Origin of the sequence: Maribacter polysaccharolyticus (assembly GCF_028882255.1) — a bacterium.
Classification (GTDB): Bacteria; Bacteroidota; Bacteroidia; order Flavobacteriales; family Flavobacteriaceae; genus Maribacter_A; species Maribacter_A polysaccharolyticus.
This window is the reverse complement of the sequence record NZ_JARBUY010000003.1, coordinates 85,018-315,703: the sequence shown is the minus strand read 5'-3', so window position 1 is coordinate 315,703 and position 230,686 is coordinate 85,018. Positions and strand designations below refer to the sequence as shown.

Here is a 230,686-nt window from a genome sequence, read left to right as displayed (position 1 = left end):
ACCGTTTTGCAATATTTATTCCACGTTCTTACAAAGGGCCTATGATCAAATCATACACGATGTTGCCTTACAAAACCTACCGGTAATCTTTTGCTTGGACAGGGCCGGAATCGTTGGTCAGGACGGTGCCACCCACCATGGGGTTTTTGATATGGCCTATTTGAGCTGCATACCCAATTTAATTATTTTTGCCCCCATGAATGAGCGCGAATTGAGGAATATCATGTATACGGCACAATTGGGCCTAGGGCAACCCATAGCGATACGATATCCCAGGGGCCGTGGTATTATGAAAGAGTGGCGCTCCCCTTTTGAAAAAATTGCCATTGGGTCCGCTGAAGAAGTTAAAAAAGGCACGATAATTGCGGTGCTTTCGATCGGCCCAATTGGGAATTTGGTAAAGGAGGTCCTATCCGAATTACCGGATCCCGAACGAATCGGTCATTATAATATGCGTTTTATCAAGCCCTTGGACACAAAGCAGTTACATTATATCTTTGCGCGATATACCCATTTGGTTACCATTGAGGATGGTTGTAAAATAGGGGGATTCGGTAGCTCCATTGTTAGTTTTGCCAATGAAAACGGCTATAGGACCCACATCGACACCTTGGGAATAGACGACCAATTCATTGGTCACGGTTCCGTGGAGCAGCTTCATAAACTCGTAGGGATAGATGGCGCATCGATCAAACAACATATTAACAAAATCCTGAATGAGCAGTAAGATTATTATGAGGAGATTATTTTCAGCACTTTTACTATTTATTTGTTTTTATCCCGTTTTCAGCCAAGATTCCATCCCGACCACCAGCCCTATAGATTCTGTTGCCATTGATTCAATCACGATAGACACGGTGGTAATCCGTAGGACACTGATTCAAATAAAAAATGTGCCCAGGAGTGTAAACCTGACCAACCCCGTCATCAGTTTTAAGAAAACCAAGACATTGAAAAACAAACCGAACCGCTTTAGGGTGCCTTCTTTCTGGACCAAGAAAAACAGTTTTACGTTGAATTTCAGCGAAGTCGCATTCGTCAATTGGAATGCCGGGGGAAATAACTCGGTATCGGGAGTCGGCAACCTTAGTTTTGAACGAAATTACAAATTCAGGTACATCCAGTGGGACAATTACCTTACCCTTAAGTATGGTCTTAATGCCCAAGAACAGCAAAAATTAAGAAAAACGGATGACGCCCTTAAATTGGGTTCTACGTTTGGGTATCGCCGGGATACCATTACCAATTGGTACTATTCCGTTAAGGCTACTTTCAATACCCAGTTCTCGAACGGTTACAAATATCCGGACCGTGAAAATCCCATTTCAAGGTTCATGTCGCCGGGATACACCTATTTAGGGGCAGGTACCTCTTATATTACGGAAAATCAAAAATTCAACCTTTACATTTCACCTTTAACCCAAAAGGCAACCTTTGTTCTTGACCAAGATCTGGCCGACAGTGGTTCTTTCGGGGTTAAGGAGGCCGAATATGATGATGATGGTAATGTAATTACCCCAGGGGAAAACACCTATATCGAATTGGGTTTTATGGTCACCAACAAATGGGAAACGAATATTGTTAAAAATGTTGGCTTGACCAATGACCTGACTTTATATTCCGATTACCTCTCTAGCTTCGGTAATATTGATGTTGATTGGGAAATGACCCTTAAACTCCAAGTGAACAAATCAATTATCACGACTATTGGTACGCATATCATTTATGATGATGACATCCTTTTTGACCAAATAACGGACGATGACGGCAATATAACCTATAACGGAAGACCTAAGATACAGTTTAAGCAATCCTTAGGAGTCGGTATTACCTATGCGTTTTAAAGCTGTTTCCCCATGACCTTGTTATGCAGATGTACCGCGGCACTATCGGATAGGCTAGCGACATAGCAGCAGGTATCCAACAAAATTTTATAAATGGTTTTATTGGTTTGTTGGTAAAATCCGGGCAGCATTTTCACCACAAGTCGATCATAATTCGAAGCGCTGCCTTTGTGGATCCTGACCAAGGCCGTGGAATAAACATCCAATAAATCGGAAATGATCTTATACCCGGCTATTTCCTTTTCGAGCACTTCCTGGGATCGGTAGATCTTATTGACACTTAAATCAATAATATCGTTGATCTGGGCCGTATACTTACTTTTATCTAAAAGAGCTACATTAAAAGTACCTTCCAAAATAGCCGCTTCATTGTTTACGAATACTTCAATGGCATCACCGATCAATGTACTAATGGCCAATGCCCGTAAGTAACTCAACCGGTCTTCCTGATAGGCCAGTTGATTGTACTTTTTGGTATTTATCCGGTCTTTGACCAAATTGATCAGGTACTCCAAAGCATAATCCTCGGAAATCAACCCTAGATTGATCCCATCCTCAAAATCGATAATGGTATAACAGATATCATCAGCCGCTTCTACCAAATAGGTCAATGGGTGCCTTGAAAACGAAATATCATTGCCATGGCGCGTCTGCTTCAGACCAAGTTCTTCTGCAATGGCCAAGAAAGTTTCTTTCTCCGATTGGAAAAAACCGAATTTCTTATCGGCAATGTGTTTCGTTGGCTTTTTGGGCAATGACTCCTTGGGATATTTCATAAAGGCACCCAAGGTAGCATAGCCCAAACGCAAACCACCGTCTACGCCCTCCCTGGATTCCGTCAATAACTTAAAACCATTGGCATTCCCTTCAAAATCGATGATATCCTGATATTCTTTTTCCGTTAGGACCTCTTTGTATCGTGTTCCCTTTCCGGTTTTGAAATATTCCCCAATGGCTTTTTCCCCACTGTGTCCAAAAGGAGGGTTGCCGATATCATGTGCCAAGGCGGCAGCGGCTACGATGGCCCCGAAATCGTTGAACCGGTATCCATGCATGTCCTTTAAATGGGGATGCTTCTCCAAAATCTTTTGACCTGCGGCCCTGCCCAGACTACGGCCTACCACCGATACCTCAAGACTATGGGTAAGTCGGGTATGTACAAAATCGGTTTTGGAAAGGGGTATGACCTGGGTCTTGTCCTGCAAGCTTCGAAATGCCGATGAGAAAATGATCCGATCATAATCGACCTCAAAGCCCAAACGGGTCTCATCCTGTTCTTTGCGTAATCTTTTACTGACATCACCATGCCGGCGTAAAGAGAGTAATCGTTCCCAATTCATTTTATAGCGATAAATACCGGCAAGATACGCTTTTTTAAAAGCTCCCCATATAGCAAGCCCTACATTCGGATGCTTAACCTTTAGTTAACCTGTTAACTTTTTTATAACCCTTACATATTCAATTTTTAACATGAGGGTAACCCCGCTTTTACATGCCGTCAGTTTATTTGCAGCGGTATTTAATTATAGAGAATTTCAAACATGAGAAGAATTATTTTAAGTTTATTATTATTGACCTCAACGTACCTAAGTGCGCAAGAAACAGGTAGTATTGCCGGTACGCTTACCGACACGGAAATGGACAATGAGCCACTTCCTTTTGCGAACGTCATCATCAAAGGAACGACTAAGGGAACGACTACCGATTTCGACGGACTGTATGAAATCGCAAATTTGGACCCCGGCACCTACACCGTGATTTTCAGCTTTTTGGGATATGAAACCGTGGAAATCCCCAACGTAACCGTTGAAGCCGGAAAGGTATCGACCATAAATGTACCAATGGCAACCACAGGCGTGGCCTTGGAAGGGGTTACCGTAACTACAGTAGCCAGGAAGGATTCGGAAACGGCCCTATTGATCGATCAAAAGAAAGCTATTGAGATCAAAGAAAGTATCGGTGCTGTAGAACTCGGTAAAATCGGTGTTTCGGATGTAGCAACAGCAACGACCAAAATTTCCGGGGTATCCAGTAGTGAAGCTTCCGGGGATGTTTTTGTACGTGGTTTAGGGGACCGTTATCTATCTACAACCTTGAATGGCCTTACCGTGCCTTCCGATGATGTCGAAAAGAAAAATATTGACTTGTCCCTTTTCCCTACCAGGGTGATTCGAAATGTGAGTATCAGTAAGACCTATGCCGTACAGGGCTCAGCCGACCAATCTTCCGGGGCAGTGAACATCAGTGGCAGGGAACTCGTAGGCGCATCGGAATTAGGTGCCAGCTATGCTGCAGGGATCAATACGAATGTGGCCAAAAGCGGAGTCTATGATAATTTTAAGATTTCCCCCAACCAAAGCGACGTAACCTTCGGTTTTTACAACTCGAATAAAACGGTCCAAGAACAGATTACACAACAAGGTTGGAACACCAGAACCCAGGATAACCCTATCGATTATTCATTCTCGATCATAGCAGGAAAAAGAATAAAAGATAAACTAGCCGTCTTTTTTACGGCCTCACATTCAAAATCGTATGGATATCAAAAGGGACTTTTTCGACAATATCGATCTAACTTCATAGATGATACCATCACCGATGCCACCACATATCGCAATAAGATCGTTAATACGGCCCTCTTGGATATGACTTTTTTCGCCAATGATAGGAACAGGATCAAATCGAGTACTTTCTTCGTCAACAAAATAGATGAATCGGTTTTTGAAGGCGGCCGAAACGGTGAAGCCACTATTTTTGAGGAGACGAATCCTTCCGAGGGTCTTTTCCAATTCATCAGGGACCAAAACACCAAACAAACCCGCTTGTTGGTTACCCAACTTATGGGTACCCATGAAATTGGGGATAAGCACACCATCAAATGGGCCGGTGGTTTTAACCTGCTCAATGCCGACGAGCCCAATAGGATCAGGAATGAAGTCAACTGGGATCCCAATGGGGTTGAACCCGATTTTGATGTACAACTTGGTAGAACAGGTGGTTTTCAACAAAGAAAATCGAGCCAGCTTATTGAGGATACCGAATACACCGGATACCTAAAGGATGTCATCGATATTATCAAGGAAGAAGATAACGACAAGGCCTTTAAAGTAGAATTGGGGGTATCTTACCGAAACAAGGAACGGGACTTCAGTTCAGAGTTTGTCGGTGTTGAAGAATCCTCTACCAATGCGATAAATCCTACGTCAATAGACAAAATCGGTAATATTTTCCAGCAATCTTACTTCGATGCCGGGATATTGGAATATAATTTTTTGGGATCGAATGCCAATGACGAACGCAAGGATCTTTATTCCGGAAAGTTGGAGTCCATGGCCGGATTTGTGGATTTTAACCTAAGCCTTGATCAATGGAACTTTGATGCCGGACTACGCTATCAAAAGGATGAAATTTTCGTCAATTGGGATATCGGAAACCTTTACCCAAGAGAGGGGGAAAGTACCCAAGACTACAACAACCTCTACCCTAGTATGAACATCAGATATTCCCTTAATGAACTACATGCCTTGCGACTTGCCGTGAGTAGGACCTTGACATTGCCCGAATTCAAAGAAATCGCCCCATTCGAATATGTTTCGCCAACAGGGCAGATAACCCGTGGTAATAGTGAGGTTACGGCTTCAAGGAACCTGAATTACGACCTTAAATGGGAATATTTCCCATCGCCAACCCAGTTGGTTTCCGTAGCGGCCTTTTACAAAGATATCTCCGACCCCATCAACAAGGTAAGGGATAGGGGCTCTGCAGGTGTTTTCTCATACTTCAATTCCGCGGAAAAAGCTGAAGTATTCGGTTTTGAGGCCGAAACGAGAATCGACTTGATCAAACCGACCATCAATGAAGAGGAAGGTACGCCCAGTGGCCATAATCTTAATATGGTATTGAATGCGACCCGTATGTGGCACTCCCAGGATTTAAAGGAAATTTATAATGAGAATGGTGAATTAACAAGGACTTTTAGGTACAAAGGGATTGAAAAAACCGATTTACAAGGAGCGTCCGATTGGATCTTCAATACGAGCCTAAATTTCAACACCGTAGGTGAAAATCAGTTTTCCGCTTCGCTTAATGCCAATTATGCCTCGGACAAGATCTATGCATTGGGCGTACCGACGGATCAAACCAATAGGGATATTTTTTATGATGATGCGATCATAGAAAAAGGGTTTGTAGTACTGAATGCCGTAGTGAGTAAAATGATTGCCAAAAAATGGAAAATAACCTTAGTGGGTAAAAACCTCTTAAATCCGGAAATAAAACAAACTCAGAGCATATTGACGAATGTGTCGGAAGTAGCTTCAGATTCCTCAGCCGAAAGGATCGAGGAAGACAAAACAGTAAGTTCTTATACCACCGGGGCTGGGTTAAGTCTAGGTCTTAGTTATAGATTTTAAGAAATAAAACAACAATAAATATCTAATAAACCTTAAACTCAATTGTATGAAAATCAAATCTTTAACAATAGCAATGGGTCTATTGGCCATTACTTCCTTGTTTCTTGCAAGTTGTAGTAGTGACGATGGCGGCCCCGATACGGAAGAAGCCACCTGTACCGACGGTATCATGAACGGGGATGAGACCGGTATCGACTGCGGAGGATCCTGTTCTCCATGTGAGGACACCAACCTTACAGGTTCATTATCCGAAGACAGAACTTTGGATGCAAGCAAAACCTACACACTTACTACAACGTTCAGTATTGAATCAGGCGCAACCTTAACCATCCCTGCAGGGACTAAAATAGTTGCCGATGTTGAAAGCGGTGATGAAACAAGTACGTATATCGTAGTTCAAAAAGGAGCTAAAATCGATATCCAAGGTACTTCTTCCAATCCAGTGGAAATGACCTCTGCGAATGAAGAACCAGGGGATTGGGGCGGTTTGGTCATTGCAGGTAGTGCAACCACTACCGAAGGTACCGATGCCATTGCCGAAGTCGGGTCAATTGTTTATGGAGGATCTGACGACACGGACGATTCCGGATCCATTAGCTATTTGATCATCCGTTACGCCGGTGCACAGATCAATTCCGAATCACAATACAACGGTCTTTCGCTTTACGCCGTAGGTTCCGGAACCTCCATAGATAATGTTGCCATTATCGACGGTCAGGATGATGGTGTTGAATTCTTCGGCGGAACCGTTAACGCTTCCAATTTCTACTTGGAAAACAACGAAGACGATGCCGTCGATTGGACAGAGGGTTGGAGTGGTACGTTGACCAACACTTATGTCGTCCATACGATTGAGGGCTTCTCTACGGCTGTCGAAGCTGATGGTGAAAACGGAAATCCAACATTGGCAAACTTTACCGCTGTTTCAACAACCGGAGGTACTGCATTGCAATTCAAAAAGACCTCAGGTGCCACGATCACCGGACTTTCTTTAGCCGGTTATGATACTACCGTGGATATGAAAGATGACGGTCCTTTGGCCAATGTACAGATCGACGGTAACGATGCCGATCCCGAATTGAGTTATATCGCCACCGCTACTGTTGATATTGATTCCTTTGCTTGGGTAAATTCCACTACTACTGCAGAAACTTCAGTTTTAACAGGTTCTTTGACCAGTGAACTTACGTTGGACGCTGAAATAAAATACTTCCTAGACAGCACCTTTAGTGTTGAAGATGGTGGAAAATTGATTATTCCCGCCGGTACGGAAATAGTTGCCGATGTCGAGAGTGGCGATGAAACCAGCACCTATATCGTTGTTCAAAAAGGTGGGGAAATCGATGTTCAAGGAACAGCTACCAATCCCGTTATAATGACTTCAGCCAACGAGACTCCTGGAGACTGGGGTGGTTTGGTTATCGCCGGTAATGCAACGACAACAGAAGGTACCGATGCAACCGCAGAAGTAGGTCAGATCCTCTATGGCGGCAGTGATGACGCCGATAGCTCAGGTTCCATTAGCTATTTGATCATCCGTTACGCCGGTGCGCAGATCAACTCCGAATCCCAATACAACGGACTTTCACTTTACGCCGTTGGATCCGGAACTACTATAGATAACGTTGCCATACTCGATGGGCAGGATGATGGTGTTGAGTTTTTCGGCGGAACGGTTTCCCCTTCCAATTTCTACTTGGAAAACAATGAGGATGACGCTGTCGATTGGACCGAAGGCTGGAGTGGAACCCTCACCAACACCTATGTTGTACATACGATTGAAGGTTTCTCTACTGCCGTTGAAGCAGATGGGGATAATGGCAACCCAACTTTGGCCAATTTCACTGCAGCTTCCACTACGGGAGGTATTGCTTTACAGTTCAAGAAAACCTCTGGTGCTACGATTACCGGACTTTCTTTAACCGGTTATGACACTTCTGTCGATATGAAAGATTCCGGTCCTTTGGCCAATGTTCAGATCGATGGTGCCGATGCCGATCCAAGCTTACCATATATCGCAACACCTACCGTTGATATTGAAACTTTCGCTTGGGTAAATTCAGAAACTGAGATTGAAACAAGTGTTTTGTCCGGTAGTATTACAGCTGATTTGACCCTGAATGCGGACACTACCTATTATCTTGACCAAACATTGAGTGTAGCGTCCGGAGCAACATTAACCATTCCTGCCGGAACAACCATAATAGCCGATGTAGAGAGTGGCGATGAAACGAGTACGTACATCGTTGTTCAAAAAGGTGCTATGATCGATATTCAGGGTACTGAAGCAAATCCGGTTGTGATGACCTCTTCCAATGAAAGTGCCGGTGATTGGGGTGGTTTGGTAATCGCAGGTAATGCGACCACCACTGAAGGTACCGATGCCACTGCGGAGGTCGGACAGATTTCTTATGGAGGAACTGATGATACCGATAGCTCTGGTTCCATTAGCTATTTGATCATCCGCTACGCCGGTGCCCAGATCAATTCGGAGTCCCAATACAACGGTCTTTCGCTTTACGCCGTAGGTTCCGGAACCACCATAGATAATGTTGCCATAATCGATGGTCAGGATGATGGTGTTGAGTTTTTCGGCGGAACCGTTTCCCCTTCCAATTTCTACTTGGAAAACAATGAGGATGACGCTGTCGATTGGACCGAGGGTTGGAGCGGTACCCTGACCAACACTTACGTTGTCCATACCATAGTGGGATTCTCAACAGCCGTAGAAGCTGACGGAGTGAATGGAAATCCAACCTTGGCCAACTTCACAGCGGTATCGACTGAAGATGGTATTGCTTTACAATTTAAAAAGACTTCAGGAGCCACGATAACCAATCTTTATCTTGATGGTTATGCAACTTTGGTCGATATGAAGGATTCCGGTCCTTTGGCCAATGTACAGATCGATGGTGCCGATGCAACCGTTGAAGGCCCGTATAACACGGGAACACCGGTAGATGTTACTCTGTTTGATTGGGCTACTAACTAAGCCTCAATTAAATACCACTGAAAGCCTTGACCATGTTGTCGAGGCTTTCTTTTTTATAATCAGTTCCCTAAAAGCCAATCCTTAACTTAAAGGGTCTTATAAATAACCATGACATAACATTCAATTAACCTTGCATCATTTCTTTTGCAATGAAAATTTTACCCATGAAGAAATTGACTCTCGTATTTGCATTTTTTATTGTCGTTGGAGCCTTCGCCCAAGAAAAAGGATCTATTACCGGTAAAATAATGGACTTGGAAATGGAAAACGAACCCATGCTCCTAGCGAACGTGCGGCTTAAAGGGGATTCAAAAGTGACCCAAACCAATTTTCATGGTAATTTTGAATTCCAAGACGTCCTTGTAGGCGAACATATTTTGGTCGTCAGTTATGCCGGTTACGAAGAATTGGAGATTCCCGTACGGGTAGAAAAAGGCAAAGTTGTCAAAATTACCGGCGGGTTGGTCCAAAAAAGTATATTCTTAGCGGATGTCGCCTTAAACAAAAAGGAGCAAAAATCATTTACAAACAGCCCAGGGATATAGTAATATCCGAAAGGTTCCATATAAAAAAACATCCCGCCAAAAGCGGGATGTTTTTTTATATGGCTAAAATTATCCTTAGTTCTTGACCAGGCCATCGGTTTTGACCCCATCGACGCTGGCAATTTCATTATTGCTGTATCTCACTTCCTTAGTTTCATTACCGGCCCAAAAGGTCCATTTCCCTACTTTACGGCCGTTTACATATCGACCTTCGGAAATCTTCTCCCCTTCTTTATTAAAACTCGTCCATTCCCCATGTAATTTTCCGTCAAGATTAAAAGTTCCCACCTGACTTACAATTCCATTATCATGGAAATAAGTAGCTTCGATCAATTCGGTTTCTTCATTTAAACCAAGTTTATTTTCTTGCTGCCCATAGCTAAATGACATTGCAAATACGACAGTTAGGAGTACTATGATGTTTTTCATGGTATATTTCTTTTGATCTTGTATCAACAAATATACATATATTTTACCTTTTCTTTACGTTTTCTTTACATTAAAAAACGTCATTATCCCGTTTTTTAGCAAACCATTTACCCTTTTAACGCCCCTTATTGCGGTCAATATAAGGCAAAAGAGCATTCCAGATCGCCGAAATAGTGCCAAGGGCATATATTTCCGCTTCAATCCATGGTTTAACATTAAGAAAACATTATCTTAACACCGCGAAAATTCAGACTAACAAAAGCCCCCAACTCAATGACACTCAAAAAGTTAACTTTACTGGTTTTGTTTTCGGGAATGTTTTTTTCCCATGCACAGGAGACCAATGCCCCTAAATTTGGGCAGGGGCTCTTTAATTTGATGGGGCAAGACAGTACCTGGAGCATGAAAATTGCCGCACGTATGCAATTTCTTTCCGTCAGTACATGGGAAGAAAGTGCGGATGGGGGTTGGGTAAACCCAGAACAGAATTTTTTGGTCCGTAGGGCACGTCTTAAATTTGATGGTTTCGCTTATACCCCAAAACTCAGATACAAACTGGAATTAGGTTTGTCCAATAGGGACCTTTCCGGAGCTTCCGATTTCACCAGCAATGCCCCAAGATATATTTTGGACGCCGTGGTCATGTGGAACTTCCATGAAAATTTTGAACTATGGGTGGGCCAAACCAAATTACCGGGAAATATAGAACGTGTCATCTCATCAGGAAACCTGCAACAAGTAAATCGTTCATTACTCAATAGCAGGTTTACATTGGACCGTGATCAAGGTATACAGTTAAGGCATCATTTCAACCTGTTCAATAATTTTTTGATACGTGAGAAATTTGCCATTTCCCAAGGAGAAGGCAGGAACATCACCAGTGGAAATTTAGGGGGGCACCAATATACGGCCAGATTGGAATTCTTGCCGTTTGGGAAATTCACAAGTAACGGTGAGTACAGCGGTAGTGACCTCAAACGCGAAGTAAAACCCAAGTTGATGCTTGCGATAAATTACGATACCAATCAAAACGCCGTAAAGACCCGAGGTAATCAAGGATCCTACATGGCCAATGATATCGGCTACTACGAAACCAACATCAATACGTTCTTTTTTGATGGGATGTTCAAATACAACGGTTTTTCATTCATGTGGGAATATGCCCATAGGGATGCCAATGATCCCATTGCCAAGAATTCGGATGGCACGGAAACAGGTGATGTGGTATGGATAGGGAACGGCCTGAATCTTCAATCGGGTTATCTTTTGCCTAAGGACTGGGAAATTTCCGGACGATATACCCACATCGACCTCGATGACATTACAGGACGAAATAACGAAACCCAATATACCCTTGGGCTCTCAAAATTCATTGTGGGCCATAAACTGAAGGTGCAAACCGATTTCAGCTATCTTTCAGTGGATGGCGGTAATGACGAGTTGATGTACCGGTTGCAATTGGATGTCCATTTTTGATGGATGGAAGTTGTTATAGATGCAAAGATAACAGTGGCCCTCGCCTATTGATGGTCCCAAGTACGGTTTTTCCTGTATCCCCTTTTTTATAGGGCCATTGGAATATTTTAATCATATTACAATATTTTTATTTAACATATTCATAACCTTTTAGTAACTTTAGACAGTACGGCAAAAACTATGTTTACGCCTTTATTTTCAACGATCGAATTATGGATAATATTTACTTTTTAATGATCATTGCCTTGGCTATTTTGGCCATCGCGGATCTTGTGGTAGGGGTTAGTAATGACGCCGTGAATTTTTTGAACTCCGCCCTAGGTTCCAAGGCCATTTCCTTTAGGACCATCATGATCGTTGCCAGTTTGGGGATTGCATGTGGTGCCGTATTCTCAAGTGGATTGATGGAAGTTGCCAGAAAGGGCATTTTTGTTCCCGGTGAATTCATGTTCAGCGAGATCATGATCATCTTCACCGCGGTGATGATCACCGATATCCTCTTACTCGACTTTTTCAATACCTTGGGCATGCCCACTTCAACCACGGTTTCCATCGTATTCGAATTATTGGGGGCTGCGGTCGCAATGGCCCTGATAAAAATAGGTATAGCAGGGGGTTCGTTCGTTGAGGTCGTACAATACATCAATACCACAAAGGCTACAGAGATCATACTGGGAATACTACTATCCGTGGTGGTTGCCTTCTCGGTAGGGGCTACGGTCCAATACGTCTCCAGACTATTGCTTTCCTTTAATTTTGAAAAGAAATCGAAATGGGCGGGATCCGTATTCGGTGGATTTGCCTTAACGGCAATTACTTATTTTATATTCATTAAAGGCCTGAAAGGAACGGAATATTATTCCGAAATAGCTCCTATAATAGAAGGTAAGACCGTACTAATCCTGGCACTTAGTTTTATCATATGGACTTTATTATCCTATTGTGTCGTTGCCCTATTCAAAAAGAACATCTATAAACTGATCATTACCGTAGGAACCTTTGCATTGGCCTTGGCGTTCGCGGGGAACGACCTTGTTAATTTCATCGGGGTTCCCATTGCTGCTTATCAATCCTATGAAGCATGGACCGCTGCGGGGGTGCCAGCCACCGAGTTCGCTATGGGGGTTTTGGGCAGTAAAGTCCCTACTCCAACAATATTCCTGCTGGTTGCCGGTTTGGTCATGGTCTTGACATTGTGGTTTTCAAAAAAGGCACGGTATGTTACCCAAACCGAAATCAACTTATCCAGGGAAGGGGAAGCAAAGGAACGGTTTGAACCCAATATGTTATCCAGAACACTAGTACGATTTTCGATGTTGGCTGTGAAATACACGGCCACCGTACTGCCCAATTCGGTTCAAGCGAAGATTGAAAAACAATTCCAAAAACCCGTGATCAAGCTTGCCAAAGGGGAAAAACACGAACTACCGGCATTCGATATGGTACGGGCAGCAGTGAACTTAATGGTGGCCAGTGTGCTTATATCGATAGCCACTTCCATGAAATTACCGTTATCCACTACCTATGTGACCTTTATGGTGGCTATGGGTTCCTCATTGGCCGATAGGGCATGGGGCAGCGAGAGTGCCGTTTACAGGGTCGCAGGGGTATTGAACGTCATTGGAGGCTGGTTCTTTACCGCCCTATCCGCGTTTGTCGCAGCCGGCACCGTGGCCTATTTAATACATTTAGGAGGCAGTACCATGATCGCGGTATTGTTGCTATTGGCCGTTTTGTTATTGGCAAGGAATTATATCAGCCATGCCAAGAAATCGCGTGTTGTAAAAGCCGAGGATAGCCTAAGTAAAGCGGAAAGCCAGTCGATACATGGGGTTATAGAAGAAAGTGCGGACAATATTTCAAAAGCGCTTAAACGGGTCAGTAAAATAAACCAAATCACCATTAACGGTTTGATCGATCAAGATCTCGATGCGCTAAAAAAAGCAAAAAAGACCGTTGTCAAACTTGAAAATGAAATCGATGAATTGCAGAACGACATTTTCTATTTTATCAAGGACCTTGACGATTCTTATTTGGGCGCCAGTAAATTCTATATCGATGTTATCGGCAGCATACAGGATGTCGCCCAGTCCTCTAGCCTAATCGCAAAAGTGAGCCATAAACACGTACACAACAACCATAAGGCCCTAAAGAAAAAACAAGGGGAGGAATTATTGTATATCAATGATAAACTGGTGCACCTATGCAATGAGATCGGAAAAATATTCAACGCCCGTTCTTTTGATGATATAGAACCCACCATCATTCAAGAGAAAAAGGAATTATTGGCCTATGTTAAGGACTCCATACAAAAACAAGTAGAACGAACCCGGTATGAGGAATCGAGTCCTAAGAACACTACGCTTTACTTTAAGATCCTATTGGAGACCAAAGACCTTATCAAAGCGACCATGAACATTCTCAACCTCTACTATGAGGAGCATAACATCACCAAAACCGATAATGAACCCATAGATTAAAACTAAAAAGAGGCACTTAAAAAAGTGCCTCTTTTTAGTTTCCTTCGACCAGCAAGGAATCCGTTTCCCCATATAACAACTCCGCTACTTCGATCAATTTTTTAACGATATCATTTACATGGTCGTTGTCATTGACCAAAGAAGAGGCCATATCAACGGTAATCATATCGTTCCGAATCAATTTATCTATCGATTTTGTACTTTGATGCTTCCCTTTTCTAGCCTCCTCCTTAAGCACGATTAATTTCGAATAATGCTTTTCCCGATCCATTTCGGTCCTAAACAAAAAAATGACCCGTAAAACCTTGATTATTTTCTTCCTGAACCTATCATATTCCTTACTCATGTGCTCATTATCGGAATTTAGATAATAAGCAACATTTCGACCCAATTCACGTACACCCTCGATGATCTCCACCATTTTCCGACTTGCGATCCGTATCTCGGATAAACGGGTATTCTGCATTTTGGTCATTTTCAATTCACTCTGGGCTGTTGTGGCATACCTGATGATTTCCCCATAAATGGTCTTTACCTTACTTGAATACAACTCCCTTACATCGACCCCAAAATCCTTCTTGGATTGCTTAACGACCTCCTTTACCGCAATGCTCGATATGATATCTTCCCGACGAATATTAAGGCCATGGGCAACAATTTCAAATACCGCATTTTCATATAGATATTTTGCCTCTTTCATGAGTGATAAGATGACCCCGGAAGGAAATTGCAAGACCGCTTTGTTCAAGAATTTGGGTTCGTCGATATCCTTACCAACCCTTTCTTTAATAAAGACCTTTAAAAAGCCTTCTAGTCTCTTTATGAAGGGAATCATGATCAAAACTCCCAAAACATTGAAAATGGTATGGAAAAGTGCCAATTTCAAAGTATAATCCGTAGCTGCGATTCCCATTACCCCCGACAATACATTCACTAAGGAGGCCAAGGGATAAATAAACACCAAGGCCACCAAACCGGTCACGACATTGAAAATAAAATGTGCCCCGGCCAATCGTCTACCCGCGACATTGGATCCCAACGATCCCAATACGGCCGTAATGGTCGTGCCCACATTTGCCCCAATGCCCAAGGCCAATGCGTTCTCATATTCGATCTGGCCAGCAGCCAAAGCAGTTAGTATAAGGGCTAAGGTGGCACTGCTGGATTGAAGGATGGTGGTGACCACTATCCCCAACCCTGTGTACACTATAACGCCCCAAAAACCGGGTATCGCAAATTGCGTCAAGTCGATATAGCTCTTAAAAACATCGAAACCCTCTTTCATGTAATGGATCCCTAGAAAGAAGAATCCCAGTCCTGCCAGCACTTGACCGATGCCCTTTAAAGTTGCTTTTTTTTGAAACGACAATACGACCCCGAATACCAACATGGGCATCGCCAATCCCGAAATTTCGACATTCAACCCCGAAATAGCAACCAGCCAAGCCGTTGCCGTAGTCCCTATATTGGCACCGAAAACCAATCCGATACCGCCCGAAAGCCCGATCAACCCCGCACTGATGAACGATATCGTAATAACCGAAACCAAGGAACTGGATTGGATCAAGGCCGTTACCAAAGCGCCCACCCCGATACTTTTATATAGCGAATGGGTAGCTTTTTTCAATAGATTCTGTAATGGCCCCTTGGTAAAAACCCTAAAGCCCTCTTCCAACATGATCATTCCGAACAACAAGATGGCCACCCCGGCCCCAATGGTCTTCAAATTGGAATTGACCAATAGCAGAACGGCCAATACCACCAGAAAGAGATAAAATATCAAGTTTTTAAACAGCCCCATGCCCGTTTCATTTTTACATTTTAAAAAACCAAGGAATTCGATCTTTGGTCAAAAAGAAATCCCACGATGCTTCAATTTCCCGAAGTCAATGGAAAATCCAAATAAAATCAGCGAATTTTAAACGCCTATATTACCCTATTGTAAATATAACGTTAATTCCATTTTATCCCTTCGATTGTCATAAAATGTTAAAATATGTTAAAAATCACCATTCTATCGACGATCTATTTCAATATCCATCAAAAAAACAACCCCCCCAAACAAATAAATGGGAAATCGTCAAAAACATTAAAATACCGAACCGACTGTAATTCATAACATTATGATCACATTCCCTATCAATATTTAAAGTAGGTTTGCATGTTTTTCAGAATACGTATTTATGGATAATATTTACCTTCTAATGATCATTGCATTGGCTTTCTTGGCCATTGCCGATTTAGTGGTGGGAGTCAGTAATGACGCAGTTAATTTTTTGAATTCCGCAATAGGTTCCAAAGCCATTTCGTTTAGGACCATAATGGTGGTCGCCAGCATCGGTATTGCCTTGGGCGCGATATTCTCAAGCGGAATGATGGAGGTGGCCAGAAAGGGTATTTTCAACCCTAGTGAATTCATGTTCGATGAAATCATGTTCATTTTCATGGCCGTGATGATCACCGATATTCTTTTATTGGATTTCTTCAATACCATGGGAATGCCCACCTCTACGACCGTTTCGATCGTATTTGAACTTTTGGGGGCCGCTGTTGCCATGTCCATGATCAAAATATGGACTGCTGGGGGCGATTTCTCAACGGTCCTGGATTACATAAACACCTCAAAGGCCTTGGAAATCATTCTTGGAATACTCCTATCCGTTGTTGTGGCATTTTCCATCGGGGCCATAGTGCAATGGGTTACCCGCCTTTTATTGTCGTACGATTTTGAGAAAAAAGCCAAATGGGTAGGTGCCCTCTTTGGGGGTATAGCCCTTTCTGCCATTACCTATTTCATTTTAATGAAGGGGATCAAAGGAACTTCATATGCCGATCAGTCCTTTGATTTGATCGGAGGCATGACCATTAGTCATTTTTTGGAACAAAAGGTTTGGTTTCTGATGGGTATCAATTTACTGTTGTGGTCGGTTTTGTCCTATTTTTTAATGACGGCAATCAAAGTCAATATTTACAAACTGATCATTGGCGTAGGCACTTTTGCCCTGGCCTTGGCCTTTGCAGGAAATGATTTGGTGAATTTCATCGGAGTCCCGATTGCTGCATTCCAATCCTATGAAGCCTGGATGGCATCCGGCACGGCTGCCACCGATTTCAGTATGTCGGTACTTGCTACCAAGGTACCTACCCCGACCTTATTGCTTTTCATTTCAGGAATGGTCATGGTCGCTACCTTGTGGTTTTCGAAAAAAGCACGCCATGTGGCCGATACGGAAATAAACCTATCTAGGGAAGGCGAGTCCAATGAACGTTTTCAGCCCAATGTCCTTTCACGGGGTATTGTACGATTGACCATGTTAATATCACAGGTAACATTGCTTGCCCCTAAATCGTTACGAAAAAAAGTAGATGCCCGATTTCGAAAACCCACCTTACACCTTTCCAAGGAAAAAGCGCGCGAATTACCTGCTTTTGACATGGTTCGTGCAGCCGTGAACTTAATGGTAGCCGGTATTTTGATTTCCATAGCCACCTCGTACAAACTTCCTTTATCTACCACCTATGTTACCTTCATGGTCGCCATGGGCACATCTTTGGCCGATAGGGCCTGGGGACCGGAAATTGCCGTATATAGGGTTGCTGGGGTATTGAATGTTATCGGGGGTTGGTTCGGTACGGCGATTATTGCTTTTGTCGCCTCCGGAGCCATTTTGACCATTTTGAATTATGGAAAAAGTACCGCATTGGCCGTTTTATTATTTGCCGCCATTCTATTACTGTTGAAAAGTTACATTTCCTATCAGAAAAAAACAAAGGAAATCCGTGCTGAAGATAGTTTGAGAAAAGCCGAGAGTAGCTCTATACAAGGGGTTATCGAAGAAAGTGCCCACAATATTGCCAATGTAATCAAACGTACCAATAGAATCTATACCAACGCTATCAATGGCTTGGCCCGCCAAGATCTTGATTTATTGAAAAAGAATAAAAAACAGGTCGCTAAGTTAGCGAAAGAAATTGATGACCTTCGGGATAATCTTTTCTTCTTTATTAAAAACCTAGACGACACCAGTGTAAGGGCCAGTAACTTTTATATTGCCATTTTAGGCAATTTAACCGATATTACCCAATCGCTCGACTATATTGCCAAGATTTGCCATAAGCATGTACATAACAACCATAGCAAACTGAAATACAACCAAATCAAGGAATTGAAACAAATTGACAAGGAATTGGAAACGTTGTTGAACAATACAAAAGAAGCCTTTGATACCCAATCCTTTGAGAAGATAGGCCTCCTTCTCGAAAACAAACAATATCTCTTTGAGATGGTTGCCGATAAAACCCAAAAACAGGTTGCCAGAACCCGAACCGAGGAATCGAGTCCTAAAAATACCACCTTATATTTTTCCCTGCTTTTGGAAACCAAAGACCTTATGAAGAGTACCATAAACCTTATGGAATCCTATTATCATGAGCACGATAGCCGGGTAAAACCTGCCAGACTTGAAGAAAGTACTTTCTGACTCCAAGTAAAAAGCCTAAATTAGGATCGAATTACAATGGGTTGGAAGAACGGTTTCTGACAAATCAACAGGAAATCCTTTTCCCAAGACTCCTTGGAATCGGTTATTTTATCCCTTTTTACTAACGTCCAAATACCAAAGTTATGAAAAGTCCATTCCTCACAATTTTTATGATGGTCGGTATCTTGCCCTTGTTAAGCCAAGAGCCATCGCCTACGCAATTATTGGATAAGGCCATTGCTTACCACGATCCCAACCAACTTTGGGACGTGTTTGAAGGAAAACTTTTCATCACTTTGGCATATGCCGATGGGAAGGAACGACAAAGCGAAATAGAAATCGATCAGCCCAACGAATACTTTAAGTCCACGAGCTTTAAAGACGATACGGTCCTTGAATATATCGTGAAAAAAAAGGATTGCACGCTTAAGTTGAATGGGGAAACTTCAATATCCGATGCGGATGCCCAAACCTACCGATTGACCTGCGACCAAGCGCTTAAGATGAAGGACTATTACACCTATCTCTATGGGTTGCCAATGAAATTAAGGGACCCAGGTACCATTTTGGACCCCATTGTGCAGACTAAAACCTTTAAAGGCAAGGAATACCTTGTATTGAAAGTAACTTATGAGGAAAGTGTGGGTAGCGATACTTGGTATTTTTATTTTGACCCCATCACCTTCGCCATGGAAGTTTATCAATTTTATCACGATGAATCCAAAAACGATGGTGAATATATCGTATTGGAAGATCTGGAAAATGTAGCCAGTATAAAGATGCCCAAAAGAAGGACTTGGTACACCAATAGTGATGACAAATTATTGGGAACGGATATACTTACAAAAGCCGAAGCCCTTCCATAGCTGCCTTTTACAGTGTTTATTGTCAATTTTCGGTGCATTCGAACCGATTTATCTTACCTGACCTTTTACGTGTAGCCAACACCAAAAGACCATTACCCTTTCCACTCCAAAACCAAACCCACTCTAAATGAATGACTTGGGTCATTGTGAAAGGGGGATTACACCTATACTTTTAGATTCTGGATAGGAACATCCAGTCCATTAATCTATAATCTTAAAATCTTGAATCATGAAAAAATTTATTATTGGTTTATTTGTTCTAGGGCTGGCCAGCCCATTATTTGCCCAACAGCCCATACCGAAAGTTGAACAATTATCGGAAGTCGTGGTAACGGCCGTAAATTATAAATACCTTAATGCCATTGACTCCAAGGAAGTTGCGATTCCGGTCCAAATGCTTGAGCGAAAAGCCGCAGCGTACAATGTAGAGGATTCCGATTTTTATCAGGATGATTTTGACATTTACTATGTATCCTTCTTTATTCCCGAGGGAAAAATAGTTGCCGCCTATAACCCTGAAGGCGAAATAATCAGGACCATTGAAAGATTTGAGGATATTAAACTTCCGTCTGCGGTCAGGAATGCCATTGCCGAAAGATTCCCTCAATGGGAAGTATCGAACGATGTGTATAAAGTAACCTATAACCAAAGAAGTGGTGCTACAAAAAGCTATAAGGTAAAACTTAAAAATGGGGACAAGACAATGCGCGTCAAAGTAGATGACAACGGGAATTTCCTATAAAACCCGGTTGGTAAAAAAAGGCCCTCTTTAAAAAGGGGGCTTTTTTAATTTTCTAACGATAAAAATTCATTTCATCCATATAGCGCCATACTTCATGGGGCAATAACGGTTTTATGTTCTTCCCCTCCTTATGGTTACTCCGAATAAAAGTCGATGAAATTTCCATGATGGGTGCAGCCACACGCTTTATACGTGGATGTTCTTTAAACTGATGGTCCACAACGCCTTGGGAAACCCTGGGATACACATAAATGGAATAATTTTCCAAAATGACCCCATAATTTTTCCATTTATGGAAACTTTTGAGGTTATCCTCCCCCATAATCAAGGAAAAATCGTGGCCCTTGCCATATTGCTCGCCCAAATACGCCAAGGTATTTACGGTATAATTCGGTTGTGGAAGATCGAATTCGATCTTACTGGGTTTTAGTTTGGGGTACTCTTTCGTCGCCTCGTAAACCATTTGGTATCTATGGTGGTTGTCGAGCAATGTTTTCTTTACCTTGAACGGACTCATTGGGGTAATGACAAACCAGACCTCATCCAAATCGGAGAACTCCACCATGTGGTTGGCAATAACCAAATGGCCAATATGTATTGGGTTGAACGTACCGAAGAACAGTCCGATCCTTTTCATTCTCAATCTTCCTTTGACCCTACTGAAACACCCACGAAATCGGCAACCAATTGATGTGCCTCCTTCAAGGCGGTATCCAGATCGTAATTCTTGATGATCTTGTCGAATTGTGGTGCTGTCGCCAATTCTACCGAGGCCTTGGCAATACGCATATTGATTTTATTATCGCTTTCGGTACTACGCTTTTTCAATCGTATCTTAAGTTCATCGACACTCGGGGGTTTAACGAACACGGCCAACGTTTCTTCGGGATATTTATTCTTGATCCGCAGTCCACCCACAACATCGATATCGAAGATGACGTTCTTTCCTTGGGCCCAAAGGCGTTCGACCTCCGTTTTTAAGGTGCCATAGAAATTGTCCCGATACACCTCTTCCCATTCAAGAAAATCTTCATTTTTTATGTGTTTCTTGAATTCGGATACGGTCATAAAATAATAGTGTTCCCCGTTTACCTCCTTACCCCTTCTTGGTCTTGACGTTGCCGAAACCGAAAATGCGAGATTCAATTCAGGTTGGTTTAACAGATACCTTACGATAGTGGTTTTTCCGCTTCCCGATGGTGCGGAAAATATTATTAATTTGCCTCCTTCCATTATAAAACATTAAGCATTTGCTCCTTTATTTTTTCGAGTTCATCCTTCATTTGCACGACCAGTTTTTGCAAAGGTGCAAAATTGGCTTTTGAACCAATGGTGTTGATCTCCCGTCCTATCTCCTGACTGATGAACCCCAACTTTTTGCCATTGCTATCGGATGATTTTATGGTCTTGGAAAAATAATCCAAGTGATTGGCCAACCGTACCTTTTCCTCGGTAATATCATACTTTTCCAAATAGTAGATCAGCTCTTGTTCAAAGCGGTTTTCATCGACTTCCGTCTTTAAGTCCGAAACCGCTTTCTCCAAACGTCCCCGGATCGTTGCCTGTCTTTCGGGGTCTATGGCCTTTACCTGCTCGAGCAGCGCTTCGAGATTTTTTATCCGTTGTAAAAAATCGATTTCCAACACCGAACCTTCTTCCGACCTAAAATTATTTATCTCGACCAAAGCTTCCTTCAGTGCCGACTGTATCACCTTATACTCCTCTTCATCGATGTCTTCCCTTTCGGTCTTCATCGCATCCGGCAATCGCAACGCCATTTCCAACAACTTAAGGTCTTCCCCATCGGCAATCGACTTTAATTGCCTCATATATTGCCGTACGACCCCCTCATTTACCTGGGCGGAAGTCTCATCTCCCGTATACTCGACATACAACCCAAAATCCACCTTACCACGGACCAACGATTTTGCGATTACTTTACGTAATTCCAATTCTTTAGCCCTATAAGCAGATGGCATCCTAGCATTTAAATCAAGGCTCTTGCTGTTGAGCGATTTCAATTCAACAGTTACCTTTTTCGCGGGGAGCTGTATGGTATGCTTCCCAAATCCCGTCATGGATTGAATCATGGAGTGTTTTTTATTTCCTGCAAAGGTAAGCAATTGTACGTTGTAAAAAGCGGCAGTATGCTTCAAACCCGCTTCACCACCCCAATATTCAAGCTGTGTTCGAAAAGGGCTTAAACGCCTTTAAAAGGATGTATACCATGCCATCATGGGCAGACCCTTCCATAAGAAGCCCACCTCCCCAATTGGGATAAGTAGTTGAGGTGGGCATGAAACCTTTTCAACCACTATGGATCGTATGGCCAATATCAAAGAATAAACCCTATATTTATTACGTTGAAAAACGGCGGTCGTATCTAAGGAATCCAGTCCAAAAAAGCCCAATACAAGGGAATGCGGTTTCACATTTAAGGCACCTATTTTATTGTAGATGGCTATTGGATTTGAGACGGGTCTTGACAAAAACCGGTTTGTTTTACACCGGATACGAAATTTACAGCATTGGGGGACGGTGCCGTACTAAATCTATCGCTTTTACGTTTTATAATAAATTCGGATTTTTCAATACTGTGAAGGAATTAAACTAGCATTACAAACATGGATAACGCATCAGCCCGTAATATGTGGGGCGATTATTTAGACAAACATATTGAAGATGCATTCGCCGAGGCTCCTAAGACCGTTCATTTTTGCGATAACGAAAAGGATGCCAACGAATGCGTAAAATTGATCAAAAATGGAATTAAAATGGCTACGTCCCATTCGCTTTTGGGTTTGCAATCCCGCAAAGAGCCTTTACCAAAGATCGGTGATTTTACCGTAGTGACCGATTGGGACGGAAAGGCACAATGTATTATCAGGACCACTGCCGTGCAGCTGAAACCCTTTTTCAGTATTGAAGAGGAATATGCACAACTGGAAGGGGAAGGTGACAAAAGCCTCGCCTATTGGAAAAAAGTACACTGGGAATACTACACCCGGGAGCTGGCCCCATTAGGCAAGGTACCGCATAACAGTATGATCGTAGTATGCGAAACGTTTGAAAAGGTGTTCGATAACAATTCATACAATGGATAGCATTTTGGGTAGGCCCACATTGAAACGCTGCCTTGTTCACAAAACCCTTTAAGGTTCCAGGGCTACCCAGATATTCCCCCCTTTATGGGAAGCCACGGTCGCTTCGATGAAATTCATTCCACGAACCCCGTCCATTATCGCCGGGAACTCCCCATCATTGTATTCCTTTCCTCTGATAGCCCTGGCCACCCCCTTATAAATATTGGCCATGGCATCGAAAATACCTTCCGGGTGACCGGGCGGTAATTTGGTCCCATCCAAAGAAAGCGGAGAATTATAGGCATGGCCGGGCTTGAATATACGTGTGGGTTGCGTATCGGACTTAAGATACAGGAAATTCGGATTTTCCTGTTCCCAACGAAAGGCTGCTTTTTCACCATAAATGCTGATGGCCAAGCCATTTTCCTCCCCTGTGGCTATTTGACTGGCCCGTATCACGCCTTTTACATGGTCTCCCATTCGAAGTAATACCGTACCATCAACATCCATTGGGTTGTCTTTATAGAGATAGTTGAAATCACTTAAAACCGACCGTACCTTCAACCCCGTGGTATATTCCAATAGATTAAACGCATGTACCCCAATATCGCCCATACAGGAACTGATCCCCGCTTTTTCGGGGTCTAACCTCCATACGGTTTCACGTTTCTTTTGATCATGAACAATGGTATTGACCCAGCCTTGATAATAAACGGCATCTATCCGGTGTATCTTTCCCAATACCCCGCCCTTGATCATTTCACGCATTTGGCGTACCATTGGGTAACCCGTATACGTATGGGTCAAGGCAAAAACGCTCCCGGCTTTCTTATTGGCCCTTTGTAGGGTTTTGGCCTGTGCCAAGGTGGTGGTCATCGGTTTTTCACAGATGACATGAAAACCATTCTCCAACAGTTTCAAAGCCATAGGATAATGTAAAAAATTGGGGGTCAAAACGGCACACACTTGAATACGCTCACTTTCGGGTAATTTGCCCTCTGCCTCAACGAATGATTCAAAATCCCTGTAAATACGCCCCAATGGCATATTCAATGCTTTGGCGAATGCGATATTCTTTTCATACTTCGAAGTGAAAACGGCCGCCACCAATTCGTAGTTGTCATTGATCTGCGCGGCCACCCGATGCAAGACCCCGATCAATGAATCCCCGCTTCCTCCCAGAATTCCAAGTCTGATTTTCTTTGGCATGGACTGAATGTGTTATTTAAGCCCTTTTAACGTTTGTAAAATGCATAATCCATATTGATGGGTTCCAAACCATTGGCACGAAAATCCATTGCTATTTGCGCCCTGTGGTGGGTAGAGTGATTAATGATATGAAAAAGCATTTCCTGTATGGAATTGGTAAACAACCTCTCTTGGGTGTTCTCATAATCTATCCGCTTTTCAAAATCATTGGTTTGGGTCACTATATCAAAGGAGTTTCTTTGATTATCATAATGAATATCCTCCCAAGCTGAAATAGGTTGCAACTGCCATACACTATACGCTGCAGGTTTCGATAAAATCCTTGCATTCCATAGATGATGGGCATTGAGGATATGGCTAAAAAGCTCCAAACTCTTATCCGGGACACCATTGGATTTTTTACACGCATCAATCAATTTTTTATTGCAAAAAAAATTGTAATCCAACAAATCATTAAAAAAGACCTTCATTCGATTCTACGTTAGTTAAACATTACGCTTTTACTGGGAGGGAATCTAAATGTAGAAAATTTATTTAAGTTTTACCCTCTTAAATTAAATGCCATTCACGATAAATTGGGGATAGTATGGCCTAATTTGGCCGCAATTCGCGTTCATCGATGAATTTACAATACCCTGTCCCACATCATTCACAGCTACAATACCGACGGATTTTATGCCGGTATATACATAAAAAACACCTATTTGAAGTCTACCTTTCCGCAGCCTGACCCATAGTTGCCAAGAGCTACTTATAACCTTATCCGATCGCATGGGAAACAAAAGACCCTGACGGGGCCGTCAGGGTCTTCTTTTCAATAAACACTATCGCTTGTCGAAAAATTCGACACTTCATTAAGAACCACACATGAGGCAGTCATCATCTGCCTGGCCTTCCTTGGCCCGTGCGATCATTTCTTTCATTTCCTCTGGGGTCATGGGCTGAACGTCGATCTCTTCCTTTTGAGGGACTATAGGGGTTGGTTCTACCTTAAGGCTTTTGGCCGATTCCAAGGCCGTAACAACCGGAACCTCTACCTTACTTTCTACCGGTACCTCTTTCTTTGCACTATTGTCCAATGTAAATTTAATGGCATCCACGGCAGATTTGGTCCTGAGATAATACATTCCCGTTTTCAAACCACTTTTCCAAGCATAAAAATGCATGGAGGTCAATTTGGAATAATTGGCATTCTCCATAAACAGGTTCAAACTTTGGCTTTGGTCAATGAAGTATCCCCTTTGACGGCTCATATCTATGATATCCTTCATACTGAGTTCCCATACGGTCTTGTAGAGATCCCTGATTTCTTGGGGAATGGTCTCGATATGCTGTATGGAACCATTGGCCCTCATAAGTTCTTGTTTCATATTCTCGTTCCACATACCCAGATCAACCAGATCTTCCAACAAATGCTTGTTCACGACGATAAACTCCCCGGAAAGCACCCTTCTGGTGTATATATTGGAGGTATAGGGTTCAAAACATTCGTTGTTGCCTAAAATCTGTGATGTGGATGCCGTTGGCATAGGTGCGACCAATAACGAATTGCGTACGCCGTGCTTTTCCACTTCCTTTCGTAGTTTACCCCAATCCCAACGTCCTGAAAGTTCTTCGTCCTTTATTCCCCATAGATTATGTTGGAATTCGCCCTGTGAAATCGGAGAGCCTTCATAGGAAGAATACGGACCTTCGATTTTAGCGAGTTCAACAGAAGCCGTTACGGCAGCAAAATACAAAGTCTCGAAAATCTCTTGATTTAATTTCTTGGCCCCATCACTGGTAAAAGGCATGCGCAATAGGATAAAGGCATCGGCCAATCCCTGGACCCCCAAACCAACGGGCCTATGTCTCATATTCGAGTTTTCCGCCTCCTTTACCGGATAATAATTCCTATCGATAACCTTGTTCAAATTCTTGGTCACCCTTTTGGTGACGCGAAATAACTCCTTATGGTCGAATGCCCCGTTTTTGACGAACATGGGCAGTGCGATCGATGCCAGGTTACATACCGCTACCTCATCGGGGGAGGTGTACTCCATGATCTCGGTACATAAATTGGATGAACGGATGGTACCCAGGTTCTTTTGGTTGCTCTTTCGGTTCGCGGCATCTTTATACAACATATAGGGTGTACCGGTTTCGATCTGAGACTCCAATATCTTTTCCCAAAGATCCCTTGCCTTAACCGTTTTTCTACCTTTTCCCTCATTTTCATATTGTAAATACAATTTTTCAAATGCTTCGCTATGGTTAGTGAAAAGACCAGGGCATTCGTTGGGGCACATCAAGGTCCATTTTTCGTTGGCCTCTACACGTTTCATGAACAAGTCGGAAATCCACATGGCATAAAACAGGTCCCGAGCCCGCATTTCTTCCTTTCCATGGTTCTTTTTCAATTCAAGGAATTCGAAGATATCGGCATGCCAAGGCTCCATATATACCGCGAAGCTTCCTTTTCGTTTCCCCCCTCCTTGATCTACGTACCTTGCCGTATCGTTGAAAACCCTTAGCATGGGTACGATACCGTTGGAGGTACCATTGGTCCCTGCGATATATGACCCCGTCGCCCGGACATTATGAATGGATAAGCCGATACCTCCGGCCGATTGCGATATTTTCGCCGTTTGTTTCAGGGTGTCATAAATGCCATCGATACTATCATCTTTCATGGATAGAAGAAAACAAGACGACATCTGTGGTTTTGGGGTTCCTGAATTGAAAAGTGTCGGAGTGGCATGCGTAAAATACTTTTTGGACATCAACTCGTAAGTTTCCTTTACGGCATCGAGATCATTCAAGTGGATCCCCACGGAAACACGCATCAACATATGCTGTGGCCGCTCTACGATCTGTCCGTTCAATTTGAGCAAGTACGAACGCTCCAAGGTTTTAAAACCAAAATAATCATATCCGAAATCCCGGTTATAAATAATAATCGAGTCCAAGGTCTCGGCATTGTCCGAAATGACTTTAAAAACCTCATCGGAAATCAGGGGCGCTTTTTTGCCCGTTCTGGGATTTACGTACAGGTATAGGTCCTTCATCGTTTCCGAAAAAGACTTTTTGGTATTTTTATGGAGGTTAGAGACAGAAATACGCGCAGCCAATTTTGCATAGTCAGGGTGCATGGTGGTCATGGTAGCGGCTATTTCGGCAGCAAGATTATCCAATTCCGAGGTGGTAACCCCATCATATAATCCTTCGATAACACGCATGGCCACCTTTAAGGGATCGACCAAATCATTTAGTCCATAACACAATTTCCTGACCCTGGCCGTGATCTTATCGAACATCACCATTTCCTTTCTTCCGTCTCTTTTTATTACATACATTTAGTTAAAGGTGTTTATAGTTAATATTTACTGTTGTACAAATTAATGGTATAAGGTAAAAAGCCAAAGCAATGGTCTAGTAGAACCCCGTACTCCCGTGAAAAACCGATGTTTTCATCGTTACCAATCAAAACAACCTAAAAATCGGCGTCGAAACTGATTTTTTGTGCGTCTTCGTCCTTATCCTTGTTCAAGACCCCGGCTTTTTGGTATTCCGATACCCGCTTCTCAAAGAAATTGGTTTTTCCTTGAAGCGAAATCATATCCATGAAATCAAAAGGATTGGTCGAATTATAAACCTTATCACATTCGAGTTCCACCAATAACCGATCGGTTACGAACTCAAGGTACTGGGTCATCAACTTCGCGTTCATCCCGATCAAACTTACCGGCAAGGACTCGGTAATGAACTCGCGTTCAATGTTCAAGGCATCCACAATGATCTCTTTGATCCGAGTTTTGGGCACTTTGTTAAGGATATGGTTCTTGTGCAAATGCACGGCATAATCACAATGCATACCTTCATCCCTTGAAATCAATTCATTCGAAAAGGTCAATCCGGGCATCAAGCCCCTTTTCTTTAACCAGAAGATAGAACAGAAAGAACCCGAGAAGAATATGCCTTCTACGGCGGCAAAGGCAATCAACCTTTCCGCAAAACTTGGGGATTCAATCCATTTTAAGGCCCAATCGGCCTTCTTTTTTATAGCCGGAAAGTTTTCTATGGCCTTGAACAAGATGTCCTTTTCCTTTTCATCCTTCACATAGGTGTCGATCAGCAAGGAATAGGTTTCGGAATGAATATTTTCCATCATTATTTGAAAGCCATAGAAGAATTTAGCCTCGGAATACTGTACTTCATTCACAAAGTTCTCTGCCAAATTCTCATTTACGATACCATCGGATGCGGCAAAAAAGGCCAAAATGTGTTTGATGAAATACTTTTCATCGGCATTGAGCTTATTGTTCCAATCGGTAAGATCTTGATGAAGATCTATTTCCTCGGCGGTCCATATACAGGCCTCTTGTTTTTTATACCACTCCCATAAATCGGGGTGTTGGATCGGAAAGATTACAAAGCGGTCTTTATTTTCCTGTAAAATGGGCTCAATGGCTTCTGGCATAATTCTGTTTTTTTGTTATGTTAATGGGTTTAAATGATGGCTATCCTTCCGCTGGAACTAACAAAGATGGAAAATTGCAGCCGATATTTTCAGGGTGCTATGGGAATTCTAGCACAAAGTTTTTAACAGAAAATGTTGAAATGTAGGTTCACACGTTATGATCCCTACCTTTTTCAAAAGTTTTGGTTTTTATTGAAAATTTGAATAAAATAATAAACCAAAAAGTACGAATGAGGATACTGTTTGGTTTAATAATAGCATCTAGTGTGCCTAGGGTTATTAGGGTAAGCTTATGTATTTATTTTTATAAAACTCCGTTATACCATGCCTTGCGCCTTAGAATGCTTTCATTAAACGGTCAAGGCGATCACGATTAAATAAATGCCTACGGCCACCATACCAATAAACACCATGGTACTGCCTTTTATTTTTCCGAGTATCATTTTTTCTTCCATTTTCCTGTGTTTTAAAATTTGATCGACCTTAAAAACCCAATTAAAATCCTTAGATAACCAGTTAACCTCAGTAAACTTTTCATCCTCGTACCAAGAATGTTTGTTCTGCTTTCCATGCTTCAAGCGATTAAAATGCGTTCGTTTCATTTTATTGGGTTTCTAGAATTAATTCACCCTTTTTATTGGATATCACTTTGGCGCTCCCCGAACCCAAGCTTAACTGGTCACCAGGGATAAACCGAGTGCTTTGGAGTATCCTATTACTTGATAAATAAGGCTGGTCGGTATACATGATAATAGTGCTACCTATAAGGGGTGTCACATCATTATCATTCAATTCATAACTTCCTCGAAGCAGGCCAATATAGAATAGGCAGTTCGGGTATTTCTCCAAGATCCCGTTTCCTTTCATCTTTTCAAAGGTGTTGAAAAGTGCTAGCTGGCTTATGCCTTCCGATGCACCCTTGACGACCAGTACCACTTTGGTTTCATTGGTGGTCAAGGACTGGGCATGGCCTAAACCCATGCTGACCAATAAAAGCAAAACCAAACCGCTTCTTCTTTTCATAGTTCCTCTATTTCTTGAATCATAGCGGCTAGGTATTAAACCCTTTTAAATCAAGTGCATCTATGAATGCCCAGATTTCTTCCGCTGTTTCGGCGTTCGATTTTACCGACACCCCGTATTGCTCCTCGAGCATAAACTTGATCAGGTATTGCCCTGCCGGTGGGGCCAAATATTTTTCCTTGGCCTTTATACCGTTACGTACCAACGTCTTTTCATAACCATATTGGTTGGAATGGTCGCGCTCAAGCTCGGCGATTCCTAAGTGGTCCCGCATTTCCCGTTTGCCTTTTTCGGTGCTGCCGTCAATAAGCTGAATATCGATCCATTTTTCACCTGTTTCATACCGTGCATTGGCCGAAGACAGTCCTTCCAATTTAAAGGGATCGGTGACAAAGCGTACAAGTGTATAACCCGAAAGGGTTTTGGGCGGTGCCCAGCTTCGCCATGTATCCGCTTCGAGATACACCTCGGAATCTTCTGTGGTATGGCTCGTGGTTTCGCTTTGGTTTTTAGCGACCTTCTTTTCTTTAGTGTCGCCAAAGCCGCAACTACCCAAGTAAAAGAGCATCAGCAACAGGACTAGCAATCTTATATTTGTTATTTTCATGGTTATTTTTTTATTTTAAATCCATTGTCAATCCAGTAAGCTAAATTTGATGGTATTCACATTCTCAAAAACACCACTTAGGTGGGCCAAAGGGAACAACGCCCATCAGAAAGCAAAAGAACAAGAGACATCTTTTCAGAACTGGTGCTTCATACGATTATGGAACTTTTTATTGGTTAAAGATTTAACCCCCACAACCTAATGCCTCCATAGCTTCACCAATGCCTATCACTTTAACGGAGAAATTTATCGGATTGAGTTCATACGCCAATTGCTTAAATGTGCCGCCTATTTCCCATGGATCATGACAATTTTTCAAACAATCCACTTCTTCCATAACCCATATTATCATTTTTGCAAATGCCGTTTTATTACCAGAGCCTTTGTATGAAAATTCCGCGTCATGATGATGTATGCTCACATACTCCTCCATATTTTCAAAGTAATTATTCATAAAATCTTTGGACTTGATGTTGCTTTCTTCCGTCGTAAGATTCATTAATTTCTCATTGCAATAAATAATAGTTTGACCCGCCGTAAGCTGTAATAATTGCATTCCATACAAGTCATATTTCAATTTGCAATTTTCTGTCGATTTAATCTGTTCCTTTAGATTAAGATAACTATGAGACCACAGAATTATCAATGCCATGCATTTTTCAATTGGATCGTCCAGACCATTTAAAATGCCGGCGTTTTCGTCTAACTCTTGGTTCCACCATGCTTCTGCTTCTCGTTCCATTTCATCTGTACTATCATTCGAATTGTCTGTATTATTCTGTTCATTGTGCATCTGAGCAGTCTGTTTTAGGGCATCCAACAGATCTTGGGCTTGGGCCGTTGGGCTGCCTATAAGTAGAAACAGCAATACCATAATTGTTGTTGTTGTTTTCATGATGTTTTCTTTTTACGTGTTTCTTTTGCTTTGCAAAGTTGTATCCCTGTCCATTTCAGGTGCCATTTATACCTTTTCGCCGTTTCGATCTTTAAAGGGTTCAATTCGCCGAAATGGCCATTGTCGTCCGTCCATCTGATGTACACCCTGAACCCGGTGGGCGTGGCATCGTAAATTGCATTTGCCCCATTGGCGCACCAATGATGGCTTTTACCCTCGAGCGACACCAGATAGTGCGGGGTCGCCGTAAAATTCCCTGCGGAGGTATCAACATCCACATAAATGCCGCCCCTGGAACTCTGGTAGTTGACCCAATCATTTGGGGATGTTTTCCCCTGTGCTATATGTAACATATCGGTATTATTTAAGGGTGACTACCAAAGTAACCGACAAGAGCACAATAGCATACCACGTATGTAACCATCAATGCAAGTAATGTAACATTCAGGGCAACATGCTGTTTTTCTGTAGCTTAGGCATTGGATTTTGAGTCCAGTGGGACAAGAAAAAACGAATCGGGTAAGGTACGGGAGCCCCTTGGGGTTTAACGTAAAGCCTACCGTTCACTCGGTCGTCTGAACAAATTCCGCCGGAGTTTTTTTATAGGCTTCCTTAAAACACTTGATAAAATAGGAAGGCGTATTGAAGCCTACGGTATAGGCCACCTCGTTGATGGTGGCGTCCGAGGTCCTTAAAATGTGGACGGCTTGTTTTAACCGTTGCGAACGAATGAACTCCGTAGTGCTCAAACCGGTGTAGGTCTGTAGCTTTCGATGCAACTGCATACGGCTCATGCCCACTAGGGAAGCAAATTTCTTGGCATTGAAGGCAGGATCGGCCAAGCAGTCGTCCAATACCTGTTGCACCTTGTTCAAGAACAGCTCATCGGTAGGGGAAATGGCGATATCCTTGGCTTTTAAGAACACTTCCTGACTGTAGCGGTTTCGCAGGGCCCTTCTGTTGGCGATAAGGTTCTCTACCCGGGTCTGTAGTGGGCGTAGTTTAAAGGGTTTGGTTATAAAATCATCGGCACCGGATTGCAAGCCTAACAGTTCATCTTCTTCCCCAGCGCCTGCGGTAAGGAGTATTATGGGAATATGGCTGGTACGTTCATCGGTCTTGAGGGTATTGCAGAGGGTTATACCGTTGCAGCGGGGCATACGTACATCGGTAATGATCAGATCGGGTACTATTTGAAAGGCCTTTTCAATGCCTTCCTTCCCGTTATTCGCCTCGTACATCTGGTACCTGTGCTTCCAGACAGAGGTAAGAAACTGCCGTACTTCCTTATGGTCTTCGACCACCAAGACCAGGGGTCGTTCGTCAGATCCTTCTTGCTGTATAGCGGACGCTTCAGGTTCATCGACGGGATCGAGAGTGACTGTTGTTTGCGTTTCTACCGTTTCGGCAACCGATGTCAGCAAGTCTTTTTTCTTAAAATCGGCTCGCTCTGTAGGCAGGATGACCTTAAAATGGATGATATCTTCCCCCTCTAGCCCCACGGATATTTCACCCTTGTACAATTGCACCAATTCCTTGACCAGGGCAAGGCCCACCCCGGCCCCCTCGGCATATTCGTCTTTTTGGTAAAAGCGATCGAATATTTGGTTAAAATCGATATCAAGGGTGTCGGCCACCGTATTTTCAACGCCTATATGGGCCTTCCCCTCTTTTTTATGGGCATAAAACCTACAAAATCCGTTTTCCTTCCCATATTTCAGGGCATTGGAAAGCAGGTTGGTCACTATTTTTTCCACGGCATCCTCGTCATACCAGGCATCGTTCAAATCTTCAATATCGATTTCATAGCGCATGTTTTTCGATTCGGCCTTATATTCGAACGAAGTGGCGATCATGCCCAAAAAGAGGCCGAGATTGCCGATGGTGACCTTCAACCTCAACTTACCCTTTTCCAACTTGGCCAGATGCAGCAGTTGGTCTACCAATGCAATGAGCCGATGGGTGTTGCGTTTGATCATCGAGAAGTTGGTGTAATCGGACTCGGACAGCTTACCTTCGGCCAGTTTGGCATCGACAGGGCCTGAAATCAAGGTTAGGGGCGTACGGAATTCATGGGAAATATCGGTGTAGAGTTTCGATTTAAAATCGTTGAGGCGTTTTAGCCGTTGGGCCTCCTCTTCCTTCAACTGTAGGTTCATCTTCATTCGCAATCGCCACTTCAGATAGGTGTAGATACCATAGATGGCAGCCAGCATCAGCAGCCCGTAAACTATTCTTGACCAGGTTGACCAATACCAAGGTTGGGCGATTGTAAAAGCAAAGGAGGTGGGTTGCTCGTTCCAAACCCCATCATAATTGCTCGATTTTACCTGAAAAATATAATCATTGGGAGGTAGCTGTGCATAACGCACCGTATTGATATTCCCCGAATACACCCAATCCTCATCATGGTTCACCAATCGGTATTGGTATTCATTTTTTTCCGGCAAGGAATATTGCAAGCTTGAAAAACTGAAAGAAAGGGTATTCTGATTGTATTTTAATCTCGTTCCGGAAACCATAGGCGTAGATTTTCCCAGTACCCCAAAATCCGTGATCGATGTTTTGGCAACTATCTGATTTTCCCTAATATCCTCTGGTCGGAACCAATAAAAGCCATCCAACCCCCCAAAATACAAGGTGCCGTCCTTACCGCTATGATAGGCCCCGGTATTGAACTCCGTCGCCAGACCATCATAATTGCTATAATTGATTACATTGGGTTGGGAGGTCCTATTCGGGTTGGGGGTAAATTTGGTAATCCCCCTATTGCTACTTAACCAAAGACTGCCTTGGGCATCCGGTAAAATCGCATAGATAACGTTGTTGGCCAATCCGTCTTCCGTTGTGTACCGATAAAATTTTTCCTCCGAAGTATCCAAGGCGTTCAAACCACCTCCATTGGTCCCGATCCACAGCATACCGTTGGGCGAATAATACAATGCCTTAATACTGTTGTTTGTGGAGGAATTACTACCGGAGTCCTGATAAAAGCGTTCAAAAGTATTTAACCTTGGATCGTACCGGGCAATCCCGTCTTCTTCGGTACCGACCCATAGCTTTCCATTGGTGTCTTCAGTGATTACGCGTACATTGTTACTGGGGAGCGAATTATTATCCTTTGGGTCGGTAACCAACTGTCTTACCGCCCCCTTGTTTTTGTCAAATTGAATAAGTCCGTTTTCCCTTGTGCCCAGCCAAATGGTATTATTACGGTCTTTAAAAATGTTCCAAACGGTATGGGCGGAGAGCGGTATTTTTGAGGTCGTATTAAACGGACGAAAATTCCCCATCGTATCCCTTAGGATAAGGCCATCTTCTTGGGTGCCTATCCAAAGATCGCCATCGTCATCGACCAATAAGCTCATGATCCTATTTGAAGTGATCCCATTGCCACTGGCAGTACCGGTAGTAAATGTTTGCCAACTATTATTTCCAGGCTCATAGTGTGTAAGTCCCTTGCCGGAAGTCCCTATCCAGACCGCCCCATTATGGTCGGTAGTGATCGATCGGACTACATCGATATTGATGCCCTCAGGAGTCTGGTTGTTGGTAAAAGAGTTGAATTTTTCCAAGAATTCATCGTAATAACTAATACCGCCCCCATCGGTACCAAACCAAAGTGTGCCTGAATTGTCCTCATAAATACACAAAATGTCATTGTAATGTATGGCCCTTGGGTTGTTCTTATCGGCATTGAAATGTGAGATCGATTTTTTTTCAAAATCCAACAAATACAGTCCCCGGCCATAGGTGGCCACCCATAATCTTTGCTTTTTATCCAGATGGATATCCAATATATTGAGGTTTGCGGGAAGGGGGTCGGTAAATGTAAGATGGGATACCCGTTGCAGTATTCTTTCCGACCCGTTTCTAAAATAAAGTCCGTCCCCGAATGTGGAAATCCATTGTCTTCCCTGACTATCAGTAACCATGTCACTGAAATTCCCAACGATATCCTCACCGTAGTAATCCTTGAATCGTACATGTGAAAAGCTTTGGGATTCTTTATCGAATTCGATAAGCTGCCCATTGGTCGCCATTACAATAGTACCCTTATTATCCGTTGAAATAGTATATATGGGTCCGTTGAACCCGTTCCCTGAAAGCACTTTCTCAGGACTCCCTTTTTTAGGATCAAACTGATATACTCCCTTTGAATAGGTGCCCACCCAATACGTTAGACCCCCATCTTGGAATAGTACACTAACATCCTCAAAGCCGGGGAAAATTTCAAAAATATTTTTTTGGGGATTTAACTTATAAAGTTTCTTATCCAAAGGGATTATCCAAAGACCACCCTCTTTATCGCGATATATTTTACCCAAATGGCTGTAATCGGTTTTTGTGATATCCACGAATTTGAAGGGATGGATGTTGAACTCCCGACCATCATATTTGTTGAGGCCATCTTGGGTGGCTATCCATAAATAGCCCGTACTATCTTGGGCTATGGAAATGGCGCTATTTTGTGAAAGGCCATCTTTGACGGATAATTGTCTGAAAGTTATTTGGTTTTGGGGGGTGACCATTTGTAACCCTATCAAACAAGTGGCCCAAACTAGTATTTTTGTTTTCCCTGTTATGAACCCATTTGTTCCCATATTCCTCTAAAAGACCATTATACACCTATAAGTTAAGATATTTGATTGACTATAACCGGATATTGGTTTTTGGAAATAAAAGAAAAAGCCAGATTATCAAGAATCTGGCTAGTGTTAACAAGTGTAATTTATAAAGATAATGCCAAACTGTACGGCCCCCTGATAAATCAAAATCAAATTATCTACAAATTGTGCTGATCCAGGTAGTTCCCCCGAAACCTATAATCAAGCAACCATTAATCCATCAAAATGGATCAAGGTCAAAATGCAGTTGTCATCAGTTAGGCTGTTGCTAAAACAGATGTATGCAATTAATGCATAACCCCTTTGAGCCGTACGTTTTTATTGGCATTGTATTGTTGTATTTTAAAAGAACTTATAATATAATAAGATAACTAAATCACTCAATGGTTGCGTTTACCGCATGGAAATCACCTTTAACCAAAACTTCCTTCCCCTTCAAGTCCCTGAACACGACGTTCAGATAACCCTTTAATTCGCACTGGTCGATTTCGGTAATTACCAATTTTCCCTTTTCCGTAAACAAGGGCTCTTCTCCAAAGAAGGTAATATCGGCATATCCGAACACGCCTTCATAATTATTCAGAAAGCCGTTGATATGGTCCGGTAATCTATATTCCCCGGTTCGCAAGCCTTGTTGACTGTTCATTTCCTTAATCAAGAACTCCATTCTTTGATCCCCATCACCATTTTCATCCGCAAATTTCAAGGATACCGATGTATAGGGCATTCCCTTCTGGGTATATCCCACTACATTTTCATAGGTTACCTTACCATCCATCAATCGGCCAAAAGCTTCATTGGCCTTGCTTGAGTCTACCCTAACATAATCGTGATTCAAAGTCCATGGCATTGGGTCAATGTCCGCTTTCGAAATGAAAATGAACGGAATAAAGAACCAAAATCCAATATTGAAAAACTTGAACATATAGTGAGTCATATCTTATTTCCAATCAATATCTTTTATCCAAACCTTTGGGCAATCCTATTCGAACCTATGGTTAACCGCCTGTTCCTTATTATTGTGTAAATCAGAACCAAGCGTATCCACATTGTTTTCATCCAATAAAACCGCCACTAACAAAGCGGACACCAAAATGACGAACATTATTATACATCTTTTCATGGGTCGGTTTTTTATTCTTAATCAGGGTTATTGGCCTATGATGTGTGGGAGAACAAAAACAATTTTCATGACCCTAAATTATTCCAAGTGCCATTAGTACTATCGACATAATGTATAAATGGCATTAAAACATGTATAATTGGCGATCGATAATTCCTTCTTTTGCAGTATTGGGTAATTTTGTAGGATTTTACTGTATTAAATTGAATACTACCCTATTTAATCGAATATTGGCCAACCACACTCAAAACACTTCCATATATACAAATTCATTTGATTACTCCAAACTTAATTTTAAATTTGATTACCTTACAATAGATTTTATAATATGCTCGAAGCCATAATAGTAGATGATGAGATCAAAGCCCTCCAAAGTCTTTCTTGGGAGCTTACGAACTTTAGTGATGAAATCAAGGTAATTGCCTCGTTCACGGACCCTTTTGAAGCGTTGGAGTATTTGAACAAAACCACTCCCGACTGTCTCTTTTTGGATATAGAAATGCCCACGATGGATGGTTTTCAGTTCATACAAAAACTAACCAACAAGAATTTTCCTGTGGTAATTACCACGGCCTACAACCAATATGCCATAAAAGCACTTAAAAACGAAGCCATTGATTACCTTTTAAAACCCATTGATACCGATGATCTGAAGGATACCATCCAAAAAATCAAAAAGTTCAATGCCAAAAATTTCTCTTCCGAACGTCTAGAAAAAATACTTCTAAACTTCAACGAGAGTACCTTACATAAAAAAATAACTTTCAATACAGACGGTAAATTGCTATTTTTAGAAAGTAAGGAAATACTTTATGCCGAATCCGATGGTAATTACAGTACCATTTACCTCGTTGATGGCCAAAAGATCCTATTGACCAAAAAGTTAAAGGAAGTGAATGACCTGCTACCGGCCGATTCATTTTTCAGGATCCATAATTCCTATATCATCAATCTGCATAAAATAAAGGAATTTTTAAAAACCGATGGCTATGTGGTCCTTAGTTCGAACCACAAGATTCCGGTCTCCCGGCAAAAAAAATCCGACTTTCTAGATATGATATAAAACCATTAATGCGTATTCAGAACCTTTTTACTAATGATCACAACCCTTACTTTTTGGGCAAATGGAAATTCATTTTCCTCCTAGCCTTCCTATATATCCAAATTGGGCACGCCCAAATCCTACCGGAATCGTTTGAAAAAACCATTGACAGTCTACTAAAATCTGCCCCGAGCACTTATGCCGATATAGATGCCAGTATAAGACCGTTTAAAAAAGACACCGCCTTAATGCGCGCTTTCGCCCAAAAAGCGAGTGATATCAAGTATTACAGTGGGCAGGCATACGCCTTAAACCAATTGGGCCGAAGGTATAGGGACATTTCACAATTTCCACAGGCCCTACGCCTACACCAAGAAGCTTTGGACGTCTCCAAAACCGGCAATAACCTGGAATTCGAAATATTCAGCCTTAATATGCTCAGTGTGGTACATCGAAGGATGGATGCCATAAAATCGGCCCTGGATTATAATCAAGAGGCCTTGACACTGGCAGAATCGGTAATAAACCCTTCCGAAGGAATCAAAAGGAGTATCAATGTATCGTTAAACGGTATTGGCAATATCTACCAAACCCTAGAGCAATATGACCTCGCCATCGATCAATTTCGTAGATCCCTGATCCTCGAAAATGAATTGGGCAATAAGTTGGGACTTGCCATAAATCACCAAAACATAGGGGAATGCTTCGAGTTGCAGGGCAAACTCGAAGAAGCCCTACAAAGCTATAGAACATCATTGGCCTATAATGAAGAGATTAACAGTGATAAAGGCAGGGTCATTTGCAAAAACAGTATTGCCCACGTCTATATTGAACAGAACAAATTGAATCAGGCGGTCGAAATTCTGGAACCTACCTTATTGGCTTCCCTCGAAATAGGTGATCAATACCTTACTTCTGGCATATACATCAATCTCGGTCGGGCCTATCTATTAAAGGACAACCTTAACAAAGCCATTACCAACCTTGAAAAGGGTCTGGGCATCGCTGAAAAACACCTAATACCCTCAAATATTTCACTGGCAAGTATGTACTTATCCGAGATCGCGGAAAAACAAGGCAATTATAAAAAGGCCTTCGCCCATTATAAATTGGCCGTGGAATACGAAGAAAAAACCGTGAACGAACGTAACTTACGGTATGTTGGCGATTTGATCAGCCGTTACAATATTGAAAAGAAAAACAATGAAATAGCGATTATCAATAAAGATTATGAAATCGTAAAATTAAAGCTTCGTAAAAACCAGACCCGATTGTTGATCGGAGGTTTTGCCTTGATTTTGTTATCCGGTATTTTTTACATCCTATACCGTCAATACCAACTTAAAAACGACAAAAAGCTGTTGACCTTGGAGCAATCCATGCTCCGCAGCCAAATGAACCCGCACTTTTTATTCAACTCCCTGAATTCGATAAAGTTATATATAATCAACAATGACAAGAAGAACGCAGTACACTACTTGAACAAATTTTCGAAATTAGTGCGGAAAATACTGGAGGCTTCATCTTTAAAAGAGATTTCCTTGGCCGATGAACTGGAAACCGTTGAGCTCTATATGAACATCGAGAACATCCGTTTTTCAAATGAAATCAACTTCAGCATTAAAATAGATGAGGGTATCGATATCCATACCGTCAAAATCCCATCCTTGATCCTCCAACCTTTTTTAGAAAATGCTTTATGGCATGGTCTATCTTCCAAAGAGGGTGAAAAAAACATTGAACTACGCATCAGTAAAGGAGACCATGATTTTATTGACATCAGTATTGCCGATAATGGGGTGGGTAGGGATGCCGCGGAAGTCATTAAAAAAAGTAAAGTCCTGAAACGAAAATCGGTAGGGATCGAAATTACCAAGGAACGGTTGGCGAATTTTGCGAGGGACTATCAAAATACCTTTGATGTCACCATCATTGACCTGTTCGATGACATGAAAAAAGCGATAGGCACCAAGGTGGTCCTACATTTGCCTACGACTTAGTATACTCGGCAGCGATTTCTTCCAATTCCGCATACCATTCTTCCCCAAACTTGCGTATTAAAGCCTCTTTGACGAATTTGTAAACAGGGACCTTAAGCGACTTTCCAAGTTCACAGGCTGCATCGCATATTTCCCATTTGTGGTAATTGACCGCGGTAAGCTCGGTATACTCCCGGACACGTACCGGGTACATATGGCACGATACCGGTTTTTTCCAGGAAATCACCCCTTGGTTATACGCTTCCTCAATACCGCATTTGGCGGTTTTATCGTCCGCATAAATAACATAGGCACATTCGCTGTTATTGACCAAAGTGGTCTCCCATTCACCGTCTTCCCCTTTGATAAAGGCACCCTGTTCTTCAATAGCCGCGATACCTTCGGGCCTAAGAAACGGTTTTACATCCTTATAAATATCGACCAGGATCTCGGTTTCATGATCCTCTACCGGTGCCCCGGCCGTACCATCGATACAACAAGCCCCTTTACAGGCATTGAGATTGCAAACAAAATCATTCTCGATGATCTCTTCCGACACGATGGTTTTACCCAATTGGAACATACCTTCAAAATTTTGGTCAAAGATAGTATATTACCATTACATTAAATTCCATAATTATTTTTTAAAAGAGCAGCCATATACTAATGTGTTGATGTACATTTGTCCACTTTTTTAAAAACAGTGACAATGGAATTGAAATTAGACTTTAGGGAAATCATGACTTCGGGCATGGTACTTTTTGCAGTAATCGATATTATCGGCAGTATTCCCGTAATAATAGGATTGCGTAAGAAGGTAGGTCATATACAGTCTGAAAAAGCCTCATTGGTAGCCGCCTTGATCATGATCGCTTTTCTTTTTTTGGGCAAGGAAATCCTGACCTTGATCGGTATTGATGTTTATTCCTTCGCCGTTGCCGGTTCCTTTATCATTTTCTTCCTGGCCATCGAAATGATCCTAGGTATCACCTTATACAAAGATGATGAACCTGAAAGTGCCTCCATAGTGCCTATAGCCTTCCCACTGATTGCAGGAGCCGGTACGATGACCTCGTTATTATCGTTACGGGCAGAATATCATGTTGAAAATATCATTGTTGCCATTCTCATAAACATTATATTTGTATATATAGTTCTAAAGTCATCAAAACGTATTGAAAAGATCCTAGGTGCAAATGGAATCAGTATTATCCGAAAGGTATTCGGGGTGATATTGTTGGCCATTGCCGTGAAACTTTTCACTGCCAATATCAATGGATTGTTTTAAAAAATGAACAGAACCCTAACCCTTATACTGCTTGTATTGGCCATTGCCCTCATTGGTTACAACGTAACCCTCGTGGATTATAACAATCCATTCGAGGGAAATAGTGTCATTGCCTTAATAGGGATTTTAGCCGCACTATGTGCCATCGTAATTTTATTGATATTCCTTACTTCCCGGAAAATCCAGAAGAAAGTAGATAAAGACTGATTAATTGGTCGCCTCGATCTTATCGGTCTCGGAACGGTTAACCATGGGTGCATCCAACTCCAATACCTTTTGGAGCATCGCATCTGCCGAACTTTTGATTTTCGCATGGATATTGGCCCCGAACAACTGATCTGCCAAAGCGGCTTTTAGATACAACTTCAATTGCGTTTCATAATCATAGAAATCCAATTTTAGGCCACGGTCTACCGAATAATCCACAAACCTTTCAAAAAGAATATCGTCTACCCGGTATTCATTTATGAATTCCTCTTCGGATATATCCGAGAACCGGCTACGGTCCCCATCGAGGTATTCAAATACAAAAAAGGATAAAAACCCGAGGTTATCCATGCTTTCAACGGCTTCTTCCTCATTGGAGCCTATTGGGACGAAAACATCAGGGATAATTCCCCCTCCGCCATACACCACACGGCCTTTTGGGGTAGTGAACTTTAAGGAGTCGGCCACTTTGATACTATCTACCGAAACCAATTCCCCATTGTGATATCTATCGGTAAACCGTTTGTAATAGTCTTTGTTCCCATTTTTATACGTCCGTTGTATGCTACGACCTGTTGGGGTATAATATCTGGAAACCGTTAAACGTACGGCAGAACCGTCTCCAAGATCCATTTCACGCTGTACAAGGCCTTTTCCGAAAGAACGTCGCCCGACTATGGTCCCCAGATCGTTATCTTGCAACGCACCGGCTATTATTTCACTTGCCGAAGCCGATCGCTCATTGATCAGTACATAAAGGGGTTTATCTTCAAAACTACCTTTATCGGTGGCATATATCTTATCGATCCTACCTTTTTTGTTCTTGGTAAAAAGAATCAACTTTCCATCTGGCAAAAATTCATCGGCCATTTGTTCGGCAATACCCAAATACCCCCCTGGATTATCCCTTAAATCCAACGTAAGCCTTTCGGCACCTTGTTTCCTCAAGGCACTGAGGGCTTTCTTGAACTCCCGATAAGTAGACTCCGCAAAACGGTTTACCTTGATATACCCCATCTTAGGGGTCATCATAAAATAGGCCTCGACACTTTTTATCGGAACCACATCGCGCTTTACATTTACTTTGAAGGTCTTGCCTATACTTTTACGAAAAACGGTAAGCTCAACCAAAGAGCCTTTCTCACCTTTCAATTTTTCCACAATGCTCTCACTGGCCAAATTCTTGCCGAACAAGGTATCGTTATCCGCCATTAAGATACGATCCCCAGGCAAAATACCTTTTAGAAAACTTGGGCCATCGTCTATGGTGCGGATTACCGAAATGGTATCATTATAGGGGTAGAAATTAATGCCGATCCCGACAAAGTCACCTTTCATATTTTCGGAAACCTCTTCCATCTCACGTTCCGGAATATAGACCGAATGTGGGTCTAACTTTTCGAGGATATTGTTCACGGTAACATCCACGATGCTATCGGTATCAATATCATCGACATATTCGTAATCGATATAGTCGATCAATCTATTTAGCTTATCTTTCTTGGAGTTGGTGGTGAACAGTTGTTCGGGCGAATCATTAAAATGTAATTTTCCGCCAAAAAAAACACCTACCGCCAAGGCCGCTGCGATTATCGTGGGTAATATGTAATTATATTTTCCTTTCAAACTAAATGCTTCTTTTAGATTACCGCTTCCTCAATAATGGGCATATGAACCAATTCGACCCCTGCTTTTTCCAAAAATTCCAATCCGGAAGCGTCTTTATAGGCTACATTGTATACCACACGTTTTATGCCAGATTGATGGATCAGCTTACTACATTCCCTACATGGCGAAAGGGTGATATAAAGGGTTGCCCCCTCACAGGACTGTGTTGATGACGCCACTTTGGAAATGGCATTGGCCTCGGCATGAAGCACATACCATTTGGTATATCCTTCATCGTCCTCACAGAAATTTTCAAATCCCGTCGGGGTGCCATTGTAACCATCCGAAATGATCATTCGGTCCTTTACGACTATGGCCCCTACTTGTTTCCGCTTGCAATAAGACAGTTTACCCCATTCCGCTGCCATTCTCAAATAGGCCCTATCGTATTTTTCTTGTTTGGATTTCTTCATAAAGGCTTTATCAACTTTTATATTGCCAATAGTCTAATATACCCGCTTTATAAAAGCCTGGCAAAACTATAGGGTAAAATTAACATACCTTACCAAGGAAACGTTGCAATAAGCATTGGTATTGTGATGAATATAATCAATATTGAGGCGGCAAGGATAAAATAATCACGTTTTAACTTAAAAGCGGACAAGACCAGATAAGTGATCGACAGCACGCTCAATACAATGAGCACCTGCGACAGCTCGATCCCACCTGCAAAACCCAATAAAGGAGTGAGTTTCTCTTCCTCCCCGGCCATGAGCATTTTAAAATAATTACTGAACCCAAAACCATGTATAAGTCCAAAAAAGGTGGTCGCCAAAATATGCAGTGCGATACTTTTTTCGGCGGTATTCGATTTTAGATACACCAGATCGAAGATTGCGGTCAATAAAATGGTCACTGGGATAAGAAACTCGATCAACCCACTGTCGATAACCAAAACCTCATAGACCGATAGCCCTAAGGAAAGACAATGGGCAATGGTGAAAACGGTTGCCAAGATCACTATTTTTTTCCAATTCTTAAAGGTAAACGGCAAGCTTAAAGCCGCCAAGAACAAAATATGATCATAGGCCGAAATGTCCAACACATGATGAAGTCCCAGTTCTATATAAAACCAAAAATTTGCCATTATAAAATGTACTTTTAGATTATTCCCCTTTCTTTTTGAAGTTGATCATAGGCCTTCTGCACCTCTTTGAATTTCTCTTCGGCACCTTTTTTAATCGCCTCATTTTCGGTATTCACCCTATCAGGATGGTATTTTTTTGCCATGGTCCTATAGGCTTTCTTGATCTCTTCATTGGTCGCGTTTTTGTCGATTTCAAGAATTTTATAGGCATCGTCACCAGATTTTATAAACATGGCCATAATACTCTCAAAGTCACGCATGGCCACCCTTAAATACCCGGCTATTTCCCGTATTTTATTCACTTCTGGGGGGCGAATGGCCCCATCTGCCTGGGCAATACCGAACAAGAAATGCAACAACTGCAATCGCACCTCATACCTTGTCCTTTCATTTAAAAAAGAACAAATCCGTGGTGCGGAGATCGCTTGTTTCTTATTGATGTCGTTAAAAGTCCTGAAAATGGCATTGGCTTTGTCCTTGCCATAAGTAGCGACAAAATACTGGCGTACATAATCGAGTTCCCTTTGGTTTACAGAGCCATCCGCTTTGATTACGATGGAACATAGGGAAAGAAGATTCAATTCAAAATCAGCAGGGGAAACCTGCTGCCGTGTCCTATCCTTAAAAACAGTACTAGACCTACCTCCACCGCTTAAACTATCGATAAAACTGCCAAACAAAAATCCTAAAATAGCTCCAGAAAAACCTCGGATGGCAAAACCGATCACGGCTGCTAACCATTTAATCATAGTACACCTTAATTTTTGGCAAAGATATAATTTTAGCGACCAAAACAACTCGTAACGAAAAGTTAAGTAATCGGGTGTACTACGACAAAATGGTTATATTTGACGACTTTATAACTTGATAAAAAACATATTATGTATCCAGCAGAATTGGTAAAACCTATGAGAGATGACTTGGCAAATGCCGGGTTTGAAGAATTGTTTACGGCAGATGCGGTAGAAAGTGCCATTAAAAAAGAAGGCACGACATTGGTCGTTGTGAATTCGGTTTGTGGGTGTGCAGCGGCGAATGCAAGACCTGCGGCCAAGTTAAGTTTAGCGAATGAGAAGAAACCCGATCATTGTGTTACGGTATTTGCCGGTGTTGATACCGAAGCGGTGAATGCGGCCCGTAATCTTATGATTCCTTTCCCTCCCTCATCGCCAAGTATTGCATTGTTCAAGGACGGGGAATTGGTTCATATGGTGGAACGCCACCATATCGAAGGTAGACCGGCAGAACTCATTGCGGAGAATTTGACCGAGGCCTACAACGAATTTTGCTAAGCTTTCTTTACCCCTTATAAATACGGGAAGAAGTACCCTAAACAAAAGATAAATTGTAAAAAGACCCCCCAAGTTTTGAAAACTTGGGGGGTCTCGTTTATTTTTGTCCCATGCAAAAAATCCTAGCCTATCCGCTTACTGCTGTTTATTTCCTGTTTTTTGGGTTGGCCCTTCTGTTGTTCCATCCGATCCAATGGGTCTGTTTTAACTACATTGGTTATAATGCCCACAAAGCCAGTGTAAGCATACTCAATTTATGTTTGTTGCGTTGTACCCATTTCTTGGGGACTACCTATAAATTCAAAAATCCGTATCAACTTCCAACGGATCGCCCTTTGATTATCGTATCGAACCATCAAAGTATGAACGATATTCCACCCATAATCTGGTTTATGCGTAAATATCACCCCAAATTCGTCAGTAAGATCGAATTGGGAAAAGGCATCCCCAGCGTTTCTTACAACCTAAGGCATGGGGGATCGGTATTGATCGACAGGAAGGACAGCAAACAGGCCTTGGTCCAAATTGCCAAATTGGGTAAATATATTGAACAACATAACCGAAGTGCGGTCATCTTTCCTGAAGGTACCCGCAGCCGGACAGGACATCCCAAAAAATTCCAACCGACCGGACTTAAAATTTTAATGAAAAATGCGCCCGCGGCATTGATCGTACCCCTAAGTATAAATAACTCCTGGAAAATGCTTCGATACGGCAAATTCCCTTATGGTCTGGGCAATCACCTTACCTTTGATGTGCAACAACCTATTGAGAACGATGGCGATTTTGATCGCATTTTCGCACTGGTTCAAGAAAGGGTAAAAAACGGTATCCATCCCCCACAATGAAAGAGTCCGAAATTATTGCCAAAACCATAACTTTCGTAAAAGACACCTTAAAGAATGCTGAAGGGGGACACGACTGGTTTCACATTCAACGGGTATATCTAAACGCCAAAGAAATTGCAAAAGACCAGCCCGTAGATCATCTCGTCGTCAGTTTAGGGGCCCTTTTGCACGATATTGCCGATGCTAAATTCCATGATGGCGATGAAACCATAGGACCCAAAGTTGCCCAAGGGTTTTTAGGTTCCATGGACGTCGATGCCAAAACCATCGACCATGTCGTGGAGATCATCAATAACATTTCGTTTAAAAACCGCTTGTCCAATGATGGGAAACCAAAATTCAATTCCAAGGAATTACAGGTTGTCCAAGATGCCGATCGGCTCGATGCTTTAGGGGCGATCGGAATTGCCCGGGCCTTTAATTACGGTGGATTCAAAAATCGGGAATTATACAATCCTGATATACCCCCCAATTTGAATTTATCCAAGGATGAATACAAGAAATCGAAAGCCCCGACCATTAATCATTTCTACGAAAAATTACTATTGCTGAAAGACACCATGAATACCCCAATGGGCGCTCAAATGGCCCAAGAAAGGCACGAATTCATGCTCGCCTACTTAAGGCAATTTTACAAAGAATGGGGCGAAAACCTATAACTACCGACCCCCCGTCCCGTCCATATCCCAAAACAACTCCAATTGTCCGTTTTTATATCGTTCATGTAGCCCTTTGTTCAACGTGGGTAGTTTTTTATCCTTAAAATAGGTGTGTCTAGCCAGGCGCAAAAGCTCATGGATATGCTCGGCTATTTTCCCCTCCCCTTTGCTGCGGACACCAAACCGACTATCATTCAGTGTTCCCCCATGACAAGACTTTATCTGGGCCAACACCTTATCCGCTTTATTCGGTAAGGCCTTATGAATCCAATCCGTAAAAATAGGCCCTATGGCCCCGTTCAAACGCACTATCGTATACCCAAACGATAAGGCTCCATTTTCGGAAACCGCCTTTGCCAAATCCATAATTTCATGGCTGTTGATACCCGGAATGATCGGGGCCAACATGGCGTTTACGGGAATACCGTTTTCGGTTAGGATGCGAACGGTATCCAATCGCTTCTTTATCGTTGTGGTACGTGGCTCCAGAAGCCTACGGGTTTCCTCCAAAAGGGTGGTTATCGATATGTTCACCACGATCAAACCATCTTTGGCCAATGCCTTCAACACCTCCAAATCCCTTAAAACCAAAGCATTCTTGGTTATGATCCCCACAGGATGTCGATACTTTAAAAAAACCTTGAGACACTCCCTGGTCAGTTCAAATTTTTTCTCGGCCGGCTGGTAGCAATCGGTATTTCCGGAGAGCACTATGGTCTCGGCCTTCCACCCTTTACTTTTCAATCGTTCTTCCAAAAGTCCGGGGGCATCTTTCTTGACCAAAATCCGCTGTTCAAAATCGAGTCCAGCACCGTATCCCCAGAATTCGTGGGAGTTTCGGGCATAACAGTAAATACAACCATGTTCACAGCCTTGATACGGGTTTAAGGAATATGACATCCCCACATCCGGACTGGTGATTTTATTGACAATGGTTTTTGGAAATATTGGGATGTAGTCCGTTCTTCCTTGATGGGCCTCCTCTCCCTCAAGACGGCAGAATTCGAGGAAATCATCGCGGTATTCATGCATAAATCGCATAAACTTATTCGGCACATATTGTTGTGCCCCTCTTCCCTTATGATATTCCGAACGCTTCAAATTAGGATTTATTCCAAATTTATGGATTTTTTCCTATTTATATGGCCGTCGACCTGTTAAATGATCTCCGATTAACCGAATTGGAATGATTTTACTGCCCTCGATGGCCTTCCCAACGATTGGCAACACCAAAGAATCCCTCTATGCAAATCGTTATTTTGGTTAATGGTGGAATGAATGGGGTTGGCAGGATGTGATTCCCCTGGTGTTCATAGCGATTTTAAAACCAACAGCATCATTACCAACACACTACTCCCCACTGATCACTGATCACTGACTACTGATTACTGATTACTGCCTACTGACTACTGCCTACTGCCTACTGCCTACTGATTACTGATTACTGCCTACTGAATAAACACCTTAACCAATTGTTTCTTACTACCTCTTTTTGCGTAAAAAACGATTTCATTGCTCTTTATATTCAACAATGGTTTGGAGACCATTAAAGGCAATCGGGCTTCCTTAACATCGATTAATTTTTTATATGCGATATGTCCTTGGGCATCCAATCGGATAACGAATATATTCCTATTTCTACTCAATCCCTGTTTAAAAAGTAACCGATCGCCCGATAACAACTGCGGATTTTCAGTGGCCGTACTTATGAAAAAATACGTATTCCCGTCTTTGGTGTAGGAACTGTAGGAGGCATAGGCCCCATCACCTTGGGTTACCTCAGCCTTGTTGATGTTCCTTGCCCAGAGCATATCGCCATCCGAACTTAATTTCGCACTTACAATGTCATTATGGTGGTATCGGGTCACATGAAGTCGACCCCCACTCGAATTTGATTGTATGCTTGAGGTACTGAAATACTCTTCCGCATTAAAATGGATTGATCCATTATTGGAAATATGGACATTCTTGAATACGAGATCTTTGATAACCTTGTCATCGCCACGACCAAATTTATCGACCATAAACTGATCGGAAAAAGCACTGTATTTCTTGGTATTTATGCTCAAGGTTTCCGGGTTTATATTAAAATAGGCCAACCCATTGTACCTGTTGTCCTTTCTGTTGGCATAAAAACCCACACATAAAAGCTCATTACCCTTGATGATCGGCATTAAGGCTTCCGGGAATTTTCCGGGATCATCAAAAGTTTGGGTTTGGGCTCCTTTTGGTGAAACTTTGACCAATTCATATTGGAATTTGCGCTCCTTTGCCAAAAATCTTTTTTTCTTAAAATAGGCCTTGCCGATAATATAGGCCTCTTTCAGGTCTTTTGAAAAGGCTACATTTTCAAAAGCATAGTTCTTCTCCTCCACTTCGGCAGAAAAATCGTGCTCGACCACTTTTTGCAAACCGGCATTGAACAAATGGATAACATGTTTGTTGGTCTTGCCTTTTTTAAAGTGGGTACTGATGACAAAGGCATTTTTCTTATCATTGAAAAGTACGGAAGTCGTAAAACCTGAAGAAAAATTCCTGTTATAATAATTTTTGTCCAGTGGGTTATCGACTTCTTCCGATGCCACCCTCAATAAGGTTTCTTTCGTGAAATTCATCTCTGAAAGCGGACTACGATGAACCGAATATTCATAAGCCAAAGCATTGTAATCGTAATCCAGGAAAAGAAGGTAAATCTGACCATTGGCCACGTACCCGTCTACCAAATTCGCATTTTTGAGTTTGTAGTTGTACTCATTGATCAACTGCATATTGGCATCATAATGCTCTATTACATACCCTTTTGGTTTTAAGATCACCCCCGAAAAATAGGACCTCACTAAAAAGGTTCCTCCTTTACCATCATTGGAAATGGTCAAAAGGTTCGAATATTTATACCTGTCATTATATTTTTCCCCAATGGAAAAATCGAGGGGAAAATCTTGGGCCAGGATCCCAAAGGAAACAAAAAACAGAAAAAACAGGGAAGCGTATTTTCGCAAATTCATGGGTCGGATTTTTTAGGAATCATTTACCGGGGAAATCAGCTTTTCGTTTTTCCAAAAACGCACTGGTACCTTCTTTAAAATCTTCTGTACCAAAGCATTGACCAAAGGCCTCGATTTCCGTGGTATATCCATTTACATCATTGTTAAAACAATCATTTATGGCTTTTATTGCATAACCGATGGCAACTGGGGAATTATTCGATATCCTACCCGCCAATTGCGTACATAGATCCATAAGTCCTTCTTGGGGCACCACATGGTTGACCAGCCCATATTCCAGGGCCTTGTGGGCATCGATCATTCCTGCGGTCATGATCATTTCCATGGCCCTGCCCTTACCTACCAATCGCGGCAGGCGTTGGGTGCCCCCATAACCCGGGATAACCCCCAGTGACACCTCGGGAAGCCCCATTTTGGCATTTTCACTGGCCACACGAAAATGACAGGCCATTGCCAATTCCAATCCACCCCCTAAAGCAAATCCATTGACCGCCGCAATAACGGGTTTGGACAGGTTTTCTAGAAAATCGAAAAGAATTTCCTGCCCTTTGGCCGCCAATTTTTTCCCTTGCTTTTCCGAGAATCCCGCAAACTCCAAAATATCGGCTCCTGCGACAAAGGCCTTCTCCCCACTTCCGGTGAGAATGATCGCGCGTACTTCCTTAGCTTTTTCAAGCTTTACGAATGCCGTATGCAATTCCTGGATGGTTTCCTTGTTCAGTGCATTCAGTTTGTTCGGGCGGTTTATGGTCACTACGGCCATATGGCCCGTGGTCTTCACTAAGATATTTCGATGTTTCATGCGCTTATGTAGTTAATGATTCATTCCTTATTCGGAGATTGGCTTTTAGGGAAAATCACCGTAAATACGGTTCCTTTACCGAGTTGGGAGGTAACATTGATGGTTCCATTATACGTTTCAACAATATTTTTCACCATTCCCAATCCGAGTCCCATTCCGCTCGATTTCGTCGTGAACTTCGGTTCAAAGATCTTATCGGTAAATTCGTCGGCAATACCCATACCATTGTCGGCCACGCTGATTTTAACCTTATCCCCTTCCGTAGCCACCGTTACCAAGATCCTGGGTGCGGACTGGTCCCGCATGGCCTGGGTGGCATTTTTCACCAAATTGGTAACTACCCGTATAAGCTGGGTCTTATCCCATTTCGCAATGATCTCCTCTTCGTCACTGACAAAGTGGATATAGGGTTCATTGAAGATATCCAACGCCAAACGCACGATTTTGACGACATCCAAAGTCTCGTTCTTCTGGGCGGGCATTTTGGCAAAATTGGAAAATGCAGAGGCGATACTGCTCATGGTATCTATTTGTTGGATCAAGGTATTTGAATATTCATCGACCTTTTTCCTAATATCGGGATCATTGGGATCGAACCTCGATTGAAAACTTTGGACACTCAAGCGCATTGGGGTCAAAGGATTCTTGATTTCATGGGCAACTTGCTTGGCCATTTCCCGCCAAGCCTGTTCACGCTCACTCCGGGCCAATTTCACGGCACTTACTTCCAATTCATCGATCATTTCATTATAGGCCGTAACCAACTTTCCGATTTCGGTATCCGATTCTTCGATGATGATCTTTTTATTGCGTTTGGTAAGGTCGGTCTTGACCATCATATCCGAAACGGTATGCAGCGACCGTGTAATATATTTTGTAATGAAATAAGCCAAACCGATTGCGATCAATAACATCAGAAAGTATACCCACATCAATCCGGTCAAAGACTCCCTCAGTTCCGTATCGTTCAGGGCATTGTTCTCATAATAGGGAAGATTCAATATTCCGATCGGTTTAAACTTATTGTCATTGATATAGGTGTAGGAAGCTTGGTATTTATCACCGGCCGCGGAATTCTTCTCCAAATACCGTCGTGTCACACTCATGGCCAAATTATTGAGTACTTCCGCATCGAGGCAATTGGATTGCGCGTCAATCTCGAACCGGGGTCTTGAGCTTTTGATCAACTGCCCGTCCAAATCATAAATATTGAAAGGAGCATTCAAAACATCCGCAATCTGATAGATTTCATCCTTAAAAATCAAATGGAGGTTTTCGGTCGTTTGTGCATAAGTGGTTTTTTGAAGCGTATACCGAACACTTTGCTTTACCTGCTCTTCTTTTCGTTCCAAGCGATGGGCGTGATAATTCTTTAAGGTTTCACGATATTGGTAAATGGTTACCCCGGAAATCAACACAGATGCTATCAACACCAGTAAAATCATGGTGGCGAATATTCTTGACCTAAGCGAAATATTTCTTACCAAAAAGCTTTAATTTAGGAATAAAGATAGCAAATATCAGGCCATTCTCAGCGTCCTACGACCTTAGAACCATTCTTGAAAGACAGCCGCGATTTCGAAAGCAACCATAGGTACCCCCCAAGATCGCCAACCCCAAAAACCATCTTACTATGCGTTTGGATTTTTTTGTTGGATACGACGATAAAGCCGTATCCCCAACATCAGTAATATTCCCAATACTACAATACCGATAACCCCGAAAATCCAGTTGAAGGCACTTTTAAGGATGACCAAAAAGACCACTGCGAATAAGATCAAGGTAGCCCCTTCGTTCCAAATACGCATAAACCGAGAGGTATATTTTACCTCATCGCGTTGTAACTGCTTGAATATTTGGTGACATTTCAAATGATATAGGAACAATAGGACCACAAAAAGTAATTTAACGTGCATCCAAGGTTGTTGCAGCCAAATGGGTTGTAAAACCAATAACCACACTGCAAAAATGGTACATAAAATGGCCGAGGGCCAAGTAATGATATTCCACAATCGTTTGGTCATCAATTTTAACTGTGCAGTCAAAATTTCCTTATCCGGGGAAGGTTTGTCGGCGGCCTCTATATGATAAATGAACAAACGAGGTATGTAGAAGAGTCCCGCAAACCATGTTACGACAAAAATCAGATGTAATGCCTTTATGTAATTGTAATATTCCATTTAATCGATCCATTGAAGGGCTCCTATACCTTGCTCCCAAAGTTTTTTATTGAATGCCGGAATGGCAATTTTACCCAGTCTTTCCGCTTCCTTATCCAAAACGGCCCATTGTGCATCAAGCTCCGCCTTTCGGTCTCTTGAGGATTGGTTCACCCGGGGGATACCACTATTGGTGGCATCGATCAAAAATAAGTACTCTGCCGTAAACTTATTGGGGAAATTCTCCACATCATCGTAGGCCTTCGATTTACGCTGTACCATCTTTTTGTCCCAAGCATCCAATTCATCGAGCAACTTTTGGCCTTCAGCCTTCAAGGCTTCGTCATTCAATCCTTTTAATACCGATTTCAACTGTTGTTGTATTTTATATAAGCTGTTCAATTTGGTATGCATAACCGTCAGTTTCCCTTCCATTTCGGTCATGAACGCATCATAGGCCTTATACTGTCCTTCCTTGGTTTCATAAGTAGGCATTTCAACAATGTTTCCAACGGTAGAGACCTCCTTATCCCCCATTTTCAATTTTAAGGTATATGTACCCGGGGATGCCTTATGGCCCCTGAATCCGGCTTCAATATATACATCGGGGATTCCCGGAAGTAAGGGATACTGCATATTCCAAACAAATCGGTTCAAGCCCTCTTTTTTATCCAATATCGGCTCAGGGGAAGGTCCGCCCCCTTTGAACAAAACTGCATTTTTATCCTTTTTGGACGTAAAACTGAGAACCAACCTGTTGTCGCTATCCAGAATATCCAAAGTTATATGGGTACTATCCGCCAATTTTGGCAATTCATAGTAAATGACCATTCCATTGGCCGGATTGACCCCGTTATATGGATCGGTACCTGTGAATTTTGTGGTGTTACCACTCATTGGACTACGCCAAGAACCGTTCAGGGCATCGGCCGGTTGCACTATTCGTAGCCCTTTATCCGAAGCTTTATATTGTTGTAGGACATTTAGATCATCCAAAATCCAAAAGGCCCGCCCCGAAGTCGCCACGATCAGGTTTCCATGATGTACTTTTAAATCGGTAATCGGGGTTTTGGGCAAATTGAGTTGAAAAGGTTCCCATGATCTACCATCGTTCCAAGAGATATAAACCCCTTTTTCCGTTCCGGCATAGAGCAATCCTTTGCGATCTGCATCTTCCCGCACCACCCTGGTAAAAGAACCATAGGGGATTCCCGTACTGATATTGGTCCAGTTCTTTCCATAATCGGTGGTTTTATAGATAGCCGGCGTATAATCATTGAATTTATAGCGGGTCGTGGCTATATATGCCGTGGCCGGATCATGGGGCGATACTTCAATGGCATTGACCAAGCATTGCTTTAAGCCTTTAGGGGTAACATTCTGCCATGTAGTACCATTATCCCTGGTCACATGTACAAAGCCATCGTCACTACCGGTCCAGAACACCCCACTTTCATGTGGTGATTCCATCATATAGGCAATGGTCCCGTAATTCTCGGCCCCTACGGCCTCGTTGGTAAATGGCCCTCCCCCATTTCCTTGCAATTCATCAATATTTCGTGTAAGGTCTGGGGACATTTCTTCCCATGTCAGTCCCATATCACGGGTACGAAGTACCAATTGGGCACAATGATAGAAGGTATTGGGTTCGTGTTGCGACCTAAGAATGGGTGCATTCCAATTGTACAGATATTTCATGTCCCTTGCTTCCCTTCCCAAATATTGGATGGGGGCTGCCATGATCTGTGTAGATACCTTGGATTCCATATCCAGGGCTTCAATGGTCCCCAAATAGCTTCCGCCTAAAACGTATCGTGGGTCATTGGGGTCAAAGGCCAAAAATGCACTCTCCCCACCAGCGGTATAGGTCCAATCCTGTTCCGTGATACCGCTTCTGCCAAAAGATCGACTTGCGATCTTCACCGATGTATTGTCCTGTTGTCCGGCATAAATATTATACGGAAAAAGGTTGTCCACACTGATCCTATAGAATTGGGCCGTTGGCATAATATCCTGGGTAGACCATGTTTTACCGAAATTGAAACTGATCGCGGCCCCACCATCATTGGCAATGACCATATTTTTGGAATTGTCGGGGTTGATCCAGAGATCATGGTAATCGCCATGTGTACCTGATAAGGTCTTCCAAGACCTCCCTCCATCTATGGATCGCAAGGCAGGGGCACTCAATACATAAACCGTATTTTCATCATTGGGATCGGTAAAAACCTCGGTATAGTACCAGGCCCGTTGTGTCAAACGATTATCACCACTGATCCTACTCCAGCTTTCACCTGCATCATTGGAAACAAAAAGTCCACCCTTATCCTGATCGGAATCGCTTTCAACCAGGGCATATACCTTATCGGAATTGGCCGGACTCACCGAAATGGCCATTTTACCTTTTTCCTCGGGTAGCCCTTTTTCGATCTTGAACCAGGTGTCGCCCGCATCGGTGGATTTATATACGCCACTACCTTCACCTCCACTGATCACCATATTCGGTTTGCGTTGGTGGTGCCACATCGTTGCGTACATGATTTCGGGATAGTTTGCATCCATGGACAGCTCTGAACAACCGGTCAATTCATTAACGAACAAGGTGTTTTTCCAGGTTTTTCCCCCATCGATGGACTTGTATATTCCACGATCTTTATTTGGACCATAAAGGGCTCCCTGTGCCGCGACATAAACGATATCCGGATTTGTAGGATGGATGATGATACGGGCAATATGTTGGGTAGCCTCCAATCCGACTTTTTTCCAGGTTTTACCGGCATCGGTAGATTTATAGACCCCATCGCCATAGGAGGTCATTACCCCTCTTGGGGCGTGTTCCCCCATGCCACAATAAACGATATTGGGATTGGAAGCCGATACCGTTACCGCACCCACAGATCCCATTTCAAAAAAGCCATCGGATATATTCTCCCAACGTTGACCGGCGTCGGTGGTTTTCCATAAGCCACCACCCGTGGTACCCATATAATACGTTAAGGGATCCCCTACCACGCCAGTTGCCGTTACCGATCGCCCTCCGCGAAAAGGACCGATATTTCGGTATTTCAACGGTTTGAAATAGTCTTCCGAATTTTGGGCCATACCAAGTGTAGTGGCCAATAGTAGAATTAATAAAAGTGGTTTTTTCATTGATTAAGCTATTATCGGTCTTATTCGACCTTTTGCATTTCAACCCAAAATGGGAGTATTTTTTTATTTCCGACCCTATAAAATGGGATTAAATCACAATCCATCTTAGGCAATTGTACATTGGTCATTTCTATGTATTCGGTATTGTCAATCTCATTTTTCAGCTGATTGACCCTACCTTTCGTTTCCAGGTACATATTCCCTCCTTTTGGTATTGGTTTTACAAATCTAAATTTGACATTGTAGCTTCCTTCCTCAATGGATACATTCCATTTCCCATAGATTTCCTCTTGATCCCAGATACCCCTTTCCCCGCCTGCATCATTTCTATTCAAAAAAACAGGATTTTCATATTCACTTCCGATATGGATCTTTGGTTGATTCAAAATATTTTCAGAGGTCATCAATTCATTGAACATACGGTCCAAATCGATTTTAAGTGACTCTGAAATTTTCTTATTGTCCTTAACCAAGTTTTGTTGTTCATATGGATCTTTTTTGATATCGAAGAGTTTAAAATCTTCGATTTGGGCATTATAGTCGGTATGTCCCACCAATTTGTATTGCCCTTTCTGGACTGCCATGTTCTGGTATAAAACGGGGTAACGACGTGTCCAATAAAAGAACAAGGGCCTATCTTCCCATTTTACTTTTTTCTTTTCTATTAGCGGTATCAAGTTCACACCATCAATTTTTCGGTCCTCCGGCATTTTTACATTACAGATTTCCGAAATTGTTGGAAGCACATCGATATGGGCAGTTGTAGTTTCAATATTTTGGTTTCCTTTCCATTTATTCGGATATCTTACATAAAAAGGAACCCGAACACCCCCTCTAAACACACTTCCCTTTCTTCCCCGCATACCTGCAACATACCTAATTTGCTGGGGACCATTATCGGTCATAATAACCACAAGGGTATTATCGGCAATATTCAAGGCTTCTAACTTTTGCAATAAACTTCCTATGTTATCATCTATATTGGAAACCATTGCATAAACCTTTCGGGCATCTTCCTTGTCCTTTTCACTCATTTCAACAAAGGGCCTAGGATCGTCTTCAAAACCCGAAGCAGGGTCAATGTCCTTATAGCGCTGATAATACTTGTCAGGGACCTGTAATGGCGTATGTGGGGCGTTAAAGGACAAATAGCAGAAAAAAGGCTGTTGATGGTTCTTTTCTATAAAATCAATCGCATTATTGGCGAAAATATCACTGCAATAACCATCATAAGCCTCTTGTTTCCCGTTATGCCAAAGTACAGGATCGAAATAACTGCGGTTTCCTTGAAAATACGTCGTGAAATCCCCCACTTGGCCCATACCGCCTGAAAGGTGAATCAATGACTCATCAAATCCTTGGTCCATTGGTCGTGATGGATAATTATCCCCTAAATGCCATTTACCGAAAATACCTGTTTTATAATCAGCTTGTTTCAATAGTTCTGCAATGGTCACTTCGTTGGATGCCATAATTGCCCCGCCGTTGTATGTATCCCGAATTCCCGTTCTAAGGGAATATCTCCCCGTCATTAAGCTGGCCCTGGTCGGGGCACAGACCGGTGATACATAAAAATTATTGAATCGGATGCCCTCTCTTGCAAAAGCATCGATATTGGGTGTTTTTACATGTGGATTTCCTGTATACCCCAAATCACCATACCCTTGATCATCGGTAATGATTATGATGATATTGGGTCTTTCCAATTCCTGGCCCCGTACAATGTTTGACCCATATACCAGCAATAATAGTAAGAATAGGGTGCTAAAACTAAATTTGATTCGATTATTCATTAAGGTTCGTTTATATGCTTTATAAATATCTTGACTGCCCTCGATATGACGGATTTAATCCCTTCCCATCATTCTTCAACAAAAAGGTAATTCAATTTCAGTTCATTGAAGGCTGCATTGAATTCTTGGAGTTCCTTATCGACCACGGCGTCAAAGGCCTTAAGCTGTTCATTGATCTGTGCTGTCAATTCATTTTTCACCGCAATATCCTGATCCGTTGGTGGAAAATCGTCAATAGCGACCAGACTGTTCAAATGTCCTAATTTATTGTTCAATCGGATCGGGAAATTCAAAGGGTCTTGCCTACTTCTGTTTTTGGTTTGATACAATGCTTTTTCGACCTCTGCCAAACTTTCCTTCATTTTCTTGGATTTTTCAACCAATTGTTTTGTTTTTGGATTGTCTTTGTACTGTTTGGCGAAAGCATCCAGCTGTTTGGTGATGTCCCTAATCTTTTCGATGGATTCATGGGCTTTTTCAATGGTCGTATTGATATCGGTTATAAAATCGAACTGCTTTTGCATATCGGCAACCGAAACTTCGGCCCTTGGATCTGGAAGTATACTGAACGTTTCCGAGGAGGAAACCCCATTTACGTTTAAATGCACCTTATATTCCCCGGGAACGGCCTTGGCACCGTCCAAACTTGCCCACCACAGGATCATGCCGTCCAATTTTTTGGCGCCCTTACCGCGGGTATCCCAAACAAAGGTATTGCCCCCTTTCTTGACCTCCAATTCTTTATCGCTTTCCTTGGCCGTATTACCATAACTGGCCAATGTATCCCCGGCCATGGTGGTAAAGGTAAGACTGATACTGTCTTTCTCGGTCAAATCCTTTACATAAAAATGGGTGATGACCCCATTGGGGTGATTGGCCCCTGCGGTTTTTGAAGGGGATTTTAACGCTCCTCCTTTTGTTCGATAGGAATCCTTGGGTTTATACAGAATCGAGGTTGCCGTCTTTTTACTGGTATCCAATTGATGTAAAACGGTTAAATCATCAATGATCCACAAACTACGCCCTTGGGTAGCTACGATCAAATTGTCGTCCTTAATGGCCAAATCGGTAATGGGCACAATAGGCAAATTCAATTGGAAAGGACTCCAATCGGCCCCATCATTAAAGGAAATATACATTCCCGTTTCGGTACCTGCATACAACAACCCTTTGCGCTTAGGGTCTTCCCGGACCACCCTGGTAAAGTGCTCATTTTTTATACCGTTCGTTATTTTTTTCCAGGTTTTTCCGTAATCCGTGGTTTTATAGAGATAGGGTTGAAAATCGCCCAATTTATACCTTGTTGCCGCCACATAACACGTACCCTCATCAAAGGCGGAGGGTTCAATGCTGTTGATCATGTTCCATTCGGGCATGTTCGAAGGGGTCACATTCTCCCAATGGGCACCCCCGTCCTTGGATACATGGATGAGTCCGTCATCGCTTCCCACCCATAACAATCCTTCTTTCAATGGACTTTCATTGGCTGCAAAAATGGTACAGTAATATTCAACGCTGGTATTATCCTGTGTGATCGGTCCCCCACTGGAAACTAATTTAGTGGGGTCGTTCCGTGTTAAATCGTCACTTAACAATTTCCAACTCTGACCTTCATTTTCAGTAACATGTACATGGTTCGAAAATGTATACAGTTTTTTGGGATCATGTTTACTGAACATGATCGGGAAATTCCATTGGAAACGGTATTTCATGCCTTCGGCACCATGGCCCATGGGATTATCTGGCCAAACATTGATTCCCCGGGCCGTGTTTTTGGTGTGATTCACACGCGTCAGAAAACCATCATAACTACCCCCATAAACAATATCGTCATTTAATGGATCTACGGCGATATGGGCCGACTCCCCTCCTGCGGTGGACTCCCAATCACTTTCATCAATACTGCGCCCATCACTGCGATGCTTGATCCGTACGGTGGAATTGTCCTGTTGGGCCGCATAGATTCGATAAGGAAAGGAATTATCCGTGGTAAGCCTATAAAATTGGGCCGTAGGTTGGTTGTAATACGTACTCCAGGTTTCTCCCCCATCATAGGAAATCTGTGCCCCCCCGTCATCTCCAATGATCATTCGTTGGCCATTCTCTGGGGCGATCCACAGGTCATGGTGGTCACCATGGGGGGCATTGAAAGTCTTGAAGGTCTTACCTCCATCGGTCGATTTATGGTAATTCACGTTTAACACATAAACCACATCTTCATCCTGTGTATCGGCATACACACGGGTATAATACCATGCCCTTTGGCGTAATTTACGTTCACTGTTGACCAAGGTCCATTTTTCACCCCCATCATCGGAACGGTATAATCCCCCTTTCTCCTTATTCTCGACTATGGCCCATACGCGATCCGAATTTTTGGGGGAAACCGTTACTCCGATAATCCCTAAGGTATCTTTGGGAAAACCTTCATTTTTGGAGATTTCCTTCCAAGTTTCCCCACTGTCGGTACTTTTCCATAGGGCAGAACCATCTCCACCACTACTTAAACTATATGGGGTTCTTTTTGCCCGCCAAGTCGATGCATACAAAATTCGGGGATTGTTGGGGTCAAAGGTCAGATCCACAGCACCGGCTTGATCGTTGACGAATAATTTTTTCTCCCAGGTCTTTCCCCCATCGGTACTTTTATAAATTCCCCGGTCCTCGGTAGGCTTATAAATGTTCCCGAGAACAGCTGCATATATGGTATTGTAATCGGTAGGATGAATTCGTATTCTGGGTACATGACGACTATTTTTCAATCCGGCCGAAGTCCATGTTTTGCCTGCATCCTCGGTTTTCCAGATTCCGTAGCCGGAAGACACATTACCCCGTAAGGTCTTTTCTCCCCCACCTACATAGATGACATTGGGGTCGCTTTTGGCCACTTCAACGGCACCGATACTCCCGCCAAAATAGCCATCGGAGATATTGCTCCAGGTACGACCACCATCCGTGGTTTTCCAAACCCCGCCGCCCGTGGCCCCAAAGTAGAAAAGATTGGGCTCTCCCGGCACACCGGTAACGGCTGCCGAACGCCCACCACGAAATGGTCCGATCAAACGGTACTCCAAACTGGAATAAAGTTCCTCAGGATAAGCTGGGGATGCGGTAGATGACTTCTTTTTTCTTTGGGCTATACTTGTTGTCGGTAATAGGAAGATGGCCAGCATGATCATGCCCGCCCAAGCGTGGATTTTTTTCATTATTCAAAGGTTCTGGTTTGTTAGGGTTAAAAGTAAGGAATTATGGAAATTCCGTTAAGGAATCTATGATCAATTTGGCATTTTACCTTAATAAATCGGATCGGATTTTATAAACTCCAAACAAACTGGACTTGGTAATGCTATTTCATGAAGAAAATTCAAAGTACCTTTGGTTCGATCACGTTTAAAAACGACGATATTATTACAAAGTCGTTTAGTTCGCACCCAACTCAGAGGAGCCCTTGTCGAAAAGAAAGAAACAAATTAGGCTGCTGTTGGATTATGGAACTTGTATTTTCTACTCATGGCGTATTAAAAATCCAAAATTTCATTCCGATTTTACAACAACAAAGTATGTCCTTTTCTAGTTCGGCACTTGTTTGCCTCCACTTTTGCCAGACAAGAGTGCTAACAGGGGCTAGCCTGAGACCAGACCATTCAATCTACGATACCATGGCCAATAATTTCAATTGCCCATTTTTCATTTAACTTCCTAACAATTCCTACAATATTGGCATGTTCAAACTCATACCAAACTGAAAATCCTAGAATTTGCTTTTCACAATCAATATTTGGGAAACTAAATTCAAATGTCCGTTCTATCTTACTTGAGGAATCGCGAAGGATTACATCTTGTCCATTTGTGCGTATTCTCAAATCAGGAGTAATAAATTTATTTATTACTATTTCTAAAGGCAACGATCGTTCTTGTAATGGTTTTAGATAGGTTTGTAAATCATCTGTAGCCAAAATTTTATTTAAGATTATTTCTCTTTCCTTGATAGCAAAACACCCCAAGGAATCAGTGCTTTGATCGACAACTACCGATTTTATCTCAGTATTTCTTTTATCTTTACAAGATAGTATTACCATAAAAAACAATAGGACTAAAATAACATTCTTATTTACCATTGTAATTCAGTTTTTATTTGTTTCTGTCTAAAACCAACCTTGCATTGTAAGGAGTAACATTGGTCTTATAAACTTTCATTTCAAATTTAACACCTTCCTCACCCCAAAAAAAGAAATCTCTATTACTGCTTTCCCCGCTAGCGCCCGTCTGTGACGGGTGCCCACAACGGTAGGAGTAGGAATCACAATCATCATCCCAAAAATCCAATGGCATCGATTTCAAAGGCGGGATCTTCCCCAACGATATTTCTTGCACTACTATATTTCCATTGTGTTGGTTCGGTAACAAAACCTGCGGTCACTGGATTATTATGTATATAATCCAATTTTTGTTTTATTACCTCAGTACTCCAAAGCTCTATGGGTTTGTTGTTATGTTGCCAAAATTGATATTTTGAAATATTGCCCTTTTTCTTGCCTGCCCATTCAAATAAAGATAGTAGCCATTCTTTTCTACTTTCTTGTGGATTGCCTTCTATAGCTTCCAATATTTTCTTCGCGGTATGTTTCTTGAAATCACGCAACAAACTTGTCGGGTCTTCATTGGAATCCCGAAAGATAAAATGTACGTGGCTTGGCATAAAACAATAGGCAAATAGTTCCATTCCCTTATGGGCCCTACAATACCTTATGCTATCTACCAAAACCTTGAGATACATCTCCCGTGTAAAAACATCAATCCAATAAACGGTGGCGAAAGAAACAAAGTAGGCTGCTGTTGGATTATGGAACTTGTATTTTCTGCTCATGGTAAATTAAAAATACTAAAACCCACGGTTTTGGTAATGAACCTATATATTCTTAACTGGTACGGCACTGAGCGCTAGCTAGAGGTATTCGAATTTTCATAAAGGCTTGGTTTTAGGTTAGTTAACAATCTTTAACCAAATTCAGCATATTAATTTAAACCCCAATATAGCCCAACCTTATAAAAACCAAGGTTTTCCTTTTTTTCGACCAAAGTAGGTTTAATCAAATATCTGAACTACAACTATCTACGACCCTAAAAACTCCAAACAAACCGGACTTGGTAATGCTATTTCATTAAGAAATTGCAATGTACCTTCTGTTTTATCCCGTTTGAACACAACGATATTGTTGCTGCGTTGGTTGGCCACCAAAAGAAAAGCACCACTGGGGTCCAGCGCAAAATTACGGGGCCAATCCCCTTTTACACTTTCACGCCCAACCAAACTCAATTTACCCGAGGATGGGTCCACCTTAAAAATCACGATCGTATTCTCACCGCGATTGGAACCAAAGAGGAATTTGCCGTCTTGGGAAAGATGGATATCTGCACAAAAACTTTCCCCAGTAAAATCCTTGGCCAAGGTCGAAAGGGTTTCGATCTCCAGATACGTACCATCCTCCTTTCTTTCTAGGGTGGTAAGGGTCGAATTCAACTCGTTGATCACATAAAGGTATTGCCTGCCATTCCCAAATGTAAAATGCCTTGGACCCGCACCGGAGGCCATATCCAAAGAGGGCTGTGCTGCAGGTTTGAATTCATTACCTACCCATTGGTATCTTTTGACGGCATCCAATCCCAAATCGGCAACAAAGAGTCCGTCTTCAGTGAATTGGGCAGAATGCGCATGCGAGGTTTTAACGGTATCCAATACGTTGTGATCTATAATCTGTGGATTTGGCAGCAGTGCGCCATCTTCGCCCAATCCGAAAATGGTAAGACTCCCTCCGGTATAGCTTGACACCGCTACAAAGCGACCATCTTCGGACAATCCTATATGGCAAGGGTGTGCTCCAACCGTGGTATTGGAATTGATTTTCACCAAGCTATCCCCCTCAATACGAAAAGCGGCCACGCCTCCACTCGAATTTTCATACCTATCGGTTTCTTCAACGGCATATAAATATTTTCTATCCGTTGAAACCTTCACAAAGGATGGGTTCCCTATTTTGGCCACCTCCTTTTTATGGGTAAGTTTCCCTGTACCGGAATCAAAAGAATACCTATAAATACCTTCGCTACCGTTTTCGGTATAGGTGCCCACAAAAAGGGTATACGTATTCATGGTCTGTTCGTTTTTACATCCGATTACGAAAAGTAATATGCCTAAAAGTACAAGATAATGGTGCTTCATAAAACCGAGTAGATCAATTAGACCTTAAAAGTAACAACTTAATTCCATAACCAAGGCTATCTATCCAAATCCCTTTTTACTTCCCTCAATAGATAAAACCCGGTAACCAAAGTCGCCAGGATATCCGAAATCGGAAAGGCTATCCACACCCCCAGTTCGCCCATATAATTGGGTAAGATCAAGATCAATGGGATAAAAAAGAACCCTTGCCGTGTCAAGGTCAATAACAGGGCCGGTATGGCCTTACCGATAGCCTGGAAATAGGCGGCCCCGATCAGCTGTAAAGCGATTATCGGGGTTGCCGCAAAGACCAAGCGCATGGCCCAAGGTGCGTGTTCCAAAACAAAAGCATTGGTGGCCAGTTCAAAATCGGACATTTCGGGTTTATTACTTAGAAATAAAGAAGCTATTTCCGCAGGGAAAACCATGAGTCCGACAAAAACAAGTGTTGCGACCAAAGCGGCATATTTTATAGCCGTAAATATGGATTCCTTGACCCGTGCAAACTTCCCGGCTCCATAATTATAGCCGGCAATGGGTAAAAAGCCTTGGGTTACCCCGAAAACCGGGAAAAGGGCGAACATCAGCATGCGCCCGATAATGGCATAGACCGCTACCATGGCTTCCCCGCCCAAATCGAATAAAATATTGTTCATCAACAAGTAGATGACACTCACTACAGCTTGTCTTGATAAGGTAACGAAACCTAAAGAGCCTATTTCCTTAATAATATGCGATTGCAACCTAAAATGATGCCAAGCCACCTTAAGTTCTGAATTTTTGGAAATAAAAAAATACAGCACATAAGCAAAACAAAGCACATATCCGATCGTTGTTGCCCAAGCGGCACCCGCCATCCCCCAATCGAACACATAGATAAAGAAATAATCCATGACCAAGTTCCCTATAGACGGGATGATCATGGCGATCATGGCGAATTTGGGCTTCCCTTCGGCACGAATGACCGTATTGCCCATCATGCAAAGGGCCAAAAATGGCACCCCGCAAACCACTATGATATAATATATTTTTGCCGGTTCAAATATGGCCCCTTTACCTCCAAAAGTGGGGATAAGACCATCAACGAAGTACAATCCGAGCGACACCATGACCGTAGTTACCAAAAGGGTCAAGGTTATTTGGTTCCCAAAAGTACGCAAGGCCTTTTCCTTGTCCTCACTGCCCAAGGCCCTGGAGATAATACTGGAGCCCCCAATACCGATGGCCATCCCCAAAGCCCCGATAAAGAAAGATACCGGTAACACCACATTGATCGCGGCAATGGCAATGGAACCGATCCAATTTCCTACAAAAATGGAGTCGACAAGAACGTTCAATGACATGACCAAAATACCAATAGACGCAGGAACGGCTTGCTTTACAAGCAATTGCCCTATGGGCTCTGTCCCTAATTGATCTGCTGTTACTTTCGCCATTAAAATCAGTATTAAGACCGGTAAGGTATAAACTAATTTCTAGTTATACCCAATGCCTTCCTTAAAGGTGAGCACCTGGCTTAGGCAGGTAATTTTCCGGATGTTTGCCAGGTTTCAATCCAACCCGCCATGACCTTCACCCAATCATCACTGTCATTCAAACAACCGATATGTTTGTACGATTCCCCACCGGCTTCTTCAAATTGATGTTTTCCTTCCATGGCAATTTCTTCCAAGGTTTCCAAACAATCGGCGACAAAGGCCGGGGTTACGACAGCAAGTCGCTTCTTTCCCGCTTTCGCCAAGCGGTCAAATTCAAAATCGGTAAACGGTTTTAACCAGGGATCATTGGGCAATCGTGATTGAAAGGAAACGCTGAATTTATCAGGATCCAATCCCAAATATTCGGCCACCCGCCTTGTGGTATCATAGCACTGATGCCTGTAACAGGTATTGTGGGCTACCGAATTGGTGGTACAGCAGTTCCCATCGATCTTACAATGGAATTTTGTCGGATCCGATTTCCGGATATGCCTTTCCGGGATGCCATGATAGGAAAACAATACATGGTCGTATTCAAAATCCTTTAACCCTTGTGCAATACTTTCGGACAACACCTTAAGATATGCTTCATTCTTATAAAAAGCAGGTAAGGTGGTAAAATGCATATTCGGGAAATACTTTTGTTGGTCTTCCATGGCTTTTACCACGACCGTCTCAAAGGAAGACATGGCATATTGAGGATACAAGGGCACCAACAATACCTCATCGACCCCCTGATCCTCCAATTCCTGTAGTGCCTTTTTAATCGTCATGCTACCATACCGCATCCCCAAGGCCACAGGAATTTCAACCTGTTTACTTACTTTCTCAGAAAAGCGTTCGGAAATCACGATCAAGGGCGAGCCTTCTTCCCACCATATTTTCTTATAGGCTTCAGCCGATTTTTTAGGCCGTGTTTGCAAGATGATCCCCCGAACGATGATATTCCGCAACCAATTGGGTACGTCAATGACCCGGGGATCCATTAAAAATTCATCCAAATAGGGCTTTACATCCTTTGGGGTGGGACTATCCGGCGATCCTAGATTTACCAATAATACTCCTTTCATGCAACAATGGTTTTTTTATTTTTTTGATTCCCGCTATAAGTGCCTTATGCACTTTCCTTATTTTAAATGGGTACGGGAACTTAAAATTTTCCCTAGGCCATTTCGGAAACCCAGGGCAAAAATAGGCGTTGTAAAAAAACTAAACCCATACCCAGACCATAAGTTTCTTATGCCACTATACGGAAAATCTATTTTTTTACATGGAATTAACACCTTTTACGGTCATTTTTTTTAGCTTCTGAAAAATAACCAAAAACAACGTTCATGTTAGAGACATTTTTCAAAAATACCGCCAATCAATCCCTTATTTACTTGATCATTGCCTTTTTATCGATCTTGATCGTCTATTTCGCCACGGTTCAAATATTACGTCGATTCGGAAAAAACCCCAACTATATCATTCCTAGGCACGCCTTTAAAAAAGTAACATTCCCACTTTTCGTGATTCTATTTTCATTCCTTATCCGAATGAATTCCCTTCGGCATGTATTGGGGTTGGAGGATTATGCCTACGCTTTTAAAAAATCGAGCACCTTGATGTTCATTTTCGGAACCACTTGGTTACTCTTGAATATCATAAAGATCGTAAAGAACAGGGTTATCGAAAAATATGACATCAACACTTCCGATAATTTAAAGGCCCGTAAGGTGACCACCCAATTCAACATTTTGGAACGTATCGTTGTCTTTGTGATCATTATTCTGGCCATTGCCATTGCATTGATGAGTTTTGACAGTATCCGCGAAATCGGGGTAAGCATCTTCGCATCGGCCGGGGTTGCCGGTATCATCATTGGATTTTCGGCCCAAAAAATGATAGGTACGATATTGGCGGGAATACAGATTGCCATTACCCAACCCATTAAGATCGACGACGTGGTGATCGTTGATGGCGAATGGGGTTGGATCGAAGAGATTACGTTGACCTATGTGGTGGTCAAGGTATGGGATAAAAGACGGTTGATCGTACCTACGACCTTTTTCATTGAAAATTCATTCCAAAATTGGACGAAGACTTCTGCGGATATATTGGGAACCGTTTTTCTATATACCGATTACCATGTCCCCATCAATGACCTACGCAAGGAATTGACACGGATCCTGGAATCTTCAGATCTATGGGATGGGGAGGCAAACAACATCCAGGTTACCGATACAAAAGCCAATTACGTAGAGCTCCGGGCCATGATGAGTGCCAAGGATTCCCCCTCTGCTTGGGAGCTCCGTGTATTGGTACGGGAAAAATTGATCGATTTTCTACAACAAAAATATCCCAAGAGTCTTTCGCACACCCGTATTTATATGGATCAGCTAGCGGCCGTATAAAATGTCGGGAAATGGGTGCGGATCTGTTATTTTTGTTACCTAAAACCACCATAATGCATAAAACCTTCCTTTTCTTTTTACTCCTGGCCTTGGTCATCGCCCCAAAGGGCCTAGCGCAACAAATCACCTGTCCCGCACCGGACAGACAGGCCTTTGAGGATAAGGTCGAAGAAATCGATGGACTTTTGGATAAGGATTTAGGGAAAACCATGGTCGCTGTGGGCAAAATCTTCCTAGGCACGCCTTATGTGGCAAAAACCCTGGAAATCGGGGAAACGGAAACACTGGTCATCAATCTTCATGGACTCGATTGCACGACCTTTGTTGAAAACGTATTGGCCTTTACCCTGATGCTTAAGGAAAAAAAGACCGACTTTAATTCCTTTACCGAAATATTGGAGACCATTCGGTATAAAGATGGAAAACTCGATGGGTATGCCTCCCGCCTCCATTATTTCTCGGAGTGGATCGCCAACAACGGGGAAAAAGGTTTGATCCGTGATATGACCGCTACGATAGGAGGAAAGGTGATCAGCAAGGAAATCAATTTTATGAGTACCCATCGCGATTTGTATCCTTTTTTAAAAAGTGATGCGAATTATGAAAAGATCAAAGCTTCAGAAGATTTCCTGAACAACCAGCCCATTTGCATTCTACCACAGGAAGATATTGCCGCCCATGAAAATATGATCCGATCCGGGGACATTATCGCACTGACCACTTCGATCAATGGTCTGGACATCACCCATACGGGCATTGCTACAAGGGAGGCCGATGGCCGTATACATCTCTTACATGCTTCCTCTACGGGTGAGGTGAAGGTTTCCGAGCTACCATTGGTAGACTACCTTAAAAAGGTGGGTAAGAATACAGGAATTATGGTAGCCAGAATCAATTCATAACGAGAAAATCACCTTGGGAAACCGACCAATCGGTCCAATGATGTAATCCTAAAAGCCATAAAAGGAACGAATTTCGCATTTGGCCGATAAAACCTCCTTTTCGGCCCCCTTCGCATTTTACATTCCGTTTGCCGATGCACGCAATACAGACCCACCGGTCTAAAACCTTTAATCCCCTACGAAAATCACATGCCTTGATGCCCGACTAGGATTTGGATAAGGACATTACGTATTTTTTTGGGGTAGTGCCGTATTTTTTCTTGAAAGCCGCAATGAAATGGCTCGAGGTACTATAACCCACCTTAATCCCCACTTCATTCACATTATGCTGTCCCGACTCCAATAACCTTCTGGCATGTTCCATCTTATAATCAAAAAGGAAACTATAGACCGAATCCCCATAGATTTGTTTGAACCCCTCTTTTAATTTCTTTAAACTTAATCCTATTTGTTGGGCCAATTCAGGGAGTGAAGGCGGCTCGGCCATTTGCGCTATCATAATTTCCTTGGCCTGTCGGATACGCTTAACATTTTCTTCATCGACCAAAAACGGACATTGCTCCAAATCGGCATCGGTACTTTTATTGAAATAAAGTGAAATCAACTCATAGACCTTGCCCATGATATACAATTCCTTGACCGAGGGATGCAGATTGTAATTCATGATCTGACTTAACACTACGGCAATGGCCGGGGAAACCTCTTCTTGGGCATAATATTTCTTCTCCTTATTGTCCGCACTCAAAAAAGGGATATAGTCGGCCTCGCTTGAAAATAAGGAGTGAAACTTTCGTATGGTCATTACCACCGATACGATCCAAGAATTCGGCGCTATTTCCATATTCATGGGGAGATCTACCTGTGTATTGTACAACAAGAGGGAATTTTCTTCAGAGACCTCAAGGGCATACATCCCTTCGTTGAAAATGAATTTCGCATTTCCTTTCAAACAGAAATGAAATTGGATGAAAGTACTGTCTATTTCACGAACAACCACCTGTTTTTCAAGGGAATCATTCTGTACTTTCAAAACATAGAACCCATCTTCGATCAACACTTCGGTATACGATCCTTGAACGACATTTTCTTTTTCCATAAGAACTGAATATTTCTTTTTTTATTTATATCTATTCTAAATAAGCTATATGAAAAATCCATGGAATACCCATAAAACCATATATTAGAGGCAATTTACAATGTTTTGGGTTTAAAATCCCGAATTTCGATATTAATTGTTCCTCTAGCGTTATATTTATTCAAATGATGCTTTTAATTTTGTGCGCATTCCATTAGTTTCATGAAAGGATACCACATTTCCAAGCACAATTCGTTTTATACCATTGGTCTTAATTACAAGAAGGCCGATGCACATATCCGGGGTAAATTCAGTCTGGATGAAGCGGCCATGGCAAACCTTTTGGTGCAAGCCAAAGGCCAAGAGTTGGATGGGCTATTGGTGACATCTACTTGTAACCGTACCGAATTGCACGGTTTTGCCCAACATCCGTTCCAATTGATAAAGCTGCTTTGCGATAATACGCAAGGAACCATAGAGGAATTCCAGGAAGTCGCCTACGTCTATAAGAACAATGATGCCATTTCGCATTTGTTTCGCGTGGGAACGGGTCTGGACAGTCAAATTTTGGGGGATTTTGAAATCATAAGCCAATTGCGACAAAGTTTCAATCGTTCCAAAAAGCACGATATCGCAAATCCTTTTATAGAACGGCTTACCAATTCTGTCATTCAGGCCAGCAAACGGATCAAAAACGAAACCAAGCTCTCTTCCGGGGCAACATCCGTTGCTTTTGCATCGGTTCAATATATTCTCGATAACGTAGAAGACATCTCTAACAAGAGCGTTCTACTTTTCGGTACGGGGAAAATCGGAAGGAATACCTGTGAAAATTTGATCAAACACACCCAAAATTCCAAAATAACCTTAATCAACCGTACGAAGACTAAAGCCGAAAAAATCGCGGGTAAATTTAATTTGGTCGTCAAGGACCATGGGGATCTGCAGACCGAAATTCGAAATACCGATGTTTTGGTGGTTGCCACAGGGGCCCAATCCCCGACAATTTCCAAGGAATTGATCTACGCCAAAAAGCCTTTGCTGATCCTTGACTTATCAATTCCCAAGAATGTTTCGGACAATGTATCCGAATTGGAACATGTCACGGTGATACATTTAGATCATTTGTCACAAATGACCGATAAAACCCTGGAACGTAGAAAACGGTACATTCCCCAAGCGGAAACGATTATCGAGGAAGTGAAGCACGAGTTCATACAATGGTTGGAAACACGAAAATTCGCACCGGTCATCAAAGCTTTAAAGCACAGATTGAATACCATGAAGGAGGAGGAGCTGGATTACCAATCCAAAAAACTTTCCAATTTCGATACGGTACAGGCCGATGTTATTTCCGATCGGATTATCCAAAAAATCACCAAGCAATTTGCTAATCATCTAAAGGATGCGAATGGGGATGCGGACGACAGTCTTGAGTTGATCCAAAAAGTCTTTCAGTTAGAAATAAATTCCCAATGAACAAAGTCATTAGAATAGGTACCCGCGATAGTGAACTGGCACTATGGCAGGCAAATACCGTTAAAAAAAATCTGGAAGACCTGGGGTATCAGACCACACTGGTCCCTATTAAATCCACTGGGGATTTGGTGCTTAACAAACCCCTATACGAAATGGGGATTACCGGAATTTTCACCAAAACCCTGGATGTGGCCATGCTCAATGGTGAAATCGACATTGCGGTACATTCCATGAAAGATGTACCTACGGCCTTGCCCAAGGGCATCGTACAGGCCGCGGTATTGAAAAGGGCCAATTATTTGGACATCCTGGCTTTTAAGGACAATGAAGAATTTTTGGCCAGTAGGGATGCCGTTATTGCGACCGGGAGTCTTCGAAGAAAGGCGCAATGGTTGAACAGATACCCGACACATACCGTAGTCGACCTACGTGGCAATGTGAACAGCCGTATGCAAAAGTTGATGCAAAATGATTGGAACGGGGCGATTTTCGCAGCGGCCGGCTTGGATCGTATCGGCCTTGAACACGAACATACGATCGGACTTACGTGGATGCTGCCCGCACCGGCACAAGGTGCCATAATGGTAGTCGCCTTGGAAAATGATGATTTTGTCCGTGACGCCTGTTACGAACTGAACCATGAACCCACGGCCATTTGCACCCAATTGGAACGGGAGTTCCTAAGATTGCTGGAAGGTGGATGCAGTGCCCCCATAGGTGCCCTGGCCTATATCAACAAAGAGGACGAAGTGACCTTTAAAGGGGCCTTGCTCTCTGTAGACGGAACCAAAAAATTAGAAGCGGAATTCTCGGCACCGCTCGGCAAACACGAAAACCTTGGGCGCGATTGCGCCAACAGTATTTTAAGCAGGGGAGGTAAGAACCTTATGGGAGAAATTCAGCGTGATACCCAAAATGTCGAAATCTTCTCTACCAAAAAATTAACCCAGGAACAACGCTTTATGTTCCACAATGATCTGGGGGTTGCTTCTGAGGATTTTCTGAAAACGAGTCCGAACCGTATTCCCGCCAAGGTATTGAAGGCGAAAATGCAAAATGTGGTCCTAACAAGCCAGAATGCCGTAGAGTCCTTATTGACCAATGTAAGCGCCCAGGAACTTCAATTCGAGAATATCTATTGTGTGGGCCGACGTACCAAACGATTGATAGAAAACCGGATAGGTAAGGTGAAGCATTTTGAAAAAAATGCCAAGAAATTGGCCGAATACCTCGTGGAATATATGGAAGGTACCGAAGTCACTTTTTTCTGCAGTAACCTTCGTTTGGATGACCTTCCTTCCATATTATCGGGGAACGGCATCCAAGTCAATGAGATTGAAGCCTACAAAACCAAACTCACACCCGTTAAAGTACCTCCAAAAGTCAAAGGCGTGCTCTTTTTCAGTCCGTCAACCGTAGAGAGCTACTTGCAACAGAACAGCAATGATAAAATAGCCTATTGCATTGGTGAAAGCACGGCCAAAGTAGCCCGAAAACATTTCCCTGATGTGTTGGTGGCGAAAATCCCCAGTGTGGAAAGTGTTATTGATTTGGTAAATGACAATTATAAAAATTAGCATTCCACATGGTTATGGGATGTCAAAAGAACACCTATGTTGAAAAACGATTTATTCCTAAGGGCACTCAAGGGTGAAACGGTCGACAGGCCCCCGGTTTGGATGATGCGACAGGCAGGACGTTACCTACCCGAATTTATTGAGATTCGAAAAAAATACGATTTTTTCACCCGTTGCCAAACCCCGGAATTGGCTTCGGAAATAACGGTACAACCTATTCGCAGGTATGGCATGGATGCCGCCATCCTGTTCAGTGATATCCTGGTCATCCCCCAAGCGATGAACATCGAAGTGCAGATGAAACCCAACTTTGGACCCTATCTGCCCAATCCCATACAATCCCAAAAAGCGGTTGATGGGGTGATCGTTCCCGATGTCGATGTGGCGTTGGATTATGTCATGCAGGCCATTGCCATGACCAAGGAAAAGTTGAACGACGAAATTCCCTTGATCGGTTTCGCAGGATCCCCATGGACCATTCTTTGCTATTGTGTACAAGGCCAAGGCAGCAAAACCTTCGATAAAGCCAAGGAATTTTGTTTTACCCAACCCCTTGCGGCCCATCAACTTTTACAGAAAATAACGGATACCACCATAGCTTATCTAAAAGCAAAAGTAAAGGCTGGGGTCAATGCCGTACAGGTCTTCGATTCGTGGGGAGGTATGCTTTCCCCTACCGACTACCAGGAATTTTCGTGGAAATACATTCAGCAGATCATCGATGCCTTAAAGGAGGAGGCCCCGGTAATCGTTTTTGGTAAAGGCTGTTGGTTTGCTTTGAACGACATGGCGAAATCGGGCGCAGCGGCTTTAGGGGTCGACTGGACCTGCTCTCCAAAAAATGCACGATATTTGACAGGGGGTAACATTACCCTTCAAGGTAATTTCGATCCGGCCCGGCTTTTATCGCCTCCCGACGAAATCAAAAAAATGGTCACCCGGATGATCAATGAATTTGGAAAGGATAGATACATTGCCAATCTCGGACATGGTATCCTCCCCAACGTTCCATTGGACAATGCAAAGGCTTTTATTGATGCGGTAAAGGAATATAAAAGCCCCGAATAATCAAATACACCAATAGGTACCATGTTTATCGATTTAGGCACGTATTATATTGAACCCATCGCCGAAAAAGATGCTTGGAAGCTTTGTGATTTTATCATTTCGAATGCGGATCGCCTAAAACGCTATTTCCCAAAAACCCTGGAGCAAAATCTGACCCCAGACCTCTCGGCTATATTCACGTCAATATATACCAAACGGTACTTGGAAAACAAAGAGTTCCTGTACAAACTCAAGGATAAAGCTGACCGAAAAATCATAGGGTTGGTCTATATTAAAAATACCGATTGGAATATTAATCAGGCCGAATTAGCCTATTGTATTGGTTATCAATATGAAGGAAAGGGTTATATAACGCAATCCGTTAAAGAACTTTCGGCCTATGCTTTTGACCGTTTAGGCTTAAAGACATTACAAATCATCGTTCATAAAACCAATTTAGGAAGTTTGAAAGTTGCCCTGAAAAATGGGTATACCTGGCAAAAAACCTTGGCAAAAGAACATACCCCACCGGGTGAAACGGCCTTGGATATGGAACTTTATGAATTGTATAATAAAAAACCCAGATAAGCTTATGGAAAATATCGCTCCCATTATACAGGTCAAAGAGGCTTTGACTTTGGTCAAATCCCAAAGTGTACTATTGATCGATGCTACCAATGGGCCAAACGCAAAATCTAATTACCTGAAGAAACATTTAAAAGGTGCCTTGTACGTTGACTTAAATACCCAACTGTCGAAAATAGAAGACGACGTATCCCAAGGGGGGAGACATCCTTTGCCCCTTATCGGGGATTTTTCCAAAACCTTGTCCGAATTGGGCATTTCACCCCAAAGCCATGTTATAGTATATGATAATAACAAAGGGGCGAACGCCGCTTCCCGTTTCTGGTGGATGATGAAATCAGTCGGTCACGATAAGATACAAGTCCTTAACGGAGGGGTTCAAGAGGCCGAAACCGTGAATTTCCCATTGGCATCAGGTATTGAAAAAACAAACCCCGTTGCGCCTTATCCCGTAGAAAGCTGGAAACTGCCTATGGCATCCATGGAAGAAGTTGAAAAAGCCACTGAAGATAAGGATTACCTTATAATAGATGTAAGGGAACCGGGCCGTTATCGGGGGGAACATGAACCGATTGATTTGATTTCCGGGCATATTCCAGGGGCCATGAACATACCCCTTGCCACCAATCTTGATGCGGACGGTTTGTTCCTGCCTGCAGCTCAATTACGGGAAAAATATGAAAAAGCATTGGGCCATAGAGACCAAGAACACACCATCGTACATTGTGGTTCCGGTGTTACGGCCTGTCATACCCTTTTAGCCATCAGCCATGCAGGATTGCCGACCCCCAAACTTTATGTGGGATCATGGAGTGAATGGAGCCGAAATGACAAACCCATTAAGACTAATGAAGGATAAATTCTACAACTATATCCTGAAACTCCAGGATACCATTACCTCAAAACTCGAACATATTGATGGGGTAGCGAAATTTCAAGAAGACCTATGGGAGAGGCCCGAAGGAGGGGGCGGTCGCACCCGCGTCATCGAAAACGGGGCTGTTTTTGAAAAGGGGGGCGTTAATATATCGGCCGTACATGGGGCTTTGCCAGAGAGCATGCAAAACTATTTCGGGGTAAAGGATGTGGATTTTTTCGCCTGCGGCCTGAGTTTGGTCCTTCATCCCAAAAATCCCATGGTACCGACCGTTCATGCCAATTGGCGTTATTTTGAAATGTATGATAAAAACGGAACTATCGTAGATCAATGGTTCGGGGGAGGACAAGATTTAACGCCCTATTACTTATTCGATGAAGATGCAACCCATTTTCATTCCGTTTGTAAAAAAGCATGTGATGCACATCAACCTACATTCTATGATACGTTTAAAAAGAAGTGCGACGAATACTTCTGGAACACGCACAGAAATGAGGCCCGAGGGGTTGGCGGACTCTTTTTCGATTATTGCAAAGCGGATGGCGTTATGGATATGAACGATTGGTATAATTTTGTTACCGAGGTCGGCGACAACTTTTTGAAAGCTTATATACCCATCGTCACAAAAAGAAAAGACCTTGTATACAACGGGTTACAACGCGATTGGCAGGAAATTCGACGGGGACGCTATGTGGAGTTCAATCTCGTGCATGATAAGGGTACCCTTTTCGGGCTAAGGACCAATGGTCGTATCGAAAGTATTCTGATGAGCCTACCTCCCCATGTACAATGGCGGTATAACCATCATCCCGAACCAGGCAGTGAGGAGGAGCGATTGTTAACGGTATTGGCCCAACCTAAAAATTGGATTGAATAGGTTGATCATGGGGAAATCGATATTTTTACTCGTACTTGTCGCAATTTTCACCTGTAGTTCCTGCAAGCGTTCCAAACAAGGTAAAAGTGATATCGATATCGAATTCACCCAAGATACCTTGGAGATCGGTTATACCTATTGGTGGGCCGAATCCGGTCCGTTTTTGAGCCCTTGTGGGGAAGAACTTTCCTTGGCATTCAGCGGAACCATAACCGATATCCTTCCTCCTACCGATGCGGCCGGGCCCTTGTACCTCTCACAAAAAGGAATCATCAAAATTGAAGAAGTGTATAAAATCAAAGACTTGGGGCCCAACACCTATGCCAATCAACAATTCTTTGTTTCCGATTGTTTTGATGGATTGGATTTAAAGAAGGATGATCAGGTGCTTGTTTTCTGCTATGACTATGAAAATGCCCTTAGCCTCCCAGGTGGCACCTCCATTTTAAAAATAAGGTCCTTAAGGGATCCTTTGGTCACTTCCTTTAAAAAATATATCGATTCGGACCAAAATCCGCTCAAAATCAAGAACGACATTAAATTATGGGAAAAAACCGGTTTGGGGGAAAACCTTAGGAAAATCATAGCATGTAAAATGGTACCGGACAACTATTAAAATAGTAATTTTGATTGGGTTAAAACAAGGTATGAAACTAAGAATATTTCAAATCGATGCCTTTGCAGAAAGGATGTTTACAGGCAATCCGGCCGCAGTCTGCATTTTGGACTCTTGGATAGATGATAACTTAATGCAACAAATAGCCGCCGAAAACAATTTGGCGGAAACTGTTTTTGCCGTAAAAAATAACGACCGGTATGCTATTAGGTGGTTTACCCCTGAAATAGAGGTCGACCTTTGTGGACACGCGACTTTGGCTACGGCCTTTGTCCTTTTCAACCATTACCTCCCTAACGAAAAACATATCGAGTTCTTTTCATCGCGCAGTGGTTCCTTAAGAGTTGAAAAATCGGAAAACGGGTACTTAACCTTGGATTTTCCCGCTGATGATCTGACAGCCGTCGACCCCATGCCGCAATTATACGACGCCCTAGGGGCAACCCCTGAACATATCTTTAAAGGAAAAACCGATTATCTATTGGTTTATAACAACCAAGATGAAATTAAGGATATGGATCCAAATTTCTTCCTCTTGAATCAAATAGATGCCCGCGGCATAATCGTTACGGCAAAAGGCGAAGAGGTAGATTTTGTATCCCGCTTTTTCGCCCCCCAAGCAGGAATCAATGAAGATCCCGTCACGGGATCGGCCCATACGAGCCTTACCCCTTATTGGTCCAAAATTTTAGGTAAGGACAGATTAACGGCCAAACAATTATCCAAAAGAGGGGGTGAACTTATATGTGAAAACCACGGTACCCGAATAAAAATATCGGGGAAAGCCGTTTCCTATTTAATAGGGGAAATCGAAGTTTAATTCCATACCACCCTTTTTTTCGTCCTCTCTTCTTCCGTATTAGAGACATGGAACATCCGCGCCTTAAGAAGGGCTTTTCTACCTTCTAAATGTCTAGTGTAAAGTAATTTAGCATTCCCGACATTATATTTCCAGTGTTTTAAGAATATCAGGGCGTGTTCCTTCTTCTCCCCGAAACGATCAGGGACCACCAAAAAGCGTTGTACCCCAATCAATTTCCTGAACCACTCTTTTCTTAATAGTAAATAACGAGGGTTTTCTACAGGGGCGATAATCTGTTCCAATGCATTGATGAAAACGGTGCTTTCATAATTTGACAACCCCATGGGCACACAAGAAACGGTTCCCTTACCATCAATAGAAACAATTACATCCATATTGGTCATGTTACTATCTAAAAACCCAAGATCATTCATGGTGTAAAGGACTGTCCATCCCATTTTTCGAACATCTTTATGTAAACGACCATGGTTAACGTACAATTTAAACACTTTATAGGACTTAACACCGAATCCGAATACCAAGGCGGAAATAAACAAATACATAAATTTTACCCATCCTCCTTGTAGTAAGATATTCAGATTCTTTAAGATGAATTCCGGCACAAAGTAAGTTAAAACCATTGAGAGCTCTATACATCCGAACAAGACCATATCACGATAATGCAATCTTTTTTGTAATTGATACGGAATACGTCCCTGGTAAAAGGATTTTAGTTCTTTTACCAGCCCGGTCCCTCCGCCGATTGCCTTTTTCCAGTTCTCCCTAATACTGACCCTATTCTTAGCGCCGTCAGCACTTTCCTGATTTATTTTTTCGACTTCAGCACTATTCGTTGGAATAGTTAAACGTAGCCGATCCATACCATTTTCAATTCGCAATGGCTCTGCATTGGTAATTCCCATAAAGGCGGAAAATCTTCTGTTTAAAGTTTCAAGGTCTTTTCCTCCCCCTTCATCCGTGGGATCCAAACAAACCAAATGCCAGATAACGGCCGTTTTATCCGGGTTTGGCGCAAAACTTCTTATTGCCCTTCCCCGCATCTGGTTTGAGGTTACAAATGACCCTACTGCAGACGCTAGAACCAAGGTGTTGATTGCAGGCGCATCCCAACCCTCCCCTAAAAGGGATTTCGTACCTATTAATGTTCGTATGGTACCATTTTGAAAACAATCGGTAATGATCTCAACCAATGAAGGGGATATTCTATTCTTAGTTTTTAACACTACAAAATCTGTAGCCGAAGGAATGTCTTCATACGTGAATTTAGCGGCACCGAATTTATCACAAACCAAATCATATACTGCAACGTTTACAATAACCAAACTACCTGTAAGAACCGCAAGTGAGGAAGAATCTTGAAGAGTGGTCCTTAAGCGATGGAATATGGGCAGAACACCTAATTTACCAATTCCGGATACCTTGTCATCCGAAGTGTCGAGATACTCTTTCCGGATATAATCGGTTAGTACCACTGCCCGTAATTGCTTCTCCAATTCTATTTCGGCAGCGGTTAAAACCTGTACAATACTATTTAACTTGCCAGGGCTGTTCGAAAGCGTTCGATAAAAAGAATCATTACCGATAAGATCAACACGATAGGTTTTTAGAACACCTATTTTTCTCAGTCGCTTTTCAAATATTTTAATCTCTGCTTCACTCGTGATTAATTGATCCCGGTCCTCGAATAACATATAGTTTAAAAGTACCGTTGCCCAAGCATGGTTAAAAGACGGAAATTCAATCCTGTCCTTCTTATCAAAACCCAATACTTCCAATTTTTCCCTTGGGATTTTAATATCACAAGCATTTAAGAATAGCAATAAAGCCGAAAAAAATGAAGGGTGTTGATATATTTCTTCCAAAGAAGTTTCCGTCTCTGCATAAAACCGATGGTTCCTAAGCAGATCAATAAACCAGATATCGCTTTTCAAATTTCGAATCAATTCGGCAACCTTGAGCCTAAAGGCTACGATATGATCAATGGTCAGTTGATCGGGAAGTGAAAAGTGCACAAAATCTTGATGGGGGCATAAATCGCCTTCCTTCACTAAATTGGGAATAGCTATTTCATCATCCACTTCTCCACAGAGGTCGAAATATCTTTTTACCTCGGCCTTGCTACTATCAAAAGGAGGTGTGGCCGTTAATGCCACAACTGTAAGCTCTTGATCTTGTTTTAGGGCGAACAAACATTTCCACCATTCATTTTTCAGGTGATGCGCTTCATCAAGCACAATGGTCTTGATTCCGTTATTTTTAAAAAAAGCTAGAAATTCCGATTCAGAGGCCTGTCGTTTGTGAAAAGCATGTAACCCTTGATAGGTACTTATTGTAATGTCCGAGGGATTGTCAATGGCAAATGATATTTTTTCGAAGCCCATGTTTTCGGTAAAGTATTGCTGCAATCTATCTTCCCACTGGTTTCTAATGGTCAGTGTCGGTGCCAACACCAAGGTTTTATAACCGATCTGCCTTAAAATCTCCAACCCCAATAGGGTTTTACCTGACCCAGGTGGTGCAATCACATGTAGATGGTTGTCGGCCATATGAACAGGAAGATTCTCTAAGAAACGTCCTTGATAACTCCGCCAGGGAAACCTGAATTTTAAATTGCTGAAACTTGTTACCAAATAACCGGGGATATTAATTTTAATAAAGGTAATAATTCAACGTGGAAGCATTTATTTTATTGGAGTGAGGGCATTTTCTAAAACACATTTTCTTTACTTTGTATAATATTTGGACCATATGGTAGTATATGGCCCCATTCGCAATACACTATTCGATTAATCTTATTTCAAAAAGCTGATTATGTACCCAATCATTAGAAATAGACGACTGCGCGCATCGGAATCCATCCGAAGATTGGTCCGTGAAACGATTATTACACCGGATGACTTCTTAGTCCCTTTATTCGTGGTCGAAGGCAAGAACGTAAAAGAGGAAATCCCTTCCATGCCCGATTACTTTCGGTATAGCCTGGACCATCTTGAAAAGGAAGTGAAAGAACTTTGGAATATGGGACTCTGTTCCGTACTGCTTTTCGTCAAGGTCCCCGATAATTTAAAGGATAATAAGGGTACAGAGGCCATAAATCCTGAAGGGTTGATGCAACGTGCGATAAAAACCATCAAAAATGCCTGTCCTGAAATGTTGGTCATGACCGATGTGGCGCTTGACCCCTATTCCTCCTATGGTCATGACGGAGTGGTTTCGGACGGACAGATTTTGAACGACGAAAGTGTGGAGATCTTGACCGAGATGGGCCTATCCCATGCCCAGGCCGGCGCTGATTTCCTAGCCCCCAGTGATATGATGGACGGCCGTATTCTTTCCCTGAGGGAGGCATTGGAGGATGAAGGCTTTTTCAATACCGGAATCATGAGTTACAGTGCCAAATATGCCAGTGCTTTTTATGGTCCGTTTAGGGATGCCCTCGATTCGGCCCCCGTGGATTTAAAAAATGTTCCCAAGGATAAGAAAACCTATCAAATGGACTACGCCAATCGTTTTGAAGCCATTCGCGAAACCCAACTCGATATTGACGAGGGAGCCGATATCGTAATGGTGAAACCAGGGCTCGCTTACTTGGATATTGTGCGTGAAATCCGCAATGAAGTGGAAGTCCCCCTAGCCGTATATCAAGTTTCAGGTGAATACGCCATGGTAAAGGCTGCAGCGGAAAAAGGATGGTTGGACCATGATGCCGTAATGATGGAACAACTCATCGCGATCAAAAGGGCAGGGGCCAACATCATTGCCAGTTACTTTGCGAAAGACGTCATTAAAATAATCAATCAGTAAAAATATAACCGACACCTTTTTTTTAGTGAAAAACATTGTTTTTATACTTATTGGTTTATTATATGTCAGCACCCATTCCCAGGAAGGTTCGGATATTTCATTGAACATGGATATCCAAGAAGGACTTCCTATTGCCCCACTTTCCATGATGGGGATGGATTCGACGTTCATCCATACCAAGGTCGATTCCATAATTTCCCACGGAATAAAACACAACGCTTTTCCAGGTGCCCAGGTTTTGGTGGCCAAAAACGGTCATATCGTATTTCATGAAGCCTATGGTTTCCATACCTACGATAGCATCCAACCCGTTTCTAAAGACGATATCTATGATCTGGCCTCGGTCACCAAAATAACAGGACCATTGCCTGCTCTAATGAAATTGGTTGATGAAGGCAAACTTGATTTGGATGTTCCCTTTAGCACTTATTGGCCCGCATGGAAGCACAGAAAGGATAAAAAGGAGCTTACATTACGTGAAATATTGGCGCACCAAGCCGGACTCACGCCCTACATCGTTTTTCTGAACAACGTACTCAAGAAGAACGGTAATTTAAGAAAACGCTTTGTACAAAGGGAATCAAATGCGAAGTTCAATAAACAGGCCTATGATGATTTGTACGTAAAAAATCGCTTTAATCGCAAAATGTATCGCATAATCAACCGGTCTAAGGTTAGTGATGAAAAGAAATACAAATATTCCGGACTTACTTTTTTACTATTCCCTGAGCTTATTGAACAACTCACCGGCACAACCTATGAAGACTATATAACCGAAAATTTTTATCGGCCTATGGGAGCCACCACCTTGGGCTTTAAACCCAAAACAAAGAACTTCCCGAATAAAATAGTGCCTACAGAACAGGATACCCTATTCAGGCACACCTTCACCCAAGGTTGGGTACATGATGAAAACGCATCCCTTTTGGGCGGTGTTTCGGGCAATGCCGGCCTGTTCGGTACGGCCTCCGATTTGGCCAAAATAATGCAGATGTACCAGAATTATGGTACTTTGGATGGCCATAGGTACATCTCAGAAAAAACAATGTGGGAATTTACCCGAGTACAATATCCCGATAATGATAACCGTCGCGGTTTAGGCTTTGACAAACCCTCATTGGGAAATGACACCTTGGACTTGGCAGCGGCCTATCCCGCACCTGAAGTGAGTACAAAAAGCTTTGGACATAGTGGTTTTACGGGGACTTTTATATGGGCCGATCCTGAAAACCAATTGGTATTTATTTTTCTTAGTAACCGTGTATATCCCACTAGGGACAATAGGAATCTATATGCCCTAAATATCCGGGGAGCGGTACAACAGGTGTTTTATCAATCGATTTTGTCCGATTAACATACAATTATTACTATTTTAGTCAGATAAACCAAACCCATGGGATTACTGTTTTTTTACGCTTTTGTCTCCATCTTCTTCTCTTTTTTATGCTCCATCCTTGAAGCGGTATTGTTGAGTATTACCCCAACCTTCATAAGTCTTAAGTTAAAAGAAGGCAAATCGTACGCGGAAACTTTGGAAACCTTGAAAAAGGATGTAGATAAACCCTTGATCGCCATACTCACCTTGAATACGATTGCACATACGGTCGGTGCGATCCTTGTAGGGGTTCAGGCCAAGGTCGCTTATACTGAGCTATATGGCAACGCCCAACGAAGTTTTTTGGGCATAAAGTTCACAGAGGACGTAATGGTCGGAATCGTATCTACCGTAATGACGATTCTAATATTGGTCGCTTCAGAGATCATCCCCAAGACCATTGGGGCCACCTACTGGAAGAAACTAGCGAATTTCACGGCGAAATCCCTCCAAATAATGGTTTTGATCTTAAAATGGACGGGGTTGTTATGGATCTTGCAATTATTCACCAAACTCGTTGGTGGCAAAGGGCATCATGGCAGTGTACTCAACAGGGAGGATTTTACGGCCATGGCCGATATCGCCCATGAAGAAGGTGTTTTTCAGGAATCGGAATCCATTATCATCAAAAACCTATTGAAATTCGATGAAATTTTGGCCAAGGATGTAATGACGCCCAGAACCGTTATGAAAATAGCCCCCGAGAACAAGTCCATAAAAGATTTTTTTGATGAAAACCCCAAACTTCGGTTCTCACGTATTCCCATTTATAAAGACAAGGTGGACAATATCAATGGCTTTGTTCTTAAGGATACGGTTTTGGAGGAAATGATCAATAATAACGGGGACGTTCCTTTATCTGCCATAAAACGGGATATTTTGATCGTGAACCGCGACAAACCCATTCCCGATCTCTTCGAGACCTTTATCTCACAAAAGCAACATATCGCCTTGGTCGTGGATGAATACGGATCCGTAAGCGGATTGGTTTCGATGGAAGATGTTATCGAGACCCTTTTAGGGCTCGAAATCGTGGATGAAAGCGACAATGTGGATGACCTGCAGATATTGGCCCGCGAGAATTGGAAGATCAGGGCAAAACGCCTAGGATTGATCGATGAGAATGCACCCATAGAATAATGGAATCTGCCTTTATTCATACGCCCTTGGGAATCGCCAAATTGGAAGGCGACGAAATGGGTTTGGCCTCGGTTACCCTATGGGATGAAGAAATCAAAACCACCACCCCCATCCCCGAGGTGTTGGAAGATGCCGTTTACCAACTTCAAGAATACTTTAATGATCAACGACAGGTTTTCAGTTTAACCTTGAATCCTGAAGGAACCGATTTCCAAAAAAGGGTTTGGTCCGAACTTCTTAAGGTCCCCTACGGAAAAACAATAAGCTATTTGGAACTGTCCCAAAAATTAGGGGATGTAAAGGCCGTTAGGGCCGTTGCCGCCGCCAATGGCAAAAACCCCTTATGGATCATTGTTCCTTGCCATAGGGTTATCGGAAGTGATGGTTCCTTAACGGGTTATGCGGGCGGACTTCATCGTAAAAAATGGTTGTTGAACCATGAGAGTCCGGCAAAACAACAATCCCTATTCTAAAGATTACCGACCACTCGGTCTGTTCTTACCAGTATTCTTCCCCAAACACATCCATTTACTGCATTTCATCGTGTAACATCTACCATAAATGGGGTGAATTCGCCTTGGTACACTTAAAAACTCCCTGGGTAACGAACCGGATGGTCGGTTGTGCATGATTTCACCAAATCCACACTTCGCTTTCTTTCAAGGTTACCCTCCAAAGCATTTACAACCGATTTTCCATATTGTTCGTATATTTAGGTTATGCTGTACAAACTCCATTTGGATAACATCTTGGTATTGGACATCGAAACCGTGCCCGAAATGGCCGATTATCAGGATTTGGACGATGTGACGAAGGAATTGTGGGCACATAAAACGCAATACCAGCGTAAAGATGAAATTACCGCCGAGGAATTTTACGATAGGGCCGGTATTTGGGCCGAATTTGGAAAAATCGTTTGTATTTCAGTAGGGTATTTCCATAACAAGGGAGATATCAGGGAATTTCGGGTGACCAGTTTTTTTGGCGAGGAACCCAAACTCCTCAAGGAATTCAAAAGCCTATTGAACACCCATTTCAATTCGCCCAAGCACCTACTTTGTGCCCATAACGGAAAGGAATTTGATTTCCCCTATATCGCGAGACGCATGATCATTCATGGGATTGCCCTACCCTATAAATTGGACCTTTTTGGTAAAAAACCTTGGGAAGTTCCCCACTTGGACACTTTGGAACTGTGGAAGTTCGGCGATTACAAACACTATACGTCCCTAAAACTTATGGCTCATATCCTAGGAATACCCTCGCCCAAGGAAGATATCGATGGCAGTATGGTACGCGACGTATACTACAAGGAAAAGAATATAGATCGGATCGTGACCTATTGTGAACTGGATGTTGTCACGACGGCCCAGGTATTGCTCAGATTACGAAATGACCCACTTTTGGTAGATTCTGAAATCAAAAAAGTCTAATGCACGTATTTTAATTGGACATATACCGGGAAATGATCACTATATCCCCCAATATATTTACGGCCCACATAGGTCCTATAAGGGTTCCCTTTATATTTTCCCTTACGTTCCATCAGCGTATGCTCATCAAAGATATTGGCATGTGCAAAACTGTGTGTCCCCTTCTCAAAATTGAAGAAATTATGGGAAACGATGATCTGGTCGAACATACTCCAGCTCCTTCTGTAATTCGCACTGCCCCTATAGGGCGAACCCAGTTTCTCCATAGGGTTGTACAAACCCGAATCATTTAGCAGGGTTTGGATACTTTTTGAATCGGGATTATCGTTGAAATCCCCCATAATGATATAATTCGGATCTTTATATGTGGCTTGGATCTCGTCCATTTTACGCCTTAAGGTCTTAGCCGCTTCCAACCTTTTGTATTCGGTTTTGACATCCCCGTCCCTACGCGACGGCCAGTGGTTCACAAACACATGTGCCGGTTCCCCATTAAGTTTTCCATGTACATACAGAATATCCCGCGTAGTATCCCGAACCCCCTCCCCGTTATACACCAATAAAGGGATGGGTTCGGAAAAAAGGACCTCGAAATAATCCTTGTTGTACAATAAACCCGTGTCGATACCCCGCTCATCGGGAGAGTCGTAATGTACATAACCATAATTGATTTTCTTTAAAGGTCCTGTCTCGATCAAATCCTCGATTACCTTGGCATTTTCCACTTCCGCGATGCCCACCAAAGTTGGGGGCCTTTCGGTGGATTCCATACCAATCCTTACGATTGTATGGGCTAAATTACTTACCTTCTTCCTATATCGTTTGGGAGTCCATCGCTTAAAACCTTTCGGTGTAAAATCGTTATCCAGGGTATCAGGGTTATCCTGTGCGTCAAAAAGATTCTCAAGATTGTAGAAAGCTATTGTATGAAGACTTGTTTTCTTTTTTTTCTTGAAAAGTGAAAATATCATGCATTAAATTTAGTGGGTACTAAATTTACAAAAATAGCTTGGTCAGTATTGTGTAAATTTGCATATAAATAAGACGATGTTAGAAAAGAAAGCCATAGAATACGAAAAAGTTGTCCTTATAGGGGTTATCAATAAGGAACAGGACCAAGAGAAGGTAAATGAATATCTCGATGAATTGGAGTTCCTTACCTATACCGCAGGGGGCGAGGTCGTAAAACGTTTTGTGCAACGGGTGGATGTCCCCAATCCCAAAACCTTGATCGGAAGCGGAAAGATGCAGGAAGTAGAGCAGTTCGTGGAAGCGCATGAAATTGGATCGGTCATTTTCGATGACGAACTTTCCCCTGGTCAACAACGTAATATCGAAAAACAATTGCGATGTAAGATTTTGGATCGTACCAGTTTGATTTTGGATATTTTCGCCCAACGGGCCCAAACCAGTTATTCCCGTACCCAAGTGGAATTGGCCCAATACGAGTATTTACTACCTCGACTTACCGGATTATGGACTCACTTGGAACGACAAAAGGGAGGTATCGGTATGCGTGGTCCCGGTGAAACCGAAATTGAAACGGATAGGCGTATCGTTCGTGACCGTATTTCCCTATTGAAGAAAAAATTATTGAAGATAGACCGGCAGATGGAAACCCAAAGGGGGAATCGAGGGGCCCTCGTACGCGTAGCCCTTGTGGGGTACACCAATGTCGGGAAGTCTACATTGATGAACGTTATAAGCAAGAGTGATGTTTTTGCCGAAAACAAGCTTTTTGCCACGTTGGACACTACCGTTCGCAAAGTGGTCATCGGAAACCTTCCATTTTTACTTAGTGATACTGTTGGATTCATTCGAAAACTCCCGACCCAATTGGTGGAAAGTTTCAAAAGTACTTTGGATGAAGTTCGGGAAGCCGATCTATTATTGCATGTCGTTGATATTTCCCATCCCAATTTCGAAGAACATATCGCATCGGTGAACAAAATATTGGATGAAATTGATAGTGCGGATAAAAAGACCATCATGGTTTTCAATAAAATAGACCAATACCACCATCAAACCATTGATGAGGATGACCTGGTCACCGAGAGGACCACAAAGCATTTTACCATCGAGGATTGGAAACGTACTTGGATGCAACGTATGGGAGAAAACGCCCTGTTCATATCTGCCTTGAACAAAGAAAACCTTGAGGAATTCCGTAAAAGGGTCTATAATGTGGTCAGGGATATACATATCACCCGTTTTCCGTATAACAATTTTTTGTATCCGGAACATTTGGACCAGTATTAAGCGTTCAATCCCGAAGGAAAACGTGCCTTTCATCGAGGAAATCGTACCGTTAATTTTTTCACCACATTTACAGCCGGGTTCACAACATATTTTGTGTCCTTTCGGTCGTGTCACCTTATCTTTACCTTGTAATTAAGTGATCGTATTGACCCCAAATCAGTTCATGAACTTAACCAAAAAAAACTAAAGGTTTCCCCAAAACCTTTACTTAACCAAAACATGCTATCCGAACGCTTTTCGGACCAAATTTTATTAAACCTACTGAACTAAAAAACGCCCTTTGAGAAAAGGGCGTTTTTTATGTTCCAATCGCGTTCATCACTTTTTAATCAACACAAAACCATACCGTTCATCGAGGAAATCGCACCGTTAATTTTTACACCACATTTACGGCAGGGTTCACAACAAATTTTGTGTCCTTTCCATCGTCCCACCTTATCTTTACCTTGTAATTAAGCGATCGTATTGACCCCAAATCAGTTCATGAACTTGATCGACAAAAGTGCTAAACCCCAAACCAGCACAAAACCTATAAACGCTACCTGGATTGTATCAGGAACGAAATTAAACCTACTTGAAAAAGACCCTTTCCCAAAAAGGGTTTTTTTTTGGCCCATTTTAAGCAGTATTATGATCCTTCATACCTTATGGAACGAAGGTTATTACCTCATTTTCAGTTCTTTTCGCAACACATTTTCCGTAATTCACAACAATTTTTTATATTGTAATCGCTTTGCCCCTATATTAGACCTGTTATTATGATTATTATAGTCGCCCAAAGAAACCTAACATCGACCTACAAATAAGTATTTGGAATTGATCGGTTCAAAATTGAGAACTAGGATACAATTTTAAACTGAACGGTTCAATAAATAAAAAAGCCCTGTCATGACCGACAGGGCTTTTTCCATGCTATTAACTAGGTTTAGAAGGCGTAGTTAAGGCCAAATAACCAATACGTCTGTAATTTGTTGTCAATACTGTCGAAAGTGGCATCCGCATCGGGAGTGGGCGCATCGTTAATGGCATAGTTAAGGGCTTCCTGCTTATTGTCCCTCAACCCAAATTCAAACCCTAATCCTATCCCTTTCCAAATGGTATACCCAAAAGAGTTGATCCACGTGAAGTTGGATAAATCCGAAGATTTATAGCTTTGGAACATCGAAAAATTGGTCTTAAAGTTCACCTTGCCTATTTTACGGGTATAATCCGCAACGATTTTCGCCCCCATTGAAGATTCAAAGATAGCATCCTCACTACTGAAAACGAAGTTGTAGTTCAAAGGATGGATGACCACGACCAAATCGGTAATGGGTGTCCATGTGGCCCCGAGACCTAAATCCAAGTAACCTGGATCGTTGAAGTTGCTCAGAATCGTGGTCCTGTATTCCCCTAAGGCCGAAATGGCGAACTTTTCACTGATTTTTCGTCCGTAGAGGGAAGAAATCGTAAAGACATCGGTGGCCTGTCTAAAGCTGTCGTCATCGGTATCATCATCCTTATCGTCGAACTTTACCCATCCTAAATTGATGTTCCCGGAGTTTCTCCAGAAAAATTTCTTTTGATTTAGGTTGGCGTAGCCATTGACCGTAATCCCGATATTCCCCGCATTGGAATTGGCGGCATCTTTAGCATACCAATTACTGAATTCGGAAAGATTGGCCCCAATGGTACCGAACGCCCCTTTTTTCCACCCGGGAAGGGCGTCTATTTGTGCTTGTAAGGCATCTACCCTACCTTGAATTGCCGCAATGGAATCCTTTTTGGGGCCCTGCAAGGCCTTCAGTTCCTCAGCGGTCTGTGCGTTAGTAGCCGATAAGGCCAAAAACGCAGCTAATGTTACTACTAAATTTCTCATAATGTTAGTGTTTAAATTATAGTTATGAAGTGTAAAAATAAGAATTGTCAACAATTAACAATTACCGTTATCAACAATTATCCCTTTTTGTACAAGGGCACGGAAGAGCAGGCTTCGCCGTACATAACGCTTTTTGCTACCGGCAATAACTTCATGGTTATCAACAGATAGGCATTTTGAGGAACGGGTTTATGACTGCACCCTTTGACAATGACCGGTAGCCCAGAATAGGATGAAACATCCAAATTTTCTATGATGGATTGATAGATTGCCGTTTCCAAGGTTTCCAAAGTGCCATATACCACTCTTTTGGCATAGGGATACAGTTTGGTGGCAATAAGCATATAGGCCCACCCCGGGATAATGGCATCGGTAGAGCAATACACCGCTATGAATTTATCCTGGTATCGCTCCCAATCGTGTTCGGAGATACTGGCCCTAAAGTCCTTTTCCTTAAGTACGAACCCTTCAAAAAGCCAATCCTTGATATCAAGCAGTACACGTTCCCCTGAAGGGTAATAGTCTTCCAGGTCAATCGTTTTCAATTGACTTTGGGCCACACGGTTTATGATTTCTTTTTCCATGTACGATAGGGTCTTGTCATTAAAAATGGATTCGATAAAAAAGGATGATAATCGGCAGGAGCTATAGCAATCCCAATTCCAATTTTGCCTCTTCACTCATCAAATCCTGGGTCCATGGGGGATCAAAGGTTATTTCGACGATGGCATCGTTCACGGCATTCAACGATTTTACCTTTTCCTCTACCTCTACGGGTAAGGTTTCCGCCACCGGACAGTTGGGTGAGGTTAGGGTCATCAAGATCTTTACGTCTTTGGCTTCATTGACAAAAACGTCATAGATCAAGCCCAATTCGTAAATATCGACAGGGATTTCGGGGTCATATATGGTTTTTAATACCTGTACTATTTTTTCGCCCAATTCCTGGGTATTTATTGCTGTTTCGCTCATTTTTATCGCTTTAATTCAATTGGGTCTGATATGCAATCGCATACATCTTCAATTGCTTTACCATACTCACCAATCCGTTTGCACGGGTCGGTGACAAATGTTCCTTGAGACCGATTTCATCGATAAAATCGGTATCGGAATCAATAATGTCCTGGGGTTTCTGGTTGCTGAACGTTCGTATCAATATCGCTATGATGCCCTTTGTAATGATGGCATCACTATCTGCGGTAAAAACCAATTTATCGCCAACCAATTCGGCATGCACCCACACCTTACTTTGACAACCTTTGATGATATTATCATCGGTTTTATACTGCGCATCGATCAACGGAAGGGATTTCCCCAACTCTATCATATATTCATAACGTTGCATCCAATCTTCGAACATTTCGAATTCGTCAACGATTTCCTCCTGTATTTCTTTTATTCCCATTACCCGATTTTATACAAAAATACAATAAGTATCATAGGTTTTCAATAAATTGGATCAGGTGTTGAAAAGCCTAAATAAGCATGGCTTTGGCCCTCTTTACACCTTCAACCAAGGCATCGATCTCCGCTTTGGTATTATAAAAACTGAAACTGGCCCGCACCGTTCCAGGGATCTTATAGAAGTCCATGATCGGTTGCGCACAATGATGGCCCGTTCGAACCGCTATTCCCAATTTGTCGAGAATTGAGCCGATATCATACGGATGAATCCCCTCGATATTAAAGGAAATTACGGAGGTTTTATTCTCCGAGGTACCGTAAATACGCAACCCCTCAATGGTCAATAACCGTTCGGTCGCATAGATTAGAAGTTCATGCTCGTAAGCGGCAATCCCATCAAAACCTATGGCATTCATATAATCCAAGGCCGCCCCAAAAGCAATTCCACCACAAATATTAGGGGTACCCGCCTCAAATTTATGGGGTAATTCGGCATAGGTGGTCTTCTCGAAAGTTACTTCGGCGATCATTTCGCCACCTCCTTGATAAGGCGGCAATATGTTGAGCCATTCTTCCTTACCATAAAGCATCCCCACACCGGTAGGTCCACACATTTTATGGGCGGAAACGGTATAAAAATCCACCTCCAATGCCTGAACGTCCGCTTTAATGTGCGGAGCCGCCTGGGCACCATCAATCAGCACCGCGGCACCTACTTTATGGGCTTCATCTATTATGGTCTTAATGGGATTTACCGTTCCCAAGGCATTCGATACATGGTTGCAGAATACCAATTTGGTCCTATCGGACAATAACTTACGGTATTCCCCAAGAAGCAATTCGCCATCTTGGTTCATGGGAATGACCTTTAAGACCGCTCCCGTACGCTCACACAACATTTGCCAAGGAACGATATTGGAATGGTGTTCCATGGCCGAAACGAGAAGCTCATCGCCTGCCTTTACGATAGACGAAAATCCGTTGGCCACAAGGTTGATTCCATGGGTGGTCCCTGACGTAAAAATAATCTCATGGGATGCCGCTGCATTGAAATGCTTTTGGATCTTTATTCGCGCCTGCTCGTATCTATCGGTCGCTTCTTGGGACAGTGCATGCACACCCCTGTGGATGTTGGCATTATAATTACTGTAATAATCCACAATGGCATCAATTACCTGTTGCGGGGTTTGGGATGTGGCCGCATTGTCAAAATAGACCAAAGGTTTCCCATTGACTTCGCGCTTTAGGATAGGAAAATCCTTTCGAATCGTTTTGGGATCAAAAGTGGTTTTTTCCATGTTACAGATCAAAGCCCAAACGCACTCCCAGCTTTTCGGCTATAAGTCGGTTTATACTTGTTTTCAACTCGGAAATACGAACACTTTCCAAAACATTATTTGCAAAAGCATACATTAACAACGCCCGGGCCTCTTTTTTAGGAATTCCCCTGGATTGCAGATAGAACAGGGCATCTTCATCCAATTGACCTATGGTACAACCATGGGAACACTTCACATCATCCGCAAAGATCTCTAACTGTGGTTTGGTGTTTATCGTTGCCTTATCACTGATCAAGATATTGTTGTTCTGTTGAAAGGCATTGGTCTTTTGGGCAATTTTGTCGACAATGATCTTCCCGTTGAAGACCCCTGTTGAATTTTCCCCGTAAATACCTTTATAATCCTGATGGCTTTCACAATTAGGCTCGATATGGTGTACCAAGGTATGGTGGTCCACATGTTGTTTATCGCCCAAAATGGTTACCCCCTTCATCGTAGAATCGATATGCTCCCCATTTTGATAAAAGTTCAGGTTGTTTCGGGTGAGTTTTCCACCAAAGGAAAAGGTATGCACCTTTACGACACTGTTGCTTTTCTGGTTGATATAGGTATTATCGATCATGGAAGCCGTCTTGAGGTCGTTTTGGATCTTGTAATAATCGATAATGGCGTTCTCGGCGGCAAAGATCTCGGTAACCACGTTGGTCAATACCTCATTTGAGGTCAAACTTTGATGTCTTTCGATAACCTGAAGCTCAGCATTCTCCTCGGCAACGATAAGGTTTCTAGGTTGTAACATCAAGGAGGCCTCATTTCCGGTGGAAAAGTGTACGATTTCTACCGGTTTTTTGGGCATTTTGTTCTTTGGGATGTATATAAAGGCCCCTTCCCTGCTAAAAGCAGTGTTCAGGCTCGTCAAAGACTCGTCTTTGGAAGCCACTTTATTGAAATACACCTCTATGATCGGTTTATACATGGGTTTGGTCAAGGCCGCGCTCATTAAACAAATATCGACACCGTCATGGGTCGTTTCGGAAAGAAACGAAGAATAAATACCATCGACAAAAACAATTTTGTACGTATCTATTTCCTGTAAAAAGTACTTCTTTACCTGTTTGTTTTCCAAGGCATCGACCTCTTTCGGAAAAATACTGAAATCGATCTTTTGAAGATTCTTCAAGGACGTATATTTCCATGCTTCCTCCTTTTTGGTAGGAAACCCTTTCTCCTCAAAATTCTTAAAGGCCTCAGACCTGATATCGTGAACCGGGTGCTCCACATCTACCTTGTTCTCGAACGCCATGAATGAAGAAATCAATTTATCTTTTAAATCCATTTTCTGATGATTCTTATTCCCGTGTTAACAGGAACCTTCATTAAATCTAATTTTATTATCGGTTTCCTGCCATGGCAGGAACGCAGCTGGAAACTATACCGCTGTTTCTTGTTTGATCCAATCGTAACCTTTTTCCTCTAACTCATGGGCCAATTCCTTGGTCCCGGATTTTACGATTTTCCCTTGATGCAATACATGCACAAAATCAGGGACGATATAATCGAGCAGACGCTGATAGTGGGTGATCACGATTACGGCATTGTCCTTACTTTTCAGCTTGTTCACCCCGTTGGCCACGATACGTAGGGCATCAATGTCCAATCCGGAATCGGTTTCGTCCAAAATAGCCAATTTGGGTTCCAACATGGCCATTTGAAAAATCTCGTTTCTTTTCTTTTCCCCTCCGGAAAACCCTTCATTCAGGGAACGGGAAAGGAATTTACGGTCGATTTCCAACAATTCGGCTTTCTCGCGGATCATTTTCAACATATCCTTGGCCGGCATATCTTCCAGACCTTTGGCCTTGCGCCCTTCATTGATGGCGGTTTTCATAAAATTGGTGACCGACACCCCTGGAATTTCGACAGGATACTGAAAAGAAAGAAAAATACCTTTATGCGCCCTTTCTTCAGGTGAGGCATCTTCCAAATCCTCCCCTTCAAGAACCACACTTCCCGCTGTTATCTCATATTCTTCCTTTCCGGCAATAACGGAAGCCAAGGTGCTTTTTCCCGATCCATTAGGGCCCATGATCGCATGTACTTCCCCAGCTTTGACTTCAAGATCGATCCCTTTAAGTATTTCGTTATCCTCTATACCTGCATGCAGGTTGCTAATTTTTAACATCTTCTACTTTTTATAAATTTTATCCAACTGAGCCTTCTAGGCTTATTTCCAATAATTTTTGTGCTTCTACGGCGAATTCCATCGGTAGTTTGTTCAACACCTCTTTGCTGAACCCGTTTACGATCAAGGCAATTGCCTTTTCGGTATCGATACCCCGTTGATTACAGTAAAAAATCTGGTCTTCCCCAATCTTACTGGTAGTCGCCTCATGCTCTATTTGAGCCGTTTTGTTCTTGACCTCGATATAAGGGAAGGTATGCGCCCCACATTCATTTCCCATTAACAGGGAATCGCATTGTGAGAAGTTCCTGGCATTTTCCGCCCTACTGTTGACCTGTACCAGACCGCGATAACTATTCTGGGATTTCCCTGCTGAGATACCTTTCGATATGATGGTACTTCTGGTATTCTTACCCAAATGGATCATTTTGGTTCCGGTATCGGCCTGCTGGTAGTTGTTGGTCACGGCAATCGAATAAAACTCCCCGATTGAATTATCCCCTTTCAAAATACAGGAAGGATATTTCCAAGTAACCGCAGACCCGGTCTCTACCTGTGTCCATGATATTTTTGAATTCTTATGGCAGATCCCCCTTTTGGTAACAAAGTTGAAAACCCCCCCTTTACCTTCTTTATCCCCAGGAAACCAATTTTGTACCGTTGAGTATTTAATCTCGGCATCATCCAAGGCAATCAACTCGACCACAGCGGCATGCAACTGGTTCTCATCCCTTGAAGGGGCCGTACAACCTTCCAAATAGCTCACATAACTCCCTTCATCGGCAATGACCAACGTTCTTTCGAACTGACCTGTACCGGCCTGGTTGATCCTAAAATAAGTTGATAGCTCCATGGGGCAACGAACGCCTTTTGGAATATAGCAGAACGAGCCATCGGAGAAAACCGCTGAGTTCAAGGCCGCATAAAAATTATCTTTTTGGGGCACCACGGTGCCTATATATTTTTTTACAAGCTCTGGATGCTCTTTGATTGCCTCGGAGATGGAACAGAATATTATCCCTTTTTCAGCCAAGGTCTTTTTAAAGGTCGTCGCCACCGAAACCGAGTCCATTACGATATCCACGGCGACCCCTGCCAATTTCTTTTGCTCGTCCAAGGAGATTCCCAACCGCTTAAAAGTATCCAACAATTCCGGATCTACCTCATCCAAACTATTGTACTTTGGCTTACTATTGGGAGCCGAGTAGTAACTTATCGCTTGAAAATCAGGTTTTTTATATTTAACATTGGCCCATTCGGGTTCCTCCATTTGCTTCCAAGCCTTAAAGGCTTCCAAGCGCCATTGGGTCATCCATTCGGGCTCTTCCTTTTTTTTGGAAATCGCGATAACGATTTCCTCATTCAATCCGACAGGAAAGGTATCCGATTCAATATCCGTATAGAAACCATATTCGTATTCCTTGGTTTCGAGTTCCTTTTTTAATTCCTCTTCCGTATATGCCATACTCTATTTTATAATGAAAAACTCTCTCCACAACCACAGGTACGCTGTGCATTGGGGTTGTTAAAAACAAAACCCTTCCCGTTCAATCCACCGGAATATTCCAATACCGTTCCTGCGAGATATAAAAAGCTTTTCTTATCCACAATTATCCTTACTCCGTTATCCTCAAACACCTTATCGGTATCCGCTATCGAAGTATCAAATTTCAATTCATAGGAAAGCCCGCTACATCCTCCGCTTTTAACACCCACCCGAACATAGTCCTTGGCGGCATCGAAGCCTTCCTCTGTCATAAGGCCTATCACCTTTTGTTTAGCTGTTTCCGAAACCTGTATCATTATTTGTTCTGATTCTAAATAGTTTACAAATATAGGTTATATGTAGGGTTCTACAATAAAACCTAACATTATTATAACGAATACACCTATAAGGGTTATCTATAATGACCCCGCGCAGGAAAACCGTCCCTATTTATTTGCAGCTTTTTACACAGGGAAAATGCCATCAAATGGAATGGAAAATTAAGATAACCGATTTCAAATCACACCGAAGATAGGTCGTGTTTAGCCGTAAAGCTCCTTGTAGTATTGTTCGGCCATTCGATTGCTTCCGAACTCGGGCAACACATCATCGATACCTTTGAACACTATTTCTTGCCATTTATCAGGTTTGTCATAATACATGGGCAACACCTTGTTCTCTAAAATTTCGAACAAATTCTTACAATCTATCTTGTCTTGATCCCAAGTCGGCATATTATGGTCTATAGCTTCCAGGATAAAGGCATTTTTCCCATCCTTGGCGAACTCGGGGATCCAGCCGTCATTGGTCGACACATTCACAGAACCGTTCATGGCTGCCGTCATGCCACTGGTTCCCGAAGCCTCCCTGGTGATCCTTGGGGTATTCAGCCAAATATCCGATCCGCATTTCAACTTCCGGGACAATTCGATTTCATATCCTACCAAAACGGCCAGGTTCGACTTTTGCTTGGTATAATGTACCAGGTGGTTGAAGATATCTATCCCGTAGAAATCGTGGGGATAAGGTTTACCTGCCCAAATGATCTGAACAGGATATTTTTCATTGCTGATCAACCGCTCGAAACGCTCTAAATCCCCCAGTAAAAGATCTGCCCTCTTGTACCCGGCAAAACGCCTGGCCCAAACCATGGTCAACACATTGGGGTCGAAGAGTTTGTTGGTCTGGTTCAAAACCTCGTCAAACAAGGTTTTCTTTAGGGCTACCTTTCGTTGGCCATACAACTTGGCATCCTTTTTCTGATGGGCTTCCTCGATGACCTCATCTTGCCAGAATTTCTGGTTTTGCGCATTGGTGATCGGGATGATCTTACTTATTCCTTTAAAACCTTTCCACATGTCTCGGGACACCTTGGCATGTAATTTTGATACGGCATTCGATTTCTTGGCCATTCTAAGGGCCGATACCGTGTAATTGATCATGCCATTGTTCACCATTTCCTTTTGAAGCTCCTGCTCGGGCAAGTATCTTCCAAAAAATCCACAACGGTTCAAATGGCGCCCATCACGCTCCTCATTACCGGCTTTTTCAGGTGTATGTGTCGTAAATACCATTTGGTCTTTTTTTACCCCCTTATCGCGCAGATAATAGAATGCGGGCAAGGCATGTCCTTCATTCAAATGATAGACATCTGCCCCGCCTAGGGCTTCCACGATCTTGGCCCCGGCTATACCCAAGACGATACTTTGGGAAATACGGGTGAGATAATTGGCATCATATAGATAATTCGTGACCGTTCTTGACAGATAATCGTTCCCTTCCACATCGGTGGTCAACAAATACATGGGGACCGTTCCGAAAATCTCGGGTTTCAAGACCATGGCCCTAACCTTTACCGACGGATTATCGTGCAACTTCACTTCTACCTCGAGGCCAGAGTCTTCAAGGAAAGAATAGTTCTTTTCAATAAAATTCGCTTTCATGGTCTGGTCCCCGTTCCTTCCTTGATCGTAGTACCCATATTTCCATAGCATGCCTATACCGATCATATTCTGTTTGAGTTCGAATCCGGAACGCATATGCGATCCCGCTAAAAAACCAAGGCCACCAGAATATATTTTCAATGCTTGGTGAATACCGAATTCCATGCTGAAGTAGGCAACTTTCTTATTGAATTCCTTGGCCGGTTCATAGGGCATATGCCACTTATTGTATTTGGATGTCATAGGGGTAAGGTTTTATCTAATTAAAATGTAACAATTCATTTAAGTCGTCGGACCCATCGTCAATCAAAACAGGTCAGTTGTTCACTCCTGACCGCTTTTGCATAAAATACAAGTTCGACGCTACGGTTAAAAGTACTAAAATTAGTAAGTTTTCAAGGAAGTGGCCATCTATCTACCTATCTTTTTTACATTAAATAATGATTAAATAAATATCATACTTACTTTTGCAAAATGCTAGAGAACAAGAATCAAGAAAAAACAGATCTGGAAGCGTTGGGCGAATTCGGTTTGATCGACCATCTTACCAAACATTTCCATTTGAACCAAAAGTCAACGTGTAAAGGTGTCGGGGACGATGCCGCGGTACTCGATTTTCAAGGGAACAAGACTGTGATTTCCACTGATCTTTTGGTCGAAGGGGTTCATTTCGACCTCAGTTATATGCCTATGAAACATTTGGGGTACAAAGCGGTAATGGTCAACCTTTCCGATATCTATGCCATGAATGCGAAGGCCACGCAGATAACCGTATCCTTGGCCGTTTCCAACCGCTTTCCGTTAGAGGCCCTCGAAGAGCTCTATGCAGGAATTGCTTTGGCCGCAAAAATCTATAATGTTGATTTGGTCGGGGGCGATACCACCTCATCAAAAACCGGCCTGATCATAAGTGTCACGGCAATCGGGGAAGCAAAAGGGGAAGACATTGTGTACCGATCCGGAGCGAAAGAAAACGATCTACTTGTGGTGACCGGGGATTTAGGTGGGGCCTATATGGGACTTCAGGTCCTGGAAAGGGAAAAGGAAGTGTTTAAGGTAAACCCCAACAGTCAGCCCGATCTGGAGCCATACTCCTATATCGTGGAACGCCAATTGAAACCCGAAGCCCGAAAGGATATGTTCGAATTGTTTCAAAAATTGGAGCTGCACCCAACGTCCATGATCGATATCAGTGACGGACTTTCCTCTGAAATTTTACACTTATGCAAGAACAGTAAAGTGGGTTGCAACCTGTATGAAGATAAGATCCCGTTGGATCCAACGGTAATCGCTGCCTGTGAGGAGTTTAAGATAGACAGTACCCTTGTGGCACTGAGTGGGGGTGAGGATTATGAGTTATTGTTCACTTTGGACCAAAAAGAATTCCCAAAAATAAAGGGCAATCCTAACCTAACAGTCGTGGGGCACATGACTGATGGGAACGAAGGTGCACACTTAATTTCCAGGAATAATTCTAAAATTCCATTAACCGCTCAGGGTTGGAATTCATTTGCCAAAACATAATTAGGCTGCATGATCCGCAGTACAATGTCTTCTTTGGTATATCGTTTCCAAGGTATCATTGATTTCCTGCCTTTCCGGGGTTAGGGCCGAAAGCGCACCGGTTTCATTGGTGGTCACTTCTTTACCGCAGTGTATGCATTGATATTCCTTGATGTGGTGGGTCACTTTTTTTGAGACAGCGTAATGATGTCCGAAAATCTGGCAGATTAGTTTTTTCATGATGTAGGTTTTTTGGCGCGCATCCGTCCATTTTGAGGATATGGACCAATGCTGAATACTTGATTCGATCTATTTTAAAAAGTGGTTCATGAATCACTTTATGCTATAACGTCCTTATCCTGTTTTTTATTTAAAATATCCAAAAAAAATGTTGATAAATTCGATGAAATGCATTATTAGAGGTGAAAGGCTCTTTTTTTATCGATGAAAAACAGACCGTTACCTTGCCAATTACAGTATCTTTGCGGCCTTAATTTTAAACCATGGACAAACTCAAGGAAACCCTTGTTACCGCCTTCGCCCTTTTCTCACTTTTCTTCGGAGCCGGAAATTTGATACTACCTCCATTACTCGGGTTTAAGTCGGGTGATTTTTGGTGGCTCGTTACCCTTGGGTTTTGCATATCTGCCATATGCATTCCCATCATGGGCATTTTTGCCCATGCCCGCTTGCAAGGCACCCTCTACGATTTCGGGAAGAAAGTATCCCCTAAGTTTGCTTTGGTATTCGCCCTACTCATATATGGTATCGCCGCAGGACTACCCTCCCCGCGTACAGCCTCAGTGACCCATGAAATTGCCATTCAGCCTTATTTTGACACCCCCTATATCTTAACGAGTATCATTTATTTTGCTCTGGTTTTCGTCTTTGTAATGAACCGATCCAAAATTCTCGACATTCTCGGAAAGTTTTTGACCCCCGCCATTATTTTTATTCTATTACTGATTATTGGCATAACGATATTTTCGTACCCGACGGATTTTGGCGATACCGTTTTCGCTAATCCTTTTACGGCTGGAGTTTTGGAAGGGTACCAAACCTTTGATGCCATAGGCGCGGTGGTCGTGGGCGGTGTTATCATTGTTTCCATCAACCTAAAAAACAAGGGGGATTCTTTTAAAGAGAAAAGAGCCCTTGTACGAAGGGCCGGCTGGATCGCAGGATTCGCATTGCTATTGATCTATGCCGGACTCATTTTCACCGGTGCACTAATGCACCAAGAATTTGATGCTGATGTTTCGCGCACCGCCATTTTAAACGGCATCAGTATAAAAACCTTGGGCAATACCGCCAACCTGTTTTTGGGCATCTTGGTGAGTTTGGCCTGTTTTACCACTGCGGTCGGAATTGTTACCGGTACGGCTGATTTCATAAAATCGAGGTATAACGATTCCCAAAAAGCTTTTACGATAACGGCCATTATCGGTTGCGTCCTAGGGGTTGGTATGGGACAGTTCAATGTTGATTATATTATCGACGTTGCTTTACCTACACTCATGTTCATTTATCCGATAACCATCATTTTGATCGTATTGAATGTCTTGCCAGAAAAATATACATCCCCTTTAGTATTTAAAGCGGTGGTTGTCACCACGATTCTGTTTAGTGTACCGGATTTTATGGGGAGTATCGGGTTAGGGGATACAATTTCCGCCGTTCAAGATCTTATTCCTTTGGGTGGCTACAGTATGGGATGGGTAATCCCCGCTTTTGTGGTTTTTATTGGGGTGAACGTGCTAAAGAAATAAGGTGGTCCTCCAGAGTGGATTTATCCCATATTTAACCAAAAATACGGAAGGCCCTATATTTGTGAATCGAAAAAAAAGGACTAAAAAATGGAACATTTTACACTTGCCAGGGTTATTCATATCATTGCAGTGGTTTTATGGATAGGCGGGGTTAGCATGGTCACGACCGTAATCATCCCTGCCGTTAAGAAAATGAAATCCAAAGAAGACCGCATTAAAACCTTTGAACAGATTGAAGGTAGGTTCGCCCTTCAGGCCAAAATCACCACATTATTAACGGGTATCACTGGTTTTTACATGCTCTATGTGCTCGATGGGTGGGAAAGATATCTTGATTATAGGTTCTGGTGGATACACGCCATGACCTTAGTTTGGATATTGTTTACCTTGGTCCTATACGTTTTGGAGCCTTTGTTACTTCACAGACTCTTTAAAAAATATGCCGATAAAAACCCAGAGAAGACTTTTGCCATTATGCACAAGGCCCACTGGATATTGTTGATGCTAAGTTTAATAACAACAGCCGGGGCAGTTGCCGGCAGCCATGGTTGGTTTTGGATCAAATAGTCCTATGTGATTTTCACAATTGGGGATATGGACTGCAGTTATTTTTTCAACCGTGAATCCATAGAAACCAAAACAGTTATTTCGGCCCTATTTCAAACACTTCCCAAACAGTAAGAAAAATGAACGAACCGGTAATTGTTGGATGATCCCAGCAAATATCTGCGACCGTAATCCTGTGGCAAAAAAGACCCTTGATGCAAAAAAATGATGATGATGATTGGCTTCGTTCCTTTTACATTTAAATCTTGCCTTTAGTTTTCTGACGGAAGGCGATATGGAAAAAAGCAGGAAATTCATAGCCAAAGCCAATATCCTTAACCGGTAGAAAACAGCTTTGGTTATTCTCCTTTTTTTGATGGATGCCCTAACAGTTCGAATGCTTTTTGGGTCGCCTTGTTAAAACTGTCGAAAATGTGTTCTTCCGGAATCAATTCGTTCAATTGGTATTTTTTGAATTTCGCTTTCACCTGAGGATTCAATCCGGACAGAAGGATCGTAATGTTCTTGTTTTTTAAAATCTTTATGGTATCCTTCAAATTGTGTAAACCCGTCTGATCAATAAACGAAACATGGCGCATTCTAATGATCAGGACTTCGCATTTTATACCGATCTCCTCAATGGCCTCAGAATACCTTCTTGCCGATGCAAAGAACAAGGGCCCACTGATCTCATAGATATTCAAGGCCGCCGGTAATTCGGAATAATTTTCAATGACATCCGTATCGATAATATCATCGATCCGTTTTTCACTGAAGTCCGCCATCCTTTTCATGAACAGAATGGCCGATAATACCACTCCCACTTCGATGGCCAGGGTTAAATCGAAAAATACCGTAATGAAAAAAGTGGTCAATAAAATAAGGATATCAAAATAGGACCCTTTGAGGATCGATGCAAAAGACCGCCATTCACTCATATTATAGGCCACAACAATCAAAATACCGGCCAAGCACGACATGGGTATCAGTTTCGCCCATTGACCAAGAAATAACATGATCAACAATAAGGTCATGGCATGCACCATTCCTGAAATGGGTGTTCTACCCCCATTTTTTACGTTCGTAGCGGTACGGGCAATGGCCCCAGTAGCGGGGATTCCCCCAAAAAATGGAGTTACGATGTTGGCAATCCCTTGGGCGATCAACTCGGTATTGGAACGGTGTTTCCCCCCGATCATCCCATCGGAAACAACTGCCGACAGCAAGGATTCAATACCGCCCAATAAAGCTATGGTCATAGCGGGGGCGATATAATTTTGTAATTGGTTCCAATGAATATCGGGAATGGTCAATTGAAAACTATTGGGAATCGTTCCAAAAAAACTTTCGATGGTCGGCACATCAAGCTTTAACAAGTACGCTAAAGGGGTTATTAGTATGATCGCGATAAAGGAACCCGGAATCTTCGTTGTTATTTTTTTTGAGAAAACCGTAATCAAAATGGTAATGGCCGTCAATGAAAATGCCATCCAATTTATATGATCCAAATTGGAAAAATAGACCAACCATTTTTCATGGAATTCGGAAGGTACCTTGTCTATGGGTAGGCCTAGGGCATCCTTGACCTGGGTAGAAAATATAACTATGGCAATGCCACTTGTAAAGCCCACGACCAGTGATAACGGAAAATACTTGAGCAGCGTACCCAGTTTCAACAATCCGAAAATGATCAATAACATTCCCGCCAATATGGTCGAAATGATCAAGCCATCCATACCGTATTGCTCCACGATACCGTAGACAATGACTATAAATGCCCCGGTGGGTCCGCCGATCTGCACACGGCTACCTCCCAGTAATGAGATCAAAAATCCGGCAACTATGGCCGTGATCAGCCCTTTTTCCGGGGATACCCCAGAAGCTACGGCAAAGGCAATGGCCAAAGGCAAGGCGACGATCCCTACTACGACTCCCGATAAAATATCATTTGAAAGCTGTTTCTTATCCAATCCCGATTTTAAAATCGTGAAGAATTTGGGTTTAAAAATTGTATCCATAAAAGTATTGCAAATAAAAAGTTTAATCCATTGAAAATCACAGTTAACCTTCCAGTACATAGGCTAAAAGTGCGTGCCTAGTACCCAGTTCCTGGATTTCCGTTTTTTGTATTCGTCTTCAGTGGTAACCGACTAATGTATTTTACCCCGAATTATGGATAGTCTTAAACTTCATAAAATTCATATACTATTAGGTATGGTCCTGGGATCATATCCGAAATAAATGGTCCTCCCCAAACAAAACAGTCAGGGCTTAATTATTTCCATATAATGACCCTAACGGTTCCACTTGACCGATAAAAGACCTTTGTCCCTAAGACTTGGCCTGCATCAATTCCTCTAGCTCTTCTACTTCTATAGGGATATTCGCCATAAGGTTAAAAGGCTCTCCTTTTTCCTGGATCACCACATCATCCTCAATTCGAATACCCATATTTTCTTCCGGTATGTAAATGCCCGGCTCAACGGTAAAGACCATATTGGCTTTCATCGGGGATTTGAGCGCCCCATAGTCATGGGTATCCAATCCGATATGGTGGCTGGTACCGTGCATAAAGTATTTCTTATAGGCCGGCCAGTCCTTATCTTCATTTTGTACATCGGCCTTGTCCAATAAGCCTAAGCCCAATAGTTCCGACGTCATGATTTTACCGACTTCTTTATGATACTCGGCCCAATCGGTACCGGGCACCAACATTTTCGTGGCTTCGTTCTTGACGTTCAATACCGATTGGTATACCGCTTTTTGGCGATCGGAGAACCTACCGTTTACCGGAATGGTCCTTGTGAGGTCGCTGGAATAGTTGGCATATTCGGCAGCCACATCCAACAATAACATATCCCCGTCTTTACACTGCTGATTGTTCACTATGTAATGAAGTACATTGGCATTGGCGCCCGAGGCGACTATCGGGGTATAGGCAAATCCTTTGGATCGGTTTCGTATAAACTCATGCAACAGTTCCGCTTCTATTTCATATTCCCAAACCCCCGGCTTTACAAAGGCCAATAACCTTCGAAACCCTTTTTCGGTAATGTTGCATGCCTTTTGCATCAATGCGATTTCCTCTGGTTCTTTCACCCCCCGTACTTCCTGTAAAATAGGATTGCTTTTCGCCACTTTATGGCCTGGGAACTTTCGTTTGCAATCCCGGATAAAACGATCTTCACGGGTTTGGGTCTCCACAGACTGCCTATAATGTTCATTGGTATTGAAATATATCGTATCGGCCTCGGTCATTAAATTAAAAAACACCTTGTCAAATTCGCCCAACCAATAAACAGTTTCGATTCCCGAAATTTCGGTGGCTTTCTCCTTGGTCAGTTTTTCGCCTTCCCAAACTGCAATATGATCATTGGTCTCACGTACAAAAAGGACCTCGCGAAGTTTTTTGTCATGGGAATCAGGGAAAAGCAATAGAATACTTTCTTCCTGATCGGCACCGCTCAAATAAAAGATATCGCGATGCTGCTCAAAAGGCAAAGTACTATCCGCGCTAATCGGATATATATCATTTGAATTGAATATCGCGATACTCGATGGCAACATTTTAGCCATGAATTTCTTGCGATTCTTTATAAAAAGATCACTGCTTATTTGTTCGTATTTCATGTGGAATGTATTTGGACCACAAAATTAATAATTCCGATAAGGTAAGGGTCGAATTATAACTTTAATTATATTAGTAAGGATAAAATAAATCCCGGTATCCCCTTAGATTCAATCGAATTGGAGTTTTTCCAATGAAGGTGGGGATTCTTCCAATCATCCAATTATCATGAGTCCAAGACCTTTTCGTATCCTCTTTGTTTTTTTATTTTCATTCATCTGTAATGCCCAAATCGATGCCGAGGTATTCCGAAACTTGAAATTCCGATTTATAGGTCCTGAAGGCAACCGAACGATTGCCATTGCCGGCGTTCCGGGAAATCCCATGATCAATTACATTGGTGCAGCGTCAGGAGGTTTATGGAAAACTACGGATGGCGGGGTTACTTGGAAATCGATTTTCGACGACCAAGATGTTTCCTCGGTGGGTTCCTTGGCCATTGCCCCAACAGATCCCAACAGTATTTGGGTAGGTACCGGCGAGACTTTTGTGATTCGGCCTGCCCATGCCATGGGGGACGGCATCTATAAATCAACGGATGCGGGAAAGACCTGGAAGAATATGGGCCTTGAAAAAACAGGGCGAATAGGCCGCATCGTTGTTCACCCCACCAATCCCGATATTGTTTATGTCGCTGCCCTGGGCCACACGTACGGACCCCAACCGGAACGTGGCGTTTACAAGACCACCGATGGTGGCGAAAGTTGGAAACAAATCCTGTTCATTGACAAAAATACGGGCGCCGCGGATATCGCCTTGGATCCCAAAAACCCAAATAGGCTATTGGTGGGTATGTGGTCTATACATATCAATACGTGGGGGTTGAACAGTGGAGGACCCGGTGGGGGTATATACCGCTCTTTGGACGGTGGTGAAACCTGGGAGGCGCTTTCCGAAAAAGGATTGCCCGGGGGCAGCGACAACCCGGTAGGGAAAACAGGGGTAGCGATTTCACATTCCAGCCCCAATGTGGTCTACGCTTTATTTGAAATTGATAGTCCAGCCCTTTTCAGATCCAACGATTTTGGGGAAACCTGGACCCTTCAAACCCGTGATCACGATATCAACGAGCGAGCCCCCTACTATACGCGCATGGCCGTCTCCACGAAAAACCCCGATGAGGTGTATTTTGCCAATGTAAAGTTCAGCACCTCCAAAGATGGGGGCAAAACGATACAAGGAGGCTATAAGGCCGGAGGGGATAACCATGACATCTGGATAGACCCAACCAATGCCGACCGTATCATGGTCGCCCATGATGGCGGAGCGAGCATAAGTCTTAATCACGGGGAAACTTTTCAAAGGGTGGTACTGCCCATCGCCCAAATGTACCATGTGGCCGTAGACGACCAAATACCCTATAACGTTTACGGAAACCGTCAAGACGGTTACTCTTACAAAGGTCCGAGCAACAGTCTGCAAGGCTACATACCGATCGGATTATGGAAAGGTGTGGGTGGCTGTGAAAGCGGATTTGCCCAACCGGACCCTTTTGACAATAACATCGTATGGTCTGGTTGTTATGATGGTGGATTGGAAAGGTACAATGCCAAAACAGGACACGCCCAAGACGTTCGGGTATGGCCTGAAGCAGGTTATGGTTGGGCCCCGGCCGAATTGAAATACCGATGGCACTGGAATTTTCCCCTTGCCTTTTCGCCCCACGTGAAGCACAGGGTTTATGTAGGAAGTCAATATGTGCATAAGAGCGATGATAACGGTCAAAGTTGGCAGGTACTAAGCCCCGACCTGACGTTGAACGACAAAACGCATCAGCAGAGTTCAGGGGGTATTGCCAAAGACAACCTTATGACCTTTGACGGTTCTACCTTATTTGCGATCCAGGAATCAAAAACAGAAGCCGGGGTAATCTGGACAGGCAGTAATGATGGTCAGGTACAGCTTACCTTAAACGGGGGTAAAAACTGGACCAATGTGACCCAAAACATTCCGAATCTACCGAAATGGGGCACCATATCCAATATAGAGACCTCCCGGCATAAAAAAGGTACGGCGTACATCAGTGTGGACCTACATCAAATGGGCAATTTTGACCCCTTTGTGTACAAAACGGAGGATTATGGACAACATTGGAGATTGATAAGCGAAACCCTACCAAAGTCCGTCCACAGCTTCGTTCATGTCATCAAAGAGGATCCCAAAAGGGAGGGCATGCTTTATGCCGGAGTGGACAATGGTTTGTACATCAGTCACGACGATGGAGAACATTGGATGCGTCTGCGAAATAACCTACCTCCCGCACCGGTTTATTGGTTGGAAATACAAGAGCATTTCGATGATTTGGTAGTAGGCACCTACGGCAGGGGCTATTATATTTTGGATAATATTTCACCGCTGCGGGAATTCGATTTGGACGCCATAAACGAAGAAGCCCATTTGTTCAGCTTACGACAAGCCTATCGCTTTCAACAAAAAGAAAGTATAAAGACCGATGGTCCCAGTAACAACTCCGGCCGAAACCCAAAATATGGAGCGGAGATCAACTATTACCTGAAGGACAGTACCGATCAAAAGGTGGAAATACAAATCTTGGATGCCAACAATGAAATCATACGTACATTAAAAGGTGCGAATGATAAAGGTATCCATAGAACCGTATGGAATTTACGTTACGAACCCACCTATAAGCCCAAATTGAAGTCGACCCCACCCGGAAGGCCTTGGGTACAACTCAATGGGGAAGGTTGGCGCCCATTGGTCACTTGGGATCTGGACCTAAGGCGCGGACAGTTCGGGCCACGGGTAGTACCTGACACCTATAAGGTAAAACTCATAATAGGTAACGATGAATATGTTCGTGAGTTGACCGTTCTTAAAGACCCCGCATCTGAAGGCACATTGGAAAGTATTAAGGAGCAGGTCGCTTTTTCGCTGGAACTAAGGGATGCCATAAACATTGCGGTCACCCTGATCAACGATTTGGAAACCCTACGGGCCGAATTGAATGCAATCATTCCAAGCTTGAAAAATGGAAACGATATTAAACGCGCGACAGAACTGCGTAAAATGGCCGAGGATATCACAGGAACATTATATGACATTCAATTGACCGGGGCTAGGGAAGATGCCTTTAGATCCCCCATGAAACTCTATGGCAGATTAAGTGCCTTGGCCAGTGATATTGGGGCAAATGGGGCAGATTTTAAGCCAACCGACCAACAACGCGAGGTTTATGCCATTTTCAACAAGCGTTTGGAACGTGTGAATGAGAGGTTCGAAAGGTTCATGAAGGTTGATGTAAAACAATTGAACACCCAACTGAAAAAGAGCAAACATCAAATACAGCTCGCTAAAAAAATAAAATCCTAGACCTTATAGTAGGGGTCCATTAATTGGCGATGGCGTATGCTTTAAGTTCTTCTGCACTCATTCTTATGACATTCACATCCATGGTTATCGGTGTCAATGGCTGGTCTATGGAGTCCCGTGGACTGTTCACAATGGCATCAACAACATCCATTCCTTTGATCACTTTTCCGAATATGGTATAATCCCCGTCCAATCGGTGTACCCCTTTCTTATTTTGAACAATGTAAAACTGACATCGGGCCGATAATTTTCCCGGATTATCATCCCTTCCGGCGCCTACTGCCCCATAGTCGTGCACCAGTTTTTCGTCGAATTCCGGAGCCAACAGATATTCCGGGTCATCGAATCCTTCCGGGGTATCAGGGCATCCCCCCTGTGCCACAAAATCAGGTATCACCCTATTGAAAGTCAATGAATCCCAATACCCGGCATTGGCCAATTCTATAAAGCTCTCTTTATGGTTAGGGGTCTCCCCATACAACCAAATCAATATTTCCCCTTTTGGGGTATTGATTTGCCCTACTTCGAATTTTGCTCGGTCAGTACAGGTAGACAAAATGAAAATAAACGGTAAAAGAAATTTATACATGGCCTGGATCTTTTCGGAAAGTTATAAAAAAGGGCAAAACAAGTGGTAAGTCGGCAGTAATAATTACATACTTCCATTCCGTTCACCAAATCGGGACAGTTGCCTTCAATAGCTTAGTAGAGTCATTTCCCCTGACTTCAATACTTTTTTCTTTTTCTTGAAACATTCCTTTCCACGAACACGATGATTTCCTTGGCAATATTCACTCCCGTAGTCGCTTCAATGGCCTGAAGGCCGGGAGAAGCGTTTACCTCGATAAGCAAGGGGCCTTTCTTGGAACGGATGATATCCACACCCGCGACCCCCAACCCTAAGTGTTTGGTTGCGCTTAAGGCCATGTGTTCCTCCTTTGGAGTGGGGCTTACCGTTTCGGTAATACCCCCTCGATGCACATTGGACCGAAACTCCCCGACATCGCTGGTTCGTTTCATGCTGGCCACGATCTTTTGCCCCACCACGAAGATGCGGATATCCTCCCCGTTGGATTCCTCTATGTATTTTTGGATAAGGATACCGGTATCCATTTTATAAAATGTATCTATGATCGATTTGGCCGATTTTTTACTTTCAGCCAATATCACCCCTAAACCCTGGGTACCCTCTTGAAGTTTAATGATGACCGGGGGACCTCCCAAAAGCTCTATCTGGTGCTCAATATCATCCGGATTGATGGAAAACAGGGTGTCAGGTATGGGAATATGTTTCCTGGACAATATCTGCAGGCTACGGACTTTGTTTCTGGCCCTTGAAATGCTCAACGCATGGGCCGTACTGAAAACCCCGTTCATCTCGAATTCCTTTACGATCGAGGCTCCATGTTTGGTCACTTTGGCCCCTATCCTTGGAATGATGGCATCAAAGGCATCGGTTATGTTTTCATTGAAATAATATACTTTAGGTTTTCCCGATCCCAATTTTACAGAACATTTGGTATGATCGATCAATTCTATATAGTGTCCGCGATTTTCAGCCTCTTCCGCGATACGCTTCGTAGAATACACATTCATACTCACCGATAAAAGTCCTATATCCATTGAATTTGTTTGGTTGGTTTAAAGGATTTGAAGGTAATATCGGTTAAAATTCGGAATAGTGCTAATTGTGTAAAGAATTATTCGATCTATGGCCGCTTTCCATAACACCTTAAAGACGATCACGAACCTCCCTTCGCAAAGATCGCACCGTAAATGCAGACTCGATTTCATGGATACTCCTCACAATCAACGCCTATAATATCTAAAATACGGTGCATGTATATCCGATTGTTGTTTAACGCCATTTGCCGAAATATGGTTTTTAAACGTAATTATTTAAACAGATTATTATGGTGCTTAAAATGAATCTAAATAAGACTATATAAGTACTTTAAAACTTGGTCATAATGCAACAGTAACGTAAATTTGAACCTCAAAATCAACATCCAATGAGCGGGTACTTTACATCTTCGATTGGTAGGAAGTTTGCCATGGCACTTTCTGCTTTTTTCCTAATTATTTTTTTAGTCATCCATTTAGCGGTTAACATTACATCTGTATTCAGTGCCGATCTGTTCAATGAGCTATCGCACTTCATGGGCACCAATCCTTTGATACAATTCGGGCTTCAACCCGTATTGATTTTCGGTGTGGTCTTCCACTTTGTAATGGGATTCGTTCTTGAGCAGAAGAACAAGGCCGCAAGGAACATCAAATACGTCAGGAACAATGGCGCTGCGAATTCTTCTTGGATGAGTCGAAACATGGTTTACAGTGGATTGGTCATATTGGCCTTTCTCATACTTCACTTCATCGATTTCTGGATTCCCGAATTGAACACCAAATATGTTCAGGGCGATATGTCTGGCCTTTTGGCTGATGGGGAAGGATTCCGATATTTTGAAGAACTACAACATAAATTCGTAAGTCCGATCAGGGTAGGCGCCTATGTAGTTGCCTTTATTTTATTGGCCTTACATTTATTACACGGTTTTACCTCTGCATTCCAATCCGTTGGGGCAACTATGGGAAGAACAAAAGCAATGAAAAATATTGGCAAGGCATATTCAATCCTAATCCCATTAGGATTTATAGTTGTTGCCCTCTTCCATCATTTTAACCATTAATACCATTTACCTATGTCTGTACTAGACCCAAAAGTGCCCGAAGGGCCAATAAAAGACAAGTGGACTACCTACAAGGATAAAATAAATCTTGTAAACCCTGCGAACAAACGTCACATAGACATTATTGTGGTTGGTACCGGATTGGCAGGAGGATCTGCCGCAGCTACCTTGGCAGAGTTGGGATACAATGTAAAAGCATTCGCTTACCAAGATTCCCCTCGTAGAGCACATTCCATTGCAGCCCAAGGTGGTATTAATGCCGCTAAAAACTATATGGGCGATGGTGACTCGGTGTATCGGCTGTTCTATGACACCGTAAAAGGTGGTGACTATCGTTCCCGTGAAGCGAATGTTTATCGTTTGGCAGAGGTTTCTTCCAATATCATTGACCAATGTGTTGCCCAAGGAGTTCCTTTTGCACGTGATTATGGCGGATTGTTGGACAACCGTTCGTTTGGTGGTGTATTGGTATCAAGGACCTTTTATGCCAAAGGACAAACCGGCCAACAATTGTTGCTAGGTTGTTATTCGGCCATGAACCGTCAAATTGCACGTGGGAAAATAGATATGTACAACCGCCATGAAATGTTGGATGTTGTAAAAATAGATGGAAAAGCCCGTGGAATTATAGCCCGTAACTTGATTACCGGTGAGATTGAGCGCCATTCCGCACATGCCGTGGTTATTGCCACCGGTGGTTATGGTAATGTTTATTTCCTTTCGACCAACGCCATGGGATCCAATGCAACGGCAGCATGGAAAATACATAAAAAAGGGGCGTTTTTCGCCAATCCTTGTTTTACGCAAATCCACCCAACGTGTATTCCACGTTCTGGCGACTACCAATCCAAGTTAACGTTAATGTCCGAATCATTGCGTAATGATGGTAGAATTTGGGTTCCTGCCAAGAAAGAAGATGCCAAGGCTATTCAAGAAGGCAAATTAAAACCAACGGAAATCGCTGAAGAAAATAGGGATTATTACTTGGAAAGAAGATATCCTGCATTCGGTAACCTAGTGCCTCGTGATGTTGCGTCAAGAGCCGCAAAAGAACGTTGTGACGCCGGTTACGGTGTCAATGCCACCGGGGAGGCCGTGTATCTTGATTTTGCTGCCGCCATAGAGCGTTATGGCAAGGAACAAGCTAAAATACAGGGTATTGCCAATGCTTCCAAAGAAAAGATAACCAAATTGGGTGAAGCTGTTATAGAGGCCAAGTATGGTAACCTTTTCCAAATGTACGAGAAAATCGTAGATGAGAATCCATACAAGACCCCAATGATGATTTATCCGGCTACCCACTATACCATGGGTGGTATATGGGTTGATTATAATTTAATGACCACCGTTCCCGGTCTTTACTGTATCGGGGAGGCCAACTTCTCCGATCACGGTGCCAACCGATTGGGAGCTTCTGCATTGATGCAAGGTTTGGCCGATGGTTATTTTGTATTGCCTTATACTATCGGTGATTATTTGGCCGATGATATCCGAACCGGAGCCATCCCAACGGATACCAAGGAGTTTGACGAGGTTGAAAAGGAAGTGAAGGATAAAATCGATTTCTTTATCAATAACAAAGGGACAAAATCCGTAGACCACTTCCACAAACGTTTAGGTAAGGTAATGTGGGACAAAGTTGGAATGTCTCGAAACGAAAAAGGTTTAAAAGAGGCCATGGCCGAAATTAAACAGATTCGTGAAGAATTCTGGAAAGATGTCAAAGTTCCTGGGTCAGCAAATGAAATGAACCCCGAATTGGAAAAAGCCGGTCGTGTAGCGGATTTCTTGGAGTTGGGTGAATTATTCGCTAAAGATGCCCTCGTACGTGCGGAATCCTGTGGAGGTCACTTCCGCGAAGAATCCGTAGAATTGGAGGGGGAACAAAAAGGGGAAGCCAAACGTAATGATAAGGATTATGCCTTCGTCTCTGCCTGGGAATACAAAGGAGAACCTGCCGATGCCGTATTACATAAAGAGGAATTGGAATTTAAGGATATTGAATTAAAACAACGTAGTTATAAATAGTAATATGTTTTTATGGTAGGGGACGATGATGACAACAACCTGCCGATAACATCAATCATATTGCTTAATACCCATATAGGATGAATCTAACGCTTAAAATTTGGAGACAAAAAGGACCACAGGATAAAGGTAAGATGGTCGATTACAAAGTGTCTGATATTTCCGAACACATGTCGTTCTTGGAAATGATGGATGTTTTGAATGAACAGCTTGTAAATTCCGGAGAAGAACCTATTGCCTTTGACCACGATTGTCGTGAAGGTATCTGTGGGATGTGTTCTTTACATATAAATGGTGAAGCCCATGGTCCCGATAGAGGTATTACCACCTGCCAATTGCACATGAGAATGTTCAAGGATGGGGACACCATTACCATTGAACCATGGAGAGCCAAGGCATTTCCCGTAATCAAGGATTTAGTGGTCGACAGAACTGCTTTTGAACGTATACAACAAGCGGGAGGCTATATCTCGGTAAATACTTCAGGAAATACCCAAGATGCCAACGCCACACCGATTTCAAAACATGCCGCCGATGAGGCCATGGATGCTGCCGCCTGTATAGGTTGTGGTGCCTGTGTCGCCAGTTGTAAAAACTCCTCAGCCATGTTATTCGTCGGAGCCAAAGTATCCCAATTCGCACTCTTGCCACAAGGTAAAGTAGAAGCTGCAGACCGGGTTAGGAACATGGTAGCCCAAATGGATTTGGAAGGATTTGGGAACTGTACGAATACCGGTGCTTGTGAAGTGGAATGTCCTAAGGGAATTACTTTGGAGAACATCGCCCGTATGAACAGGGAGTTATTCAAGGCCAGCCTGTTAAAATTCTAAACACACTACCTAATTAACTATAAAATTAAAATCCCAGCCGGTTTCGGTTGGGATTTTTTTATTTTTGGATATGTCCAAAAACTATCCGGAAGAGCGTATAAAAGTTCCACGATTCAATGAAGAATCGGGTTTTTACACGACGCCTGAACGCTCTAAGATCATGGGAAAGATCCGTGGGAAGAACACCAAACCCGAACTGGCATTTCGCAAGGCCCTTTGGGCTTCGGGCTATCGTTACCGCATCGATTCCAAAAAACTGATAGGTCGGCCCGACATTGTACTCAATCGATACAAAACCGTTGTATTTATCGATGGAGAGTTTTGGCATGGGTACCATTGGGAAGAAAGAAAGGGTAAACTAAAATCAAACAAAGCCTTTTGGATTGCCAAAATCGAACGCAACATGCAACGGGATAAAGAGGTAAACACCGAACTAAAAAAATTGGGTTACACCGTATTCCGATTCTGGGATAAGCAAATAAAAGTGGATTTGGAGGGATGTTTACAACAGGTACTGGACCATTTACAACGCTGACCCAACAAAACAACCCCTTTAAAATGCATTTTTAAAGTCATACGTGGCCTTTACACCCATAACTAAGGACCAACCTCCCAGTTTGCCCATTCTTTCAAATAAGCCCTGTTAAAATAACCCGAACTGTAGATTACCCATCTAGAGACCCGTAAATTGGCGTAGGAACGAAACAAGCCCTGCCCTATAAAATAAAGTTCGTCTATGGTTTTTTCAACCCATATCGCATAAGCCAATCCATTTGTTTGTCCCCTCCGATATAGTACGCATGCTCCCCGAACGTAGAAAATCCATTTCGTTCATAAAATGCAATAGCCCGGGTATTCTTTTTCCACACCCCCAACCACAGATGATCCTTTTGCGCTTTTAAGGCGATTTGCTTCACTGTATGCAAAATGGATTCCCCATAGCCCTTACCCTGAAAATCATTGAGCAAATAGATTCTCTCCAGCTCTATATAGTCCTCATACCATAAATCTGTTTGGGCACCGTTGGTATTCAATTTAAAATATCCGACAAGCCCCTCTTTGGAATACGTGAAATAAAAGGAAGATTCCGGGTTGTTAAGTTCCTCCCCCAATTTCCGCTTACTAAACGCTTCTTCAATGTAATGTTCAAAATCCGTTGGATTGTTGTCCTTTTGAAATGCCTGTTCAAAAGTGGTTAATGAAATACGCCTTAGTTCTTCCAGATCTTTCAAAGTACATTTCCTAGATACAAGCCCCATACTAATTTGTCTTAAAAAAAAAGCCCCGGATCACGGGGCTTTTTTTTCGAAATTCAATTCTATAAATGTTAAATCATAAATAACTTTTTTAACAACAAAAGCATTCCATGGTAAAAATCATTTTTGTAAACTAAAATCTCATTTTCGTTTGAAGGGTGATTAATTTGGGCATCCATATTACTATAGGTTTGGGGATAAATACTATTTTAATTTCTACGTTTTAAATATAATCCAAAACGCCGAAATTGCCTAAATAATTGTTGTGAATTGCCCTAAAAACGTTGTAAAAAAATGAAATTTTAAATTTAATCGATGAACAACCTGAATATTCGTCTTAAATTTCCATTTCAGGTATAAAACCCTCAACGATCAATTTTCCACTTGTGGCCTTTTTTATCGCCTCGACCGATACTCCTGGGGCCCGCTCCAAAAGTTTGAACCCCTTGTCGACAATTTCAAGTACGGCCATATTGGTTACTATTTTTTTTACACAAGCCACCCCCGTCAATGGCAAGGTACATTGTTTCAATAATTTGGATTCGCCCGCCTTATTGGTATGCATCATAGCCACGATGATATGCTCCGCTGATGCCACCAGATCCATCGCACCTCCCATCCCCTTCACCATTTTCCCCGGTATTTTCCAATTGGCGATATCCCCATTTTCAGAGACCTCCATGGCGCCCAAAATGGTTAAATCTATATGTTTTCCACGGATCATGGCAAAACTTGTCGCAGAGTCGAAAAAAGAAGCCCCTGGCAAAGTGGTAATGGTCTGTTTACCGGCGTTGATGATATCTGCATCCTCCTCCCCCTCAAATGGAAACGGCCCCATACCCAAAACCCCATTTTCACTTTGGAATTCCACATTGATATCGTCCTGCACAAAATTGGCCACCAAAGTAGGTATCCCAATCCCCAGATTGACATAGTACCCGTCCTTAACTTCCTTAGCAATACGTTTTGCGATTCCGTTTTTATCTAACATAAATTCATTTTGAAAGTTGCATCATCAGTTGAATATGACCTTGATCTACCCTTACCGTACACTTGTTGGGACAATCCTAATTATGGAATCCAAATTTTCACAAAACTCTTTCATTAGGACCGGGATCAAAAGGGGATTTTCACAAAGTTGCAACCAAAATCAAACCTCATCCGCCTTTTTGACCGCCCATTGGATTTATGAACGAAATCGGCTCTACCCTCCGCATTTTAGGCCTCCCGTATTTGCCCCTATCGAAGCCCCACTTCTTATAACCTACAAAACCAATTCAAACTTAATCCGTCCCGAATCAATTCCGAAAATCCAATACTGTGAATTAAGGACCTAATGTTACATCAACAATTAAGTTTTTACCATCAATTCCCATTTTCGAATCCTCCCATCATCAAATTCTACTTCTGGTAGTTAATTGCTCGATCCGCTTTTCGTAATCCTTCCCTTGAAAAATACGCTGTACAAAGATTCCGGGAATATGTATCCCATTCGGGTCCAAGGATCCAGCGGGAACCAATTCCTCCACTTCAGCCACCGTTATCGTTGCCGCACCGCACATACAAGGGTTGAAATTACGCGCAGTACCTTTAAAGATCAAGTTCCCCGCTTCATCCCCTTTCCATGCCTTTACGAATGAAAAATCAGCTTTGAAAGCCGCTTCCAACACATACATCTTACCGTTGAAATCCCGGGTTTCCTTACCAATGGCCACCTCTGTCCCAAACCCCGCAGGGGTATAAAAAGCCGGAAAACCGGCTTGTGCCGCCCTACATTTTTCGGCCAAGGTACCTTGGGGGGTCAACTCCACTTCGAGTTCGCCGCTCAACATCTGACGTTCGAATTCATCATTTTCCCCCACATAAGAGGATATCATTTTCCGTATCTGCCTTTTTTGGAGCAGTAGGCCCAACCCAAAATCATCGACCCCCGCATTGTTGGAAATACAACAAAGATCGGAGACGCCCAAACGTACCAATTCGGCAATGGCATTTTCCGGAATACCACATAAACCGAAACCACCGAGCATAAGGGTCATTCCATCCTTCACCCCTTTAAGGGCCTCTTGAACGTTATTTACTGTTTTTGGTATCATAACTCGTCCTGCTATTGGATGAACTGAAAGGATCCATCCCTACTAAAATAAGATTTTAAATAGAAAATGCCCTTACTTTACGGTGAAAGTTAAGGGCATTTTAAGAGTTTATGATCAAAAAACGACTTGGAAATCAGAATTCGATATCCTCTAAATCATCCTCGATAATTATTTTATTTTCAACTTCCTCGCCCAGTTTGGAACAATCCAAGTTGATGGACATTTCCTCCGGTGCGGTAAATTCCCCATCCGAAACCCCCAAATCCTTATTGGCATAGTTCTTTTTCATATATAGCCCCCAAATCGGCAATGCCATGGAAGCCCCTTGGCCATAGGTAATCGTTTTAAAATGTATGGAACGGTCATCACCTCCGACCCAAACCCCGGTAACCAAATTGGGCACCATTCCCATAAACCAGCCATCACTATTGTTCTGGGTCGTTCCCGTCTTACCGGCAATTGGATTCGTGAATTCGTAGGGATAGCCGGTAATTATTTCATCGTACTCGCGCTTCCATTTATTCACTCCGGAAGTGCGCAACCGGGTACCTGAACCCCCTTCGGTGACCCCCTCCATTAAATTGACCATGGCATAGGCCACCTCCTTGCTTAAGACGTCCTTTGTTTCGGGAACATACTCATACAATACCGTACCGTTCTTATCTTCGATACGCGTGACCATTACAGGCTTTACATATACCCCTTGGTTGGCAAATGCCCCATAGGCCCCAACCATTTGATATACGTTGATATCATGTGTTCCCAAAGCAATCGAAGGTACTTCAGGAATATCCCCGGTAATTCCAAGGTTCTTCGCTATCGTAACCACCGATTTAGGGCCGACCCTATCTATCAATTGGGCCGTAATACTATTCTTTGAATTGGCCAAGCCCCTTTTCAACGTATACATTTCCCCGGAATATTTGCCAGAGGAATTTTTAGGGCACCATGGCTCGGGGTTTCCATGTTTATTCGCTTCAATACAATATTGTGTGTCCGGTAATTCGTAACAGGGCGATAACCTTAACTGATCGATCGCAGCCGCATACACAAAAGGTTTGAAGGTAGAACCGGCCTGGCGGGTTCCTTGATATACATTATCATATTGAAAATGCCTGTAATCCACTCCGCCTACCCAAGCCTTGACATGGCCTGTTTGGGGTTCCATCGACATCATGGCGGTTCTCAGGAACGATTTGTAATACCGAATGGAATCCATAGGCGTCATAATGGTATCTTTCTCGTGGGACTCACTATTCCAATCAAAGACGGTCATTTCGGTCTTTTGAGTAAAGGAACTACGTATGTCCTTTTCCGATTTGCCTTCTTTTTTCATTTGGCGCCAACGATCGGAATTCTTCATGGCCCGTTCCAATATGTTGTCTATTTCTTCCTTTTCCAAATCCAAGAAAGGGGCTGTCTTATTTCGATCCGGGGTATTTTGATGGAAAAATTCCGCCTGTAATTTTTTCATGTGTTCCTCCACCGCATCTTCTGCATTGGCCTGCATCCGGGAATCGATGGTTGTATAGATCTTTAATCCGTCTAAATAAAGACTCCATTTATCCCGCTCCCCTTCAACGGCCGGTTTCGGATTCTTTTTGATCCAATCGTTCATAAAACCCTGTAGATACATCCTAAAATAGGTCGCCAAGCCTTCCCGGTGATTTTCCGGATTGAAATGGACCTGCATTTCCAAGGCCTGCAACGAATCTTTTTCCCTTTCGGTAATATACCCGTATTTCGCCATTTGAGACAAAACCGTATTTCTCCTATTAAAGACCAGTTCCTTACGTCTTAAGGGATTGTAATACGATGAGTTCTTCAACATACCGACCAGCATGGCCGATTCCTCTATTTTAAGGTCGATGGGTTCTTTCCCAAAATAAATTTTGGAAGCCGAACGTATACCATCGGCAGCATAACCAAAATCGTAAATATTCAGATACATCGCAATGATCTCATCTTTGGTATACTGTCTTTCCAGGCGGGTCGCCAAAACCCATTCCTTTACTTTTTGTAGTATGGCCTGGGTCTTTTTCTTTTCCCTGACCCCGATAAACAATTGACGTGCCAACTGTTGGGAAATGGTACTGGCCCCCCCTTTTTTACCCAAATAAGCGAAAGCCCTTAAGGTTCCCCTGGCATCAATGCCCGAATGCTCATAAAACCGTGCATCTTCAGTAGCCACTAAAGCATCGACCAAATTTTGGGGTAAATCCTCATATTTGATGGGGGTCCGGTTATCGTCCAAATAGAACTTACCCAACGTTTTACCGTCTGAAGAAAATATTTCGGAGGCCAAATTGGTCTGTGGATTCTCCAAGTGCTCATAAGGCGGCATGTCACCAAAAACACCCCAAGAGGCCAATAAAAACAACATTACCCCGGAAAGGACACCCATTGCGAACAAAATCCAGAACCATTTGATGTACTTTACATAGCCCTTTGGGGTCGTTTTCTTTTTGGCCTTCACCATTTTTTTAATCATTGCTTTTTACTATTTCAAATCCGACATCGGTAATACCTTCCAAATTTAGTATCCCATCGGCATTACCATTCTTTCGCATTGCTTGGGATATGCGTAAGGTATATACGCCGGAAGAAGGAAAAACGATGTTTTCCTTATACCATAATTTATTTTCCTTAAGGCTACCATACCCATGTCCCAGCCATGTACCGTCTGGTTGGGCCATGATATATTCCAAGGTATCGGTGACCATGGCACCATCGGGATATTCCAATGCGGCTATAAGAAAAAGGTTACTGTAGGGAAACGTATTATCATTACGTATATTGATGAACATATGGTGTTTATGGATCGTATCCATACCCGAAAAATTAAACTCCATTATGCTGTCCTTGTTCCAGAACCCATTATCGGTGGACCTGAATTCCGTCTTTTCGATCGAAGTGTTACAGGAAACCACAAAAACAACCCCTACCAATGCCAATACACTCCTAAGCATTATTTTGACGTTTTTTTTCTGTTATTTCTCCTTCTCTTGTTCTTATTCCTATTCTTGCTCCGTTTTGGCCTATCGAAACGGGTCAGGCTATCTTGGCCTACGACATTTTCAAAAACCACCTTTTCCTCCACGACATTATCCACGGCATATTCCTCAAGACTGGCCACCTTTTCTTTCTTTTTGTTCTTACCGATGATCTCTATGACCTGCTCTTTGGAAAGCATATGCCAATTGGATGGATCTTCTTTATAAGAGAACCAAAGTTTGGATTTGAAAATATCGGATTTTTGGCAAAAAGCCATTCCTTTCTCGGTATACAGTCTGGTATCCTGGGAAGGAAAATCCTTTAAGGCGTCTAAATAAAGATCAAGCTCATAATTGAGACAACACTTCAATTTACCGCATTGACCCGCTAATTTCTGGGGGTTTAACGACAGTTGTTGGTAACGTGCCGCAGAGGTACTGACCGATCTGAAATCAGTCAACCACGTTGAACAGCACAATTCCCTGCCACAGGAACCAATACCCCCCAAACGTTGTGCTTCTTGGCGATATCCTATTTGGCGCATCTCTATACGGATGCCAAAAGCCTTTGCCATATCCTTGATCAACTGGCGAAAATCGACACGATCCTCGGCCGTATAATAAAATGTGGCCTTAGAACCATCGCCCTGAAACTCCACATCCGAGATTTTCATCTGCAATTTCAAGATAATGGCAATCTCACGGGAACGTTTTTTTATTTCTTCCTCCCGGTCTCTTGCCTTTTGCCAAATGTCGATGTCTTTTTGGGTGGCCTTTCGGTATATTTTTGTGATATCATCGGAATCCAAACGTACCTTTTTCTTCTTCATCTGCACCCGGACAAGTTCGCCCGTAAGGGTAACAATGCCAATATCATGACCCGATTGCGCCTGTGTAGCTACAATATCGCCAATTGAAAGCGTTAGATTCTCTGAATTTCTGAAGAATTCCTTTCTGCTATTTTTAAATCGGACTTCAACAATGTCAAATGGTTTTTCGCCATTTGGAAGTGACATGTTGGAAAGCCAATCAAATACCGTTAATTTATTACAGCCATCGGTACCACAAGTTCCGTTGTTCTTGCAGCCTTTTGGTTGTCCGTCCTTACCGGTTGAACAACTGTTACAACCCATATTTTATATCTTGACCCCGAAAAATCCTATGCCTTTTCGGGAAAAGGTTCATATTAATCTTATCCGTAAAGGTACTAAAATTTTAATGTGCTAAAAAGTTATCTCAACTTACCCAGGATCTTCGTTCCTTTGTCCCCATTTCGACAAAGTTCATAAAATAGGATTACGGTACTATGGAAAAACAAAAAGGGCTGAGCGACACCCTTCTTTACCTTATGAGCCTTTCGGCAGGCATGATCGTTGCCAACCTATATTACAACCAGCCTTTACTCCATTTGATCTCTGAAAGTTTCGGGGTTACCGAATCGGCCGTGAGCAATGTGGCATTGGCCACACAATTGGGTTATGCAATGGGATTGCTCTTTGTGGTTCCCCTTGGGGATATGGTTTCCAATCGGAAAATATTGAAAATCGATTTCACCCTTATGATCATATCATTGTTGGCAGCGGTTTTCTCCACCTCGCTCTGGTTTCTTGTCGTTGCCAGTTTTTTTATCGGGTGTACCTCTGCCTTACCCCAATTATTTGTGCCTATGGCCGCACAATTATCGAATCCCCAAAACAGGGGGCGTGCGATAGGGATCGTCATGAGCGGACTGCTGATCGGCATTTTGGCAAGCCGGGTCATCAGTGGATTCATTGGCGAACAATTTGGTTGGCGCACCATGTATTTGGTGGCTTCCTTCATGATGCTTTTTCTCTTTATCGTGCTAAAATTAAAATTACCACAAGTTACCCCGGCATTTAAAGGAAATTATAAAAATTTGATGACGTCGTTGGTTCATTTCTTTAAAGCAGAACCGTCTTTACGTTTGGCTGCGGTACGTGGCGGACTATCATTTGCAGGTTTAAGTGCATTTTGGACCACCTTGGTTTTCCTAATGGAAGATAATTTCGGTTATGGAAGTGGTGTTACCGGTACTTTTGGACTGGTAGGTGTTGTTGGGGCATTGGCAGCGTCTGTCGTCGGAAAGTTAAGCGATAGGATGGGTAAAAACCGGATTATTATTACGGCGACTTCCCTCTTTATGCTCTCATGGACGGTCTTTCTATTTTCCCATCATTCCATAATCGGCATTATATTCGGTATTATTTTGATAGACCTCGGGCAACAATCGCTTCATATCGCCAACCAAAACATCATATTCTCCAAAAACGAAAATGCCCGAAATCGCATAAATACCGTTTATATGGTACTATTTTTTGGGGGAGGTGCCCTTGGAACGATTTTAGGAGCCTTGGCATGGCAACATTACCAATGGACAGGTGTATCGGTCCTAGGTCTTGCCCTATCACTTACCTTGTTAATGGTCCATTTGGTATTTGGCGACAAAAAGATTTGAACCTATTTTTTATACTTCAGTACTTCTGACCTCCCTTTTTTAAAGATCTTATTACTCACCGTTTTCCCTTTTCGAAGCCTTTTTTGCGCTTCATAGGGCAAGGCATGGATCTCTTTACAAGCTTCCGAACAGCAATCATCCATTTTTTGGGCACAATCCTCACATTGGATGAACAACAAGTGACAGGCCTCATTGGCACAATTGACATGGGTATCGCAAGGTGCACCACATTGATGGCAATGTGCAATAACGTCCTCGGATATTCGCTCCCCCCTTCGATGGTCGAAAACAAAGTTCTTTCCGATGAACTTGTTCTCTAAATTCTGTTCGCTGGCCTGCCTGGCATATTCGATAATACCCCCCTCTAACTGAAATACCTTTTTAAAACCCTTGTGTTTGTAATAGGCGCTTGCTTTCTCGCAACGGATACCCCCTGTACAGTACATCACTAGGTTTTTATCTTCCTTAAAGGCTTCCAAATCCTTTTCGATAATATCGAGGGAATCGCGAAAAGTGTCTACATCGGGGGTTATGGCATTTTTAAAATGGCCTATTTCACTTTCGTAATGATTGCGCATATCGACCAAGATCGTATCGGGATCTTCAATAAGTTCATTGAACTTTTCGGCATTTACGTGTACCCCTTTATCGGTGACATCGAAAGTTGCATCGTTCAACCCATCGGCTAAGATCTTTTTCCTGACCTTGACCTTCAATTTCAAGAACGATTTATTGTCCTGTTCTATCGCGATGTTCAAACGGACATCCTTTAAAAAAGAAATACTATCGAGATGGGCCTTAAATGCCTCGAAATTCCCTGCCGGCACCGACAGTTGGGCATTTATACCTTCATGGGCCACGTAAATACGCCCAAGGACGTCGAGTTCGTTCCAATGAATGAACAAGTGGTTCCTGAATATAGAAGGATTTCCTATGTGTGCATATTGGTAAAAGGAAATGGTCAGACGGTCCTGTCCGGCCTGTTCAATAAGGGTTTCCCTTTCCTTTGCACTTAATGTATTGTACAGTTGCATGCTATACCTATCGTTAAGTTAAAGAATGGTTTCTTGGGCAAATATAGGATAATCCTAACGTATTTTGGTGCTGATTATCTTTACCGGGCATGCCAATTGGGCCTGTTTGCAGGGTTCATAAATGGCATTGTCATGGGATTTGAGGGTAAAGAACCCTTTTTTGTCGGTAGATCTCAAAAGCACGCTTTTCCCATCTTTTTTCGACATCTGGAATTGCTCAGGGGCCAACTCCACACAATAATTACAACCTATGCATTTTTTCCGCTGCAGGGTAACTACAACCATTATTCCTTGACTATTTTATACAATTTGTCCGATGGTCGAATCTTGAAACCTGTTGGAAAAGTACAGTTATCCCCTTTTTCGGCCGTCTCCGTTTGAAGGTCATCGACCATCATTTGGTCCAATTGCAATTCTTGGACCCCCGTAGTCGGCCCTGTAATTAACAGGGTGTCGCCAACCTTGATATCGTAGGCCTCTATTTTGAATTCCCCGATACCGGGTTTGGGGTAATAATGAACGCCCTTACCTACATATACTTTCTTCTGGGTAGCCTGGGTACCGGGGCCGTCGCTCCATTCCCCAAGTTTCTGCCCCAAATAATAACCTCCCCAAAATCCGCGATTATAGACTTTTTCGAGGGCTTCCATCCAAAGGGCTATCTTTTCCCGGCTAAACGTTCCTTCGGCATAAGCATCAATCGCCTCCCTATAGGTTTTTATGACCGTAGCCACATATTCCGGAGCCCTACCCCTGCCTTCTATCTTTAGTACTTTAACCCCTGCATCGATGATCTGATCTAAAAAATCAATGGTGCAAAGGTCTTTGGGCGACATCATATATTCATTGTCCAACTCGATCTCGAACCCGCTTTCTTGATCGATCACCGTATATTTTTTTCGGCAATTTTGTTTACAGGCCCCTCTATTGGCCGATGAATTATGGGAATGTAGACTTAGGTAACATTTACCCGAAACCGCCATGCACAAAGCCCCATGGCCAAAAACCTCAACTTCCACCAAATTCCCTGAAGGGCCTTTAACCCCTTCTTTTTCTATTTGACCACAGATATTCTTGATCTGTCGTAGACTTAACTCCCTACTAAGGACCACCGTATCCGCAAATAATGAATAAAACTTTACTGCCTCAATATTGGTGATATTGATTTGGGTAGAAATATGTACTTCCATCTGTATTTGCCTGGCATAAGCGATTACCGCTTGATCCATGGCAATAACCGCCGTGATACCGGCTTTTTTCGCCGTATCCAGAACTGTTTTTATGATCGATAGGTCATGATCGTAAATGATCGTGTTAAGGGTAAGATAGGTCCTGATGTTCTTTTGGCCACATCGACGGGTGATCTCCGGAAGGTCTTCCAACGTAAAATTGATCGTTGCCCGAGCCCTCATGTTCAATTGCTCCACGCCGAAATACACCGAATCGGCACCATTATCGATCGCCGCTTGCAAGGATTCGAAATTCCCGGCAGGGGCCATAAGCTCTATATTTCCATTTCTTGTCATAAGTACAAGGTGCTATATTTTTTTTGGACTGCAAAGATACATTTTAAAGGCATACCACCATTCTACCCACCTAAGAATAAGGGCTGTAGTACAATAGTTCTGTGGATATTTGCCCGATTTATGGCTGTTGGGGGTAAAAAAGTGAAGCATTTGGTGAAAAATGGTTTGATCTAAAGGTTCGCCTTACGCCCCAATGGGTAAGCCATCGACCCGAAACCGGTGTTAAGTATCCCCCGACAAACCAAAAAAATAAGTATGCCCATACCGAAAGATTTAGGCTACTTATCGGTTTCAGCGGCACCTTCCCAATGGACCGATATAAAATCCATACAAAAAAAAGGATCCTGAAAGTTCAGGACCCTTGATTCGGTCACCCTAGTTTTTTCGTTTTCATAAGTTATCCCAACTTGTAAAAAAGGAATTGACCACCGTTGCCATGGTACCATACCAATGGCTCATATATTGAGTTAGTATATGCACTTTATAAAACAGATGCGACTTCTTCCCAATGGTTGCGTTTTCAAATAGGTGAGGTACAGCCTCCTTGTGTATAAAATAATCCGGTGTGATGGAAATATGCCAAAAGAAATGGTAAATTAGCGTTCCTAATAAAAATAAAAGATGAGTTCTGAAAAAGAAGCAAAATTAAAAGCATTAAAGCTAACCTTGGATAAGTTGGATAAGACCTATGGCAAAGGCGCCGTTATGAAAATGGGCGATAGTGTCGTTGAGGATGTTGAAGTGATTCCCTCAGGGTCTTTGGGGTTGGATATTGCCCTCGGCGTAGGAGGATACCCTCGTGGTAGGATCATTGAAATATATGGCCCTGAATCTTCAGGTAAAACCACCTTGACCTTACATGCCATTGCAGAAGCACAGAAAAATGGAGGTATTGCCGCCTTTATTGACGCAGAACATGCCTTTGATCGTTTTTATGGTGAAAAGTTGGGTATTGATATAGACAATTTGATCATATCGCAACCGGACAATGGGGAGCAGGCCCTTGAAATCGCCGATAATCTGATCCGTTCCGGAGCCATTGATATCGTAGTTATCGATTCGGTGGCCGCATTGACCCCCAAAAGTGAGATCGAAGGGGAAATGGGGGATTCCAAGATGGGATTACATGCCCGTTTAATGTCCCAGGCCCTTAGAAAATTGACCGGCTCGATCAGCAAGACCAACTGTACCGTTATCTTCATTAACCAGTTAAGGGAAAAAATCGGCGTCATGTTCGGAAACCCGGAAACGACCACAGGGGGTAATGCATTGAAATTCTACGCTTCCGTACGATTGGATATTCGAAGATCCACCCAGATCAAGGATACCGACGGTAGTGTACAGGGGAACAAGACACGCGTCAAGATCGTAAAAAACAAAGTGGCCCCACCTTTTAGATTGGCGGAATTCGATATCATGTACGGTGTTGGTATTTCCAAAATAGGTGAGATCATCGACCTTGGGGTAGAATATGAGATCATAAAGAAAAGTGGTTCTTGGTTCAGTTATGGAGACACCAAACTTGGCCAAGGAAGGGATGCCGTAAAAGCACTTTTAAACGATAATCCCGAATTGTATGAAGAACTAGACGTTAAAATCCGTGAAGCGATAAAAGCCGTTAAATAAACATACGAGCCATAGAATTATCAAAAGGGGCACCTTAGGTGCCCCTTTTTTTTATCCGAATATTCGGGGCTAAGCAACATTTCTTGTACCTTAACGACTGTAAACGCAACCCTAGACTAATAATTTCATCTTAGCAATATTATAAATTGTTAGTTTATGGAAAGGACATTCGTGGTACTCTGTGCCCTTGCGGTAGCACTCGTTTTTAATTCATGTGATATTGATGGTGATGAGCAGAATTTTCACTTTGTGTCTTTGCGAATAGTGGATGTAGACATGCCGGAGTCATTTGAACTTGATGAAACCTATCGAATAAACGTGACTTTTGCATTACCCGATGGATGCACTTATTTTGAAGGTTTTGATGTGACCAAGGAAGCGCTGACCACCAGGGAATTGGTCGCCATTGGCTCACGAAGAACCGACCAGGACGCATGCGTGCAAACCATTAGGGAGGTAGAGGAATCGTTTGATTTTATCGTGGTTCATACCGAACCGTATTTATTTCGGTTTTATCAAGGCGAAGATGCCAATGGCGATCCCCAATTCATAGAATTCGATGTTCCGGTAAATTAACATGACAATAACGCAAACCATATTTTGAGTCAAAAAGAACTCATAAACCAATGCAAGAAAGGCGACAGAAAGGCACAGGAACGGTTATATAGGCAATACGCCAATATACTTTTCGGTATATGCCTAAAGTATTCGCGCAATAAAACGGAGGCTGAAGACAACCTTCATGACAGTTTTATGACCATTTTTGACAAGATCGAACAATATAGGTCCAAAGGCTCTTTTGAAGGTTGGATAAAAAGGATCACGGTCAACACGGTATTACAGAAATACCGAAAAGAGGCGTATTTAAAGGTTGTAAATGAGCATACCGAGATTATTTCCGAAGTAGAAACAAATGAAACCGATATAGATCTAGACACCCTATTGAAGTACATACAAGAGTTACCGAACAAATACCGCCTAACCTTCAACTTATATGTCTTGGATGGTTACTCACACAAGGAAATAAGTACCATGCTGGGCACATCGCCCGGCACTTCAAAATCAAACCTTGCCAGGGCTAGGATGATTCTGAAGGAAAAAATCGAAAACAAAAAAACCCAAGCCATTATCGGCATACTGATGTTGGTTTTGGGAAAAAATCCGTGAGATCCCAAGGGAGATCACCATAGTAAAGTAAAACATGGACATTGCTAAACCTACAGCAAAATGAGCAAAAAGAACTTGGATGAATTATTCCAAGAGAAGTTATCGGATTTTTCAGACGTCCCTACCGAAAAGGTCTGGAAAGCTATCGAGACCTCTTTGAATATGAAGGAAAAAAAACGTAGGATTATCCCCATTTGGTGGAAACTCGGGGGTATTGCCGCCGTATTGGCCATCGGTTTATACCTCGTTAAACCGTACAGTACCCCGGTTGTAGGTCCCCAACCTACCGTAACCGATGTTGAAAACAGCAAGGAAGAACCATTGAGGCAGAACATCGAAAATGACCCATCGCCGATCCAAAATACCCCGGAAATCGTTGAAGCACCCAATGGGGAAAAAGTCGGTACCAAGAAAGATCATCTAAAGGCATCCGAAAAAAAACCGACCGTTATTTTCAATTCCCAAGCAACGACCGAAAACCATGGGACCTTAGTGCAAAACGACAAAGTACGGCAGCCATCCCACCTACAGGAATCCAAAAGTACCCAAATAACAGGTTATAAAAGGGAGGTTGAAAACAATGCTTTAAAAAGTGCTACAGGGCAAACCGACCCACCTAAATACATGCCCCAACAGGCCCCGCCCGCACAAGTCGCCGCTCACGATATTTCCAAGGAAAATGTCACCAAGGTATCCGAAAACCTTGCCGGCAAAACAAACGACCTTACAACAATTACCGATGATAAAACCTTAGCAATCGTCAAAGCGGATGAACACCCCCAAGAAAAGAACGACCGTGCCAAAAAATCAATATATGAGGAAATTGCGGAAAAAGAAGCGGTTGTTTCCGAAACCAAAGGAAGTAAATGGTCTGCCGGGCCAAATATCGCCCCTATTTATTTTGATGCCATAGGAAGTGGGTCCCCAGTACATATGATCTTTGTCCCCAATTCCAAAACGGGGGACATTAATCTAAGCTACGGAATTGCCGTCGCCTATGAAATTAGCAAAAAGTTATCCCTAAAGTCGGGGGTAAACAAGGTCGAATATGGTTACAACACCAATGATATTGCGTTTTCCTCCAGTTTGGAAGGCTTTGGCAACGGACAAATTGAAAACATCGAATACAGCAGTGCTTCCCAAAATATTGAGGTGGTCAGTACCGTTGGAAACCTTCTGCCGCCAACGGGAAAAACCGCCTATGATGCCACGGCCAGGGACCCATCCCTATCAGGTGCAATGGCGCAACAATTCGGATACCTGGAAATACCCTTGGAATTGAATTATGCCTTGATCGACAGGAAATTCGGTGTTAATATCATCGGAGGGGTGAGTTCGCTGTTTTTAATAGACAATTCGGTCTCGTTGTCTTCAGGGGATTTAACGACTGAAATGGGGAAGGCCAATAATTTGAATTCGGTGAATTTCAGTACCAATTTCGGATTCGGCTTCCATTATAAAATGTCCTCGAAAATACAATTGCGTGTAGACCCCATATTCAAATATCAATTGAATACCTTTTCCAATACCGCAGGGGAATTCCGCCCATTTAGTGTTGGGATATACAGTGGGCTGAATTATCGATTTTAAAAACGTTTTCGCAACCGAAAAGGTTGGGTCCTGGATATAAGCATAGGATATTTAGGCCTCTGAAGTGACCATAAGGCCCATGGGCTTTTGCAATTCTTCGAAAATGACATTGCGCACTTGTTCACGCAAAGTGGCTTTATCAGCATCCGTTAGGTGCGATGTTTCAAAAAATCTATGGACCTTTGCCTTGATCAATCCGGGGCCACCACTGAAAAACGTAAAGGAAAAACGTTTTTTATTGTCATAAAACGTTATCGGAACCACTGGGATTTTATGGGCAATGGCCATTTTAAAGGCACCGTCCTTAAATTCGTCCAATAAAATACTTTCATCATCAGGCACCCCTCCTTCAGGGAAAATACAAATACTCAACCCTTGATCCAACCTGCGTTGTGCCCTGCGGTAAACCCCTGTCCTACTTCGACTATTCTCCCTATCGACCATGATACATACCCGCTTATAGAAAAACCCGAATAACGGGATCTTTACCAACTCTTTTTTACCCACGAAGACAAATGGGTTTTTACTTATGCGCAACATCAACATAATATCCAGCATACTGGTATGGTTGGCCACCAACATATAACTTTTGCCCCGGACCAATTGTTGCTCCCTGTAAATCTTTTGTGGGCAGCCCATCGCCAACAGTATGGGTCGCGCCCACAAGTTTCTGGCCAACCAAAAAAATTGGGGATACGATTTCTCAGACAAGGTACTTAGTAACAAGAAGGGAAGGAACACCACGATCGGCAAGGCCACCAAAACATAAAACCAAATCCGATAGAAGGTGTGTCCGATATTTTTAATGAAACGATGCATGGATCAAAAGTAACAAATTGAACCAGTTTTTTGTGATTTGTTTTACCTTTGTGCTTCATTTTAAAATGATCAAATGGCAAGAATACTGACAGGTGTACAAAGCACAGGGGTGCCTCACCTCGGAAATATCATGGGCGCAATACTTCCGGCGATAAATATGGCCCAAGATCCCAAAAATGAATCTTTCCTATTTATTGCGGACATGCACTCCCTTACCCAAATAAAAAATGGGGAGGAATTGAGGAACAATACCTATGCCGTTGCCGCCACATGGCTTGCCTGTGGTCTCGATATAAATAAAACCGTTTTTTACCGTCAGAGCGATGTGACACAAACCACGGAGCTTTCGTGGTACCTAAGCTGTTTTTTTCCGTATCAACGATTGACCCTTGCCCATTCGTTCAAGGATAAGGCTGGGCGACTTGAAGACGTCAATGCCGGGTTATTCACCTATCCGATGCTGATGGCTGCCGATATCTTGCTCTATGATGCCAATTACGTTCCGGTCGGAAAAGATCAATTGCAACATTTGGAAATTACCCGGGATGTAGCTTCCCGATTTCATTCCAAATTGGGGGAAACTTTTGTTATCCCGGAGGCCAAAACACAGGAAAATATCCAAATCATACCGGGTACCGATGGTGAAAAAATGAGTAAAAGTCGTGGCAACCTCATCAATTTATTCCAAACGGACAAAAAACTGCGCAAGCAGATCATGGGCATACAAACGGATAGTACGCCTATGGAGGATCCGAAAAATCCGGATACCGATAACGTCTTTGCCCTCTATAAACTTATCGCTTCAGAAGACCAAATAGCGGAAATGCGGGCCAATTACCTTGGTGGCAACTACGGTTATGGCCATGCCAAGCAGGCCTTGTATGAGGTCATATTGGAGCGTTTTGGCGAAGTACGTGAAAAATATGCTTATTACATGGCCAACCTTCATGAAGTGGACAAGGCCTTGGAACTTGGTGCTGAAAAAGCCGGAAAAGTGGCCGATGAGGTATTGTTACGCGTTCGTACCAAGCTTGGGTATTGAATTCGTACTCCTGCGTTTTTAGCATACAGATAGCTTGTTCACCTTGTTGGGAAAATCCAACCAAACAAACCGCCGGGTCGGTCTTAAAGGTATGGATGGTAAAACAATGGGGCCAGCTGTCCGATTTCAGATTGCAATTGTTCGATAAAGTGCATATTTGATGATCAGGTCACACCCCAAGGACCGATGAACAAACCATCCGGTTTGTAAATTGCGTGTCCTTGCCATTTCGGAAACGACTTTCAAGTGTCATTTTAAACGGCTTCGAAAAGCTTTCCGGGCAACGGCCTTACCAATCCCTTCATTTCCATGTTCAGCAAGGTAGACGATACTTTGAAAATCGGGATTTGACAATCAAGAGCAATGGTATCGAGTAACTGTTTGCCTCCTTGCTGTAGATAGGCATAGATGGATTTTTCCTCTTCGTTCAATTCAACGAACAATTCTTGCTGCATCGGCTTGGTCGGTTTTTGTTCCAGCTCCCAGTTCAACAAATAAACGATATCGGCAGCGGAGGTAACCATATGAGCCTTTTGCTGTTTGATTAAATTATTACAGCCAGCACTATACTTATCCTGGGCCCTACCCGGTACGGCGAACACCTCCCGATCATAACTATGTGCGATATCGGCCGTAACCAAACTCCCTCCCTTTTCCGCAGATTCGACCACAACGGTCGCTTGACTCATCCCTGCGATTATCCGGTTGCGTTTTAAGAAGTTTTCCCGGTCCGGATTGCTGGAACTCCAGAATTCGGTCAGGAATCCACCGTTTCTTTCGACGTCCCTGGCATATTTTTCATGTACTTTCGGATAAATCCGGTTTAACCCATGGGCCAAACAACCGATGGTCTGCAACCCTTGGTCCATAGCGGTCTTTTGAGCACAAATATCGACCCCATAGGCAAATCCGCTAACGATTACCGGGTCTAAAGGCGCCAGGTCCTCAATCAATTTTTCGCAAAAACGCTTACCGTAACTTGTAATGTTCCTGGTACCGACGATGCTGATGATCTTGCGATCTTCAAGATCGATATTTCCCTTTTTGAATAAGATCAACGGACTATCGATACAATGCTTTAAATAACCGGGATACCCTTTATCGGTATAATAAAGGTAAGCGATATCGTGCTCACGGATATATTCCAATTCCTTTTCGGCCGCTTCCAAGTGTTCCGCATCATAAAGCCCCATTAGGGTTCTGGTGCCAATACCATCGATCTTTAAGAGGTCGCGTGATTTATCGTCGAAAACAGCGCTTGGGCCACCACAATGGGAAATCAGTTTTTTTGCCGTAACATCACCGATATTGGGCACCCTTTGGAGTCTTAGTACCGCAATCAATTCATTTGAAGTCATTTATATTTTGTATTAGGTTATCCACAATTTACCAAAAATATTATGTTAATAAAAAGTGCCCCTGAAGCTATTGAACCTTTATAATTTTTATAATCTTTGTTGCAATGGTATTAGAACATTACATATCCGATTTACTCTATCGATACAACTGCGTTGTTGTGCCTGGCCTAGGTGCTTTTTTATCCCAAACCAAACCGGCCACCCTCAACAAACAGACCAATTCTTTTTATCCCCCTTCGAAATCGCTGTCTTTCAATAAGCAATTGTCTTCCAATGACGGACTTTTGGTTTCCTATATGGCGGAAGTGGAAAAGTGTTCCTATGAGGAAATGTTGCCCCAGGTAACGGAACAGATCGCACAGTGGAAACATCGACTGGATCAAGGGGACCGTTTATCATTGGAGAATATCGGGGATCTTAAAATGAACAAAGAAGGACGGATTTTATTCCAACCTTCTTATGAAGTAAACCATTTGACCTCTTCTTTTGGGCTGTCTTCTTTTGTTTCCAGTGAAATTACCAGGGAAATACTGAAACAGGAAGTTGTTGGTATTGAGGAAAAAGTCCCTTTCATCATAACTCCCGAACGAAGAAATGCCTCGTCTTGGAGACCTTATATGAAATATGCCGCCATCCTACTTTTGGCCCTTTCAACAGGGTTAACCGGGTATCGTTTCTACATGGGGAATCTTGACCAACAGCAATTGGTGGTGGAAAAGGCCCAGGAAAAGGTTTCACAAAGTATTCAGGAAGCCACTTTTTTCGATACGGCACCCTTGGAGTTACCTACTTTAAGCCTTAAGGTAGCGACCAAAAAACCCGAGGTGGCGATGCACCATATCGTCGCCGGTGCCTTTAGGTTCAAAGTGAATGCGGACAAAAAAATAAACGAATTGAAAAGACGTGGATATAACGCCACATATCTTGGGACGAATGACCACGGACTCCATATGGTGACCTTTAGTAGCTATACCGATGTGGATGAAGCACTGAAAAACCTAAGAACCATAAAAAGCACCCAATCCAAGGATGCGTGGTTACTTTCAGTACGGTAGTTCGCCCATCACACTTAAAACTCCCTTTTCAAGGGGTAAAATCTTTCTATAAATAACTATGCAGCCAAAAAGTCCAAGTGATTCACGTACGATAATGACCGATATGGTCCTCCCTAGCGAGTCCAACCCGTTAAACAATCTCTTTGGGGGCGAACTTTTGGCCCGTATGGATAGAGCGGCCAGTATCGCCGCCCGCCGTCACAGTAGACGAATAACCGTAACGGCCTCTGTAAACCATGTGGCCTTTAACCATCCTGTACCATTGGGTAGTGTTGTTACGGTAGAAGCAACCGTTTCAAGGGCTTTTAATACCTCTATGGAAGTGTATATCGATGTTTGGATGGAAGATCGCCAAAATAGGGAACGCTCTAAAGCCAATGAGGCCATATATACGTTTGTCGCCGTAGATGATTCGGGCGTACCTACCAAAGTACCTCCCTTGGTACCAGAAACCGAATTGGAAAAGGAACGGTTCGAAGGAGCCTTACGTCGTAAACAATTGAGTTTGGTCTTGGCCAAAAGAATGAAACCCAGTGAAGCGACTGAACTTAAGGCGCTTTTTCTAAAAAACAAGGATTAAAAATCGAAGCTATCGGAATCGGGACCGAATCTTTGTCCATTTTCAAGACCGTCCAAATACCGCATATCTTCTGCCGACAATTCAAAATCAAAAATATCGGTATTGGCTATGATACGATCCTTTTTGGACGATTTTGGTATGGTCACTACGCCTTTTTGAAGATCCCATCGCAACACGATTTGGGCCGGTGATTTTCCGTATTTATCTGCGATATCCTTAATGAAATCCAATTCGAATATCTTTCCCTGCATCATGGGAGACCATGCTTCATACTGAATGTGGTGTTCGTTGCAATAATCGATCAGTTCTTGTTGCACCAAATGGGGATGGAACTCCATTTGATTCACCATGGGTACGATTTCTGCCGATTGCAATATATCTTCCAAATGATGTTTCAAAAAATTACTGACCCCAATCGCCCTTACTTTCCTTTCACGGTACAAATGTTCCAAGGCCCGCCATGTATCCTTGTACTTGCCCTTGACCGGCCAATGGATCGGATAAAGGTCCAAATAGTCCATTCGTAATCGCTCTAGGCTTTCATTAAAGGCCTCCAACGTACGTTCATAGCCTTGGTCGGCATTCCACCTTACTGACCACGAAAAGGTCTTTACGGTCGATTACGCTTTGCTGTATACCCATACCTACCCCTTCTTCATTCCCGTAGATCGCTGCGGTATCAATGTGCCTATATCCTGCCTCAATCGCCCATTGGACCGCATTGATGACTTCCTGACCCTCTTTGGACAAATACACCCCCAATCCCATATAGGGCATTTGAACGCCATTATGCAATTCGAAAGTTCCTTGTAGATCGGTAATTTCCTTTAATGGATCTTTCCTGTCAGTATTTAAAGTTGATATACCCATTCTTCCGGGTTCAATCGTGAGGTATCTTGGTACAAATAGAATTTTAAGCGGGTCTGACCATTAGACCGATTGGTATATATCTTGCCCAATTCTGTTTTAATACCCACTTTATCCCCTTTTTTCACATACAGATCCGACAAGTTATAATAGGTACTGATAAAGTTTCCGTGCTTGATCTGTACCCCTTTATTTCCCCCGGGTACCGAAAGGATGGCAATGACTTCCCCTTCAAATATGGCCCGGGCCGTAGCGCCCTCATCCGTAGCGATGATCACCCCATTGCTTTGATGTTTGATCCCGGGATATACGGGATCCTTGTAAATACCGAAACCCTGACTCTTGATACCCTTTTCAACGGGCCAGATAAGTTTCCCTTTATTTGCCGAAAAGTTGTTCGCCACTAATTTGGCTTCAGGCGTAAGTACGAATTTATTGGTTGTTGTCTTGGTAGCGGTCCTACCCTTGGTCGCTTCTTTATTTGATGCCGCAATGGCACTCCGTATCAACCTTTCGATCTGTTGGTCTATTTTACGGGCTTCACGTTTTTTGCTTTCTATGGCTTGGGCGTATTTGCTTTCATTTTTTCGAATGCTCCCCAATAACGCTTTTTGGGATTTCATCTCTTTCATCAATTCTTCCCTAGCCTTATTGTTTACCGCAATCAACTGGTCTTTCTCTTTACGCTGGTCGGTCAGGTCAACGTTCAATCGGGTAAGCTCCTCCGTTTTTGCCATGATCTTTTCCCCTTGCTCCTTTCGATATTCGGTATATTGCTTTAAATATTGCAACCGCTTGAAGGCCTGGAAAAAATTCTCGGATGATAACAGGAACATCAACCTGCCCTGTTGTGATCTGTTTTGATACGACTTTCGGATCATCGTCGCATATTCGTCCTTTAGTTGCCCAAGATCTTCGCGCAACTTGGAAATATTACGGATATTGGCATTGATCTGTCGATTCAATAAATTGGATTGTTGATTGGTGACCCGGATCAATTGTTGGCGTACGTTTATTTTTTGATCCAAGGCTTCCATTTGATCCAAGACATTGCCTTTTTCTTTCTTTTCGGCAAATAGCAACCGGTTTATTTCATTTATTTCCTTCTGAAGTTGTTCCCGTTTGATTTCAAGCGCCTTTTGTTCGTTCGTTTGGGCATGGGAAACCCGTACCGACAGGAATGTCGAAAACACGAGTAAGGGAATGAAGAGCAAGCGTTTACAAAGCATCGGCCTTTAATGCTATTTTTTTAAAACCATTTGGTATTTTATACGGAAAATTCAAATCCTTATTAAACTCAACACTTCTGTAATCAATATCGATCGTATTTTTCCCATTCCCATCGATCGCGGTAATGAAAATCTCGTTCGGCAATATCCTATTGTTGGTTTTTTGATAATTTTTGTACGTGATATCCAACACCCGTTTTTTGGATGGTTGGGACAATTGCTGGGCTGCCATCATAAAATTATCGGGTTCGACCATAAAACTCGTCTTGAACAGGTCCATCGGTTTTTTGGGCTTTAGGATATAATCGGTTTCCGAAAGCGATACTTCATATTTGTCTTTCCGTAAATCGAACAAGGCCTGTCCCAATAGTAAATTCTGCACTTTGTCGAAATCTAGTTCAGTACCCAACAGATTGCTCAGGTATGAAAAATCCCCATCAAAATACTCGTTGTCGAGTTTGTTGTAAAAAGACACCCTATTTGGGGTAATGTAAGCCTTTACGACGCCAAAGGGCGCACTGATCCAAATGGTCTTGTCTTTTTCCATTCGAAGGCTTACGGTAACGCTCTTGGTGGACTCCCCATCAAAAAAACCGATTTTAATTCTACCGCTCAAGGTCTTGAACTTGATCTGGTTTTGATAATGTGTCCGTATAATGGCCTTAGCCGACATATTTTCCATTACCGCGCCATCGGTGACCAGCTTCTTGGATTTACAGGAAAATAATATAAGTATAAAGACACTGATTCGTGTCCATCTCATTAAAGTTGCCATAGTCTAAAACCCCGGTTTTATCATACGAAGATACATATTTGCTTTTGAAGAATTATTCAAGCCCGTATGCGCATTGACCAATTCCTGATAAATATTGTTCTGTAAAGGGACATCATCCAACATATAATCCAAAGCCCCTTCCAAAACCTCGATGGCCTCTTCATGTTTGCCCATTTTATTCAATGCCAACCCATTGATATAATAAAAATAAGGTTGTGCCGGGAAATTTTCCAAAGCCTCTTCACTTCGTTTGGCCAGACCAACATAATCTTTCCTGGCCATTAGATCCCCCAATTCGACCTTAATTGCGGCTATGGGGTCGTCCGTCGGTTCTTCCGTTACGATTACTTCTTTTTTCTTAGTGGTCCTTTCCTCATTTCCCTTCAAAGAGTCTTTGATCTTCCCTTTAAGACGTTCGGTGAATTCCGATGTTTTGATTCCTGAAAGCACGATCAAGCTCTTTTCATATTCCCTTTCTTTAAAGTAAATGACGGCTAAATTTTCTTGAAGTTTGCTGTTTTCCATCGGAATACCGATATCCATCTGATCCAAAGAACTTCCTTGCATCCGAACGGCAGACACCAAGGTGTTCAGGAACCAATAGTTTTCGGGGTCCGATAACAAGGCCGCTATGGCATAATCCTGGGCTGCGGCATATTGCTTTTCTATCAAATAGACCTTAGCCAATTCATGGTCCACGACCGCATTGTCCGCGTCAATCAATTTACACTCCAGCAGCAGGTTAATGGCCTTGTCGTAATTCTCAATCCCTTTTTGTTTTAAAGCTTCAAAAAAATTCTCTTGAAAGGTATCCGAATATTCCTCTAAAAAGACCTCCGAACTGTTTTCGATATCCATATCCCGTTGCTGGGCCCTTCCTCCAATGGAAAAAGCCATTACAGCAACCATGAAAAGTAAATATGGAAATTTCATTTAAAAACCCTTTTTATTTTTATTGAAGGCAATCCGGGATAAATTTATCAATAAGTATTCCAGAGTTTTAGGCTTTTATGTTAAAACACACTTAAAGGTCTATGGAACATAGCTGGTTCAACATTGAAAAATGCCGATAGCCCTTATTTGGTGCCCGTACTCCCAAAACCACCGGCACCCCTGGTGGTATCCGTCAATTCCTCCACTTCGATCCATTCTGCACGCTCATGCCTTGCAATGACCAGTTGTGCAATACGCTCCCCATTTTCCACGGTAAATGGTTCATTGGACAAATTGACCAATATAACCCCTATCTCACCCCGATAGTCCGCATCCACGGTTCCGGGTGCATTGAGTACCGTGATCCCTTTTTTGGCCGCCAGCCCACTGCGTGGACGTACTTGGGCCTCATACCCTATGGGCAGCTCAATAAACAATCCTGTTTTGACGATGGTACGTTCCAAAGGTTGTAATGTTATTGCCTCCGTACTATTCGCCCTAAGATCCATGCCCGCCGAAGCCAAGGTTTCGTAATGGGGAAGCGGATGGTCCGATTTATTAATGATTTTTATCTTCATTTTTTTAAGAATATTTTTTTTAGGTTATCAATTTCGAGCTTATAGACCAATCCCAAGAACAGGATCAATAAGGGAATTCCGAAAAATAAATTGCGATCGAAAACATAGAACGACAATCCGGAAAGTACAATCGAGATCAAGAGGTAGAAGGTTATTTTCCTGAAATTGTATGGGATGGGATAATACATTCTGCCAAAGATAAAGGATAACACCATCATACAGCCATAAGCGGTCATGGTGGCCACGGCCGAAGCCATATATCCGAAATAAGGGATGAAAACAAGGTTGATGATGATGGTCAAAATCGCACCGATCAAAGAAATATAAGCCCCAAACTTTGTCCTATCGGTCACTTTGTACCAAACCGATAGGTTATGGTAGATCCCCAGGAAAAAACTGGCCAGGATTATCATGGGTACGATGTCCATGGCTTCCCAATATTTAGGGTCCCTAACGAACAGTATTTTAAGGATATCGGCGAAAACAACGACCCCCAATAATATGATACTCCCCAATATGACAAAGTAATTCGTGATCTGGGCATATGCTTTTTGAGGGTTTTCGGTTTTCGAGTGACTGAAAAAGAAAGGTTCGATCCCCAACCTAAAGGCGGTGGCGAACAAGGTCATGAACAACGCCAATTTATAGCAGGCAGAATACATCCCTACCTCACTATCGGCAATATCGGCCGGCAGTAAGGTTTCCAATAAAATACGATCAAAAACCTCATTAACGGTAAAAGCGACCCCGGCCACCAATACGGGTAAAGCGTATTTGATCATTTTTTTCCATAGCACCCTATCCAAAACAAACCGTGTCTTCAGATATAATTTCAGCATCAATAAGAGGGTTACGGCGCTTGCTATCAGATTCGCGATGAAGATGTAGGAAATTTGGAAATCCTCCCTGTAAATGCCGCTAAAGAGTCCTTCCGGATGGGATAACGCCAACTTTGGCAGGAAATAGAGGAAAAATACGTTCAGTCCCAGATTAATGGCCACATTCAATATTTTAACGATGGCATAACGCATGGGTTTTTCGTTGGCGCGCAACCAAGCAAAAGGAACGATCACCAATGCATCCAAGGTCAAGATAAAGATCGCATATCCCAAATAGTCCGGATTATACCCTGAGACACCGGCGATCTGATTTTTTAAGGACAACCCCAGCACCATAAAGGCCAATGTGCTGATCATTAATGAAACCAGTGAAGTGGAAACCACGGTAGTCCTATCCCCTGAACCGTTGTAAAAACGGAAGAATGCCGTCTCCATACCATAGGCCAAAAAAACATTGAATATCGCAAACCATGCATAAATAACCGATAATTGGCCATAATCGGCCGTAGCCAAGATATCGGTATGGAAAGGTAACAACAAAAAAGAAAGCATCCGTGGTAAAACAGTTGCCAAGCCATAAATGGCCGTTTGTTTAAAAAGTTTTTTAAAAAGGTTCAACCAAAGAATAATTATAGTTTAAAAATAAGTATTTAAACCAAAGCTACAAAGGTGGGCTCCAATTGGTTCAAAAAATTAGAAAACCCCGCTAAATGCGAGGTTTTCGATATATATTTCATTTCAACTTTAAAGCAAAACCCAAAGTATGGTTTCCATGTTTCCTAATTGTTCAATGCCTCCGCACCACCGACAATCTCTAGGATTTCATTGGTAATGGCGGCTTGTCTGGCTTGATTGTAGGTCAGTTTCAACTGATCCCTCAATTCCGTGGCATTATCGGTTGCCTTGTGCATTGCGGTCATACGCGCCCCGTGCTCACTGGCAAAGGAATCCCGTACGGCTTTATAAAGCTGTGTTTTAAGCGACTTTGGAATCAATTGTTCAACGATATCGACTTTCGAAGGTTCGAAAATATAATCGGCACTTGAACTTTGGTCCCCATCGGCGGGAACTATCGGTAAAAACTGTTCGGTGGTAACCAATTGCGTTGCGGCGTTCTTGAATTTATTGTAGACCAATTCAATGCGGTCATAAGATCCGTTATCAAACAAATCCATCAATTCCTCGGCAATAACGGCAACATTCTCAAAAGTCAAATCATCAAAGACATCGCTATGGTTTGCCATAACGGTGTTATTTTTGCCCAATATATCATTGCCTTTCTTTCCAATGGCCATAAAATCGACTTGTTTTCCTTTGAAGGTATCTTCCATCAAAAAAATAGTCTGTTTTAAGATATTGGTATTAAAGGCCCCACACAAACCACGATTGGAGGTTATGGCAACTACCAAAACCTTATTGACAGGCCTATTATCGGCATATGTACTGCCAGAATCAGCATCCAAGCTTCCACTTAAGCCCTGTAAAAGCTCAGTAAGTTTATCTGCATATGGCCTCATGGCGGTAATTGCGTCCTGAGCCTTCTTCAATTTTGCAGCAGAAACCATTTTCATGGCACTGGTAATCTGCATCGTTGATGACACCGATGTTATCCTGTTACGTATTTCCTTTAAGTTGGCCATTTATATAAGTTGTGATTGATGCGTTATGAATTTTTATTATCCGTCACTAAAATCCTTAACTAACTTCTGTATTTACCTGTTAGATCTTTACAAACTGCCGTTAATGTATCGGTAACCTCATCGGTTAATTTACCGGCTTTTAGCAAATCCAATACATCCCTGTGTTTTGCATTCATGAACTGAATGAAGTCATTTTCAAACTCCTTAACCTTTTCAACAGGAACATCACGTAACAAGTTTTTGGAACCTGCATAGATAATCGCAATCTGGTCTTCAACGGTAAATGGATCGTTTTGTGCTTGCTTCAAGATTTCCACATTACGACGTCCTTTTTCGATAACGTTCAAGGTTGCGGCATCCAAATCGGAACCGAACTTGGCAAAAGCTTCCAATTCCCTAAACTGGGCCTGATCCAATTTCAAGGTACCGGCTACTTTCTTCATCGATTTTACCTGGGCGTTACCCCCTACCCTTGATACCGAAATACCTACGTTAATCGCAGGACGTACACCTTGGTTGAACAAATCCTGCTCCAAGAATATCTGACCATCGGTAATGGAAATAACGTTGGTTGGAATATAAGCCGATACGTCACCTGCCTGTGTTTCAATAATAGGCAAAGCCGTTAAAGATCCACCACCTTTTACCATTGGCTTTAAGACATCCGGTAAATCGTTCATATCCTTTGCGATATCATCATCGGCAATAACCTTGGCGGCACGCTCCAATAATCTCGAATGCAAATAGAAAACATCCCCAGGATAGGCCTCACGTCCAGGTGGACGTCTTAATAGCAATGAAATCTCACGGTAAGCTACCGCCTGTTTTGATAAATCATCATATATGATCAATGCCGGTCTACCCGTATCCCTGAAATATTCTCCGATCGCAGCACCTGCAAATGGTGCATATACCTGCATAGGTGCAGGGTCAGAAGCATTGGCCGCTACAATCGTAGTGTAGGCCAAAGCGCCTTTATCTTCCAGTACCTTGGCTATGGCCGCAACGTTCGACGCTTTTTGACCAATGGCCACATAGATACAATATACAGGATTACCTGCATCATAAAATTCTTTCTGGTTTAGGATGGTATCGATACAAACCGTTGTTTTACCGGTCTGACGGTCACCGATCACCAACTCCCTTTGTCCACGACCTACTGGGATCATGGCATCTATCGCTTTGATCCCTGTTTGCAACGGCTCATTTACCGGCTGACGGAAAATTACCCCTGGGGCTTTACGCTCCAATGGCATTTCGTATACCTCACCCGCGATAGGTCCTTTACCGTCTATAGGAGCTCCCAAGGTGTTGACCACTCGGCCAACTATACCTTCGCCCACATTGATTGATGCGATACGTTGGGTACGTTTTACAGTGGCACCTTCAACAATTTCTTTTGAATGGCCTAAAAGTACAACACCGACATTATCCTCTTCCAAGTTCAAAACGATACCTTCAAGGCCTCCTTCGAACTCAACCAATTCACCATATTGGGCATTTGACAATCCATACACCCTTGCAATACCATCACCTACTTGCAATACGGTACCTACTTCATCCAAAGTAGCGGTTGCTTCAAATCCTGATAATTGCTGTTTTAAAATTGCTGATACCTCAGCGGCTTTTACTCCTGCCATTTGTTTTAGATATAAAGTTTAGACTTCTCTTGAGCCTTAATATATATTATAGACTATTTGTAAATTCTCTTTTTAAATTACTCAACTTATTGGCCACACTGGCGTCGAATTGTAAATCGCCCACCCTAAGGATAAAACCTCCGATGATACTTTCATCGATTTTATTCTCAACGGTTACTTCATTGCCCGTTAATTGGGCTACCTGTACCAATACCTTTTTTTCAAGCGCCTTGGTCAAAGGCACTGCAGTCGTAACCACGGCCACATCCTGACCCTTTAATTGCTCGTTCAGAATGATATATTTCAAAGCAACCTCATTCAACATCCCGATTCGCTTATTGTCTACCAAAAGCTTTATCATCCCTTCGGAAATGGCATGAACACCTTTGAAAATACTATTCAATGCTTTCTTCTTATCCTCGGACTTGACAATCGGGCTAGCCAACATGTCTTTTAACTCCTTACTGTCAGAAATGGTTGTGACCACAGCCCGCATATCGTTTTCAACAGCAAGGGTTGCTTTGTTGTCTACAGCAATATCCAAAATTGCCTTTGCGTATCGTATGGCGGCTCTTGTATCCTTCATTCCTGATTAATTCAATTTAATATCACCCAACATATCATCGACCAACTTCAGTTGCTTGTCTTTGTTAGCCAATTGTTCTTTGATGATTTTTTCAGCGATATCAACGGAAAGTTCCGCTACTTGGTTCTTAATATCGGCAACCGCTGCTTTTTTCTCGCTTTCGATGGCAGCTTGGGCTTGCTTTATCATTTTATCCCCTTCGGCCTTAGCCTGATCTTTGGATTCCGCAATCATCTTATCTTTGATTTCGCGGGCTTCCTTCAACATTGCTTCACGCTCCGCACGGGCTTCCTTCAACAATTTTTCACTGTCGGCGGTAACATTCTGCATTTCCTTTTTAGCGTTCTCGGCAGCGGCCAGCGCATCCTTGATGCCTTCTTCCCTATCGTTTACGGCATTCAAAATGGGTTTCCATGCGAACTTGCGAAGCAATAAAAGCAATAGCACGAACAATATGATCTGCCAAAAGAAAAGGCCGAACGAAAAGTCATTTACTAATTTTTCCATGTAGTCTTGTTATTCTATTCTATGATTATAAACAATAACGAAAAGCTATGACCAACCGTCATAGCCGTTCGTTTTTTTGTTTGGCTTATCCCGCGAAAATAGCGGCAAAACCAATTCCTTCAATAAGCGCCGCTGCAATCAACATCGCTGTTTGAATTTTACCGTAAGCCTCAGGCTGACGAGCAATAGCTTCCATTGCTTTTCCACCGATCATTCCGATACCGATACCAGCACCGATAACCGCTAAACCTGCACCTACTACACTTGGAATTTCCATAAAATATATATTAAAAATTAAACATTCAATCCTGTAGCCTAATCATTCAGGCCATAAAAAATTTTATAAATGCGCCAATTCAGCCTCCTCGTCATGACCATGATCATGATCGTGTTCCTCGGAAGCGAAGCCAAAATACAAGGCGGCCAACATTGTGAAGATATATGCTTGTAAAAGCGCTACCAACACCTCAATAAGTGATATCGCAAATGAAAGGCCAAACGATAACGGACCTCCGACCCAACTTTTGAAAATAAATATCAATCCGACCAAACTCATCAAAACCACGTGACCCGCCGTCATGTTCGCATACAAACGAATCAATAACGCAAAAGGTTTAATGAACAAACCTAAAATTTCAATGGGGACCAAGATAATATAAATAATGATCTTACCATACCATGGCATACCGTCGCCAAGTGGATCGAAAATATGTTTCCAATAATCCTTGGTTCCCGTAAAATTGGTGATCAAGAATACGATTACGGCCAAGGCAGTCGTTACTGCGATATTCCCGGTTACGTTTACACCCAACGGCGTAAGACCGAACATGTTCAAAAACCAGATAAAGAAGAATATCGTTAAAAGGAAAGGCATGTATCTTTTATATTTCTTCTCCCCGATATTCGCAATAGCGATATCATCACGGATATAAAGCACTATAGGCTCAAAGAAACGACCTATTCCCGTAGGTATGCTATTGTTCTTTGCGTAGCTTTTGGCAAGACTACTGAAAAGCCAAAGCAATAACAGCCCAGTCACCAACATCATTACCACACTTTTGGTAATGGAGAAATCCAAGGGCCTTACATTGGCAGGGTGATGGTCTTCATCATAAGTGATGGTACCCTCAGCGTCTGTTTTATAAATTTTATTGTGATATAGTCTGTAATGGTTGCCATTTATCTCGGCAACTTCCTCCCCATGATGGAATTCAGCGGATGAAAACACCTGTAACCCATTATCCCATAAAATTACGGGCAATGGAAAACCTACATGATGCACTTTCCCATGCTCATCGGTGGTTCCATAAAGATTGAAATAATGGGAATCCTGAAGGTGATGTTCTATGAATTCCTTTATCTCGGTTTTTTTATCCTTGCCTTCTTCAACATCGCTATCACTAGCAAAAGCAGTGTTTCCCAGAAGAAGAACAGCAGCCAAAAGAAATTTCAATAAAAATGGTTTTCGCATATCACTTTAAGGTATCGGTCACTAAAAATCGCTGCAAATGTAAGTTATTCTCGCAAAAAGAAAAAAGCATTTTTGAGTTTATTTAAAGGGATAGGCGCTCTAAATGAGAATGTTCTAATGAATCCATTTTTTTAAAATTTGTGCGGTAAATATCGTTTCGACACACAATGAGACCGCATAAGGGACAAAAAAAGCAGCGAATTCCAATCGGCCCATTTCCCCATCGGACTTATACGAAGGATAAAACAAAAGAAAGAAAAAAAGGAATTTCAGGAAGCTACCGCCCATAAAAAGAAATCCGATCTGATGCTTTATTTTCCTTCTAAACATATAGATGGGAATAAAGATGGAAGCGGCCAATAGGCAATTTACCACATAAGACAATACGATAAGGTTATCGTACTTCGGAAGTCCCGAATTCGCCAGTATCGAAATGTGGACAAGGAAAATCACCCCCAAAGCAAAAACCACAACGGCAAGAAACTGGATTATCGGGTTGATTTTCGACATCAATATTTTATTCGTTTTAGCTGCTGCAATACCACCCATATTGCAATGGCCACACCGAGAATCGTGGCAATTGCCGTGAATATCCTTTTTTCGGTATTATAGTGTTCATCGAGCCATATTCCCCCTTTGGCCGCTAAATAAATGATAGCACCCATCTCAAAGGCAATACCCGAAAGCATTGCTATATTCCTTAGATTGTTCCTGTTATTAGGAGGCTTTTGCTTGTTCATTGCCGCTTACAGATCCTTTAAGGCCGCCAGGTCCGGAACCTTTCGTCGCCCCTCCCCTACCTTTCATGGTACAGGATGCATTAAATGTGGCACCGGGCTCCACGGCTAACTTTGTCACTGAAACCGTTCCTTCGATTACAGCTGATGACTTTAGTGTCAATAGATCGGAAACCAAAAGTTCCCCGTTGAAACTACCTTCTATATCCGCATTCACGCACTCTACCTTTCCGTGAATATAGCCATCCTTTCCGATGACCACCTTACCTGAGGTCTTTACATTCCCGTCAAGTTTACCGTCGATTCGGAAATCGGCTTCGGAGACGATATCCCCCTTGATCTTAGTGTTCTTTTCAATTCTGTTCGGCTGTCCACCTATTTCATTCATAGCTCTAGGTTTTTGTTTGTCTGAAAACATGTTTATGGTTTTGGGGTTAAAACGAAATTCTTATACGCTGACAGGTTCTTATGTACCTGAACAATCTTATAATTGGAGGATAAAATTACGAAATTCTCATTGCGAATCCTGTAATCCTTATTGTTTTTTAGCAGTTCGGCATAACCTAAAGCAAAATCCCTGGACTTGAATCCGTGCACCACAATGAACTGATATTCCAGATCATACACGTCTTGGGAAACCACATTTTTGTATCTTAACTCTTCAATGGATTTTTCCAAACGCTCTTTCAGATCCAGTGCTTCTTTGGTATTGTTTCTTTTGAAAGGGAAGACCACTTTCCAATTTCCCGAACCCGAAGTACCGGTTTCCTTTGAAAATTCCTTTGGCTCTAATTTGGGCAACTGTTCGGCCACCATTTGCTCGGCTTTTTTACCCTCTGGATTATTGGGGTAGGTCAAAGCCACATAATTCAATGCCTCCTTAAAGTTTTCGAAGCCTTGCAATCTACCGATGGCATTTGCTTTCAACATCTCGAACTTGGGTACGATCGGATCCCCGGTATATTTATTGATGTTTTCCTCCGATTCGGCAATTACCTTTAAGAATTCTTGCTCCTGGAACATCTTGTAAAGCCTCTCATACTGGGAATCCGGGGTATTGGCATTATCCTCTATCACCGCCGCGGGATTCAGTAGAATCTCCGCATACCTCGACCCGGAATGGTTTTTTACGATATCGGCCTTAATGACCTCGGCCAACGCACTCCCTTCTTCCTCGTAAATTTTATACAGATTGTATTTGGAAGGCAGTACCAGCCGTTCCTCTGGGTTCGATTTCAACACCTCTTCCAACTTGCCGGCCGCCAATAGGTTCTCCTTGAATTTTTCCTTATAGATCAACCCCAACTGGTAATTGGCAAAATTCCTTTCGGTCTTTAGGCTATCGATGAGCGAAACATCGGTCGGAATCCTATCCATATAAAAATCCAATGAAAATCTCTCCTCATCGGTAGGATCAAGATCCAAAGCGCCGCCATTTGCCCTATCGGGGTTATCTTCCTCGGCCAAGGAAATGGTATTCTTATTTGACCACCGCCAATCATCCTCCAAAGTGCGGTTGCCCCATTTGTTGGTGAATTCATTTTTGCCATAACCCAGACTGGTTATATTGTAAAAATAAAACTTGCCTTTGTTCTCTTTACCCCCCTTGCTTTTGGCAAAAGCCGCAAAACCTTGGGTAATACGTTCCACTTCTTTCTTTTCCGCTGCTTCCTTGGCTTTTTTCAATGCCGTGATATGGGCCTCGAAAAAAGCGATTTGATCATCTTTGGGAAGGTTGTAAAGGGTAATTACACTATCGGCATATTGCACCACATTTTCATATTTGACAACGTCTTCCAGGTTGTCGAGTTTCTTTTTTATGGCGCGATATTTCTTGGTATTCTCAGAAAGATTGGTCAAAACACTATCGTAATAGGCCCCTGCGGTTCTGTATTGGTCCAAATCGAAATAATGTACGGCCAGGTTCTCGTAATTCAAGGCATTGAGCTTGGGTTCGTTTTGGGTGGCACGTAATGATCGATTAAAATACAGCACGGCCAAACTATCCGATTGGGTGGCCAAATGATATTCCGCCACTTGCCTGTAAATTTTATCGAGGTAAGGGCGGTTCTCCCGATCCTCCTCCAAATGGGTCAGATATTCGAACAGTTCTTCCTTATTTTCGTCGGTTAGTTCCGTATTCCTGATCTTCTGCAAATGAGCATTGATCATATATACCCGAGGGGATTTTCTATTGAGCTCTATGACCTTATCAAAGGCATAATTTGCACTGTCTTTATACTGCAATTGATTGTACAGCTGTCCTATGATAAAATAGTACCGCCCTTTTTCCGGATTCTTTTTTGTGTAATACGAGGCGATCTTCAACTGCTGTATTGCCGTGTCAGGTGCCTTTAGGTTAATATACGCTTGGGCCATCATGGCCCTTGCATCGGCATATTCCTGATCTTTCAGGTCTTCGATCCTCATTAAGCGTTTTAAGTTCTTAATGGCCAATTCCTCATTCTCTAGGCGTATATTTACTTTTTCCCTCCAGATACTGGCTTCGTTCAACTTATCACTTTCATCGTACTTCTTCAAAATATAGTTAAAGGCTTCCAAGGCGGGAATGTAGCGCTCATCAAAATAACGGGCCTTACCCAAAAGGAGAAAGGCTTCATCGGTCTGGGGGTTACGTTCAACCTCCTCGATATCCATACTATGCTTTTGAATGGCTTTGGTGGCCTTTTCTTCGGCGATAATAAAGTTGGGGTTGTTGTCCTCGGAATCCAGTTTCACCTGACCGCTAACGGACAACCGCTCTATGGGCAAGATTTCCCAATAATCATCCTGGTATCCCGCATTGAGTTCCTCCCGGCCTTTTTCAAAAGCGATCCCCCCATTATACAACACGTTGTATTTGGTGTTCATGCCGTGCCAATTTCTATTTATGAACGCGTCCTTTTTAGTGGAGCAGCCACTTGTCATGGTCACTACCGAAACGGCCAATAGGATAATTTTATATCGAAGCTTCAAAATTCTCTGTATTCGTACACCTAGTTAACTGAAAAACGACGTGATTATTATGCAGTTGGTCGATAAAATACAGTTTTGGCCATCGCTGGGGAACCCTTGATCTGAAAGAACGATTGGAATGGGGTAAAACCGGTGCCTTCAACTACTCATCTTCCGCGGTTTGCAGGTTGCCTGCAAAATAGCTTTCGAGCTCCCGTAGGGTCTCTGCGGAAGTTTGGATATCGCGAACCACCTCTCCTTTGTTCAGTACGACGATACGCTCGCACACCTCGGTGACGTGCATAAGATCATGGCTCGAAACCAAAACGGTAACTTCTTTTTGGGCCGCCATATCCTTAATGATCGCTTTTAACCTAATCTGGGTCGTTGGATCCAGATTGGCGAAGGGTTCATCCAAAATGATCACTTGGGGATTTCCGATGAACGATGCCACAATCCCTACCTTCTTTTGGTTTCCTTTGGAAAGATCGCGCAAATATTTCCGCTGCCCCAGTATCTCACCGTGGAAGAAATCCTCAAAATTAGCCAATAAAGCATTCACATCGGCCTTATTCTGGCCTCGGAGCTCACCGATAAAGTAAAAGTACTCTTCGGGTGTCAAATAACCGATCAAAAAGGATTCATCAATAAACGAAGCGGTAAACGGTTTCCAATCTTCATTGGCGTCCACTTGCACATTGTTATTTACGATTTGTCCTGTGGTAGGCTGGATCAAATCCAACAGCAAACTGAAATACGTGGTTTTTCCGGCACCGTTATTGCCGACCAGACCAAAACTCTGCCCTTTGGGGATTTCGAGGTGCTCAATGTTCAAAACCGTTTGGCTTCCATATTTTTTGGTCAGACCTTGTGTTGTAATCATCGTTCAATCAAATTTTATAACTATTCCGTGTGTATTGTTACTTACCAAAAACGACCTTAGCCATTCTGTTCCTTAAACCCGGCGATCATGGTGTATTTCCTTTTTCTATAGGCCTCGGTAATCTTGTCCAGCAAATTTTTTCGAAATGCAAAACCCATGATTCCCAGTGCCGATAGCGTAATTAGGGCCACCTCAAAGGAAACAAATGTCTTAAGTGTAAAATAAAGCACACTTGGCAAGACCATTAGGGGCAATATGACCAAAAATTGGGTGGCACTGGTGCCTTGCATGTTCCCTACCGCACTTTTTGTCAAATCTATCCTTTTTTTGTTGAAAGATCCAAAGAACAAAATGACCGGCACATTGACCCCTAGATTATAAAGGGCACAGGCGAAATTAAGGGCCAGGGCCTTCCAACCAAAATATACATAGGGAATGGAGAGTAAGAACATAACGGCTATACTCACCGAAATCAATCCGGCCTTACTTTCAAGGTATTTTCGAAGGGGAATATTCTGTGACATCATCATGCCATAATACTCACTGTCCCATGCCGGAATGAATTGGCCAAAGTTCGAAAGAAAAATACCGGTCATGAAAATACCCACAAAAAGGTAGATGGTGCTAGTTTCCCCATAAGAATCCATATTGTAAAAAAACAATCCATAGAACACCATTGCCAAGGAAATGAATACCTGCATTTTGGTTCGTTTGTTTCTCCAGATCAATTTTAAGTCCAGTTGCAAAAAAGGTGCGATATCCCCAAAACGTTTTGTCCAGGTTAAATCGGAAGTTTCGACTTTGACCGATTTCTTTTTTAGGGAAGCGTCGAGGTACAGTTTTTTTATAAGGAAGTTATAATTGACAGCATACGTCCCTATGGCCAATAGCAAGGGCGCCAATACCAGAATCGGGTGCCGATACAGGTTAAAAAACCATTGGCCCACGACCTCCTTTACGGGAAAAACATTAAAATATTCCAAACCATAGAGTGCCAATATCAGTGTGCCCAATAACCATAAGACCGTATCGCTCTTATTAATGATGAAGTTGGTGTAATTGATGGTGAGGATAATACAGACTATCGCAAAAAGCCAGCCCATTACCTGAAGTGCAGGATATCCTTGGGACAATAAAACCACCGAAAAAGGGACAGCAATAAAGAGGGCCAGGAAATTGTATCCAGACAGCCCGGATCTTGCCAAGATATAATGTGTGATCTTACTTTTGGTTATGGGGTATAGCAGCAGTGGTTTAATATCCATGACCGGTAGCTTTTGCATGAAATACCTAAAGAAAAGCTCGAACAACACCCAATACAATAGATAACCACTGACAATAAGCATGGGATCCGTATCCGGGTATGTTTTTTGAAGGATAAAATACAGGCCGATTCCCAAAACGGTAAAAGACACCATCATATAAACGGCGAAAAAGCCCACAATGATTTTTAGGGCAAGACCCTTCCCGAAATTGGATGACCTAAAGAACGATTTCCACTGGAGGTTAACAAAATGTTTGAACATACAGGTTGGTATTTTGTACTGATGGGTTAGTGTTTATCAATGTTTTTTTGTTACAATTAACTTGTATTTTTTTAATGAACCCATTTTTTATGGCTCCTGCTTTGCTTAGCTTTGCAGTTCATCAAATAGATTTAAGCATGACTCAGTTTCACTCTTTAACGGTTCAGCAAATTAAGCCCCTTACCCCAACTTCGGTGGCCATTACTTTTGAGGTACCTAAAGAACTAAAGCAGACTTTCGCCTTTGCTCCCGGGCAATATATCACCATTAAAAAAGAAATTAAAGGTAAGGAATTGCGTCGTGCCTATTCCATCAGCTCTTCCCCAAAGCGGGATCATATCACCATTGGGGTAAAAAAAGTGGATAAAGGTGGATTCTCCCATTTTGCCAATACCGAATTAAAGGTTGGGGATGTTCTGGAGGTCATGCCCCCCGAAGGGCGTTTTGTTTTTAAAGGAACCGACACGCCTAAAAAGGTGATCGCATTTGCCGCGGGGAGCGGTATTACCCCTATCATGAGCATTGTCAAAGAGGTTTTGGCCAATAACCCCAAGAACACTTTCGTATTGGTCTATGGGAATAAATCATATGCCGAAACCATGTTTTATAAGGATTTGGTAAAACTGCAACTGGACAATGCCGATCGATTTTTCATTTATTTCACCAACAGTAAAGTACGGGAAGAAGGTTCCTTGTTCGGGAGGATCGATACCTCAACGGTCAACTATGCCATAAAAAACAAGCATAAGAATATCGAATTTGACGCATATTATCTCTGTGGTCCGGAAGACATGATCAATACCGTAGGCAATACCCTTGAAGATAATGGGGTTTCGAAAGATAAAATCCATTTTGAGTTATTTTCAACCAGTACCGAGACCCTGGCAGAAGCTTCCCCTGTTGAGAGCGATGGCAAGACCCAAGTAACGGTTATCTTGGATGACGAGGAATATTCCCTTACCATGAATAAACATGAGATTGTCCTCGATGCCGTATTAAAACAGAATATAGATGCACCCTATTCGTGCCAAGGTGGTGTATGCAGTAGTTGTATTGCCAGGGTAACCGAAGGGAATGCCGAAATGGTAAAGAACCAGATCCTAACCGATGGTGAAATAGCGGAAGGATTCATACTCACTTGCCAAGCGCATCCTTTGACCCCTACTTTAAAGGTCGATTATGACGATGTTTAGGGTAAAACCATCTTAATCGCAAAGCCGTTCACAGACCACCCGGTTTGTACTGGGTCCAAGTGCCTTCAATATTAAGAAAAGCCATGCATTTCATCGAAGTTGTGAGGTAACCCATCTGTGTTTTCGTCGCTTTATACGTCCGTTTAAATTTAGGTTACCGACCCCACGGTCGGTTTTGCTTAACGATCCCATGGGATAAAAAACAATGTGGCTTTGTTAAGAATACGCCCTACTTTCGACTTAACTAACGTACGTTTTGACTAAATTTACGGGAGTACGATTTTTCAATGAACGCCTTGGACAAACATAATACGGCCATTTTGGTATTTGCACTCACTTCACAAGCGGAGTGCAAACGCAAGAAAATAGATAATTGCGGTACTTTGTTCAGTACGCTTTCCGAGCATAGTTTAAACATCGTTTCCAGAACAAAACTCCCTTATTTCCTTTTTACCGAAAAAGAGCAACATGGCGATTCTTTTGGGGAACGGTTTACGAATGCCATTCAAGCGGTATTCGATTTGGGTTTTGAACAGGTCATTACCATTGGAAATGATACGCCCCAATTAAAAGCCACACATCTCCTTAAAGCGGCGGAAAATGTAAAAAAGGATACGTTGGTCTTGGGTCCTTCCGCAGACGGTGGATTTTACCTTATGGGATTGCACCGCGAAAATTTCGATCGGGAAAAATTCAAGGATCTTCCTTGGCAACATTCGATGCTGGTGTCCCGATTGGTAACCGAATTTACCTTGGGCAACCGCCAAATTCTTCAGTTGGAAAGACTTTTTGATATTGACACCCGATGGGATCTTGGTATACTATCCAAGTTCTCGGGGCAGCTCACACCAAGGATCGGGCAAATTATCCTAGCCTTGACCAATCCGGAAGCATCCGTACAAACTTTTGAAATTTCCTTGAGCAACCAGTACTCTTCTCGAATACCCCAAAATAAGGGTTCACCCCTCAAGGCACAATCCCTTATGTAATACCGTTCGGTATACTTTAAAATTCAACTATTCACCGGTGATCCATGTACGATCCCTGCAATGCTGCAAGGGCATACCAGTCACCTTACAATTCATACTATCCACTAAAACACATTAAATGGCAAACTCATATTACGACCCAGCAGACCTTCGGAAATTCGGAAAAATAACAGAATGGAGTGAGGAAATCGGTACGAAATTCTTCGATTACTACGGAAAAGTGTTTGAAGAAGGTGCTTTATCGGCCCGAGAAAAATCATTGATCGCCCTAGCGGTTGCCCATGTGGTCAAATGTCCCTATTGCATCGATGCATATACCAAGGACGGACTCCAAAAAGGGATCACCAAAGAAGAAATGATGGAAGCCGTCCATGCCGGTGCCGCTATCGAAAGTGGTGCCACCTTGGTACACGGCGTACAGATGATGAACAAGTATAATAAATTATCCATGTAGTATACCGTTTTAGGCTTCAGATCGGGAGTTCATATGATCTGTTACCGAATACGGGATACCAAACACTGAATAGATGGCTACAAAATCATTAATGGCAAGACATAGTGAACTTGCCGAAAAAAATGAACAATTGAAAATACTCAATGGCGGTATTTTTGAAGCAGGGGAACTCCCCTATTTCAAGGATAAAATCGGGTTGACCGGACATTTTCCCTTAAGACCGAAAAAATTGGAGATCTTTCAGGTCAATGTAGGCTATATGTGCAACCAGGTTTGTGAACACTGCCATGTTGATGCAGGACCGGACCGCAAGGAGATCATGACCCGTGAGACCATGCAGTATTGTTTGGATGTCATTCGAAATACCGGGGCACATACCCTTGACCTTACCGGGGGCGCCCCTGAAATGAACCCGGATTTTAGATGGTTCGTTGAGGAGGCTGCCAAGGCCGGAATAAAGGATTTCATCGTTCGTTCGAACCTTACGGTCATAAGGGCCAATAAAAAATACCACGACCTCCCGGAGTTCTTTAAAAAACACAATGTGCATGTGGTATCCTCTATGCCCCATTATACCCGGGGCAAAACGGATAAGCAGCGGGGGGATGGCGTTTTTGATAAATCGATAAAAGCCTTACAGGAATTGAATGCCGTGGGCTATGGAATGCCCGATAGTGACCTTAAATTGGATTTGGTCTATAACCCTTCCGGTGCCTTTTTACCCGGGGATCAAATAGCGATGGAAAAAGATTTCAAAAAGGCGTTGAAGGAAGATTTCGATATCCAGTTCCATAATCTCTTTGCCATTACCAATTTACCGATTTCACGGTTTTTGGATTATCTCATCGCTTCGGAAAACTATGAGGACTATATGTATGCTTTGGTAGAGGCCTATAATCCCATGGCCATCGAAAACGTAATGTGTACCAATACCATTTCGGTCAGTTGGGACGGATGGCTTTATGACTGCGATTTTAACCAAATGCTCGATTTAAAGGTCGCCAGTAAGATCAAGCACATTAAGGATTATAATGAGGACCTTTTGAATGATAGGGACATCATTATCTCCCAACATTGCTATGGATGTACTGCAGGGGCCGGGAGTAGTTGCCAGGGAACCGTGGCCTAATTGGGGTTTTAAAGACCCGGTTCGTACGAATTGACCTACCCATTTATCCCTATAACCATGCACTTAAACCGACCGGGCGGTTTGTTGAAGTGCGCACTAATTAGGTAGTACATCGATATTTTTACATTTTAACGGTTTTTTCGTGATCCTCATCTTTTATTCCTGTGCATCACTTAAGGTTGGGGGTTCTTTGTTATAGACCCAACGGTCTAATTGAACCCTAAAACCCAAACTTATGGACAAGAACCTAAAACGCATGGCAACCATGCAACGTATGCAAGTCACGGGACTGGAATTGTTTTATAAAAACGGTTATTACAATACCAGCGTCGATGATATATTAAAAGAACTTAACCTCTCTAAAGGTGCGTTCTACTATCATTTTGACTCCAAGGAAGATTTCCTTATTGAAATCCTTGATAATTTATTGGCCCGTAAGGTCTACAGCATGTTGATCGAGCCCATCGAAGGCCATGACAATCCTTTGCATTTGATCACGAATTGTTTCGAAAACGCATTGGAAACGGCCGTACATAATGAAATGGACTGTGGTTTTATCCTGAATAACCTGATCAATGAATTTCGTGGTAAGAACGAAGCCATCACCCGACGTTTGAACGAAATCCTTCAAATATGGGAAGTTAACTTGGTTTCGGCTATCCAAAAAGGGAAATTCAACGGACATATCGATCGGCACGTAGATGCCGAAGGGATCGCCCTCTTCTTAATGAGTTCTTATATGGGGGTTCGAACCCTAATGGCCGAAGATGCACCAAGTGCCCGTAAATATCGATTTATGGCCCAATTGAAGCAGTACTTTAAATCCCTTGAGGTAAAACATTCCCCCCTTAAGGCATAAACCGGCTAGGTGTCCAAGAGCATGAAGATCTTTTCCAGGACTGCTTTGGGTGCAATGGATGACATTACATTTTCATACCCCTCGGGTACTTTATTCCCATAAATGGAGGTGGGTATCAAAGGATAGCGATCCTTGTCGGACAACAGTGCATTATCCAAATCCTGTCCGTAAGGATAAAATCCGGCATACGGATGCGTAACCCCCCAGAGCGTGATCGTGGGAATGCCAAAAAGCGCAGCCAAATGTGCATTTCCACTATCCATCGCCAGCATAAGGTCCAGGTTGGAGATTAGGGCCAACTCCTCTTCCAAGGTGAGTTTGCCCACCACCGAAAGGCAGTCGGTATAGGTATGGTCCCATTTTTCGAGGATTTCTTTCTCCTTGGGCCCGCCACCAAACAATACTATTTTATACTTATTGGTTTTATTTAGGCGTTGTACGACCTCTTCCATTAAACCCAGCGGATACATTTTACCCGAGAAAGCGGCAAAAGGGGCTATTCCCAACCATTTTCGTGAATTGCCCTCCATCATTCCAAGGCATTTTTCCGACAAGGTCCTTTTGGAAAGAAAATTGGTTTGGGGCAGCGTAAACGGATATCCCAATCGATCGAATACCTCCGTATACCGCTGATGTGTGGACTTCAGTGGCTTAAAAACCTTATCTTTTTCTGCTGTCAGGGCCTTTTTTTCCTTTCTGCCCTTATCAATTTGGACAAAAGGAATACCGGTTAACCCAAAATACCGTTTCAGGATATTACTCCGTAAGACATTATGTAGATCGGCGACGGCATCTATGTCCAATCCCTTCAATTCACGATACAACTTCCAAAGTCCGTAAACCCCTTTGTGTTTCCCGCCAACATCGGCCACATGGATGTCAACCCTTTGCAATCCCTTAAAAATTGGAGTAAAAAATGCTTTGGTAAGTACCGTCACCCTCAGTTCCGGATAGGTGTCCAAAAGTGATTTTATTACGGGCACGGTCATTGCCACATCCCCCATGGCGGAGAGTCGTATGACCAAAAGGTGCTTACCGTTATCCATAAAGCGAATAGAAAAATTACTTTTGTCCGCGCAGCACTGGGTTCAGTTCTTCGTCGTTATACATTTTCATTTGCTTGTATACCTTCATATACTTTTGACCTGCTTCAATGGCACTTAGCAATTGGTCAATGGCCGTGGATAGATCAACACGTTGCTCTAGCAATACCTCTAATTTTTCATGGCACTTTTTTATATGTTCTGGTGATGCATCCTTTCGTTCCGCCTCTTCCTGCATATGATAGATCTTTAAGGCCAGGATAGACAAACGGTCTATGGCCCAAGCCGGACTCTCGGTGTTGATCACCGCGTCCGAAGCAACTTCTACCGACTGGTATTTTTTCAGGAAATAGCTATCGATATATTCCACCAAATCCGTACGGTCCTGGTTACTGGCGTCGATTTTTCGTTTTAGGACCAATGCCGCTACCGGATCGATCTCCGGATCCCTGATAATATCCTCATAGTGCCACTGCACGGTATCTATCCAGTTTTTACGGTACAGCAAATGCGCTATATCATCCTTTGGATATGGGTTTTCAAAAGGTTGGTCCACGGTATCTATCTCGTGGTATTTTACAATACTTTCCTGAAAAACACGATTGGCTAATGAACTGAACATCCGATATAATTTTATACCCGCAAAGATACCCTTTATTTGCTAGATAAGCATGGTGGATACAAACACAATAAAAGGCACTAAAATTGAAATTGCCAATACGATTTCCCTGAATTTTTCCCGCTTTATGAGCTCAACATAGTTGGTCATCAAAACCGCAGTCGGGAAAAAAGTAAGTAGAATGGGGTAATGCCCTTGGGAGGGGGAGGAGATGAGTACATCGACAACCAAACCGATGATAAGGAAAAAGACGATGATCCGGGTAGTTACGATCTTCCCGACCCCTGAGTTCCCCAATTGGATAAACGTTAAAATCGTCAAGACGAACAGCCCCAGAACATAAACGATCCATTTGGTACTGTTGGCCCAGTCCAATATATGTTCGGGGACGAACAATACCTTAAAGGTGAAATGGGCGGGAAGGAATTCCAAATCATCGGTCAGGGCCAAATACCCCGAACTCAGTAAAAGTACGGCAAAAAAAGCGGCGAAGGGCACCAACCAATTCCTGAAATTCTTGGGATCATAAATATATATGGCCATAAATACCACAAGGAGATAGAGAAGGGCCCAGTCATAAAATAGACTGGCAAAAAGTATCCATAGCGACGCATCGAAGATCTTGACCTTAATACTTTTTAAAGAGCGCATACTTACCAACCTCCGTATGGCCAAAAGCACGAAAAATCCGCTTAGAACGGCCTTATTATCGATCAAGGTTTCTGGAAAAAGAACCATTAAAAGGGCAAAATACAGGATGGTGTATGAATTTGCCTGGGAGATTTTATTGCGTTTAACAATAAAATCGACGATCATGACCGAGAAAATCAAAACGCCCAATACGGCAGTTTGCCAAACGATTTCCTCAACAGTATATATCTTTTTAAAGCGCAAAAAATGAACAAGCCAATAGAACAGAAACAAAAAAGCAACTACAATAATGTGGTTTACAGGTTTTGTTTTTCCAAAAATACTTGCAATCATCCTCGGTTTTTATATTTTTGTCTTGTAAATATACTATAAGATGAAGGCATTTTTTGAAGGCATACAGGATTTATTTGTGAACGGACTTTTCTGGCCCTATGACTTTTTAAGGTTTACCAAGAACTGGTGGGCGGCCAATACCGTTAACTGGATATTCATGATCATCTGCTTTGCGGCCTTCGTTTATTGGATGCTCGAACTTAAGAAATACAACGATAACAACGAAGAGGACAAATCCTGTACCGCACATTCGTACTTATAGGTCGAACCCGATATCTTTCCTAAAGTTCATTTTCTCAAAACATATCTTATCGATACTTCGGTAAGAGGTTTGTAGTGCGTCCTTAAACGTATTGCCATAGGAGGTAATCGCCATTACCCTACCGCCATTGGTGACCACTTTACCGTCTTTAAGATCGGTTCCGGCATGGAATACAATGGAGTCCTCGATATTCTCAAAGCCCATTATCTCTTTTCCTTTTTCATAAGCTTCGGGATACCCTCCGGACACCAACATGACCGTTGAGGCCGTTCGCTCATCGATCTCCAAATCGATAGCATCCAATGTTTGATCCGCTACCGCCTGAAATACCTCCACCAGGTCGGTCTTTATTCTCGGGATGACCACTTCGGTCTCTGGATCGCCCATCCGAACGTTGTACTCGATCACATAGGGATCGTCCCCTATTTTGATCAGTCCAATGAAGATAAATCCTTTATAGGGCAAATCATCCTTTTTAAGCCCCTCTACGGTAGGTTTAACCACGCGCTCGTGTATCTTGTCCATAAACGCCTTATCTGCGAAAGGAACGGGTGAAATGGCGCCCATACCGCCCGTATTCAATCCGGTATCCCCTTCACCGATCCGTTTATAGTCCTTGGCCGTGGGCAAGACCTTGTATCCCTTTCCATCGGTAAGTACGAACACGCTTAATTCGATGCCCGATAAAAACTCCTCGATAACCACCGTAGTACTGGCCGCACCGAATTTGGCATCGACCAACATGGTCTTCAACTCATCCTTGGCCGCTTGCAAATCGTTCAAAATAACCACCCCTTTGCCCGCTGCGAGTCCGTCGGCCTTTAACACATAAGGCGGTTTAAGGGCGTCCAAAAAGGCATACCCTGCTTCCAGGGTTTCAGAAGTGAAACTTTGATAGGCTGCCGTAGGGATATTATGTCTTAATAGAAATTCTTTGGCGAACTCCTTGCTCCCTTCCAAAGTGGCCGCTGCTTTTTGGGGTCCGATTACAGGGATATCCTTGAGCTCGCTGTCGTTCAGGAAAAAGTCATGGATGCCATTTACCAATGGATCCTCGGGACCTACGATCACCATATCCATGTTCTTGGCAAGAACGGCCTCCTTAATTTTATCGAAATCATTGACCCCAATGGCCAAATTGGTGCCAATCTTGGCCGTACCCGCATTTCCAGGGGCTATATATAGGTTGGTTAATTTTGGGCTTTGAGCGAGTTTCCATGCGATGGCATGTTCGCGACCTCCCGATCCAAGAATAAGAATGTCCATAATAAAAGTTTGGGCAAAAATACGGTTTGAGCATTTAAAACCCGCCCTCTTGTGTCAATAAAATTGTGAGGAAACAAACAATAGGACCCGTTGCTTCTTATTTATTCCTACTTGAAAAATCGCGGTGTTCGGTCTTTTCCAGCTCCTCTTTTGAAAGGGTTTTGAAGTAATCGAACGTCTTCTTCATGCCTTCTGCCCTACCCACTTTGGGCTCCCAGCCTAAAATTTCCTTCGCTTTTGAAATATCCGGTTGCCGTTGTAGGGGATCATCCTGTGGCAGTTCTTTATAAATGACTTTTTGATCGGTTCCCGTCAATTTTATGATCTCCTCGGCAAAATCCCTGATGGTTATCTCATTCGGATTCCCAATATTCACCGGGTAACTATAGTCGCTCATCAACAACCGATAAATCCCTTCTATTTCATCATCCACATAACAGAAAGACCGGGTTTGTGACCCATCACCGAAAACCGTAAGATCTTCACCTCTTAGAGCCTGCCCCATAAATGCAGGAATGACCCGACCATCATTGAGTCGCATTCTTGGGCCATAGGTATTGAAAATACGTACTATTCTTGTATCTAATCCATGAAACCTATGATACGCCATGGTAATGGACTCTTGGAAGCGTTTGGCCTCATCATAGACCCCTCTGGGGCCAATGGTGTTCACATTCCCATAATATTCCTCCGTCTGCGGATGCACTAATGGATCCCCATATATTTCCGAGGTAGATGCTATAAGGATTCGGGATTTCTTTTCACGGGCAAGTCCCAAAAGGTTATGGGTTCCCAAAGCACCCACCTTTAAAGTCTGGATCGGAATCTTTAAGTAATCTATCGGACTAGCGGGAGAAGCGAAATGCAAAATATAGTCCAATTTTCCCGGAACATGAACGAATTTGGTCACATCGTGGTGGTAAAACTCAAACTGCTCCAATTTAAAAAGGTGTTCAATGTTCTTAAGGTCACCTGTAATCAGGTTGTCCATGGCTATGACATGAAACCCTTCATTGATAAATCGATCACATAAATGTGATCCCAAGAAGCCTGCGGCGCCCGTGATCAAGATTTTTTTCATAGGTATATCTGTTCTTTTTAATCTAGGAAAGTAAGAAAATAAAGCTTAACTCTATAAAAATATCCGGGCTTTTTTTAAAGGTCTTCTCAATAATTCGAATCAATAAGCCTTTTCTTCTCCTTTAATTATATTTATACCGGTTTGTATCATTATCTTAACATCTAACCAAATCGACCAATTTTCGATATAGAATACATCGTACCTGACCCTATTAATAATATCCTCTTCCGTTTCTATTTCCCCCCTATACCCTTTTGTTTGAGCCAATCCTGTTATTCCGGGGTTGACATGGTGCCTCAACATATATTTCTGTACGGTCGTATTATATTCATGATTCTGGCGCCACAAATGAGGTCTTGGTCCTACGATCGACATATCCCCCATCAAAACATTGAAAAATTGCGGCAATTCATCAATACTTGTTCTTCTTAAAAAAGCTCCAAGACGCGTAATTCTAGGATCGTTCCTTGTTGCGGACTTCTCAGTATTATCGTTCGTATGCATGGTCCTGAACTTATAACAGTGAAAACCTTCTTCATGGAACCCAGGCCTATTTTGTATGAAATAAACGGGGCCCTTGGAATCCAACAGAATTAAAAACCCAATGATCGGAAATAACCAAGAAAGTATGAATACGACCACAAAAAACGAAATCATGAAATCAAAAAGCCTTTTATAAAATCGGTTAAAAGGATCGTCTAAAGGGATTTTTCTTAGGGATAATATGGGCAAATACTCGTAATAGTACTCCAATTTTAATTCTTTCGTAAAAATTTCCCTGTTATCAGGGATAAATTTTAAGTATATCAAATTATTATCGGCATAGTTAACGAACTGGGTAATTTCATTATTCTTAAGTTGTTGAACCGAACAATAGATTTCGTCAATACTATTCTCTTTAATAAAATCCAAGCATTTTTGAGTGCTGAAATCAGCTGTTTTTGGGTCAAATTGATCTATTAATTGAAAACCATTTTCAGGATGATCTGCAAACATTTTAATAAGTTGCTTTGTCTTTTCGTTTTCACCTACAACAACAACTTTACGAATTCTTTCTTTCGCCCTTTTCCAAAAAACCTTTAAAAAATAATACATAAGGAATTTCAAAACAAGAACCGATCCGAAAACGGTGATAAAAAAAAGTCCCAAATTCAACCTACTAATATTGGGTTGCTTAAAAAACCCTATAAAAGCATAGAGGATTAAAAAAAAGAAAAGAAATTGTCTTACAAGCAGTTTCGCAATACGCTGCGCCTTTGAAAACCTATTGATCTCATAAAATTTGGTCTTAAATGACAGAATAATCCATGCAACAGTAATATAACCATGAAACAATACTGGGAATTCAAAAAGTATAGGCAGCGTAAATGCAAAGACATTAATTATTATAAGATCCAAGATTAGTAAAATTGGATGTATAAAACCTGAGTATCTACCTTTTTTAAAAATCATAAATTCAAAAATACAGCAAATTTCATAGTAATTGATTTTTTTCCGGCAACTTCAATCTTTTTGCTTTTCTAGCTGATGTATACTTGGAGATTTATCAGCAACAAAGGCCATTGAAGTTTTCTGTGACGATATATTTACAATCGTATAATAATTTTTGATTGACCTAACTAATTATTGCTTAGAAATAGAACAATACTTAATAGTTAGACTTTTACCCCTTCGCTTTTATTCTATATTCGCAAGTTTTTTATAAAAAGCCAACAAAATTTTGAATTGGTGATCAGATATCGTTTAAATAATCTTTTTGGATTTTGAACAAGTCTGTAAAACCATTCCATTCCTATAGTTTGAATTAATTTTGGGGGCCTCTTTTCTTGACCGATAATGGTATTTATCGCATTCCCAATACCCAAACAAACCGCATTGGTATAGTTGGCATTATTAGACATCCAAATTTCTTGTTTAGGACATCCTAAAGAAACCAATAAAATATTGGTTCCACTATCTTTGATTTCTTTAATATAACTGTTAGTTTCCTCTTTTGACAACTTTCTAAACGGAGGAGAAATTAAACAGCCTATTTTGAGCTTTGGAAGTGTATTAGTAACAGATACTTTAAACATATCTAAGTTTTCCGCTGTATTACCATATACAGATACTACTAAACCAAGATTACTGACAATTTTAAGTAGTTCTGGAGTTAAATCCATACCAGCCAATCTTTCTTGATTAGACTTATTTAAATAATTAAACGCCCATTTTACAGGCACACCGTCCGTTACAGCCCAATCCGCATTTAAAATGGCATTTTTAAGCTCAATGTTCTTTTGGGATTCTACAGTCATATGAACATTAACGGCACAGAGATAAGAAGACTTTCTAGCCGTTGCTTTCTCTATTAACCCATTCAATAAATCATGTCTAGATATGTAATTAATATCTAAACCTAAGAGCTTCTTTTTCATTAATAGTTTTCTAACCTTTTTACTTAGTTATAGTTATTTTAGGTTGCTTTGGATTATAACAAAGAAACAATCCAAAGAAAAATGTAAATAACATTATTCCTTTTTCCCTCACTAATACAGATTCTGTCAATCCATTAACCATGAAAAATGTCAAAATTAACAAAAGATGGATGTTTTTATACCTACTGGACTTATATAAAATGAGAATTAATATGGTCATAAGTAAAACAAAACCAAAAACACCCAATTTTAAAAATACATCAAGGTAAAGATTGTGCGAATTAAAGACTGCGCCATTTTCTCTTGTAAAGAACAATAAAGACTCGTACTTATGCTCCCTAAAGCAATTATCTAAATAATCTTGAGCACCAGAGACACCGGTTCCCAACCAAAAATGATTTGAAATACCTTCTAATGAACAATTCCAAGTCATGAACCTTACAGCTAGACCTTCATATGACCAATTTTCCTGAAAATTAAACTCTGTATTAAAATTGATAACATAATCAATTCGTAACCTAAAGGAAGAATTATAATTATAGTTGACAGCAAATATTATTGTAAACAACAATAACAGACCAACTAAAAACTTCCTAGAACGCACTATACCTAGAACCCCTAATGACACAAAAGTGGCTAATATTGTAGTCCTAGAGCCCAACAAGAACAAAAACAACAATAAAAAAACTACCCCTACTACATAAATTAATGATTTTCTACTATTCTTTTTTGAAAGAAATTCTGAGGTTGCCAGCAAAATGGCCAGGCCTACAAATAAAGAAAAATATATAGGTTCATGATTTACTAAGACAGATGATAGATTTGTGTAAGCAATATCCTTTAATGTTAGGACAGTATTTGCTTTTAAAACCATTCCACTAATGGCTATTAACAAAGACGCTAAACAAAGAATAGAAACGGAATGGATATACAGGTTAATAATCTTCCTTATTTGGTTATCCGTTGTCTTACCTATCATAATCTTCATCATTACAGGAAGAATCAAGACGGTTAACATTCTTAAAACATAATGAAAACCTTTTGGATCATTTAGCAGTACCCCATTTAAAAGAATCATACCAATGAATGCCAAACACAAATAAAAAAGCAGACTAGCCTTTTTTAAACGTGAAAATATACGTTTATCGATTATTGCATTTTGAATGATAAAGAGAATACCACCAAATATCAAAATATTCATAAAAGCATTACTCCATGGTAAAACCACTGCCATGCTAATTAAATATCCAAATGCAAAATATTGATTTTCTTTCAATTTATTCTATTATTTGAGGTTGGTTATACTTAGGGTTATCCTAATATTAAAACCAAAGTTGGAAATATTGTTTGTATTATTTCTAAATTGTTTTTGAAAAAAGCGATACCAAAAAAAAGAAACAACAATTAAATAAAAATACCTTCTTTTTTTCTTTCTTATCATCTAATCTAGAGTACTTACTCCTAAGTTTTAAAATATACCCTAAAAATACCAAGGAGACTGATCTCCTCCCGATAAACCGGACAGTTTAGAACTAGGGGATTATGGGCGAATAAATTTTTAACTTTAAATAGGTTTCTTTGGTTTATGATAAAGTACTTTTAATAAAATAAGTCCTGGAAAAATAGCCTGCGCCATTTCTAAGTAATTTTCAAAAAATGATATCCCAACTAGAAAAAAAGAAAGTAACAAAATAAAAAGATTTTTCTTTTTTAATATCTGCTCTTTTTCTGCCTTGTATCTTATACTTAAATTCGTTACAAAAACAGCAACTAGCAGAAAAATAAAGGAAAACAATATTAATCCCAATTCAGAAACAAGGCTTAATAAAGAGTATACTGGTTTATTCATCACAGAAAATCCGTAACCTTCATTTGTTATGCTTTCAATCCAAAAAAATTTCAAATTTTTTTCAAAAATTTTTGTTTCATTTCGTATTCCTAAAGGTACTTTGAATTTTTTTGTGGTTTTATCATAAAAGTAATTCCCGGATAAAACCAAAGAACTTCTACTGGAATATTGTCCAAGCCCATACCCCAAAAAAAAGTCCTTTGGAGAATCCAAAAGTGCTGTAAAGGTTTTTATAGAAGATTTCATTTTTAAATTTTCAGATTCAACTATTTGTTTTTTATAACCTGAAATACTTGAGAAATTCCTAGGTGTGACAACAAATAACAAAACAAAGAAAACTAGCACTGGAATTAAGAATTTTATAGCCTTTACTGTATTTAGCAATAGATATGTTCCAAACATAGCGGCAATAACGGAAAGACTTAAATGTATGGCCGAAGCCAGTAATATTGCGGAAAAACCAAATAATAATACCCATTTGTTTTTTCTTAACGCTAGCATATAGTACGCCAACAATAAAATTGTAAGATTAATAACAAAATACACATTTGAAAAACCAACTTCGTTGTTATTAAACGAAAATAAATTTATTGTCCCCTGAACATAGTCCCCAGATGCAAGGTCAAATCCTTTACCTACAAATATAATCTGTAAAATACCTATCCAAGATTCTATAATGATGACCCACTTGATAAAAGGTATATATTTTTTATTGAAATAGTCCATATTAAGCATTCTAGGAGCTTTTGCAACAAACAGAAAAATAAAAGAACTATAAAACAAAACTCCAAGAGTAACGTTTAAGAAGAAAAAATCTCTTTCTCTAATGAAGTAATATATTATTACATAGCCAATTAAAGAAATGAAAAAGATAACAAGCCTTGCAAAAGAGTATATTTTTGGGTTGTTTTTTAAATACCAGAAGATGGCAGAAAATGGCAGGAAAAAAATAACTGCTTTGGGCAAAGGGGAGAAGCAAATTATAGTCGAGAAAACGAAAATTTCATAATATGTTCTTTGCAACCTTAAATCTTGGTCCATGTCCATTGTTTTAAAGTATTGACCAATAAATAATTTTGTATTACGAATATGACTAGCTTAGTTTTATTATTAGCTCCTATTTTTTTCATAAATTTCTAGGAGCACACATTCGAAACTTCATTCCCAAATTTTTTGTAATAAGAGATTTCTTGAAATTTATTTATAAAAATCTCTCTTCCTTTATTACCCATATCTATTCTCAGCTCATTGTTTTTAATTAACACTTCTAGTTTATTCGCTATTTCGCTAACATTGTTAATATCAAGAAGAAAACCAGATACACCATCCTCTACAATATCGGGTATTCCTCTCCAAAAAGTACTTACAATTGGCAAGGAATATTGCATGGCTTCAACTAATACAGTACCAAAAGTTTCACATTCATAATAAGATGGAAAACAAAAAATATCTGAACTTCCATATTCTTTCCATTTATCTTCTCCTGTTTTTATTCCTACTAGTGAAACATGTTTCTGTAAACTTTTATTTTCCTTTAATATAACTGTTATTTCTTCTTCAAAAGAAAGACAGTCAAACTTTCCCATAATTTTTAAATGGAAAGAAAGCTTTTTTTCCATGAGGATTTTAGCAGCGTTAATAAGGTCTAGAACTCCTTTAGACTTTTTAACAGAACCTACATAAAGTATTACCGGAACTTCATTATTTGTAACATTATATTTTTCATTAAAAAAATCCTTTAACCCATAAGGAATTACAATATCCTTTTTCGCTTTAAAAAACAAACCATCCTCTGGATTTCTCCTAGATAAACGTATAGTTAAATTAGGTTTTGCATAAACCCACCTTTTCGCCAAAAATTTTAAAACTGAATTGGATTCTGCAATTTTTTCTGATATACCACCTGCGTGAAAATGAAATATGGTTTTAGAAAATAAAAATCGTGTTGCTCCCAATATTATAATATCTCTTATAATGGGAATAAAATCCGGACCAGCTGGCGGGTAGTAAAGATTTCTAACATTGTATCGGATACGATACCAAAAAATGCTTAAAATTATTCTTGGAAGTAATAAAATTTTCAAAAAACTAAACTTTCCGATATTTGTTTCATCTGAAAACCTCATTCTTATGTGATATATTTCTAGTTCACTAAAATCATACTCCACCAAATTTTTTATCATTATAGCCTGTCCATGATATGGGGGTGGGGTTTGTCCAACAATTAATATTTTCTTTTTCACGATACTAATTGTTTAATATTATTTGTACACATTTATTTATATTTTCCATACCTAAAACAGAAGGATCTTTTTTAAAGTTATTATAATTCCCTTCATGAAGGGAATGATAGCTTGATAAAAGGAACCATTTAAGGTTTAAGTCATTAATTGCAATGCTTTCGTTTTTTTTTATTTTATCATATAATTCACCATAATTACTAATCTTGTCCGCAAAATCGTATATATCATAAAATACATTCCCAAAAACGTATACCGGTTTTTTAGACACAATGCCTTCAATTCCCGTTGTGTTGGTAAGTGTTATGATTCCTTTTGCTTTTTTTATAAGGTTAAAAGTATTTTCGTAAGGAGAAATCAACTTTACATTTTCTATCCTCTTTAACTTTCTTAGTTCTGACAATCTCCTTGTTCTGTACATAGAAGGGTGTTCCTTTACATATAAATAAGTGCCTAATGGGATATTTCTTGCGCAATTCTTTATATGATCTAATTGGTCCACATAATTTTGGGCAAAAACCAAGGTGGAAGCCTCTGGTTGAAAATGAAGGGGCAATAAAAAATAATCATCATTAGGATCTGTCTTTGAAAAATTATATTTAAATAGTATTTTTTTTAAAGGAAACACCATATTATTTAATACACCCAATATTTTTGCCCCAATTCGATAGTCAATAGCTACGGGCATCTTTCTATCGTGAAAATAAGCCAATAGGTTTGGCCAAAGCCTTACTATTTTTATTCTTAATTCCTTAGTAATTACTTCTGAAAATTTCTCGGCTTTTCTATTTACAGCTTCATAGTCTGGGGTTTTATTTTCAAGAAGTGATTCCAATAGTCTATTATCATAATCTGTTATTGTCCTGCTTCCTTTCTTATATTCCTGATATACTTTTTTAAGACCCTGCCTTTGGCCATAAACATCGTCTATTGTAAGTTTGTTTGTATATCTCCCATGGGCAAAAGTAGCATATTTAACACCTTGGCTTTTTGCTACAAAATAATAAATAAGATCTACCATACACGCTAATTCCCCATATACAATTGATATGGAGTTTTCACTAATTATATTCAAAGCGTGCTTAGTCATCAAAATAGCATGTATTTTCTTCTTCTTACTATTAAGTACTTTTATATATCTATCGGAATTAATTATGAAGTGATAAGGTATGTTGTACTTATTCTCTAATATCTTAATTTCTCTATCAATAAGGGAAATATCTTTCTTTAGATATTCTTTATAAACTTCCCTATTTTCTTGCTGGTAAAAAAATGTCTTTTGTTCAGTGTTTTTATAAAAAAGCGAGTGCCTTTTACTAAATATAGTGAACATCGGATTGTGTCCCAACTCTTTTAGTCTCTTGGCAATTCTAATATGCAATTCAGGTTGAAGGCCTAGCAATAGTATATTTTCACTTCTCATTTTAAGAATAAACAAATTTGTACTTAATAGACAATATAACTTTTAAAGAGAACAATAAAACAAAAGTAAACAATGTGCTTAACGAAGCTCCCATAATACCCATTTTAGGTATAAAAATAAAATTCAAAACCAAATTAAAACACATACACAAAACACTAATCCATATATTTATTTTATCCTTTTCAAGTATATACAACTTATAATGAAAACTTATTGACAGCCCATAGAAAGACCCTCCCAATAACAATAAATACAATGAAATTATATCATCTAATAAATTATCCTTCTCCATTAATTTAAATAAAAATGGTGCTACTCCTACAATTAAAAGCGGGAAAACAAGTGAACTCAAGAGAACAAGGTGATTGAATTTAGAATATTCTTTTTTAAAGGTGTCAGATTTGACATTGTACAATTCTACAAGTTTTGGGACAAACATAACAACCAAAACAGTAGCTATAATTTGTTCAATTACATTTGTGAATTGGTAATATGTTGTATATACCCCCACTGCAATCTTATCTGAATAATAATCTAACATAAACCTGTCAGAAAAATTAATAATGAGAAACGACATTGAGCTCAACATAAACATAGAAGCAAATTTTATGTCCTTAACAATTTTAAACTTCCCTATTTTGTACTTTATAACAGATTTCCCTACTATTAACTTTATTCTATAAAAACCTACAAAAGAGCAAATAGTGGATATAACTATCCAATAAAGTATATATCTTTTAAGAACTATACGATTATCTACGAAGAAAAAATCTAAAAAACTTATAAAGACCCAGGCAATATTTTTTACTCCAAAAATCAGACTGGCAACTACTGGTTTTTTAAGTGCGTTAAGAATTCTATGGTTCTCCAATGCCCAATGCTCTATTATTATTAATAAAATTAAATAAGGAATATATTTAGGTGGTATAAAATCAGTTAAATAAAAACATAAGGTCATTAATGGTAAAACAAATAGATAGGAGTATTTATATAAAATCAATTGTCTTTTAATGTAAGTGGCCGCATCTTTGTTTGATTTGGCAATTTCTCTTCCATTTCTTACATGAAATTCAAAACCCAATAAAAAAACAACTATTCCCAAAGAAGAAACAATAATTCCATATTCCCCTATTACTGATGTATCTATAGCATACTTTCCTAAAAAAAAAACAAACAAAAATTTAGTTATAAGAGAGATTCCCCTTATACTTATCAACAGGAATGACTTACCTAACATTAACAAAGCTTTTTTGATGCATATAGACTCTCTTGCTTTTTATATTTTAACTAAAATATAATATTACTATTTTCTGCTAAACCTTAAATCCTTCCATTTAGAACTCAGACTAAAGATTTAAAAATTAATGTAATAATTCGAATTTATTGAATAGTTATAATTTACAAAAATATGCTTATATTACTTAAATATCCGCGCGATACAAAAGGCCTCTGCCAATGGCTTACCAACCATAAGGCCCCCTGTGCTTCGCTAAAATGGTCAATGCTCCAGGTGACTTTGGGTACAGGAACTCTCTTTTTTGAAATTGATAGCCTTTTATTTTTGGCTTAATATGCTTTTCGCTTATTTCAAAAATAAACTGACAATAAATTGTTTTATTTCAGTAGAAAAAATCCATTCATTTCTGAAGGTATTTCAAAAATTATAATATACGGGTTTAATCATTTATTAAAGGCCTTGTTATTTTTATTTCTGCTATCAAAACTATATTGATTGCTATTGGTATAAAGCCCCTTCGAACCTTTTCTTTCACTCCTGGATTAAATCAAACTCCAAAGGAGTCCCCGCTTTTTTAGCTATAAGAAACGTTTTACCCAACAAATCATTATAATATTTTGGATGTATTCCATAACCAGGCCGAATTGAACGTACATTATCTTCGCTTATTACGTCTCCGGCTTTAACATCTTTGACAATAAAAAGAGATCTTGCAAACTTTCTGTTATTTTTTACTTTTTCAGAAATTTCATAAGATACTTTTCCTAATAGTTTTTCTGTATCTCTGACACGGTTTACCATTTCTGTAAATTCATTAACATCTAAAGAAAAATCAGCATCTGGTCCTCCTATACTCTTGTCTAAAATAAAATGCTTTTCTATTACCTTGGCTCCTAGAGTTGTTGCTACTGTCGGCGCTAAAGAACCATATGTATGGTCACTAAACCCTACCTCTACTTGAAAGCGCGTTTTTAAATCTGGAATCGTATTTAAATTCGCTAATTCTAAGGGAGCAGGATATGAAGATGTGCATTTCAATAAAATAATATCATTATTACCAACGCTCCTGCAAGTATCTACAGCTAATTGGATGTCTTCCTCTTCTGCTATTCCAGTAGAAATTATAATAGGCTTTCCTTTTGATGCGGCATATTCTATTAATGGAATATCTTGAATCTCGAATGAGGCTATTTTATAAGCTGGAACATTTAAATCTTCAAGAAAATCTACCGCCGTAATATCAAAAGGAGATGAAAAACAAATTAATCCTTCTTCCTCCGCTACCTCAAACAGTCTTTTATGCCACTCCCAAGGAGTATAAGCCTCCCCATACAGTTCATAAAGTGTTTTACCATCCCATAAAGTACCAACTGTAATTTTAAAGTGTTCGTTATTAGCATCTATAGTCATGGTGTCTGGAGTGTATGTCTGAAGCTTAATGGCATCAGCTCCCGTTCTTTTTGCAGCTCTTATTGTTTCGATCGCAACATTTAAATCCCCATTATGATTTGCAGATAATTCTGCTATAATAAAACAAGGATTGTTATTTCCAATTTGCCTATTTCCTATTTTCATATTTGTATTACTTAGTGTTTATTTTTTATAATTAGTCAACATTTCTAACAATACAAAAAGCCTCTGCATATGTTCTACCAACTGAAATACCTCTTTGTTGTGCCAAAATAGTTAATGCCTTTGGTGATCTTGGATGTGGAAATTCTCGCTTTTCAAATTTATAAGATTCCATCCCCCTAATTTTTGCTTCAATATCTTCTTCGCTAACCGAAATGTAAAAATTAGGGATAAAATGTCTTGGATCGGATGAAGCTCTCCACTCAGTACCCGAAGGTGTTTCAAAGGTGATAATCGTTTTTGCTTTTTCATGCTCCATGGGTCTAGTGGCAGTTATTACTGCTTCAAAAGTTCTTTGATGGTCTACATTGACGTCTCCTCCATGATGAGTAAAAATTATCTCAGGATCAAAATCAGCTTTTTCCTTTTCCACAACTTTTATGATGTCTAACAGTGCAATAGAATCAAATCTATTATCTGGGAAATCGTAAATACCAACAGATTCATATCCTATTTGGGAAATCGCGTCTTCTATATTTTGTTTATGTTGTTTTAACTCGTCTTTCCATTTTTCGGCATCACGTTGATCTGATCTACTAGTTATCCCTTCTCCTAAAATAACGGCCCTTATTTTACAGTTGTGTTTTTTAATAAGTAGATGCATACTAGCTCCTAGCCCTAATAGTTCATCGTCAGGGTGTGCAACAACGACAAGTATTTTTTTATTTTTTAGTGATTCTAACATCTGCAATTATAGATTTATCTGCTTTTAATGACGCTCTTGTAAATTCCAATTTTAATCTTTCAGTTTCTAAATAGGCATGTGGATAACCATCGGCATCTAACATTCTAATATGATTAAATATATCTTCTAATTCCTTTAAGTCTTCTATTGAACTCATTTTAGGCGTTCTCCTTTTAAATGTGGTAATTTTGCCTTCTTGCTCTGATAAAATAGGGGATTCATTTTTAATTTTAATTATCATATTGTAAATAATATGATTGGCTCTGATAAAAATCTCTTCTGCAGTTCCATACAAGCCTAACTCACTTTTTAAATAGATTGGTCCAGCATCCAATTCTTTTACAACTTTAATTGCAGAGATTTTTGTATGCTCTAACCCATTAGCAATAAGATTTTGCAGAGGACTCCCTCCTCTACCGTATGGTAAATCCGTCATATGAAAAACAACGCAGTCAAAATTTATAAAAATGGATTCTGGAATAATATAAGACCAATGCGGTATAAAGATTTTCTCTGGCTTAATTTTCTCAAGAACCTCTAAATTAAAATCTTCTTTTCTTGAAATATAATGCCAATTAGATTCTGGCGCATCCAATTTAAGCCTCTCAACTAAATCTATATTCCAAGCTTTACTCGATAATATAATATAATTAGATGCCATCTTTGTAAATTTTTATAATGTATTTCTGCCCATTTTTCTCAAAAAATGCCGGATATCGGTCATTATCAACTATTCTTAGTAGATTAAACTGCTCATCAATTGATTTATGAATATCTAATGCACTATCATTGGGGCCTCTTTTGGTATAATAAGTAGATACGCCTTTTTGCGATTTTCCTGAAATTCGGGTTTTATTTCTTATAAATTTTATTATTAATTCAATTGTTTTTAGCCCCTGTTGGTGTTTTATCTCTGTTAACAATTCATGTCCAACTAATTCTATATAATCTTGCAGATAGATTTTTCCAGCATCCACTGCTACAGCTGCTTCAAATAAAGTTATCGGTATTTTATTTTTACCTTCTAAAATTTGCCATGTAAGTGGAGACCACCCTTTACCTTTTGGCAAGTCACTTTCATGAATCACTAAGTTATGGGAATTATAATCTAAATTTTTGAAGATTTTTTCACAAGCTAAAAGAAACAATAAATCTCCTTTTACAACATCTTCATGCTTATGTAAAAGGGTTGCTTTAAGTCCAAATTCATTATAAATTTCTAAAATTAATTGCTTTGAATACGGTAGGATCCAAGAATATGGATTATCGACTAAAATCTGAATTTTCATTAACTAATCTTTTTAATAATGTCCAAGAATCGTTCTTTTTGATTTCCATCAAACAAAGTTTTTTGATTTTTAAGCATTTCATTTTGTTTTATTAAATCAAATTCAATTACCTCGTTTATAACTTGTTCAAAACGTAGAGAATCATACATTTTAAAATCTCCTGCTGGATAAATTACATTTTTTCCTTTTAATCCATGATATATTAATTCTTGATTGTCAATAAAATATCCGCAAATTACCAACATTTTCACTGAACACACTTCATAACTAATTGTACTTGAAGGAATAATAGCAAGCTGACACTTTTCCATAACATCTATCACCTCTGCTTCAGCTAGATTTTTATGAATAATTACATTCTTATATTCCTTCTCAATTTTGTATACATGTTGGTTTTTATTTGCAGCTCCAATTAAAACATTAATTTTTTTTATAGAACTTATTTGAGTTAAAGCTTTAACAGCCTTACTTGTTAAATCATAAAAATCCGCACCACCAAAACTTACAAGTACTTCTTTAACATTACTAGGTCGTTTATTTCTTTTAGCAATTTCAATGAACTTAGGCCTCAACATTGCGTAGTTAGCACCTAAGGCAAATTTAGTATTTGGTTTTGCTCTAAAATGTTCTGGTTTTACAATTAAAGAATGATTAACAACAATATCAGCAGACATTTCGATTGTTGTTAAATCATCTATATAAATAAGTTTATATCCAGCTTTCTTAATTTCCTTTTGATAACTTGAATTATATGCATAGCCATCGGCTATGATAATGTTAGTTGTAGGTTCGTATTTTTTCAGTATCCAATTAGGCTCTTCTAGAGTATCAAACCTTGATGGAATAACATCTAAGTTATATGATTTCGGAATGACGACTAATTCTGAATCTTCTCTTATTAACAGGGTATATTCGTAATCTTCTTTTATCATTTCTATTAATGCAAAAACTCGATATAAATGCCCTAAACCAGTTTTAGAATTTCCATCTGCTCTAAATAGAATCCGTTTCTTCCCCATCAATCATCAGTTTATATTTTAATTCAGCTATTTTCCAGTCGGTTACAGTATCAATATCTTGGGCCTCTATCTCACTAATTTCAATAAATCCCGTACAATCTGTCCATAATTTCTTTTGTGCTACAATCTTCTCTGTTCTCATCCAATAAAATTGTCCTGCATCATGATATGTCGGCTCTAAATCTTGAGATCGTGTATTTATGTATTCGGGTTGAATCATACGGATAAGATTTTTTTGAAATGCTCTCATAGCTCTCTGGACAGGGAAACTATATTGAATTACAGGCAATACTGTATCTAAACTATTTTTTTTTAAAATTTTTAAACTATTCGTTAATTTTTGTATAGTGACAAAAGGAGCTGTGGGATAAATACAACATATGTAATCAAATGTTTTATCAATCTTCTTGTAATTCTCAATAACTTCAGTAATAACTTCTACAGTTGTTGCAAAGTCATCTGAATTCTTATCAGTTCTTAAAAAAGGAACTTTCGCTCCATAGTCACTAGCAATTTTTGCAATTTCCTCATCGTCGGTAGATACCATTACCTCCTCGAACAATTCGCTTTTTAATGCTGCTTCAATGGAATAAGCAATAATCGGCTTACCTAAAAAGAATTTAATATTCTTTCTTGGAATACGTTTGCTTCCACCTCTGGCCGGTATGATAGCTAAATTAGCCATTAATGAATCCTAGTGTTTTATTTATTACAAATTCTTGCTCGTCATCGGTTAAACCTGGATACATGGGCAAACTTATGCACTTGGAATAGTAATTTTCAGCATTTTTTAAATCAACATTTCCATAGTCAATGTTTTTATAGTATGGTAAAGTATGAACGGGTATATAATGTATTTGTGCAAAAATATTATTAGCTTTTAAAAATTCATATAATCCCTTTCTATCATCAACCTCGATTACAAATAAATGATGAGCATTGACCATGCCTCCCGGTAAGCTTTGGTATTTAATTTTGCCTTTAAACGATTTTTTATAAGTTTCGGCAATAATATTCCTTCTTTTAACACCTGCATCGTTTTTAAAAAGTTGTGCGATACCCAGTGCAGATTGTATATCGGTTAGTCGATAATTGTATCCAAGTTCTTGCATTTCGTAATACCAACCCCCATGGTCTTCTTTCATGTTTTCCTTGGTGATTCCATGTGTTCGCAGCAATGATAATTTCTTGTATAGAACTTCAGAGTTGGAAGTTACCATACCACCTTCACCACAGGCAATATGTTTAACTGGATGAAATGAAAATACAGCGATATCCGCGTAATTGCCATTACCACACTTTTGCTGCTCACCTTTCGAATCTATAAAATACCCCCCTGGAGCGTGTGCTGCATCTTCAATAATCCAAAGATCATGAATGTTGGCTAAATTTCGAAATTCCTCCAAATTTACCGGTAAGCCCGCAAAATCTACTGGAATAATTCCTTTAAAGAAGCCTTTTGGTTTACTCTCTATAAGGTTTTTGGTGCTTTCTAATGATAACAGATAGGTATCGGGGTCAATATCGGCAAACCAAACTTCACCCCCGGCGTACCTTACGCAATTAGCAGAAGCCGCAAATGTTATTGGCGTTGTGATTACACGTTCTCCTGGTTTTAAACCTAAAGCCAAAACTGCTAAATGCAATCCAGAAGTAGCGTTGTTTACAGCTACGGCAAATTTGGCTCCAACGTATTCTGCAAACTTATCTTCAAATTCTTTAACTTTTGGTCCCTGTGTTAAAAAATCAGCTGTTAATGTTTTTACAACAGCATCAATATCGTCTTGCTCTATGTTTTGACGTCCATAAGGTATCGGTCCCATCATATAGCAAAATTTGAATCTACATGTTCTTTTATAAGCTTACGTAAGCTCTCTACAGTTTCCCACTCCTGATTTTCACCTGAATTATAACTAAAATTGGATGGTACGGGTTTTGCATTAAATTCTTTTATAAAGTCTTCTAATTTCCATTTATGGGTGGAAGGTAATATTGTATAATATTTTCCAAGATCATACGTGTAAAAAGAATCAGAAGGAGTAATCATTTCTTCATGGATTTTTTCTCCTGGCCTTATTCCCACTATTGGCTTATCGCATTCCGGGGCAATCGCTTCAGCAACATCCATTATTCTGTACGATGGTATTTTTGGAATATAAAGCTCTCCGCCCCATGCATACTTCAGAGCATGCATTACCATGTCAACTCCTCCTTGTAGTGAGATATTAAATCGGGTCATATTTGGATCGGTTATAGGCAAGGAACCCTCTTTTTTCTTATTTATAAAAAAAGGAATTACTGACCCGTTAGATCCCATTACATTTCCATATCGCACTACAGATAAGCGAATAGGGCTATCACCTTTGATGTTATTTGCTGCAATAAATAATTTATCAGAAGTTAACTTTGTAGCACCATATAGATTTATGGGTGCACAAGCCTTGTCCGTAGATAAAGCCACTACTCTTTCAACGTTCGTCTCAAAACAAGCATCAACCACATTTTGAGCCCCTCCTATGTTTGTTTTTATACATTCCTCTGGGTTATATTCCGCTAGATGTACGTGCTTCATAGCGGCTGCATGAATAACGTAATCTACACCTTTAAATGCCCTAATCAATCGGTCTCTATCCCTAACATCTCCTATAAAAAATCTTATTTGAGGAAATCGATCAGTAGGATATTCCTGGGCCATCTGAAATTGTTTTTGCTCATCTCTAGAAAAGATGATTAGTCTTCTAATTTCAGAGTGATTAGTAAATATATGACTTGTTAAAGCCTTTCCTAGGGAACCAGTCCCTCCAGTGATTAAGAGTGATTTACCAGTAAAATCCATTTTATTCTTTATTGAGCATTAATTTAATACGCTTATTTTTGGTCTCTTCACAAAACTACGATAATTATTGTCCTTCACAATAATTGTAGTATTTTTCAACCCATTTCCTTTCAGGATGTTGAGGGCAAACCCGTACCAGCTCAAGGCCTGTCCATCCGTAAAATGGGAAATGCCATATGGCCGGTTTTCGTAGGTGATCAGATTCAGTAAATATTGAGCAAGGTTTACCGCATCGGTAGGGCAACCTATTTGCTCATCCGTAACCCGCAATTCCTCTCCTTTCCGTGCTTTTTCCAGTATCGTTCTATAAAAGTTCTTCCCATATTCTTTATGGTACAACCAAGAAGTACGGACAATAAAATAGGTATCCAATATTTCCTGTATGTATTTTTCTCCCTCCCATTTAGATTTTCCATACATGTTGATGGGGTTGGGTTGGTCATCAACCGTATAAGGCGCACCTTTTTCCCCATCAAAAACATAATCGGTTGAGATATGGATTAATATTACGCTGTATTTTTTACAAGCCAAAGCCAAGTTCTTTACGGCCTCTGCATTCACTTTAAAGGCTTTTTCCGGGCTTTTCTCCGCTTGTTCCACATTGGTATAGGCTGCACAGTTGATGCAGTAGTCAAAACCATCCGTTTGGAAGATTTGGGCAACTGCTTCGTGATCGGTTATGTCCAAAGCATCCGAATCCAGGAAAACAAACTCCATTTTAGGGTAAACATGAGCCAAATCCTGAAGACTTCGTCCCAATTGGCCTGAAGCCCCGGTCACCAGTATGCGTTTTACATTTTGCGATTCGTCCATAGGGGCAATCTTAAATCTTTTTCGGAAAGAATCATATCCATTTCCGATAGTTCCCAATCAATTTTTAATTCCGGGTCATTAAATACAATTCCTGCTTCCGATTGGGGGTGGTAATACGCATCACATTTGTAAGCGAAAATCACCTCGTTGGTCAGTGCCAAGAACCCATGGGCCATACCTTTTGGTATAAAAAGGGATTTTCTGTTTTCAGAGGACAGTTTAAGTTTAAAATGCTGCCCAAAGGTATTGCTATCCCTGCGCAGGTCGACCACCACATCCAATACCGCTCCTTTCAATACTTGTACCAATTTGGCCTGGGCAAACTCCCCCCTTTGATAGTGTAAGCCCCGCAATACCCCTTTATTGGATATCGAAATGTTGTCCTGAACAAAATTAATGGGCGCTCCAAGGGCCTCCTCCAATTGGGCCTTGTGATAGGATTCATAAAACACCCCTCGTTCATCTTTATGGACCGTTGGTTCTAAACTAAAACAGCCTTTTAACTGGGTCTCTGTTACTTTCAATGTTTCCTTTTTTATATTGTTTTCCAATTATGTTTTTTACTGGAATTAGACGACTTTATGGTTATCTTGTTATCAAGTTATGTTCCGTTCTTCTCCTGGGTTATTTAACTTTATAATCCCCTAAATAAGTAATAAGGCTAAACGGTTCTGCGGTTATGTTACGACCTTAACCTTCCCTATTTTACCTTTCAACTCTATAATCCCTCCACTTCGCGACTAGACTTTATGTAGTTTACTTGTCGTTTTTCAACTTAACTTCTTAACCATTTAAACTGGCAACCACTTACTCCTTAATGAGTCCCATCAAATATTCTCCATAACCACTTTTTAACAAGGGAGCAGCGAGATTGCGCAGCTGTTCTCTGGAAATATACCCCATGGTATAAGCAACTTCCTCTATAGCCCCTATTTTGAGCCCCTGCCTATCCTCTATAACCTCAACAAACTGCGAGGCCTGCATCAGGGAACTAAAGGTGCCGGTATCCAACCACGCCGTTCCCCGATCCAAAATACTCACCTGCAATTTGCCTTTTTCCAAATAAACCTTATTAACATCGGTTATTTCCAATTCCCTCCGTTTACTGGGTTTGATCTTTTTGGCAATGGCCACTACTTCGTTATCGTAAAAATAGATGCCGGGAACCGCGTAGTTCGATTTGGGTTTGGACGGTTTTTCTTCTATACTAATGGCCTTACCGTCTTTATCAAATTCCACTACCCCATAACGTTCCGGGTCTTGTATATGATAGCCATAAATAATTCCTCCTTCCGGATCATTATTGGCTTGTAACAATTTGGCCAGGCCTGACCCATAAAAAATATTGTCTCCGAGTATCAGGGCAACCTTGTCGGTCCCTATAAATTCGGCACCGATGAGAAACGCTTCGGCCAATCCGTTGGGATTCTCTTGAACAGCAAAATCAAAAGAACATCCTAATTGGGACCCATCCCCCAAAAGGGTTTTAAACTTATCCTGATCCTGCGGAGTGGTAATGATCAATATTTCCTTGATACCGGCCGACATTAAGGTGGCCAAGGGATAGTAGATCATGGGTTTATCATAGATGGGCATCAGTTGTTTGCTCATCGCTAAGGTGATGGGATATAAACGCGTTCCTGAACCGCCTGCCAAAATGATGCCTTTCATGGGCTTTTGTTATGGAGTTATTTTCTAAGGAGTATAAAAATTAAATGCTAATCCAATTCTTGGGTTCTCTTTAAAAAAGTAATCTAGCTTCTCGTAAAAGGTCAGGACATCCAAAAAATAAAACTAACCATGCTATATTGAATAAGTCCGCCAACCTCCTAAATTTATTGGGGGTCATATAACCAGCCCCACCGGTAACACATATGTAAAAAGACTAGTCTTTATTATAATTTTTTAAATAGGTATTCAATTCCAACATACTTAACATTAGCAAGGTAATCCCAATAAATCCCAGGGGAATCCAGAATTTATAACTGTACCATATTCCCTTTAGTTCCACGCCCCTCCTTGGGAAGGCGGAAATCACATTTAAGATGCTCGACTTATTGGCGCGTTCTTCATTCAGCTGTACCAAGTTTTGTTTTAATTTATCCACTTGGTTGATCAAGGCCAATTCCTTGTTTTCCTCACTGCCATTTTCCCCCAAACTGATATTGGTCCCTTGCAAGGGTTTATCGGCCTCCTTTTCCATGACACGTTTATAAAGCCGTTGTAAGGAATCCACCTCCACCAATTGTTTTTTATACAAGCTATCCTGTAAGCTGATATTCTTATCACTGATGCTTTGTTGCAATTGAAAATATTCGTTTCGGGAAATGGATTGTATGATGGAAGGCTGTATCTTTTTGGCAACGGTATTATTGGCCGCCGTTACCGAAATGGTATGGAAACGGGAATCCATGGCATTGAAATTCTCCAAATAATTCTCTATATCAATGGCCTTCTTCGTGGTGGAATCCAAACTCCGTACAAATCGGTCGAACAATTGTACCTTTTGGTTTTCGTCTGAATAAGACTCGACCACAAACTTTTTTAGTTTAGCTGCTTCGGAAACACTTATTCCCATAGCCTCCGCCAAGGCGGATGAGTCCTGTGCTTTAGCTAACTCATTATAAAAATTAACATTATTATACAGCTGTTGCGCACTGTTGAAATTGGGCTCCACGACCATGGTCGAAATAAATTCAGGCTCTTTGATCGTATCCAAATAGAAGCCCAATGCCAAGCCTAATACGGCGGCAATACCAAACTTAATAATGTGTTTTTGCAGGAAAAGCAGGAACAGGATTACCGTATGGAAAATTCCTTTGAAAATGTTTCCTATAAATCGAAAGAATTTCCTGAATCCGTTTCCAATCAACTGAAACAACTGCCCCAAATCAATTTCATCCGAAGCGCTGGAGCTACTAGGCGTTTTATTTTCTGCCATTATACCTTATGAATTAAATATTTGTTCTAAAATCCGGTCTGTTATCAAATAAGTGGGTTTTACCCCTGTTGTTCCCAATCCGCCCGAAGCCAATGTGCTTCCTGTTTCCAAAGGATTATCAGAGGCATAATAGGCATACCTGACCTTTACGTCCTCCCGGATACTCTTGCGTATTTTCGAAGCCGACTGAATGGCCTTTTGATAATGCACGCCTTCCATTTCCAATCCGATGACATTCCAGGTGGACTTATGGAAAAATTTCAAAATATCCCTGTTCTGCAAGGACGTTCCCAAAACGGTCACCATGGCTCCTTCAAAAACCTCTAAACCATACCCTTGAAAATCTTTGGCACTTAACTCATTCTTAAATGGGTAATTATCAGAAGTGCCTTCAAAAATATGGGCCGAAGGTATCATCAGATCCCCTTTGCCCCCTTCTAAAATACCGGCCTTGCCCATTATCGAAATGGAAGCGACATCCAAGAAAACATCCCCTTTTTCATTACTTTTATAAGGCTTCAACAATTCATCGATCGTTTCATAGGCCTGCTCCCCAAAGGCATAGTCCATCACAAATATAACAGGTTTTTTATCTTGTGGAAGGCCTTTGGGTAAATCGTAACAACAAGCATCCTCCCCGATTTTTGCCAAATCGAAAATCTGGACATCGATATTGGTTCCCGTTTGATCTTCGATCGTAATCATCCCGTTTTTTTTGGCAATGGTATGCACCTTCTTTTGCAATACACTGTTTTCCGGGGAACTCAAGGCCTTATAGATATCCAAAGATCCGTTTTTAGGGTACTCCTTGGCCAACGCTTTTTTGGCAAATAAGGAATTCATGACGCTGTGCATATTGGCACTGATGATATGGATGGGTCTGGATAACAGATTGTTTTCCGCCAAAACTTCCTTAATGGTATTTGCCCATCGTTCGCCATGGATGTGGTGCCCCAACCTTTCCCGCAACATGGAGGTAAAGGTAATGGCTCGTTTGTTTCCGGTCACTTCCTCTTCAATGGCCAATTTGCCCATCCAATAAATGATATGCAAAAACTTCTCAGGTTCGGTTTTGGTAGCGAATTTTTTATGGTATTCCAAGACTTCCTCAAAAGGCCGGTTCAAGATATTCGCAGTGTGGATCAATGCCACCTCCCGATCGGCCAAAGTGAGTTTTTTCTTTTTTACCGCAGCTTCCAATTTACCCCAGTCCCGAATGGTTTCGGACGTATCTTCAATTAAAACGTGCTTACAGATTTTATGGGACTCGATGAATAAAAAGGTGAGATGGGTCAGGATATCATAGATGTCGGATCGCCCCCGGGTAATCTCAATGTTCATTTGCTCATCATCGATGCGATAGCAGTTTCTTCTTCTTTTTGGCGGAATTATCGGTGCGAAATGGGCCTTGCCATAGCCCTCATCGGAGGTAAGGTTTATAAACCTACACTGTTCAATACCCTCCGGCAAGCGCTCCAATACATATACCAGTCCGTCCAATTCCGCCTTATCCTCGGCTATGGAACCATAGATTTCCGGACGCAACTGTAGTAAGGCATTCCTAAGGGTCTCTCCCGAAACCCCCATGGGTTTATAAAACCCCCGGTTGAACAGATGGCGCATGGTAATATACAAACGCTCTATGGCATTGGTAGATTCCTGTGCCCTGGTTGTGACTCTATTGTTTTTCATAAAAAAATTTCATGCAAAATTACGATTTATATCCATGAAAAAGGTTGAATCTCCTTAGTTCGTGAAAGGAGCTACTTTTCCCGTGCGAATAATGATAAGGCATCGGCCACTTTTCGGTCGTTGGACAACCGTTGCACCTTATTTTGTCCGCCCAATTTCCCTATGGATTTCATATACTCCTGAAAACCACCGCTTCGGATGGAACAAACTTTTAAGGTTTGCAAGATCTTACCTTCGATCAAATCGAAATAATAACTGTTCTGTGCCTGTAATGAAGTATCAAGGAGTTGAATGAATTTCCCCATATCCGAAGGCTCCTGTTCAAATTCTATGAACCACTCATGATAAGGCAATTCATTGTCGCTTGGGGTGATTTGTGGGGCCACGGTAAACTCGTTGATCTCTGCATTGGTCCCTTGAACCGCTTTTAACATCGCCTCTTCCACTTCTTTTGCGATAACATGTTCGCCAAAGGCGGAAATAAAATGTTTGATACGCCCAGAAACCACTATTTTATAGGGGTCTGTAGAAATAAACTGAATGGTATCGCCCAAGTTATACGCCCATAATCCGGCATTGGTCGAAATGATCATGACATAATTGACCCCGACCTCAACATCTTTCAGGGTCAAGCGTTGCCTGTCCTCATTGAAGAATTCGTCGGCCTTTACGAACTCATAAAAAATTCCGGAATCCAGTAGCAATAACATGCCCTTTTCGGTCTGGGAATCCTGATAGGCAAAGAAACCTTCACTGGCAGGAAACAGTTCGATACTATCGACTTTTCTGCCTATCAAGTTTTCGAACTTGGCCCGATAGGGTTCATAGTTTACCCCACCATAAATGAACAACTGGAAATTCTTGAAAAGGTCGCCGACTTTTTGATTGCCTTTATCCCTTAGCTTTTCAAAATACATTTGAACCCAAGAGGGTATACCGGCAATGACGGTCATGTTTTCGTTGATGGTTTCGTCCACAATGGTATCGACCTTTGTTTCCCAATCTTCGATACAATTGGTTTCCCAGCTCGGCAATCTGTTCTTCTGGAGATAACCAGGGACATAATGGGCCGAAATCCCGGACAGCCTCCCTAATTTAATTCCGTTTTTCTCCTCCAATTCCGGACTTCCTTGAAGAAAGATCATTTTTCCGTCCACGAAATCCGCTTGTCCGGTTTCATGTATATAGTTCAAGATGGCATTACGCGACGCTTCCACCTGGTGTGCAATGGAACCCTTTGTGATAGGGATATATTTTGCTCCGGAGGTCGTTCCCGAAGTTTTGGCAAAATATATGGGTTTTCCGGGCCAAAGCACATCGGCTTCACCGGCTACCACCTTTTCCACATACCCTTTGAGCTCTTCATAATCACGGATCGGAACATGCTTTACAAAATCGGCATGATCTTGAATTTCCCCGAAATTGTGGGCTTTACCAAAAAGGGTATCGCTTGCGGTACGCAACAGTTCTTGGAAAACCGCTTCTTGGGTCTCCAATGGGCGATGTACCCATTTCGCTGTTTTCCTTGCAACTTGCCTTGCAAATATTTTGGCTGCTATGGACTTTAATGACATACTATTTGAAATCTATAAAATCTTGTGGATTTACGGGGCTTCCGTTATCCCATAATTCAAAATGAAGATGGGGACCCGTCGTATATTCCCCTGTATTTCCTACCGAGGCAATAACTTCCCCGGCCCGTATGATATCCCCTTGCGACTTGCTCAGCGAACCATTGTGTTTATAAACACTTAGAAGTCCGTCTTTGTGTTCCAAAATGATCACATATCCGGTTTCCGCGGTCCATTCGGCAAAGATCACAATGCCATTGGCCACGGCTTTTATCGGGGTATCCTTTGGGGCCGCGATATCGACGGCAAAATGCTTTTTATCCCTATCGAAGGTGTCCGTTATGGTTCCACTTAAGGGAGGAAACAATATTACAATGGACCTATCGCCATCGTTTTCGAATAAATTGTATTTGTCTTCCAGGGCAACCTCCGCCCTTAACAAAGAGTCTTCTTTGATCGGATTAAGATCTACACTCGAAGGATCCAGTTTAAATTGTTCGAATAAAGAATCCCGGTTTATTTCGGTATTCTCGATATCACCCCGGAGTACTTTGCGGATGTTATCCAAATACCTATTGGTATAATTTAAGCTATTGACCAAGGAATCGGTTTTATAGGTCAGCTCGGTCGCCTGTCTCTTCAATTTTGTGGAAGAATACCCGGGTATGTATTCCCGTAAGGGGGTAAAAGCGATCAATAAGATCGTAAAACCAATTAAAAAGATAATGAAAAGGGAACCACTGACGAATACGTTCAAACGGTTCAGTTTGAAACTTATTTTTTCTTCAAAGGTATTTTCATTAAGAATGACCAAGCGGTACTTATGAAGCAGCTTTCTTTTTATAGCCTTTCTCTTTTTTACTTTTTTAGCCATTACTTACAAAGATAAACTTAGAATTTGATTATCGGACCTTCTTCATCATTTAAACACAACCCCGTGGGATCCAGAAACCGTTATACGTACGGAAAATCACCCGTTATGGTTTTTCTGCCAAGCAGAAAATGATGTTGGGGATATCCGATGTTAACCAAATAATATCCATATCGGTATAAAAAGTTGTATGGTTTGGGGTGTGTATTCTATCAAATACAAAGTCCCTTGCTTTTGTTTACAACTCACAAATATGGCTGTATTTAGGCACAAAATAATGTTCGTTACGTTAATTTTAACAGCAGACTCATAAGTTTTTAGTACATTTGTTTCCCATAAAATACTTCTATATGACAGCTTTACACACTTTTTTAGTTATTGGCGCCCCACAAATTATCTTGATCGTAGTGGTAGTTCTGCTTTTATTCGGCGGAAAAAAGATACCAGAACTAATGAGGGGCTTGGGAAGCGGAATCAAAGAATTCAAGGATGCTTCGAAAGATGATGAAAAACTGAATGAAAAGAACGAAAAATAACATCGATTACATATTCATAATAAAAACACTCTGAAAAGAGTGTTTTTTTTTGCTTTTTACCGACTATCGCCATAACACTACCTTTCCATACCCAACGTTGATCAATAGACACTTGATTTTTAAAGTGTTAGCCAATTGTAAAATAAATCTCTTCTTGGTATTCACCACCGATCTAAGGTTGTTCATCCTGTAAAAACGGCAACACACAACAATAATCATGGCTTTTTTTTGTTTAGTATTGGTTTTATCCAAAATCCCTTTTTAAAAAGAGACAATGGCCAAATAGCATATTTAATTCCCCCCATAGGGTGACCTATGTAAAATAAATTAATGAAGAGGACGACGTGCGATAGTTTTACGATTTTTTGTTTTTTTTTCCTACTGACCTTATCCCAAAGCCTAACGGCCCAATCTGGGGTTGGTGCCAATTTTGGAATTGAGGCCGATATTCATTCGGGCAACCCAAACCCTGAAAATGACGATTGGTTTCAAGGGACTACGGGTGCTGGCGTCATTGACGAAAGTAATCTGGATACCTTTAAGGGATATATCGATTCCGGTCAGAATATAGCCTTTAAAGCAGCTATGGACCATCCCAATTATACTGCCATGAATGGGAGGTTGTGGTATGGAGCTATTTTTGGACACGATTTAATTGCCGATAAAAAAGATAATACCGCTTTTCAAAATGGCAAGAATGGCGATAACCCCAATAACTGGGGGGTCAATCCATCGGCGATTGCAAAAAAGGCCGATATCGTTGATGCCTATGTACACGTTAGAAGGGAAGGGCCATCCAAGGAGGACAATTTATGGGTTACCGCTGCTGTAAGTACGTTGGATAATGGGGGTGCCCATTATACCGATGTCGAGTTTTATATTGAAGAACTTACACTGGCGGACCATACTTTTTCCACAATTGGGGCCGAAAACGGACATACGGCATGGCAGTTCGATGGGGATGGGAAAGTAACCAAGATTGGGGATTTGGACGTGGGATTTGACTATTCGGGATCCAGTGTTATGAGTTTGGATATTAGGATATGGATATCGCGTGAAGATTATCTCTCAAAGAATGGTTTTGACTATAAAGATTTTGATAGCGAAAATAGTACCTCCCCATACGGTTATGCACATGTTGACTGTGAAGGAAGCACTTTTAGTGTGATCAATAGTGCCCCTGTAGAGGCCCCACCTTGGGGGACATATTCGACCGGGCTTACAGCTTCGTCTTCCTATTCTACGGAAGCGTTGGCCGAGGTAGGAATTGATTTTACCGCACTGGGTTTTGACCCCGTCTTATACGGTCTGGAAAATTCCTGCTATTTCCCCTATAGTACCGTCTTGGTCAAAACCAGAGGCTCCGCTTCCTTTGATTCCGGTTTGGTCGATTTTGCAGGACCGTATCCTTTTCTTGGCAAAGCCGAAGAAGGTACCATGTATACAAGCCTTCTTGAACCTGTAAATTTTGACAGTTGTGAAGAAGATCAGTCCATCTCTTTAGAGGCTGATTTCACATCGTCATCCGCACTTTATTTTTGGGAATCATTAACACCAGGCGTTACTTTTCCCAATGGAGAAACTACTATGGAAGGCTTGGGCCTGACCACTGTGGATATTGACAATCCCGGTACCTATACCTTGAATATCGCCCCTTGCCAAGGTTGTGATCCAGACCCCGACAACGCCTCAAGCGTTACGGTTTATGCCCAACCCTGTGCTGTGGACGATATGGTTCAGGTTACCAAGAACAGCTCGGTGGTCATCCAGGTATTGGACAATGACATAGACCTTGACAGCAATATAGACGTAAGTTCAATAGACAATAGCGGATTATTACAACCCTCAAACGGTACGGTATCCCTATCCAAGCAAACGGGAGAGATTGTATATACCCCGGATGATGGATATTTGGGTGCGGATTTATTTGAATATCAGATCTGTGATACGGATGGACTTTGTGATATAGGGCAGGTAACCGTGGAAACCCTAGAGGACATTCCACCACCTTTTATAGACTCTGACAATGACGGGATTCTCGACCGTTCCGATCTGGATGATGACAATGATGGCATTCCGGATATACAGGAATTAAATACCATCATCGCCAATTCCCAGCCTGAATGTGGAGGGGAGACCACTTTGGATTTCAGCGACAACGCCGTCCTGGTCTCCGGTACGGCCCTACAACAAGGTGCGGTATATAGGATTCCGAATGTGGCCACGGAGATTGATGCCTTAATTACCATTGTACGGATCTATAATGCCACGGTCGCCGAAATTGACAACAATAGCATGGCCAAGGAAGCCTTTAGGCCGTATACCGCTTTTAATTTTGCAAACAAAGGTGACCAAGGGTTGATAGAATACAAAATCCGTTTTGTTGGCAGCGGGGGATCAAGCCCCGTAGTCCTCGATAAAATTATCATGAATTTTAACGACATTGATGGTACCGATCAATACGGGGAACAGACCTGGAGTTACAATCCCACGAGTTATGTCGTATCAAACCCCACTGAATTAACGATGTCCACAGATGGCAAATGGGTCATAGGTACGGCCGGGACCACAACATACCCTACTGGGAGCAATATTGTGCCCCAAGTCAATTATGGGGTCAATTATAATTCCAGATCCGAAATATCCATACGGGTCGGTGCCGTAGCAAGGGTGGCAGGGGCATCATCGACACAAAGGCAACATAATATAGAATTTGGTTGCGTTACCAATTATATCGACCCTCAAGTATATGGGTTGGATAACGACTGGGATGGGGTTACCAACCAATTGGACCTTGATGTGGACAATGACGGTATATACGATGCCGTGGAGGCCGGCCATAATCAAACCCATACCAATGGCGTGGTAGATGGCCCTTATGGGTCCAATGGCTTGGCCGACAACGTGGAAACGGAACCGGAAAGTGGTACTATAAATTATGAAATAATAAATACCGATGGTACACCAGGTCCGGATTATATGGATACCGATAGCGACGATGATGGTTGTAGTGATGCCAATGAGGCGTATAACGACCCCAATGCGGACGAAGGGGATAATGCCTTTTATGGTAATGGATCCCCATCAATAATCAATGACCATGGTGCTGTTGTAGGTGCCGCCTATACCCTTCCGGTCGATATAAATGCCAATGGGGAATTTGAATTTAGAGAAAATACCGCTCCTTATTTTTTAATACAACCGAATGACGAATCCGTTTGTCCAGGGGGGGATACCTCCTTTTCGGTAAGCGCAGCTAATACAGGTTCCTATCAATGGCAACTATTGGATGGGTCGGATTGGATAGATCTTAATGACAGTGGTATCCATGGAGGAACCCAAACCGATGTACTTACGATCAGCAATGCTTCCATAGCCGATAACGGAAACAGCTATAGGGTATTGATAAACAATGACAGCCATATCTGTCCAGTGGAACCCTCAATTCCCGTTACGCTACACGTAAATACCCCAACGGTCACGGCCAATGCTTCCGCTACCCGTATAAATGCCGGGGAGTATGTTACCTTATCGGGGGAAGGGGCTGAAAATTATGTTTGGGACAATGAAGCCGCCGATGGTATTCCCATCCAATTATTCCATACGACCGTCTTCACGGTAATCGGTGAAGATGCCATGGGTTGTACCGGCACGGACACAATTACCATTGAGGTAACAGGGGGGTCGGACCTTAGTCTGGATAAAACCGTTGATCACCCCGAGCCCAATAGTGGTGACATCATAAATTTTTCCTTGACATTGACCAATCTTGGTCCTGAAGAGGCAACAAATGTCACCATTGAAGATCGACTGCCTACAGGGTACACCTTACAGTCGAACGAGAACGGCGCTTCGATACAGGGGAATGTTCTAAGTTGGACTTTACCGACAGTCCCCGTGGGGGAACAAATCCTAACCTATGGGGTCATGGTGAATCTGCCAACCGGGGGGAATGATGAATATAGGAATATTGCCCAAATTACCGAGGTTGATCAGCTTGACCCCGATTCCAGTCCAAATAATGATGATGATGACCAGAGTGAGGATGATGAGGACAGCCATATTATCCCTACCCCAGTCGTGGACCTAGGTATTAAAAAGTCAGTGAAACCAGATTTCGGCGCTGTTGGGGATGAAGTTGTTTTTTCCATCTCGGTAAACAACCTAGGGCCCTATGAAGCCACAAACTTGGGGATAATCGATGAACTGCCCATTGGCTATAGCTATGTGTCCTATTCTGACGAAAGGGGTAGCTACGATCCTGTAACCGGTGTCTGGGAAATGGATGCCCTCGGTATTGGGGAAACTGCGGAATTGGCCATCACCGCCATCATAACCGAAATGGACGATTACATCAATATGGCCTATTTGGCCTATGTTGACCAGCTCGATTTCACACCAAAAAACGATACTTCGATGGCCGAAATAACCTTAACTGAAGAGGAGAAAGAAAGTGATTCGGATTGCTTGGTGGTATTCAATGAGTTTTCACCTAACAGCGATGGATCAAACGATGTATTTTACATTGAATGTATTGAGGATTATCCCAATAACCACCTCCAGATCTTTAATCGTTGGGGTAAAAAGGTGTTTGAAACCAAAGGGTATAAAAACGACTGGAACGGAACGGTATCCACGGGAATATTGAATGGTATGGGTACCGACCTTCCCGTTGGCACTTATTTTTACCTCTTGGACTTTGGAGATGGGGGTACCCCAGTAAAAAGTGGATGGTTATACATAAGTCGATAAAGAACAATTTAACAGCAATAGGATAAATAGCTATTTAATGATTCCCCCAAAAATATTACCATTTACAATCGTATTATTTCTTGTCTTTATAAATTCCTATGGACAGCAAGAACCCCAATATACCCAGTACAACTACAATACCATGACGGTAAATCCCGGATATACGGGTTCTCGAGGACATTTGACGATTACGTCCCTGTTCAGGAATCAATGGGCCGGCATTGAAGGGGCCCCTGCTACCCTATCATTTGGCCTAGAATCACCGGTTGGTCTTTTTGATGGATTTGGAATTTCCATTATACACGATGAACTAGGACCTTCCCAAGAAACTTTCATCGATGGGAATTATGCCCACCACCTAATCCTCAACCGTAATGGAGATCGACTTGCTCTTGGAATAAAGGCAGGAATGAAATTCCTAAGCCTGGATTGGTCCAAAGGGAGGTATAGGGAACCTGAAGCGGCATTCAATAAGAACATCAACAGTGAGATACTGCCGGCATTAGGGGCTGGTCTTTTTTACTATACCAATCGGTTTTATCTTGGGGCTTCCACTCCAAATTTACTAAATGGCAAACACTATGACGATGTCGCCGAATCCCAGGCTTCGGACAAAATGCATCTCTATTTTATTGGAGGTTACGTTATCGATTTGAATCCGGATTTAAAATTCAAACCGTCCATTTTCGTTAAAAATGTATTGGGAGGGGCCGTGTCGTTTGACGCATCCTTGAACTTCCTCATACACGAAACCCTGAATTTGGGGGTCAATTATAGACTGGAGGATTCGTTGAGCGCCCTAATGGGTTTTCAAATAAGTACCCAGATCGATATGGGATATGCGTATGATTACAGTATCAACGCCCTGAATTCTTACAACCAAGGGACCCATGAGATATTTTTTAGGTATCAACTGATCTCAAAAGTCAAAAAGCTCAAATCCCCACGATTTTTCTAATACCCCCTGCATGAAAATACCATAGGCAACCCGCTGGTTTTTACATGCTTTAATCGATTTTCCAACGCTCAACAGACTTCATGGCATCGGAATACATAACGCCTCAAATATCTTAAAACGTTCACCAATAAAGCCCTACAAATAAGGCGCCTATCGACAAAAAGCAGCAATACACGACAAAAAAACCTTCTTTCACAACAAAAAATATCCCAACGCCCAAAGAACGACTAGTTTCGAATACTAAATGTACTTGTGGCGATCTATGTAGACCGCTAAAATGTCAACGACCAAAGTAAATTAAGACCAACTTCAGTTTTCCAAAATGAAAATCAAAATTCAAAATATAGCTATTCCTTTATTGCTCTTTTTCGCAATTGGAGCGGTAGCACAGACATCCCCTTCTACGTCGTTGACCCAAGTATATGCCAATACCACTTCCAGAAATAACACAACCTTAAACCATAGATCGCCTGTTGTTTCCATTGAAGAACTCGCAGCATCAAAGGGTATACCCTATAGGGAAATCGCAAACTTGGATACTGAGAGTGGTTACTTTCTCATATCCGCAGTATTTTCGAAAAACCGCTATGCAAAACGCGCAGTAAAAAAATATAAAAAGCAAGGTTTTGATTCGGGACTTATCTTCAATCCTGAAGATAATAGATACTACGTCTTTCTAGACCATTATACCGATGGGCGAATGGCCATCGACGCTTGTAGTACGGACTTGGGCGGCCATTACGACCAGTCGCTTTGGATATTACATATTACCCCAGGAACCGCAGCGGAACAGACGGGCGAAATTGCTTTGGAAGAAGTAACCCATGACATGATCGAACGTTCAGAATCATCTGAAGAGGCCATGAAGGGCCATCCCGTCAACAAATCCAAATTGATTCAAAAAGCCGATAGCTATTTCAATAAAATGTGGTACGCGGAAGCGGCCAAATTATACGAACAGGCCCTGACAAAGAATGAAAATAATTACTCCCTGGAAATTCTTCAGAAGGCCGGGGATTCCTATTATTTCAATACCAATATGGAAAAGGCCTACCATTGGTACAATATTCTATACGACCGATATAAGGATGACCTTTCCCCGGAACATCTATTTAAGTACGCCCACACCTTAAAAGGTACAGGAAAATACGGTAGGGCCAAACGCTTGATGAGGCTTTATGATAGGGAAATGGACAATAGCGGACTAAAAGATGCCCAGGTTGAAGCCAATAGGGATATGAAGGAAGCCGTTTTGGACAACATCCTGAAAATGGAGCAGGTTTTTGGTGTTCAGAATTTGAAAATCAACAGTGAATATTCTGAATTTTCACCCATGTTCCACAACAATGGGCAAATCGTCTATGCCTCTTCGGTGGATACCGCCATATTCGCAACCCGAAAGTATAAATGGAACAATCAGCCTTATTTGGATCTGTATGTTGCCCAATTGAATACCGAATCACAGGAACTCACTAATGCCCATAAATTCTCAAAAACGGTCAATACCAAATACCACGAAGCTTCGGTCACCTTTTCCCCAGACCATGAAACCATGTATTTTACCCGTAATAATTACGGGAAACGGTTAAAGAGGGATAAAAAAGGGGTGAACCATTTAAAAATATACCGCTCGGTTTTGATGAATGGGGAATGGACAGAAGCGACTGAGGTGTCTTTCAACAGTGATGATTATTCCACGGGCCACCCAGCCCTGAGTCCGGATGGCAAAAAACTCTATTTTGTATCGGATATGCCGGGAAGCATCGGACAAACCGACATTTTCGTGGTCGACGTACTGGAAGGTGGTGAATTTTCAGCACCCCGTAATCTTGGGCCGGATATCAACACCGAAAGAAAGGAAATGTTCCCTTTTATCAATGAAGGGAAACTCTATTTTTCTTCTGACGGTCATGTGGGCCTTGGCGGTTTGGATGTTTTCGAAGCGGCCATTGATGAAGCAGGTGGATTTTTAGCGGTAAAGAACTTGGGGCAACCCATAAACAGCAACAAGGATGACTTTTCCTATATCGTCAATGAGGAAAATGAGATAGGATTTTTTGCCTCGAACAGAAAAGGAGGAAAAGGTGATGACGACCTTTATTCCTTTAAACGCCTAAAAGTAGAGGAGGTTCCAGAAAACCTTAATGCCATAGCCGGAACGGTGATTGATTTGGTAACCGGCGACCTAATGCCGCAAACCATGGTGACCTTATTGGATGATAACAACATCAAATTGAAAGAAATGGTCGCCGCCGATGATGGTAGCTTCCTTTTTGAGGATTTGGATGGTAATACCAAGTATATCGTCCAAACCAAGAAAGGGGATTATTTCGATGAAGCGGTGGCAGTTTCTACCAAAGAAAATGAAGTGGTCCATACCGATATCGCCATGCGGAGATTGAAGGAAATGATCGTTGTCGAGGAGGGTGTACGTAAACTGAAAACCGATAAGATTTTCTTTGACTTCGATAAATTCAATATTAAAAGTAATGCGGCCGAAGAACTTGACAAACTGGTCCAGGTCATGACTGAAAACCCAAAAATGATCATTAAGATCGAATCCCATACCGACTCTAGGGGTAAACGGGCCTATAACAAATACCTATCTGACCAACGAGCCAAATCCACAAGGGATTACATCATATCCAAGGGTATTGATGCCCATAGGATTGAAAGTGCCATAGGGTACGGAGAAGAGCGATTGATCAATGAATGTGATGGAACGGTTCGGTGTACGGAATCCGCTCACTTACTTAATCGTAGATCGGAATTCATTATCGTGGATATGTAGGTCTACCCCATTCTGAAAATTTTCCACCGTGGAGCCGTAAGGGTCCACGGTTTTTTTGTGCCATTTACAAATACACCGCATTTTAACCACCGCTTTCAACAAAATCGCCCTCTACGCACAATTAACATCTATTGTTTGTGTTGTTCTACAGAACCCATTTCAACAACAACCAAATCCAGACAGCACGAAAAACTTCGTATTGATCGAAGAAATCCGTTCGGAAGCTTTTAAGGATTTAGGTCAGGGCATTTTTACATCCTATTTTAAGGCCTTGTCCAGGTCCTTCATCCACGCTTATATCCTTATGCTTTAGGTCTTCGTATTCTGTCTTGGGTATCTTCAGGTTTTACTTTGGATCGATCCCATTCAAACCATACCCGAAGGTATTGCAAAATGAGCGCTTATACGGGCGCTTTTTTAATTCGCCGTCCCTCTGTTCGAAAATATAGAGAAAGGCAGTTCACCGTGTTTAATTGCCGTTTATGGAGTGGTTATAATCCGCCGCTTAGTATCATCCAATAAAGATGTATTTTATCCTATTTTTTTTAACCCTGAAAGAAAAATAGTGATTTTAGCAGCGTTAACAATAAAACCAATGGGCGTATGAACAAATTATTACTTTTGAAGGAGATTTATATTGAGGCATTTAAAAACTGGACCAGTATGTTTTTTAAGAAATATTTCAAGGTCTTTTCCTGGTTCTGTTTTGCATTGATAGTAATTGCGATGTATGCACTGATATATAGGGTATCAACAGGATTCAGTTTCAGTAATCTATAGGTTACCGATAAAAAATAAAAAAAGCCCCGAAGTATGACTACTTCGGGGCTTTTTGTTTCGTTGAAAAGCGGTTACTCCAAAAAGCGCAATGTTTTTATTATGGCTTCCAATTCGAACATATAATCCCGTTTTTCGGTCGAAGGTGCAAAGGTAAACCCTTCAATGACCATTTTACGATTGTGTTTCTTATCATTGACGATATAGGTTAAGAAAGGCCCTGCCATAGGGTAGTTCTTAATGTCCCACAAGCCACGGACCTCTGCCGCCTTGTTCCCTGAAATCTCAGCCGGAAAGATAGATGGCGAAAAAGCAGGTTCCGTACGCATATAGGTCTTTTTCCCGGGTACATCGGGTCCCGGTATGAACAATTCCCCAATAGAATCGCGCATACGAACGATATCCTTTACAAAGGTGGAATCAGCGGTAAAACTGTCCCATGGCATGGTATAGGCAATTAGGTTCATGGTTCCTTTTTGGATCTGTCTTTCCAACCAAACAAAATTTTCCTCGGTCTTGACCACTTTATAAACCGAAGGTATACTTAACCCGATTCCGAATTTATCCTGTAGGTCTTTTTCCTTGTTCAAGGACTTGAGAAAACGATGTTGGGCCTCATTGATCTCGAGCTGCTTAAAGGAGTTGATCATTTCCGGGGCCTTGCTTTCGATATTCGCTATGATCTCACTATCGTTATGCCCCTTGATCACCCCCACTTTTTGGGGTTGGGAATACATATCGGTTTTGATATGGGCCAAATTCAAGGTGTCTTTTTGCACATAAAGTACATTTCTACTATTGCGTACGGCACCGGAGAATACTTCCGGGGGGATCTGGGTTATTGAAAATATGGGTTCTTCCATGGTGAGTCCCAAGGAAGATGCCGCAAAATACTCCCTTACCTTATCCCCAACCTTTGATTTCCATGCCTGGTTGTCTATGACAACGATCAATGAATTATAAGCACCGATAGAACCGGGTAAATAATTCTTTTTTCCACTCTCTTTGCACGATAGGATCACAGCAAGGAAAAGGACAAAAACTAACTTAATGTACTTCATGTTTATTCGTAGTTTACGATGAGCAATTGCACAATTTCAATTTTGTGCCTGGTTTTAGATTGTTACCGCTAATACCGTTCCATTCTCGTAAATTTTCGATACTAATTCCCGGATGTTTTCTTGAAATGGTCCAAAGCGAGTCGCCACTTTTCACAGTATGTATTTTTGATGCCGGCAAATTGGCCGTATTCGTCGCAACTTGCGTGCTTTTGGATGCCGGATTGGAGGCCACCACAGGATTTCTACTGAAAATGGTGAGTCGTTGGCCGACCCTAAGGTCATTGCTCCTTAAACCGTTCCAACGTTTGATCTGGCTTACCCCAACACCATAGCGTTCCGCGATTTTACCCAGGTAATCCCCACTTTTGACTTTATAACGTATGCGGTCATCCGCTTTTACCAACTGTGGCAATGGGGATTCCTTACTTTTGAATTCTTCCTTTACATGGGCATATATGGCCTCTTCGTTTGCAACGAACTTACCCATTTCCACAATGGGCAACCTCAGCGTATATTCCTTTCCTTCGACAACGGGAATGATGTTCAATTTGTAGGAGGGGTTCAAAACCTTCAATTCATCGACACCGATTCCGACCATTTCAGAAATCTGGTCGAAGGTAATCAGGCTTTTCACCACAACGGTATCCGTTTCAAAATAGTTGCGTTCTACTTTTTTTCCTTTTATTCCGTGTTCCTCGGCATATTCGAGCAAATACATGGTGGCCAAAAAGGCAGGCACATAACCCGCTGTTTCCCGTGGAAGGTTCCTACGGATGTTCCAATAATTCGTATAGCCCCCAGATCTGCGAATGGCTTTGTTCACATTACCGGGTCCTGAGTTGTATGCCGCTAGTGCCAAATCCCAGTCGCCGAAAACACCATAAAGCTTGGATAAGTATTTACAGGCCGCTTCGGTAGATTTAATCGGGTCGCTACGTTCATCGACATAACTGTTTACATCCAATTGGTACATTTTACCCGTGCTGTACATAAACTGCCACAATCCTGTAGCTCCCACCCGTGATCTTGCCTTGGGATTCAATGCGGATTCCACAATGGCCAGATATTTCATTTCTAGTGGAATGTCATATTTGTCCAATTGTTCTTCGAACATGGGAAAATAAAACTGGCTTACCGTCAACATCCGCTCTATAAGTCCACGCTTACGGACCAAAAATGATTTGATGACATTTTCCAAGGATGGATTATAGGTCACATTGAAAGGTGTTTTTTGGTTCAACCTTTCCAAGCGCAGTTTTAAGGTGTCGGTATCGAGACTGCTATCAACGACTTGGGTGGTATCGACCTCCAGGTCGGTGACCATTTCGTACATCTCGTCAAAGCGCGCTGCATTCCCATACAGTTCCTTCATCCAAAGACTATCGTATTTTGAAACGATATCGAGGTCTTTTAGATCATAGGTTTTTTTGTCCCCCACCATAACGATCGGTAAGGAGTTAACGTTGATTTCCCCCAAAGCCCCGGTCTTCTCCGTTTTATCAACACCTTTTAAATCGTTAGTGGCAAGCGTATCCAAGAGGACAACCTTCACGGCATCACCTTGGGGTTGTTCTTTCGTTGCATCATTCACATCTTGGCCAACGGCCGAAGTATGCGCATAAAGCGACAGGACAATACTTAAAAGCCAAAATTTATATGAATGCATAGGAAATCCTTTAGTTATCGGGAACTAACGAAAATCGTATTTTTTTTTGAAAGAATGAAATTTTAAACCTTAAAGTATGGATTGTATCCTCCTGTCCCGTTTATCGATAACGCCCTTACCCTTCCAATATTGCAGCGATTCCGGGCAAAGTTTTTCCTTCCAAACTTTCTAACATCGCACCGCCACCGGTAGATACGTAACTTACCTTATCCTGGAAACCGAATTGTTTTACCGCGGCAACGGAATCCCCTCCACCTACAAGGGAAAATGCGCCTTTTTGGGTTGCTTCATCGATAAAGTTACCGACGCTGATGGTGCCTTTGGCAAAACTTTCCATCTCAAAAACCCCAATAGGACCGTTCCATAATATGGTCTTGCTTTCCAAGATGACTTTCTTGAAATTCTCCAAGGTTTTAGGTCCGGCATCCAAACCTTGCCAACCCGATGGGATTTTATCCACATCGATGATCTGTGTTTCGGCATCATTGCTGAAATCATTCGCGGCAATAACATCTACCGGAAGGTGTACTTGGACATTTTTGGCCTTGGCCTGTTCCAAGATGCTCAACGCAAGATCCATTTTATCATCCTCACAAATGGAATCCCCGATCGTACCCCCTTGGGCCTTAATGAAGGTATAGGTCATACCACCACCGATAATCAAGTGATCTACCTTGTCAAGTATGTTCTCAATAATGGTGATTTTCGAAGACACCTTTGCGCCGCCAAGGATCGCCAAAACCGGTTTTTCCCCGGTGCGCATTACTTTTTCTATCGATTTTATCTCTTTGGCCAATAAATATCCGAAACATTTTTGGCCTGGGAAGAATTGGGCTACGATCGTGGTCGATGCGTGGGCCCTATGTGCGGTACCAAAGGCATCGTTCACATAGACATCGCCCAATTTGGACAATTTCTCGGCAAAGTCCACATCGCCCGCTGTCTCCTCATTGTAAAAACGCAAATTTTCCAATAAAAGCACTTCCCCTTCCTTAAGCTCCGCAACTGCTTCTTCAGCTTTTGGCCCTATACAATCATCAACGAACTTAATTTGAACCCCGATGATCTCGGAAACCTTGGCACAAATATGCTTTAAGGACATGTCCGCATTACGTTGCCCTTTGGGCCTCCCCATATGGCTCATTAAAACAGCACTACCGCCATCTTCCAATACTTTGATGATCGTTGGCTTTGCAGCTTCGATCCTATTTGTGTCGGTTACATTGAATTCCCCATCCAAGGGTACGTTGAAATCAACCCGAATCAATGCCTTTTTCTGCTTAAAATTAAAATCGTCAATCGTCGTCATAGTAGTATGCTTTAATAGTGTGCTTTTAAACGAATGGCAAAGGTAAAGATTTATAAGGTTCTTAGAAAAAATAGGACTCCATAATTTGAGGTGTTTCCACACATTTATTTACTTGGGCAAAAAAACTATCTTTGAACCATGCTGTTTAAGGAAATTTTAGGGCTTACGCATATCAAAAAACATTTGGCACTGAGTGCCGATGCCGGACGTATACCCCATGCACAACTTTTCGTGGGACCTGAAGGTTCGGGGACCCTTCCCATGGCCTTGGCCTATGCCCAATATATTATCTGTAACAATCAGAACGGCGAAAACAACGGGGATAACCAGGCCTGTAACATGAAATGTGATTCGCTTTCGCATCCCGATTTGCATTTTGCATTCCCGGTTGCCAATTCCGATAAGGTAAAAAGTCACGCCGTTAGCAACCATTATATGGAGGAATGGCGGCAATTTGTCAAGGAACAGCCCTATGGAAACCTTTTTGATTGGTACCGCTTGATCGGCATTGTGAAGAAACAGGGGCAGATAGGGGTGGATGAAGCCTATGATATCGTTAAAAAATTATCGCTTAAATCCTATGAGGGAGGGTATAAGGTGATGTTGATATGGATGGCGGAAGAAATGAATACCGCTGCGGCCAACAAGCTTTTGAAATTGATTGAGGAACCGCCGGAAAAAACCGTATTCCTTTTGATCGCCGAAAATGACGATCAAATCCTGCAGACCATTAAATCGCGATGTCAGATCCTACAGTTCCCACCCTTGGCCGAAGCTGCCATTGCCAAAGGACTTGAAAACCGTGGGTTGGTTCGTGAAGAAGCCCAAAGATTGGCACTTGAGGCCGATGGTAATTTTAACCGGGCGCTCGATTTAATGAATAAGGATTCGGAGGATTTGGTTTTTGAAAAATGGTTCGTACAGTGGGTGCGTAGTGCCTTTAAGGCAAGGGGCAATAAAGCGGTGATCAATGAATTGATCCTTTGGGCCGAAGAGGTGGCAAAGACCGGTAGGGAAACCCAAAAGAAATTTCTGCATTATTGCATTGCGGTCATGCGCCAAGCCATGCTCATTAATTTTAATGTAAAGGATTTGGCCTTTATGCGAATGCATGTAGATGGATTCAAGATGGAAAAATTCGCCCCTTTTGTGCATGAAAACAATATTATAACCATCGTTTCCGAATTGGAAGATGCCATTTATCATATTGAACGTAACGGAAATGCCAAGATCATTTTTACCGACCTCTCGATCAAATTGACCCGTTTATTGCATACCAAGGCATCCCCTATTCAAAATCAACCTTAAACAACAGCGCTATGGAGTTTATTATCGCCAATAGTACGGAACTACTTCTTTTATTATTCCTGATCATCACTTTTCTGCAGAGCGGATGGGATAAATTAACGGATTGGACCGGTAATTTGGCTTGGTTAAAGGGACATTTTGAAAAGACCCCTTTAAAGAACAGCGTACCGCTACTGTTGGGGGTCGTGTTGATTCTTGAGATTTTGGCGGCCATTTTATGCACTATAAGCGTTGTTCAAATACTTGGCACGGGCAAAAGTTCCTTTGCGATGTACGGTGCAGCCGTATCCTGTATTGTTTTATTGATGCTCCTTTTTGGCCAACGTGTGGCCAAAGACTATGATGGGGCAAGGACCATTGCCATTTATTTTATCCCTGCCATTTTCTTGGTTTACTTGCTTCAGGCCTAAAATGAAAGAACCCCGACGGTGAGGTCGGGGTTCTGAATACACATTTCGAGGAATGCTTATTTCTTGTATTTGTCGTTTAGCAGTTTTAGGATTTCCGCAGTAAGATCGTTTGTCTCCTTTCCATATAACACACTACCCCCGTCGCCTCCACCGAGGATATAGGCATACGAATTGGCTTCGCCATAGGCTTTGATCTCCCTTTTGACTTTTTTGACCAAACTATCCATTTCGGTTTGCCCGGCCATTTGCAATTGTTGCTCTTCCTGTTGCAACTGTTGACCTATGAATTGGCCTTTTTGCTGCATAACCCCGTATTCTTCCTGGGCCTTTTGTTGTGACATTTTTTGGGCCTTTACCTGAAAAGCTTGCGCCTCTATTTGAAAGGCCTGGCTTATACTATCTTTCTTTTTGCCGAAAGTTTCCAATTTGGTTTTGTATTTGGCTTCGACATCCACCCTTTCCTTATAGTCTTCCATCAACTTGACGTTATCTACAAATCCGATTTTCTCTTGTTGGCAAGATACCATGACCAATACTACAGCGGCCAATACTAATTTTTTCATTTTTTATGTTTTAGATTCCTGTTTTGGTAAAAGTTCACCTTTACGAATTGGGCAAAAATAGGAAAGCTTTTTAGAACTTTTACTTTTATTGTACTATTTGTGTCGGGATACAAAATCGGCACATCAAAATAAAATTCGGGGCCCAAAACACCCCAACCAACAACCATCAATAGTTTCTATGGCCTTTTATTGTTTGGATTGTTATTTTCTATTGTAATTGGGATGTTTTGATTTGTTTTAACCGCTCAATTCAAAATTTAATATACATACTTCCATTCTTCGGTAAATCTATCCTTAAAACGCCTTAAAATGCGTTTTAGGCTCTTTTTAGGATGTAAATGTGTGAAGAATACTCCTTGCTGCGGAAAGCTTTTAGATTTGACCACAGCCCTACCAGAAATGCCCTAATATAATTTTGGCGTCCCGTCTTATATTGCTCGGACAAAATAGAGACATAGAACGAATCAAAAATCAATGGTTTAATGGTTTCGACTCTCATTCCTTCTGCGGCAAAAAGTTTTTCAATGGCCACTTTGGAAAAATGCCATAGGTGCCTGGGAACATCATATGCCGCCCAATACCTACCATAAAATGAAGCATCGTATGACTTGAAATTAGGTACGGCCACCACAAGGGTTCCCTTCTCGGATAGTAACGAAACCAATTTTTTGATTTGGTCCTCCAGATCGGGAAGATGTTCCAAAACATGCCATAGGGTGATGACCTCATATTTTGTGCCGCATATTTTTTCAAAATCGTCATAAAGCGCAATACCTTTTTCCGACGCCCTTTTCCGTGCTTCCTTATTCGGTTCCACTCCATCCACTTTCCAGTTTTCACTTTGGGCCTTTAATAAAAAATCGCCCGTACCGGCCCCGACATCCAAAAGCGTTTTTTCTTTCCCGGCATATTTGGAAACCAAACGCTCCTTTTTACCTAGACTATACTTTTTTACTTTTTGATAGAGTTTATCGATCACCGTTTTATTGGCATCGGTGTGCGAAATGTAGTTTTCACTCAAATAATATTTGGCCAAATCGACGGGTTTGGGTTTCGTTGACAACATCTCCAAAACATCATCGTACACCAATTCAAAATTTTCCCCCGTTACGGAATGGTCCTTGATCTTTAAATACGGCTTCATTGTTAATCTGACAAAATAAAATTTATTCCAAGGGGCCTAAGGTACTCCAAAACTACTTCTTCTGAAAGCACTCTTCTCCCCATCCTTTATTTTAAACCCCTAATTACATTTTGTAACCAAGCTTACTATCGCACCCGGACAAACCAAAAAACAGAACAGGTTTCCATTACACAAATCAACGCAGGCCAAATGTGAAAAAGCCCAGTCAACATTCAAAGTCGTAAAAACAGCCCTAGCGTTCAAAACAAAAAAGCGCTTTTCTGCTATTTGGAAAATTGGACACCACAAAACCTATGCTCCATTATCCTTATAGAAATCCATACTAAAAATGGTAGGTTGCCTTTTGATTTACCACTAACGGTTATCCAGTGGTGGGGGACACCATAATGATCCTGTCTAATGGATATTCATCGTACACATTACGCCAACAATGAAAAAACGAAGCTATAAGAAAGCAAGGGTAAACAGCTCCCTGAATCAATCTTCCTAAACATTCCGTAATACCGGCCCTAGGCAAAATCCGCCCCCGAAGTCCAAGGTGATTATTCATTTCCGCCAGCCATAAAACATCCCCGACTTTCATTGTTCCACGTGGAACAATTAGCGATCTATCTACCCATATAAACCAAAAGCACACTAATGTCCGAAGGGGAAACCCCACTGATCCGCGATGCTTGGGAAATGGTTACCGGACGAATGGATTTTAGTTTTTCCCGTGCTTCGAACGAGAGGGACTTTAGCTTTGAATAATCGAAATTATCCGGAATTTTAATATTTTCAAGCCGTTGTAATTTATCCGCATTATTCTTTTCCTTTTGGATATAACCCGCATATTTGATCTGTATTTCGGCTTGTTCCATTTCTTCCCTTCCCAGGTTATTTTCCAAAACGAAATCAGCCACAGGGGCCAATTTCAACATATGATCCATGGTAACATTAGGACGCGAAAAAGCCTTGAACATTTTATCCGATTGTTTTACCAATGCTGAATCCACACTTTTCAATATCGGATTTATATCTTCCGGTTGCACACTGGTAGTTTTAAAAAAGGTCACAAAATCACTCGATTTTTTTTCTTTTTCTTCCATTCGCCTTAAGCGCTCTTCTGACGCCAAGCCAATGGCATACCCTTTAGGGGTTAATCGTAAGTCGGCATTATCCTGCCGAAGAAGTGTCCGATATTCGGCCCGCGATGTAAACATCCTATATGGTTCTTCGGTGCCTTTAGTGATAAGATCATCTATTAAAACACCAATGTAGGCTTCATCCCTTTTCAATATGAAGGGTTCTTGCCCATTGATTTTTAAATGCGCATTTATACCTGCCATTAAACCTTGTGAAGCCGCTTCCTCGTATCCCGTCGTACCATTGATCTGTCCGGCGAAATATAAGTTCTCCACCAATTTGGTTTCCAATGTATGCTTCAATTGTGTCGGTGGAAAATAATCGTATTCTATGGCATATCCCGGTCTAAAGAATTTCACTTTTTCAAAACCCCTAACAGATCTTAATGCCTTAAATTGGACATCCTCGGGCAAGGAAGTTGAAAAACCATTAACATAAACTTCAACGGTATCCCAACCTTCAGGTTCCACAAATAATTGATGGCTATCCTTATCTGCAAAACGATTGATTTTATCCTCTATAGAGGGACAATATCTGGGACCGATACTTTTGATCCTACCGTTGAACATCGGAGATCTATCGAACCCTTCCCGCAAAAGATTATGTACCTCGGCACTGGTATGGCTCATATAACAATCCCGTTGTTCTTTTAAGACCGGCGTATCCAAATAAGAGAATTTCTCAGGTATGGGATCTCCCGGTTGAACGATCATTTTGGAATAATCCAAAGAGCGTCCATCGACACGTGGCGGAGTACCCGTTTTCATTCTTCCACTTTCAAAACCCAAAGCAGTCAGCTGTTCGGTAATGCCAGTTACGGCCTTTTCACCGGCTCTGCCCCCACCAAATTGTTTTTCCCCTATATGGATCAATCCATTTAAAAAAGTGCCATTGGTCAATACCACAGACCTGCCTTTTATATCGATACCCAAGGAGGTCCTCACTCCGACAACCTTGTTCCCGTCAATCAACAATCCCTGTACCATCTCTTGATAGAAATCGACATTCGGGGTACGTTCCAAAGCCAAACGCCATTCCTCGGCAAAACGCATACGGTCACTTTGTGCTCTAGGACTCCACATGGCAGGCCCCTTGGATTTATTCAACATCTTAAATTGAATGGCCGACTTATCGGTAATAATACCGGAATAACCACCAATGGCATCGATCTCCCTAACGATTTGTCCTTTGGCAATGCCACCCATGGCCGGATTACAAGACATCTGTCCTATGGTCTGTAGGTTCATGGTCGCCAACAAGGTTTTTGAGCCCATATTGGCCGCCGCCGCCGCAGCTTCCGCCCCAGCATGCCCACCTCCAACTACTATTACATCATATACTTCTCCAAACATAATCTTATGATTGTTCCACGTGGAACATATTTATCTTTTCCTCTTCCTTTTTCCTCATTAGTACAATATCGGATTCGTTTTTATCATTGAATCCCATTAAGTGCAATAACCCGTGGGCCATTACCCTTAGTAATTCAATTTTAAAATCGATATTTAACATGTCGGCATTTTCACGGACTCTTTCTATGGATATAAATATATCCCCACTTAAGACCCTATTATCGGTATAATCAAAAGTGATGATATCGGTAAGCGTATCATGATCCAAATATTTTTTGTTGATCTCCAACAAATAGTTGTCATCGCAAAATATATAATTCAAATCACCTAAATCATATTCCTCCGATTCCAACACCTTACCGATCCATTGGATGTAGCGTATTTCATTCTCCAAACGAAATGCATCCTCGTAAAAAAATTCAATCATACTGCTCAAAATAATCCCTTATCAATATTTGATAATTTTGGCGCAAAGGTAATGCTTGTCGATTTAAAATTTCGATATTGTTTTTATACTCCTCCAAAAAAGATGGTTTGGATAACAGTGGGTTTTGAAAATCCCTTTCATTCGAATTACTTTTGCGCTCTTCTTTCTTCCCTTTGGTCAAACTTGCATTCTCTAACTTTAAAAGCTCATGTTCAATAAAATTGACTTTATCGATGGTTCTTTGGGTTATGCCATTTTCCAATAGATCATTTTCGAAATCCTCCATTTGCTTTATTAATTTCTCTCCCAATTTCCTTCCATCGGTATCAATCATATCCTGAAGTTGCTTTTCCAACTCCTGTCGCAATAGCTGTTGCTCCTTATAGATCTCATAGATCTCCCTTAAATCATCCTCATTACCAGTAGGCCCTTTACCGGACCCTTCTCTTCCTTCTTGACCTTTGGAACCATTTTTCTGGCCTTGTTTATCGCCTTTGGAACTATTGTTCCCATCTTTCCCTTCATTGCCCTCGCCTTGTTCACCGGATTTGCCTTCCGGTTTATTGCCTTTACCTTCTGCCTGGGCTCCAGGGGAATTCCCCTTACTGCCCATCTTATCCTTAATTTCCCCTTGTCCCTTGATAATATCAGGCAATTGGAATCCTTTTTCACCATCCCCACTTCCTTTACCTGATTGCAAACTTTGTTGCATATTGTCCAGAATATTCGCTAAAAAATCCGCCAAGGAATTACTCGCATTCAACACATATTTTTGATAAGATACTCCTTGGTATATTATGTTGTCGGCAATGCTTTCCAAAGATTTATCAATATTATAATAAACCTCCCCAATTTGTTCATTTACAAATTCCGCTAATTCAGCGCGTCGTAAGGACAATGAAAAAAGACTATCATCGACATGCTCAAAAAGTCTTCTTAATTCATTCTGTTCCTTAACCGTCTTCGAAAAATTAGTAATATCATAATCGGATACCTCAAGTTCATCGAGTAATTTTTCCTGCTTAAAAGAAAATATCACCAAATTATCCAGGATCTGACGTAACATCTCAGCGTCTTCGGTAATGGCCGATCCATCTGAGGCCCCCATACTCGAATTACCCAATTCTTCGGCCATTTTCTTCATTTTGTTTGCTGCCGCCTTTTGCTTGGATTTGATTTTATCCTCCATTGATTGTTTTTCCCCTTCGGAAAACTCCCCTTGATCCTCGATGGACTTCTGCAATTCCCCTAGCACTTCTTTTTGATCGTTTTTAATGCCCTTTTCCTTATTGGCATCGATTTCCAAACGCAAAGGCTTTTGTAAAGCATCATTATCTTTCATTAATTCCTTCAATTCATCGGCAAGACCCTCAAACTCATTTTTCAATGTTTCCTGCTCCTTTTTTATCGATTTTTCCTCCGGTACATCATCCGCCAACTTTTCCTGTTTTTCGGCTAATTTTTCAAGTTCATTGGCCAATTGCGCCGCTTTTTCCGTCACGTAATACCTTTTGGTAAGCTCTACCAGCTGTTCCAGGTTACGCTTGCTGCTTTGTTGTTTCTTTCCAAGATCCTCCAAACGCTTGCTTAATTCTTCCTTATCTATTTTATCGGCAATCTTATTCAGCTCTTCCAATAATATCTGATTCTTTCTTGCCTCCAATTCCTGACGTTCCAAACGTTCCTGCAATAACTTGTTCAACTCCTTATCACCTTCCTGTTTTTGAAGATTGTCCTGCAACTGCTTACTGAATTTTTGCATTTGTTCTTCCTGGACCTCCTGCTTTTGTAAAAAACTTTTAATCTGATTTTGGTCATTAAAATTCAACTCCTTCTTTTCTTTTTGATTTTTATTGAGTTCTTTTAGCACCTTTTCCTGTGCATTCAACTTTTCCAATGAACGATCCATGATATTGATAATATCCTCCTGCGCCTTTAATTCCCTTTTATGTACCTCGTCCTTATCCAATATCCTATTGGAGAAAACCCGACTTTTGGTTGATTTCCCACCCCGAATACCGTCGTTATCGATACTCCTAAAATAAAACTCATACTCCACGCCCTCTTCTACATCCAAGCCTGATGGAAACGTATAATAAAACTTTTCAAAATTAACTTTTGGGTTGCCAAGAACGATTACCTCTTTATTATCGGGATTTCCTTTTTTATAATAAACCAGTTCGATGACTTCCAAACCATGATCATCGGATGTCTCACCAATAAAATAAGACGTATTGGCCCGCAGGGTATCCAAAACCTGTTCTACCTTGATCGTGGGATAGGCATCCTTTATAATTTTTATCTGATAATTTAGTTTTTCATAATCCTCAAGCCGAGAATTGGAGGCCGTAATTTGATACTCCAAAGAATTATACAGGGTTTTTGACAAATGAAAAAAGTCAGTTTCCTTAGAAAAACCTTCCACCGTATCCTTATCGATATAATCAATTCGTTCTGCATTATTGCCCTTAACGCTCCATGTAATTTTGGTACCTTCAGGCACAATGGCATTCCCCGTACTTTTTAAGGTTTGATTCGTCAAATTCAAATAGGCAGGATAGCTGAATTCAATTTCAATATCTTCTATACTGGGTGTTTTTATTACCTCCAAATGATATTCTTCGGATCTAACTTGTTCGGCAAAAAATTGGAAATAGGTATCTTCCAAAGGTGCCGTGAATGTATAAGAAAATTCATTGCCTGATTTTTGCAACATCAAGTCCTTACCGTTAACCCTAATAAATACAACGTCTGGACGTACATTACCCTCGGTAGTGACTAGAATCGTATACGATTTATCCTGTAACACGTTTAGCTCCTTATTCATCAGTTTAAAGTGAAAAGGGGCCGGTGGTGCATACGCTAAATCATAATTCTTCAATCTATCATAAGAATTCCAAAAAGAACCGAAGTTTCCGGAAACCAACAGTACACCTACTATGGCTACGGGAATCAATAAATACCTAAAATACCCATAACTCTCCCTAAACGTCACCGCTTTGGTAAAGGGGACGGGATTTAGTTCCTTGGATCGTTGAGCGATACTAGCCCTTAATAATTCCGATTGGTATTTATCTTCGGACAAATCGAGCAGATTACATAATTTATCGCTAACTTCAGGAAAATGTTTCCCTATTAATTGGGAGGCCTCCTTATTGGTGATTCCCTTCTTAACTTTGAACAAATACAATACCGGTACCAGAATGAATTTATAGAAAAGTACCATTGTTAGAAGGACAAAAAAGAAAAACAATACCATTCTGGCCGTAGTACCCAACCAAAGAAAATATTCAATTCCCAAAATGGCCAAAAAAACCAATATCCCTATAACCAAGAAAATCAACAGTCCCTTGATCAGGACCTTTGTATAATACTTCCTGGTAAATTGATTTAATTTATCTAATATGTCATTAAAAGCATCCAAATTGCACCTTATTTTCATACCAAGATAATCGATATCTCCAATTTCTACCTCAAATTCTTGTTAAATCGCCCAAAACCAACCCATCCAGTAACCTCCTACTTCTTGGGTAGCTAAAGCTATTCCCCTATCTTTGCCCTTCAATATTCCGATGTATGAGCCAAAAAGTAAGAGTTAGATTTGCCCCTAGTCCGACAGGACCATTACACATTGGCGGTATCCGTACCGCCCTATTCAACTATTTATTTGCCAAAAAACACAATGGTGATTTTATTCTACGCATTGAGGACACGGATCAAAATAGGTATGTACCAGGGGCCGAACAATATATCATCGAATCCTTGGAATGGTGCGGTCTCACTTTTGATGAAGGCCCTGGAAAAGACAAAGGATTCGGACCCTATCGCCAAAGTGAACGGAAAGAACTTTATAAAGACTATGCCGAGGCCTTGATCAAAAGTGGCCATGCCTATTACGCTTTTGACACTACAGAAGAACTTGACAACCATAGAAAAGATCATGAAGCCAAAGGAAAGACCTTTATTTACAATTGGCATAACCGTCTTAAACTCAAAAATTCCTTGACCTTATCTGCCAAGGAAACAGAAGAGAAAATAAATTCCGGGGAGGACTATATTATCCGATTTCTCGTCCCACAGGATGAAAAATTACAGTTACATGATATCATTCGGGGCGATATGGAAATCGACTCCAATATATTGGATGACAAAGTTCTATTTAAAAGTGATGGTATGCCTACCTACCATTTGGCGAATATCGTGGATGACCATCTTATGCAAATCACCCACGTCATTCGTGGAGAGGAATGGCTCCCATCTTTGGCCCTTCACCACTTGCTCTATAAATCCTTTGGATGGGAAATACCCCAATTTGCCCATTTACCCCTTATATTGAAACCCGTGGGTAAAGGCAAACTGAGCAAAAGGGATGGCGAAAAATTAGGCTTTCCGGTTTTTCCCCTATCTTGGGAAACATCCCAAGGTTATCGTGAATCCGGTTATTTTCCAGAAGCCGTTGTTAATTTTCTGGCTTTATTGGGTTGGAATCCAGGAACCGAACAAGAACTTTTTGCGCTTAAGGATTTGATAGCGGTATTTAGCTTAGACCGGGTGCAAAAAGGAGGCGCTCGTTTCGATCCGGAAAAAACCAAATGGTACAATCACCAGTATCTTCAAAAAAAATCTGAACGGGAATTAGCCACTTTATATCAACCCGAATTACTACAAAAGGATATCCCTACTTCAATTACAACATTAGACCATATTGAGAAAGTAGTATCCTTGGTAAAAGAAAGGGCTGACTTTGTTTCCGATTTCTGGTCCTTAAGTGATTACTTCTTTGAAGCCCCGCGGAACTTTGATGCTAAAGCCGTTCGCAAGCAATGGAAAGAAGATACCCCGGCCATCATGAAAGATCTTGTTACGGTTTTGGACGGTATTTCCGAATATACTTCAGGGCATATTGAAAAATTGGTCAAACAATGGATTTCCGATAAAGAACTAAGTTTCGGTAAGGTTATGCCGCCTTTGCGCTTGGTAATTGTAGGAGCGATGAAAGGACCACATATTTTCGACATTCTTGAACTTATCGGAAAGGAAGAAAGTATTACAAGGATAAAAACAGCATTGACCGAATTCATCGATAATTAATTATCGGGAATACCCAATAATCAAAAACCGGTCTACATATCCATTCCTTTGTAAACCGGTTTTTTTAGCTTTCTGAACATCCTTGACCGGCAAACCAAGCATACCTTTTATTTCATCCTATGTCTATATAACTAAAGTGTGCCTTTTTATGAAATTTATACTAGGTAATAGCCAATGGGTATTCACTCTATATCCATTAATACTTCATACCGACAATTACCATCCAAATCCCTAAAGCCAAGCTCCAAAATCCCAATACTAAAACCCTTCGAATTAGTTTTTTGCCAGGTAGGACCCAACCAATTACTATTCTTTTACTTCCGCTAGCTTATCAACAGTTTCACTCATAGCCGACCACTTGTCGGATATCGTATGGTCCCCGGAAACATCATTGGTATATAACAAAGCATTGAATAAAGCCCGGTAGGTACCCATGGATTGTCCGCGCCATTGGGGTTGAAAACCAAAAAGTACGACATGACCATCTTTGTAGTGCACATCAACTGCAGCCGCCCTATTGTTCATATACGCTTCCCCAACCAAATAGCCCGACAACAATGGAGAGCCTTTTTCCTGATATTTGGAAAGTACTTCCCCTTTAAAACCTTCAAGGATTTTGAACACTGGACTTCCGAACACGAAAATTCCCGACTTTTCGGGCATACCCGCCATAACAGGATGAAGGGTGTTATGGGTAACTTCCATAATGGATCCCCCGGTAAAAAAGTCATTTCGCTTCACATTTTCAACGGTATTCTCAATAGGTAAATGAAGTTCCTTTATGGCAAATTCAGTGCTTTTATTCATACATACCAAAGTACCTCCCATACTTACGAAATCCTCTATATTACGAACGCCCTGCCCCTTTAAACCTCCCGTATATTGCACAGGTGCATAACCTTTTTGAAATCCGTTTTCAAGCGTTCCGGGTCTTTCGGAAGCCATTAGGATAACATCGTAGCGCTCCTTTAGATTACCATTATGGATATCCGCATTACGAACAACGGTATACGGTATACCGAAATTATCCAATAACCATCTCGTCCACCCCATATCCATACTGGCCGTCCAAGGGTCATAGACCCCAATTCTTGAATCCACCTTCGTTTTCGGTCTGCTGGAAGTCAGCCCGGCATTGACGGCATACTCCTTGACCCAGCGGTTGATTTGGAATTTAGGAGCGTTATTAATGGCATAGGTCTGATTCTTTGAATTATAACTTACCGTATAGTTTTTGTTCATGGCTTCTCCGATAATCCGGAATATATTATTCTCCTTAGGGTTTACAATCATAGTTCCACCGCTACCTTTCAATGTTCCCGGTAAGGGTACGACCCCTGCTGCAACCTCATTGGTATCAAAACCAGCCCCACTAATGAAATCCACTTTGTTCCCTTCCAATTCTTCATCGGATTCCGCTGTTATAGGGGTCCCTTTTACAGGAATAAGTTGGGAGCTTACCTCATCAGGTAAAGGAGACATGGCGGCAATCACTTCAACTTCCATTTGATAGGGTAAGGTCCATCCGGCAGCATCATAAGGCTGCTCCAAAGGTCCGTCTGGTGACTCCCTTAAATCAGGATATTCCTGAACATCGATGAGTTGACGCGCCAACTCCCCAAATTCCTGGTCCATAGGGATTACCCAAGTTCCTTTCGGATAGGTATTTCCCTCAAAAGATAAATCGACCTTTAATTGGGAGATTTTAATACCATTGAAGGCCAGTCGTTTTAAAAATTCGACCGGTCGAACCGGATCTCGTTGTTTTTGCCTAACAAAATAAGCGTAAGGAGGTTCCGATTTGTACTTTTCAATGGTACTGATTCCCGATTGGTATTTATTGAGAAGAAGGGTTTCCTTATATTTAGCTGCATAGTCCAACACCGCTATGGAAGCTGTTTGCATGTATTCCACAGCATCTTTCAATCGCCACCATCCGCCTTTCCAAGGACTTGAATATAAAGACTCTACCCGTAAATCAACCCTGTCCTTAGGAAAATCCCGAATGGTATAAAAATAAGGGGTAGCATACCTATACAATGCCGTTTCGGTCCAGAATGAAGGGATATTCTGCATAGCGGGCATATAATCAATATAGCCCGGATACCAAGCGTCGAAACCCTTACCCATATGAACTGCCCCGGGTTGACCATTGGTTTCCAATTCCTGTGCCATGGCCATACCGATCATGTTGACCTCCCTAGCCACTAAAGGAGGGGTCTGGGGCGCAACCGGTTCGGCAAATGGCGGAAGCCAAATCCGGGTAGGAAATGGGGAAGATTGATGGTGCACATGTATGATGTTCGGTTCCCATTCCCGCCATGTACGGCCTACAACGCGAGACTCCAGCTGATTCAACATATAGGCATCCCTATTGTTGTCATGACCTACATATTTTTGATATAGCCATGGCGTCGGTGCCGTTTCATAGGGGGTACCCACATTGCCCAAATACCAATTGGCAATGATATCCTGCCCATCCGGATTTAAGGAAGGCCAAAGAACCAGGATAACATTGTCGAAAATATCTTTATACTTTTTGGTCTTTGCTTTACTGACCAATTCATAGGCCAAGGTAATGATGTGTTGGGCCCCGGCCACTTCAGAAGCGTGCAGACCTCCACTGATATCCACAATGGCCTTTCCCTCTTCCGCCAAATGCTTAGCCATATCCCTAGTAAGGCCTTCCGGGTGCGCCAACTGTTGGGAAATCGCTTTGTAACGATCTATTTGTTTTAGATTTTCCGGGGTAGAAATCAAAACATATTCCCATGGCCTGCCTTCCGATGTTTTCCCCGCAGATCGCATTTGGACCATATCACTTGCCTTGGCCAATTCCTTAAAATATGTAATGGACTCTTCGTAGGTCGCCAAATGAAAATCGGAACCAATTTCAAAACCAATTACCTCATCAGGATTGGGGACGTTTTGTGCATTGATCCGGTGCATCATAGCAACCAAGATCATTAGCAATAAAATAGGATGCCGCACCAAAAGGGGTTTATAACCAGTTTTACTACGAACAGGGGGTAATGAAAATTTGGAAAATAAAGTTTTCATAGGGGATATTGGATAGTTGGTCATACTAAAGTAGTAATTATGTATGATCCCGATTTAAAAAGTAAGGATATGTCATCATCTTTATGAAATCCGAAATTATAGGGGGTAAAAAGAAAAAAGTTGACAATGGCTTAGGGTGCTTATAAATACTTTACCATAGTTTCCTATTTGCATCCCCAATTCCCAATGAGCATAGCGTTCATCTCCTGTTTAACCCTAGTCCATATTAGGCCTCGAAATAACCCAGTAAGTAAAGGGAAGTATCAATTTATCCAATTCCAACCACACTTGAAGGAGATAAAATAGAGATGTGAATATTAAACCTGGTTTCTTATTGTAATAGCCGTAGGTTTTGTAAATTCATACTCAAACAAAACTATATACATCATGGGCGACTATTTATTGATTCCCTTATTCCTTTTTATACTGGTAACCATAGCTTCCGGTATTTTTATCGTAAAACAACAAACCGCGGTATTAATTGAAACTTTTGGAAAGTTCACAAGTGTTCGACATTCGGGCATACAGTTCAAGATACCTTTCGTGCAACGTATAGCGGCTCGGGTGGGATTAAAGATCCAACAACTCGATGTTATCGTTGAGACCAAAACATTGGATGATGTTTTTGTCAAATTGAAGGTATCCGTTCAATATGTGGTGATAAAAGAAAAGGTATATGAAGCCTTTTACAAATTGGAATACCCTCATGATCAAATCACCTCTTATGTTTTTGACGTCGTACGGGCCGAAGTCCCTAAAATGAAATTGGATGATGTCTTTGTGAAAAAGGATGACATTGCCATCGCCGTAAAAGCGGAATTGCAAGACGCCATGATCAATTACGGGTATGATATTATCAAGACATTGGTAACCGATATCGACCCCGATGCCCAGGTAAAGGCGGCCATGAACCGGATCAATGCTTCGGAACGTGAAAAAATAGCGGCCCAGTTCGAGGGGGATGCCGCCAGGATCCTCATTGTTGAAAAAGCCAAAGCCGAAGCAGAAAGCAAGCGGCTACAAGGACAAGGTATAGCCGATCAACGTCGTGAAATTGCCCGGGGTCTGGAAGAATCGGTTGAGGTATTGAACAAAGTTGGGATCAATTCACAGGAGGCTTCAGCCCTTATAGTCGTTACCCAACATTACGACACCTTACAATCGATAGGGGAAGAAACGAACACCAATTTAATACTACTACCAAACTCCCCACAAGCCGGTAGTGATATGTTGAACAATATGGTGGCTTCTTTTACGGCAAGTAATATGATCGGGGAACAGATGAAAAAGTCACAAACGAAAAAAGAAAAATAATAAATTCATCATGATAAAAAAACCACTATCTATCCGATAGTGGTTTTTTATTTTGTAAAATATTCTAAATGGTATGATTTTTTAGGAGGTTTTACCGAATCCTGGTTTTAAGCGCTTTTGAGAGGGGATCTCCACCCCACCTTAAGAAGAACATTACTCCGATTCGAAACACCTTTAAAACTCTTTAAAAAAGGTGGCTTTCCATAAAATATACCAATCGATATAATGCTGACTATAAAGAATATCGATGTTAGTTGCTTTGCTGTATTTTGGCCCAAGTATCCCTTAAACCGACCGTTTTGTTAAATACCAATTTTTCGGCGGCGGAATCCCGATCCACACAGAAATAGCCCAATCTTTGGAATTGAACCCGATCTTCAGGACCTACCGTTTTTAAGCTGGGCTCCAAATACCCGGTGATCACTTTTAAGGATTCAGGATTTATAAAATCCATAAAATCCTTATCCTTGTGTGTATCCGGACTTTCATCCAAAAACAACCGATCGTAAATTCGCACCTCAGCTTTCAGGGCGTGTTCTATGGAAACCCAGTGTAGGGTTCCTTTTACCTTCCGTAGACTTTCCTCTGTACCACTTCCGCTTTTACTTTTGGGATCATAGGTACATTGTATTTCGGTGATATTCCCTTCGGCATCCTTGGTGCAACTTTCCGCCTTGATGATATACGCATTCTTCAACCGTACTTCCCCTCCTAATTTCAACCGGAAAAATTTCCTGTTCGCTTCCTCCCTGAAATCTTCTTTTTCAATATAGATTTCCCGTGAAAAAGGGACTTTTCTTGATCCGGCCTTAGGATCTTCCGGGTTATTTTCAGCCTCCAACCATTCTTCGCCTCCTTCCGGATAGTTCGTGATCACGACCTTTATTGGGTCCAAAACACCCATTACCCTGGGCGCAACTTTATTTAAATGCTCCCGAACATGGAATTCCAATAAAGACACGTCGATTAAGTTGTCCCGCTTGGCAATACCAATGGTATCCGCAAAATTACGGATGGCCTCCGGTGTATATCCCCTTCGTCTTAAACCGGATATGGTAGGCATCCTTGGATCATCCCAACCCTCTACTGCATTTTCCTCGACCAATTTCAGCAATTTCCTTTTGCTTACCACGGTATGACTAAGGTTTCTTCGCGCAAATTCACGTTGCTTAGGTCGGATCAAATTGGCATCATATACTTGATCCAAGAACCAATCGTACAATTCCCGATGGGGTAAAAATTCCAATGTACATAAAGAGTGGGAAACCTGTTCGATATAATCACTTTCTCCATGCGTCCAATCATACATGGGGTAAATACACCAATCGTTACCGGTTCTATGGTGTGCCTTGTGCAATATGCGATACATGATCGGGTCGCGCATCAACATGTTGGAGGAAGCCATATCTATTTTTGCTCGAAGTACATGGGTCCCTTCCTTGAAATCCCCATTTTTCATCGCTTTGAACAGATCCAAATTCTCGGCTACACTCCTTTCCCGAAACGGACTTGGTGAACCCGGTTCCGTAGGCGTGCCTTTTTGATCTGCCATTTCTTCAGAAGACTGACTGTCTACATAAGCCTTTCCCTTTTCGATCAACAAAACCGCCCAATCGTATAATTGTTGGAAATAATCCGAAGCATACCGTTCGGTATCCCATTGGAATCCCAACCAGGTTACATCCCTTTTTATCGCATCTACAAACTCCTGTTCTTCCTTGACGGGGTTGGTATCATCAAACCGCAGGTTTACGGGCGCATCATACCGCAAACCCAGACCAAAATTGAGACAAATGGAACTCGCATGTCCGATGTGCAAATAGCCATTTGGTTCCGGAGGAAAACGAAATCGCAATTTTTCCTTTGGAAAACCGTTATTAAGGTCCTCCTCTATGATATGTTCAATGAAATTCAATGATTTTGATACTTCACTCATCAGTCTTGTTTTAAGCAGAGCAAATGTAGCAAAATTGCAGGGATTACAGGCTATTAAATGGGCTAGCATACAAATAGTAGGATTTCACAACATAAATACCTTATAGCGCAACATTAAATTTTTTGCGCTGTTAATAAGTTTAATATTTGTTTTTGATAATGAACACAATAAATCGGGAATACAGCATACCCAACTGTAATCCCTCTAAAACAAACCCCGAATCAACCCCAATCAGACGGTAAATTTTTATGATTTAAAAGCACTACTTATGAAGCCTAAATTAAATTTCTTTCTCCGTCTTATTCCAATCGCCTTATTCTGGTTAGGCCTGACCCCGCTATCGGCCCAAATACTCGTAAACGCCCCCGAACCCATAGACAACCCAAATTTATCGGGTTCATCACCGTGGAGTGCCATTTGTGCAGGGGTAGGCGGATTCAACCAATATTATGTGAACATCTCATGGGCTGGTACCGCAAACAGTGGCAATGCCTTTATTTTGGAACTTTCCGATAAGAACGGGGATTTTACCAATCCCGTAGAATTGGTCAATGTAACCGATCAAAACACCAATTCCCCAAAAGAATTCGATGCAGAATTTTCCATTCCTACCGATACCCGGGGAGATGGTTATAAATTAAGGGTGCGTTCCACAGACCCGGCCTATACCAGCAGCGAATCACCTGCATATCCCATGTATTACATGGACGTAACCTCGAATATCAACATAAGTGCCGACGGCAGCGGTGTACCCCCAGGTATGGTCTGTTCCACCGGACCTATTACCCTACAGGTAGATAACATATCCAATCCGGAAACCTATCAGTATATTTGGTATATGAGCGGTAGCCCTATTGACGGGGAAACCGGACATACATTAACGGTCAGTACTTCTGGAATGTACTATGCCCTTATCGATTATGGGGATGTTTGTTCGGGTTCTGCCAATACCGATTCCAATATCATTGACGTGACCATAGGTTCCGGTGGGAAAGGGATTTTCATCAATACCCCATCCAAGACCGTCCTATGTGCGGGGGAAACGGAAACCTTGAGCATCAATACAACGGATAGCAGCTGGAACTACAGTTGGTATAAGGACGGGGTGCAGATTACCGGAGCTACCTCATCCACTTATACCGTTGATGCCAATGATGCCGATTTTGCCGGTGATTATCAGGTTGAAATATCCTCCAGCGCCATATGTACCGAAAAATCGGAAGCCGTTAGCCTATCAAATGCCGATGACTTTACGGTTACACGGGACAATGAAGAGAACCTCGTACTATTGCCTACCCAGACCAAAACGTTGGGAGTGACCACTACCGCGGTTTCCCCTACCTATAAATGGTATAGAAACGGTACGGAAATAGCCGGAGAGACTGGCGCTACCCTAAGCGCTGACCAAGCCGGGACCTATTATGTAGAGGTAACCCAAGGCGGGGGTACGTGTCCCGGAACAATAAAAAATTCAGAAATCACCACTATAGTGGTTCCCGATTCCTTCGAGATCATAGCCGATTATGCTTCCAGTTATACCTCCTGTGAATCAACAGATATCGTACTTCAGATCCAAACGATCAACGCTATATTAACCGATGGCTCCTCTATTGATGTAACAACGGATATCCTCTCCGACTTTACCTATCAATGGACATTGGACGACACCAACGTACCAGGGGCTTCCGGCAGTTCGATCAACCTAACCGATATTACTGAAAATGGGGATTATACCGTATTGGGTACCATTTCGACATATACGGCCACCAGTAACGCCTTAACCGTACAACTGCTTACTTCGGAAACCGTGACCATTGAAAGTACCGCCACCGTGTATTGTAGTGATTCGGATGTGGTCACCTTAAGCACTACCACAGCCCTTTCAGGTGAAACCTTTGAATGGCAGAAAGACGGTGTTTCGGTAAATACCACCGATGCTTCGTTTGCTATCGACGGCACAGGAACATACCGCTTGGTTTTGCAAAGGAACGGATGTTCAGTGACTTCCAATGAAATCACGATTAGCGACTTGGACGAATCCTTGATCACCCTTGATCCTTCAGGCGATATCGTATTACCCGAAGGTACTTCAAAAACAATTTCGGCCGACGGGGGAACAGCTTATCGTTGGTACGATGCCAACAATAATGAATTGAGTACCGGATATTCCCTCAATGTGACCGAAGCAGGAACGTATACCCTTATCGCCAATATCGATGATTGTGAGATAGTCAGACAAGTAAACGTTACCCTGTTGGATACTTTTAGAATTCCCAATGTAATCAGTCCAAATGGTGACGGTATAAACGACCAATGGGTTCTCCCAAATTCGTATTCAAACCAGGAAGATGTCAATGTGATCATCTACAATGAAAACGGAGAGGAATTGCTCAATGAATATGGTTATTCCAATTCATGGCCATCTTCTTCCCAATCATTTCCTAAACAGAATATGGTATTTTATTATAAAATACGGAATTCCCAAAAGGTCTTGAAACAAGGCACTATAACCGTAATTAGATAAATCAACCCAAAAAATGTTCAAGTACAGATTTATATACATACTCATGCTTTTGATAGCCTTGACCAAGGTCAATGCCCAAGAAGACTCGCCATTTGTAACCTATGACGTGCCTTCCCAAAACCTATTGAAATATAACCGGTTTTTGATAAACCCAACATTTTCAACGGTTAGGGAGGATGTTTCCTATATAAATATGTTACACAGAAACCAATCGGTACAATTTGATGACAACAATCAAAATTACTTCTTAAGTTATAGTGGTAGGATCAGCGATAGGACCGGATTGGGATTGAGCCTATACTCCCAAAGGGAAGGGACCGTGTCCAATTTTGGGGTATTGGCCAATTACGCCTATGGGGTCAAATTAAGCGACAAAAGTAATTTTACCTTTGGGGCCAATGTTTCCTACTACAACAGTGGTTTTGATGAAAGCCGGGTATCTACCGTAGAGGATGACCCCTATTTGTCCGGACTACAAGATAGTAACCTATTATCTTTTCAACCAGGTTTCAATATCTCATACGGACAGTTTGATTTCGGGCTTTTCGCAGAAAACCTCTTTGACTATAATTTAAAGACCAGTGAATCGGTCACGGAATTCAAGGACAAGACTTTTTCAGGACATTTGCAATATACCCACGAATTCGAAAATGCCACCGGGATTTTGGAAAGTGGACGATTAATGCCCTTGGCCCGTGCCCGTAAAGTAGGGGAAGAAGATGTCGTCCTTGGTGGTAGCCTGATCCTAGATCTTCCTAAAATAGGATGGGTACAAGGCGGGTACGATAGTTTTTATGGTGCCTCGGCCGGGGTTGGATTTAATTTGAGCAAACGTCTTTCCTTAGGGTATACCATGGAAAAGGGACTTTCTAGCAACTTTGACAATTTCGGGGTTACCCATGAAATTTCCTTCGCTTATTCCTTTACGCCGAACTTAACCGAAGACCGTGTTTTATTGGAGAAAGACAGCGAACTGGTCGACGCTGGGGAGCCGTTTAGAGAGGATCCCATGGCGACCTCGGACGAATTGGAGGAACTTAAACGAAAACTGGCCGAAAACGATGCCATCATTGAAGAACTCATGTTTAGGCAAGATTCCCTGGAAGCCAACCGAAAGGCAGACCTTCAAAAACGATTTGAAATGGTCATGCGTATGGTCAGGAATGAAACGAGTGGTAAGCGTCCCGACCTGGAAGACAAAGCCAAAGCCCTGTTCCTTGGAAAGGATTCCAACGTATCCGTTGCTGCCAATAATGCAAGTAATGACGGACAAACACCATATATAAACATAAAATATACCGATAAGTCTATAAAGGAACCCCAGATTACGAAAAAACCTGTTTTGACAACGACGGTTCCTTCTTCAAAAGTCAAGGAAGCCCTTGCACAAAATGAATCGGCCTATAAAACAAAACCGGAAACCGCCAAAGACAAGATCAGGAACGAATCCCCTGTTACTAGTGTCGCGAAGCCAACCATAAAAAGTCGCAAATTCCGTGATTTGGAAGGCGTGGAAGACGGTTATTATGTTGTGGCCAATGTCTACAAAGGAGGGGTATATATGAACCGTTTTATTGAAACCCTTGAACAAAAAGGAATCAACGCCGACTACATTGAAAATCCAAATAACGGACTTAAATATGTTTACCTTAAACGCTATGATACATGGCAGGAGGCTGCTGAAGCCCATACCAGCCAAATTGATGGCACTTATAAGGGGGCTACATGGATCATGAATGTAGACAACCGTTATACCAATGAAGCATATACCGAGAACACGATCAAGATTAAGGAAAAATCCGCAAAATACAATAGAGACCTACTTCAACAAAATGTAATCGTAAGGGATAAGGTAGCAGCTAACGGATTGGAACCCAAAACCCAAAATATCGATGGGGTAGACTCCGGTTACTATTTAATTGCCAATGTCTTTGCGAATCCCAATAATGCCAAACGCTTTGTTAAGCTATTGAATTCCTATGGCCTAAATGCGAGTTACTTTATAAATCCGAAAAACAATTATAGGTATGTGTATCTGAAGAGACACCAATCATGGAACAATGCCCTTATCTCTTACTATACCAAGATAAACGATTCCTACGATGATAAAATGTGGATCATGAGGGTGACCCCCAACCAGATTACCTAAAATCCATAATCCGTACATACGTTGAGAATTTCACCATGAACTGCCCACGGGAAGTAAGCATGGTATGTTTTGACCGCTACCCTGGATTGGCTTCGACCATAATCAACTCGAACTTCTCCAACTATGTTTTGATTTTTTTTCCTACATCTTCCAGATTACACTGTAATCCAAGGCTTTCCTAAAATCCAAACCTTGGACAAATACCGTTTCACAACAGAAAATCAGCCAACTACAACATAAAATTCCAAAGCTGACTTTTATGGTCAATATTTGTTATTGGTAGCTTCCGGACCGTTCATTTTCTGGAAATTACGGATCGATCCTTTTAAAGACCGATCAAAAGCAAAGTACCTAACTAACTGACCAAATGAAAATAAAGTCGCCCTTCTTACCCATATTAGCTTGTTTTCTCTTCTTTGGCGTATTTACCGCCTTCTCACAAGTTAAAAACGATTTTGATGTTCGTTACGCAACGGATCTTCGAGGCGAAATCACCTTTATAGCCAATAATATCGTCAATCGACAAGTTGATGAATACTATAGAGGCAAGGGAAAGAATAGGACGCTCGTACCCGCTGAAAGTCCCAATGACCCCTATAACGAGACAGGTAGCTCATCGGATTATAATGACAATCTCAACATGCAATATATCGATGTGGATAGTGATGCCTCTACGTTCAGTTCAAGTAGTGCCACACTCGATATACCCGATGAAGGTTGTTCGTTGGTACGCTATGCCGGACTCTATTGGTCAGCAGTTTACGTGAATTCGGACAGAAGCACCATTGACGATATAAAATTCCAAGTTCCCGGAGGCAGTTACCAAGATATTACCGCAGATGAAATTCTTTTTGACGGGAATGGTGATACCGATTTCGGGTATTATAGCCCATATGCCTGTTATAAGGATGTTACCTCGATCGTATCAGCACTGGCCAGCCCCGATGGGGACTATTTTGTGGCCAATGTACGGGCAAGTTCCGGTAGTAGTATCTCCGGAGGGGTATCAGGGGGTTGGACCCTAGTCGTGGTCTACGAAAACCCCAACCTAGCAGGCAGTAAATACATTACCACCTTTGATGGATATGCCGGTATTAAATCCGGGGAAACCCTTGATATCCCCGTAAGTGGCTTTACCACCCTACCCGCACCATTTCAAGTAAATGCCAATATTGGTGTCGCTGCATTGGAAGGGGACAATAAAATCACCGGGGACGCACTCGCTATAAATGCAAACGGTTCTTTTACCACCCTTAACAGTACACATAATCCGGCCAACAACTTTTTCAATTCGAACATTACGATCGATCCCGATGTGTTTACGGCCCGTAATCCCAATAGTGAAAACACCTTAGGCTGGGATGTTGATTTGTTCCCGGTCACCAACGTTCCTAACAACAATGTGATTCCAAACGATGCCACGAGCGCCATACTAAGGGCAAGTTCCTCACAGGACAAATACGACATCTTTTTTACGTCCTTCGATGTAGAGATCATTGAGCCCAATATCGTATTGGAAAAAAAGGTGAATACCCCTGGGGGAGATGATATCACGGGCGAAGGGGTGAATCTAGGCCAAATTTTGGATTATGTGCTCACCTTCCAGAATATTGGGAACGATGATGTAGCGGATTATGTCATTAGGGATGTACTCCCTGTAAACGTTTACCCCCCCAATGGGGTTGATTTTACCGATTCCGATTTTGTTCTGCCCACAGGGGTAACTTACTCCTATGATACGGCTACCCATACCGTCGAATTCTATATCCCCGATGCATTGGTCGAACAGGGTCTAACCCCTTACTCCATCCGAATGCGCGTACAGGTCGCTGAAAACTGTTTCGATTTCGTGGATGCTTGTTCCGATTTGATTGAGAATTTAGCCTACTCCACCTATCATGGGGTAGAGAACACCGCTCAAATCACCGATGACCCCAGTATTACCGAATTCAATGCCTGTGGTTTTACCGTACCCGGGGCCACCAACTTTTTATTGGATGACCTTTCCGATTGTACCTTTTCCCGTACCGTAGAACTCTGTGGCTCCGAGGCTATTTTGGATGCAGGGGATAATTTTGAAGACTACATTTGGGTAAGGGACGATAATGGGAATGAACAATTTGATTCTTCCGATACCGTCATTACCGATGGTGACCCGGATAACGATCCCAGTACCATGTCGGTAACCGAGGTTGGGACTTACATCGTGGACAAAATCGCTACGGATCCCTGTAAAGGATTTAAAGAAATAATCACCGTGGTACCCTATGGTTCAGGAACCATAACCAACCCTGTGATTGAATATTTCAATGAAGTCAACAGCGACAGTGACCCATCGAATGACTTGGCTGGGGAAATTGTACAATGTAGTGTTGATAATGACTTGCTTCCCAAGTTATTCCTTTGTGGAGTAGGGGATACCCGACAGATACAGGTAAATATACTGGATGCCCAAAGTATTGTTTGGGAAAAATTGGACGAAGGTAGTTGTAGTGCTGCCGGAGATGATTGCGCCAATAAGAACCTTAGCTGTACATGGAGCGCCGAAGGAACGGGAAATAATTATTTGGTTTCGAGTGAGGGTAAATACAGATTGTCGGTCACCTATCAAAATGGGTGTACCAGTCGTTTTTACTTCAATGTCTTCCAAAACACCTTGGATCTTGAATACACGAACAACGATATCATCTGTAACACCCCAGGAAATATCACCATTACCAATTTAGGAACCGGTTATGGCTACCAATTGGTAGATGATGCCACAGGAAATATCCTGATTCCCTTTAGTGCGAACAATGGTTCAAGTTTTGATTTTGTAACGGGTGAAAACGGCGCTTACAGGGTACAGGTGACCCAATTGGACAATGCCGGTGATCCTATTGATGATGCCTGTATTTTTGAAACCCCGGTCATAGGAATTGTTGAAAGGGATGTACAATACGAAGTAGAGGTAACCCCGGCAAACTGCAATGTTTTGGGGACCGCGACGATTCGGGTTACCAATGCCGATGCCAATTATGACTATGAAATCCGAATGGATGATGGATCGAACGGAGGTCTGGGAACATTGGTCGACAGTGAATCTGCCCAAACCAATAACAATTTTACGTTCAGCGGTCTCAATCCAGGGGATTATATTGCCGTTGTCAGCACCGATGATGGCTGTTCATATAGCGAACAGATCACTATTATCGATGAGAGCGATTTAGAATTGACCGCCCAGGTTTCACAACATATATCCTGTAAAGAAGGAAATATACAGATGGATTCCAACGGGGGACAAACTCCACATACCTATGCCATTTGGGAATACATCGATGAAACCGGTACAACGGTTACATCATATCCCACAGTGGATGACATTCCTGCTTCGGCATTCCAAACCAGTGTTATTTTTGATATACTTGAACCCGGGAATTATACTTTTGTGGTTGTTGACAAGAAAAGCTGTTATGCCATTTCAAACACGGTCAGCATAGAGTTTCAACCTGCTGCGGAATTCAATGCTACCTCTGTAACCAATGTCCTTTGTTTTGGGGATTCAACAGGTTCCATAGCATTCAATCTCGTCAGCAGCAATGGGTACCAACTTACCTATTATTTATTTGAAGCTACAGGATTCGATGAAACCGATTATGACCTTTTGGATGCCTTGGATAGTAATACCACGGGAACCTTTCCCAATTTGACCTCCGGGGATTATGTCATCGTAATCAATCAACGCAAAGGAAGTGCTTCCTGTGATTATTTTGAATATTACACCATAACGACACCGACCAATGCGCTAAGTGCGGATTCTGCCCTTGTCCAAGACTATACCTGTACCCAAGATGCCATCATTGAAGCCCAAAATGTGACCGGTGGTACTGCGCCCTATGAATACAGTATCGATGGGGTAAATTTCGTTTCGGGTGCCGGTGCGGAAACCTTTTCAAATGTAACCGATGGTACCTATACCATCATGGTAAGGGATGCTAATGGATGTACGTTCACAACGCCCGAAATAACCATATTACCACTAAATGAACCCAGCGACTTAACCTTTACGGCTACTGCCCCGAATTGTCCCACACAGACATCCGATGTTACCGTAACGGTTGTGGACGGAAATACACCTTTTGTTTTTGATATCATTGCCCCTTCAGCCATTGCCGCTACATCGATCTCCGGAGCAACGGCCAGTTTTGACGGACTTACACCCGATACCTATACATTTAGGGTCACTGATGATAAAGGATGTATCTATACGGAAGATTTTACCATCACCCCTGTTGCTCCTATTACCGTTGTAGGCACCTTGGTCAATGCTATAACCTGTGTTGGAGCTTCGGATGGGGCTATTGACTTTACCGTAAACGGCTTTTCAAGCTCGTATGCGTATAGCATTAACGGTGCTGCCCAAATAACTGCCCAATCGGCAAACAATATCAATCTTACCGGACTTGCTGCGGGTGATTACACCATCATTGTAACCGATGAGGTTACCAACTGTACCGATACCGCTACCGTTACCGTTAGCGAACCCACTGATCCATTGTCATTCACTTTCAATGTAACCCCATTAGGCTGTACTTCGGATGGGGCTGTAACCATTACCGCTACCGATGGTTGGGGCGGCTATTCTTATATAATTGAACAGCCGGATAATTCCGTTTTAGGTCCACAAGCCAGCAACGTATTCTCCGGACTTACACAGACCGGGACCTATACCATCAGCGTTACCGATGCCGGTGGATGTACGGAGACAGATACATTTGATATTACCGCTCCGGTAAATCCAGCGGTAACCCTAGATCCCACTTCGGATTTATGTTATGACCCATCAACCGGTGTCAGCCTTACGGCAACAGTAACCAATGGAGTCGCACCATATTCATACAGTATTAACGGAGGGCCAACACAATCCGGTAATGTATTCAATAACTTAACTCCAGGTTCGTATACTGTTGTTGTTACCGATTCCTACGGATGTACTGCTACTTCCAATACCGTTACGATCGAACCGCAATTATCGGTTTCACCTGTGCTAACCAAAGAATTGGATTGTACTGCCTCACCTGATGCAATCATTGATATTACCATCAATGGTGGGTATTCTACTTTTACCTACCAAGTAAATGGCGGTGCAAGCATCCCGGTTACGGGTAGTGCCTTTACCTATACAACAACCGTAGACGGTTCGTTTACGTTCTTGATTACGGATAGTGAAGGTTGTACGGCCCAAACAACAGTGGTTGTTGATCCTATTACGAATCCTACGGCAACAACCAATCCTACAGATCCGACTTGTAACGCAGCTTCAGATGGTAGTGTTGAGATAGTCATTGATTCCAATTTTGGGACCACTCCCTATCAAGTGGACTTCGATGGAGCCGGACTTTCATCCCAAACAATTTATTCAGGATTAGCAGCAGGTACCTATACCTATATTGTTGAAGACAGCAAAGGATGTATTTTCAACGGAAGTGTTACCTTAACTGCCCCCGATGCCATAACCGCGGATGCCGTATTGACACAAACCTATACCTGTCTTCAAACAGGAACTATCCAAGTACAAAACGTTACGGGTGGAACGCCTGGGTACACCTATAGCATTGACGGAGTTAATTTTGGGGCTTCCAATACCTTTACCGGACTCACCGACGGCACCTATACCCTTACGGTAAGGGATGCCAACGGATGTACCGCCACCAGGGCGATCACCATCGATCCATTAACGCCACCAACAGACATCGATTTCAGCGCCACCGCACCTTACTGTCCCACCGAAACCTCCGATATCACTTTAACTCCAACAGGAGGAAGCGGTACGATCACTTATGAAATTTTAGCACCGGCCACCGCAGTGGCTACCAATGCAACAGGGGTGTTCACCGGACTTGCACCCGATACCTATACCTTCAGGATCACCGATGACAAAGGGTGCTCCTATGACGAAAACTTTACCCTAAACCCCGTTACAAAGATCAATGTAGTGGGTACGCTCACACAGAACGTTTCCTGTCAGGGAAGTGCCGATGGGGCCATATCGTTCAACGTGTCCGGGTTCTCGGGAAATTATAGCTTTACCATGACAGGCCCTACGGTTATCCCCGCACAATCGGGAATCAACACCGATCCCTTGGACTTCAGCGGTCTTACGGCGGGCGATTACGAGATTACCGTTACCGACGATACCACGAACTGTAGCGATACCGCTACCGTTACCGTTAACGAACCCACAGCGCCTTTGGCATTTACCTCAGTGGTTGCCCCATTGACCTGTTCAACCGATGCCAGCGTGACCATTACCGCTACCGATGGTTGGGGAGGATACGAATATCAGCTTACGGAACCGAATTCCAACGTCCTGGGACCACAGGCCTCAAATACCTTCTCCGGACTTACACAGACCGGGACCTATACCATTAGCGTTACCGATGCCGGTGGATGTACCGTGACCGATTCCTTCGATATCACAACTCCTTCAAATCCTACGGCCACATTGGCGGCAACAACGGACCTTTGCTATGATCCCACCACGGGCGTCAGCCTTACCGCTACCGCTGCTGGGGGAGTCGCACCCTATACCTACAGCCTTAACGGTGCCCAGGCACAGAACTCGAACGTATTCGACAACCTGGCCCCCGGAACCTATTCCGTAGCGGTAGTCGATGCCTACGGCTGTAACGTTACTTCCAATGCCATAACCATAGAACCACAGCTTACCGCAACGGCATCGGTGACCAAGGAACTCGATTGTACCGGTTCTCCCGATGCCGTAATCGATGTCACCATCAACGATGGCTATGCCGATTATAGCTATAAAGTGAGCATAGACGGGGCAGCGTACGGGGCTTCCAACGCTTTGGGCGCCGGAGTGGCCAACTTCAGCTATACCGCTTCAAGCGCAGGGACCTATAGCTTCGAGATCACCGATAGTGAAGGGTGTACCGCACAGACAAGCGTGATCACCATTGACCCGATCAGTTACCCACAAGCCACTGAAAACGTGACCGATGTAAGCTGTAACGGTGGCAGTGACGGGGTGGTGGAAATCGTCGTGGACCCCAATTTTGGAACGGCTCCCTATCAAGTGGACTTCGACGGAGGGGGACTAAGCAACAATACCACTTATTCCGGACTGGCGGCAGGGACCTATTCCTATACCGTTCAGGACGGCAAAGGCTGTACCGTGACCAATTCGGTTACCGTAGGGGAGCCCGCAGCGATTATGTTCGATGCTGCTATCATACAAGAATATACCTGTCTACAGGAGGCCAGCGTAGAGGCCCAAAATGTGACCGGTGGTACTGCGCCCTATGAATACAGTATCGATGGGGTCAATTTCGTTTCCGGTGCAGGTGCGGAAACCTTTCCGAACCTAACCGATGGTACCTATACCCTTACGGTAAGGGACGCCAACGGATGTACCGCAACCAGGCCCATCACCATCGATCCATTAACGCCACCAACAGACATCGACTTCAGCGCCACCGCACCTTACTGTCCCACCGAAACCTCCGATATCACTTTAACTCCAACAGGAGGAAGCGGTACGAT

The 230,686-nt window shown here is 41.9% G+C and carries 187 protein-coding genes and 1 pseudogene (1 of these 188 cut by a window edge); 68 read left to right on the top strand and 120 right to left on the bottom strand.

From position 1 onward, the window contains the following. Together PHU20_RS10970 and PHU20_RS10965 are read left to right on the top strand one after the other, a co-directional pair. On the top strand, positions 1-727 hold the 3' end of the coding sequence (locus PHU20_RS10970; protein WP_274825416.1) for a 1-deoxy-D-xylulose-5-phosphate synthase. 1,046 nt of this gene lie to the left of the window's left edge; the window shows 727 of its 1,773 coding nt (coding positions 1,047-1,773); its start codon lies beyond the left edge, outside the window; it ends in the stop codon at positions 725-727. Further along, positions 717-1,844: a DUF3078 domain-containing protein gene (locus PHU20_RS10965; protein ID WP_274825415.1), complete on the top strand. Its 1,128-nt coding sequence runs from the start codon at positions 717-719 to the stop codon at positions 1,842-1,844. The genes PHU20_RS10970 and PHU20_RS10965 overlap by 11 nt, the downstream gene beginning before the upstream one ends. Here the strand turns inward: PHU20_RS10965 and dgt are convergent. Beyond that, on the bottom strand, positions 1,841-3,184 hold the full coding sequence (gene dgt, locus PHU20_RS10960; protein WP_274825414.1) for a dGTP triphosphohydrolase: 1,344 nt from the start codon (positions 3,182-3,184) through the stop codon (positions 1,841-1,843). The genes PHU20_RS10965 and dgt overlap by 4 nt on opposite strands. Before the next feature lie 201 nt (positions 3,185-3,385). On the opposite strand from dgt, the gene PHU20_RS10955 reads away from it, so the two are divergent. From PHU20_RS10955 to PHU20_RS10945, 3 genes are all read left to right on the top strand, one after another. Continuing rightward, the gene (locus PHU20_RS10955; RefSeq protein ID WP_274825413.1) at positions 3,386-6,256 is read left to right on the top strand and encodes a TonB-dependent receptor; all 2,871 of its coding nucleotides are present in this window, start codon (positions 3,386-3,388) and stop codon (positions 6,254-6,256) included. A gap of 46 nt (positions 6,257-6,302) precedes the next feature. Further along, entirely contained in the window at positions 6,303-9,248 is a 2,946-nt protein-coding gene (locus PHU20_RS20100; protein ID WP_338040889.1) for a beta strand repeat-containing protein, read from the top strand. Positions 9,249-9,412: 164 nt separating this feature from the next. Beyond that, positions 9,413-9,793, top strand: coding sequence for a carboxypeptidase-like regulatory domain-containing protein (locus PHU20_RS10945; protein ID WP_274825412.1), 381 nt, complete (start codon positions 9,413-9,415; stop codon positions 9,791-9,793). Between the two features lie 75 nt (positions 9,794-9,868). Here the strand turns inward: PHU20_RS10945 and PHU20_RS10940 are convergent, their stop codons facing one another. Then, positions 9,869-10,222, bottom strand: coding sequence for a toxin-antitoxin system YwqK family antitoxin (locus PHU20_RS10940; RefSeq protein WP_274825411.1), 354 nt, complete (start codon positions 10,220-10,222; stop codon positions 9,869-9,871). Between the two features lie 273 nt (positions 10,223-10,495). Here PHU20_RS10940 and PHU20_RS10935 point away from each other — a divergent pair, with 273 nt between their 5' ends. Continuing rightward, positions 10,496-11,698, top strand: coding sequence for a porin (locus PHU20_RS10935; protein ID WP_274825410.1), 1,203 nt, complete (start codon positions 10,496-10,498; stop codon positions 11,696-11,698). A 212-nt stretch (positions 11,699-11,910) separates the two neighbouring features. Further along, on the top strand, positions 11,911-14,178 hold the full coding sequence (locus tag PHU20_RS10930) for an inorganic phosphate transporter (protein ID WP_274825409.1): 2,268 nt from the start codon (positions 11,911-11,913) through the stop codon (positions 14,176-14,178). 34 nt (positions 14,179-14,212) lie between these two features. On the opposite strand, the gene PHU20_RS10925 is transcribed toward PHU20_RS10930, so the two are convergent. After that, entirely contained in the window at positions 14,213-15,979 is a 1,767-nt protein-coding gene (locus PHU20_RS10925; RefSeq protein WP_274825408.1) for a Na/Pi cotransporter family protein, read from the bottom strand. Between the two features lie 382 nt (positions 15,980-16,361). Here PHU20_RS10925 and PHU20_RS10920 point away from each other — a divergent pair, with 382 nt between their 5' ends. From PHU20_RS10920 to PHU20_RS10910, 3 genes are all read left to right on the top strand, one after another. Next, complete coding sequence (locus tag PHU20_RS10920; protein ID WP_274825407.1) at positions 16,362-18,659, top strand: inorganic phosphate transporter; 2,298 nt, start codon at positions 16,362-16,364, stop codon at positions 18,657-18,659. Between the two features lie 143 nt (positions 18,660-18,802). Beyond that, a complete protein-coding gene (locus tag PHU20_RS10915; RefSeq protein ID WP_274825406.1) occupies positions 18,803-19,525 on the top strand; it encodes a DUF6503 family protein in 723 nt (240 codons plus the stop codon). Positions 19,526-19,754: 229 nt separating this feature from the next. Then, positions 19,755-20,267 (top strand): PepSY-like domain-containing protein, encoded by a 513-nt coding sequence (locus PHU20_RS10910; protein ID WP_274825405.1) that lies wholly within the window; start codon positions 19,755-19,757, stop codon positions 20,265-20,267. A gap of 52 nt (positions 20,268-20,319) precedes the next feature. Here PHU20_RS10910 and nadD read toward each other — a convergent pair whose 3' ends face one another. Genes nadD through PHU20_RS10895 form a run of 3 tightly spaced genes read right to left on the bottom strand, consistent with a single transcriptional unit; the run spans position 20,320 to position 22,357 of the window. Further along, positions 20,320-20,904, bottom strand: coding sequence for a nicotinate (nicotinamide) nucleotide adenylyltransferase (nadD, locus tag PHU20_RS10905; protein ID WP_274825404.1), 585 nt, complete (start codon positions 20,902-20,904; stop codon positions 20,320-20,322). Positions 20,905-20,906: 2 nt separating this feature from the next. Beyond that, positions 20,907-21,500, bottom strand: a complete 594-nt coding sequence (gene gmk, locus PHU20_RS10900; protein ID WP_274825403.1) for a guanylate kinase — start codon at positions 21,498-21,500, stop codon at positions 20,907-20,909. Further along, the gene (locus PHU20_RS10895) at positions 21,500-22,357 is read right to left on the bottom strand and encodes a YicC/YloC family endoribonuclease (protein ID WP_274825402.1); all 858 of its coding nucleotides are present in this window, start codon (positions 22,355-22,357) and stop codon (positions 21,500-21,502) included. The genes gmk and PHU20_RS10895 overlap by 1 nt, the downstream gene beginning before the upstream one ends. A 534-nt stretch (positions 22,358-22,891) precedes the next feature. On the opposite strand from PHU20_RS10895, the gene PHU20_RS10890 reads away from it, so the two are divergent. Further along, positions 22,892-23,371, top strand: coding sequence for an ASCH domain-containing protein (locus tag PHU20_RS10890; protein ID WP_274825401.1), 480 nt, complete (start codon positions 22,892-22,894; stop codon positions 23,369-23,371). 48 nt (positions 23,372-23,419) lie between these two features. Here PHU20_RS10890 and PHU20_RS10885 read toward each other — a convergent pair whose 3' ends face one another. The 12 genes from PHU20_RS10885 to PHU20_RS10830 all read right to left on the bottom strand — a co-directional run bounded on the left by PHU20_RS10885 (position 23,420) and on the right by PHU20_RS10830 (position 37,294). Continuing rightward, positions 23,420-24,559 (bottom strand): Gfo/Idh/MocA family protein, encoded by a 1,140-nt coding sequence (locus PHU20_RS10885; RefSeq protein WP_274825400.1) that lies wholly within the window; start codon positions 24,557-24,559, stop codon positions 23,420-23,422. Between the two features lie 26 nt (positions 24,560-24,585). Continuing rightward, the gene (locus tag PHU20_RS10880; protein WP_274825399.1) at positions 24,586-25,029 is read right to left on the bottom strand and encodes a DinB family protein; all 444 of its coding nucleotides are present in this window, start codon (positions 25,027-25,029) and stop codon (positions 24,586-24,588) included. A gap of 384 nt (positions 25,030-25,413) precedes the next feature. Beyond that, positions 25,414-27,894, bottom strand: a complete 2,481-nt coding sequence (locus PHU20_RS10875) for a ribonucleoside-diphosphate reductase subunit alpha (RefSeq protein WP_274825398.1) — start codon at positions 27,892-27,894, stop codon at positions 25,414-25,416. Positions 27,895-28,031: 137 nt separating this feature from the next. Continuing rightward, positions 28,032-29,018: a ribonucleotide-diphosphate reductase subunit beta gene (locus tag PHU20_RS10870; protein WP_274825397.1), complete on the bottom strand. Its 987-nt coding sequence runs from the start codon at positions 29,016-29,018 to the stop codon at positions 28,032-28,034. Positions 29,019-29,368: 350 nt separating this feature from the next. Further along, positions 29,369-29,620, bottom strand: coding sequence for a hypothetical protein (locus tag PHU20_RS10865; protein WP_274825396.1), 252 nt, complete (start codon positions 29,618-29,620; stop codon positions 29,369-29,371). 1 nt (position 29,621) lies between these two features. Then, a complete protein-coding gene (locus PHU20_RS10860) occupies positions 29,622-30,041 on the bottom strand; it encodes a hypothetical protein (protein ID WP_274825395.1) in 420 nt (139 codons plus the stop codon). A gap of 28 nt (positions 30,042-30,069) precedes the next feature. Further along, positions 30,070-30,648, bottom strand: a complete 579-nt coding sequence (locus PHU20_RS10855; protein WP_274825394.1) for a hypothetical protein — start codon at positions 30,646-30,648, stop codon at positions 30,070-30,072. Positions 30,649-30,832: 184 nt separating this feature from the next. Continuing rightward, a complete protein-coding gene (locus tag PHU20_RS10850) occupies positions 30,833-31,543 on the bottom strand; it encodes a hypothetical protein (protein WP_274825393.1) in 711 nt (236 codons plus the stop codon). After that, on the bottom strand, positions 31,540-31,896 hold the full coding sequence (locus tag PHU20_RS10845) for a hypothetical protein (RefSeq protein WP_188313594.1): 357 nt from the start codon (positions 31,894-31,896) through the stop codon (positions 31,540-31,542). The genes PHU20_RS10850 and PHU20_RS10845 overlap by 4 nt, the downstream gene beginning before the upstream one ends. Positions 31,897-32,106: 210 nt before the next feature. Continuing rightward, positions 32,107-36,075: a hybrid sensor histidine kinase/response regulator transcription factor gene (locus tag PHU20_RS10840; RefSeq protein ID WP_274825392.1), complete on the bottom strand. Its 3,969-nt coding sequence runs from the start codon at positions 36,073-36,075 to the stop codon at positions 32,107-32,109. Between the two features lie 472 nt (positions 36,076-36,547). Continuing rightward, positions 36,548-37,096, bottom strand: a complete 549-nt coding sequence (locus PHU20_RS10835) for a hypothetical protein (RefSeq protein ID WP_274825391.1) — start codon at positions 37,094-37,096, stop codon at positions 36,548-36,550. A 57-nt stretch (positions 37,097-37,153) separates the two neighbouring features. Further along, positions 37,154-37,294 (bottom strand): hypothetical protein, encoded by a 141-nt coding sequence (locus PHU20_RS10830; protein ID WP_274825390.1) that lies wholly within the window; start codon positions 37,292-37,294, stop codon positions 37,154-37,156. Between the two features lie 328 nt (positions 37,295-37,622). Here PHU20_RS10830 and PHU20_RS10825 point away from each other — a divergent pair, with 328 nt between their 5' ends. After that, positions 37,623-38,357 (top strand): LytR/AlgR family response regulator transcription factor, encoded by a 735-nt coding sequence (locus PHU20_RS10825; protein ID WP_274825389.1) that lies wholly within the window; start codon positions 37,623-37,625, stop codon positions 38,355-38,357. Between the two features lie 8 nt (positions 38,358-38,365). Then, a complete protein-coding gene (locus tag PHU20_RS10820; protein WP_274825388.1) occupies positions 38,366-40,336 on the top strand; it encodes a tetratricopeptide repeat protein in 1,971 nt (656 codons plus the stop codon). Here PHU20_RS10820 and PHU20_RS10815 read toward each other — a convergent pair. Beyond that, positions 40,326-40,898 carry a DUF3109 family protein gene (locus PHU20_RS10815; protein WP_274825387.1) on the bottom strand — a complete coding sequence of 191 codons (573 nt, stop codon included), beginning with the start codon at positions 40,896-40,898 and terminating at the stop codon, positions 40,326-40,328. The genes PHU20_RS10820 and PHU20_RS10815 overlap by 11 nt on opposite strands. Positions 40,899-41,024: 126 nt before the next feature. On the opposite strand from PHU20_RS10815, the gene PHU20_RS10810 reads away from it, so the two are divergent. Next, complete coding sequence (locus PHU20_RS10810; RefSeq protein WP_274825386.1) at positions 41,025-41,603, top strand: MarC family protein; 579 nt, start codon at positions 41,025-41,027, stop codon at positions 41,601-41,603. Positions 41,604-41,606: 3 nt separating this feature from the next. Continuing rightward, complete coding sequence (locus PHU20_RS10805; protein ID WP_274825385.1) at positions 41,607-41,810, top strand: hypothetical protein; 204 nt, start codon at positions 41,607-41,609, stop codon at positions 41,808-41,810. On the opposite strand, the gene PHU20_RS10800 is transcribed toward PHU20_RS10805, so the two are convergent. The 4 genes from PHU20_RS10800 to PHU20_RS10785 form a co-directional block, all read right to left on the bottom strand. Beyond that, positions 41,811-43,436: a S41 family peptidase gene (locus PHU20_RS10800; protein WP_274825384.1), complete on the bottom strand. Its 1,626-nt coding sequence runs from the start codon at positions 43,434-43,436 to the stop codon at positions 41,811-41,813. It lies immediately after the preceding gene. A gap of 14 nt (positions 43,437-43,450) precedes the next feature. Then, positions 43,451-43,891 carry a deoxycytidylate deaminase gene (locus tag PHU20_RS10795; protein ID WP_274825383.1) on the bottom strand — a complete coding sequence of 147 codons (441 nt, stop codon included), beginning with the start codon at positions 43,889-43,891 and terminating at the stop codon, positions 43,451-43,453. An 89-nt stretch (positions 43,892-43,980) separates the two neighbouring features. Beyond that, the gene (locus PHU20_RS10790; protein WP_274825382.1) at positions 43,981-44,565 is read right to left on the bottom strand and encodes a HupE/UreJ family protein; all 585 of its coding nucleotides are present in this window, start codon (positions 44,563-44,565) and stop codon (positions 43,981-43,983) included. A gap of 14 nt (positions 44,566-44,579) precedes the next feature. Continuing rightward, complete coding sequence (locus PHU20_RS10785; protein WP_274825381.1) at positions 44,580-45,314, bottom strand: tellurite resistance TerB family protein; 735 nt, start codon at positions 45,312-45,314, stop codon at positions 44,580-44,582. A 132-nt stretch (positions 45,315-45,446) separates the two neighbouring features. On the opposite strand from PHU20_RS10785, the gene PHU20_RS10780 reads away from it, so the two are divergent. The 3 genes from PHU20_RS10780 to PHU20_RS10770 all read left to right on the top strand — a co-directional run bounded on the left by PHU20_RS10780 (position 45,447) and on the right by PHU20_RS10770 (position 47,364). Then, positions 45,447-45,857 (top strand): BrxA/BrxB family bacilliredoxin, encoded by a 411-nt coding sequence (locus tag PHU20_RS10780; RefSeq protein ID WP_274825380.1) that lies wholly within the window; start codon positions 45,447-45,449, stop codon positions 45,855-45,857. A gap of 110 nt (positions 45,858-45,967) precedes the next feature. Beyond that, the gene (locus PHU20_RS10775) at positions 45,968-46,705 is read left to right on the top strand and encodes a lysophospholipid acyltransferase family protein (protein ID WP_274825379.1); all 738 of its coding nucleotides are present in this window, start codon (positions 45,968-45,970) and stop codon (positions 46,703-46,705) included. After that, on the top strand, positions 46,702-47,364 hold the full coding sequence (locus PHU20_RS10770) for an HD domain-containing protein (RefSeq protein ID WP_274825378.1): 663 nt from the start codon (positions 46,702-46,704) through the stop codon (positions 47,362-47,364). The genes PHU20_RS10775 and PHU20_RS10770 overlap by 4 nt, the downstream gene beginning before the upstream one ends. Here the strand turns inward: PHU20_RS10770 and PHU20_RS10765 are convergent, their stop codons facing one another. From PHU20_RS10765 to hemH, 13 genes are all read right to left on the bottom strand, one after another. Further along, positions 47,365-48,465, bottom strand: coding sequence for a PA0069 family radical SAM protein (locus PHU20_RS10765; RefSeq protein ID WP_274825377.1), 1,101 nt, complete (start codon positions 48,463-48,465; stop codon positions 47,365-47,367). A 347-nt stretch (positions 48,466-48,812) separates the two neighbouring features. After that, positions 48,813-50,369, bottom strand: coding sequence for a hypothetical protein (locus PHU20_RS10760; protein WP_274825376.1), 1,557 nt, complete (start codon positions 50,367-50,369; stop codon positions 48,813-48,815). A 19-nt stretch (positions 50,370-50,388) separates the two neighbouring features. Beyond that, the gene (locus PHU20_RS10755) at positions 50,389-51,171 is read right to left on the bottom strand and encodes an enoyl-CoA hydratase/isomerase family protein (RefSeq protein ID WP_274825375.1); all 783 of its coding nucleotides are present in this window, start codon (positions 51,169-51,171) and stop codon (positions 50,389-50,391) included. Positions 51,172-51,191: 20 nt separating this feature from the next. Continuing rightward, positions 51,192-52,616: a sensor histidine kinase gene (locus tag PHU20_RS10750; protein WP_274825773.1), complete on the bottom strand. Its 1,425-nt coding sequence runs from the start codon at positions 52,614-52,616 to the stop codon at positions 51,192-51,194. Between the two features lie 186 nt (positions 52,617-52,802). Then, positions 52,803-53,351: a CopD family protein gene (locus PHU20_RS10745; RefSeq protein ID WP_274825374.1), complete on the bottom strand. Its 549-nt coding sequence runs from the start codon at positions 53,349-53,351 to the stop codon at positions 52,803-52,805. Continuing rightward, the gene (locus PHU20_RS10740) at positions 53,352-56,480 is read right to left on the bottom strand and encodes a WD40/YVTN/BNR-like repeat-containing protein (RefSeq protein WP_274825373.1); all 3,129 of its coding nucleotides are present in this window, start codon (positions 56,478-56,480) and stop codon (positions 53,352-53,354) included. A gap of 20 nt (positions 56,481-56,500) precedes the next feature. Next, on the bottom strand, positions 56,501-58,273 hold the full coding sequence (locus PHU20_RS10735; RefSeq protein WP_274825372.1) for an arylsulfatase: 1,773 nt from the start codon (positions 58,271-58,273) through the stop codon (positions 56,501-56,503). A 68-nt stretch (positions 58,274-58,341) separates the two neighbouring features. Continuing rightward, entirely contained in the window at positions 58,342-61,479 is a 3,138-nt protein-coding gene (locus PHU20_RS10730; RefSeq protein WP_274825371.1) for a WD40/YVTN/BNR-like repeat-containing protein, read from the bottom strand. Positions 61,480-61,917: 438 nt separating this feature from the next. Continuing rightward, on the bottom strand, positions 61,918-62,391 hold the full coding sequence (locus tag PHU20_RS10725; protein ID WP_274825370.1) for a hypothetical protein: 474 nt from the start codon (positions 62,389-62,391) through the stop codon (positions 61,918-61,920). 191 nt (positions 62,392-62,582) lie between these two features. Further along, a complete protein-coding gene (locus tag PHU20_RS10720; RefSeq protein ID WP_274825369.1) occupies positions 62,583-63,140 on the bottom strand; it encodes an REP-associated tyrosine transposase in 558 nt (185 codons plus the stop codon). 246 nt (positions 63,141-63,386) lie between these two features. Next, the gene (locus PHU20_RS10715) at positions 63,387-64,424 is read right to left on the bottom strand and encodes a lactonase family protein (RefSeq protein ID WP_274825368.1); all 1,038 of its coding nucleotides are present in this window, start codon (positions 64,422-64,424) and stop codon (positions 63,387-63,389) included. A 125-nt stretch (positions 64,425-64,549) separates the two neighbouring features. Beyond that, positions 64,550-65,929, bottom strand: coding sequence for an MATE family efflux transporter (locus PHU20_RS10710; protein ID WP_274825367.1), 1,380 nt, complete (start codon positions 65,927-65,929; stop codon positions 64,550-64,552). A gap of 80 nt (positions 65,930-66,009) precedes the next feature. Beyond that, positions 66,010-67,041 (bottom strand): ferrochelatase, encoded by a 1,032-nt coding sequence (gene hemH / locus PHU20_RS10705; protein ID WP_274825366.1) that lies wholly within the window; start codon positions 67,039-67,041, stop codon positions 66,010-66,012. A 264-nt stretch (positions 67,042-67,305) separates the two neighbouring features. Between hemH and PHU20_RS10700 the strand changes: the two genes are divergently transcribed. Then, the gene (locus PHU20_RS10700; protein WP_274825365.1) at positions 67,306-68,367 is read left to right on the top strand and encodes a mechanosensitive ion channel family protein; all 1,062 of its coding nucleotides are present in this window, start codon (positions 67,306-67,308) and stop codon (positions 68,365-68,367) included. Positions 68,368-68,420: 53 nt separating this feature from the next. After that, positions 68,421-69,269: an N-acetylmuramoyl-L-alanine amidase-like domain-containing protein gene (locus PHU20_RS10695; RefSeq protein ID WP_274825364.1), complete on the top strand. Its 849-nt coding sequence runs from the start codon at positions 68,421-68,423 to the stop codon at positions 69,267-69,269. A 205-nt stretch (positions 69,270-69,474) separates the two neighbouring features. On the opposite strand, the gene PHU20_RS10690 is transcribed toward PHU20_RS10695, so the two are convergent. Then, positions 69,475-70,365, bottom strand: a complete 891-nt coding sequence (locus PHU20_RS10690; protein WP_274825363.1) for an AraC family transcriptional regulator — start codon at positions 70,363-70,365, stop codon at positions 69,475-69,477. Positions 70,366-70,566: 201 nt separating this feature from the next. Here PHU20_RS10690 and hemA point away from each other — a divergent pair, with 201 nt between their 5' ends. The 8 genes from hemA to PHU20_RS10650 are packed head-to-tail and all read left to right on the top strand — an operon-like array spanning position 70,567 to position 78,222. Then, positions 70,567-71,823, top strand: coding sequence for a glutamyl-tRNA reductase (gene hemA, locus PHU20_RS10685; protein ID WP_274825362.1), 1,257 nt, complete (start codon positions 70,567-70,569; stop codon positions 71,821-71,823). Then, complete coding sequence (hemC, locus tag PHU20_RS10680) at positions 71,820-73,400, top strand: hydroxymethylbilane synthase (RefSeq protein ID WP_274825361.1); 1,581 nt, start codon at positions 71,820-71,822, stop codon at positions 73,398-73,400. Before hemA ends, hemC begins: the two co-directional genes overlap by 4 nt. Before the next feature lie 36 nt (positions 73,401-73,436). Beyond that, entirely contained in the window at positions 73,437-74,468 is a 1,032-nt protein-coding gene (gene hemE, locus PHU20_RS10675) for a uroporphyrinogen decarboxylase (RefSeq protein ID WP_274825360.1), read from the top strand. A gap of 21 nt (positions 74,469-74,489) precedes the next feature. After that, positions 74,490-75,035, top strand: coding sequence for a GNAT family N-acetyltransferase (locus PHU20_RS10670; protein ID WP_274825359.1), 546 nt, complete (start codon positions 74,490-74,492; stop codon positions 75,033-75,035). A 13-nt stretch (positions 75,036-75,048) separates the two neighbouring features. Beyond that, positions 75,049-75,891, top strand: a complete 843-nt coding sequence (locus PHU20_RS10665) for a sulfurtransferase (RefSeq protein WP_274825772.1) — start codon at positions 75,049-75,051, stop codon at positions 75,889-75,891. Then, positions 75,881-76,786 (top strand): oxygen-dependent coproporphyrinogen oxidase, encoded by a 906-nt coding sequence (gene hemF, locus PHU20_RS10660; protein ID WP_274825358.1) that lies wholly within the window; start codon positions 75,881-75,883, stop codon positions 76,784-76,786. The genes PHU20_RS10665 and hemF overlap by 11 nt, the downstream gene beginning before the upstream one ends. Before the next feature lie 7 nt (positions 76,787-76,793). Then, positions 76,794-77,402 carry a hypothetical protein gene (locus PHU20_RS10655; RefSeq protein WP_274825357.1) on the top strand — a complete coding sequence of 203 codons (609 nt, stop codon included), beginning with the start codon at positions 76,794-76,796 and terminating at the stop codon, positions 77,400-77,402. A 31-nt stretch (positions 77,403-77,433) separates the two neighbouring features. Next, positions 77,434-78,222 (top strand): PhzF family phenazine biosynthesis protein, encoded by a 789-nt coding sequence (locus PHU20_RS10650; protein ID WP_274825356.1) that lies wholly within the window; start codon positions 77,434-77,436, stop codon positions 78,220-78,222. On the opposite strand, the gene PHU20_RS10645 is transcribed toward PHU20_RS10650, so the two are convergent. Next, positions 78,219-80,855, bottom strand: a complete 2,637-nt coding sequence (locus PHU20_RS10645) for a DEAD/DEAH box helicase family protein (RefSeq protein WP_274825355.1) — start codon at positions 80,853-80,855, stop codon at positions 78,219-78,221. The two genes, PHU20_RS10650 and PHU20_RS10645, sit on opposite strands and share 4 nt — an antisense overlap. A 181-nt stretch (positions 80,856-81,036) precedes the next feature. On the opposite strand from PHU20_RS10645, the gene hemB reads away from it, so the two are divergent. From hemB to PHU20_RS10620, 5 genes are all read left to right on the top strand, one after another. Continuing rightward, a complete protein-coding gene (hemB, locus tag PHU20_RS10640; protein ID WP_274825354.1) occupies positions 81,037-82,029 on the top strand; it encodes a porphobilinogen synthase in 993 nt (330 codons plus the stop codon). A 25-nt stretch (positions 82,030-82,054) separates the two neighbouring features. Then, positions 82,055-83,383 (top strand): serine hydrolase domain-containing protein, encoded by a 1,329-nt coding sequence (locus PHU20_RS10635; protein ID WP_274825353.1) that lies wholly within the window; start codon positions 82,055-82,057, stop codon positions 83,381-83,383. Between the two features lie 39 nt (positions 83,384-83,422). Beyond that, positions 83,423-84,544: a CNNM domain-containing protein gene (locus tag PHU20_RS10630; RefSeq protein WP_274825352.1), complete on the top strand. Its 1,122-nt coding sequence runs from the start codon at positions 83,423-83,425 to the stop codon at positions 84,542-84,544. Continuing rightward, the gene (locus PHU20_RS10625; RefSeq protein ID WP_274825351.1) at positions 84,544-85,017 is read left to right on the top strand and encodes a methylated-DNA--[protein]-cysteine S-methyltransferase; all 474 of its coding nucleotides are present in this window, start codon (positions 84,544-84,546) and stop codon (positions 85,015-85,017) included. Before PHU20_RS10630 ends, PHU20_RS10625 begins: the two co-directional genes overlap by 1 nt. A 246-nt stretch (positions 85,018-85,263) precedes the next feature. Beyond that, entirely contained in the window at positions 85,264-85,977 is a 714-nt protein-coding gene (locus PHU20_RS10620; RefSeq protein WP_274825350.1) for a 3'-5' exonuclease, read from the top strand. Here PHU20_RS10620 and PHU20_RS10615 read toward each other — a convergent pair. Continuing rightward, a complete protein-coding gene (locus tag PHU20_RS10615; protein ID WP_274825349.1) occupies positions 85,974-86,948 on the bottom strand; it encodes an endonuclease/exonuclease/phosphatase family protein in 975 nt (324 codons plus the stop codon). The two genes, PHU20_RS10620 and PHU20_RS10615, sit on opposite strands and share 4 nt — an antisense overlap. A 76-nt stretch (positions 86,949-87,024) precedes the next feature. Here PHU20_RS10615 and hflX point away from each other — a divergent pair, with 76 nt between their 5' ends. Then, positions 87,025-88,236, top strand: coding sequence for a GTPase HflX (hflX, locus tag PHU20_RS10610; RefSeq protein ID WP_274825348.1), 1,212 nt, complete (start codon positions 87,025-87,027; stop codon positions 88,234-88,236). 925 nt (positions 88,237-89,161) lie between these two features. Here hflX and PHU20_RS10605 read toward each other — a convergent pair. From PHU20_RS10605 to glgP, 10 genes are all read right to left on the bottom strand, one after another. Beyond that, positions 89,162-90,094: a DUF3078 domain-containing protein gene (locus PHU20_RS10605; protein WP_274825347.1), complete on the bottom strand. Its 933-nt coding sequence runs from the start codon at positions 90,092-90,094 to the stop codon at positions 89,162-89,164. A gap of 77 nt (positions 90,095-90,171) precedes the next feature. After that, entirely contained in the window at positions 90,172-90,678 is a 507-nt protein-coding gene (locus PHU20_RS10600; RefSeq protein WP_274825346.1) for a DUF2480 family protein, read from the bottom strand. Between the two features lie 61 nt (positions 90,679-90,739). After that, positions 90,740-91,066, bottom strand: a complete 327-nt coding sequence (locus tag PHU20_RS10595) for a DUF59 domain-containing protein (protein ID WP_274825345.1) — start codon at positions 91,064-91,066, stop codon at positions 90,740-90,742. 10 nt (positions 91,067-91,076) lie between these two features. Continuing rightward, positions 91,077-91,499 carry a SufE family protein gene (locus PHU20_RS10590; RefSeq protein ID WP_274825344.1) on the bottom strand — a complete coding sequence of 141 codons (423 nt, stop codon included), beginning with the start codon at positions 91,497-91,499 and terminating at the stop codon, positions 91,077-91,079. A gap of 70 nt (positions 91,500-91,569) precedes the next feature. Next, positions 91,570-92,796 carry an aminotransferase class V-fold PLP-dependent enzyme gene (locus PHU20_RS10585; protein ID WP_274825343.1) on the bottom strand — a complete coding sequence of 409 codons (1,227 nt, stop codon included), beginning with the start codon at positions 92,794-92,796 and terminating at the stop codon, positions 91,570-91,572. A 1-nt stretch (position 92,797) separates the two neighbouring features. Next, positions 92,798-94,114 (bottom strand): Fe-S cluster assembly protein SufD, encoded by a 1,317-nt coding sequence (gene sufD, locus PHU20_RS10580; protein WP_274825342.1) that lies wholly within the window; start codon positions 94,112-94,114, stop codon positions 92,798-92,800. 93 nt (positions 94,115-94,207) lie between these two features. After that, on the bottom strand, positions 94,208-94,960 hold the full coding sequence (sufC, locus tag PHU20_RS10575) for a Fe-S cluster assembly ATPase SufC (protein WP_274825341.1): 753 nt from the start codon (positions 94,958-94,960) through the stop codon (positions 94,208-94,210). A gap of 19 nt (positions 94,961-94,979) precedes the next feature. Further along, positions 94,980-96,425: a Fe-S cluster assembly protein SufB gene (gene sufB / locus PHU20_RS10570; protein WP_274825340.1), complete on the bottom strand. Its 1,446-nt coding sequence runs from the start codon at positions 96,423-96,425 to the stop codon at positions 94,980-94,982. Between the two features lie 8 nt (positions 96,426-96,433). Further along, a complete protein-coding gene (locus PHU20_RS10565; protein ID WP_274825339.1) occupies positions 96,434-96,763 on the bottom strand; it encodes a HesB/IscA family protein in 330 nt (109 codons plus the stop codon). 225 nt (positions 96,764-96,988) lie between these two features. Continuing rightward, on the bottom strand, positions 96,989-98,632 hold the full coding sequence (glgP, locus tag PHU20_RS10560; protein ID WP_274825338.1) for an alpha-glucan family phosphorylase: 1,644 nt from the start codon (positions 98,630-98,632) through the stop codon (positions 96,989-96,991). A gap of 231 nt (positions 98,633-98,863) precedes the next feature. On the opposite strand from glgP, the gene thiL reads away from it, so the two are divergent. Then, the gene (gene thiL / locus PHU20_RS10555) at positions 98,864-99,913 is read left to right on the top strand and encodes a thiamine-phosphate kinase (RefSeq protein WP_274825337.1); all 1,050 of its coding nucleotides are present in this window, start codon (positions 98,864-98,866) and stop codon (positions 99,911-99,913) included. Here thiL and PHU20_RS10550 read toward each other — a convergent pair whose 3' ends face one another. Next, on the bottom strand, positions 99,914-100,132 hold the full coding sequence (locus tag PHU20_RS10550; RefSeq protein ID WP_274825336.1) for a hypothetical protein: 219 nt from the start codon (positions 100,130-100,132) through the stop codon (positions 99,914-99,916). Between the two features lie 263 nt (positions 100,133-100,395). On the opposite strand from PHU20_RS10550, the gene brnQ reads away from it, so the two are divergent. Both brnQ and PHU20_RS10540 read left to right on the top strand, forming a co-directional pair. Beyond that, positions 100,396-101,661 (top strand): branched-chain amino acid transport system II carrier protein, encoded by a 1,266-nt coding sequence (brnQ, locus tag PHU20_RS10545; RefSeq protein ID WP_274825335.1) that lies wholly within the window; start codon positions 100,396-100,398, stop codon positions 101,659-101,661. Between the two features lie 87 nt (positions 101,662-101,748). Further along, positions 101,749-102,228, top strand: coding sequence for a hypothetical protein (locus tag PHU20_RS10540; RefSeq protein ID WP_274825334.1), 480 nt, complete (start codon positions 101,749-101,751; stop codon positions 102,226-102,228). 338 nt (positions 102,229-102,566) lie between these two features. Here PHU20_RS10540 and PHU20_RS10535 read toward each other — a convergent pair whose 3' ends face one another. Continuing rightward, complete coding sequence (locus tag PHU20_RS10535; protein ID WP_274825333.1) at positions 102,567-104,225, bottom strand: SulP family inorganic anion transporter; 1,659 nt, start codon at positions 104,223-104,225, stop codon at positions 102,567-102,569. A gap of 313 nt (positions 104,226-104,538) precedes the next feature. Continuing rightward, complete coding sequence (locus PHU20_RS10530) at positions 104,539-105,837, bottom strand: aminopeptidase P family protein (protein WP_274825332.1); 1,299 nt, start codon at positions 105,835-105,837, stop codon at positions 104,539-104,541. A 166-nt stretch (positions 105,838-106,003) separates the two neighbouring features. On the opposite strand from PHU20_RS10530, the gene PHU20_RS10525 reads away from it, so the two are divergent. Beyond that, positions 106,004-109,165 carry a VPS10 domain-containing protein gene (locus tag PHU20_RS10525; RefSeq protein ID WP_274825331.1) on the top strand — a complete coding sequence of 1,054 codons (3,162 nt, stop codon included), beginning with the start codon at positions 106,004-106,006 and terminating at the stop codon, positions 109,163-109,165. 19 nt (positions 109,166-109,184) lie between these two features. Here PHU20_RS10525 and PHU20_RS10520 read toward each other — a convergent pair whose 3' ends face one another. Both PHU20_RS10520 and PHU20_RS10515 read right to left on the bottom strand, forming a co-directional pair. Next, a complete protein-coding gene (locus PHU20_RS10520; RefSeq protein WP_274825330.1) occupies positions 109,185-109,754 on the bottom strand; it encodes a peptidylprolyl isomerase in 570 nt (189 codons plus the stop codon). 137 nt (positions 109,755-109,891) lie between these two features. Beyond that, positions 109,892-110,788, bottom strand: coding sequence for a RimK family alpha-L-glutamate ligase (locus PHU20_RS10515; RefSeq protein ID WP_274825329.1), 897 nt, complete (start codon positions 110,786-110,788; stop codon positions 109,892-109,894). 389 nt (positions 110,789-111,177) lie between these two features. Here PHU20_RS10515 and PHU20_RS10510 point away from each other — a divergent pair, with 389 nt between their 5' ends. The 4 genes from PHU20_RS10510 to PHU20_RS10495 all read left to right on the top strand — a co-directional run bounded on the left by PHU20_RS10510 (position 111,178) and on the right by PHU20_RS10495 (position 115,248). Continuing rightward, positions 111,178-111,855, top strand: coding sequence for a succinate dehydrogenase cytochrome b subunit (locus PHU20_RS10510; protein WP_274825328.1), 678 nt, complete (start codon positions 111,178-111,180; stop codon positions 111,853-111,855). A 12-nt stretch (positions 111,856-111,867) separates the two neighbouring features. Further along, positions 111,868-113,883 carry a fumarate reductase/succinate dehydrogenase flavoprotein subunit gene (locus PHU20_RS10505; protein ID WP_274825327.1) on the top strand — a complete coding sequence of 672 codons (2,016 nt, stop codon included), beginning with the start codon at positions 111,868-111,870 and terminating at the stop codon, positions 113,881-113,883. Positions 113,884-113,963: 80 nt separating this feature from the next. Beyond that, positions 113,964-114,713: a succinate dehydrogenase/fumarate reductase iron-sulfur subunit gene (locus PHU20_RS10500; protein WP_274825326.1), complete on the top strand. Its 750-nt coding sequence runs from the start codon at positions 113,964-113,966 to the stop codon at positions 114,711-114,713. 70 nt (positions 114,714-114,783) lie between these two features. Next, a complete protein-coding gene (locus PHU20_RS10495) occupies positions 114,784-115,248 on the top strand; it encodes a very short patch repair endonuclease (protein WP_274825325.1) in 465 nt (154 codons plus the stop codon). A 199-nt stretch (positions 115,249-115,447) separates the two neighbouring features. On the opposite strand, the gene PHU20_RS10490 is transcribed toward PHU20_RS10495, so the two are convergent. The 6 genes from PHU20_RS10490 to PHU20_RS10465 all read right to left on the bottom strand — a co-directional run bounded on the left by PHU20_RS10490 (position 115,448) and on the right by PHU20_RS10465 (position 122,191). Then, positions 115,448-115,972 carry a GNAT family N-acetyltransferase gene (locus PHU20_RS10490; protein WP_274825324.1) on the bottom strand — a complete coding sequence of 175 codons (525 nt, stop codon included), beginning with the start codon at positions 115,970-115,972 and terminating at the stop codon, positions 115,448-115,450. Between the two features lie 334 nt (positions 115,973-116,306). Continuing rightward, on the bottom strand, positions 116,307-116,960 hold the full coding sequence (locus PHU20_RS10485; RefSeq protein ID WP_274825323.1) for a CoA transferase subunit B: 654 nt from the start codon (positions 116,958-116,960) through the stop codon (positions 116,307-116,309). A gap of 403 nt (positions 116,961-117,363) precedes the next feature. After that, positions 117,364-118,065, bottom strand: coding sequence for a CoA transferase subunit A (locus tag PHU20_RS10480; protein WP_274825322.1), 702 nt, complete (start codon positions 118,063-118,065; stop codon positions 117,364-117,366). Positions 118,066-118,198: 133 nt separating this feature from the next. Further along, positions 118,199-120,556, bottom strand: coding sequence for a penicillin-binding protein 1A (locus PHU20_RS10475; RefSeq protein WP_274825321.1), 2,358 nt, complete (start codon positions 120,554-120,556; stop codon positions 118,199-118,201). Then, positions 120,549-121,034: a gliding motility lipoprotein GldH gene (locus PHU20_RS10470; protein WP_274825320.1), complete on the bottom strand. Its 486-nt coding sequence runs from the start codon at positions 121,032-121,034 to the stop codon at positions 120,549-120,551. Before PHU20_RS10470 ends, PHU20_RS10475 begins: the two co-directional genes overlap by 8 nt. Further along, positions 121,034-122,191 (bottom strand): PSP1 domain-containing protein, encoded by a 1,158-nt coding sequence (locus PHU20_RS10465; RefSeq protein WP_274825319.1) that lies wholly within the window; start codon positions 122,189-122,191, stop codon positions 121,034-121,036. The genes PHU20_RS10470 and PHU20_RS10465 overlap by 1 nt, the downstream gene beginning before the upstream one ends. 173 nt (positions 122,192-122,364) lie before the next feature. Here PHU20_RS10465 and PHU20_RS10460 point away from each other — a divergent pair, with 173 nt between their 5' ends. Further along, positions 122,365-123,534, top strand: a complete 1,170-nt coding sequence (locus PHU20_RS10460; protein WP_274825318.1) for an MFS transporter — start codon at positions 122,365-122,367, stop codon at positions 123,532-123,534. Between the two features lie 2 nt (positions 123,535-123,536). On the opposite strand, the gene trhO is transcribed toward PHU20_RS10460, so the two are convergent. From trhO to PHU20_RS10445, 3 genes are read right to left on the bottom strand one after another with little or no spacing between them, the layout of a single operon-like run. After that, positions 123,537-124,568: an oxygen-dependent tRNA uridine(34) hydroxylase TrhO gene (gene trhO, locus PHU20_RS10455; RefSeq protein WP_274825317.1), complete on the bottom strand. Its 1,032-nt coding sequence runs from the start codon at positions 124,566-124,568 to the stop codon at positions 123,537-123,539. A gap of 54 nt (positions 124,569-124,622) precedes the next feature. After that, positions 124,623-124,853, bottom strand: coding sequence for a ferredoxin (locus tag PHU20_RS10450; RefSeq protein WP_274825316.1), 231 nt, complete (start codon positions 124,851-124,853; stop codon positions 124,623-124,625). Next, the gene (locus tag PHU20_RS10445; RefSeq protein WP_274825315.1) at positions 124,853-126,094 is read right to left on the bottom strand and encodes a peptidase U32 family protein; all 1,242 of its coding nucleotides are present in this window, start codon (positions 126,092-126,094) and stop codon (positions 124,853-124,855) included. Before PHU20_RS10445 ends, PHU20_RS10450 begins: the two co-directional genes overlap by 1 nt. Before the next feature lie 621 nt (positions 126,095-126,715). Between PHU20_RS10445 and recA the strand changes: the two genes are divergently transcribed. The 4 genes from recA (at position 126,716) to PHU20_RS10425 (ending at position 130,477) form a co-directional block, all read left to right on the top strand. Further along, on the top strand, positions 126,716-127,720 hold the full coding sequence (recA, locus tag PHU20_RS10440) for a recombinase RecA (protein WP_274825314.1): 1,005 nt from the start codon (positions 126,716-126,718) through the stop codon (positions 127,718-127,720). A 156-nt stretch (positions 127,721-127,876) separates the two neighbouring features. Next, positions 127,877-128,296: a hypothetical protein gene (locus PHU20_RS10435; protein WP_274825313.1), complete on the top strand. Its 420-nt coding sequence runs from the start codon at positions 127,877-127,879 to the stop codon at positions 128,294-128,296. A 24-nt stretch (positions 128,297-128,320) separates the two neighbouring features. Continuing rightward, entirely contained in the window at positions 128,321-128,887 is a 567-nt protein-coding gene (locus PHU20_RS10430; protein ID WP_274825312.1) for an RNA polymerase sigma factor, read from the top strand. A gap of 60 nt (positions 128,888-128,947) precedes the next feature. Then, on the top strand, positions 128,948-130,477 hold the full coding sequence (locus PHU20_RS10425) for an outer membrane beta-barrel protein (protein ID WP_274825311.1): 1,530 nt from the start codon (positions 128,948-128,950) through the stop codon (positions 130,475-130,477). A gap of 51 nt (positions 130,478-130,528) precedes the next feature. Here the strand turns inward: PHU20_RS10425 and PHU20_RS10420 are convergent, their stop codons facing one another. Beyond that, a complete protein-coding gene (locus tag PHU20_RS10420; RefSeq protein ID WP_274825310.1) occupies positions 130,529-131,296 on the bottom strand; it encodes a lysophospholipid acyltransferase family protein in 768 nt (255 codons plus the stop codon). A 73-nt stretch (positions 131,297-131,369) separates the two neighbouring features. On the opposite strand from PHU20_RS10420, the gene trpS reads away from it, so the two are divergent. Further along, positions 131,370-132,338, top strand: a complete 969-nt coding sequence (gene trpS / locus PHU20_RS10415; protein ID WP_274825309.1) for a tryptophan--tRNA ligase — start codon at positions 131,370-131,372, stop codon at positions 132,336-132,338. A 254-nt stretch (positions 132,339-132,592) separates the two neighbouring features. On the opposite strand, the gene dprA is transcribed toward trpS, so the two are convergent. Next, positions 132,593-133,696 carry a DNA-processing protein DprA gene (gene dprA, locus PHU20_RS10410; RefSeq protein WP_274825308.1) on the bottom strand — a complete coding sequence of 368 codons (1,104 nt, stop codon included), beginning with the start codon at positions 133,694-133,696 and terminating at the stop codon, positions 132,593-132,595. Between the two features lie 104 nt (positions 133,697-133,800). On the opposite strand from dprA, the gene PHU20_RS10405 reads away from it, so the two are divergent. Further along, positions 133,801-134,751: an HU domain-containing protein gene (locus tag PHU20_RS10405; RefSeq protein ID WP_274825307.1), complete on the top strand. Its 951-nt coding sequence runs from the start codon at positions 133,801-133,803 to the stop codon at positions 134,749-134,751. 58 nt (positions 134,752-134,809) lie between these two features. After that, positions 134,810-135,331, top strand: coding sequence for an acyl-CoA thioesterase (locus PHU20_RS10400; RefSeq protein WP_274825306.1), 522 nt, complete (start codon positions 134,810-134,812; stop codon positions 135,329-135,331). On the opposite strand, the pseudogene PHU20_RS10395 reads toward PHU20_RS10400, so the two are convergent. The 18 genes and pseudogenes from PHU20_RS10395 to PHU20_RS10310 form a co-directional block, all read right to left on the bottom strand. Next, positions 135,328-136,099 (bottom strand): annotated as a pseudogene (locus PHU20_RS10395) (aldo/keto reductase). The gene PHU20_RS10400 and the pseudogene PHU20_RS10395 sit on opposite strands and share 4 nt — an antisense overlap. An 83-nt stretch (positions 136,100-136,182) precedes the next feature. Beyond that, complete coding sequence (locus PHU20_RS10390; RefSeq protein WP_274825305.1) at positions 136,183-137,427, bottom strand: murein hydrolase activator EnvC family protein; 1,245 nt, start codon at positions 137,425-137,427, stop codon at positions 136,183-136,185. Beyond that, a complete protein-coding gene (gene lolB1 / locus PHU20_RS10385) occupies positions 137,417-138,202 on the bottom strand; it encodes a lipoprotein insertase outer membrane protein LolB1 (protein WP_274825304.1) in 786 nt (261 codons plus the stop codon). The genes PHU20_RS10390 and lolB1 overlap by 11 nt, the downstream gene beginning before the upstream one ends. 3 nt (positions 138,203-138,205) lie before the next feature. Next, on the bottom strand, positions 138,206-139,135 hold the full coding sequence (locus PHU20_RS10380) for a tetratricopeptide repeat protein (protein ID WP_274825303.1): 930 nt from the start codon (positions 139,133-139,135) through the stop codon (positions 138,206-138,208). A 143-nt stretch (positions 139,136-139,278) separates the two neighbouring features. Then, positions 139,279-139,713 (bottom strand): dUTP diphosphatase, encoded by a 435-nt coding sequence (gene dut / locus PHU20_RS10375; protein WP_274825302.1) that lies wholly within the window; start codon positions 139,711-139,713, stop codon positions 139,279-139,281. Beyond that, a complete protein-coding gene (locus PHU20_RS10370) occupies positions 139,710-141,170 on the bottom strand; it encodes a lipopolysaccharide biosynthesis protein (RefSeq protein WP_274825301.1) in 1,461 nt (486 codons plus the stop codon). The genes dut and PHU20_RS10370 overlap by 4 nt, the downstream gene beginning before the upstream one ends. Before the next feature lie 161 nt (positions 141,171-141,331). Continuing rightward, positions 141,332-142,192 (bottom strand): ATP synthase F1 subunit gamma, encoded by an 861-nt coding sequence (gene atpG / locus PHU20_RS10365; protein WP_274825300.1) that lies wholly within the window; start codon positions 142,190-142,192, stop codon positions 141,332-141,334. Between the two features lie 59 nt (positions 142,193-142,251). Continuing rightward, the gene (atpA, locus tag PHU20_RS10360) at positions 142,252-143,832 is read right to left on the bottom strand and encodes a F0F1 ATP synthase subunit alpha (RefSeq protein ID WP_274825299.1); all 1,581 of its coding nucleotides are present in this window, start codon (positions 143,830-143,832) and stop codon (positions 142,252-142,254) included. Between the two features lie 46 nt (positions 143,833-143,878). Continuing rightward, positions 143,879-144,418, bottom strand: coding sequence for an ATP synthase F1 subunit delta (atpH, locus tag PHU20_RS10355; RefSeq protein WP_274825298.1), 540 nt, complete (start codon positions 144,416-144,418; stop codon positions 143,879-143,881). A gap of 6 nt (positions 144,419-144,424) precedes the next feature. Next, a complete protein-coding gene (locus PHU20_RS10350; RefSeq protein WP_274825297.1) occupies positions 144,425-144,925 on the bottom strand; it encodes a F0F1 ATP synthase subunit B in 501 nt (166 codons plus the stop codon). Positions 144,926-145,010: 85 nt separating this feature from the next. Next, positions 145,011-145,202 (bottom strand): ATP synthase F0 subunit C, encoded by a 192-nt coding sequence (atpE, locus tag PHU20_RS10345; RefSeq protein ID WP_109648393.1) that lies wholly within the window; start codon positions 145,200-145,202, stop codon positions 145,011-145,013. 63 nt (positions 145,203-145,265) lie between these two features. Next, a complete protein-coding gene (atpB, locus tag PHU20_RS10340; protein ID WP_274825296.1) occupies positions 145,266-146,396 on the bottom strand; it encodes a F0F1 ATP synthase subunit A in 1,131 nt (376 codons plus the stop codon). Between the two features lie 114 nt (positions 146,397-146,510). Next, positions 146,511-146,906, bottom strand: a complete 396-nt coding sequence (locus tag PHU20_RS10335) for a DUF6168 family protein (RefSeq protein WP_274825295.1) — start codon at positions 146,904-146,906, stop codon at positions 146,511-146,513. Beyond that, positions 146,906-147,136 (bottom strand): AtpZ/AtpI family protein, encoded by a 231-nt coding sequence (locus tag PHU20_RS10330; RefSeq protein ID WP_274825294.1) that lies wholly within the window; start codon positions 147,134-147,136, stop codon positions 146,906-146,908. Before PHU20_RS10330 ends, PHU20_RS10335 begins: the two co-directional genes overlap by 1 nt. Next, positions 147,114-147,551: a bactofilin family protein gene (locus tag PHU20_RS10325; RefSeq protein WP_274825293.1), complete on the bottom strand. Its 438-nt coding sequence runs from the start codon at positions 147,549-147,551 to the stop codon at positions 147,114-147,116. Before PHU20_RS10325 ends, PHU20_RS10330 begins: the two co-directional genes overlap by 23 nt. A 2-nt stretch (positions 147,552-147,553) precedes the next feature. Next, positions 147,554-150,109: a type IX secretion system periplasmic lipoprotein PorW/SprE gene (gene porW / locus PHU20_RS10320; protein ID WP_274825292.1), complete on the bottom strand. Its 2,556-nt coding sequence runs from the start codon at positions 150,107-150,109 to the stop codon at positions 147,554-147,556. 142 nt (positions 150,110-150,251) lie between these two features. Continuing rightward, positions 150,252-150,971: an ABC transporter ATP-binding protein gene (locus PHU20_RS10315; protein ID WP_274825291.1), complete on the bottom strand. Its 720-nt coding sequence runs from the start codon at positions 150,969-150,971 to the stop codon at positions 150,252-150,254. 56 nt (positions 150,972-151,027) lie between these two features. Beyond that, positions 151,028-152,497, bottom strand: coding sequence for a DUF5687 family protein (locus PHU20_RS10310; RefSeq protein ID WP_274825290.1), 1,470 nt, complete (start codon positions 152,495-152,497; stop codon positions 151,028-151,030). Between the two features lie 137 nt (positions 152,498-152,634). On the opposite strand from PHU20_RS10310, the gene PHU20_RS10305 reads away from it, so the two are divergent. The 5 genes from PHU20_RS10305 (at position 152,635) to PHU20_RS10285 (ending at position 157,121) form a co-directional block, all read left to right on the top strand. After that, positions 152,635-153,690 carry a ferredoxin--NADP reductase gene (locus tag PHU20_RS10305; protein WP_274825289.1) on the top strand — a complete coding sequence of 352 codons (1,056 nt, stop codon included), beginning with the start codon at positions 152,635-152,637 and terminating at the stop codon, positions 153,688-153,690. 296 nt (positions 153,691-153,986) lie between these two features. After that, positions 153,987-154,679, top strand: coding sequence for a TIGR04282 family arsenosugar biosynthesis glycosyltransferase (locus PHU20_RS10300; RefSeq protein WP_274825288.1), 693 nt, complete (start codon positions 153,987-153,989; stop codon positions 154,677-154,679). Between the two features lie 118 nt (positions 154,680-154,797). Next, on the top strand, positions 154,798-155,133 hold the full coding sequence (locus tag PHU20_RS10295; protein ID WP_274825287.1) for an arsenosugar biosynthesis-associated peroxidase-like protein: 336 nt from the start codon (positions 154,798-154,800) through the stop codon (positions 155,131-155,133). 73 nt (positions 155,134-155,206) lie between these two features. After that, on the top strand, positions 155,207-156,262 hold the full coding sequence (gene arsS, locus PHU20_RS10290; RefSeq protein ID WP_274825286.1) for an arsenosugar biosynthesis radical SAM (seleno)protein ArsS: 1,056 nt from the start codon (positions 155,207-155,209) through the stop codon (positions 156,260-156,262). Positions 156,263-156,497: 235 nt separating this feature from the next. Next, positions 156,498-157,121, top strand: coding sequence for a TetR/AcrR family transcriptional regulator (locus tag PHU20_RS10285; protein WP_274825285.1), 624 nt, complete (start codon positions 156,498-156,500; stop codon positions 157,119-157,121). 5 nt (positions 157,122-157,126) lie between these two features. Here PHU20_RS10285 and PHU20_RS10280 read toward each other — a convergent pair whose 3' ends face one another. The 3 genes from PHU20_RS10280 to PHU20_RS10270 are packed head-to-tail and all read right to left on the bottom strand — an operon-like array spanning position 157,127 to position 159,767. After that, positions 157,127-158,167 carry a glycosyltransferase family 9 protein gene (locus PHU20_RS10280; RefSeq protein ID WP_274825284.1) on the bottom strand — a complete coding sequence of 347 codons (1,041 nt, stop codon included), beginning with the start codon at positions 158,165-158,167 and terminating at the stop codon, positions 157,127-157,129. Positions 158,168-158,183: 16 nt separating this feature from the next. Further along, positions 158,184-158,786, bottom strand: a complete 603-nt coding sequence (locus PHU20_RS10275; protein ID WP_274825283.1) for a DUF4254 domain-containing protein — start codon at positions 158,784-158,786, stop codon at positions 158,184-158,186. 39 nt (positions 158,787-158,825) lie between these two features. Further along, entirely contained in the window at positions 158,826-159,767 is a 942-nt protein-coding gene (locus PHU20_RS10270) for a hypothetical protein (RefSeq protein ID WP_274825282.1), read from the bottom strand. Positions 159,768-159,807: 40 nt separating this feature from the next. Between PHU20_RS10270 and PHU20_RS10265 the strand changes: the two genes are divergently transcribed. Further along, a complete protein-coding gene (locus PHU20_RS10265) occupies positions 159,808-160,029 on the top strand; it encodes a DUF6341 family protein (RefSeq protein WP_274825281.1) in 222 nt (73 codons plus the stop codon). On the opposite strand, the gene purD is transcribed toward PHU20_RS10265, so the two are convergent. From purD to PHU20_RS10145, 24 genes are all read right to left on the bottom strand, one after another. Continuing rightward, positions 160,024-161,295, bottom strand: coding sequence for a phosphoribosylamine--glycine ligase (purD, locus tag PHU20_RS10260; RefSeq protein ID WP_274825280.1), 1,272 nt, complete (start codon positions 161,293-161,295; stop codon positions 160,024-160,026). The genes PHU20_RS10265 and purD overlap by 6 nt on opposite strands. A 97-nt stretch (positions 161,296-161,392) precedes the next feature. Next, the gene (locus tag PHU20_RS10255; protein WP_274825279.1) at positions 161,393-162,376 is read right to left on the bottom strand and encodes a UDP-glucuronic acid decarboxylase family protein; all 984 of its coding nucleotides are present in this window, start codon (positions 162,374-162,376) and stop codon (positions 161,393-161,395) included. A 99-nt stretch (positions 162,377-162,475) separates the two neighbouring features. Further along, positions 162,476-163,828: an exopolysaccharide biosynthesis polyprenyl glycosylphosphotransferase gene (locus PHU20_RS10250; protein WP_274825278.1), complete on the bottom strand. Its 1,353-nt coding sequence runs from the start codon at positions 163,826-163,828 to the stop codon at positions 162,476-162,478. A gap of 230 nt (positions 163,829-164,058) precedes the next feature. After that, positions 164,059-164,793, bottom strand: a complete 735-nt coding sequence (locus PHU20_RS10245) for a WecB/TagA/CpsF family glycosyltransferase (protein WP_274825277.1) — start codon at positions 164,791-164,793, stop codon at positions 164,059-164,061. 19 nt (positions 164,794-164,812) lie between these two features. After that, positions 164,813-166,069 (bottom strand): O-antigen ligase family protein, encoded by a 1,257-nt coding sequence (locus PHU20_RS10240; protein WP_274825276.1) that lies wholly within the window; start codon positions 166,067-166,069, stop codon positions 164,813-164,815. A gap of 288 nt (positions 166,070-166,357) precedes the next feature. Next, on the bottom strand, positions 166,358-167,683 hold the full coding sequence (locus tag PHU20_RS10235; RefSeq protein ID WP_274825275.1) for a hypothetical protein: 1,326 nt from the start codon (positions 167,681-167,683) through the stop codon (positions 166,358-166,360). A gap of 95 nt (positions 167,684-167,778) precedes the next feature. Then, positions 167,779-168,885, bottom strand: coding sequence for a glycosyltransferase (locus PHU20_RS10230; protein ID WP_274825274.1), 1,107 nt, complete (start codon positions 168,883-168,885; stop codon positions 167,779-167,781). A gap of 4 nt (positions 168,886-168,889) precedes the next feature. Continuing rightward, positions 168,890-170,305 carry a capsular polysaccharide export protein, LipB/KpsS family gene (locus PHU20_RS10225; RefSeq protein ID WP_274825273.1) on the bottom strand — a complete coding sequence of 472 codons (1,416 nt, stop codon included), beginning with the start codon at positions 170,303-170,305 and terminating at the stop codon, positions 168,890-168,892. Position 170,306: 1 nt separating this feature from the next. After that, positions 170,307-171,542: an MATE family efflux transporter gene (locus PHU20_RS10220; protein ID WP_274825272.1), complete on the bottom strand. Its 1,236-nt coding sequence runs from the start codon at positions 171,540-171,542 to the stop codon at positions 170,307-170,309. A gap of 531 nt (positions 171,543-172,073) precedes the next feature. Beyond that, the gene (gene pseI, locus PHU20_RS10215) at positions 172,074-173,117 is read right to left on the bottom strand and encodes a pseudaminic acid synthase (RefSeq protein ID WP_274825271.1); all 1,044 of its coding nucleotides are present in this window, start codon (positions 173,115-173,117) and stop codon (positions 172,074-172,076) included. 31 nt (positions 173,118-173,148) lie between these two features. After that, positions 173,149-173,859 (bottom strand): PIG-L deacetylase family protein, encoded by a 711-nt coding sequence (locus tag PHU20_RS10210; protein ID WP_274825270.1) that lies wholly within the window; start codon positions 173,857-173,859, stop codon positions 173,149-173,151. Continuing rightward, positions 173,837-174,520, bottom strand: coding sequence for a formyl transferase (locus tag PHU20_RS10205; protein WP_274825269.1), 684 nt, complete (start codon positions 174,518-174,520; stop codon positions 173,837-173,839). Before PHU20_RS10205 ends, PHU20_RS10210 begins: the two co-directional genes overlap by 23 nt. Beyond that, the gene (locus tag PHU20_RS10200; RefSeq protein ID WP_274825268.1) at positions 174,510-175,148 is read right to left on the bottom strand and encodes a formyltransferase family protein; all 639 of its coding nucleotides are present in this window, start codon (positions 175,146-175,148) and stop codon (positions 174,510-174,512) included. The genes PHU20_RS10205 and PHU20_RS10200 overlap by 11 nt, the downstream gene beginning before the upstream one ends. Then, complete coding sequence (pseG, locus tag PHU20_RS10195; protein ID WP_274825267.1) at positions 175,148-176,167, bottom strand: UDP-2,4-diacetamido-2,4,6-trideoxy-beta-L-altropyranose hydrolase; 1,020 nt, start codon at positions 176,165-176,167, stop codon at positions 175,148-175,150. The genes PHU20_RS10200 and pseG overlap by 1 nt, the downstream gene beginning before the upstream one ends. Beyond that, the gene (pseF, locus tag PHU20_RS10190) at positions 176,142-176,852 is read right to left on the bottom strand and encodes a pseudaminic acid cytidylyltransferase (protein WP_274825266.1); all 711 of its coding nucleotides are present in this window, start codon (positions 176,850-176,852) and stop codon (positions 176,142-176,144) included. The genes pseG and pseF overlap by 26 nt, the downstream gene beginning before the upstream one ends. Continuing rightward, a complete protein-coding gene (gene pseC, locus PHU20_RS10185; RefSeq protein ID WP_274825265.1) occupies positions 176,845-177,993 on the bottom strand; it encodes a UDP-4-amino-4,6-dideoxy-N-acetyl-beta-L-altrosamine transaminase in 1,149 nt (382 codons plus the stop codon). The genes pseF and pseC overlap by 8 nt, the downstream gene beginning before the upstream one ends. Then, a complete protein-coding gene (gene pseB, locus PHU20_RS10180; RefSeq protein WP_274825264.1) occupies positions 177,990-179,003 on the bottom strand; it encodes a UDP-N-acetylglucosamine 4,6-dehydratase (inverting) in 1,014 nt (337 codons plus the stop codon). The genes pseC and pseB overlap by 4 nt, the downstream gene beginning before the upstream one ends. Positions 179,004-179,021: 18 nt before the next feature. Next, the gene (rfbD, locus tag PHU20_RS10175) at positions 179,022-179,816 is read right to left on the bottom strand and encodes a dTDP-4-dehydrorhamnose reductase (RefSeq protein WP_274825263.1); all 795 of its coding nucleotides are present in this window, start codon (positions 179,814-179,816) and stop codon (positions 179,022-179,024) included. Beyond that, entirely contained in the window at positions 179,795-180,340 is a 546-nt protein-coding gene (gene rfbC / locus PHU20_RS10170; protein ID WP_274825262.1) for a dTDP-4-dehydrorhamnose 3,5-epimerase, read from the bottom strand. The genes rfbD and rfbC overlap by 22 nt, the downstream gene beginning before the upstream one ends. A gap of 283 nt (positions 180,341-180,623) precedes the next feature. Beyond that, positions 180,624-181,487, bottom strand: coding sequence for a glucose-1-phosphate thymidylyltransferase RfbA (gene rfbA / locus PHU20_RS10165; protein WP_274825261.1), 864 nt, complete (start codon positions 181,485-181,487; stop codon positions 180,624-180,626). Between the two features lie 214 nt (positions 181,488-181,701). After that, positions 181,702-182,757 (bottom strand): hypothetical protein, encoded by a 1,056-nt coding sequence (locus PHU20_RS10160; RefSeq protein WP_274825260.1) that lies wholly within the window; start codon positions 182,755-182,757, stop codon positions 181,702-181,704. A 6-nt stretch (positions 182,758-182,763) separates the two neighbouring features. Further along, the gene (locus tag PHU20_RS10155) at positions 182,764-184,449 is read right to left on the bottom strand and encodes a DUF6909 family protein (RefSeq protein ID WP_274825259.1); all 1,686 of its coding nucleotides are present in this window, start codon (positions 184,447-184,449) and stop codon (positions 182,764-182,766) included. Positions 184,450-184,520: 71 nt separating this feature from the next. Then, entirely contained in the window at positions 184,521-186,023 is a 1,503-nt protein-coding gene (locus PHU20_RS10150; protein WP_274825258.1) for a GH3 auxin-responsive promoter family protein, read from the bottom strand. A gap of 1 nt (position 186,024) precedes the next feature. Beyond that, entirely contained in the window at positions 186,025-186,894 is an 870-nt protein-coding gene (locus PHU20_RS10145; protein ID WP_274825257.1) for a M23 family metallopeptidase, read from the bottom strand. A 347-nt stretch (positions 186,895-187,241) separates the two neighbouring features. Between PHU20_RS10145 and tatA the strand changes: the two genes are divergently transcribed. The 5 genes from tatA to PHU20_RS10120 all read left to right on the top strand — a co-directional run bounded on the left by tatA (position 187,242) and on the right by PHU20_RS10120 (position 196,708). Further along, positions 187,242-187,427 (top strand): twin-arginine translocase TatA/TatE family subunit, encoded by a 186-nt coding sequence (gene tatA, locus PHU20_RS10140; RefSeq protein WP_274825256.1) that lies wholly within the window; start codon positions 187,242-187,244, stop codon positions 187,425-187,427. Positions 187,428-187,757: 330 nt separating this feature from the next. Continuing rightward, positions 187,758-192,179 carry a T9SS type B sorting domain-containing protein gene (locus PHU20_RS10135; protein WP_274825255.1) on the top strand — a complete coding sequence of 1,474 codons (4,422 nt, stop codon included), beginning with the start codon at positions 187,758-187,760 and terminating at the stop codon, positions 192,177-192,179. A gap of 37 nt (positions 192,180-192,216) precedes the next feature. After that, positions 192,217-193,137 (top strand): PorP/SprF family type IX secretion system membrane protein, encoded by a 921-nt coding sequence (locus PHU20_RS10130; RefSeq protein ID WP_274825254.1) that lies wholly within the window; start codon positions 192,217-192,219, stop codon positions 193,135-193,137. Between the two features lie 322 nt (positions 193,138-193,459). Continuing rightward, positions 193,460-195,928, top strand: coding sequence for an OmpA family protein (locus PHU20_RS10125; protein ID WP_274825253.1), 2,469 nt, complete (start codon positions 193,460-193,462; stop codon positions 195,926-195,928). 603 nt (positions 195,929-196,531) lie between these two features. Continuing rightward, positions 196,532-196,708: a DUF6747 family protein gene (locus tag PHU20_RS10120; RefSeq protein ID WP_274825252.1), complete on the top strand. Its 177-nt coding sequence runs from the start codon at positions 196,532-196,534 to the stop codon at positions 196,706-196,708. 71 nt (positions 196,709-196,779) lie between these two features. Here the strand turns inward: PHU20_RS10120 and PHU20_RS10115 are convergent, their stop codons facing one another. From PHU20_RS10115 to PHU20_RS10105, 3 genes are all read right to left on the bottom strand, one after another. Then, the gene (locus tag PHU20_RS10115; RefSeq protein WP_274825251.1) at positions 196,780-197,766 is read right to left on the bottom strand and encodes a DUF4837 family protein; all 987 of its coding nucleotides are present in this window, start codon (positions 197,764-197,766) and stop codon (positions 196,780-196,782) included. A 13-nt stretch (positions 197,767-197,779) separates the two neighbouring features. Further along, complete coding sequence (locus tag PHU20_RS10110; RefSeq protein ID WP_274825250.1) at positions 197,780-199,432, bottom strand: LysM peptidoglycan-binding domain-containing protein; 1,653 nt, start codon at positions 199,430-199,432, stop codon at positions 197,780-197,782. A gap of 115 nt (positions 199,433-199,547) precedes the next feature. Further along, the gene (locus PHU20_RS10105; RefSeq protein WP_274825249.1) at positions 199,548-200,741 is read right to left on the bottom strand and encodes a phosphoglycerate kinase; all 1,194 of its coding nucleotides are present in this window, start codon (positions 200,739-200,741) and stop codon (positions 199,548-199,550) included. Between the two features lie 138 nt (positions 200,742-200,879). Here PHU20_RS10105 and PHU20_RS10100 point away from each other — a divergent pair, with 138 nt between their 5' ends. Beyond that, on the top strand, positions 200,880-202,049 hold the full coding sequence (locus PHU20_RS10100) for a DNA polymerase III subunit (protein ID WP_274825248.1): 1,170 nt from the start codon (positions 200,880-200,882) through the stop codon (positions 202,047-202,049). 11 nt (positions 202,050-202,060) lie between these two features. Then, positions 202,061-202,459: a DoxX family protein gene (locus PHU20_RS10095; RefSeq protein WP_274825247.1), complete on the top strand. Its 399-nt coding sequence runs from the start codon at positions 202,061-202,063 to the stop codon at positions 202,457-202,459. 56 nt (positions 202,460-202,515) lie between these two features. On the opposite strand, the gene PHU20_RS10090 is transcribed toward PHU20_RS10095, so the two are convergent. From PHU20_RS10090 to PHU20_RS10070, 5 genes are all read right to left on the bottom strand, one after another. Further along, positions 202,516-203,022 (bottom strand): OmpH/Skp family outer membrane protein, encoded by a 507-nt coding sequence (locus PHU20_RS10090; protein ID WP_274825246.1) that lies wholly within the window; start codon positions 203,020-203,022, stop codon positions 202,516-202,518. 316 nt (positions 203,023-203,338) lie between these two features. Next, entirely contained in the window at positions 203,339-204,166 is an 828-nt protein-coding gene (locus PHU20_RS10085; protein ID WP_274825245.1) for a class I SAM-dependent methyltransferase, read from the bottom strand. 608 nt (positions 204,167-204,774) lie between these two features. Further along, positions 204,775-206,643 carry a tRNA uridine-5-carboxymethylaminomethyl(34) synthesis enzyme MnmG gene (gene mnmG, locus PHU20_RS10080; RefSeq protein WP_274825244.1) on the bottom strand — a complete coding sequence of 623 codons (1,869 nt, stop codon included), beginning with the start codon at positions 206,641-206,643 and terminating at the stop codon, positions 204,775-204,777. Between the two features lie 4 nt (positions 206,644-206,647). Further along, the gene (gene ybeY / locus PHU20_RS10075) at positions 206,648-207,070 is read right to left on the bottom strand and encodes an rRNA maturation RNase YbeY (RefSeq protein ID WP_274825243.1); all 423 of its coding nucleotides are present in this window, start codon (positions 207,068-207,070) and stop codon (positions 206,648-206,650) included. Next, positions 207,063-210,512: a DUF4175 family protein gene (locus tag PHU20_RS10070; RefSeq protein WP_274825242.1), complete on the bottom strand. Its 3,450-nt coding sequence runs from the start codon at positions 210,510-210,512 to the stop codon at positions 207,063-207,065. The genes ybeY and PHU20_RS10070 overlap by 8 nt, the downstream gene beginning before the upstream one ends. A gap of 134 nt (positions 210,513-210,646) precedes the next feature. Between PHU20_RS10070 and gltX the strand changes: the two genes are divergently transcribed. Continuing rightward, positions 210,647-212,161, top strand: a complete 1,515-nt coding sequence (gene gltX / locus PHU20_RS10065; protein ID WP_274825241.1) for a glutamate--tRNA ligase — start codon at positions 210,647-210,649, stop codon at positions 212,159-212,161. A 306-nt stretch (positions 212,162-212,467) separates the two neighbouring features. On the opposite strand, the gene PHU20_RS10060 is transcribed toward gltX, so the two are convergent. Next, positions 212,468-215,221, bottom strand: a complete 2,754-nt coding sequence (locus tag PHU20_RS10060; RefSeq protein ID WP_274825240.1) for a M14 family metallopeptidase — start codon at positions 215,219-215,221, stop codon at positions 212,468-212,470. Positions 215,222-215,608: 387 nt separating this feature from the next. Between PHU20_RS10060 and PHU20_RS10055 the strand changes: the two genes are divergently transcribed. Next, entirely contained in the window at positions 215,609-216,535 is a 927-nt protein-coding gene (locus PHU20_RS10055; protein WP_274825239.1) for an SPFH domain-containing protein, read from the top strand. A 250-nt stretch (positions 216,536-216,785) separates the two neighbouring features. On the opposite strand, the gene PHU20_RS10050 is transcribed toward PHU20_RS10055, so the two are convergent. Further along, positions 216,786-218,471 (bottom strand): glutamine--tRNA ligase/YqeY domain fusion protein, encoded by a 1,686-nt coding sequence (locus tag PHU20_RS10050; protein WP_274825238.1) that lies wholly within the window; start codon positions 218,469-218,471, stop codon positions 216,786-216,788. 268 nt (positions 218,472-218,739) lie between these two features. Between PHU20_RS10050 and PHU20_RS10045 the strand changes: the two genes are divergently transcribed. From PHU20_RS10045 to PHU20_RS10035, 3 genes are all read left to right on the top strand, one after another. Continuing rightward, positions 218,740-220,995 carry a T9SS type B sorting domain-containing protein gene (locus PHU20_RS10045; protein WP_274825237.1) on the top strand — a complete coding sequence of 752 codons (2,256 nt, stop codon included), beginning with the start codon at positions 218,740-218,742 and terminating at the stop codon, positions 220,993-220,995. 13 nt (positions 220,996-221,008) lie between these two features. Then, positions 221,009-223,144 (top strand): PorP/SprF family type IX secretion system membrane protein, encoded by a 2,136-nt coding sequence (locus PHU20_RS10040; RefSeq protein WP_274825236.1) that lies wholly within the window; start codon positions 221,009-221,011, stop codon positions 223,142-223,144. A gap of 367 nt (positions 223,145-223,511) precedes the next feature. Next, on the top strand, positions 223,512-230,686 hold a 7,175-nt coding region (locus PHU20_RS10035; RefSeq protein WP_420828674.1), incomplete at its 3' end, for a beta strand repeat-containing protein.

What these genes read in the sequence shown, in the direction of transcription:
- PHU20_RS10965 (WP_274825415.1), top strand. Translation starts at nt 717, where the DNA reads ATGAGCAGTAAGATTATTATGAGGAGATTATTTTCAGCACTTTTACTA.
- dgt (WP_274825414.1), bottom strand. Translation starts at nt 3,184, where the DNA reads ATGAATTGGGAACGATTACTCTCTTTACGCCGGCATGGTGATGTCAGT.
- PHU20_RS10955 (WP_274825413.1), top strand. Translation starts at nt 3,386, where the DNA reads ATGAGAAGAATTATTTTAAGTTTATTATTATTGACCTCAACGTACCTA.
- PHU20_RS20100 (WP_338040889.1), top strand. Translation starts at nt 6,303, where the DNA reads ATGAAAATCAAATCTTTAACAATAGCAATGGGTCTATTGGCCATTACT.
- PHU20_RS10945 (WP_274825412.1), top strand. Translation starts at nt 9,413, where the DNA reads ATGAAGAAATTGACTCTCGTATTTGCATTTTTTATTGTCGTTGGAGCC.
- PHU20_RS10940 (WP_274825411.1), bottom strand. Translation starts at nt 10,222, where the DNA reads ATGAAAAACATCATAGTACTCCTAACTGTCGTATTTGCAATGTCATTT.
- PHU20_RS10935 (WP_274825410.1), top strand. Translation starts at nt 10,496, where the DNA reads ATGACACTCAAAAAGTTAACTTTACTGGTTTTGTTTTCGGGAATGTTT.
- PHU20_RS10930 (WP_274825409.1), top strand. Translation starts at nt 11,911, where the DNA reads ATGGATAATATTTACTTTTTAATGATCATTGCCTTGGCTATTTTGGCC.
- PHU20_RS10925 (WP_274825408.1), bottom strand. Translation starts at nt 15,979, where the DNA reads ATGGGGCTGTTTAAAAACTTGATATTTTATCTCTTTCTGGTGGTATTG.
- PHU20_RS10920 (WP_274825407.1), top strand. Translation starts at nt 16,362, where the DNA reads ATGGATAATATTTACCTTCTAATGATCATTGCATTGGCTTTCTTGGCC.
- PHU20_RS10915 (WP_274825406.1), top strand. Translation starts at nt 18,803, where the DNA reads ATGAAAAGTCCATTCCTCACAATTTTTATGATGGTCGGTATCTTGCCC.
- PHU20_RS10910 (WP_274825405.1), top strand. Translation starts at nt 19,755, where the DNA reads ATGAAAAAATTTATTATTGGTTTATTTGTTCTAGGGCTGGCCAGCCCA.
- nadD (WP_274825404.1), bottom strand. Translation starts at nt 20,904, where the DNA reads ATGAAAAGGATCGGACTGTTCTTCGGTACGTTCAACCCAATACATATT.
- gmk (WP_274825403.1), bottom strand. Translation starts at nt 21,500, where the DNA reads ATGGAAGGAGGCAAATTAATAATATTTTCCGCACCATCGGGAAGCGGA.
- PHU20_RS10895 (WP_274825402.1), bottom strand. Translation starts at nt 22,357, where the DNA reads ATGATTCAATCCATGACGGGATTTGGGAAGCATACCATACAGCTCCCC.
- PHU20_RS10890 (WP_274825401.1), top strand. Translation starts at nt 22,892, where the DNA reads ATGGATAACGCATCAGCCCGTAATATGTGGGGCGATTATTTAGACAAA.
- PHU20_RS10885 (WP_274825400.1), bottom strand. Translation starts at nt 24,559, where the DNA reads ATGCCAAAGAAAATCAGACTTGGAATTCTGGGAGGAAGCGGGGATTCA.
- PHU20_RS10880 (WP_274825399.1), bottom strand. Translation starts at nt 25,029, where the DNA reads ATGAAGGTCTTTTTTAATGATTTGTTGGATTACAATTTTTTTTGCAAT.
- PHU20_RS10875 (WP_274825398.1), bottom strand. Translation starts at nt 27,894, where the DNA reads ATGTATGTAATAAAAAGAGACGGAAGAAAGGAAATGGTGATGTTCGAT.
- PHU20_RS10870 (WP_274825397.1), bottom strand. Translation starts at nt 29,018, where the DNA reads ATGCCAGAAGCCATTGAGCCCATTTTACAGGAAAATAAAGACCGCTTT.
- PHU20_RS10865 (WP_274825396.1), bottom strand. Translation starts at nt 29,620, where the DNA reads ATGAAACGAACGCATTTTAATCGCTTGAAGCATGGAAAGCAGAACAAA.
- PHU20_RS10860 (WP_274825395.1), bottom strand. Translation starts at nt 30,041, where the DNA reads ATGAAAAGAAGAAGCGGTTTGGTTTTGCTTTTATTGGTCAGCATGGGT.
- PHU20_RS10855 (WP_274825394.1), bottom strand. Translation starts at nt 30,648, where the DNA reads ATGAAAATAACAAATATAAGATTGCTAGTCCTGTTGCTGATGCTCTTT.
- PHU20_RS10850 (WP_274825393.1), bottom strand. Translation starts at nt 31,543, where the DNA reads ATGAAAACAACAACAACAATTATGGTATTGCTGTTTCTACTTATAGGC.
- PHU20_RS10845 (WP_188313594.1), bottom strand. Translation starts at nt 31,896, where the DNA reads ATGTTACATATAGCACAGGGGAAAACATCCCCAAATGATTGGGTCAAC.
- PHU20_RS10840 (WP_274825392.1), bottom strand. Translation starts at nt 36,075, where the DNA reads ATGGTCACCCCCCAAAACCAAATAACTTTCAGACAATTATCCGTCAAA.
- PHU20_RS10835 (WP_274825391.1), bottom strand. Translation starts at nt 37,096, where the DNA reads ATGTTCAAGTTTTTCAATATTGGATTTTGGTTCTTTATTCCGTTCATT.
- PHU20_RS10830 (WP_274825390.1), bottom strand. Translation starts at nt 37,294, where the DNA reads ATGAAAAGATGTATAATAATGTTCGTCATTTTGGTGTCCGCTTTGTTA.
- PHU20_RS10825 (WP_274825389.1), top strand. Translation starts at nt 37,623, where the DNA reads ATGCTCGAAGCCATAATAGTAGATGATGAGATCAAAGCCCTCCAAAGT.
- PHU20_RS10820 (WP_274825388.1), top strand. Translation starts at nt 38,366, where the DNA reads ATGCGTATTCAGAACCTTTTTACTAATGATCACAACCCTTACTTTTTG.
- PHU20_RS10815 (WP_274825387.1), bottom strand. Translation starts at nt 40,898, where the DNA reads ATGTTCCAATTGGGTAAAACCATCGTGTCGGAAGAGATCATCGAGAAT.
- PHU20_RS10810 (WP_274825386.1), top strand. Translation starts at nt 41,025, where the DNA reads ATGGAATTGAAATTAGACTTTAGGGAAATCATGACTTCGGGCATGGTA.
- PHU20_RS10805 (WP_274825385.1), top strand. Translation starts at nt 41,607, where the DNA reads ATGAACAGAACCCTAACCCTTATACTGCTTGTATTGGCCATTGCCCTC.
- PHU20_RS10795 (WP_274825383.1), bottom strand. Translation starts at nt 43,891, where the DNA reads ATGAAGAAATCCAAACAAGAAAAATACGATAGGGCCTATTTGAGAATG.
- PHU20_RS10790 (WP_274825382.1), bottom strand. Translation starts at nt 44,565, where the DNA reads ATGGCAAATTTTTGGTTTTATATAGAACTGGGACTTCATCATGTGTTG.
- PHU20_RS10785 (WP_274825381.1), bottom strand. Translation starts at nt 45,314, where the DNA reads ATGATTAAATGGTTAGCAGCCGTGATCGGTTTTGCCATCCGAGGTTTT.
- PHU20_RS10780 (WP_274825380.1), top strand. Translation starts at nt 45,447, where the DNA reads ATGTATCCAGCAGAATTGGTAAAACCTATGAGAGATGACTTGGCAAAT.
- PHU20_RS10775 (WP_274825379.1), top strand. Translation starts at nt 45,968, where the DNA reads ATGCAAAAAATCCTAGCCTATCCGCTTACTGCTGTTTATTTCCTGTTT.
- PHU20_RS10770 (WP_274825378.1), top strand. Translation starts at nt 46,702, where the DNA reads ATGAAAGAGTCCGAAATTATTGCCAAAACCATAACTTTCGTAAAAGAC.
- PHU20_RS10760 (WP_274825376.1), bottom strand. Translation starts at nt 50,369, where the DNA reads ATGAATTTGCGAAAATACGCTTCCCTGTTTTTTCTGTTTTTTGTTTCC.
- PHU20_RS10755 (WP_274825375.1), bottom strand. Translation starts at nt 51,171, where the DNA reads ATGAAACATCGAAATATCTTAGTGAAGACCACGGGCCATATGGCCGTA.
- PHU20_RS10750 (WP_274825773.1), bottom strand. Translation starts at nt 52,616, where the DNA reads ATGATTTTACTGGTGTTGATAGCATCTGTGTTGATTTCCGGGGTAACC.
- PHU20_RS10745 (WP_274825374.1), bottom strand. Translation starts at nt 53,351, where the DNA reads ATGGAATATTACAATTACATAAAGGCATTACATCTGATTTTTGTCGTA.
- PHU20_RS10740 (WP_274825373.1), bottom strand. Translation starts at nt 56,480, where the DNA reads ATGAAAAAACCACTTTTATTAATTCTACTATTGGCCACTACACTTGGT.
- PHU20_RS10735 (WP_274825372.1), bottom strand. Translation starts at nt 58,273, where the DNA reads ATGAATAATCGAATCAAATTTAGTTTTAGCACCCTATTCTTACTATTA.
- PHU20_RS10730 (WP_274825371.1), bottom strand. Translation starts at nt 61,479, where the DNA reads ATGAAAAAAATCCACGCTTGGGCGGGCATGATCATGCTGGCCATCTTC.
- PHU20_RS10725 (WP_274825370.1), bottom strand. Translation starts at nt 62,391, where the DNA reads ATGGTAAATAAGAATGTTATTTTAGTCCTATTGTTTTTTATGGTAATA.
- PHU20_RS10720 (WP_274825369.1), bottom strand. Translation starts at nt 63,140, where the DNA reads ATGAGCAGAAAATACAAGTTCCATAATCCAACAGCAGCCTACTTTGTT.
- PHU20_RS10715 (WP_274825368.1), bottom strand. Translation starts at nt 64,424, where the DNA reads ATGAATACGTATACCCTTTTTGTGGGCACCTATACCGAAAACGGTAGC.
- PHU20_RS10710 (WP_274825367.1), bottom strand. Translation starts at nt 65,929, where the DNA reads ATGGCGAAAGTAACAGCAGATCAATTAGGGACAGAGCCCATAGGGCAA.
- hemH (WP_274825366.1), bottom strand. Translation starts at nt 67,041, where the DNA reads ATGAAAGGAGTATTATTGGTAAATCTAGGATCGCCGGATAGTCCCACC.
- PHU20_RS10700 (WP_274825365.1), top strand. Translation starts at nt 67,306, where the DNA reads ATGTTAGAGACATTTTTCAAAAATACCGCCAATCAATCCCTTATTTAC.
- PHU20_RS10695 (WP_274825364.1), top strand. Translation starts at nt 68,421, where the DNA reads ATGCATAAAACCTTCCTTTTCTTTTTACTCCTGGCCTTGGTCATCGCC.
- PHU20_RS10690 (WP_274825363.1), bottom strand. Translation starts at nt 70,365, where the DNA reads ATGGAAAAAGAAAATGTCGTTCAAGGATCGTATACCGAAGTGTTGATC.
- hemA (WP_274825362.1), top strand. Translation starts at nt 70,567, where the DNA reads ATGAAAGGATACCACATTTCCAAGCACAATTCGTTTTATACCATTGGT.
- hemC (WP_274825361.1), top strand. Translation starts at nt 71,820, where the DNA reads ATGAACAAAGTCATTAGAATAGGTACCCGCGATAGTGAACTGGCACTA.
- hemE (WP_274825360.1), top strand. Translation starts at nt 73,437, where the DNA reads ATGTTGAAAAACGATTTATTCCTAAGGGCACTCAAGGGTGAAACGGTC.
- PHU20_RS10670 (WP_274825359.1), top strand. Translation starts at nt 74,490, where the DNA reads ATGTTTATCGATTTAGGCACGTATTATATTGAACCCATCGCCGAAAAA.
- hemF (WP_274825358.1), top strand. Translation starts at nt 75,881, where the DNA reads ATGAAGGATAAATTCTACAACTATATCCTGAAACTCCAGGATACCATT.
- PHU20_RS10655 (WP_274825357.1), top strand. Translation starts at nt 76,794, where the DNA reads ATGGGGAAATCGATATTTTTACTCGTACTTGTCGCAATTTTCACCTGT.
- PHU20_RS10650 (WP_274825356.1), top strand. Translation starts at nt 77,434, where the DNA reads ATGAAACTAAGAATATTTCAAATCGATGCCTTTGCAGAAAGGATGTTT.
- hemB (WP_274825354.1), top strand. Translation starts at nt 81,037, where the DNA reads ATGTACCCAATCATTAGAAATAGACGACTGCGCGCATCGGAATCCATC.
- PHU20_RS10630 (WP_274825352.1), top strand. Translation starts at nt 83,423, where the DNA reads ATGGGATTACTGTTTTTTTACGCTTTTGTCTCCATCTTCTTCTCTTTT.
- PHU20_RS10625 (WP_274825351.1), top strand. Translation starts at nt 84,544, where the DNA reads ATGGAATCTGCCTTTATTCATACGCCCTTGGGAATCGCCAAATTGGAA.
- PHU20_RS10620 (WP_274825350.1), top strand. Translation starts at nt 85,264, where the DNA reads ATGCTGTACAAACTCCATTTGGATAACATCTTGGTATTGGACATCGAA.
- PHU20_RS10615 (WP_274825349.1), bottom strand. Translation starts at nt 86,948, where the DNA reads ATGATATTTTCACTTTTCAAGAAAAAAAAGAAAACAAGTCTTCATACA.
- hflX (WP_274825348.1), top strand. Translation starts at nt 87,025, where the DNA reads ATGTTAGAAAAGAAAGCCATAGAATACGAAAAAGTTGTCCTTATAGGG.
- PHU20_RS10605 (WP_274825347.1), bottom strand. Translation starts at nt 90,094, where the DNA reads ATGAGAAATTTAGTAGTAACATTAGCTGCGTTTTTGGCCTTATCGGCT.
- PHU20_RS10600 (WP_274825346.1), bottom strand. Translation starts at nt 90,678, where the DNA reads ATGGAAAAAGAAATCATAAACCGTGTGGCCCAAAGTCAATTGAAAACG.
- PHU20_RS10595 (WP_274825345.1), bottom strand. Translation starts at nt 91,066, where the DNA reads ATGAGCGAAACAGCAATAAATACCCAGGAATTGGGCGAAAAAATAGTA.
- PHU20_RS10590 (WP_274825344.1), bottom strand. Translation starts at nt 91,499, where the DNA reads ATGGGAATAAAAGAAATACAGGAGGAAATCGTTGACGAATTCGAAATG.
- PHU20_RS10585 (WP_274825343.1), bottom strand. Translation starts at nt 92,796, where the DNA reads ATGGAAAAAACCACTTTTGATCCCAAAACGATTCGAAAGGATTTTCCT.
- sufD (WP_274825342.1), bottom strand. Translation starts at nt 94,114, where the DNA reads ATGGATTTAAAAGATAAATTGATTTCTTCATTCATGGCGTTCGAGAAC.
- sufC (WP_274825341.1), bottom strand. Translation starts at nt 94,960, where the DNA reads ATGTTAAAAATTAGCAACCTGCATGCAGGTATAGAGGATAACGAAATA.
- sufB (WP_274825340.1), bottom strand. Translation starts at nt 96,425, where the DNA reads ATGGCATATACGGAAGAGGAATTAAAAAAGGAACTCGAAACCAAGGAA.
- PHU20_RS10565 (WP_274825339.1), bottom strand. Translation starts at nt 96,763, where the DNA reads ATGATACAGGTTTCGGAAACAGCTAAACAAAAGGTGATAGGCCTTATG.
- glgP (WP_274825338.1), bottom strand. Translation starts at nt 98,632, where the DNA reads ATGACATCCAAATACAATAAGTGGCATATGCCCTATGAACCGGCCAAG.
- thiL (WP_274825337.1), top strand. Translation starts at nt 98,864, where the DNA reads ATGCTAGAGAACAAGAATCAAGAAAAAACAGATCTGGAAGCGTTGGGC.
- PHU20_RS10550 (WP_274825336.1), bottom strand. Translation starts at nt 100,132, where the DNA reads ATGAAAAAACTAATCTGCCAGATTTTCGGACATCATTACGCTGTCTCA.
- brnQ (WP_274825335.1), top strand. Translation starts at nt 100,396, where the DNA reads ATGGACAAACTCAAGGAAACCCTTGTTACCGCCTTCGCCCTTTTCTCA.
- PHU20_RS10540 (WP_274825334.1), top strand. Translation starts at nt 101,749, where the DNA reads ATGGAACATTTTACACTTGCCAGGGTTATTCATATCATTGCAGTGGTT.
- PHU20_RS10535 (WP_274825333.1), bottom strand. Translation starts at nt 104,225, where the DNA reads ATGGATACAATTTTTAAACCCAAATTCTTCACGATTTTAAAATCGGGA.
- PHU20_RS10530 (WP_274825332.1), bottom strand. Translation starts at nt 105,837, where the DNA reads ATGAAATACGAACAAATAAGCAGTGATCTTTTTATAAAGAATCGCAAG.
- PHU20_RS10525 (WP_274825331.1), top strand. Translation starts at nt 106,004, where the DNA reads ATGAGTCCAAGACCTTTTCGTATCCTCTTTGTTTTTTTATTTTCATTC.
- PHU20_RS10520 (WP_274825330.1), bottom strand. Translation starts at nt 109,754, where the DNA reads ATGTATAAATTTCTTTTACCGTTTATTTTCATTTTGTCTACCTGTACT.
- PHU20_RS10515 (WP_274825329.1), bottom strand. Translation starts at nt 110,788, where the DNA reads ATGGATATAGGACTTTTATCGGTGAGTATGAATGTGTATTCTACGAAG.
- PHU20_RS10510 (WP_274825328.1), top strand. Translation starts at nt 111,178, where the DNA reads ATGAGCGGGTACTTTACATCTTCGATTGGTAGGAAGTTTGCCATGGCA.
- PHU20_RS10505 (WP_274825327.1), top strand. Translation starts at nt 111,868, where the DNA reads ATGTCTGTACTAGACCCAAAAGTGCCCGAAGGGCCAATAAAAGACAAG.
- PHU20_RS10500 (WP_274825326.1), top strand. Translation starts at nt 113,964, where the DNA reads ATGAATCTAACGCTTAAAATTTGGAGACAAAAAGGACCACAGGATAAA.
- PHU20_RS10495 (WP_274825325.1), top strand. Translation starts at nt 114,784, where the DNA reads ATGTCCAAAAACTATCCGGAAGAGCGTATAAAAGTTCCACGATTCAAT.
- PHU20_RS10490 (WP_274825324.1), bottom strand. Translation starts at nt 115,972, where the DNA reads ATGGGGCTTGTATCTAGGAAATGTACTTTGAAAGATCTGGAAGAACTA.
- PHU20_RS10485 (WP_274825323.1), bottom strand. Translation starts at nt 116,960, where the DNA reads ATGTTAGATAAAAACGGAATCGCAAAACGTATTGCTAAGGAAGTTAAG.
- PHU20_RS10480 (WP_274825322.1), bottom strand. Translation starts at nt 118,065, where the DNA reads ATGATACCAAAAACAGTAAATAACGTTCAAGAGGCCCTTAAAGGGGTG.
- PHU20_RS10475 (WP_274825321.1), bottom strand. Translation starts at nt 120,556, where the DNA reads ATGATTAAAAAAATGGTGAAGGCCAAAAAGAAAACGACCCCAAAGGGC.
- PHU20_RS10470 (WP_274825320.1), bottom strand. Translation starts at nt 121,034, where the DNA reads ATGCTTAGGAGTGTATTGGCATTGGTAGGGGTTGTTTTTGTGGTTTCC.
- PHU20_RS10465 (WP_274825319.1), bottom strand. Translation starts at nt 122,191, where the DNA reads ATGGGTTGTAACAGTTGTTCAACCGGTAAGGACGGACAACCAAAAGGC.
- PHU20_RS10460 (WP_274825318.1), top strand. Translation starts at nt 122,365, where the DNA reads ATGGAAAAACAAAAAGGGCTGAGCGACACCCTTCTTTACCTTATGAGC.
- trhO (WP_274825317.1), bottom strand. Translation starts at nt 124,568, where the DNA reads ATGCAACTGTACAATACATTAAGTGCAAAGGAAAGGGAAACCCTTATT.
- PHU20_RS10450 (WP_274825316.1), bottom strand. Translation starts at nt 124,853, where the DNA reads ATGGTTGTAGTTACCCTGCAGCGGAAAAAATGCATAGGTTGTAATTAT.
- PHU20_RS10445 (WP_274825315.1), bottom strand. Translation starts at nt 126,094, where the DNA reads ATGACAAGAAATGGAAATATAGAGCTTATGGCCCCTGCCGGGAATTTC.
- recA (WP_274825314.1), top strand. Translation starts at nt 126,716, where the DNA reads ATGAGTTCTGAAAAAGAAGCAAAATTAAAAGCATTAAAGCTAACCTTG.
- PHU20_RS10435 (WP_274825313.1), top strand. Translation starts at nt 127,877, where the DNA reads ATGGAAAGGACATTCGTGGTACTCTGTGCCCTTGCGGTAGCACTCGTT.
- PHU20_RS10425 (WP_274825311.1), top strand. Translation starts at nt 128,948, where the DNA reads ATGAGCAAAAAGAACTTGGATGAATTATTCCAAGAGAAGTTATCGGAT.
- PHU20_RS10420 (WP_274825310.1), bottom strand. Translation starts at nt 131,296, where the DNA reads ATGCATCGTTTCATTAAAAATATCGGACACACCTTCTATCGGATTTGG.
- trpS (WP_274825309.1), top strand. Translation starts at nt 131,370, where the DNA reads ATGGCAAGAATACTGACAGGTGTACAAAGCACAGGGGTGCCTCACCTC.
- dprA (WP_274825308.1), bottom strand. Translation starts at nt 133,696, where the DNA reads ATGACTTCAAATGAATTGATTGCGGTACTAAGACTCCAAAGGGTGCCC.
- PHU20_RS10405 (WP_274825307.1), top strand. Translation starts at nt 133,801, where the DNA reads ATGGTATTAGAACATTACATATCCGATTTACTCTATCGATACAACTGC.
- PHU20_RS10400 (WP_274825306.1), top strand. Translation starts at nt 134,810, where the DNA reads ATGCAGCCAAAAAGTCCAAGTGATTCACGTACGATAATGACCGATATG.
- PHU20_RS10390 (WP_274825305.1), bottom strand. Translation starts at nt 137,427, where the DNA reads ATGCTTTGTAAACGCTTGCTCTTCATTCCCTTACTCGTGTTTTCGACA.
- lolB1 (WP_274825304.1), bottom strand. Translation starts at nt 138,202, where the DNA reads ATGGCAACTTTAATGAGATGGACACGAATCAGTGTCTTTATACTTATA.
- PHU20_RS10380 (WP_274825303.1), bottom strand. Translation starts at nt 139,135, where the DNA reads ATGAAATTTCCATATTTACTTTTCATGGTTGCTGTAATGGCTTTTTCC.
- dut (WP_274825302.1), bottom strand. Translation starts at nt 139,713, where the DNA reads ATGAAGATAAAAATCATTAATAAATCGGACCATCCGCTTCCCCATTAC.
- atpG (WP_274825300.1), bottom strand. Translation starts at nt 142,192, where the DNA reads ATGGCCAACTTAAAGGAAATACGTAACAGGATAACATCGGTGTCATCA.
- atpA (WP_274825299.1), bottom strand. Translation starts at nt 143,832, where the DNA reads ATGGCAGGAGTAAAAGCCGCTGAGGTATCAGCAATTTTAAAACAGCAA.
- atpH (WP_274825298.1), bottom strand. Translation starts at nt 144,418, where the DNA reads ATGAAGGATACAAGAGCCGCCATACGATACGCAAAGGCAATTTTGGAT.
- PHU20_RS10350 (WP_274825297.1), bottom strand. Translation starts at nt 144,925, where the DNA reads ATGGAAAAATTAGTAAATGACTTTTCGTTCGGCCTTTTCTTTTGGCAG.
- atpE (WP_109648393.1), bottom strand. Translation starts at nt 145,202, where the DNA reads ATGGAAATTCCAAGTGTAGTAGGTGCAGGTTTAGCGGTTATCGGTGCT.
- atpB (WP_274825296.1), bottom strand. Translation starts at nt 146,396, where the DNA reads ATGCGAAAACCATTTTTATTGAAATTTCTTTTGGCTGCTGTTCTTCTT.
- PHU20_RS10335 (WP_274825295.1), bottom strand. Translation starts at nt 146,906, where the DNA reads ATGTCGAAAATCAACCCGATAATCCAGTTTCTTGCCGTTGTGGTTTTT.
- PHU20_RS10330 (WP_274825294.1), bottom strand. Translation starts at nt 147,136, where the DNA reads ATGAACAAGCAAAAGCCTCCTAATAACAGGAACAATCTAAGGAATATA.
- PHU20_RS10325 (WP_274825293.1), bottom strand. Translation starts at nt 147,551, where the DNA reads ATGTTTTCAGACAAACAAAAACCTAGAGCTATGAATGAAATAGGTGGA.
- PHU20_RS10315 (WP_274825291.1), bottom strand. Translation starts at nt 150,971, where the DNA reads ATGATTACAACACAAGGTCTGACCAAAAAATATGGAAGCCAAACGGTT.
- PHU20_RS10310 (WP_274825290.1), bottom strand. Translation starts at nt 152,497, where the DNA reads ATGTTCAAACATTTTGTTAACCTCCAGTGGAAATCGTTCTTTAGGTCA.
- PHU20_RS10305 (WP_274825289.1), top strand. Translation starts at nt 152,635, where the DNA reads ATGACTCAGTTTCACTCTTTAACGGTTCAGCAAATTAAGCCCCTTACC.
- PHU20_RS10295 (WP_274825287.1), top strand. Translation starts at nt 154,798, where the DNA reads ATGGCAAACTCATATTACGACCCAGCAGACCTTCGGAAATTCGGAAAA.
- arsS (WP_274825286.1), top strand. Translation starts at nt 155,207, where the DNA reads ATGGCTACAAAATCATTAATGGCAAGACATAGTGAACTTGCCGAAAAA.
- PHU20_RS10285 (WP_274825285.1), top strand. Translation starts at nt 156,498, where the DNA reads ATGGACAAGAACCTAAAACGCATGGCAACCATGCAACGTATGCAAGTC.
- PHU20_RS10280 (WP_274825284.1), bottom strand. Translation starts at nt 158,167, where the DNA reads ATGGATAACGGTAAGCACCTTTTGGTCATACGACTCTCCGCCATGGGG.
- PHU20_RS10275 (WP_274825283.1), bottom strand. Translation starts at nt 158,786, where the DNA reads ATGTTCAGTTCATTAGCCAATCGTGTTTTTCAGGAAAGTATTGTAAAA.
- PHU20_RS10270 (WP_274825282.1), bottom strand. Translation starts at nt 159,767, where the DNA reads ATGATTGCAAGTATTTTTGGAAAAACAAAACCTGTAAACCACATTATT.
- PHU20_RS10265 (WP_274825281.1), top strand. Translation starts at nt 159,808, where the DNA reads ATGAAGGCATTTTTTGAAGGCATACAGGATTTATTTGTGAACGGACTT.
- purD (WP_274825280.1), bottom strand. Translation starts at nt 161,295, where the DNA reads ATGGACATTCTTATTCTTGGATCGGGAGGTCGCGAACATGCCATCGCA.
- PHU20_RS10255 (WP_274825279.1), bottom strand. Translation starts at nt 162,376, where the DNA reads ATGAAAAAAATCTTGATCACGGGCGCCGCAGGCTTCTTGGGATCACAT.
- PHU20_RS10250 (WP_274825278.1), bottom strand. Translation starts at nt 163,828, where the DNA reads ATGATTTTTAAAAAAGGTAGATACTCAGGTTTTATACATCCAATTTTA.
- PHU20_RS10245 (WP_274825277.1), bottom strand. Translation starts at nt 164,793, where the DNA reads ATGAAAAAGAAGCTCTTAGGTTTAGATATTAATTACATATCTAGACAT.
- PHU20_RS10235 (WP_274825275.1), bottom strand. Translation starts at nt 167,683, where the DNA reads ATGGACCAAGATTTAAGGTTGCAAAGAACATATTATGAAATTTTCGTT.
- PHU20_RS10225 (WP_274825273.1), bottom strand. Translation starts at nt 170,305, where the DNA reads ATGAGAAGTGAAAATATACTATTGCTAGGCCTTCAACCTGAATTGCAT.
- PHU20_RS10220 (WP_274825272.1), bottom strand. Translation starts at nt 171,542, where the DNA reads ATGTTAGGTAAGTCATTCCTGTTGATAAGTATAAGGGGAATCTCTCTT.
- pseI (WP_274825271.1), bottom strand. Translation starts at nt 173,117, where the DNA reads ATGAAAATAGGAAATAGGCAAATTGGAAATAACAATCCTTGTTTTATT.
- PHU20_RS10210 (WP_274825270.1), bottom strand. Translation starts at nt 173,859, where the DNA reads ATGTTAGAATCACTAAAAAATAAAAAAATACTTGTCGTTGTTGCACAC.
- PHU20_RS10205 (WP_274825269.1), bottom strand. Translation starts at nt 174,520, where the DNA reads ATGGCATCTAATTATATTATATTATCGAGTAAAGCTTGGAATATAGAT.
- PHU20_RS10200 (WP_274825268.1), bottom strand. Translation starts at nt 175,148, where the DNA reads ATGAAAATTCAGATTTTAGTCGATAATCCATATTCTTGGATCCTACCG.
- pseG (WP_274825267.1), bottom strand. Translation starts at nt 176,167, where the DNA reads ATGGGGAAGAAACGGATTCTATTTAGAGCAGATGGAAATTCTAAAACT.
- pseF (WP_274825266.1), bottom strand. Translation starts at nt 176,852, where the DNA reads ATGGCTAATTTAGCTATCATACCGGCCAGAGGTGGAAGCAAACGTATT.
- pseC (WP_274825265.1), bottom strand. Translation starts at nt 177,993, where the DNA reads ATGATGGGACCGATACCTTATGGACGTCAAAACATAGAGCAAGACGAT.
- pseB (WP_274825264.1), bottom strand. Translation starts at nt 179,003, where the DNA reads ATGGATTTTACTGGTAAATCACTCTTAATCACTGGAGGGACTGGTTCC.
- rfbD (WP_274825263.1), bottom strand. Translation starts at nt 179,816, where the DNA reads ATGGACGAATCGCAAAATGTAAAACGCATACTGGTGACCGGGGCTTCA.
- rfbA (WP_274825261.1), bottom strand. Translation starts at nt 181,487, where the DNA reads ATGAAAGGCATCATTTTGGCAGGCGGTTCAGGAACGCGTTTATATCCC.
- PHU20_RS10160 (WP_274825260.1), bottom strand. Translation starts at nt 182,757, where the DNA reads ATGGCAGAAAATAAAACGCCTAGTAGCTCCAGCGCTTCGGATGAAATT.
- PHU20_RS10155 (WP_274825259.1), bottom strand. Translation starts at nt 184,449, where the DNA reads ATGAAAAACAATAGAGTCACAACCAGGGCACAGGAATCTACCAATGCC.
- PHU20_RS10150 (WP_274825258.1), bottom strand. Translation starts at nt 186,023, where the DNA reads ATGTCATTAAAGTCCATAGCAGCCAAAATATTTGCAAGGCAAGTTGCA.
- PHU20_RS10145 (WP_274825257.1), bottom strand. Translation starts at nt 186,894, where the DNA reads ATGGCTAAAAAAGTAAAAAAGAGAAAGGCTATAAAAAGAAAGCTGCTT.
- tatA (WP_274825256.1), top strand. Translation starts at nt 187,242, where the DNA reads ATGACAGCTTTACACACTTTTTTAGTTATTGGCGCCCCACAAATTATC.
- PHU20_RS10135 (WP_274825255.1), top strand. Translation starts at nt 187,758, where the DNA reads ATGAAGAGGACGACGTGCGATAGTTTTACGATTTTTTGTTTTTTTTTC.
- PHU20_RS10130 (WP_274825254.1), top strand. Translation starts at nt 192,217, where the DNA reads ATGATTCCCCCAAAAATATTACCATTTACAATCGTATTATTTCTTGTC.
- PHU20_RS10125 (WP_274825253.1), top strand. Translation starts at nt 193,460, where the DNA reads ATGAAAATCAAAATTCAAAATATAGCTATTCCTTTATTGCTCTTTTTC.
- PHU20_RS10120 (WP_274825252.1), top strand. Translation starts at nt 196,532, where the DNA reads ATGAACAAATTATTACTTTTGAAGGAGATTTATATTGAGGCATTTAAA.
- PHU20_RS10115 (WP_274825251.1), bottom strand. Translation starts at nt 197,766, where the DNA reads ATGAAGTACATTAAGTTAGTTTTTGTCCTTTTCCTTGCTGTGATCCTA.
- PHU20_RS10110 (WP_274825250.1), bottom strand. Translation starts at nt 199,432, where the DNA reads ATGCATTCATATAAATTTTGGCTTTTAAGTATTGTCCTGTCGCTTTAT.
- PHU20_RS10105 (WP_274825249.1), bottom strand. Translation starts at nt 200,741, where the DNA reads ATGACGACGATTGACGATTTTAATTTTAAGCAGAAAAAGGCATTGATT.
- PHU20_RS10100 (WP_274825248.1), top strand. Translation starts at nt 200,880, where the DNA reads ATGCTGTTTAAGGAAATTTTAGGGCTTACGCATATCAAAAAACATTTG.
- PHU20_RS10095 (WP_274825247.1), top strand. Translation starts at nt 202,061, where the DNA reads ATGGAGTTTATTATCGCCAATAGTACGGAACTACTTCTTTTATTATTC.
- PHU20_RS10090 (WP_274825246.1), bottom strand. Translation starts at nt 203,022, where the DNA reads ATGAAAAAATTAGTATTGGCCGCTGTAGTATTGGTCATGGTATCTTGC.
- PHU20_RS10085 (WP_274825245.1), bottom strand. Translation starts at nt 204,166, where the DNA reads ATGAAGCCGTATTTAAAGATCAAGGACCATTCCGTAACGGGGGAAAAT.
- mnmG (WP_274825244.1), bottom strand. Translation starts at nt 206,643, where the DNA reads ATGTTTGGAGAAGTATATGATGTAATAGTAGTTGGAGGTGGGCATGCT.
- ybeY (WP_274825243.1), bottom strand. Translation starts at nt 207,070, where the DNA reads ATGATTGAATTTTTTTACGAGGATGCATTTCGTTTGGAGAATGAAATA.
- PHU20_RS10070 (WP_274825242.1), bottom strand. Translation starts at nt 210,512, where the DNA reads ATGAAAATAAGGTGCAATTTGGATGCTTTTAATGACATATTAGATAAA.
- gltX (WP_274825241.1), top strand. Translation starts at nt 210,647, where the DNA reads ATGAGCCAAAAAGTAAGAGTTAGATTTGCCCCTAGTCCGACAGGACCA.
- PHU20_RS10060 (WP_274825240.1), bottom strand. Translation starts at nt 215,221, where the DNA reads ATGAAAACTTTATTTTCCAAATTTTCATTACCCCCTGTTCGTAGTAAA.
- PHU20_RS10055 (WP_274825239.1), top strand. Translation starts at nt 215,609, where the DNA reads ATGGGCGACTATTTATTGATTCCCTTATTCCTTTTTATACTGGTAACC.
- PHU20_RS10050 (WP_274825238.1), bottom strand. Translation starts at nt 218,471, where the DNA reads ATGAGTGAAGTATCAAAATCATTGAATTTCATTGAACATATCATAGAG.
- PHU20_RS10045 (WP_274825237.1), top strand. Translation starts at nt 218,740, where the DNA reads ATGAAGCCTAAATTAAATTTCTTTCTCCGTCTTATTCCAATCGCCTTA.
- PHU20_RS10040 (WP_274825236.1), top strand. Translation starts at nt 221,009, where the DNA reads ATGTTCAAGTACAGATTTATATACATACTCATGCTTTTGATAGCCTTG.